This is a genomic window from Mycolicibacter minnesotensis (assembly GCF_010731755.1).
Classification (GTDB): Bacteria; Actinomycetota; Actinomycetes; order Mycobacteriales; family Mycobacteriaceae; genus Mycobacterium; species Mycobacterium minnesotense.
The window spans coordinates 2,515,402-2,741,785 of sequence record NZ_AP022589.1; the positions used below are offsets into that span (position 1 = coordinate 2,515,402).

215 protein-coding genes, 6 tRNA genes, 5 pseudogenes and 1 riboswitch (2 of these 227 running past the window's edge) are annotated in these 226,384 nt (G+C 66.7%); of the genes and pseudogenes, 135 read left to right on the plus strand and 91 right to left on the minus strand.

Features of this window, described 5'->3' with window-relative positions:
- The 6 genes from G6N09_RS11615 to G6N09_RS11640 form a co-directional block, all read left to right on the plus strand.
- Positions 1-777, plus strand: the 3' portion of a protein-coding gene (locus G6N09_RS11615) for a glutamate-cysteine ligase family protein (RefSeq protein ID WP_083027776.1). The gene continues 723 nt to the left of window position 1, outside the view; the window shows 777 of its 1,500 coding nt (coding positions 724-1,500); its start codon lies off the left edge, out of view; the stop codon is at positions 775-777.
- Between the two features lie 5 nt (positions 778-782).
- The gene (locus G6N09_RS11620; protein ID WP_083027775.1) at positions 783-1,541 is read left to right on the plus strand and encodes a deoxyribonuclease IV; all 759 of its coding nucleotides are present in this window, start codon (positions 783-785) and stop codon (positions 1,539-1,541) included.
- A 355-nt stretch (positions 1,542-1,896) separates the two neighbouring features.
- A complete protein-coding gene (locus tag G6N09_RS11625; protein WP_083027774.1) occupies positions 1,897-3,537 on the plus strand; it encodes an acyl-CoA dehydrogenase family protein in 1,641 nt (546 codons plus the stop codon).
- An 11-nt stretch (positions 3,538-3,548) separates the two neighbouring features.
- Positions 3,549-4,484 carry a crotonase/enoyl-CoA hydratase family protein gene (locus tag G6N09_RS11630; protein WP_083027773.1) on the plus strand — a complete coding sequence of 312 codons (936 nt, stop codon included), beginning with the start codon at positions 3,549-3,551 and terminating at the stop codon, positions 4,482-4,484.
- A 30-nt stretch (positions 4,485-4,514) separates the two neighbouring features.
- Entirely contained in the window at positions 4,515-5,228 is a 714-nt protein-coding gene (locus tag G6N09_RS11635; RefSeq protein ID WP_407662608.1) for a PaaX family transcriptional regulator C-terminal domain-containing protein, read from the plus strand.
- Entirely contained in the window at positions 5,225-5,989 is a 765-nt protein-coding gene (locus G6N09_RS11640) for a crotonase/enoyl-CoA hydratase family protein (RefSeq protein ID WP_083027771.1), read from the plus strand. Before G6N09_RS11635 ends, G6N09_RS11640 begins: the two co-directional genes overlap by 4 nt.
- A 19-nt stretch (positions 5,990-6,008) precedes the next feature.
- Here the strand turns inward: G6N09_RS11640 and G6N09_RS11645 are convergent, their stop codons facing one another.
- Positions 6,009-6,371, minus strand: a complete 363-nt coding sequence (locus G6N09_RS11645) for a DUF3060 domain-containing protein (RefSeq protein ID WP_083027770.1) — start codon at positions 6,369-6,371, stop codon at positions 6,009-6,011.
- A gap of 44 nt (positions 6,372-6,415) precedes the next feature.
- Positions 6,416-6,781 (minus strand): DUF3060 domain-containing protein, encoded by a 366-nt coding sequence (locus G6N09_RS11650; protein ID WP_083027769.1) that lies wholly within the window; start codon positions 6,779-6,781, stop codon positions 6,416-6,418.
- A 145-nt stretch (positions 6,782-6,926) separates the two neighbouring features.
- Here G6N09_RS11650 and G6N09_RS11655 point away from each other — a divergent pair, with 145 nt between their 5' ends.
- From G6N09_RS11655 to G6N09_RS11700, 10 genes are all read left to right on the plus strand, one after another.
- On the plus strand, positions 6,927-7,556 hold the full coding sequence (locus tag G6N09_RS11655; protein WP_083027768.1) for a TetR/AcrR family transcriptional regulator: 630 nt from the start codon (positions 6,927-6,929) through the stop codon (positions 7,554-7,556).
- Positions 7,557-7,798: 242 nt separating this feature from the next.
- Positions 7,799-8,173: a 30S ribosomal protein S12 gene (gene rpsL, locus G6N09_RS11660; protein WP_007767794.1), complete on the plus strand. Its 375-nt coding sequence runs from the start codon at positions 7,799-7,801 to the stop codon at positions 8,171-8,173.
- Positions 8,173-8,643, plus strand: coding sequence for a 30S ribosomal protein S7 (gene rpsG / locus G6N09_RS11665; RefSeq protein WP_046189605.1), 471 nt, complete (start codon positions 8,173-8,175; stop codon positions 8,641-8,643). Before rpsL ends, rpsG begins: the two co-directional genes overlap by 1 nt.
- A gap of 125 nt (positions 8,644-8,768) precedes the next feature.
- The gene (fusA, locus tag G6N09_RS11670; protein WP_234807112.1) at positions 8,769-10,820 is read left to right on the plus strand and encodes an elongation factor G; all 2,052 of its coding nucleotides are present in this window, start codon (positions 8,769-8,771) and stop codon (positions 10,818-10,820) included.
- Positions 10,821-10,912: 92 nt separating this feature from the next.
- Positions 10,913-12,103, plus strand: coding sequence for an elongation factor Tu (gene tuf / locus G6N09_RS11675; RefSeq protein WP_083027766.1), 1,191 nt, complete (start codon positions 10,913-10,915; stop codon positions 12,101-12,103).
- A gap of 122 nt (positions 12,104-12,225) precedes the next feature.
- Entirely contained in the window at positions 12,226-13,029 is an 804-nt protein-coding gene (locus G6N09_RS11680; protein ID WP_083027765.1) for an SHOCT domain-containing protein, read from the plus strand.
- Positions 13,030-13,080: 51 nt separating this feature from the next.
- A complete protein-coding gene (locus tag G6N09_RS11685; protein ID WP_083027764.1) occupies positions 13,081-13,911 on the plus strand; it encodes a mycofactocin-coupled SDR family oxidoreductase in 831 nt (276 codons plus the stop codon).
- 28 nt (positions 13,912-13,939) lie between these two features.
- A complete protein-coding gene (locus G6N09_RS11690; RefSeq protein WP_083027763.1) occupies positions 13,940-15,130 on the plus strand; it encodes an NAD(P)/FAD-dependent oxidoreductase in 1,191 nt (396 codons plus the stop codon).
- 108 nt (positions 15,131-15,238) lie between these two features.
- Positions 15,239-16,000 carry an SDR family NAD(P)-dependent oxidoreductase gene (locus G6N09_RS11695; RefSeq protein ID WP_083027762.1) on the plus strand — a complete coding sequence of 254 codons (762 nt, stop codon included), beginning with the start codon at positions 15,239-15,241 and terminating at the stop codon, positions 15,998-16,000.
- A 90-nt stretch (positions 16,001-16,090) separates the two neighbouring features.
- A complete protein-coding gene (locus G6N09_RS11700) occupies positions 16,091-17,059 on the plus strand; it encodes an NADPH:quinone oxidoreductase family protein (RefSeq protein ID WP_083027783.1) in 969 nt (322 codons plus the stop codon).
- On the opposite strand, the gene G6N09_RS11705 is transcribed toward G6N09_RS11700, so the two are convergent.
- Positions 17,046-17,456, minus strand: a complete 411-nt coding sequence (locus G6N09_RS11705; protein ID WP_083027761.1) for a lipocalin-like domain-containing protein — start codon at positions 17,454-17,456, stop codon at positions 17,046-17,048. The genes G6N09_RS11700 and G6N09_RS11705 overlap by 14 nt on opposite strands.
- A gap of 165 nt (positions 17,457-17,621) precedes the next feature.
- On the opposite strand from G6N09_RS11705, the gene G6N09_RS11710 reads away from it, so the two are divergent.
- Both G6N09_RS11710 and G6N09_RS11715 read left to right on the plus strand, forming a co-directional pair.
- Positions 17,622-18,986, plus strand: a complete 1,365-nt coding sequence (locus tag G6N09_RS11710) for a cytochrome P450 (RefSeq protein ID WP_083027782.1) — start codon at positions 17,622-17,624, stop codon at positions 18,984-18,986.
- Positions 18,987-19,048: 62 nt separating this feature from the next.
- On the plus strand, positions 19,049-19,954 hold the full coding sequence (locus G6N09_RS11715) for a class I SAM-dependent methyltransferase (RefSeq protein ID WP_083027760.1): 906 nt from the start codon (positions 19,049-19,051) through the stop codon (positions 19,952-19,954).
- 19 nt (positions 19,955-19,973) lie between these two features.
- Here the strand turns inward: G6N09_RS11715 and gjpA are convergent, their stop codons facing one another.
- Positions 19,974-20,945 carry an outer membrane porin GjpA gene (gene gjpA, locus G6N09_RS11720; RefSeq protein WP_083027759.1) on the minus strand — a complete coding sequence of 324 codons (972 nt, stop codon included), beginning with the start codon at positions 20,943-20,945 and terminating at the stop codon, positions 19,974-19,976.
- A 261-nt stretch (positions 20,946-21,206) separates the two neighbouring features.
- Positions 21,207-21,282 (minus strand) — tRNA-Lys (locus G6N09_RS11725).
- Between the two features lie 134 nt (positions 21,283-21,416).
- Here G6N09_RS11725 and G6N09_RS11730 point away from each other — a divergent pair.
- From G6N09_RS11730 to G6N09_RS11740, 3 genes are all read left to right on the plus strand, one after another.
- A tRNA-Glu gene (locus tag G6N09_RS11730) sits at positions 21,417-21,489 on the plus strand.
- Positions 21,490-21,532: 43 nt separating this feature from the next.
- Positions 21,533-21,606: transfer RNA gene (locus tag G6N09_RS11735), tRNA-Asp, on the plus strand.
- A gap of 30 nt (positions 21,607-21,636) precedes the next feature.
- A tRNA-Phe gene (locus tag G6N09_RS11740) sits at positions 21,637-21,713 on the plus strand.
- Positions 21,714-21,751: 38 nt separating this feature from the next.
- Here G6N09_RS11740 and G6N09_RS11745 read toward each other — a convergent pair.
- The 4 genes from G6N09_RS11745 to G6N09_RS11760 are packed head-to-tail and all read right to left on the minus strand — an operon-like array spanning position 21,752 to position 24,952.
- A complete protein-coding gene (locus G6N09_RS11745; RefSeq protein ID WP_083027758.1) occupies positions 21,752-22,906 on the minus strand; it encodes a tyrosine-type recombinase/integrase in 1,155 nt (384 codons plus the stop codon).
- Positions 22,906-23,145: a helix-turn-helix transcriptional regulator gene (locus G6N09_RS20055; RefSeq protein WP_407662693.1), complete on the minus strand. Its 240-nt coding sequence runs from the start codon at positions 23,143-23,145 to the stop codon at positions 22,906-22,908. Before G6N09_RS20055 ends, G6N09_RS11745 begins: the two co-directional genes overlap by 1 nt.
- 8 nt (positions 23,146-23,153) lie before the next feature.
- Entirely contained in the window at positions 23,154-24,527 is a 1,374-nt protein-coding gene (locus G6N09_RS11755) for an FtsK/SpoIIIE domain-containing protein (RefSeq protein ID WP_083027757.1), read from the minus strand.
- A complete protein-coding gene (locus G6N09_RS11760) occupies positions 24,524-24,952 on the minus strand; it encodes a plasmid replication, integration and excision activator (protein WP_083027780.1) in 429 nt (142 codons plus the stop codon). Before G6N09_RS11760 ends, G6N09_RS11755 begins: the two co-directional genes overlap by 4 nt.
- Positions 24,953-25,081: 129 nt before the next feature.
- Between G6N09_RS11760 and G6N09_RS11765 the strand changes: the two genes are divergently transcribed.
- Together G6N09_RS11765 and G6N09_RS11770 are read left to right on the plus strand one after the other, a co-directional pair.
- The gene (locus tag G6N09_RS11765) at positions 25,082-25,921 is read left to right on the plus strand and encodes a GntR family transcriptional regulator (RefSeq protein ID WP_083027756.1); all 840 of its coding nucleotides are present in this window, start codon (positions 25,082-25,084) and stop codon (positions 25,919-25,921) included.
- Positions 25,921-26,541 carry an HAD family hydrolase gene (locus G6N09_RS11770; protein ID WP_083027755.1) on the plus strand — a complete coding sequence of 207 codons (621 nt, stop codon included), beginning with the start codon at positions 25,921-25,923 and terminating at the stop codon, positions 26,539-26,541. The genes G6N09_RS11765 and G6N09_RS11770 overlap by 1 nt, the downstream gene beginning before the upstream one ends.
- Positions 26,542-26,748: 207 nt before the next feature.
- Here the strand turns inward: G6N09_RS11770 and G6N09_RS11775 are convergent, their stop codons facing one another.
- From G6N09_RS11775 to G6N09_RS11790, 4 genes and pseudogenes are all read right to left on the minus strand, one after another.
- Entirely contained in the window at positions 26,749-27,807 is a 1,059-nt protein-coding gene (locus G6N09_RS11775; protein WP_083027754.1) for a DNA cytosine methyltransferase, read from the minus strand.
- A complete protein-coding gene (locus G6N09_RS11780; RefSeq protein WP_083027753.1) occupies positions 27,804-28,541 on the minus strand; it encodes an MAE_28990/MAE_18760 family HEPN-like nuclease in 738 nt (245 codons plus the stop codon). The genes G6N09_RS11775 and G6N09_RS11780 overlap by 4 nt, the downstream gene beginning before the upstream one ends.
- On the minus strand, positions 28,528-29,610 hold the full coding sequence (locus G6N09_RS11785) for a DUF262 domain-containing protein (RefSeq protein WP_083027779.1): 1,083 nt from the start codon (positions 29,608-29,610) through the stop codon (positions 28,528-28,530). Before G6N09_RS11785 ends, G6N09_RS11780 begins: the two co-directional genes overlap by 14 nt.
- A 208-nt stretch (positions 29,611-29,818) precedes the next feature.
- A pseudogene (locus G6N09_RS11790) lies at positions 29,819-31,357 on the minus strand (rolling circle replication-associated protein).
- A gap of 174 nt (positions 31,358-31,531) precedes the next feature.
- On the opposite strand from G6N09_RS11790, the gene G6N09_RS11795 reads away from it, so the two are divergent.
- Positions 31,532-31,596: transfer RNA gene (locus G6N09_RS11795), tRNA-Phe, on the plus strand.
- Positions 31,597-32,218: 622 nt separating this feature from the next.
- Positions 32,219-32,548 (plus strand): DUF732 domain-containing protein, encoded by a 330-nt coding sequence (locus tag G6N09_RS11800; protein ID WP_234807111.1) that lies wholly within the window; start codon positions 32,219-32,221, stop codon positions 32,546-32,548.
- A gap of 59 nt (positions 32,549-32,607) precedes the next feature.
- Here G6N09_RS11800 and G6N09_RS11805 read toward each other — a convergent pair whose 3' ends face one another.
- Positions 32,608-33,057, minus strand: coding sequence for a DUF5994 family protein (locus G6N09_RS11805; protein WP_083027778.1), 450 nt, complete (start codon positions 33,055-33,057; stop codon positions 32,608-32,610).
- A gap of 309 nt (positions 33,058-33,366) precedes the next feature.
- Here G6N09_RS11805 and G6N09_RS11810 point away from each other — a divergent pair, with 309 nt between their 5' ends.
- Entirely contained in the window at positions 33,367-34,092 is a 726-nt protein-coding gene (locus G6N09_RS11810) for a chymotrypsin family serine protease (protein ID WP_179959829.1), read from the plus strand.
- Positions 34,093-34,095: 3 nt separating this feature from the next.
- Here the strand turns inward: G6N09_RS11810 and G6N09_RS11815 are convergent, their stop codons facing one another.
- The 6 genes from G6N09_RS11815 to G6N09_RS11840 all read right to left on the minus strand — a co-directional run bounded on the left by G6N09_RS11815 (position 34,096) and on the right by G6N09_RS11840 (position 37,701).
- Positions 34,096-34,650 (minus strand): GXWXG domain-containing protein, encoded by a 555-nt coding sequence (locus G6N09_RS11815; RefSeq protein WP_083027750.1) that lies wholly within the window; start codon positions 34,648-34,650, stop codon positions 34,096-34,098.
- Positions 34,647-35,654, minus strand: coding sequence for an oxygenase MpaB family protein (locus tag G6N09_RS11820; protein WP_083027749.1), 1,008 nt, complete (start codon positions 35,652-35,654; stop codon positions 34,647-34,649). Before G6N09_RS11820 ends, G6N09_RS11815 begins: the two co-directional genes overlap by 4 nt.
- Before the next feature lie 47 nt (positions 35,655-35,701).
- Entirely contained in the window at positions 35,702-36,340 is a 639-nt protein-coding gene (locus tag G6N09_RS11825) for a TetR/AcrR family transcriptional regulator (RefSeq protein WP_083027748.1), read from the minus strand.
- Between the two features lie 130 nt (positions 36,341-36,470).
- A complete protein-coding gene (locus G6N09_RS11830; RefSeq protein WP_163752774.1) occupies positions 36,471-36,623 on the minus strand; it encodes a hypothetical protein in 153 nt (50 codons plus the stop codon).
- A 179-nt stretch (positions 36,624-36,802) separates the two neighbouring features.
- Entirely contained in the window at positions 36,803-37,297 is a 495-nt protein-coding gene (locus G6N09_RS11835) for a DUF5078 domain-containing protein (protein ID WP_083027747.1), read from the minus strand.
- A gap of 62 nt (positions 37,298-37,359) precedes the next feature.
- The gene (locus tag G6N09_RS11840; RefSeq protein ID WP_083027746.1) at positions 37,360-37,701 is read right to left on the minus strand and encodes a DUF732 domain-containing protein; all 342 of its coding nucleotides are present in this window, start codon (positions 37,699-37,701) and stop codon (positions 37,360-37,362) included.
- Positions 37,702-37,788: 87 nt separating this feature from the next.
- Here G6N09_RS11840 and G6N09_RS11845 point away from each other — a divergent pair, with 87 nt between their 5' ends.
- Together G6N09_RS11845 and G6N09_RS11850 are read left to right on the plus strand one after the other, a co-directional pair.
- The gene (locus tag G6N09_RS11845) at positions 37,789-38,232 is read left to right on the plus strand and encodes an SRPBCC family protein (RefSeq protein ID WP_046190496.1); all 444 of its coding nucleotides are present in this window, start codon (positions 37,789-37,791) and stop codon (positions 38,230-38,232) included.
- Positions 38,233-38,289: 57 nt separating this feature from the next.
- On the plus strand, positions 38,290-38,742 hold the full coding sequence (locus G6N09_RS11850) for an SRPBCC family protein (protein WP_083027745.1): 453 nt from the start codon (positions 38,290-38,292) through the stop codon (positions 38,740-38,742).
- Here the strand turns inward: G6N09_RS11850 and G6N09_RS11855 are convergent.
- Positions 38,729-39,919: a pyridoxal phosphate-dependent aminotransferase gene (locus G6N09_RS11855; RefSeq protein ID WP_083027777.1), complete on the minus strand. Its 1,191-nt coding sequence runs from the start codon at positions 39,917-39,919 to the stop codon at positions 38,729-38,731. The genes G6N09_RS11850 and G6N09_RS11855 overlap by 14 nt on opposite strands.
- Positions 39,920-40,178: 259 nt before the next feature.
- Between G6N09_RS11855 and G6N09_RS11860 the strand changes: the two genes are divergently transcribed.
- The 3 genes from G6N09_RS11860 to G6N09_RS11870 are packed head-to-tail and all read left to right on the plus strand — an operon-like array spanning position 40,179 to position 43,836.
- A complete protein-coding gene (locus tag G6N09_RS11860) occupies positions 40,179-41,390 on the plus strand; it encodes an acetyl-CoA C-acetyltransferase (RefSeq protein ID WP_083027744.1) in 1,212 nt (403 codons plus the stop codon).
- A gap of 15 nt (positions 41,391-41,405) precedes the next feature.
- The gene (locus tag G6N09_RS11865) at positions 41,406-43,538 is read left to right on the plus strand and encodes a 3-hydroxyacyl-CoA dehydrogenase NAD-binding domain-containing protein (RefSeq protein WP_083027743.1); all 2,133 of its coding nucleotides are present in this window, start codon (positions 41,406-41,408) and stop codon (positions 43,536-43,538) included.
- A 13-nt stretch (positions 43,539-43,551) separates the two neighbouring features.
- Positions 43,552-43,836, plus strand: coding sequence for a hypothetical protein (locus G6N09_RS11870; RefSeq protein WP_083027742.1), 285 nt, complete (start codon positions 43,552-43,554; stop codon positions 43,834-43,836).
- A gap of 10 nt (positions 43,837-43,846) precedes the next feature.
- On the opposite strand, the gene G6N09_RS11875 is transcribed toward G6N09_RS11870, so the two are convergent.
- Genes G6N09_RS11875 through G6N09_RS11885 form a run of 3 tightly spaced genes read right to left on the minus strand, consistent with a single transcriptional unit; the run spans position 43,847 to position 48,321 of the window.
- Positions 43,847-44,272: a pyridoxamine 5'-phosphate oxidase family protein gene (locus tag G6N09_RS11875; RefSeq protein WP_083027741.1), complete on the minus strand. Its 426-nt coding sequence runs from the start codon at positions 44,270-44,272 to the stop codon at positions 43,847-43,849.
- Between the two features lie 34 nt (positions 44,273-44,306).
- Positions 44,307-45,959, minus strand: coding sequence for a DNA repair helicase XPB (locus G6N09_RS11880; RefSeq protein WP_083027740.1), 1,653 nt, complete (start codon positions 45,957-45,959; stop codon positions 44,307-44,309).
- Positions 45,960-45,999: 40 nt separating this feature from the next.
- Complete coding sequence (locus G6N09_RS11885) at positions 46,000-48,321, minus strand: helicase-associated domain-containing protein (RefSeq protein WP_083027739.1); 2,322 nt, start codon at positions 48,319-48,321, stop codon at positions 46,000-46,002.
- Between the two features lie 61 nt (positions 48,322-48,382).
- Between G6N09_RS11885 and G6N09_RS11890 the strand changes: the two genes are divergently transcribed.
- The 4 genes from G6N09_RS11890 to G6N09_RS11905 are packed head-to-tail and all read left to right on the plus strand — an operon-like array spanning position 48,383 to position 49,966.
- Positions 48,383-48,571: a hypothetical protein gene (locus G6N09_RS11890; RefSeq protein ID WP_083027738.1), complete on the plus strand. Its 189-nt coding sequence runs from the start codon at positions 48,383-48,385 to the stop codon at positions 48,569-48,571.
- A gap of 11 nt (positions 48,572-48,582) precedes the next feature.
- Positions 48,583-49,056, plus strand: a complete 474-nt coding sequence (moaC, locus tag G6N09_RS11895; protein WP_083027737.1) for a cyclic pyranopterin monophosphate synthase MoaC — start codon at positions 48,583-48,585, stop codon at positions 49,054-49,056.
- Entirely contained in the window at positions 49,053-49,532 is a 480-nt protein-coding gene (locus G6N09_RS11900) for a MogA/MoaB family molybdenum cofactor biosynthesis protein (RefSeq protein WP_083027736.1), read from the plus strand. The genes moaC and G6N09_RS11900 overlap by 4 nt, the downstream gene beginning before the upstream one ends.
- Entirely contained in the window at positions 49,529-49,966 is a 438-nt protein-coding gene (locus G6N09_RS11905) for a molybdenum cofactor biosynthesis protein MoaE (protein WP_083027735.1), read from the plus strand. Before G6N09_RS11900 ends, G6N09_RS11905 begins: the two co-directional genes overlap by 4 nt.
- Before the next feature lie 63 nt (positions 49,967-50,029).
- On the opposite strand, the gene G6N09_RS11910 is transcribed toward G6N09_RS11905, so the two are convergent.
- The 3 genes from G6N09_RS11910 to moaA form a co-directional block, all read right to left on the minus strand.
- Complete coding sequence (locus tag G6N09_RS11910; RefSeq protein ID WP_163752776.1) at positions 50,030-50,971, minus strand: transglycosylase family protein; 942 nt, start codon at positions 50,969-50,971, stop codon at positions 50,030-50,032.
- A 10-nt stretch (positions 50,972-50,981) separates the two neighbouring features.
- Positions 50,982-51,159, minus strand: a riboswitch (cyclic di-AMP (ydaO/yuaA leader).
- Positions 51,160-51,462: 303 nt separating this feature from the next.
- Complete coding sequence (locus tag G6N09_RS11915) at positions 51,463-51,741, minus strand: MoaD/ThiS family protein (RefSeq protein ID WP_083026807.1); 279 nt, start codon at positions 51,739-51,741, stop codon at positions 51,463-51,465.
- A gap of 3 nt (positions 51,742-51,744) precedes the next feature.
- Positions 51,745-52,758 carry a GTP 3',8-cyclase MoaA gene (moaA, locus tag G6N09_RS11920; RefSeq protein ID WP_234807064.1) on the minus strand — a complete coding sequence of 338 codons (1,014 nt, stop codon included), beginning with the start codon at positions 52,756-52,758 and terminating at the stop codon, positions 51,745-51,747.
- Between the two features lie 336 nt (positions 52,759-53,094).
- Here moaA and G6N09_RS11925 point away from each other — a divergent pair, with 336 nt between their 5' ends.
- From G6N09_RS11925 to G6N09_RS11940, 4 genes are all read left to right on the plus strand, one after another.
- Positions 53,095-53,508 carry a cold-shock protein gene (locus tag G6N09_RS11925; RefSeq protein WP_083026809.1) on the plus strand — a complete coding sequence of 138 codons (414 nt, stop codon included), beginning with the start codon at positions 53,095-53,097 and terminating at the stop codon, positions 53,506-53,508.
- Between the two features lie 136 nt (positions 53,509-53,644).
- A complete protein-coding gene (locus tag G6N09_RS11930) occupies positions 53,645-54,367 on the plus strand; it encodes a FadR/GntR family transcriptional regulator (protein ID WP_083026810.1) in 723 nt (240 codons plus the stop codon).
- Positions 54,364-55,017 (plus strand): sterol desaturase family protein, encoded by a 654-nt coding sequence (locus tag G6N09_RS11935; protein ID WP_083026811.1) that lies wholly within the window; start codon positions 54,364-54,366, stop codon positions 55,015-55,017. Before G6N09_RS11930 ends, G6N09_RS11935 begins: the two co-directional genes overlap by 4 nt.
- Before the next feature lie 33 nt (positions 55,018-55,050).
- Entirely contained in the window at positions 55,051-56,052 is a 1,002-nt protein-coding gene (locus G6N09_RS11940) for a glutathione S-transferase family protein (protein ID WP_083026812.1), read from the plus strand.
- On the opposite strand, the gene G6N09_RS11945 is transcribed toward G6N09_RS11940, so the two are convergent.
- Positions 56,049-56,558 (minus strand): DUF2771 domain-containing protein, encoded by a 510-nt coding sequence (locus G6N09_RS11945; RefSeq protein ID WP_083026889.1) that lies wholly within the window; start codon positions 56,556-56,558, stop codon positions 56,049-56,051. The genes G6N09_RS11940 and G6N09_RS11945 overlap by 4 nt on opposite strands.
- Positions 56,559-56,565: 7 nt before the next feature.
- On the minus strand, positions 56,566-58,152 hold the full coding sequence (locus G6N09_RS11950) for an MFS transporter (protein ID WP_109558967.1): 1,587 nt from the start codon (positions 58,150-58,152) through the stop codon (positions 56,566-56,568).
- Positions 58,153-58,375: 223 nt separating this feature from the next.
- On the opposite strand from G6N09_RS11950, the gene G6N09_RS11955 reads away from it, so the two are divergent.
- Positions 58,376-59,335 carry a DUF3027 domain-containing protein gene (locus G6N09_RS11955; RefSeq protein ID WP_234807056.1) on the plus strand — a complete coding sequence of 320 codons (960 nt, stop codon included), beginning with the start codon at positions 58,376-58,378 and terminating at the stop codon, positions 59,333-59,335.
- Here the strand turns inward: G6N09_RS11955 and G6N09_RS11960 are convergent.
- The 3 genes from G6N09_RS11960 to G6N09_RS11970 are packed head-to-tail and all read right to left on the minus strand — an operon-like array spanning position 59,332 to position 60,690.
- Positions 59,332-59,895 carry a hypothetical protein gene (locus G6N09_RS11960; protein WP_083026815.1) on the minus strand — a complete coding sequence of 188 codons (564 nt, stop codon included), beginning with the start codon at positions 59,893-59,895 and terminating at the stop codon, positions 59,332-59,334. The two genes, G6N09_RS11955 and G6N09_RS11960, sit on opposite strands and share 4 nt — an antisense overlap.
- Positions 59,896-59,941: 46 nt before the next feature.
- On the minus strand, positions 59,942-60,400 hold the full coding sequence (locus G6N09_RS11965) for an SRPBCC family protein (protein WP_083026816.1): 459 nt from the start codon (positions 60,398-60,400) through the stop codon (positions 59,942-59,944).
- Between the two features lie 32 nt (positions 60,401-60,432).
- A complete protein-coding gene (locus G6N09_RS11970) occupies positions 60,433-60,690 on the minus strand; it encodes a DUF2530 domain-containing protein (RefSeq protein ID WP_083026817.1) in 258 nt (85 codons plus the stop codon).
- A gap of 39 nt (positions 60,691-60,729) precedes the next feature.
- On the opposite strand from G6N09_RS11970, the gene G6N09_RS11975 reads away from it, so the two are divergent.
- Both G6N09_RS11975 and G6N09_RS11980 read left to right on the plus strand, forming a co-directional pair.
- Positions 60,730-61,563, plus strand: coding sequence for a TrmH family RNA methyltransferase (locus G6N09_RS11975; RefSeq protein WP_083026818.1), 834 nt, complete (start codon positions 60,730-60,732; stop codon positions 61,561-61,563).
- Positions 61,560-61,835 carry a DUF2537 domain-containing protein gene (locus tag G6N09_RS11980; protein ID WP_083026819.1) on the plus strand — a complete coding sequence of 92 codons (276 nt, stop codon included), beginning with the start codon at positions 61,560-61,562 and terminating at the stop codon, positions 61,833-61,835. Before G6N09_RS11975 ends, G6N09_RS11980 begins: the two co-directional genes overlap by 4 nt.
- On the opposite strand, the gene sepH is transcribed toward G6N09_RS11980, so the two are convergent.
- On the minus strand, positions 61,826-62,602 hold the full coding sequence (gene sepH / locus G6N09_RS11985; protein ID WP_083026820.1) for a septation protein SepH: 777 nt from the start codon (positions 62,600-62,602) through the stop codon (positions 61,826-61,828). The two genes, G6N09_RS11980 and sepH, sit on opposite strands and share 10 nt — an antisense overlap.
- Positions 62,603-62,727: 125 nt before the next feature.
- On the minus strand, positions 62,728-63,846 hold the full coding sequence (serC, locus tag G6N09_RS11990) for a phosphoserine transaminase (RefSeq protein WP_083026821.1): 1,119 nt from the start codon (positions 63,844-63,846) through the stop codon (positions 62,728-62,730).
- 184 nt (positions 63,847-64,030) lie between these two features.
- On the opposite strand from serC, the gene G6N09_RS11995 reads away from it, so the two are divergent.
- Both G6N09_RS11995 and G6N09_RS12000 read left to right on the plus strand, forming a co-directional pair.
- Positions 64,031-65,074 carry an AurF N-oxygenase family protein gene (locus G6N09_RS11995; RefSeq protein ID WP_083026822.1) on the plus strand — a complete coding sequence of 348 codons (1,044 nt, stop codon included), beginning with the start codon at positions 64,031-64,033 and terminating at the stop codon, positions 65,072-65,074.
- A 14-nt stretch (positions 65,075-65,088) separates the two neighbouring features.
- Positions 65,089-66,780, plus strand: coding sequence for an FAD-dependent oxidoreductase (locus tag G6N09_RS12000; protein ID WP_083026823.1), 1,692 nt, complete (start codon positions 65,089-65,091; stop codon positions 66,778-66,780).
- Positions 66,781-66,873: 93 nt separating this feature from the next.
- On the opposite strand, the gene G6N09_RS12005 is transcribed toward G6N09_RS12000, so the two are convergent.
- The gene (locus G6N09_RS12005; RefSeq protein WP_083026824.1) at positions 66,874-67,989 is read right to left on the minus strand and encodes a citrate synthase 2; all 1,116 of its coding nucleotides are present in this window, start codon (positions 67,987-67,989) and stop codon (positions 66,874-66,876) included.
- A gap of 124 nt (positions 67,990-68,113) precedes the next feature.
- Here G6N09_RS12005 and pdxH point away from each other — a divergent pair, with 124 nt between their 5' ends.
- From pdxH to arfC, 8 genes are all read left to right on the plus strand, one after another.
- Positions 68,114-68,734, plus strand: coding sequence for a pyridoxamine 5'-phosphate oxidase (pdxH, locus tag G6N09_RS12010; protein ID WP_083026825.1), 621 nt, complete (start codon positions 68,114-68,116; stop codon positions 68,732-68,734).
- A gap of 16 nt (positions 68,735-68,750) precedes the next feature.
- Positions 68,751-70,043, plus strand: coding sequence for an MFS transporter (locus tag G6N09_RS12015; RefSeq protein ID WP_083026826.1), 1,293 nt, complete (start codon positions 68,751-68,753; stop codon positions 70,041-70,043).
- Between the two features lie 88 nt (positions 70,044-70,131).
- Complete coding sequence (locus G6N09_RS12020) at positions 70,132-71,430, plus strand: citrate synthase (protein WP_083026827.1); 1,299 nt, start codon at positions 70,132-70,134, stop codon at positions 71,428-71,430.
- A gap of 5 nt (positions 71,431-71,435) precedes the next feature.
- Positions 71,436-71,804 carry an FKBP-type peptidyl-prolyl cis-trans isomerase gene (locus G6N09_RS12025; RefSeq protein ID WP_083026828.1) on the plus strand — a complete coding sequence of 123 codons (369 nt, stop codon included), beginning with the start codon at positions 71,436-71,438 and terminating at the stop codon, positions 71,802-71,804.
- Positions 71,805-72,269 (plus strand): channel-forming protein ArfA/OmpATb, encoded by a 465-nt coding sequence (gene arfA / locus G6N09_RS12030; protein WP_083026829.1) that lies wholly within the window; start codon positions 71,805-71,807, stop codon positions 72,267-72,269.
- 108 nt (positions 72,270-72,377) lie between these two features.
- Complete coding sequence (gene arfA, locus G6N09_RS12035; RefSeq protein ID WP_234807057.1) at positions 72,378-73,469, plus strand: channel-forming protein ArfA/OmpATb; 1,092 nt, start codon at positions 72,378-72,380, stop codon at positions 73,467-73,469.
- Positions 73,470-73,481: 12 nt separating this feature from the next.
- Positions 73,482-73,634 carry a channel accessory protein ArfB gene (gene arfB / locus G6N09_RS19515; RefSeq protein ID WP_165756600.1) on the plus strand — a complete coding sequence of 51 codons (153 nt, stop codon included), beginning with the start codon at positions 73,482-73,484 and terminating at the stop codon, positions 73,632-73,634.
- On the plus strand, positions 73,634-74,356 hold the full coding sequence (arfC, locus tag G6N09_RS20060) for a channel accessory protein ArfC, sunset domain variant (RefSeq protein WP_234807058.1): 723 nt from the start codon (positions 73,634-73,636) through the stop codon (positions 74,354-74,356). Before arfB ends, arfC begins: the two co-directional genes overlap by 1 nt.
- Before the next feature lie 17 nt (positions 74,357-74,373).
- On the opposite strand, the gene G6N09_RS12050 is transcribed toward arfC, so the two are convergent.
- Positions 74,374-75,708 (minus strand): HAMP domain-containing sensor histidine kinase, encoded by a 1,335-nt coding sequence (locus G6N09_RS12050; protein ID WP_083026891.1) that lies wholly within the window; start codon positions 75,706-75,708, stop codon positions 74,374-74,376.
- Positions 75,709-75,725: 17 nt separating this feature from the next.
- Positions 75,726-76,427, minus strand: a complete 702-nt coding sequence (locus G6N09_RS12055) for a response regulator transcription factor (RefSeq protein WP_046188127.1) — start codon at positions 76,425-76,427, stop codon at positions 75,726-75,728.
- A gap of 201 nt (positions 76,428-76,628) precedes the next feature.
- On the opposite strand from G6N09_RS12055, the gene G6N09_RS12060 reads away from it, so the two are divergent.
- From G6N09_RS12060 to G6N09_RS12070, 3 genes are all read left to right on the plus strand, one after another.
- Positions 76,629-78,341, plus strand: a complete 1,713-nt coding sequence (locus tag G6N09_RS12060; RefSeq protein ID WP_083026892.1) for an ABC transporter ATP-binding protein — start codon at positions 76,629-76,631, stop codon at positions 78,339-78,341.
- Positions 78,338-80,104: an ABC transporter ATP-binding protein gene (locus G6N09_RS12065; protein WP_234807059.1), complete on the plus strand. Its 1,767-nt coding sequence runs from the start codon at positions 78,338-78,340 to the stop codon at positions 80,102-80,104. The genes G6N09_RS12060 and G6N09_RS12065 overlap by 4 nt, the downstream gene beginning before the upstream one ends.
- A gap of 194 nt (positions 80,105-80,298) precedes the next feature.
- Entirely contained in the window at positions 80,299-81,144 is an 846-nt protein-coding gene (locus G6N09_RS12070; protein ID WP_083026831.1) for an EamA family transporter, read from the plus strand.
- Positions 81,145-81,202: 58 nt separating this feature from the next.
- Here the strand turns inward: G6N09_RS12070 and G6N09_RS12075 are convergent, their stop codons facing one another.
- Positions 81,203-82,669 carry an acetyl-coenzyme A carboxylase carboxyl transferase subunits beta/alpha gene (locus tag G6N09_RS12075; RefSeq protein WP_083026832.1) on the minus strand — a complete coding sequence of 489 codons (1,467 nt, stop codon included), beginning with the start codon at positions 82,667-82,669 and terminating at the stop codon, positions 81,203-81,205.
- Positions 82,670-82,731: 62 nt separating this feature from the next.
- Here G6N09_RS12075 and G6N09_RS12080 point away from each other — a divergent pair, with 62 nt between their 5' ends.
- The 7 genes from G6N09_RS12080 (at position 82,732) to G6N09_RS12110 (ending at position 91,251) form a co-directional block, all read left to right on the plus strand.
- Positions 82,732-83,463 carry an enoyl-CoA hydratase gene (locus tag G6N09_RS12080; protein WP_083026833.1) on the plus strand — a complete coding sequence of 244 codons (732 nt, stop codon included), beginning with the start codon at positions 82,732-82,734 and terminating at the stop codon, positions 83,461-83,463.
- A gap of 41 nt (positions 83,464-83,504) precedes the next feature.
- A complete protein-coding gene (locus G6N09_RS12085; protein ID WP_083026893.1) occupies positions 83,505-84,617 on the plus strand; it encodes an MBL fold metallo-hydrolase in 1,113 nt (370 codons plus the stop codon).
- Between the two features lie 4 nt (positions 84,618-84,621).
- The gene (locus tag G6N09_RS12090) at positions 84,622-86,193 is read left to right on the plus strand and encodes a serine hydrolase (protein WP_083026834.1); all 1,572 of its coding nucleotides are present in this window, start codon (positions 84,622-84,624) and stop codon (positions 86,191-86,193) included.
- Positions 86,190-88,604, plus strand: a complete 2,415-nt coding sequence (locus G6N09_RS12095) for a cation-translocating P-type ATPase (protein WP_083026835.1) — start codon at positions 86,190-86,192, stop codon at positions 88,602-88,604. Before G6N09_RS12090 ends, G6N09_RS12095 begins: the two co-directional genes overlap by 4 nt.
- A gap of 25 nt (positions 88,605-88,629) precedes the next feature.
- Positions 88,630-89,067 (plus strand): type II toxin-antitoxin system Rv0910 family toxin, encoded by a 438-nt coding sequence (locus G6N09_RS12100; RefSeq protein WP_083026836.1) that lies wholly within the window; start codon positions 88,630-88,632, stop codon positions 89,065-89,067.
- 171 nt (positions 89,068-89,238) lie between these two features.
- Positions 89,239-90,825 carry an ATP-binding cassette domain-containing protein gene (locus G6N09_RS12105; protein ID WP_083026837.1) on the plus strand — a complete coding sequence of 529 codons (1,587 nt, stop codon included), beginning with the start codon at positions 89,239-89,241 and terminating at the stop codon, positions 90,823-90,825.
- Positions 90,826-90,834: 9 nt separating this feature from the next.
- Positions 90,835-91,251: a hypothetical protein gene (locus G6N09_RS12110; protein WP_083026838.1), complete on the plus strand. Its 417-nt coding sequence runs from the start codon at positions 90,835-90,837 to the stop codon at positions 91,249-91,251.
- Here G6N09_RS12110 and G6N09_RS12115 read toward each other — a convergent pair.
- Both G6N09_RS12115 and G6N09_RS12120 read right to left on the minus strand, forming a co-directional pair.
- A complete protein-coding gene (locus tag G6N09_RS12115; RefSeq protein ID WP_083026839.1) occupies positions 91,232-92,050 on the minus strand; it encodes a TIGR03621 family F420-dependent LLM class oxidoreductase in 819 nt (272 codons plus the stop codon). The two genes, G6N09_RS12110 and G6N09_RS12115, sit on opposite strands and share 20 nt — an antisense overlap.
- A 33-nt stretch (positions 92,051-92,083) precedes the next feature.
- Positions 92,084-93,094, minus strand: coding sequence for a DUF1214 domain-containing protein (locus tag G6N09_RS12120; RefSeq protein ID WP_083026894.1), 1,011 nt, complete (start codon positions 93,092-93,094; stop codon positions 92,084-92,086).
- 313 nt (positions 93,095-93,407) lie between these two features.
- On the opposite strand from G6N09_RS12120, the gene G6N09_RS12125 reads away from it, so the two are divergent.
- Positions 93,408-95,366, plus strand: coding sequence for a hypothetical protein (locus G6N09_RS12125; RefSeq protein WP_083026895.1), 1,959 nt, complete (start codon positions 93,408-93,410; stop codon positions 95,364-95,366).
- Positions 95,367-95,379: 13 nt separating this feature from the next.
- On the opposite strand, the gene G6N09_RS12130 is transcribed toward G6N09_RS12125, so the two are convergent.
- Positions 95,380-96,018, minus strand: a complete 639-nt coding sequence (locus tag G6N09_RS12130) for a TetR/AcrR family transcriptional regulator (RefSeq protein ID WP_234807060.1) — start codon at positions 96,016-96,018, stop codon at positions 95,380-95,382.
- A 142-nt stretch (positions 96,019-96,160) separates the two neighbouring features.
- Between G6N09_RS12130 and G6N09_RS12135 the strand changes: the two genes are divergently transcribed.
- A complete protein-coding gene (locus tag G6N09_RS12135; RefSeq protein ID WP_083026840.1) occupies positions 96,161-96,928 on the plus strand; it encodes a hypothetical protein in 768 nt (255 codons plus the stop codon).
- Between the two features lie 219 nt (positions 96,929-97,147).
- The gene (locus tag G6N09_RS12140) at positions 97,148-98,953 is read left to right on the plus strand and encodes an alkaline phosphatase family protein (protein ID WP_163752779.1); all 1,806 of its coding nucleotides are present in this window, start codon (positions 97,148-97,150) and stop codon (positions 98,951-98,953) included.
- Between the two features lie 34 nt (positions 98,954-98,987).
- Here the strand turns inward: G6N09_RS12140 and G6N09_RS12145 are convergent.
- Positions 98,988-99,063, minus strand: a tRNA-Arg gene (locus G6N09_RS12145).
- Positions 99,064-99,117: 54 nt separating this feature from the next.
- Between G6N09_RS12145 and G6N09_RS12150 the strand changes: the two genes are divergently transcribed.
- The 8 genes from G6N09_RS12150 to G6N09_RS12185 all read left to right on the plus strand — a co-directional run bounded on the left by G6N09_RS12150 (position 99,118) and on the right by G6N09_RS12185 (position 105,344).
- Positions 99,118-99,249: a zinc-binding dehydrogenase gene (locus G6N09_RS12150; protein WP_407662694.1), complete on the plus strand. Its 132-nt coding sequence runs from the start codon at positions 99,118-99,120 to the stop codon at positions 99,247-99,249.
- 27 nt (positions 99,250-99,276) lie between these two features.
- Complete coding sequence (locus G6N09_RS12155; protein WP_083026841.1) at positions 99,277-100,029, plus strand: SDR family oxidoreductase; 753 nt, start codon at positions 99,277-99,279, stop codon at positions 100,027-100,029.
- A 44-nt stretch (positions 100,030-100,073) separates the two neighbouring features.
- On the plus strand, positions 100,074-100,490 hold the full coding sequence (locus G6N09_RS12160; protein WP_083026842.1) for a hypothetical protein: 417 nt from the start codon (positions 100,074-100,076) through the stop codon (positions 100,488-100,490).
- Between the two features lie 60 nt (positions 100,491-100,550).
- Positions 100,551-102,227, plus strand: coding sequence for a GMC oxidoreductase (locus G6N09_RS12165; RefSeq protein ID WP_083026843.1), 1,677 nt, complete (start codon positions 100,551-100,553; stop codon positions 102,225-102,227).
- A 26-nt stretch (positions 102,228-102,253) separates the two neighbouring features.
- The gene (locus G6N09_RS12170; RefSeq protein ID WP_083026844.1) at positions 102,254-102,739 is read left to right on the plus strand and encodes a MarR family winged helix-turn-helix transcriptional regulator; all 486 of its coding nucleotides are present in this window, start codon (positions 102,254-102,256) and stop codon (positions 102,737-102,739) included.
- On the plus strand, positions 102,739-104,088 hold the full coding sequence (locus G6N09_RS12175) for a cryptochrome/photolyase family protein (protein ID WP_083026845.1): 1,350 nt from the start codon (positions 102,739-102,741) through the stop codon (positions 104,086-104,088). Before G6N09_RS12170 ends, G6N09_RS12175 begins: the two co-directional genes overlap by 1 nt.
- Positions 104,089-104,198: 110 nt before the next feature.
- A complete protein-coding gene (locus G6N09_RS12180; protein WP_083026846.1) occupies positions 104,199-104,840 on the plus strand; it encodes an SOUL family heme-binding protein in 642 nt (213 codons plus the stop codon).
- Between the two features lie 15 nt (positions 104,841-104,855).
- Positions 104,856-105,344 (plus strand): TspO/MBR family protein, encoded by a 489-nt coding sequence (locus G6N09_RS12185; protein WP_083026847.1) that lies wholly within the window; start codon positions 104,856-104,858, stop codon positions 105,342-105,344.
- A gap of 3 nt (positions 105,345-105,347) precedes the next feature.
- Here G6N09_RS12185 and G6N09_RS12190 read toward each other — a convergent pair whose 3' ends face one another.
- Positions 105,348-106,709 (minus strand): TIGR01777 family oxidoreductase, encoded by a 1,362-nt coding sequence (locus G6N09_RS12190; RefSeq protein ID WP_083026848.1) that lies wholly within the window; start codon positions 106,707-106,709, stop codon positions 105,348-105,350.
- Between the two features lie 172 nt (positions 106,710-106,881).
- Between G6N09_RS12190 and G6N09_RS12195 the strand changes: the two genes are divergently transcribed.
- The 8 genes from G6N09_RS12195 to G6N09_RS12230 all read left to right on the plus strand — a co-directional run bounded on the left by G6N09_RS12195 (position 106,882) and on the right by G6N09_RS12230 (position 120,772).
- Positions 106,882-108,450, plus strand: a complete 1,569-nt coding sequence (locus tag G6N09_RS12195) for an SDR family oxidoreductase (RefSeq protein WP_234807061.1) — start codon at positions 106,882-106,884, stop codon at positions 108,448-108,450.
- The gene (locus G6N09_RS12200; RefSeq protein ID WP_083026849.1) at positions 108,447-108,893 is read left to right on the plus strand and encodes an SRPBCC family protein; all 447 of its coding nucleotides are present in this window, start codon (positions 108,447-108,449) and stop codon (positions 108,891-108,893) included. The genes G6N09_RS12195 and G6N09_RS12200 overlap by 4 nt, the downstream gene beginning before the upstream one ends.
- Before the next feature lie 186 nt (positions 108,894-109,079).
- Positions 109,080-110,837 (plus strand): NAD(P)/FAD-dependent oxidoreductase, encoded by a 1,758-nt coding sequence (locus G6N09_RS12205; protein ID WP_083026900.1) that lies wholly within the window; start codon positions 109,080-109,082, stop codon positions 110,835-110,837.
- Between the two features lie 40 nt (positions 110,838-110,877).
- A complete protein-coding gene (locus G6N09_RS12210; protein WP_083026850.1) occupies positions 110,878-116,451 on the plus strand; it encodes a type I polyketide synthase in 5,574 nt (1,857 codons plus the stop codon).
- On the plus strand, positions 116,448-117,302 hold the full coding sequence (locus G6N09_RS12215; RefSeq protein WP_083026851.1) for an ABC transporter ATP-binding protein: 855 nt from the start codon (positions 116,448-116,450) through the stop codon (positions 117,300-117,302). The genes G6N09_RS12210 and G6N09_RS12215 overlap by 4 nt, the downstream gene beginning before the upstream one ends.
- Positions 117,302-118,153: an ABC transporter permease gene (locus tag G6N09_RS12220; RefSeq protein WP_308214845.1), complete on the plus strand. Its 852-nt coding sequence runs from the start codon at positions 117,302-117,304 to the stop codon at positions 118,151-118,153. Before G6N09_RS12215 ends, G6N09_RS12220 begins: the two co-directional genes overlap by 1 nt.
- Positions 118,154-118,155: 2 nt before the next feature.
- Positions 118,156-119,589 (plus strand): cation:proton antiporter, encoded by a 1,434-nt coding sequence (locus G6N09_RS12225; RefSeq protein WP_083026852.1) that lies wholly within the window; start codon positions 118,156-118,158, stop codon positions 119,587-119,589.
- Positions 119,570-120,772 carry a PE-PPE domain-containing protein gene (locus tag G6N09_RS12230; protein WP_234807063.1) on the plus strand — a complete coding sequence of 401 codons (1,203 nt, stop codon included), beginning with the start codon at positions 119,570-119,572 and terminating at the stop codon, positions 120,770-120,772. The genes G6N09_RS12225 and G6N09_RS12230 overlap by 20 nt, the downstream gene beginning before the upstream one ends.
- On the opposite strand, the gene G6N09_RS12235 is transcribed toward G6N09_RS12230, so the two are convergent.
- The gene (locus tag G6N09_RS12235; RefSeq protein ID WP_083026853.1) at positions 120,762-121,661 is read right to left on the minus strand and encodes a DUF1295 domain-containing protein; all 900 of its coding nucleotides are present in this window, start codon (positions 121,659-121,661) and stop codon (positions 120,762-120,764) included. The two genes, G6N09_RS12230 and G6N09_RS12235, sit on opposite strands and share 11 nt — an antisense overlap.
- 194 nt (positions 121,662-121,855) lie before the next feature.
- Here G6N09_RS12235 and G6N09_RS12240 point away from each other — a divergent pair, with 194 nt between their 5' ends.
- The 6 genes from G6N09_RS12240 to G6N09_RS12265 all read left to right on the plus strand — a co-directional run bounded on the left by G6N09_RS12240 (position 121,856) and on the right by G6N09_RS12265 (position 127,445).
- Entirely contained in the window at positions 121,856-123,160 is a 1,305-nt protein-coding gene (locus G6N09_RS12240) for an NAD(P)/FAD-dependent oxidoreductase (RefSeq protein ID WP_083026854.1), read from the plus strand.
- On the plus strand, positions 123,154-123,852 hold the full coding sequence (locus tag G6N09_RS12245) for a DUF1365 domain-containing protein (protein WP_083026855.1): 699 nt from the start codon (positions 123,154-123,156) through the stop codon (positions 123,850-123,852). The genes G6N09_RS12240 and G6N09_RS12245 overlap by 7 nt, the downstream gene beginning before the upstream one ends.
- Complete coding sequence (locus G6N09_RS12250) at positions 123,849-125,123, plus strand: class I SAM-dependent methyltransferase (RefSeq protein ID WP_083026856.1); 1,275 nt, start codon at positions 123,849-123,851, stop codon at positions 125,121-125,123. The genes G6N09_RS12245 and G6N09_RS12250 overlap by 4 nt, the downstream gene beginning before the upstream one ends.
- A 91-nt stretch (positions 125,124-125,214) precedes the next feature.
- Positions 125,215-125,775 carry an ECF RNA polymerase sigma factor SigK gene (gene sigK / locus G6N09_RS12255; RefSeq protein ID WP_083026857.1) on the plus strand — a complete coding sequence of 187 codons (561 nt, stop codon included), beginning with the start codon at positions 125,215-125,217 and terminating at the stop codon, positions 125,773-125,775.
- Positions 125,772-126,467 (plus strand): anti-sigma factor, encoded by a 696-nt coding sequence (locus G6N09_RS12260; protein ID WP_083026858.1) that lies wholly within the window; start codon positions 125,772-125,774, stop codon positions 126,465-126,467. The genes sigK and G6N09_RS12260 overlap by 4 nt, the downstream gene beginning before the upstream one ends.
- A gap of 15 nt (positions 126,468-126,482) precedes the next feature.
- A complete protein-coding gene (locus G6N09_RS12265) occupies positions 126,483-127,445 on the plus strand; it encodes an SDR family NAD(P)-dependent oxidoreductase (protein ID WP_083026859.1) in 963 nt (320 codons plus the stop codon).
- Positions 127,446-127,468: 23 nt separating this feature from the next.
- On the opposite strand, the gene fadD5 is transcribed toward G6N09_RS12265, so the two are convergent.
- Positions 127,469-129,001, minus strand: a complete 1,533-nt coding sequence (gene fadD5, locus G6N09_RS12270) for a fatty-acid--CoA ligase FadD5 (RefSeq protein ID WP_083026860.1) — start codon at positions 128,999-129,001, stop codon at positions 127,469-127,471.
- Positions 128,998-129,780, minus strand: a complete 783-nt coding sequence (locus G6N09_RS12275; RefSeq protein ID WP_083026903.1) for an enoyl-CoA hydratase — start codon at positions 129,778-129,780, stop codon at positions 128,998-129,000. Before G6N09_RS12275 ends, fadD5 begins: the two co-directional genes overlap by 4 nt.
- A gap of 117 nt (positions 129,781-129,897) precedes the next feature.
- Here G6N09_RS12275 and G6N09_RS12280 point away from each other — a divergent pair, with 117 nt between their 5' ends.
- Complete coding sequence (locus G6N09_RS12280; protein ID WP_109558971.1) at positions 129,898-131,118, plus strand: TetR/AcrR family transcriptional regulator; 1,221 nt, start codon at positions 129,898-129,900, stop codon at positions 131,116-131,118.
- Between the two features lie 12 nt (positions 131,119-131,130).
- Here the strand turns inward: G6N09_RS12280 and G6N09_RS12285 are convergent, their stop codons facing one another.
- Both G6N09_RS12285 and mrf read right to left on the minus strand, forming a co-directional pair.
- Positions 131,131-131,391, minus strand: coding sequence for a type B 50S ribosomal protein L31 (locus G6N09_RS12285; RefSeq protein ID WP_083026861.1), 261 nt, complete (start codon positions 131,389-131,391; stop codon positions 131,131-131,133).
- Complete coding sequence (gene mrf, locus G6N09_RS12290) at positions 131,388-132,575, minus strand: ribosome hibernation factor-recruiting GTPase MRF (RefSeq protein WP_083026862.1); 1,188 nt, start codon at positions 132,573-132,575, stop codon at positions 131,388-131,390. The genes G6N09_RS12285 and mrf overlap by 4 nt, the downstream gene beginning before the upstream one ends.
- Positions 132,576-132,678: 103 nt before the next feature.
- On the opposite strand from mrf, the gene rpmB reads away from it, so the two are divergent.
- From rpmB to rpsR, 4 genes are read left to right on the plus strand one after another with little or no spacing between them, the layout of a single operon-like run.
- Positions 132,679-132,915, plus strand: coding sequence for a 50S ribosomal protein L28 (gene rpmB, locus G6N09_RS12295; protein WP_083026863.1), 237 nt, complete (start codon positions 132,679-132,681; stop codon positions 132,913-132,915).
- Entirely contained in the window at positions 132,915-133,079 is a 165-nt protein-coding gene (gene rpmG / locus G6N09_RS12300; RefSeq protein WP_083026864.1) for a 50S ribosomal protein L33, read from the plus strand. The genes rpmB and rpmG overlap by 1 nt, the downstream gene beginning before the upstream one ends.
- Before the next feature lie 3 nt (positions 133,080-133,082).
- The gene (gene rpsN / locus G6N09_RS12305; RefSeq protein ID WP_083026865.1) at positions 133,083-133,388 is read left to right on the plus strand and encodes a 30S ribosomal protein S14; all 306 of its coding nucleotides are present in this window, start codon (positions 133,083-133,085) and stop codon (positions 133,386-133,388) included.
- Positions 133,388-133,651, plus strand: a complete 264-nt coding sequence (gene rpsR / locus G6N09_RS12310; RefSeq protein WP_083026866.1) for a 30S ribosomal protein S18 — start codon at positions 133,388-133,390, stop codon at positions 133,649-133,651. Before rpsN ends, rpsR begins: the two co-directional genes overlap by 1 nt.
- A 40-nt stretch (positions 133,652-133,691) precedes the next feature.
- Here the strand turns inward: rpsR and G6N09_RS12315 are convergent, their stop codons facing one another.
- Entirely contained in the window at positions 133,692-134,069 is a 378-nt protein-coding gene (locus tag G6N09_RS12315) for an ArsR/SmtB family transcription factor (protein WP_083026905.1), read from the minus strand.
- A 170-nt stretch (positions 134,070-134,239) separates the two neighbouring features.
- On the opposite strand from G6N09_RS12315, the gene G6N09_RS12320 reads away from it, so the two are divergent.
- Entirely contained in the window at positions 134,240-138,562 is a 4,323-nt protein-coding gene (locus G6N09_RS12320; protein ID WP_083026867.1) for an HAD-IC family P-type ATPase, read from the plus strand.
- 17 nt (positions 138,563-138,579) lie between these two features.
- Here G6N09_RS12320 and G6N09_RS12325 read toward each other — a convergent pair whose 3' ends face one another.
- From G6N09_RS12325 to G6N09_RS19740, 4 genes are all read right to left on the minus strand, one after another.
- Positions 138,580-139,167 carry a hypothetical protein gene (locus G6N09_RS12325; RefSeq protein WP_083026868.1) on the minus strand — a complete coding sequence of 196 codons (588 nt, stop codon included), beginning with the start codon at positions 139,165-139,167 and terminating at the stop codon, positions 138,580-138,582.
- A gap of 146 nt (positions 139,168-139,313) precedes the next feature.
- On the minus strand, positions 139,314-140,099 hold the full coding sequence (locus G6N09_RS12330) for a GAF and ANTAR domain-containing protein (protein WP_083026869.1): 786 nt from the start codon (positions 140,097-140,099) through the stop codon (positions 139,314-139,316).
- A complete protein-coding gene (locus G6N09_RS12335; RefSeq protein ID WP_083026870.1) occupies positions 140,096-141,427 on the minus strand; it encodes a fatty acid desaturase family protein in 1,332 nt (443 codons plus the stop codon). Before G6N09_RS12335 ends, G6N09_RS12330 begins: the two co-directional genes overlap by 4 nt.
- 71 nt (positions 141,428-141,498) lie before the next feature.
- The gene (locus G6N09_RS19740; RefSeq protein WP_083026871.1) at positions 141,499-141,678 is read right to left on the minus strand and encodes a DUF6131 family protein; all 180 of its coding nucleotides are present in this window, start codon (positions 141,676-141,678) and stop codon (positions 141,499-141,501) included.
- A gap of 345 nt (positions 141,679-142,023) precedes the next feature.
- On the opposite strand from G6N09_RS19740, the gene G6N09_RS12345 reads away from it, so the two are divergent.
- The 7 genes from G6N09_RS12345 (at position 142,024) to G6N09_RS12375 (ending at position 145,983) form a co-directional block, all read left to right on the plus strand.
- Positions 142,024-142,602, plus strand: a complete 579-nt coding sequence (locus G6N09_RS12345; protein ID WP_083026872.1) for a DUF5994 family protein — start codon at positions 142,024-142,026, stop codon at positions 142,600-142,602.
- 22 nt (positions 142,603-142,624) lie between these two features.
- Positions 142,625-143,032, plus strand: a complete 408-nt coding sequence (locus G6N09_RS12350) for a VOC family protein (RefSeq protein WP_165756601.1) — start codon at positions 142,625-142,627, stop codon at positions 143,030-143,032.
- A 99-nt stretch (positions 143,033-143,131) separates the two neighbouring features.
- Positions 143,132-143,527: a nuclear transport factor 2 family protein gene (locus G6N09_RS12355; RefSeq protein ID WP_083026874.1), complete on the plus strand. Its 396-nt coding sequence runs from the start codon at positions 143,132-143,134 to the stop codon at positions 143,525-143,527.
- Positions 143,528-143,552: 25 nt separating this feature from the next.
- A complete protein-coding gene (gene crcB / locus G6N09_RS12360) occupies positions 143,553-143,954 on the plus strand; it encodes a fluoride efflux transporter CrcB (protein ID WP_083026875.1) in 402 nt (133 codons plus the stop codon).
- On the plus strand, positions 143,951-144,301 hold the full coding sequence (locus G6N09_RS12365) for a putative PII-like signaling protein (RefSeq protein ID WP_083026876.1): 351 nt from the start codon (positions 143,951-143,953) through the stop codon (positions 144,299-144,301). The genes crcB (G6N09_RS12360) and G6N09_RS12365 overlap by 4 nt, the downstream gene beginning before the upstream one ends.
- A complete protein-coding gene (gene crcB / locus G6N09_RS12370; protein ID WP_083026877.1) occupies positions 144,298-144,666 on the plus strand; it encodes a fluoride efflux transporter CrcB in 369 nt (122 codons plus the stop codon). Before G6N09_RS12365 ends, crcB (G6N09_RS12370) begins: the two co-directional genes overlap by 4 nt.
- A gap of 105 nt (positions 144,667-144,771) precedes the next feature.
- Complete coding sequence (locus G6N09_RS12375; protein ID WP_083026878.1) at positions 144,772-145,983, plus strand: acyl-CoA dehydrogenase family protein; 1,212 nt, start codon at positions 144,772-144,774, stop codon at positions 145,981-145,983.
- Here G6N09_RS12375 and G6N09_RS12380 read toward each other — a convergent pair whose 3' ends face one another.
- Together G6N09_RS12380 and G6N09_RS12385 are read right to left on the minus strand one after the other, a co-directional pair.
- On the minus strand, positions 145,984-146,523 hold the full coding sequence (locus tag G6N09_RS12380) for a pyridoxamine 5'-phosphate oxidase family protein (protein WP_083026906.1): 540 nt from the start codon (positions 146,521-146,523) through the stop codon (positions 145,984-145,986).
- A gap of 21 nt (positions 146,524-146,544) precedes the next feature.
- Positions 146,545-147,285 (minus strand): SDR family NAD(P)-dependent oxidoreductase, encoded by a 741-nt coding sequence (locus tag G6N09_RS12385; protein ID WP_083026879.1) that lies wholly within the window; start codon positions 147,283-147,285, stop codon positions 146,545-146,547.
- 60 nt (positions 147,286-147,345) lie between these two features.
- Between G6N09_RS12385 and G6N09_RS12390 the strand changes: the two genes are divergently transcribed.
- Entirely contained in the window at positions 147,346-148,188 is an 843-nt protein-coding gene (locus G6N09_RS12390; protein ID WP_083026880.1) for an SDR family oxidoreductase, read from the plus strand.
- A gap of 195 nt (positions 148,189-148,383) precedes the next feature.
- On the plus strand, positions 148,384-149,301 hold the full coding sequence (locus G6N09_RS12395) for an acyl-ACP desaturase (protein WP_083026881.1): 918 nt from the start codon (positions 148,384-148,386) through the stop codon (positions 149,299-149,301).
- 10 nt (positions 149,302-149,311) lie between these two features.
- Here the strand turns inward: G6N09_RS12395 and G6N09_RS12400 are convergent, their stop codons facing one another.
- The 5 genes from G6N09_RS12400 to ku form a co-directional block, all read right to left on the minus strand.
- Entirely contained in the window at positions 149,312-150,244 is a 933-nt protein-coding gene (locus tag G6N09_RS12400; protein ID WP_083026882.1) for a class I SAM-dependent methyltransferase, read from the minus strand.
- A 102-nt stretch (positions 150,245-150,346) separates the two neighbouring features.
- A complete protein-coding gene (locus G6N09_RS12405) occupies positions 150,347-151,570 on the minus strand; it encodes an Nramp family divalent metal transporter (RefSeq protein WP_083026907.1) in 1,224 nt (407 codons plus the stop codon).
- Positions 151,571-151,657: 87 nt separating this feature from the next.
- Positions 151,658-152,743 carry an NAD(P)H-dependent amine dehydrogenase family protein gene (locus G6N09_RS12410; RefSeq protein WP_083026883.1) on the minus strand — a complete coding sequence of 362 codons (1,086 nt, stop codon included), beginning with the start codon at positions 152,741-152,743 and terminating at the stop codon, positions 151,658-151,660.
- 11 nt (positions 152,744-152,754) lie between these two features.
- On the minus strand, positions 152,755-153,546 hold the full coding sequence (locus G6N09_RS12415) for an SDR family oxidoreductase (RefSeq protein ID WP_083026884.1): 792 nt from the start codon (positions 153,544-153,546) through the stop codon (positions 152,755-152,757).
- A 77-nt stretch (positions 153,547-153,623) separates the two neighbouring features.
- On the minus strand, positions 153,624-154,490 hold the full coding sequence (gene ku / locus G6N09_RS12420) for a non-homologous end joining protein Ku (protein ID WP_083026885.1): 867 nt from the start codon (positions 154,488-154,490) through the stop codon (positions 153,624-153,626).
- Between the two features lie 62 nt (positions 154,491-154,552).
- Between ku and G6N09_RS12425 the strand changes: the two genes are divergently transcribed.
- Entirely contained in the window at positions 154,553-156,835 is a 2,283-nt protein-coding gene (locus G6N09_RS12425) for an ATP-dependent DNA ligase (protein ID WP_083026886.1), read from the plus strand.
- Between the two features lie 3 nt (positions 156,836-156,838).
- Positions 156,839-157,786 (plus strand): annotated as a pseudogene (locus G6N09_RS12430) (fumarylacetoacetate hydrolase family protein); the annotation flags it as partial.
- 8 nt (positions 157,787-157,794) lie between these two features.
- Here the strand turns inward: G6N09_RS12430 and G6N09_RS12435 are convergent.
- The 5 genes from G6N09_RS12435 to G6N09_RS12455 form a co-directional block, all read right to left on the minus strand.
- Positions 157,795-159,906 carry a cellulase family glycosylhydrolase gene (locus tag G6N09_RS12435; RefSeq protein ID WP_244959506.1) on the minus strand — a complete coding sequence of 704 codons (2,112 nt, stop codon included), beginning with the start codon at positions 159,904-159,906 and terminating at the stop codon, positions 157,795-157,797.
- A 118-nt stretch (positions 159,907-160,024) separates the two neighbouring features.
- The gene (locus G6N09_RS12440) at positions 160,025-162,136 is read right to left on the minus strand and encodes a cellulase family glycosylhydrolase (RefSeq protein WP_244959507.1); all 2,112 of its coding nucleotides are present in this window, start codon (positions 162,134-162,136) and stop codon (positions 160,025-160,027) included.
- A 459-nt stretch (positions 162,137-162,595) separates the two neighbouring features.
- A complete protein-coding gene (locus tag G6N09_RS12445; RefSeq protein ID WP_083025914.1) occupies positions 162,596-163,468 on the minus strand; it encodes a TIGR03619 family F420-dependent LLM class oxidoreductase in 873 nt (290 codons plus the stop codon).
- 83 nt (positions 163,469-163,551) lie between these two features.
- Positions 163,552-164,277 (minus strand): DUF4873 domain-containing protein, encoded by a 726-nt coding sequence (locus G6N09_RS12450; protein ID WP_083025955.1) that lies wholly within the window; start codon positions 164,275-164,277, stop codon positions 163,552-163,554.
- Positions 164,274-165,176, minus strand: coding sequence for an AurF N-oxygenase family protein (locus G6N09_RS12455; RefSeq protein ID WP_083025912.1), 903 nt, complete (start codon positions 165,174-165,176; stop codon positions 164,274-164,276). The genes G6N09_RS12450 and G6N09_RS12455 overlap by 4 nt, the downstream gene beginning before the upstream one ends.
- Before the next feature lie 195 nt (positions 165,177-165,371).
- On the opposite strand from G6N09_RS12455, the gene G6N09_RS12460 reads away from it, so the two are divergent.
- Genes G6N09_RS12460 through G6N09_RS12480 form a run of 5 tightly spaced genes read left to right on the plus strand, consistent with a single transcriptional unit; the run spans position 165,372 to position 169,277 of the window.
- Entirely contained in the window at positions 165,372-166,913 is a 1,542-nt protein-coding gene (locus G6N09_RS12460; RefSeq protein ID WP_083025910.1) for an AAA family ATPase, read from the plus strand.
- Complete coding sequence (locus G6N09_RS12465; RefSeq protein WP_083025908.1) at positions 166,906-167,178, plus strand: hypothetical protein; 273 nt, start codon at positions 166,906-166,908, stop codon at positions 167,176-167,178. The genes G6N09_RS12460 and G6N09_RS12465 overlap by 8 nt, the downstream gene beginning before the upstream one ends.
- A 55-nt stretch (positions 167,179-167,233) precedes the next feature.
- Positions 167,234-167,632: a phage holin family protein gene (locus G6N09_RS12470; RefSeq protein WP_083025906.1), complete on the plus strand. Its 399-nt coding sequence runs from the start codon at positions 167,234-167,236 to the stop codon at positions 167,630-167,632.
- Between the two features lie 18 nt (positions 167,633-167,650).
- Positions 167,651-168,514 carry an Fpg/Nei family DNA glycosylase gene (locus tag G6N09_RS12475; RefSeq protein ID WP_083025904.1) on the plus strand — a complete coding sequence of 288 codons (864 nt, stop codon included), beginning with the start codon at positions 167,651-167,653 and terminating at the stop codon, positions 168,512-168,514.
- Positions 168,515-168,527: 13 nt separating this feature from the next.
- On the plus strand, positions 168,528-169,277 hold the full coding sequence (locus tag G6N09_RS12480; RefSeq protein WP_083025902.1) for an SDR family oxidoreductase: 750 nt from the start codon (positions 168,528-168,530) through the stop codon (positions 169,275-169,277).
- 16 nt (positions 169,278-169,293) lie between these two features.
- Here G6N09_RS12480 and cysW read toward each other — a convergent pair whose 3' ends face one another.
- The 4 genes from cysW to G6N09_RS12500 all read right to left on the minus strand — a co-directional run bounded on the left by cysW (position 169,294) and on the right by G6N09_RS12500 (position 173,566).
- Complete coding sequence (gene cysW, locus G6N09_RS12485; protein WP_083025900.1) at positions 169,294-170,124, minus strand: sulfate ABC transporter permease subunit CysW; 831 nt, start codon at positions 170,122-170,124, stop codon at positions 169,294-169,296.
- Entirely contained in the window at positions 170,121-171,005 is an 885-nt protein-coding gene (gene cysT / locus G6N09_RS12490) for a sulfate ABC transporter permease subunit CysT (RefSeq protein ID WP_083025953.1), read from the minus strand. Before cysT ends, cysW begins: the two co-directional genes overlap by 4 nt.
- Before the next feature lie 563 nt (positions 171,006-171,568).
- Positions 171,569-173,233 carry a glucose-6-phosphate isomerase gene (pgi, locus tag G6N09_RS12495; protein WP_083025897.1) on the minus strand — a complete coding sequence of 555 codons (1,665 nt, stop codon included), beginning with the start codon at positions 173,231-173,233 and terminating at the stop codon, positions 171,569-171,571.
- A gap of 69 nt (positions 173,234-173,302) precedes the next feature.
- The gene (locus G6N09_RS12500) at positions 173,303-173,566 is read right to left on the minus strand and encodes a chorismate mutase (protein ID WP_083025895.1); all 264 of its coding nucleotides are present in this window, start codon (positions 173,564-173,566) and stop codon (positions 173,303-173,305) included.
- Positions 173,567-173,811: 245 nt separating this feature from the next.
- On the opposite strand from G6N09_RS12500, the gene pcrA reads away from it, so the two are divergent.
- Complete coding sequence (gene pcrA / locus G6N09_RS12505; protein ID WP_083025894.1) at positions 173,812-176,127, plus strand: DNA helicase PcrA; 2,316 nt, start codon at positions 173,812-173,814, stop codon at positions 176,125-176,127.
- Positions 176,128-176,158: 31 nt separating this feature from the next.
- Here the strand turns inward: pcrA and G6N09_RS12510 are convergent, their stop codons facing one another.
- Positions 176,159-176,710: a hypothetical protein gene (locus G6N09_RS12510; protein ID WP_165756584.1), complete on the minus strand. Its 552-nt coding sequence runs from the start codon at positions 176,708-176,710 to the stop codon at positions 176,159-176,161.
- Positions 176,711-176,760: 50 nt separating this feature from the next.
- Positions 176,761-177,762, minus strand: coding sequence for a M23 family metallopeptidase (locus G6N09_RS12515; RefSeq protein WP_234807006.1), 1,002 nt, complete (start codon positions 177,760-177,762; stop codon positions 176,761-176,763).
- A gap of 288 nt (positions 177,763-178,050) precedes the next feature.
- Between G6N09_RS12515 and sucC the strand changes: the two genes are divergently transcribed.
- The 3 genes from sucC (at position 178,051) to G6N09_RS12530 (ending at position 181,769) form a co-directional block, all read left to right on the plus strand.
- Positions 178,051-179,226: an ADP-forming succinate--CoA ligase subunit beta gene (sucC, locus tag G6N09_RS12520; protein ID WP_083025890.1), complete on the plus strand. Its 1,176-nt coding sequence runs from the start codon at positions 178,051-178,053 to the stop codon at positions 179,224-179,226.
- 3 nt (positions 179,227-179,229) lie between these two features.
- Complete coding sequence (sucD, locus tag G6N09_RS12525; protein WP_083025888.1) at positions 179,230-180,144, plus strand: succinate--CoA ligase subunit alpha; 915 nt, start codon at positions 179,230-179,232, stop codon at positions 180,142-180,144.
- An 89-nt stretch (positions 180,145-180,233) separates the two neighbouring features.
- The gene (locus tag G6N09_RS12530; RefSeq protein ID WP_083025886.1) at positions 180,234-181,769 is read left to right on the plus strand and encodes an acetyl-CoA acetyltransferase; all 1,536 of its coding nucleotides are present in this window, start codon (positions 180,234-180,236) and stop codon (positions 181,767-181,769) included.
- Between the two features lie 21 nt (positions 181,770-181,790).
- Here G6N09_RS12530 and G6N09_RS12535 read toward each other — a convergent pair whose 3' ends face one another.
- On the minus strand, positions 181,791-182,639 hold the full coding sequence (locus tag G6N09_RS12535; RefSeq protein WP_083025883.1) for an LLM class F420-dependent oxidoreductase: 849 nt from the start codon (positions 182,637-182,639) through the stop codon (positions 181,791-181,793).
- A 156-nt stretch (positions 182,640-182,795) separates the two neighbouring features.
- On the opposite strand from G6N09_RS12535, the gene G6N09_RS12540 reads away from it, so the two are divergent.
- The 4 genes from G6N09_RS12540 (at position 182,796) to purH (ending at position 187,547) form a co-directional block, all read left to right on the plus strand.
- Positions 182,796-183,698 (plus strand): DUF5336 domain-containing protein, encoded by a 903-nt coding sequence (locus tag G6N09_RS12540; RefSeq protein WP_083025881.1) that lies wholly within the window; start codon positions 182,796-182,798, stop codon positions 183,696-183,698.
- A gap of 45 nt (positions 183,699-183,743) precedes the next feature.
- On the plus strand, positions 183,744-185,183 hold the full coding sequence (locus tag G6N09_RS12545) for a cell division protein PerM (protein WP_083025878.1): 1,440 nt from the start codon (positions 183,744-183,746) through the stop codon (positions 185,181-185,183).
- A 175-nt stretch (positions 185,184-185,358) separates the two neighbouring features.
- The gene (gene purN / locus G6N09_RS12550) at positions 185,359-185,985 is read left to right on the plus strand and encodes a phosphoribosylglycinamide formyltransferase (protein ID WP_083025876.1); all 627 of its coding nucleotides are present in this window, start codon (positions 185,359-185,361) and stop codon (positions 185,983-185,985) included.
- The gene (gene purH / locus G6N09_RS12555) at positions 185,982-187,547 is read left to right on the plus strand and encodes a bifunctional phosphoribosylaminoimidazolecarboxamide formyltransferase/IMP cyclohydrolase (RefSeq protein WP_083025874.1); all 1,566 of its coding nucleotides are present in this window, start codon (positions 185,982-185,984) and stop codon (positions 187,545-187,547) included. Before purN ends, purH begins: the two co-directional genes overlap by 4 nt.
- Before the next feature lies 1 nt (position 187,548).
- On the opposite strand, the gene G6N09_RS12560 is transcribed toward purH, so the two are convergent.
- The gene (locus tag G6N09_RS12560; RefSeq protein ID WP_083025872.1) at positions 187,549-188,922 is read right to left on the minus strand and encodes an HNH endonuclease signature motif containing protein; all 1,374 of its coding nucleotides are present in this window, start codon (positions 188,920-188,922) and stop codon (positions 187,549-187,551) included.
- Between the two features lie 181 nt (positions 188,923-189,103).
- Between G6N09_RS12560 and G6N09_RS12565 the strand changes: the two genes are divergently transcribed.
- Both G6N09_RS12565 and G6N09_RS12570 read left to right on the plus strand, forming a co-directional pair.
- Positions 189,104-190,879 carry an N-acyl-D-amino-acid deacylase family protein gene (locus G6N09_RS12565; protein WP_083025949.1) on the plus strand — a complete coding sequence of 592 codons (1,776 nt, stop codon included), beginning with the start codon at positions 189,104-189,106 and terminating at the stop codon, positions 190,877-190,879.
- A gap of 3 nt (positions 190,880-190,882) precedes the next feature.
- Positions 190,883-191,488, plus strand: coding sequence for a TetR family transcriptional regulator (locus G6N09_RS12570; RefSeq protein ID WP_083025870.1), 606 nt, complete (start codon positions 190,883-190,885; stop codon positions 191,486-191,488).
- On the opposite strand, the gene G6N09_RS12575 is transcribed toward G6N09_RS12570, so the two are convergent.
- Positions 191,467-192,492, minus strand: coding sequence for an alpha/beta hydrolase (locus G6N09_RS12575; protein ID WP_083025867.1), 1,026 nt, complete (start codon positions 192,490-192,492; stop codon positions 191,467-191,469). The genes G6N09_RS12570 and G6N09_RS12575 overlap by 22 nt on opposite strands.
- A gap of 109 nt (positions 192,493-192,601) precedes the next feature.
- Between G6N09_RS12575 and G6N09_RS12580 the strand changes: the two genes are divergently transcribed.
- The 3 genes and pseudogenes from G6N09_RS12580 to G6N09_RS20450 form a co-directional block, all read left to right on the plus strand.
- A complete protein-coding gene (locus G6N09_RS12580) occupies positions 192,602-193,972 on the plus strand; it encodes a sigma 54-interacting transcriptional regulator (protein ID WP_275985348.1) in 1,371 nt (456 codons plus the stop codon).
- Positions 193,965-195,287 (plus strand): annotated as a pseudogene (locus G6N09_RS20445) (hypothetical protein); the annotation flags it as partial. The gene G6N09_RS12580 and the pseudogene G6N09_RS20445, both read left to right, overlap by 8 nt.
- Before the next feature lie 120 nt (positions 195,288-195,407).
- Positions 195,408-196,082: pseudogene (locus G6N09_RS20450) on the plus strand (VWA domain-containing protein); the annotation flags it as partial.
- A 24-nt stretch (positions 196,083-196,106) separates the two neighbouring features.
- On the opposite strand, the gene G6N09_RS20325 reads toward G6N09_RS20450, so the two are convergent.
- Positions 196,107-197,465, minus strand: a complete 1,359-nt coding sequence (locus tag G6N09_RS20325; RefSeq protein WP_083025863.1) for a PPE family protein, SVP subgroup — start codon at positions 197,463-197,465, stop codon at positions 196,107-196,109.
- 269 nt (positions 197,466-197,734) lie between these two features.
- Here G6N09_RS20325 and G6N09_RS12595 point away from each other — a divergent pair, with 269 nt between their 5' ends.
- The 8 genes from G6N09_RS12595 (at position 197,735) to mnhG (ending at position 205,742) form a co-directional block, all read left to right on the plus strand.
- Positions 197,735-198,751: a HAMP domain-containing sensor histidine kinase gene (locus G6N09_RS12595; protein ID WP_083025860.1), complete on the plus strand. Its 1,017-nt coding sequence runs from the start codon at positions 197,735-197,737 to the stop codon at positions 198,749-198,751.
- Positions 198,751-199,407 (plus strand): response regulator, encoded by a 657-nt coding sequence (locus G6N09_RS12600; RefSeq protein ID WP_083025946.1) that lies wholly within the window; start codon positions 198,751-198,753, stop codon positions 199,405-199,407. Before G6N09_RS12595 ends, G6N09_RS12600 begins: the two co-directional genes overlap by 1 nt.
- Positions 199,408-199,648: 241 nt before the next feature.
- Complete coding sequence (locus G6N09_RS12605; RefSeq protein WP_083025944.1) at positions 199,649-202,555, plus strand: Na+/H+ antiporter subunit A; 2,907 nt, start codon at positions 199,649-199,651, stop codon at positions 202,553-202,555.
- A complete protein-coding gene (locus G6N09_RS12610; RefSeq protein ID WP_083025858.1) occupies positions 202,552-203,001 on the plus strand; it encodes a Na(+)/H(+) antiporter subunit C in 450 nt (149 codons plus the stop codon). Before G6N09_RS12605 ends, G6N09_RS12610 begins: the two co-directional genes overlap by 4 nt.
- A 17-nt stretch (positions 203,002-203,018) precedes the next feature.
- Positions 203,019-204,596 carry a Na+/H+ antiporter subunit D gene (locus G6N09_RS12615; RefSeq protein WP_083025942.1) on the plus strand — a complete coding sequence of 526 codons (1,578 nt, stop codon included), beginning with the start codon at positions 203,019-203,021 and terminating at the stop codon, positions 204,594-204,596.
- Positions 204,593-205,120, plus strand: coding sequence for a Na+/H+ antiporter subunit E (locus tag G6N09_RS12620; RefSeq protein ID WP_083025855.1), 528 nt, complete (start codon positions 204,593-204,595; stop codon positions 205,118-205,120). Before G6N09_RS12615 ends, G6N09_RS12620 begins: the two co-directional genes overlap by 4 nt.
- Positions 205,117-205,398 carry a monovalent cation/H+ antiporter complex subunit F gene (locus tag G6N09_RS12625; protein WP_083025940.1) on the plus strand — a complete coding sequence of 94 codons (282 nt, stop codon included), beginning with the start codon at positions 205,117-205,119 and terminating at the stop codon, positions 205,396-205,398. The genes G6N09_RS12620 and G6N09_RS12625 overlap by 4 nt, the downstream gene beginning before the upstream one ends.
- Positions 205,395-205,742, plus strand: coding sequence for a monovalent cation/H(+) antiporter subunit G (gene mnhG, locus G6N09_RS12630; RefSeq protein WP_046190562.1), 348 nt, complete (start codon positions 205,395-205,397; stop codon positions 205,740-205,742). Before G6N09_RS12625 ends, mnhG begins: the two co-directional genes overlap by 4 nt.
- Here the strand turns inward: mnhG and G6N09_RS12635 are convergent.
- The 7 genes from G6N09_RS12635 to G6N09_RS12665 all read right to left on the minus strand — a co-directional run bounded on the left by G6N09_RS12635 (position 205,727) and on the right by G6N09_RS12665 (position 209,861).
- On the minus strand, positions 205,727-206,344 hold the full coding sequence (locus G6N09_RS12635; RefSeq protein ID WP_083025853.1) for a class I SAM-dependent methyltransferase: 618 nt from the start codon (positions 206,342-206,344) through the stop codon (positions 205,727-205,729). The genes mnhG and G6N09_RS12635 overlap by 16 nt on opposite strands.
- A gap of 21 nt (positions 206,345-206,365) precedes the next feature.
- Positions 206,366-206,872: an LpqN/LpqT family lipoprotein gene (locus tag G6N09_RS12640; protein WP_163752781.1), complete on the minus strand. Its 507-nt coding sequence runs from the start codon at positions 206,870-206,872 to the stop codon at positions 206,366-206,368.
- Between the two features lie 10 nt (positions 206,873-206,882).
- Positions 206,883-207,113, minus strand: a complete 231-nt coding sequence (locus G6N09_RS12645) for a hypothetical protein (RefSeq protein ID WP_083025848.1) — start codon at positions 207,111-207,113, stop codon at positions 206,883-206,885.
- A gap of 68 nt (positions 207,114-207,181) precedes the next feature.
- The gene (locus tag G6N09_RS12650; RefSeq protein ID WP_083025846.1) at positions 207,182-207,748 is read right to left on the minus strand and encodes a hypothetical protein; all 567 of its coding nucleotides are present in this window, start codon (positions 207,746-207,748) and stop codon (positions 207,182-207,184) included.
- Positions 207,672-208,532, minus strand: a complete 861-nt coding sequence (locus G6N09_RS12655) for a putative alpha/beta hydrolase (protein ID WP_083025844.1) — start codon at positions 208,530-208,532, stop codon at positions 207,672-207,674. Before G6N09_RS12655 ends, G6N09_RS12650 begins: the two co-directional genes overlap by 77 nt.
- Positions 208,529-208,837, minus strand: a complete 309-nt coding sequence (locus G6N09_RS12660) for a DUF2563 family protein (protein ID WP_083025842.1) — start codon at positions 208,835-208,837, stop codon at positions 208,529-208,531. The genes G6N09_RS12655 and G6N09_RS12660 overlap by 4 nt, the downstream gene beginning before the upstream one ends.
- A gap of 109 nt (positions 208,838-208,946) precedes the next feature.
- Entirely contained in the window at positions 208,947-209,861 is a 915-nt protein-coding gene (locus tag G6N09_RS12665) for an oxygenase MpaB family protein (protein ID WP_083025839.1), read from the minus strand.
- Between the two features lie 68 nt (positions 209,862-209,929).
- Here G6N09_RS12665 and G6N09_RS12670 point away from each other — a divergent pair, with 68 nt between their 5' ends.
- Positions 209,930-210,565 carry a TetR/AcrR family transcriptional regulator gene (locus G6N09_RS12670; protein WP_083025837.1) on the plus strand — a complete coding sequence of 212 codons (636 nt, stop codon included), beginning with the start codon at positions 209,930-209,932 and terminating at the stop codon, positions 210,563-210,565.
- A 24-nt stretch (positions 210,566-210,589) separates the two neighbouring features.
- Here the strand turns inward: G6N09_RS12670 and G6N09_RS12675 are convergent, their stop codons facing one another.
- The 9 genes from G6N09_RS12675 to G6N09_RS12715 all read right to left on the minus strand — a co-directional run bounded on the left by G6N09_RS12675 (position 210,590) and on the right by G6N09_RS12715 (position 222,407).
- Positions 210,590-211,786, minus strand: coding sequence for a serine hydrolase domain-containing protein (locus G6N09_RS12675; RefSeq protein WP_083025835.1), 1,197 nt, complete (start codon positions 211,784-211,786; stop codon positions 210,590-210,592).
- Positions 211,759-213,225: a biotin carboxylase gene (locus G6N09_RS12680; protein WP_083025833.1), complete on the minus strand. Its 1,467-nt coding sequence runs from the start codon at positions 213,223-213,225 to the stop codon at positions 211,759-211,761. The genes G6N09_RS12675 and G6N09_RS12680 overlap by 28 nt, the downstream gene beginning before the upstream one ends.
- A gap of 61 nt (positions 213,226-213,286) precedes the next feature.
- Positions 213,287-213,886, minus strand: coding sequence for a DUF1707 SHOCT-like domain-containing protein (locus G6N09_RS12685; RefSeq protein ID WP_083025830.1), 600 nt, complete (start codon positions 213,884-213,886; stop codon positions 213,287-213,289).
- A gap of 58 nt (positions 213,887-213,944) precedes the next feature.
- The gene (locus G6N09_RS12690) at positions 213,945-214,733 is read right to left on the minus strand and encodes an enoyl-CoA hydratase family protein (protein WP_083025828.1); all 789 of its coding nucleotides are present in this window, start codon (positions 214,731-214,733) and stop codon (positions 213,945-213,947) included.
- Complete coding sequence (locus G6N09_RS12695; protein ID WP_083025825.1) at positions 214,733-215,899, minus strand: acyl-CoA dehydrogenase family protein; 1,167 nt, start codon at positions 215,897-215,899, stop codon at positions 214,733-214,735. Before G6N09_RS12695 ends, G6N09_RS12690 begins: the two co-directional genes overlap by 1 nt.
- Positions 215,899-217,884 carry an acetyl/propionyl/methylcrotonyl-CoA carboxylase subunit alpha gene (locus tag G6N09_RS12700; RefSeq protein WP_083025823.1) on the minus strand — a complete coding sequence of 662 codons (1,986 nt, stop codon included), beginning with the start codon at positions 217,882-217,884 and terminating at the stop codon, positions 215,899-215,901. The genes G6N09_RS12695 and G6N09_RS12700 overlap by 1 nt, the downstream gene beginning before the upstream one ends.
- An 8-nt stretch (positions 217,885-217,892) precedes the next feature.
- The gene (locus G6N09_RS12705; RefSeq protein WP_083025820.1) at positions 217,893-219,488 is read right to left on the minus strand and encodes an acyl-CoA carboxylase subunit beta; all 1,596 of its coding nucleotides are present in this window, start codon (positions 219,486-219,488) and stop codon (positions 217,893-217,895) included.
- Between the two features lie 58 nt (positions 219,489-219,546).
- Positions 219,547-220,695, minus strand: a complete 1,149-nt coding sequence (locus G6N09_RS12710; protein ID WP_083025818.1) for an acyl-CoA dehydrogenase family protein — start codon at positions 220,693-220,695, stop codon at positions 219,547-219,549.
- Positions 220,692-222,407, minus strand: a complete 1,716-nt coding sequence (locus G6N09_RS12715) for an acyclic terpene utilization AtuA family protein (RefSeq protein WP_083025815.1) — start codon at positions 222,405-222,407, stop codon at positions 220,692-220,694. Before G6N09_RS12715 ends, G6N09_RS12710 begins: the two co-directional genes overlap by 4 nt.
- Positions 222,408-222,733: 326 nt before the next feature.
- Here G6N09_RS12715 and rpmF point away from each other — a divergent pair, with 326 nt between their 5' ends.
- From rpmF to G6N09_RS12735, 4 genes and pseudogenes are all read left to right on the plus strand, one after another.
- The gene (gene rpmF, locus G6N09_RS12720; protein WP_083025813.1) at positions 222,734-222,907 is read left to right on the plus strand and encodes a 50S ribosomal protein L32; all 174 of its coding nucleotides are present in this window, start codon (positions 222,734-222,736) and stop codon (positions 222,905-222,907) included.
- Positions 222,908-222,971: 64 nt separating this feature from the next.
- A complete protein-coding gene (locus G6N09_RS12725; protein ID WP_046190438.1) occupies positions 222,972-223,664 on the plus strand; it encodes a response regulator transcription factor in 693 nt (230 codons plus the stop codon).
- Positions 223,664-225,058: pseudogene (locus G6N09_RS12730) on the plus strand (ATP-binding protein); the annotation flags it as partial. The gene G6N09_RS12725 and the pseudogene G6N09_RS12730, both read left to right, overlap by 1 nt.
- 113 nt (positions 225,059-225,171) lie before the next feature.
- Positions 225,172-226,384: the 5' portion of a S1C family serine protease gene (locus tag G6N09_RS12735; protein WP_083025809.1), read on the plus strand. Its footprint extends 197 nt past the window's final position; 1,213 of the gene's 1,410 nt are visible here — the first part of the coding sequence; the start codon lies at positions 225,172-225,174; its stop codon lies off the right edge, out of view.

The window sequence follows — 226,384 nt, forward strand, 5'->3', positions numbered from 1 at the left end:
TCCACCGACACGCGCTCTGATGAACTGAAAAACCAAGGCGTGCGACCCCGGGTGTGGTTCGGGGAACGCTGGATCACCTCGATCTTCGACCTGTTCGAGGAGAACGTTCGATACTTCCCGTCGCTCCTGCCCGAGGTGACCGACGAGGACCCGGCTCGCGTACTGGCCCAGGGGCGAACGCCGCAACTTGCGGAGCTGCGCCTGCACAACGGCACGGTGTACCGCTGGAACCGCCCGGTGTACGACGTCGTCGACGGGCGACCGCACCTGCGAGTGGAGAACCGGGTGTTGCCCTCCGGGCCGACCGTGACCGACATGGTGGCCAATGCGGTCTTTTACTACGGCTTATTGCGTCGGCTGGCCGGCGAGCAGCGACCACTGTGGACGCAGTTGAGCTTTGCGGTCGCCCACGACAACTTTCGCCGTGCCGCCCGGCACGGCATGGCGGCACGGCTGTTCTGGCCGCAGCTGGGTGAGGTCAGCGTGGCAGAGCTGACGCAACGCGAGTTACTGCCGCTGGCCCGCCAGGGCCTGGACGACTGGGGGGTGGCTCCCGCAGTCTGCGACCGGTACCTGGGCATCATCGGTGACCGGGTGGCGGCGGGCCGCAACGGTGCCACCTGGCAGGTGACGACCGTCCGCGCATTGCAGGCCCAGGGGCTGAGCCGCTCAGCAGCGCTGGCGGAGATGCTGCGCCGCTACTGCACGCACATGCATTCCAACCAGCCGGTGCACACCTGGCCGACCGAACCGGCCGCAGGTATCGGACTAAGCTGACCGCCGTGTTGATCGGATCCCATGTGCGCCCGCAGAATCCGTTGGCTGCTGCCGAAGCCGACGGCGCTGACACGGTGCAGATCTTCCTCGGCAACCCGCAGAGCTGGAAGCCGCCCAAGCCGCGTGAGGACGCGGCGCAGCTGCGTGCGGCGGCGCTGCCGATCTACGTCCATGCGCCCTATCTGATCAACGTCGCCTCCCCGAACAATCGGGTGCGGATCCCGTCGCGCACCATCTTGCAGCAGACCTGTGACGCCGCCGCCGATGTCGGTGCGGTCGCGGTGATCGTGCACGGCGGGCATGTCAGCGCCGACGACGATGACGTGGCGGCCGGCTTCGCTCGGTGGCGCAAAGCGTTGGACAGCTTGGAATCCGAGGTGCCGGTGTACCTGGAGAACACCGCCGGTGGTGACCACGCCATGGCGCGGCACTTCGACACCATCGCCAGGCTGTGGGACCACATCGGCGACACCGGAGTGGGGTTCTGCCTGGACACTTGCCACACCTGGGCGGCCGGGGAATCGCTGCCCGACGCGGTGCAGCGCATCAAGGCGGTGACCGGTCGCATCGACCTGGTGCACTGCAACGACTCCAAGGATGCCCCGGGTTCGGGCCGGGACCGGCACGCCAACTTCGGTACCGGCCAAATCGATCCCGAGCTGCTGGTGGCGGTGGTCCGGGCTGCCGGGGCTCCGGTGATCTGCGAGACCGCCGAGGAGGGCCGAAAGGCCGACATCGCGTTTCTGCGGGATCGGCTGAGCTGAGGTCGGCGCTGCGGGGGTGCGCGCCTACTTTGAGTGCTCCGGAACCGACAGGAAACATCCAAAAAGATCGATTTATCGATCAGGGGAAGACAATCGGTTGGTTCTGTGCTACAAATTACTCAGGCGCCGTGACCGCGGCGGCTGCGCACGGGTCTCAGGACTGGAGGGGGTCCACGTGCCTGAGCGACACCAGTGTGGTGTGGGGGGAGTGCGCAGCCGCTAGTCCGGCGCCCCAAAACGACGGCGGTCACAGCCGGGAGCATCCCGAACCCGGCTGTGGCCGCCGTTTATGTTGCGCGGCATAAATCGAGTTACGTCTCTTGTTCGCGCGCAGAAAAACTGTAATATTCCCGCTATGGCCGACACTCACATCGTCACCAATCAGGTACTTCCGCTGGAAGGCTATAACCCGGCGTCATCACCCGTGCTCATCGAGGCGCTGATCCGCGAGGGCGGCCAATGGGGAGTCGACGAGGTCACGGATCTGGGGGCGCTCTCCGGCTCCAAACAGGTGCAACGATGGGGCGAGCTGGCCGACCGTAATCGCCCGGTGCTGCATACCCACGACGTCGTGGGCAACCGGGTCGACGAGGTGGAGTACGACCCGGCCTACCACGAGCTGATGAGCGCTGCGATCTCCCACGGCCTGCACGCCGCCCCGTGGGCCGACCCGCGGCCGGGCGCCCACGTCGTTCGCGCCGCGGCGACCGGTGTGTGGACTGCCGAGCCCGGCCACATGTGTCCGATCTCGATGACATACGCGATCGTGCCCGCCCTGCGCAACAACGCAGAACTGGCCGCCACCTACGAACCGCTGCTGACCAGCCGCGTCTACGACCCCGAACTGAAGGTGCCCGCCACCAAAGCCGGTATCACCGCAGGCATGTCGATGACCGAAAAGCAGGGCGGCTCCGATGTGCGAGCCGGAACCACCCAGGCCGTGCCGAACGCCGATGGCAGCTACACCCTGACCGGCCACAAATGGTTCACCTCCGCGCCCATGTGCGACGTGTTCCTGGTGCTGGCGCAGGCGCCCGGGGGATTGAGCTGTTTCTTCCTACCTCGAGTCCTGCCTGATGGCACCCGCAACCGGATGCACCTGCAGCGGCTCAAGGACAAACTCGGCAACCACGCCAACGCCTCCAGCGAGATCGAATACGACGGTGCGACGGCATGGCTGGTAGGCGAAGAGGGTCGCGGGGTTTCGGTGATCATCGAGATGGTCAACCTCACGCGGCTGGACTGTGCGCTGGGCAGTGCCACCAGCATGCGGATGGGCCTGGCGCGCGCCATCTACCACGCTCAGCATCGAAAGGCGTTCGGCGCCTATCTGATCGACCAACCGCTGATGCGCAACGTGCTGGCTGACCTGGCTGTGGAGGCGGAGGCCGCCACCATGGTGGCGATGCGGATGGCCGGCGCGACGGACAAGGCTGTCCGCGGCGACGAACGCGAGAGTCTGCTGCGCCGGATAGGGCTGGCCGCCACCAAGTACTGGGTGTGCAAGCGCGCCACCCCGCATGCCGCCGAGGCCATGGAGTGCCTGGGCGGAAACGGCTACATCGAAGACTCGTTGATGCCGAGGCTGTATCGGGAGGCTCCCTTGATGGGCATCTGGGAGGGCTCGGGCAACGTCAGCGCACTGGACACGTTGCGGGCCCTGGCTACCCAGCCCCAATCGGTGGCAGTGCTCTTTGATGAGCTGGATCAGACCGCCGGGCAGGACCAGCGGCTGGATGCCCACGTAGGTGCGTTGAAGGCGCAGCTGGCCGGCTTGGGTAACGACCTGACGGCCGCCCAATATCAAGCGCGCAAGATCGCCGAGGACATCTGTCTGGCGATGCAGGGTGCCCTGCTGGTGCGCCATGGCCACCCCGCGGTCGCCGAGGCGTTCCTGGCGACCCGGTTCGCGCGTCAGTGGGGCGGTGCATTCGGCACCCTGCCGACGGGCGTGGACCTCGGGCCGATCATCGAGCGCGCGCTGGTCAAGGGCTGAGGCGCCACGTCATGCGGCATCACATCGCGCCGGTCGAATACGACAACCTGCGGACCATGACCTACGAGGTCACCGACCGCGTCGCCCGGATCACCTTCAACCGTCCCGAACACGGCAACGCGATCACGGCCGACACACCGCTGGAGCTGTCGGCGATGGTGGAGCGCGCCGACCTGGACCCCAACGTCCACGTGATCCTGGTGTCGGGACGCGGTGAGGGTTTCTGTGCCGGCTTCGATCTGGGCGCCTATGCCGAAGGTTCGGCGTCGCCGGGTGGCGAGAACTTCCGGGGCAGCGTCCTCGACGGTAAGACCCAAGCCACCAACCACCGTGCGGATCAGCCGTGGGACCCGATGATCGACTACCAGATGATGAGCCGATTCGTCCGCGGCTTCGCCTCGCTGATGTACGCCGACAAGCCGACCGTGGTCAAGATCCATGGCTATTGCGTGGCCGGGGGCACCGATATCGCCCTGCACGCCGACCAGGTGATTGCGGCATCCGACGCCAAGATCGGCTACCCGCCGATGCGGGTGTGGGGCGTGCCCGCCGCCGGGCTCTGGGCGCACCGGCTCGGCGACCAACGCGCCAAACGTCTTCTGCTGACCGGTGATTGCATCACCGGTGCGCAGGCCGCCGAATGGGGCCTGGCGATCGAGGCACCCGAGCCGGCCGACCTCGATGAGCGCACCGAACGCCTGGTGGCCCGGATCGCCGCAATGCCGGTCAATCAGCTGATCATGGCCAAACTGGCGCTCAACACCGCCCTGCTGCAGCAGGGCGTGGCCACCAGTCGCATGGTCAGCACCGTGTTCGACGGGGTGGCACGGCACACGCCCGAGGGGCACGCCTTCGTCGCCGACGCGGTGGCGCACGGGTTCCGTGACGCGGTGCGCCACCGTGACGAGCCGTTCGGTGACTACGGCCGGCGGGCCTCAGGAGTTTAGGACCCACACACGATGCCCAACACTGTGCGTATGACCGCCCGATCGGTGGTGCTGTCGGTATTGCTGGGGGCCCATCCAGCCTCCGCTACTTCCGCTGAACTTCTTCGTCTGACAACGGATTTCGGAATCAAGGAAACCGCACTGCGGGTTGCTTTGACTCGGCTGGTCGCCGCCGGTGACCTGGTCCGCTCGGCCGAGGGATACGGCCTGTCCGAGCGTCTGCTGGCGCGTCAGCGTCGACAGGATGCGGCCCTGGATCCCCAGACTCGGCGATGGGGTGGCAACTGGCTGACGGTGGTGATCACCAGCATCGGCTGCGACGCGCGAACCCGCGCCGCGCTGCGCTCCGGCCTGTCCGAGCGGCGATTCGCCGAGCTGCGCGAAGGGATCTGGATGCGGCCGGACAACATCGACGTCGAGTTGGGCGACATGCTGGGCGGCTACACCCGGCTGCTCACTGCACGTGACCAGGAGCCTGCCGACCTGGCCGCCACCTTGTGGGATCTGGCGGCGTGGGCGCAGACCGGACATGAGTTGCTCGCCGCGATGGGTGACGCGCAGGACATGCCCGGCCGATTCGTCGTTGCTGCCGCCATGGTCCGGCACCTTCGCCAGGACCCGGTGCTGCCCCCCGAACTGCTTCCGCAGGACTGGCCCGGTTCGCGAATCCGCAGTCGCTACGCGGAATTCGTCGATGAGTTGGCTTCGCGGCGAGACACGAGCCGAGAGGCGGTGCTGCGATGAGCCCCGCGGTGCGCGTGGAGCGCAATGGCCCGGTCACCACAGTGATCCTGGATCGGCCGCAGGCGCGCAACGCCGTGGACGGTCCCACCGCCGCAGCGCTGTATCAGGCTTTCGAGGAGTTCGACCGCGACGCAACCGCATCCGTGGCGGTCTTATGGGGCGACAACGGAACGTTCTGTGCGGGAGCTGATCTCAAGGCATTGGGCACCCCGAACGCAAATCAGACCAGCCGCAGTGGTCCTGGTCCCATGGGCCCGACCCGAATGATCTTGTCCAAACCCGTGATCGCGGCGGTGAGTGGCTACGCAGTAGCCGGCGGGCTGGAGCTGGCGCTGTGGTGCGACATGCGGGTGGTCGAAGCCGACGCGGTGTTCGGCGTCTTCTGCCGGCGCTGGGGTGTTCCGCTCATCGACGGCGGCACCGTGCGGCTTCCCCGGCTGATCGGCCACAGCCGCGCCATGGACATGATCCTCACCGGCCGGGCCGTGGACGCCGACGAGGCCCAGGCGATGGGACTGGCCAATCGGGTGGTCCCGCGTGGTCAGGCGCGCGCGGCGGCCGAGCAGCTTGCGCTGGAACTGGCCGAGCTTCCGCAGGATTGCCTTCGCTCCGATCGGCTCTCGGCGCTGCGGCAGTGGGGAATGGCCGAATCCCCTGCGATGGATCAGGAATTCACGAGCATCGAACGGGTGGCGCAAGAGGCGCTGCGTGGCGCGGGCCGGTTTGCCAGTGGGGCCGGCCGGCACGGCGCGAGAGCCTGAGCGCTGGTCTGTCGACTCGTCAGCGTTTGTCGGTGACGGTGTTGCGGGAGCCGTGATTGTCGACTTTGGGCTCGCCGCCGCGATAGGTGACGGAGTTGTTGAGTCCGGTCAGCCGCAGCACCTTGTCGACGCGCTCGATCGTGATGCGATTGTCGGCACCGCTGATGGTGACCTCCTCGCAGCGGCCCCGGACCGTCAGCTTGTTGTTCGAACCGACCACATTCAGTGACTTGCCGTCTGCGCAGTCCAATGCCGACGTTGCACCGAATGACTCGTAGCTGATCGTGTTCGAGAACCGCCCCTCGTAGTTCTTCGAGATCCGGCCGGACTTGGGAGGCGCCTCGGACTCGCACCCGGCGACGGCAACCGCCAGCAGTGCCATCCCCCCGGCAAGCAACGCCCGGAGGTGGAGGTGGCGCCCGTGGATCACGCCGGTACGCGTTGGAGCCGGTTGGTCATCCCCAGCTCACGTCCGCGATCGAACAGCAGCGGGTCGCCGTTGTGGTAGTACACGGTCGTGTCATTGCCGTAGACGGTCACGTCATTGACGATGGTGTCGGCGATCACGGTGTTCTGCGAGCCCTGGGTGGTCACCGCCCAACAGGTGCCCATCGCGTGGATGGTCAGGTTGGCGCCATTGATGAACAGCGTCCCACCGTCGCAGTCCAGTGTGTGGGTCTCGTGCACCCCATAGATATGGATGTCGCCGGGGACCGCGTGGGCGCCGGGCGCATTCCCCAGCGAACCCGCGACCAAACACAGCAGCGTCCCGGCCAGCGCAGTCCGCTTCATGTCCCCGTGCCCCTCTCGCCGGACGCAATGTCGACAAAGCTTACGTCGCATCTGCTGGCGCGTACTCGGGTTCCCCCACTAAGCGGTCGATTAGAGTTCCTTGCTGACCTGCTCCTCCATCTGCACCCTACGAAGGGCGTACGCCATGCCAGCTCGGCCAGACCCGCCCGCAGCGGGTGGCCGCCCGCGCGCCAACGGTAGGGCGGGAGCGCGTCCGGTGAAGCTGAGCCGGGAAGGCATCGTCAATGCGGCGCTGAACTTCTTGGACCGTGAGGGCTGGGACGCTCTGACCATCAACGCGCTGGCCACCCAGCTGGGTACCAAGGGCCCGTCGCTGTACAACCATGTGCACAGCCTGGGTGACCTGCGTCGCGCTATGCGCATGCGGGTGATCGAGGACATCCTGGAGATGCTGACCCAGGTCGGTCAGGGCCGCGAACGCGATGACGCCGTGCTGGTGATGGCCGGGGCCTATCGCAGCTACGCCCACCATCACCCGGGCCGGTACTCGGCTTTCACCCGGATGCCGCTGGGCGGTGACGACCCGGAGTACACCGCCGCGGCAACCCGGACCGCCGCCCCGGTCATCGAGGTGCTGATGTCCTACGGGCTCGAGGGTGAGCGGGCATTTCACGCGGCCTTGGAGTTCTGGGCCGCCATGCATGGTTTCGTTCTGCTGGAGATGACCGGCGTCATGGATGACGTGGACACCGATGCCGTCTTCGCCGATATGGTGCGCAGGCTGGCCTCCGCGATGGACAGCCGTACTGCTTAGCAGTGGGGTGCCTCGTTTGACGCGCTTTGACCTGCCGGAGTGCTGCCGGGTATTGTGGTAGCTCGTGCCTGGCCACCGAGGCGCGTTGGTGACATAACGCGCGCGCCTGGCCCAATTCGCATGTCCATTATGCAGCGGAGTAATCCGCAGCGGCCCATGCGACACGCCCGACCGCGGGGTAGCGGTGGGGCAGCGACTGCAGGATTTACAGAGTTTTGAACAGCGATACAGGAAGCCGGTAGATGCCAACCATTCAGCAGCTGGTCCGCAAGGGCCGCCGCGACAAGGTCGCCAAGGTCAAGACCGCGGCCCTCAAGGGCAGCCCGCAGCGTCGAGGTGTGTGCACCCGCGTGTACACCACGACCCCGAAGAAGCCGAACTCGGCGCTTCGGAAGGTGGCGCGTGTGAAGCTGACCAGCCAGGTGGAGGTGACGGCCTACATCCCGGGTGAGGGTCACAACCTGCAGGAGCACTCGATGGTGCTGGTGCGTGGTGGTCGTGTGAAGGACTTGCCGGGTGTTCGCTACAAGATCATCCGCGGCTCGCTGGACACCCAGGGAGTCAAGAACCGCAAGCAGGCCCGCAGCCGCTACGGCGCCAAGAAGGAGAAGAGCTGATGCCGCGCAAGGGCCCCGCACCCAAGCGTCCGCTGGTCAACGACCCCGTCTACGGGTCCCAGCTGGTCACGCAGTTGGTCAACAAGATCCTGCTGGACGGCAAGAAGTCGCTGGCTGAGCGCATCGTCTACGGCGCGCTCGAGCAGGCTCGGGACAAGACCGGTACCGACCCGGTTGTCACGCTCAAGCGTGCGCTGGACAACGTCAAGCCGGCCCTTGAGGTCCGCAGCCGCCGCGTCGGTGGCGCCACCTACCAGGTGCCGGTCGAGGTGCGGGCCGAGCGCTCCACCACGCTGGCGCTGCGCTGGCTGGTGAGCTTCTCTCGGGCACGCCGGGAGAAGACCATGGTCGAGCGCTTGGCCAACGAGATCCTCGACGCCAGCAATGGCCTCGGTGCAGCCGTGAAGCGGCGCGAAGACACCCACAAGATGGCCGAGGCCAACCGGGCCTTCGCGCACTACCGCTGGTGATCCTGCCGGCGTAATCCGCCGGGCACTCGCGACAACAAGCAATGTGACGTAACCGAAAGAGTGGGAAGACTGCTGTGGCACAGGACGTGCTGACTGACCTGAACAAGGTCCGCAACATCGGCATCATGGCGCACATCGATGCCGGTAAGACCACGACGACCGAGCGGATCCTGTACTACACCGGCGTCAACTACAAGATCGGTGAGACGCACGACGGTGCCTCCACGACCGACTGGATGGAGCAGGAGCAGGAGCGCGGCATCACCATCACCTCCGCCGCGGTGACCTGCTTCTGGAACAAGAACCAGATCAACATCATCGACACCCCGGGCCACGTCGACTTCACCGTCGAGGTGGAGCGCTCCCTGCGTGTTCTTGATGGCGCCGTTGCCGTGTTCGACGGCAAGGAGGGCGTGGAGCCGCAGTCCGAGCAGGTGTGGCGGCAGGCCGACAAGTACGACGTGCCCCGGATCTGCTTCGTCAACAAGATGGACAAGCTGGGCGCCGACTTCTACTTCACGGTGCGCACCATCGAAGAGCGCCTCGGTGCTCGTCCCCTGGTGATCCAGCTGCCGATCGGTGCGGAGAATGACTTCGAGGGCATCGTCGACCTGGTCGAGATGAACGCCAAGGTGTGGCGTGGCGAGACCAAGCTCGGTGAGACCTACGAGACCGTCGAGATCCCCGCCGACCTGGCCGACAAGGCAGCCGAGTATCGGACCGCCCTGCTCGAAGCCGTCGCCGAGAGTGACGAGGCTCTGCTGGAGAAGTACTTCGGCGGCGAGGAGCTCTCGATCGAGGAGATCAAGAGCGGTATCCGCAAGCTGACGGTCTCTTCTGAGCTCTACCCGGTGCTGTGCGGCAGCGCGTTCAAGAACAAGGGTGTCCAGCCGATGCTGGACGCGGTGATCGACTACCTGCCGTCGCCGCTGGACGTCGAGTCGGTGCAGGGCCACGTGCCCGGCAAGGAAGACGAGATCGTCAGCCGCAAGCCCAGCATCGACGAGCCGTTCTCGGCGCTGGCGTTCAAGATCGCGGTGCACCCCTTCTTCGGCAAGCTCACCTACGTTCGGGTGTACTCCGGCAAGGTGGAGTCCGGCGCCCAGGTGATCAACTCGACCAAGGGCAAGAAGGAACGGCTGGGCAAGCTGTTCCAGATGCACTCCAACAAGGAGAACCCGGTCGAGTCGGCGTCCGCGGGCCACATCTACGCGATGATCGGCCTCAAGGACACCACCACCGGCGACACCCTGTGCGACCCGGCCAACCAGATCGTGCTGGAGTCCATGACGTTCCCGGCTCCGGTCATCGAGGTGGCCATCGAGCCCAAGACCAAGAGCGACCAGGAGAAGCTGAGCCTGGCGATCCAGAAGCTGGCCGAAGAGGACCCGACCTTCAAGGTCCACCTCGACCAGGAGACCGGCCAGACCGTGATCGGCGGCATGGGCGAGCTGCACCTGGACATCCTGGTGGACCGGATGCGCCGCGAATTCAAGGTCGAGGCCAACGTCGGCAAGCCGCAGGTGGCCTACAAGGAGACCATCAAGCGCAAGGTCGACAAGGTCGAATACACCCACAAGAAGCAGACGGGTGGCTCCGGCCAGTTCGCCAAGGTCCTCATCTCCCTGGAGCCGTTCACCGGCGAAGACGGTGCGACCTACGAGTTCGAGAACAAGGTCACCGGTGGCCGCGTGCCCCGCGAGTACATCCCCGCGGTGGACGCAGGAGCGCAGGACGCCATGCAGTACGGCGTGCTGGCCGGCTACCCGCTGGTCAACCTGAAGGTCTGCCTCCTCGACGGTCAGTACCATGACGTCGACTCCTCCGAAATGGCATTCAAGGTTGCCGGCTCGCAGGCGCTGAAGAAGGCTGCCGCTGCCGCGCAGCCGGTGATCCTGGAACCGATCATGGCCGTTGAGGTCACCACGCCCGAGGACTACATGGGTGATGTGATCGGCGACCTGAACTCCCGCCGTGGTCAGATCCAGGCCATGGAGGAGCGCAGCGGTGCGCGCGTCGTCAAGGCGCAGGTGCCGCTGTCCGAGATGTTCGGCTATGTCGGCGACCTGCGGTCGAAGACCCAGGGCCGGGCGAACTACTCCATGGTTTTCGACTCCTACGCAGAAGTGCCGGCGCAGGTGGCGAAGGAGATCATCGCGAAGGCAACGGGCGAGTAAGTAGCTTCGCGCCCGTGCCGCTACGGTGGCACAAACCCAAATAGATCAATCCTGCTGGTAACCCAGCACCAACAAGTCCAGGAGGACAAGAAGTGGCGAAGGCGAAGTTCGAGCGGACGAAGCCGCACGTCAACATCGGGACCATCGGTCACGTTGACCACGGCAAGACCACGCTGACCGCGGCTATCACCAAGGTTCTGCACGACAAGTACCCGAACCTGAACGAGTCGCGTGCGTTTGACCAGATCGACAACGCTCCCGAAGAGCGTCAGCGCGGTATCACCATCAACATCTCCCACGTGGAGTACCAGACCGAGAAGCGGCACTACGCCCACGTCGACGCGCCTGGCCACGCCGACTACATCAAGAACATGATCACCGGTGCCGCCCAGATGGACGGCGCGATCCTGGTGGTGGCGGCCACTGACGGCCCGATGCCGCAGACGCGTGAGCACGTGCTGCTGGCCCGTCAGGTCGGTGTGCCCTACATCCTGGTGGCGCTGAACAAGTCGGACATGGTCGACGACGAGGAACTCCTCGAGCTCGTCGAGCTGGAGGTCCGTGAGCTGCTGGGTGCCCAGGAGTTCGACGAGGAGGCCCCCGTGGTTCGGGTGTCGGCCCTCAAGGCGCTCGAGGGTGACGAGAAGTGGGTCAAGTCCGTCGAGGACCTGATGGACGCCGTCGACGAGTCCATCCCGGACCCGGTCCGCGAGACCGACAAGCCGTTCCTGATGCCGGTTGAGGACGTGTTCACGATCACCGGTCGTGGCACCGTGGTCACCGGTCGTGTCGAGCGTGGCGTGATCAACGTCAACGAGGAGGTCGAGATCGTCGGCATCCGCACCGACGTCACCAAGACCACCGTCACCGGTGTTGAGATGTTCCGCAAGCTGCTGGACCAGGGTCAGGCCGGCGACAACGTCGGTCTGCTGATCCGCGGTATCAAGCGTGAGGACGTCGAGCGTGGCCAGGTTGTGGTCAAGCCCGGCACCACCACCCCGCACACCGAGTTCGAGGGCCAGGCCTACATCCTGTCCAAGGACGAGGGTGGTCGCCACACGCCGTTCTTCAACAACTACCGGCCGCAGTTCTACTTCCGCACCACCGACGTGACCGGTGTGGTGACGCTGCCGGAGGGCACCGAGATGGTGATGCCCGGTGACAACACCGAGATGCTGGTCAAGCTGATCCAGCCGGTCGCCATGGACGAGGGTCTGCGGTTCGCCATCCGTGAGGGTGGTCGTACCGTCGGCGCCGGCCGGGTCGTCAAGATCATCAAGTAGTTTCCTCAATCGGTGTCGCCGGGTTCGCCCGGCCCACCGGAGGCGAGAGCCCCCTTCCCCGCGCGGGAAGGGGGCTTTCGTATTTGCCGGCCAGACTCCGCGGCGGCGATATTCTGTCGCACATGGTGTGGCGCTACCTGAAGGCACAGCTGCTGGTCTTGCTGTTCGGCGGGCTGGTGGGGCCCATCTTCTTGATCTGCTACCTGGCCTTCGGCAAGCTGGCAGGACTGGAATGGATGCTCTACTGGGGCATTCTGGTCACCTGTGTGGATGTGGTGGCCGCGTTGCTGTGGGCCGGCTACGGTGCGAAGGTCGCGGGGCGGCAACAATATCTCGAGCTGCACGGCGTGTTGGCCCTGGCGCAGGTGAGCGCCATTCATGAGACCGGAACCCGGGTCAACAACCAGCCGCTGGTCAAACTCGACCTGCACATCGAAGGGCCAGGTCTGGCGCCATTCGACGCCCAAGATCGTGTGCTGGCCACCCTGAACCGGCTGCCGCTGATCTCTGGGCGCAAGCTAGCTGTCCTGGTCGACCCGGCTACCAACGACCACCACATCGACTGGCAGCGCAGCGCCCTGCTGAGCGGCGCGGTGCCCGCGCGGTTCACCCTCGCCGAGGACAACCGGACCTACGATCTGGCCGGCCAGGTCGAACCCCTCCTGGAAATTCTGCAGATTCTGCGATCGCACGGCATTGCGGTGCAGGGTGACCTCGACATTCGCTCGGATCCGGCGGTGCGCCAACAGGTCGCCGCGGTGGTCCGCCGGGCCGCCGAACAGAGTGCCGGCGCCGCGGGGGGAGGCGTCGTAGCGCCGCGATCGGCGGGCGAGCGCCTGCAGGAATTGGAGGCCCTACGCACGCAGGGAGCCGTCACCGATGAGGAATACCGGCAGAAAAGCCAACAGATCATCGCCGATCTGTGACGGTTTGCGATCAGTAGAACACGTTCTAGATCGAGCTGTTAGCCTCGTCAGGTGAGCGAGAGCCAAAACCACAACTTGCAGGGCAAAGTGGCCTTTGTCACCGGTGCGGCGCGCGGCCAGGGCCGTTCGCATGCGATTCGGTTGGCGGCCGCAGGAGCCGACATCATCGCCACCGACATCTGTGGCCCGGCATCGGAGGCCATCACCTACCCGCCGGCCACACCCGACGATTTCGCCGAGATGATCAGTGCTGTGGAGGCCCAGGGCCGCAAGGTGCTGGCCCGGCCGGTGGACGTGCGTGACGACGAGGGACTGCGCAAGCTGGTCGACGACGGTGTCGAACAGTTCGGTCGGCTCGATGTGGTGGTGGCCAACGCCGGCGTGCTCAGCTGGGGCCGGCTGTGGGAGCTCACCGATGAGCAGTGGAACACCGTCATCGACGTGAACCTGACCGGCACCTGGCGCACCATTCGCGCCGCGGTGCCGGCGATGATCGAGGCCGACAACGGCGGCTCGATCGTGATCGTCAGCTCCTCGGCCGGATTGAAGGCCACCCCCGGCAACGGCCACTACGCGGCAAGCAAGCATGCCCTGGTGGGGCTGACCAACACGCTGGCTCTGGAAGTCGGTGCCTACCGCATCCGGGTCAACTCGATTCACCCCTACTCGGTGGACACCCCGATGATCGAGCCCCAGGTGATGGCCAAGATCTTCACCGAGCGACCCGATTACTTGCACGCGTTCCCCCCGATGCCGCTGCACCCGCAGACCTTCATGACGTCGGATCAGGTCTCCGACGTGGTGGTTTGGTTGGCCGGTGATGGCTCTGGAATCCTGACGGGAGTCCAGATTCCGGTCGACAAGGGTGCGCTGAAGTACTGATCGCCCTGGCCGGAAGAACAGGGGGATTGTGGTGTCCGACAACGGGATCGTCATCGTCGGTGGAGGCCTCGCGGCTGTCCGCACGGCGGAGGAATTGCGGCGTGAGGAATACGCGGGACCGGTGACCATCGTCTCCGACGAGACCCGCCTGCCGTATGACCGGCCACCGCTGACCAAAGAAGTGCTGCGCGGTGACCGTGATGACACCACCTTGGAGCCCCCGGAGTTCTACGCCACCCACGACATCAGCCTGCGGCTGGGTTGCGGGGCGCGCAGCGTCGACACCACGGCCCAGACGGTCACCCTGGCCGACGGCAGCGTGCTCGGCTATGCGCAGCTGGTGATTGCCACCGGGCTGGTGCCGCGGCGTATTCCGAGCTTCGGTGATCTGGGGGGCGTCCGGGTGGTCCGGTCGTTCGACGACAGCCTGGCGCTGCGGAGCGACGCTGCCGCAGCCTCAAGGGCGGTGGTGGTCGGTGCCGGATTCATCGGATGCGAGGCGGCGGCCAGCCTGCGCAAACTCGGCGTGGACGTGGTGCTGGTCGAACCGCAACCCACCCCGTTGGCATCGGTGCTCGGCGAGCAGATCGGCGAGCTGGTGACGAGGCTGCATCGGGCCAACGGTGTCGACGTGCGCACCGGCGTCGGAGTGGCCGAGGTCCGCGGTACGGGACGTGTCGAGACCGTCGTCCTGAGCGACGGCACTGAGCTGGCTGCCGACGTGGTGGTGCTGGGTGTGGGCTCAAGGCCGGCGACCGAGTGGCTGGAAGACACCGGTGTCGAGCTCGACGGAGTTGATCGGGGGGTGCTCTGCGATGCCACCGGGCGCACCAGTGCACCGAACGTGTGGGCCGTGGGTGATGTGGCCTTCTGGCGGGGCCGCGACGGCCATCAGGTACGTGTCGAGCACTGGAGCAATGTGGTCACCCAGGTCCGGGTGATGGTGCCCACCATGCTGGGCAAGGAGTCCCTGCATGATGTGGCGGTGCCCAGCTACTTCTGGAGCGACCAGTACGACGTGAAGATCCAGTGCCTGGGCGAGCCGGAAGCCACCGACACCGTGCACCTGGTCGAGGACGACGGCCACAAGTTCCTGGCCTATTACGAGCGCAACGGTGTGCTGGCCGGGGTGGTCGGCGCGGGCCGGCCCGGCAAGGTGATGGGTGTGCGGGCCAAGATCGCAGCAGGCGCGCCCATTTCCGAGCTGCTCGCTCCTTAGCGCCCCGTCACCGCCCCAAGGTGGTGGTGAAATTGCAGCAAGGGTCGTGGATTTCGGGAATGCACAGCCCTAGCTGCGATCTCGGGTGAACGCTATTCTCAGGCTGACATGGGATACGCGGATTCGCTTTTCGACCTGACCGACCGGGTGGTGCTGGTCACCGGCGGCAGCCGAGGGCTGGGCCGTGAGATGGCGTTGGCAGCCGCCCGATGCGGCGCCGATGTGTTGATCGCCAGCCGCAAGTTCGAGGCCTGCCAGGCCACCGCCGCAGCGATCGAAGCCGCCACCGGGCGCTGCGCCATGCCCTACGCCGTGCACGTCGGACGCTGGGATCAGCTCGACGGATTGGTCGCGGCGGCCTACGACCGATTCGGCCGGGTGGACGTCTTGGTCAACAACGCGGGCATGTCACCGGTCTACGGCAACCAGTCCGAGGTCACCGAGAAGATGTTCGACGCGGTGGTGAACCTCAACCTCAAGGGACCCTTTCGGCTGTCGGCGTTGATCGGTGAGCGGATGGTGGCCGCGGGCCGGGGGTCGATCATCAATGTCAGCTCGCACGGCTCGCTGCGCCCGCACCCGTCCTTCATCCCGTACGCCGCGTCCAAGGCCGGCCTCAACGCCATGACCGAGGCGCTGGCCCAGGCCTTCGGGCCGACCGTGCGGGTCAACACGCTGATGCCCGGCCCGTTCTTGACCGACATCTCCACAGCGTGGGATTTCGCCGAAGACGCCAACCTCTTCGGCGACGCGGCATTGGGCCGGGCCGGGAATCCGCCGGAGATCGTCGGCGCCGCGCTGTTTCTGATGTCGGACGCCTCCAGCTACACCACCGGCTCGATCGTGCGGGTGGACGGCGGCAGCGTCTGACCCCTGGCGTGACGCCGATCAGGGCACTGGCGCTAGGTTGTCGACTATGCGTGCTTATCTCAGTACTGGCGTTCGATGGAGCTGCGCCTGATGCGCGCGATCGTCTGCGAGCACTACGGCCCACCGGAAGACCTGGTACTCCAAGAGCTTCCGGACCCCACGCCGGGGCCCGGCACCCTCGTGGTTCGGGTGCGCGCCGCGGCGGTCAATTTCCCCGACGTGCTACTGATCGATGGCAAATATCAGCTGAAGATCCCGGCGCCGTTCACGCCCGGCAGTGAACTGGCCGGTGACGTGATCGCCGTGGGCGACGGGGTGCCCTTCGCCCCTGGAGACCGGGTGGTCGGTACGTCCTTCGTGGGCGGCTTCGCCGAGCAGGCACTGGTGCCGGCCGCGGCAGTGACACGAATTCCGGAGGGCGTCGACTACGCGGCTGCGGCCGGATTCGGCATCACCTACCGAACCGCTTACCACGCACTGCGTTCCGTCGCCCGCATCACCGAAGGGGATTGGGTGGTGGTGCTGGGCGCCGCAGGTGGTGTGGGCCTGGCCGCCGTGGACCTGGGTGTGGCGATGGGCGCCAAAGTGCTTGCCGCGGCGTCGAGTCCGGAGAAGCTCGACGTGTGTCGCGAGCGCGGCGCAGCGGCGACGGTGGACTACGACCGGGAAGATCTCAAAACGCGGATCCGCGAAATCACCGGCGACGGGGCGCAGGCGGTACTGGACCCCGTCGGCGGTTCCTACGCGGAACCGGCGCTACGCAGTCTGGCCCGCGGGGGGCGCTTCGTCACCCTCGGTTACGCCGCCGGGGCGATCCCGGCGATTCCGCTGAACCTGGTGATGCTCAAGGGAATCACGGTGCAGGGCATGGAGATCCGGACCTTTGCGACCGACTACCCCGCCGAGAACGAGCGTGACCTGGCCGAACTGCAGCGAATGTTCGCCGACGGCGAGGTCAGCCCCTACATCGGTGCCCGGTTCCCGCTCGCCGAGGCTGCGGCCGCAGTGCGCTACGTCGCCGACCGCAAGGCGGTCGGCAAGGTGATCATCGACGTCTGACCCAGACCAAGGTGTTGTGCGTCGTCACGCCGTCATTGGTGGCCGACGCCGAGAGGGTCAGCCGGTCACCGTCGACCCGGGCGTGGCGCAACTGCGGTCGGGCCAGCAGCTCGGGCAACATCGAGACGCTCACCTCGTGGTGCACGGTGGCGGTTTCCTCCTCGACACGAAAGCGGCCGCCGTAGGCGATGTAGGTGGGTAGGGCCGCATCGGAGCTGCCGGCCAGTTGCGCCGACATGTAGCCGTCGGCGGTGTAGAGGATCAGGCCGCGTGGCGCCGTGCCGAAGGGGTGTGACACCGCGCCGGAGTCGATGTCGACCGAGTCGCACGACGATAGTTCCCAGCCGCCCAGGAGCGCTTCGCGTAATCCCGCGGGCTCATCTGACGTGTTCGGCATCGACGGCGTCCCCATTCCCTGGTCCGGCGGAAATCCTCACTCTAGGCGTTCTGTTCAGCAGGGCAGGACGGCGCTTGGCGGCGACGGCAATGGGTTGTGCGATCTGGTACGCCACGTTACCGTGGGCGGTACTCCTGTGTACCACTGCGACGAGAAGGTGTGGACGTGGCCCTAGCGACCAGCGATCCCGTACGGATGCCGCCGGAGGTACCCATCCCGAAACCGCTGGCGGCCCTGGCATTTCTGACCGTTCGCAAGCAGGTGATCCGGGCGCTGGGACGTCGTTACGGTGGCGCGTTCTCGGTGCGCCTGCCGATCGTCGGGCACGCCGTGGTGATCAGCGATCCGGCACTGATCAAAGACCTTTTCACTACTAAGAGCGAGCTGGTCTTTCGGGCATCCAACTTGGGTTCGGTGCTGGGTCCGGGTTCCACCTTCAGCCTGCAGGGGGCCGACCATCTCCGGCGGCGCAAGCTGCTGGTACCGCCCTTCCATGGCAAGCGAATGACCGGCTACGAGTCGATCGTCGAAGAAGAGGTGCTGCGCGAGACCGCGACGTGGCCGCAAGGGCGTGAGTTCGCCACCCAGCCCTCGATGATGCGCATTACGCTCAACGTGATCTTGCGGGCGGTCTTCGGCGCGCAGGGCGCCGAATTCGACGAACTGCGCCGATTGCTGCCTCCGATGGTGACTTTGGGCTCGCGGTTGGCGATGCTGCCGCCCCGGGCTCGTCGGATTCCCGGTCGACGCAGCCTGGGCGGCCGTTACGAGGCCTACCGACGGCGATACGACGAGCTGATCTCGCAACTGATAGCCCAGGCGCGTCAGGCTCCCGACTTTGTCGAGCGAAGTGACGTGCTGTCGTTGCTCTTGACGGCGCGCTACGACGACGGGCAGCCGATCAGCGACGCGCACATCGCCGATGAACTGTTGACGCTGTTGGCCGCCGGTCACGAGACGACGGCGACCACGCTGGCGTGGGCGGTCGAGCGACTTCGGCGCCACCCGGAGGTATTACAACGTCTGGTCGCTGAAACCGATGCGGGTGGATCGGAGCTGTTGCAGGCCGTGGTGTGGGAAGTGCAGCGGACCCGCCCGGTGGTCGAGGGGACCGGACGCGTCACGCGTCAGCGGATCGCATTGGGCCCGTGGGTGATTCCCGAACGGCGTGTGGTGGTGGTCAGCTTCGGATTGACACATTCCGCGGAGGGAAACTTCGCGCATGCCGACACGTTCGACCCCGACCGTTTCGTGGGGAGCCCGCCCGACACGGCAATGTGGATCCCTTACGGCGGTGGTGTGAACCGTTGTGTGGGAGCGGCATTCGCCAACATGGAAATGCTCGTCACGCTGCGTACCCTGCTGCGCCAGTTCGACTTCGTACCCACCGGCGCCAAGGGTGAGCGCAACCATTCCCGAGGAGTGACCACCGCGGCCGGACGCGGCGGTCGAGCCGTGGTCCGTCGACGTGACACCGGCGGGCCGGCAGATGCGCCCGCCGGACTCGAAGGGGTGCCGGCGGCACGCTGAGGCCGCGCCGCGTGAGGTCGGTAGCCTGGCTAGACAGTCTGAGCAACCGGAGAGGCATCGCCATGGCGCGTACGGACAGTGACAGCTGGGATTTGGCCACCAGCGTAGGGGCGACCGCGACCATGGTGGCCGCGCAGCGCGCCCTGGCCTCGACGGGGCCGGACAAGCTCATCGACGACCCCTGGGCGGCTCCGCTGGTGCGCGCGGTGGGCATCGATTTCTTCACCCGGATGGTCGACGGCGACATTCCGGTGGTCGAAGGCGGCGAGTTCGACCCGATCCGGATGGGCCACGGCATGGGCGTGCGGACCCGATTCTTCGACGAGCACTTCCTGTCGGCGGCCCGCGACGGCGTGCGCCAGGCGGTCATCTTGGCCTCGGGGCTCGATTCCCGGGCCTACCGGCTGGACTGGCCGGCGGGAACCGTGGTCTACGAGGTCGACCTTCCCGACGTGATCGACTTCAAGACCACCACCCTGCGTGACCTGGGCGCCGAGCCGACAGCCGAGCGCCACACCGTCGCCATCGATCTGCGCGACGATTGGCCTGCCGCGCTGCGTGCCGCGGGCTTCGACCCGCAGGCGCCGACGGTGTGGAGCGCCGAGGGCCTGCTCATCTACCTACAGCCCGACGCCCAAGACGCGCTGTTCGACACCCTCAGATCGCTGAGCGCGCCGGGCAGCCGGGTGGCCTGTGAGTTCATCGGCGACACCTCGGTGTTCGCCAGCCCGGCGTGGCGTGAGCATCGGGAGAAGATGTCGGCGCTGGGGGCCGACGTGGAAGTCGGTGACTTGGTGTATCACGGCGAGCGGAACCACATCGTGGAGTACTTGACCGCCGCCGGCTGGACGGTGTCAGGCCGCGGTGTTGCTGAGCTCTATGCCGATTACGGCCTGGAGTACGGCGATGACGAGCTGGCGTTGGCGTTCGCCGACATGACCTACCTGAGTGCCGTTCTGCCGAGCTGATTCCCGGGCCCTAGAAGCCCTAGGGCGTCGCCAGCTCTGCCATCACCGGCCCGTCAAACAGTGCGTCGAGCGGGTTGCCCGTACCGTCCCATCCCAGCGCCTGGGCGATGGTGTGGCCGAGGTCGATCAGTGAGCCCAACGGACCCGATTCGGACCCGACCATGTTGATAGGCAGTCCGCAACCGCCCGTGATGGGGATGGTGAACGAACAGATCAGGCCGGAGACGCTGCCGAAGATCGATCCGCCATCACTGAGCAGGCCGGACAGCTCGAGTTCCAGTGACCGGATCGAGATGACCGGCAGGTCGAGATCTTGCGCCAGTGAGGTCAGGTCCAGCGGGCCGGCACCGTTGAGGAATCCGTCGAGCATGTGCGCGGGGATGTTGAGGGTTTCGGTGAGCGCTCCCAGCCAGTCGCTGTCGCGAAGCGCGTCGACGATGTCGCCGATACTGCCGGAGAGTTCGACCCAGGGGCTGGCCACGGCGCCCGCCACACCGATGAGCCAGCCACTGAGATCTGTGGTGGAGAAATCCAACAGCCACTGACCCAGCTCGGGGTTCTCCGGCACGATCGTGCTCATCAAGGCGCTCAGGGAGTAGTAGGCCAGCGTTTGGACCTGGTCCAGGGAGCTGAGATCGGGTTGGTCGAACGGCGCATTGAGACCCGCGACCAGGTTGTCCCACATCTGTCCGACGATGGTGAAGATGTCCGCCGGATTGTGCAGAAAGTCCTGCAGGAAGCCGATCTGGTTCGTCACCACCTGTTGCAGGATCGGCAGCGGCGCGGTGATCAGCTCGGTGCCGAGATTGACGGCGTTGGTGAACGCACGATCCAGGACCTCGGCCCACAGCGTGAAGAAATCGGATTCAGCGGCAAGCTGCACGGCCGGCGGGGGAATGCTCGGCACCGGGGCGGCCGGAGCGGCCGCGATCAGACCGACTCCGATGGCCGTCAGGCCGGCGGTGATGAGGGGGCGAGTGGTGAGGTCCATGGCGTCTCCTAGGCCGAACGAACCAGGCTGTGATTATTATAACTAATTCCTAGATCGTAGCTGTGACGGGCCCGTGAATCGCCAACTTCGTGGGATCCGGTCGACCTTTCTGGCGCGCATGCGCGAATCAGGCGTTGATCGCGGCGTTGGGCCATGGGCGCCGACGTGATTCGCGTCATGTTTTGCGAACCGCTCACGCGGCGGCGAGCCGATCGACGCATCGACGGGCCGAACCGGCGGCGATGCGCCTATTGGCCTGCGTGGTGCCCCCAGCAGGGCTCGAACCTGCGACCTGCGGATTAAAAGTCCGTAGCTCTACCAACTGAGCTATAGGGGCCGTGCTGGAACAGAATACTGCCTGCCCGTCCGCGCCGAAGGGGGGCCGGGTTTGAGGATTCGGGCCGCCGTGCCCTAAGCTAGCGAAGCTCCCAACGTGAAGCGTTGTGAGTGCCTCGAAGAGATTCGGTTCTGGCCCCCATCGTCTAGTGGCCTAGGACGCCGCCCTTTCACGGCGGTAGCACGGGTTCGAATCCCGTTGGGGGTACTCGCAAGCGGCGGCAACGTCGGGAGTGAATCAGTACAAGCAAGGCCCTGTGGCGCAGTTGGTTAGCGCGCCGCCCTGTCACGGCGGAGGTCGCGGGTTCAAGTCCCGTCAGGGTCGCTCTATGCGGCGAGGCACCTGGTGCCTTCCGGCCAGGTAGCTCAGTTGGTACGAGCGTCCGCCTGAAAAGCGGAAGGTCGCCGGTTCGATCCCGGCCCTGGCCACCATTCTTTACCTGCATCGACACGGGTCTTGCACTCGGTTGTCAGTCTTCTTTGTCCGGTTCTTGTCCGGTCTTCGGTGTGTGAATCTCGTTCGCGTGGAGCTGATCGAGGTTAGTTGCAACCTGGTCGAGTTCGTCGGCATAGAGGTCGCTGTAGATGTTCGCGGTCACCGTCGGCGTCGAGTGGCCCATGGTCTTCTGGACGTATCTCAGGTCGGCGCCGGATTTTCGGGCGAGGCTGGCGTAGGTGTGCCGTAGATCATGGATGGTTAACGGAGCCAGTTCTGTCTTTTTGAGGGCCTTGTTCCAGTGGGTGTGTCGACGCCAGTTGTTGGAGCGCAGCATCGCGCCATTGGGTGAGGTGACTGCGGGTTCGTCAGGTTCCCGCCCGGTGATATGCCCCTTGAAGATGTCGACGACGACTTGGGGGAGCGGAACCGTTCGGATGCCGGCCCGGGTCTTGGGCGGCCCGATGACGATGCGGCCTTCGACCTCCGGTGCGGCCCGCCGGACGTAGAGGCGGCGGGCGGTCAGGTCGATGTCCTTGACGCGGAGGCCGACAAGTTCGGACCAGCGCAGGCCGGTGTAGGCCAAGATGGTCACTACGTCGCCCTGATCGCCACATGCGACGGCGAGCGTCTGCACTTCTTGTGCGGTCAGATATCGGTGCCGTTCCCGCTCGGGAATGCGGCCCGCCGAGACACTCAGGGCGGGGTTGCGGTGAATTCGGCCGTCCTGTTGGGCAACGTCAAGGATTGACCGCAGCAGACGCAGCGTTGACACCTTCGCCCACGGCCCGACCGTCAGGCCGTCGACGAACGCCTGGACCTCAGCGCGGGTGATCTCATCAACGGGCACGTGACCGAACCGTGGTCTGATGCGCAGTTCCCAGTGCTGGGTGTAGCCGCTCCAGGTCTTCGGCGACACCGCCGGCTTCTTGGATTCGGAGAATTGTGTCCAGATTCGCTGCAGTGGTGTGCGGCCCAGGCGCGGGTCGAACCGACGAGCGCCGAGTGCGGCCTCGTTGTCACGTTCGGATTTGAATGCCTTCGCCTCGCGCAGCGTCGGGAATGTCGCGGACGTCTCGACCCAGCCTGACGGCGCGTCGGGATCGCGGATCAGGTAGCGGACTTGGTAGCGGGGCTCCCCGGCAGCGTTGAGGCGCTTTCGGATGCCTCGCGGGGTGTTGCCGGCCATCAGCGCTGCAGTCCCTTGAGCCACTTACAGACCTCGGTGCTATCCCAGCGGCGCACCCGATCCGACAAGGTGTAGCAGGGCGGGCCGACCTGTTGACCAGTGGTTTCCCGGACAGAAGCCCAGCGATTCAGTGTGGCCGTAGATACGCCGAGCAGTGCCGAAACATGTTCGGCGGTTAACAGTTCCGGGAAAGCCCCGGATGCGATGAGCGCATCTCGGACACCGTTTCCGCGTGTCATCATGGGGGTCATTCCTTCCCGGCGTTGGGCGGTTGGTATTTGCTTGCGGTGTCGCGGATTTGGTCGTCAGTCCAGTAGTGGGCGCGGACTTTCATGACGGCTCCGTCTTCAGCGATGGCATAGCCGGTGCCGGGTTGGTTGGGGGGGATGCGGTGAGCGGGCGCTTTATCGGCCGTACCCTCGCCGAGGACCATGTTCACTTCGTCGCGTGAGCGCAGCCGTAGGGCGATGGTTTGGGTAAAGAGCCCGCGCATCGGCAGGACCTCCTTGCGGGGGTCTTGCAGGAACGCGGCCACGACGATCCCCAATCCTGCGGCCTTCGACAGGATTAGATTCAGCGAGGCGTTAGCCTGCTTTTTCAATGCCGCATCGGACATGTAGTTCGTCAGTGTGGACAGCTCATCAATGATCAGAACCACCAGCGGTGACCCGGTGCTGGGGGTGTGGTTGCGGGCGCTATCTTTCATCCTCAGGCCGCGCTGCTCCATGAGTCTCTCTAGTTCAGCGAGTGTTTTCACTGCGTCTGCTTCGGTGGTGACCATCCGCGTGAACAGCTTTTTGCTGGGTGCCAGTTCGATCCCGTATTTCAAATCGATGCCGACCAGGCGCACCAGACCGGCGTGCACCGCGGGGCCGAGCCCGCACACAATGCCCTGAACGAGCGAGCCCTTCCCGGACCGGGAAGAACCCACCACCATGGTGTGACGTTGAGCGATCGGCAGCACCCACGGGGAACCGTTCTCGCAGCGCCCTAGCCGTACACTGGTTGTCGAGACCGCCGGCACCACCGAGGCTCTTGAAGCTGCTGGCGCAGTCGGTGAAGCCGGGGCGGTGGGGGCGTGGATTACTGTTGAGAGGTGTTCGCGCATCACGAATTCCATGCGCACCGTGCCCGGAGCCACCACCGTGGCGCGGGCCGAATGAGCTCCGGCCGCGTCGCGGATTGCGGGTACAGCTGATTCCAGGTCATCGACGGTCTGTCCGACACGGGTACGCACCGTGGCATACAGGCAGGTGTCCGAGGATTGGACTTTCAACAGGGTGGGGTGTGTCCAAACCGTGGTGGTGATGGGATTGCCTTCGCTGTCCTTCTTGGTGATCTGCTCGGAGACAGACAACCCGCAGCGCTTGGCGATATGTGACCAGCGACTTCGTAGCCACCACCGCCAGCGGGCACGGCGCAACGGGCCAGCGAGGTACTGCTCGAAACTGCCCGCGTTCGAGTGTTTCCACCATGTCAGGGCGATCAATGCGAATCCGGCGGTCGCGGCCAGCCAGATTCCGATCATCGTGACCAAGTGGATGAGGTCCACGCCGCCGCTAGGGTAGTAGGAGTAGTCAGGGAGTTGCGGCACGCTGGGGTAGGGGTAGTCCGGTGTCATGCCGACACCGCCGATCCACCACGAGTACTCGACGCGGACGACTTGCCAGCAGCGCTCATGCCGGTCGCACGAAACGACCACGCGATGCGCCCAAATTCCCCTACCCGCTCGATATACGGCAACACTGTCAGTTCCTCGAAAACAACAGGAGTAAAAGGCATCCCGCTTTCATTGGATGGCGGAACGGGCTGGACAGCAGCCGCGAACTTCACAGTGACTGTTCGTGCTCGTTTGGATGCGGCGCGGTCGCCATCGAGCACTTCCACTTGCCACAACGGCAGAGACGTCCCCTTGTCGGCTGCCTGCACCCGGTTCTCACCGCTAGAGCGGTCGTAGTCGATCACGGGCGTCACGTCCGATACCAGGAATGCGCCCTGGGCGAACGCCTGATTGTGGGTCATCTCAATCCACCTGGGTATTGCCATCGCGGGCTCCTTGCCTTCGTAGATCGGGCTAGGCTGCCTAGCCATGTTTGCAAAGATAGCATAGGCTGCCCAGGCGGCCTAGTCCGCTTTGGTTGGCTAGGCCGCCTGGGTTGCCTATGCTTGCTGGCTATGAAGCTTGACCCCAATGACACGCGTCCGCCGTATAAGCAGGTCGAAACGATCCTGCGGGCGGCAATTCTGACTCGTGAGTATGAGCCGGGCGAGAAATTGCCTTCCGGACAGCAACTGGCCCAGCGATACGGCGTGGCGCGTATGACCGTTCAGCAAGCGATACGGGCCCTGCGCGAAGAGGGCTTGGTGGTCTCGCGCACGGGCAGTGGCGTATACGTACGCGAACGTACGGAGCGACCGGTCGGCCTTCGCCCACACGTCGAGCGCGCCTTCGCGGCAGAGCGCGTCGCTATTGATTTCTTCGGTTTCACTGGAGAGACGTTGCGCGGTGCGCTACAGGAACCGCTGGACAAAGTTCGAGCAGGCAGGCTGACCCCGCGCAGTGTGACAATCCGATGCTTGGTGCCCGATTCAACAGTGCCTTGGTCGCTGCCGTGTGACCCGGACACAGGAAGGGATGTGCCGGCCTTTCGTGACCGTCACGCCAAGATGACCAGCGGGCACATTGATGCGATCAGGGACAACCTCGCCGAACTGGACCGTCTTGGGTTGTTGGACGAGGCGACATGCACTGTCCGAGTTCAAGACAACAGCCCGTTGTTCAAGCTCTATCTACTCAACGAGCGTGAGGCATTTTTCGGATTCTACCCACCCGAGCCGCGTTCGCACCGGATCGACGGCAAGACTTATAAGGTGCTTGATCTGATGGGCAAAGACACCGTTCTGTTCCACCATGAAGCCAACGACGATGCTGATTCCCTTGGCACGCAATATGTCCGAGAATGCTCCCGGTGGTTCGGTGCCATGTGGGATCGAGTCGGCCGTGACGCTCCCTGATGAGCTACCGCGCTCAGGCCTTCCTTGTCGACTTCGACGGCCCAATCTGCTCGGTATTCGACGGCTATCCAGCGGCTGATGCGGCACGGGAATTGGCTTCCGGGGTAACGCCACCGCTTGCTGATGCCACTAACGACCCACTTGAAGTCCTTCGTAACGCACCTTCCGATCAGGCTGAGGCCGCGGACGCCAAGCTTTGCGACATCGAACTGCATGCCGTTGAAACCTCCAAACCCAATCCCGAGTTCCGGGAGCTACTCAAGATCATTGGCGACCGACCATGGGCTGTCGTCAGCAACAACAGTGCGGGGGCAGTCCGCTCTTATCTCCAGCGGATCCATCCTGAATCTGCTCGCGTGCCTGTTCTCGGCAGGCCGTACGCACGTCCTGATCTGATGAAGCCCAATCCGTACTTGCTGTTTGAAGCGCTCGCAGTTCTGTCGGTATCTGCGGATGCAGCCCAATTCATCGGCGACTCAGTGTCTGACATCGAAGCCGGCCAGCGCGCAGGCGTTCACACCATCGGCTATGCGAATAAACCAGGCAAGGCCGCCCAGCTTGCTGAAGCAGGCGCTAATGAGGTTGCAGTGCAGGGGAATTCGTGGTGGCGATCTCTATAGGTGTCCGATTTTAGGGCCGGCGGTATCTGCAATCCGCGTTAGGGCAGTGCTCGATTGCTGACGTGCCATCTGGGTGTATTTCCCCCTGCCAATCTGGGTAGAAAATTCCGTCGAGAAAGGCATTTTTGGGCCAGTTGTCAGTCGACTCTTTTTGCGACTTTTGTTGAATCCCAAGGCGTTTTCGGACGTGTTTGGACTCGCAAGGGGCTACTGCTGCCTGAAAAGCGTCGCGTGGGAGATCACCGTCTCGCCAACAACTTCCGCAAGCCTCACTGGTACTGCATTTCCGATGAGCCGACCCAGTACGCTGAAACGCACAGCCTCGTCGGGTCGGACGAACTTGTACTTCGGCGGGAACGTCTGCAAGATGGCGGCCTCGCGTAGGGAGATGGCGCGATCCTGCGCGGGGTGACCGAATCGCCCATTCCCGTAGCCAAAACACTGGGTAGTGATCGTCGGGCTTGCTTCATCCCAGGACATCCGCCCGTATACGCTTGGATAGGTCCAGCCCGTGCTCTTTCGGTGACATGCGGCCTGCAATTCGACAGGCCAATCGCGCCACGTGCCTCCAGGCTTCGAGTGACGTATCCGTTCCAGATTCGTGTTGGTCAATCTCGATGCGACGTGCAACCGGTCCTTCGGGTCGGCCTCGCCGGCCCTAATTGGTCGAAGGCGGCCAATTGCTTGCCTGACGGTCTTCACTCGGTGCTCATCTTGGGGGAGCGCGAGGCCATAAGCGCCGAGCTTCGAGGCAATGAGGACTAGTCGCTTCCTTGTCTGCGGAATGCCAACGCGGGTAGCTTGAACGACGGACCACTCGATTTTGTAGTTTTCGAGGTTCCCAAGGAACCGCTCGAAGACGGGGTGGTCGAGCAACTGCGGAACGTTTTCCATCGTCACTAGATCCGGCTGGACTTCGCTTACTATCTGGCCGAAGGCTTCGACTAGTTGCCAGTCATCTCCACCCCTCTTGCTTCGACCGGATCGGCTGTAAGTGGAAAACGGCTGGCACGGTGCGCACCCGGCGATCATGCTCAGGGCGGCACCGTCAATCATGGCGGCTACCTCTGCTGCGGTGAGTTCATTAACGTCGCCTTCTATGAACTCGGCCGTGTTGTTTGCCTCGTATGGATACCTGCATGCAGGATCGATATCGATCCCAGCCACGACCTCGATACCCGCCTTCGCTAGTCCATGTGTGAGGCCGCCAACGCCACAGAACAGGTCGATGGCTCGAATGGTCGGGCTGTTCGCCTTTTTTGTCATGACGTGGTCACCGCCTCTTTCTTGGCGATCTCACCTTCGACATAGTTCACGAAACATGTGACGGCTTCCCGCAGGTAGTCTCCAATTGCAGATGCAATTCCCTTGAGCTCAGCAACGGTCACGCCATCGCTACAGTCGACGAACGACAAGGAGCCGTGAGCAAGCCCGTTGCGCCGATTCTTGACGAGCTTCAACGCGCCCATGTCGTCTCGTACGTGGCGCTTGGCGGCCTGGAAGACGCTGGGAGAAATATTTAGACCGCACCCCACGCGTTCGCACATCTTCTCTATGGACAAGTCATCCCAGTTGCCTCCCCCGCCCGGCTCGATTCTGAAGTCTTTGACGGGAATCTGTTGCAACAACTGCTCGCACATGTCGAGTGCCGCATCGAGTCGCTTATCGGGACCTAGGTCACTGTGAGTGCGTGCTATGGAGCGTACCCACTCAGTCCTGAGTTCAAGGCTCAGTTCGCTCGGGCGACGCTCCGCCTCTTCAATTGCCGCAACCACTGATTCAAGGCATCGGAGCACGGTGGCCTCTACCAGGTTGTAAAGCTGGAGGTACAGACTCGAATTGAGAATCTTTTTCTGATCAGGAGTGATCGAGGCGTCGGTACCGCGGAACCGCGGGGCCCCCGCGCGGGCTGCGTCCTCCACGTTCTGCAGAAACAACAAGTAGGTCTCAATTTCCGCGTAGCGTTCTTCAAAAAATGGCGCTAGGTTAATCGATGCCATTCTCCACCAGCTTGTTTTTTACGAAATCAATACGTCCTCGGAGGCGGGCAATTGCGTTCGCGCCATCGGAACTAGTAATCGTTTTGAACTCGGGAAGATTGATCCACGAGGCGACATTGACTTCGAGGGCAGTGCGGCCGACCAGTTCTGGGCTTTCAGCCAAGGCGCGATCAACGCCGATTGCGATAGACTCGAACCGTGCCCGAGGCGTTGCTTCGCTATTTGCAGTCTTCCGGAATCCCAACGGAAAATTCTGGGAGATAAAGTTGAGGACGGTGTTGAACCGTTCGCGATATTTTTCCGGCAAATCTGGTTCCGCTGCAAACGCCGCATTCATTTTCTTTGAATAAGAAAAGAGGAAGTCGGCAGGCCTGTCTTTGTAGTCTTCGAGGCCATCGCCGTACGCAAATAGTCGGGTAACGAGTTCCTCGTAGCCACGTTCTCGTTTAACGCTCTTAGACAGGGGTGCAAGTTGAGCTAGGAGTGGGGTGTTGGCTAGTTCTGTCACCAAGTTAAGGAACGGGCCTTTCAGTGCTCCTCGCCGTATCTCCGCATTTTTGGCGTGCTTGCTGCCCGTGTTAATGCGCTCGAACATGTCGAGTCGTGCTGCTTCGTCGGCATGTTCGTTTAGGACAATGCCGCGAACGGAGCGGTTCTTTATCTTGCGTTGTCTTGATTCGGGAAGGTCGTCAAATCGAAATCCTGAAAGATGTGTCAGAGGGTCAAGCTCGCCGAGTTCGAGCCCACCGTATATGAATTCATGAATAGTCCGGAGTCGCTGAGAGCCGTCCACGATTTCGAGCCGACCATCTGGCATTTCCCAGAAGAAAATGAAAGGGATGGGAAGGCCCATGATCAACGATTCGATGAAGCGCCATTTGCGGCGCTCTTCCCATACGTATTCTCGCTGATAGTCGGGAACGACATATTCGCCATCACGAACTTTTTGAGCAAGCAACTCAACCGAGTATTCCGTGAGGAAGAAGTCAATTCGCTTAGATTGTGCAACAATTTGCTCCTCGGCGAGTTTCACTTGTTCAACAGTGGGTCTCTCCTTGGGTCGCGGCATCACCCCACCTCCTCTACGTTCGTCATCTTCGACGGTGAGCTCGCATTAGGCTACCGGGGTTCCCCAGCTAGCCGTAGTTGGTCATCGGCGGACGTCGCCGGATGACGCGGAATCCAGCCCTCGTTTGTGCCTGCCGAGGGTATAGGTCGGTTGTGACATAGGCCTACGCGCGGCCGCGCCTACTTAGGCAGGTATGGAGCAGGCCAGTTCAGCGGCCCGTGCTGGCTGCTGGGGCGCAGAGTGAAGCATGCTTTTGCGGTAGTACGTGTTTTCCGGCGTCGTGGTCGCGAAGGTAGAAGCCTACTGAATTTGCTCGAGCGAGTCGGGCTGCGAAGTTCGGTCCGTCGTTGACCAGTGCGTAGCCGCCTGCCAGTCCGCTTTGGTTGCATAGCGTTCGCCGCCGGTGGACCCGCCGGTGCCGCACGCGGCTGGTATCTCGGCTGACACGGGGTGCGAGGACCACAGCGGTGCGCGGCACCACATCCGTCGGGAAGCGGCCGCCGGAGTCGCCGTACACGGCCTGGCTCCGTGACCACCGCCGCACGATCCTGCGTGCAGCGAAATACGCATCTTGATCGATTTCGACGACAGCAATCGCCTTCTTGAGTCCGTACACACCCCAGAACCGCCCTGGGCCGCAGCCGGGTTGCCGCCACAGTTCGGGAACGATGTGCTGGTATTCCTTGTCTCCATTGAGGTTCGGCGACGAGTGCTTGGTGAAGTAGATGGCCAACCGTTTCGGGTCGCAGGCTCTCAGTCCGTTGCGGACATCAATGGCAGTACCGGCGAGCCGATGGCGGGCCTTATGCTCTGGGTCGGGGTGGTCAACGACTTGCGCCCAGGTGTCGGACAGCCACTGAGCGAAGCCGCGACCCGAGCGGCCAGGCGACATGGGCGGCGCCATCCACAGGTGGATGTGCGGTGCACCGCGCCGCTGAAATTCCAGCTTCCAGATGTAGCGCGCGAGTTCGCCGAACTCGCGTTGAAAGCGCTTGCGCCACAGCACCATGTGTCGCTTGACGCTGGCTCCGTTCGGAGCGACGGTCTCCCAGTCTCCGGGGTAGGTCAGAGTAACCATGGCTGGTGCCCGGCCGGATTCCACCAACGGCGTGTAGTCGAGTTCAGCGAAGGTACGACACATCGCGGCACGCGATTTACGGGACCATTCGGTGATCGAACGGCCAGGTGGGTCAGCGTCGTCCCGGTCAGACTTGATGCGATCTTCTGCGACCGCCACGTCGAACCGGCGCCGACCGACCTCGCGCTCGGATGATTTTTCGGCGCGGACAGGTCTAGTCCATCCAAGTCGCACCACGCCGGGGCCAACCGTGATTTGGAACCGCCCGGACTCCGGTTCTACGCGGAGTCGGTCTCTGCCGTGCGCCCACGGTGCTGCTGGCTCGAATAGCGCTGCGGCCGAGTCGACCATCTCGGGGCTCGGGAACCGCAGCCTCAGAGCAGCGGCGGCCGACCAGTCGGTGTCGTCACCGGACTCGACGTCGTCGCGGACACTTTTGGGATATATAACAAGCCCGCGAGTCCCAGCCGGATCACAACCTACGCCGCTCCCGCCTCCCGGCCGACTGTCGCACCCTGCGGCCTGGCGGCCTCGGGCGCTCGCGTCCTCCCGGCGTCCACGGCTCCGGCCGTGTTCCGGCTGGCCGTTCGGGTGGTGGCCGGCCAAGCGGTGGACCGCGCCGCCTCCGTCGTCGTTGTGCCCGCCGGTTGACCCGGTGATTCTGGGCATCCGGTACCTGCTCCCCGGGAACCCTTAGCGCGCATCACGGAGTGACGGGCTGTCGGGGAATCCCTGGTCAGGAGTGCAAGCACCGTGTCCGGTTTATGTCCGTTCGCCGGGCAGACTGAATACGTCAGCGCAGCTCAATGCGGCGCATACGACGCACAGAAACAAATAAACCGCAGGTCAGTGGCTATCTCGTCCGCCTGAAAAGCGGAAGGTTGCCGGTTCGATCCCGGCCCTGGCCACTTCAGAGGCTGCTCGTTACGGGGCGGCTTTCGTGGCGGCGAGGTCCATGAGGCCCGACCTCGGCCCCGGCACCCACTCTCAGGAACTTCGCAGGCTTCTGGGGCATCCGTCATGGGGCCGTCGGACGTTACGCTATGCCCGTCATTGAGGGGATTTGCGGCACCGAGGCGATTTGACCATTCCGGCGCGCCGTTGCGCGGGCCCGATTGGTGTATATCCGGAACATACGAAGAATTAACCAGAAGTGCAGCATTCGTTCGCACCTGGATGGGCCGCGGCATCAGACAATTGGGCGATCAGCCCGCACGTTGGAACGCGCGGGGTTAGCCGGATCAATCTCGTTCTGACAGGCGGTGAGACGCTAGGTGGCAAGTGCGCATTGCCTTTTGGCGATTCGGCGCAGGTACCGGCAACCGGCACGACACCTCGCTGGAAGGTGTGCGGTCCGCTGATCACCCGGTTGAACCCCTCTTGTGGCGGCAGCACTATTGCCGCTGCTGTCAATTCTCTATGCTGAAAGTGCATGCCCTGAAGGAACCCGCCCCGCAGACGACCTCTGCACCGGGATAGGCCGAAGAAAGGGACCATATGAAACACATCAGAGTTGGTCGTTTGCGAATCATGCTGGCGACGTTTCTCCTCCCGGTCCTCCTCTCGGCGCTCCCCTCATTTGCTGTTGGCCTCGCGCATGCCGATAACAGCGCCTACCTCAACGAGGTGCAGTCGACGGTCAGGGTTCGGATGAACGAGAACCAAGCGATGCGACTTGGTTCGGCGGTGTGTCAATCGCTGCGCAAGGGTCCGGACGGACAGATAACCGACCAGTCGCGGGCCGAGGCCGCCCAGGCTGTCGCCAGGACATCCCGCAGTGTGGGCGTGAACCGCAACGACGGTCTGGATCGCGGCAACGCGATGCGGCTGACTGTCGCCGCCGAACATCACCTCTGCTGATTCACGTCGGCCCGACGTCGCCTCCACCTCGGGGCGGCGTCGGGAAGGCTCCGGCTAGGTCAACAGGCTCCAGCGCCGTCACGCTGTCGTCGGGCGTTACGCAGGATCGAACCCGCCGTCAGGCAGGCGGGCTTGTCGCGATCCGCGGCCTCGATGGGCAGATTCGCCGCACAGCGCATCACCATCATGGCGAGAGCGCTGTGGGTCGCATAGGAGATGACGAGCAGATTGGCGCGGGCCTGCTGGCCGCCGAGAGTCATCACATGCTGGGGTTTGCTTTCCCAACCCGGCCAGTTGAGGTCAGGTGGTCGTTGCAGCGGCGACCAGTTGACGTTGATGGTGGTGATGTCGCCCAGCAAGGGTGTCAGGACGGAGATCAGGTCCGGCAATTCATTGGTGATGCGATCTGCGCGCGGCCACCAAGCGCCGTCGATTCCCCCGCCGAGCTCTCGGGCCACCGTGACGCGGACGGGGCGGGCGTGCCGAGTGCTTCCTACCGGCGCGATCATCGCTGCGGCGCCGACCGGTGCCGCTGGCATCCCGCAGTCGACCGACCTATAGCTAAGTTAGGCAACATATCTCACAATCCACGCCGGTTCCGTCACGTTCGGATTCGTCTGGCTGCGGGTTGCGGCTAGGCGGAGGGATCACCACGGCCCGTGGGGCCGCCCGGGGACTGGGTGGGCCGTCACTGGCGATGAAATGGCTCACCTTTGACCGTACGCGGCCGGAGGCGATTCGGGTCCACTTCGACAGAAGCCGGATGGGCGCGGCGGAATGCGGGGTGCCGCCGGGTCGGCCCCCTAGACTGAGCCGCTGTGCACCAACACGTGGCTCGGCGCGCTTGCGCGATCGGCGCCGTCCTGGTGATCGGCGCTGCCGGGCTGCCGACCGCCGCCGCGACCGAGGACAAGATCCTGCTCGGTGGCGGTGCCGCCATCGTGCTGCATGACGACGCGCTCTGCACGCTGACCACCATCGGTCGTGACGGTGCCGGCAGCCTGGTGGGCTTTACCGCGGCGCACTGTGGCGGACCAGGGTCGATCGTGTTGGTCGAGGGCGCCGAAGACCATGGCGGCGTGGGTACCGTGGTGGCTGCCGACGAAGGCCTGGACTATGCGGTGATCGAGTTTGATCCGGTCAAGGTGGCATCCATCGCCGACTACGAAGGGTTCGGCATCTACGGCATCGGTTCTGCTGAGCCGGCCGAACCCGCCGCTGCCGGCCCCGACGGTCCTGAGCAACCCGCGGACGCCGAGCACGGCGCCGTACGCCATGCCTGCAAGCTTGGGCGCGGCACGGGTCTGATGTGCTTCGACATCGGACCCGCCGGCGTTGATCCTGCGGGCGAGCCATGGTGGGAACCCGGCGACGACGGGGCGCCGGTCACTGTCGATGACCTCCTGGTCGGAATGGTCCACGACGGCTCCGTCCCGAGCGGCCCGCTGACCCAGCCGGGACCCGGAATCGTGCTGTTCCAGGCCATTCTCGATGACGTCGACGCCAAGGGCGGCCCGGGCGCCGGCTTCGGTCGCCGCAGCTAGCGATCAGCTGGGTCGATCGCGCCGGAGAATGAAGAAGTAGGGCCGCGGCATACCGGGGTACTCCATTGCGCCCAAGACGGTGTCGTTGTCGACCAGCCGAAAGTAGTCGACGATCGGCTTGTCGTGGTACCGCAATGCCGTCGTGGTGACACCGCGGTGATCGATCTGGGCTAGGTCGGCTCCATGGCTCTTCGCGAAGACGAGGCGCCGTAGCACCGACATCAGCCGCGGCGCCGCCTTGACGAAGAAGCGCGGCAACGGCAGCGGCGAGGTGATGGTCCGCATCGGTACCAGCGCCGGATTGAGCGGGAATGTCTCGCCGGAGGCGTCCGCGACAACCAGGGGGTGTACCGCGCCGGGTGCGTCAAAACGCTTGCCGTACCAAGAAACATTGGGTAGTACACCGTCGAGGGGATGTGCGGTGTGCACCTCACGGCCTGCCCAGAGGCCCCGCAACGTGTTAGGCGGGCAAACCGGCAGCTCGTCGAACAACGCCGTCGCTGCTGCGGCCGACATGGACAGCGGCCCGGTGGTGTTGTCCAGATCCAGCGCGGTCATGAGTTCGCCGCCGAAATCGCAGCGGTCGGGTGTGAAGCGGCGTCGACTTTACGACGGGCCTCGAGCAGCACGACGCGGTCGGATTCGCCCAGATACCAACGCAGTACGGACCTGGCAAGCGCGGGTATCTGTAGGAGCGCAAACAGCGGGAGTGTCGCTGTTCGCAGGACGGCGAGTCCGGGATCGGTGAGCGACGGCAGCCGGTGAAGTCGCCGTGACGGCTTCGGCAGGGCCGCGTAGGCCACCAGGGTAGAGATCACCAGCAGGACATCGTTGACTGTTGCTGGGACGTCTGACCAGGATTCGGGAAACAGCAGCGCCGCCGCGGTGCGTAGCCGTGCAGACTCCCAGTCGGGGCGGAAGGCGAACTTCGCTGAGATGGAGCGGTAGTAGTGGTCGACGGCGGCCGCACTCATCGGTACGTCGTCGGCCGGTACGCCCATGAGGACGGCGAGCCGCGACATCTCGGCGAAGTACTGGTCGCGCTCGGACTGGTGCAATCGGCGGGGGATCGGGCGACCGTCGAACGCAAAGTTCTCGTAGGCGATCAGCGCCGCGTGTGAGATGGTCACCGCCGCGAAAAGCATCGACTCGGGCGATGTCGCGGAGTAGGGAGTATGGCCGTCGGAGCCCACCCCGGTCATCGGGCGATGGTAGTTGAAAAGCCTTGTCGCGCACTGCAAGGCCGCCTCGCTGTCGCCGAAGACGATGGGTAGTGGTACCGACAGGGTCCGACGCAGCCGATCGTGGAAGTGGCCGTCCTTGCGTCGCCCCGCCCCGCGGGCGCCCCGCTGACGTTTCTTGTTGGTGGGAAACAGCGGGTCGTGGTCGAACAGCACCGCTTGGAAGTCCAGATGGGGGATCTCAAGCAGATTGGTGACCTGGGCGATCATCAGGGCGGTCGCCGGGGCGGTCAGTACCCGCCAGGTCACTGAGTGCGGGCCGAAGGAGGCTCGGGTGCTGGAGTTCGGGGGAATGCGGGACTCCATCGCACTGTCGGTCATGGGAACCAAGTGTTTCCCGTGCGGTGAGGTTTGTCAACCTCGTTCTGTCACAGCTGGATCGACAGAATCGCCAACGCCGCCTCGGTGCAGTAGCTGACCAGTTCCTCGCGGCTCCACGGTGTAGAGCCGGAGGTCCATTCGCCGAGCACGGCAGTCAGCGCGCCCGACAGCAGCGTCGCCTCCAGGTGCGCCTGGGTGGGCGGAATGGGCTGGTGATCGGGGCTTGTCACGGCGCGCCGGATGATCTTGAGGAAGGTGGGCAGCGCGTCCATCGCTCGCGTGCGCAGGACGTCGTTGTGCAGGGCCTCCTGAAAAATGATGCGGCCCGCCGGGGGATGCTGGTCCAGGAACAACGTTGCGGCGTCGAACACGGCGTGGAATCGAGTGCGTAACTGGCGCGCGTCAGGGATCAAGGGTTCAGCAGGTACGGCCGCGGTGACGGCGCGCAGCAGTTCTTCGACCGCGCGTTCGTAGGTCGCTATGAGCAGAGCGTCGGTGTCGGGGAAGCTCTCATAGAACTTGCGGGGACTCACGTTCGCGGCGCGACAGATCGATCGGATCACGAGGGCGTCGGCACCGTCCGTGCCGACTATCTGCGTACCAGCGTCGATCAGCCGCTCGCGTCGCAGTGCCGCTCGGTCCTCGGGCGACGTCCCGCGCCACAACACTCCGCCATCGGTAGGCACGCTCGCACGCTACCCTCATGCTCACCGCAGCGTTCCACGCTGCGGTGAAGGTCGCGGCTTTTCCCTCGCGAGGGACTGCTCCGGCCGACCTTGACGGATCGGCCGGAGCAGTGCAGGCCCTGTACCGGAGTCAGCTGAATGGGTTCAGCAACGATGTGGCGCGTCGCGCCACCCCCGGAACCTTGGTCGCGGCGAAGATCGCCTTGAAGGCAAAGCTGTCGTCGCGCGGAAGGATGGCGGCGCGCTGCAGGGCGTCGAGCGCGTCGACGTGCCGGTGGCGCAAAGAGATTCAGCGACCCCGGACGTCGGCGGGTCAGCCACATCCGGATCCGGAACGCCATCGCCATCAGCGATCCGGCGACGAGGCAGCACAGCATCGGCCTGTGCACCTCCCTCCCCGGTGTGGAAAAGGTTGGGCGACCTTAGGGCCTCAGCGTCAATGGTTGGGCGGCTGCCCAGTGATCACGCTGCAGTGGGCTCGGTGCTGCCGGGCACCCCAGGAGCCGGGGCGGGAGTGGGGTCTGCTTCGGCGGCAGGGGCCCAGACCGAGGGGTCTTCGGCCGGGAAGGTGCTGCACTGCTCGGCGATCTCCGGTGCGGCCGATTCCTGCGTACGGAACAGCGCCGCGTAGTACGGGAAGACGATGCCGAGCTGATCCACCTCGGCCTGCCGGCCGGCGGGGTCTTTGGCCAGCAGATTTTTCATCCGCAGGACGATCTGATCCTGCAGCACCTTGGGCTCTTGGTTGTACTTGGTCACGATCGCGTCGTAGGCCGGCTGGTCGACGACCTTGGTCGCGGCCATCAATTGGTCCAAGGAGCACTGTGTGGTCAGAATCGGCTCCGGTACGGCGTTCGGGTCGTCTGCGGCGGCAACTCCCATGCCGGCGGCCGCCAGGGCCGCGCCAACTGCTGCAAGGCCCGCGGTGCGCGCGAACCGACTCACTGTGGATGTCATGCGGCGCGACGTTACCAGTTTGGGCTTTGCGGGACTCCCGCTTCGCCCTTAACAAGTGCGGGTCAGGGTCGCAGCGTCTCCGGGCAGAGTTCGGCCTGCGCCGCCTGAATCTGTACGTCGGCGGCTTCGGGGCTGTAGTGGAAGGTGTTGGTCAACTGGCGGACCAGGTCGCCGGGGGAGATTCCTGAGCGGTAGGTGCCGGTGTGGCCGTACATCCGCAGCTGGGCGCAGATGTAGTGCCCCGAGGTCACTTTGACGTGATCGGCCACCGGGATCGGGACCGGGGCGGCATTGACGCGGGCCAGATAGCCGGCGTCATCGGCGTGGGCCACCGGCGCGGCGATCAGTGCCACGGCGGCGAGCATGGGTGCGGCGATCCGGACGGCGACGTGCATGGTCTCCATCGTGCCACCGCCACCCGGACGTGGGGAGAATCTCAGGGCGGCGCGAAATCCCCGCGTAGCGCTGCGCGCCTGGCTAGGGTTCCAGCCATGGCAGTCAAGGATTCCCGCGAGGTCGTTATCGAAGCGAGCGCGGAGGAGATCTTCGACGTCCTCGCCGACGTCGAATCTGTTCCGTCGTGGTCGCCTCAGTACCAGAGCGCCGAGGTGCTCGACACCCACGACGACGGTCGGCCGCGGCGGGTACGGATGAAGATCAAGGCCGCGGGGCTGACCGATGAGCAGGTCGTCGAGTACAGCTGGACCGACAACAGTGTCGGCTGGACCCTGGTGTCGGCCGGCCAGCTCAAGGCGCAGGACGCCAAGTACACGCTGACGCCGCAGGGCGATAAGACCAAGGTGCGGTTCGACATGGACGTCGACCCGTCGATCCCGATCCCGGGCTTCCTGCTCAAGAGCACCCTCAAGGGCGGCATGAAGACCGCCACCGACGGCCTGCGCGACCAGGTGCTCAAGATCAAGAAGGGCCGCTGACTTTCTCCCTGCGATGAACTTCTGCCGCCGGCAGGACACGGCGTTAGGCTCGACCTAGTGGCTGTTCGAGCATCGCGGGAAGTTGTGATTGGCGCGCCGCCGGAGAAAATCCTCGACGCGCTCGCTGATGTGTCCGAATTGGCGTCGTGGTCCCCGGTGCACAAGAGCATCGAGATCCTCGACGAATATGAGGACGGGCGTCCCCATCACGTGCTGGCCACCATCAAGATTCTGGGATTGGTGGACAAGGAAGTCCTGGAATACCACTGGGGCCCGGACTGGATGGTCTGGGACGCCAAGGCCACCGCGCAGCAGCGTGCCCAGCACGTGGAGTACACCCTGACCCGTGAGGGGCCCGACAGCACCCGGGTGCGCTTCGACATCACCGTGGAACCGTCCGGGCCGATCCCGGAGTTCATCGTCCGGCGCGCCAGCAAGCTGGTGCTCAATATCGCCACCGAGCGGCTGCGTCAGCGCATCATGGGCGACGACACCGCTAGCGGGCGCTAGCTGGCCCGTCGCGCAGCGTCTCCAACCGCCGGATCGCCTCATCAATGGTGTCCTCGCGTTTGACGAAGGTGAACCGGACCAGGTGATTCCAGACATCGGGGGCGGTCGCCTCCGCGCCCGGTACGCAGAACGCCGACAGGGGGATGGCCGCGACGCCGGCCCGATGCGGCAGCTCAGCGCAGAACGCCGTGCTGTCGTCGTAGCCCAGCGGGCGTGGATCGGCACACAGGAAATACGTGCCGAAACTGTCGTGCACCTCGAATCCGACGCCTTTGAGTCCGGCGGTCAGCCGGTCCCGGCGAGCCTGCAGGGTTGCCCGCAGGCCTGCCACCCAGTCGTCCTCGGTGTTGAGTGCCAGCGCCACCGCCGGCTGCAAGGGCGCGCCACCGACGTAGGTCAGATACTGCTTGGCGGCCCGTACCCCGGCCAACAGCTCCGCGGGACCGCACGCCCACCCGACCTTCCAGCCGGTGCAGTTGAACATCTTCGCCGCGCTCGAGATGGTGACGGTCCGCCGTGCCATCCCCTCGAAGCCGGCCAAGGGCCGATGGGTGCGCCCGGAGAACACCAGGTGCTCGTAGACCTCGTCGGAGATCACCAGCAGGTCGGCCTCCACTGCGATCCGGGCGATCTCGGCCAATTCCGCCTCGGTGAACACCGTGCCGGTCGGATTGTGCGGCGAGTTGACGATCAGGGCCCGGGTCGCCGGGGTGATGGCCCGCCGCAGGCTGTCGGCGTCCAAGGCGAAACCACGGCCGTCGGGCACCAGCGACACGCTGATCCGTCGCGCCCCCGCCATGGCGACCACAGGGGAGTAGGAGTCGTAGAACGGCTCGAGCAGCACCACATCGGAGCCCGGTTCCACCAGGCCGAGCACCGCGGCGGCGATGGCTTCGGTGGCACCCACCGTCACCAGGACTTCGGTGTCGGGGTCGTAGTCGATCCCGTACATGCGGGAGCGCTGTGCGGCGATGGCCTCCCGCAGGGCGGGGATACCGGGCCCGGGCGGGTATTGGTTCAGGCCGTCGGCGATCGCGGCCTGGGCGGCCTCGAGCATGGCCGCGGGTCCGTCTTCGTCAGGGAAGCCCTGCCCCAGGTTGACCGCGCCGATCCGTGCGGCCAGCGCCGACATCTCGGCGAAGATCGTGGTGGCAAAGGGCTCCAGCCGGGTGACCATCCGCGCCGTCATGGGATCCGAGCCTAAAGGGCGTCGTCGCAGGGCCGAGCGTGAAGCCAACTTCACGCTCAGGCCACCGGCGTGAAGCCAACTTCACGCTCGGCGAGAAAGCGGTCCCCAGACGGACCAACCATCCGGTTGATAGGCCAGGCTGTTAGGGTGGGAATCCGGGGACTACGCTCCGACCTGGGGTCACCCCCCCTCGCGGGGGAACGCAGTCGATCCGCATCGAACACCCAATACTGAAGAGGAATCGCCCATGTCCGAAGAAGCCTTCATCTACGAGGCCATTCGCACCCCGCGCGGCAAGCAGCGCGGCGGCGCGCTGACCGAGGTCAAGCCGCTCAGCCTGGTTGTCGGCCTGATCGATGAACTGCGCACTCGCCACCCCGACCTGGACGAGAGCCTGATCAGCGACGTGATCCTGGGCTGCGTCTCGCCCGTGGGTGACCAGGGCGGCGACATCGCCCGCACCGCGGTGCTGGCCGCCGGACTGCCCGACACCACCGGCGGCGTTCAGCTCAACCGGTTCTGCGCCTCGGGTCTCGAGGCCGTCAACACCGCAGCCCAGAAGGTGCGCTCCGGCTGGGACGACCTGGTGCTGGCCGGTGGCGTGGAGTCGATGAGCCGGATCCCGATGGGCTCCGACGGTGGCGCGATGTTCTCCGACGTGCCCTTCACCTACGACAACTACATCGCCCCGCAGGGCATCGGCGCCGACCTGATCGCCACCATCGAAGGTTTCTCGCGTGAGGACGTCGACAACTACGCGCTGCGTAGCCAGCAGCGGGCGGCCGCGGCCTGGTCGGGCGGCTACTTCGCCAAGTCCGTCATCCCCGTGCGTGACCAGAACGGTCTGGTGGTTCTGGACCACGACGAGCACATGCGTCCCGAGACCACCCTGGAAGGTCTGGGCAAGCTGCGGACCGCATTCGACGGTATCGGTGCAATGGGTGGCTTCGACGACGTGGCGCTGCAGAAGTACCACTGGGTCGAGGGCATCAACCACGTCCACACCGGCGGAAACAGCTCGGGCATCGTCGACGGTGCCGCGCTGCTGCTGATCGGCTCGGAGAAGGCGGGCACCTCGCAGGGGCTGACCCCGCGGGCCCGCATCGTGGCCACCGCCACCAGCGGTGCCGATGCGACCATCATGCTCACCGGCCCCACCCCGGCGACCGTCAAGGCGCTGGACCGGGCCGGCCTGACCGTCGATGACATCGACCTGTTCGAGCTCAACGAGGCGTTCGCCTCGGTGGTGCTGAAGTTCCAGAAGGACCTGGGCATCCCCGACGACAAGCTCAACGTCAACGGCGGCGCCATCGCAATGGGCCACCCGCTGGGCGCCACCGGCGCGATGATCACCGGCACCATGGTCGACGAACTGGAGCGCCGGGGTGCCCGCCGCGCTCTGATCACACTCTGCATCGGCGGCGGCATGGGCGTCGCCACCATCATTGAGCGCGTCTGAGAGGTTTGAAACAAAATGGCAGAGAACACCATTCAGTGGGACAAGGACGCGGACGGCATCGTCACGCTGACCCTGGACGACCCGACCGGTTCGGCCAACGTCATGAACGACCACTACCGCGAGTCGATGCACAACGCGGTGCAGCGCCTGATCGCTGAGAAGGATTCGGTCACCGGCGTGGTGATCACCAGCGCGAAGAAGACCTTCTTCGCCGGTGGCGACCTCAAGGCGATGATCCACGTCGGCCCCGCGGACGCACAGGCCGTCTTCGAGCAGTGCGAAGGCATCAAGGCCGACCTGCGGGCCCTGGAGACCCTGGGCAAGCCGGTCGTGGCCGCCATCAACGGCGCCGCGCTCGGCGGCGGCTTGGAGATCGCGCTGGCGTGTCACAGGCGGATCGCCGCCGACGTCAAGGGCAGCCAGCTCGGCCTGCCCGAGGTCACCCTGGGCCTGCTGCCCGGTGGCGGCGGTGTCGCCCGGACCGTGCGCATGCTCGGGATCCAGAACGCCTTCATGAACGTGCTGGTTCAGGGCACTCGCTTCAACCCGGCCAAGGCCAAGGCCGCCGGTCTGATCGACGAGGTGCTGCCGACCGTCGAGGAGCTGGTGCCCGCCGCCAAGGCGTGGATCAAGGCCAACCCCGACGCCGGTGTGCAGCCGTGGGATGCCAAGGGCTACAAGATGCCCGGCGGCACCCCCGCCAGCCCGGCCCTGGCGGCCATTCTGCCGTCGTTCCCGGCCCTGCTGCGCAAGCAGGTCAAGGGGGCCAACATGCCCGCCCCGCGTGCCATCCTGGCCGCCGCGGTCGAGGGCGCGCAGGTCGACTTCGACACCGCCACCCGGATCGAGACCCGCTACTTCGTCTCGCTGGTCACCGGCAACGTCGCCAAGAACATGATCCAGGCGTTCTTCTTCGACCTGCAGCACATCAACGGCGGCGGCAGCCGGCCCGAGGGCATCGCGCAGACCCCGATCAAAAAGATCGGTGTGCTCGGTGCCGGGATGATGGGCGCCGGCATCGCCTATGTGTCGGCCAAGGCCGGCTACGACGTGGTGCTCAAGGACGTCTCGCTGGAGGCGGCTCAGCGCGGCAAGGGCTACTCGGAGAAGCTGGAAGCCAAGGCGCTCGAGCGGGGTCGTACCACCGCCGAGAAGTCGAAGGCCCTGCTGGACAAGATCACCCCGGCCGCGGACCCGCAGGACCTGGCCGGCGTCGACTTCGTGATCGAGGCCGTCTTCGAAAGCCAGGACCTCAAGCACAAGGTCTTCCAGGAGATCGAGGACATCGTCGAGCCCAATGCACTGCTGGGATCGAACACCTCCACCCTGCCGATCACCGGTCTGGCGACCGGCGTGAAGCGCCAGGAGGACTTCATCGGGATCCACTTCTTCTCGCCGGTCGACAAGATGCCGCTGGTGGAGATCATCAAGGGTGAAAAGACCTCCGACGAGGCCCTGGCCCGGGTGTTCGACTACGTGCTGGCCATCAAGAAGACGCCGATCGTGGTCAACGACAGCCGCGGCTTCTACACCTCGCGGGTGATCGGCACCTTCGTCAACGAGGCGCTGATGCTGCTCGGTGAGGGTGTCGAACCGGCCAGCATCGAGCAGGCCGGCCTGCAGGCCGGCTACCCGGCCGCCCCGCTGCAGCTCTGCGACGAGCTCAACCTGGAGCTGATGCAGAAGATCGCCATCGCCACCCGCGCGGGTGTCGAGGAGGCCGGCGGCACCCTGCCGATCTCGCGCAACGAAGAGGTCGTCGACAAGATGATCGAAATCGGTCGTCCGTCGCGCCTCAAGGGTGCGGGCTTCTACGAGTACGTCGACGGCAAGCGCACCGGCCTGTGGTCGGGCCTGCGGGAGACCTTCAACTCGGGCAGCTCCACCCCGCCGTTGCAGGACATGATCGACCGGATGCTCTTCGCCGAGGTGCTCGAGACCCAGAAGTGCTTCGACGAGGGCGTGCTGACCTCGACGGCCGACGCCAACATCGGTGCGATCATGGGCATCGGTTTCCCGGCCTGGACCGGCGGCACCGCGCAGTTCATCACCGGCTACCCCGGTGGCAAGGCTGCGTTCGTGGCACGGGCCAAGGACCTGGCCGCCAAGTATGGCGAGCGGTTCACCCCGCCGGCCTCGCTGCTGTAGACAGATCTGCGACGTGGAATCCCCCGAAACCCCGCGGTTTCGGGGGATTCTGCGTTTGCTCGACCGGCAGGTGAGCATCGGGGCGCTGATCGAGGCCGGGCTGTGGTCCGGGCTCGTCTACGTGATCGCCGGCGTGGTGTGGCTGTTTCTGAACCCCGACGGCGTCGAGCGTCTGCAAACACAGCTTGAGCGGCACTACGGCATACCGCCGGCCAGTGTCTATGAGGTGGCGGCGGTGGCCTCGGTGGCACTGTGGCCGGCGATGCTACTGCTGCCGGTCGACGACTGCGCACCCTGAGCCGAAGCGGTCAGATCGCGCCCAGGTCCGCCGACAGCCAGTGCTGGGGCCTCAGATAGATGACGACCTGTTCGCCCAGCTCGGCCTGTGCGAACTGCAAGAACCGCTCGGCCCGTTCCGGCGGCAGGTAGCGGTGGGCCAGCTCGGCATGAAGTTCCTCGCTGCCGGGGTCGATGCGGCTGACCGTGCCGTCCACGCTGACGTAGCGCAACGTCGGTTCGGTGCGCTCCACCATCAGCGAGAAGCAGCCGGCCGTCTCGATGAGCCTGGCCTTGCGTGACCCGGCCGCGGTCATCACCCAGGGTTCCCCACCGGGCGTGTACTGATACCAGATCGGCACGGTCAGGGGCCCGCGGCCGACGCCGGCGTCCACCGACAGCGCCGCGATGTGTGGCTCGGCCAGGAACTGCTCGCGCTCGTCCTGGGAAAGACTCATGTTTGGAGACTAACCACCAACGGCGTGGGTGGTGTCAGATCGCCGGACCCAGCAGGTCGTCGGCGTCGCGGATGATGTAGCCGTAGCCCTGCTCGGCCAGGAACCGCTGCCGGTGTGCGGCGTATTCGGCGTCCAGACTGTCGCGGGCGACCACCGAATAGAACACCGCGCCGCCGCCGTCGGCCTTGGGGCGCAACAGCCGGCCCAAACGCTGGGCCTCCTCCTGCCGGGAGCCGAAGGTGCCCGAGACCTGCACCGCCACCGAGGCCTCCGGCAGATCGATCGAGAAGTTGGCGACCTTGGACACCACCAGGGTGGAGATCTCGCCTCGCCGGAAGGCGTCGAACAGCTTCTCGCGCTCGGCGGTGCGGGTCGAACCTTGGATGACCGGGGCATCGAGCTGCTCGCCCAGCTCTTCCAGTTGATCGAGGTAGGCGCCGATCACCAGGGTCTGTTCGCCGGGATGCTGTTTGAGGATCGAGCGCACCACCGCGATCTTGGAATGCACCGTCGCACAGAGCTTGTAGCGCTCCTCGGGCTCGGCCACCGCGTAGGTCATCCGCTCGGTCTCGGTCATGGTGACCCGCACCTCGATGCACTCGGCCGGCGCGATCCAGCCCTGGGCCTCGATGTCCTTCCACGGCGCGTCGTAGCGCTTGGGTCCGATCAGCGAGAAGACATCACCTTCGCGGCCGTCCTCGCGGATCAATGTTGCGGTCAGCCCCAGCCGGCGGCGCGACTGCAGGTCGGCGGTCATCCGGAACACCGGCGCGGGCAGCAGGTGCACCTCGTCGTAGATGATCAGCCCCCAGTCACGGCTGTCGAACAGCTCCAGGTGCCGATATTCGCCCTTGGTGCGCCGGGTGATCACCTGATAGGTGGCGATGGTGACCGGCCGGATCTCCTTGCGCTCACCGGAGTACTCGCCGATCTCCTCTTCGGTCAGTGAGGTGCGGGCGATCAGCTCGCGTTTCCACTGCCGGCCGGCCACGGTGTTGGTGACCAGGATCAGTGTGGTGGCCTGCGCCTTGGCCATGGCGGCGGCGCCCACCAATGTCTTGCCGGCGCCGCAGGGCAACACCACCACCCCGGAGCCGCCCGCCCAGAACGAGTCGGCGGCCATCTCCTGGTAGTCGCGCAGCACCCAGCCGTCTTGGGCCAGCGCGATCGGATGGGCCTCGCCGTCGACGTAGCCGGCCAGATCCTCGGCCGGCCAGCCGACTTTGAGCAGCATCTGCTTGACCCGGCCGCGTTCGCTGGGATGCACCACGACGGTGTCGTCGTCGATGCGGGCGCCCAGCATCGGAGCGATCTTCTTGTTGCGCAGCACTTCCTCGAGCACCGCGCGATCCAGGCTGACCAGAGTCAGACCATGCACCGGGCTCTTCACCAGCTGCAGGCGCCCGTAGCGTGCCATGGTGTCGACGATGTCGACCAGCAGCGGCTGCGGCACCGCATACCGGGAGTGGCTGACCAGCGCATCGACCACCTGCTCGGCGTCGTGGCCGGCGGCTCGGGCGTTCCACAGCGCCAGCGGGGTGATGCGGTAGGTGTGCACATGCTCCGGGGCGCGCTCCAGCTCGGCGAACGGCGCGATCGCGGCGCGCGCCGAACCGGCCAGTTCGTGATCGACCTCGAGCAGCACGGTCTTGTCGGATTGGACGATCAGCGGCCCGTCAGTGCTCATGGCCCCATTATCGGCGAGAGGTCGGACACCGCGCCCGGCGCTAGGCTTCTTCAGCCGCCGAGGACACCGAGGTGATGCGGTGAATCGCGAAATCCTTCATCTGCCCCGACGTCGAATCGAAGGCCACCAGCCGCCCACCCAGCACCTGGGTGGGCGCCACCTCGCGCTGGGTGGCGACGCCGGCGGCGTCGACGTAGCCGATCAGCACGGTGGCCCGCTCCAGAGCGGCGCGCTTGAGCATGATCATCGCGGTCACCGGATCCAGCCGGATGTTGTCGAACGGTGCCGAGGTCACGGTGCGCAGCACCCGCACCAGCGCGGTCAGGCTGTCGTCGCCGGGGCCGGAGTGCGCCCGGTGTCCGCGACGTTCCGCGGGGGTGTGCACCCGCATGCCGCGGGGCCGGATGTCGACGATCATTCCGGTGGCATCCTCGGCGGCCGGAGCCAAGCCGGCATCCCGCAGCGCGGCCAGCACATCGGCAAGCGGAGCCTGCGCCACTGCCACCGTCGGAGCCAGCATCCGCAGTCCCAAGGCCTCGGCGGCCGGAACGGCCACTGCCTGGGCCAGCAGTGTGGGATCCTCGCAGCGCACGAACGAGGCCGCCATCCCGATCCGCAGCTGGCCATGCCGTCGCGCCACATCATCGATCAGATAACTGAGCCCCTGCGGGACCGGAGTCTTCGAGTGTTTCTCGAAGAACGCCCGCAGACCCGCCCCGGTCCGACCCACGTCCAGGGCGGAGCGGATGGTCTGCTCGGAGACTCGGTAGACCATTGCCGCACCGGCCGACTCCACGGTGGCGACGACGGCCAGCTCCTCGGCGAGTTCGCGTTTCAGCGGGCCGGGCACCACCACGGTCAGATCGGCCTGTACCAGGAAGTGATCGATCGGCTCAGGCAGCGCCCTGGCCATCGCGGTCACTGCGGCGGCATCGTCGGCGTCGGTGGCGGAGCCTCGCGCGCTGCCCGCCAACAGCAGTCGTGCCGGCGAGCTCAACGCACCCCGGCCCAGCACACCCAGGGCGTGCGCCTCGTCGAGCAGTTCGCCGACCGGGCCGGGCTGCAGTCGGCTGGCCCAACGCGGCCGACGCCAGACCAATTCCTGTGACGCGGACACGGCGTCGACCCCGGCTCCGTCGGGCAGTTCTGCGAGCATGCCGAGCAGCAGCCGACGGTCCAGCGGTGCGGCGGTGGAGAACAGCGGCGTGGACAACGCTGCTCGGGGTTTGCCGTCGGCGCCGCGGCTGCCGATCAGCCCCGGCCGTGCCGGCAGATCCAGCCAGGTGGCGGCCAACAGGTGCCAGCGTTGAGCGGTGGACTGCTCGGCGAACCGGTCGGCGAGCACCGTCGGCGCCCAGTACGGACCGTCGGTGTCGGGCCATTCCCGCTGGTCGACGATCGCCGGATCGGGAAAGTCGGCCGCGATCAGCCGGGCAGTGGCCGCCACCTCAAGCAGCAGACCCAGCCGAGTCTCATCGACACCGGTGGCCTTGGCGAGCCGTTTGACCTCGCGTACACCCAGTCCGCCGGTACGCAGCTCCGGCACCGGCGTCTCGCCCAGGCTGGCCACGATCAGGTCGAGTTCGCGCAGCACGTCGATGACCGCGCCGGCAGCAGCCGCGTCAACATCGGCCGCGGTGGTCTTCGACACCACCGGATCGGGTGCCTCCAACGCGATCGGTCCGGGCTGCTCGCCGCGCAAGATCTGTCCCACCAGTCGAGGCAGGATCACCGTCTCCTCGTCGACGCGACGCAACAGACCCGCCGCGAGCAGCCGGGGCACCGGGCGTTCCCGCGGTGCCTCGGGGGCGGCGTCGCGGGTGCGCCCGATCGGGGAACCGGCAAGCAACTTGTCCAGGAGGTCCCGTTGGGCGTTGTCCAGATCGGCGATGGCCGCACGCAGCGCGGTCAGCTCCGCCGCCCCCACCGGCTCCTCTCGGGTCACCTGTCCGGGCTGCCAGGGCAGGCCCGCGCCGGCTTCGGCGACCACGCGCAGCACCCCGCCGGGCTCATGCGGCGATCCCCAACACAGCGCCCGCTCGATCAGCCCGGCCAGCGCCTCGGTGACCGCGTCGGCGGGCGCGCGGTCCCCGAGCAGCTCCAGCAGGTCTGCCACGGGCACACCGCTGGAATCGGCGTGCAACTCCAGCAAGGCGTCCAGGACGGCCAGGTGCAGGAAGTCCAGCTCATCGGTGGCCGCCCGAACCGACTGGCGGGCCTGCGCGCGCGCGGCGAGCGCGGCGATACTGCCCGGCGGTGGTTGGGCGAGGTCGGGCCGCAGCTTCAGTAGCCGGATCAGATCCTCGTCGGGCAGCTCGGCCAGCCACGACCCCAGTGGGACTCCCCGGGCGCGTTCGGTCATCGCGACCAGCGTAAGGCCCAACCGGTGAACGGCGTCGATCGCGACCTGTCAGAATGGTCCCGTGGCTGGAAACCAGGACAACAAGAACCGGTATGTCGACAACGGTTGGCCGCAGACCGACGGCGAACCCGCTGTCAGCGAGCTGCGCACCGACCGGACCGGCGCACTGTCGCCGTTCGGGGACCTCGAGTTCCCGCTGCCGTCCGAAGAGCTGCCCTACCTACATCCGGTCACCGTCGTCAACCGGTAGCCGGTGACGTCATGACCGGCCCGCTCTCACACCTCGACGAACGGGGGGCGGCGCACATGGTCGACGTCAGCGCCAAGGCGAGCACCAAGCGGGTCGCGGTCGCCGGTGCAGTGCTGCGTACCACCGCCGAAGTGGTGCAGCTGATCTCGGCCGGCGGACTGCCCAAGGGTGACGCGCTGGCTACCGCACGGGTGGCGGGAATCATGGCTGCCAAACGCACCAGTGACCTGATCCCGCTCTGCCATCAACTCGCCCTCACCGGCGTCGATGTGGAATTCACCATCGGCGAATCCCAGATCGACATCACCGCCGCGGTGCGCACCACCGACCGGACCGGGGTGGAGATGGAGGCGCTGACCGCCGTCAGCGTGGCGGCCCTGACCCTCTACGACATGATCAAGGCGGTCGACCGCGCCGCGGTGATCGATGACATCCGGGTACTGAGCAAGGACGGTGGCCGTACCGGGGCCTGGGAGCGCGCGTGAGCGCTCGGACCGCCCGGATCATCATCGCCTCTACCCGAGCCGCCGCCGGCGTGTACAGCGACCGCACCGGGCCCATCATCGCCGAATGGCTGCAGCAGCGCGGTTTCGCGCCGGTCCAGCCAGAGGTGGTTCCCGACGGGGAACCGGTAGGGATCGCCCTGCGCGCCGCGCTGGCCGCCTCGCCGGAGCTGATCATCACCTCCGGTGGAACCGGTATCGCGCCCACCGATGACACCCCGGCGCAGACCCGGGCCGTGCTCGACTACGACATCCCCGGGCTGGCCGATGCCCTCCGCCGCTCCGGACTGCCGCAGGTGCCGACCTCGATACTGTCGCGAGGCGTGTGCGGGGTGGCCGGCCGCAGCCTGATCATCAACCTCCCTGGGTCCTCCGGCGGGGTGCGCGACGGGCTCGGTGTGCTTGCCGAGGTCCTGGATCACGCACTCGACCAGCTCGCCGGCGGGGATCACCGATGACGGAGAACGGCGCGCAGGTGCTGCGCGCGGCGATCACCGAGGATCCGATCGTGCTGGCCGAGCACGAGGAGCTGGTGAGCCACCGGGCCGCGGGAGCGATCGTCGGATTCGTGGGAATGATCCGCGACCATGACGGCGGGCGGCAGGTGAGAAGGCTGGAATACTCCGCGCACCCGTCGGCGTCGCAGGTGATGGCCGACGTGCTGGCCGAGATCGCCCAGCAGGCGGTCGGGGTTCGTGCCCTGGCGGCCAGCCATCGGGTCGGCGCGCTGCACATCGGCGATGCCGCCCTGGTGGCCGCGGTGGCCGCCGATCACCGCCGGGAGGCCTTCGAGGCCTGCGCCTTGCTGGTCGACACGGTCAAGGCCCGGCTGCCGGTGTGGAAGCACCAGTTCTTCACCGATGGAACCGAGGAGTGGGTGGGCTCGGCCTGATGGCCCGAGAACACAAAAAACGGGGGCCGGATGACCGGCCCCCGTCTTTCGTAGGTGTGCTGTTTACAGAACCCGGCTGGGCTGCTGCACGAACGCGTCCAGCGCGTCGTTGCCGCTGATGTTCTCCGCACGTACTGCCTGCCACAGCTGCTGGTGGAAGCCGACCGCGACCGCTTCCTGCCGGTTACCGTCTTGGCCGGGAGCCGGAGGAGCCGCTTCGTCGCCGGGGGCCGGCGCCTCGGGAGCCGGGGCCGGGGCCTCGGGCGCCGGGGCAGGAGCCTCAGGGTTCCACCACGGTGCGGGGGCCTCCGGGGCCGGCGGCAGCTGTTCTGCGGCCGGAGCTTCGGGGGCCGGAGCCTCAGGTGCGGGCGCCTCCGGTGCGGGAGCTTCAGGGGCCGGCGGCAGGTCCTCGGCGACCGGTGCGGGCGCCTCGGGGGCCGGCGGCATCCAGCCTGCGGGGGCCACCGGCTCGGTGCCTTCGGCGGGAGCCGGGGCCTCGGGGGCCGGGGGAGTCCACCACGGGGCGGGCTCGGGCGCTGGAGGCGGAGCCATCGGGTTGTCCATGGCGACGGTCTCGCCATTGACTTCCGGGTTGTCGATCGGGGCGTCCGCCGGCGGAGTTTCCGGGACCTCGCGGTGCGATGCGCCGGACAGTCCGCGGCCGCAGACCGGCCAGGCGCCGCGGCCCTGGGTTGCCAATACGTGCTCGGCGACCGCGATCTGCTGTTCCCGGCTGGCCATGTGCGCCGACGGGGCGTACTTGCCGCCGCCGTGGCTGCTCCAGGTGCTCGGCGAGAACTGCAGCCCGCCCTGGTAGCCGTTGCCGGTGTTGATGCCCCAGTTGTTGCCGGACTCGCAACGGGCTACATGGTCCCATTCGTCATCGGTGGCTGCGGCCGCGGTCCCTGCGAGGGCCAGGCTGCCGCCGCCGATCACGGCGCCGGTGAAGGCGATCTTGGCGATGTTGACGTTCGATTGGGTGGGCTTGCGATGCCGTCCACTCATACGTGCGGTGAATTCCTCTCTGTCTACGCCTGCGAGGTCAGCGTCGGGTTCAGGCAGGGGGGACTGCCTGGCCGTGACGCATCTTGAGTGCGTCTTCGGCTTCACCCCAAGAAGCCGCTTGGGCTTCAGGGCCGCTCTCGGCGGACCCGGTGGGTCCCCCGCCTCCATCCATCAGGTACTCGTGGATTTCCTTGCCCGTTGGATGGAGCTCGGCGCTACGGGCAAGGAAAAGGTGAATCGAACGGAAAATTTTCGATACACCCGGAGATGTACGGTAACCGCTCTTACCCGCCGCGTCACCCTTCTCGTGTCCTGGTGTTTTCTTCGTCGATCCTGCTCAAAACACCCGGAAAGCCGGGTATTTGTGCAGGTCAAGAGCTGCTCCACCAAGCTGTTGTCGAGTCGTTATCAATCCGTTATGTGACGTAGATCATGCTATCCGCCGGGTTTGATTCGGCGGTCCAGCTTCGTCTCTCCTTCGTCGGGCCTCGCTAACCGCCGGCGAACGGAGGCAGGATGTCCACCGTTTCACCGGGTTGCAGCGGTGCCTCGTGGTCGCGCACCGCGACGCCGTCACGTAGATACGAGCAGCGCCGCAACACCGCCGCCAGTCGCTCGCTGCGGCCGGCGAGGTCCTCAGCCAAGGCCCCCACGCCGGCCCCGCGCGGCACACTGACAGCCTCCGAGTCGGTCCCCGCCGCCGCGCGTGCGGCCGCGAAGTAGCGGACCGTCACCGATACACCGGTGGAGCTGTCGGTCGGTGTGGGCACGGATCAGCCGCCGATCGCGCTCATGGGGCGGTCCGGCTGGATGAAATCTGGATCGTTGATGCCATGGCCGGCCTTCTTGCTCCACATCGCGGCCCGCCAGGCCTGCTCAATGGTGTCGTCATCGCAGCCTCTCCGCATCAGGGCGCGCAGATCGGACTCGGCGGAGGAGAACAGGCAGTTGCGGATCTGCCCGTCGGCGGTGAGCCGCGTGCGGTCACAGCTTCCGCAGAACGGCCGCGATACCGAGGCGATGATTCCGAACGTCCCGGCACGGTTGTGCGGCCCATCGTCGACCAGCCAGACCTCGGCGGGCGCGGCCCCACGCGGCTGTGGATCGTGGCGCAGCACAAAGCGAGCTCGCACGGCCTCCAGGATCTGGTCGACATTGAGCCCGCCGTCGCGGGTCCAGCTGTGGTCGGCATCCAGCGGCATCATCTCGATGACCCGCAGCTGGTAGCCGCGATCCAGGCAGAACTGCAGCAGATTGACGATGTCGTCTCCGGTGACCTTCGGGTCGAGTACGGCGTTGACCTTGATCGGCGCCATCCCTGCTTGCGTCGCAGCATCCAGGCCGGCCAGTACGTCGGGCAGCCGGTCGCGCCGGGTGATCTCCGCGAAATGGGCACGGTCGACGGTGTCCAGCGACACGTTGACCCGGTCCAGGCCCGCTGCCACCAGGGCGGCGGCCCGGCGGGCCAGGCCGAGGCCGTTGGTGGTCAAGGCGATCTCGGGGCGAGGGTGCAGCGCGGCGGCGCCGGCCACCACGCCTTCCAGATGGCGAGCCAGCAGTGGTTCGCCGCCGGTGAACCGAATGTCGGTGATGCCGAGCCGGCCGACGCCGATCCGGATCAGCCGGATCAGCTCATCGTCGCTCAACAGGTGCCCGCTCGGAATCCAGTCCAGGCCTTCGGCGGGCATGCAATAGGTGCAGCGCAGATTGCAGCGGTCGGTCAGCGATATCCGCAGGTCGGTGTGGACCCGGCCGAAGGTGTCCACCAAGGGGCCGGTTGTTGGCATCGGTGCGGCAACGGCGCGCTCCACGGCCTCGCCGAAGGCCGTCCGGGCGGCCTTCGTAGGGTCCGCGTCGCCCGCCTCCGCCAACGGCGGGGGCGTGTCCAGACCCGGGTGCCTCAACGTCATGTCCGTTTCCGATTCGGTGGGCCGGGGAGTGACCGAATCAACTTCGGCGTCCGGTCGCGATCTCCTTCAGCGGCTTCGTCAGCCTACCGAGCAAACCTGGGTGTTTTGCGGGTCTGGGTCCTAGTAAGATCTGCTGCTGACGCGTCCTGCGCAGGCGGGACGCTTCCTTTATGTCCCCACGTACGTGATCAGCTAGACAAGCAGGTGAGACCAGTGCCGACCGGCAAGGTGAAGTGGTACGACGCCGCGAAGGGCTTCGGCTTCCTGTCCCAGGAAGAGGGTGAGGACGTCTACGTCCGCGCCGCGGCCCTGCCGGACGGTGTGGAGGGTCTCAAGGCAGGCCAGAAGGTCGAGTTCGGCGTTGCTGCCGGACGTCGTGGACCGCAGGCGCTGACGGTGAAGTTGATCGACCCGCCGCCGAGCCTGTCGCGGACCCGGCGTGAGGCCGCGCCCGCAGTCGAGCACCGGCACACCCCCGATGAGCTGCACGGCATGGTCGAGGACATGATCACCCTGCTGGAAGGCACTGTGCAGCCGGAACTGCGCAAGGGCAAATACCCGGACCGCAAGACCGCTCGGCAGATCTCCGAGGTGGTCAAGGCCGTGGCGCGCGAGCTCGACGCCTGAGGCCGGCCGGTGCGGGCGATCCCACCGAACGGGATCGTCGCTGACTGACTGATGAACAGACGGTGGTCGTTGCCGATGCCGGAACAACTGGTCTGACCACCAGACCTCAGGCCATTTTCGTGTTAGGGTTCGGGTCATGACCCTGCAGCCGATCAATCGGCAGTCGATACCCGACGAGATCTTCGCCCAGCTCGCCGGCCAGGTGCTCTCTGGTGACCGGACGCCCGGCGAGTCTCTGCCGAGCGAGCGAACCCTGTCAGAGGCGCTTGGAGTCTCGCGCGCCGCCGTCCGGGAAGCGCTGGGCCGCCTGGACCGGGCGCGCCTCATCCAGGTCCGCCAGGGCGGATCAACGGTGGTCCGAGACTTCCGAGCCGAAGCCGGGTTCGATGTGCTGCCGCTACTGCTCGTGCATGGCGGCGACGTCGATCGCGCCACCTTGGCCAGCGTGATCGAAGCCCGCGCCATCATCGGTCCACAGGTGGCCGCACTGGCAGCGGCCCGCGCCAATGACGACGTCCGCGCCCGGCTGCGGACGGTGGTGGACGAATTGGAGGCTGAATCGGAGCCCGTGCAACGCATGTGGCGTGTTGTTGGGTTTTGGGAACTCATCGTGGACAGTGCCGAGTCCATCGCGTTTCGGCTCTTGTTCAACACGCTGAATCAGGCGTACGTGCCCGTCCTCGACGTGCTTGTCAACGTGATGGCTGCCGAGGTCAACGACATCGAGCATTACCGATGGCTGGCCGAGGCCGTCGCCGCCGGTGATGAAGGTGGCGCCCGTTCGGCCGCGGCGGAGCTCCTTGGATTGGGCAGTGCCGCATTCGCCGAACTCACCGACCAGCTGGCGGACCCGCGATGACCCGCAAGCAGCAGACGCTGCGCGACGCGTTCGCCGAGTTCCTCCGCCACCCCACGCCCTGGATGCTCGTCACCTGGGTCGGCGCGCTGTTGGTGGCCCGCCTTGCAGTCGGTGGCTGGTCGATCGGTGACGCCGTGATCGCCGTGGCGCTGGTCGGGGTCTCTCCGCTAGGCGAGTGGCTGATCCATACCGGAATCCTGCACTGGCGTCCGCGCACCCTCGCCGGAGTCACGATCGACTCGCGCCTGGCCCGCGACCATCGCCTGCACCATCGGGACCCCCGCGAAATCCCGTTGATCTTCATCCCGTGGCCCAGCCTGATCGTGATCATCGTCGGACTGACACCGTTGGCCCCGCTCGCCTTCCGCAACACCGGAAAGGGGCTGACGTTCGTCCTCACCATCGCGACGTTCCTGGTGTTCTACGAATGGATCCACTACCTGGTCCACACGGATTACAAGCCGCGCCATGCGATCTACCGCGCGGTATGGCGCAACCACCGGTATCACCACTTCAAGAACGAGAAGTTCTGGTTCACCGTGACCAGTTCCGGTACCGCCGACCGCCTGTTGGGCACCTATCCAGACCCCAGTGAAATCCGGTCGTCACCGACGGTGCGAAACCTGCACGCGCCCAGCGTCACCGGCTGACCCATTGCGGCCAGTCGTGGCACCCTGGTAGGCATGGCCAGCTACCGCGCCGGCGGCGACTTCGCCCGCGACACCAACTACATCTCCACCCGCATCACCGCCGACGGCAGTGATGGATATCCGGTGGAACCAGGCCGGTACCGGCTGGTGGTTGCGCGCGCCTGCCCGTGGGCCAACCGCGCCATCATCGTGCGGCGGCTGCTCGGGCTGGATTCCGTCATGTCCATCGGCTTCTGCGGGCCGACCCACGACCAGCGCAGCTGGACCTTCGACCTGGATCCCGGTGGCGTCGACCCGGTGCTGCAGATCCCCCGGCTGCAAGATGCCTACTTCAAGCGCTTTCCGGACTATCCCAAGGGCATCACCGTGCCCGCGATGGTCGACGTCACCACCGGTGAGGTGGTGACCAACGACTTCGCCCAGATGACCCTCGACTTCTCCACCGAGTGGGTGGCCTATCAGCGCGAGGGGGCCCCGCAGTTGTATCCCGAGCCGCTGCGCGCGGAGATCGACGACGTTGCCAGGCGGATCTATACCGAGATCAACAACGGCGTCTACCGGTGTGGCTTCGCCGGTACACAGGAGGCCTACGACGCCGCCTATGACCGATTGTTCACCGCGCTGGACTGGGTCAGCGACCGCCTTGCCCAGCAGCGATACCTGGTGGGGGACACCATCACCGAAGTCGATGTGCGACTGTTCACCACGTTGGCCCGATTCGACCCGGTCTATCACGGACACTTCAAATGCAACCGGCAGAAGCTGTCCGAGATGCCGGTGCTGTGGGCCTACGCCCGGGATCTGTTTCAGACGCCGGGGTTCGGCGATACCACCGACTTCGTCCAGATCAAACAGCACTACTACATCGTGCACGCCGACATCAATCCGTCCCAGATCGTTCCCGACGGGCCGGATCTGGCGAATTGGCTCTCACCGCATGGTCGAGAAGCGCTGGGCGGCAGGCCCTTCGGCGATGGAACCCCACCCGGTCCAGTTCCGGCGGGGGAGCAGGTGCCGGCCGGTCACGGAGCTTAATCCTGCGAGGGTTGATTCCAGCGGGTGCCCACCGCCCACTCGGCGTGCGGTACTGCGAACTGCTCGCCGGTGCTGGTGTCGACAACGAGGGTGAGCAACTGCACCACCAGCCCGCGCAGGGGACCGCGCTGCGCGTCCATGGTGGGGACGGTGACCGCCAGGGTGCTGTTCGGCGGATAGATATTGCCGGTGGAGTCGGCCGGATTGTCGTAGAGCCGCAACAATTGCCACGGCGCCCGGCCGATGGTCTCGTCCACCGACAGCTGAACCGGATGCCGCCCGTCGACTGTCAAGGTGCCCCGAGTCTCGGTCAGCAGGCACTGGTCGAGGTTGAGCACGTTGCAGTACATGTACGGCCCGGTGCTGGCGAGCTGCCCGTTGGAGTACACGCTGATCTGCGGTGGCGTGGGCTCCTGGGCCCGGGTGAACCACCAGGTGCCGAATCCGGCCAGCGCCGCGGTCACCACCGTCAACACCGCCACCAGTACGGCTGTCGAGCGCTTCACCTGCACATCACCCCTGTCTTGCCGGATCGAGGCGGGCGCCGTCCTGCTCGATCAGCACCGGACGGTTGCCCCCCAGGCCGGGAATCAACGAGTCGCCGTGGAACGACAGGATGGTCTGGGCCAAACCCGGGATCAGCAGAGCCGTGATCGCGGTGAAGCCCACCCACAGGTCGGTGTATACCAGCACCCCCAGCGCACCACCCAACACCCAGGCCAATTGCAGGGTGGACTCGGTGCGGCCGAAGGCCGACGCGCGCGACTCCTCGGGGAGGTCGTCCTGCAGCGCGGCATCCAGCGACGCCTTCGATACCGCACTGGCCCCCGATGTCACCAATGCCGCGACGGCCGCCATCACCAAGGTGCCGGCCACGGCCGCGGCCAGCGCCACGGCGGTCACGGCCATGGTGCAGCGCACCACCAGCACTGCCGGGCGGCCCAGCTGCAACCGCGCGGCGGTGAAGTTGCCGGCAAAATTTCCGGCACCGGCGGCAACTCCGATCAACCCGAGAATGCCCAGCTGCACCCACCCCCCGGCGTCGTGTTGCTTGGCCACGAACGCCGGGTACAAGAACAGGAATCCGACCATCGCCTTGATGGTGCAGTTACCCCACAACGCGGCGATGATGTTGCGGCCCAGCGGTTGCCGTAGGGGCTGGCTCAGTGCACCGCCAGCCCGGCGGACCTGCTCGGGCCAGCTGCGGCGGCGCTCGCCGAAGCGATAGCTCAAGGTGGTCGGGATCTCCCCGGCGGTCACTTCCACCCACCGCGGGATCCGCATCGATAGGACCGCTCCGGCCACCGAGACCCCGATGAGCACCAACAGCGCCCCCGGCAACTGCAGCAGCCGGGTGAACACAAACTCGGCTGCTGCGGCGATGCCGCCGCCGACGATCGTCCCGCCGAGCAGGCCGAACATCGTCAGCCGGGAATTGACACGCACCAGGTCGATCGACGGCGGCATGACTCGAGGCGTCACGGCGCTGCGCAGGACCGTGAAGGACTTCGACAGCGCCATCATCGCCAATGCACACGGGTAAAGCACCCATGACCCGAAGGTGCCCGCCACCCCGTCGTAGTTGGCGATCAGGACGAGCGCCAGCACGGTGCGCAGGGCGAACGACATGGCCAGGGCTGCCCGACGGCCGTGTTGGACGCGGTCAAGGGCGGGACCGATCAGGGGTGCGACCACCGCGAACGGCGCGATGGTCACCAGCAGATACAGCGCCACCCGCCCCTTGCTCTCCCCGGCGGCCGCCGCGAAGAACAAGGTGTTGGCCAGCGCCACCGCCATGGCGGCGTCCACGGCGAAGTTGGCTACCACCGGCCAGGTCAAGGCAGTCAGTCCGGACTTGTCGGCACCGTCGGCGGTGGCGGCCCGTTGCACCAACCCATACACCCGCGAGCCCATCTCGCGGCTGCGTGCCGCGGCAGCTTGGGTGACCGTGACGCGATCGCCGGTTCCCGGGCCGCTCGGTGATTCGTGGTGGCGGGGGGCGGCGGAGTGCTCGCGCAGCGGCGGCAGGTAGCGATTGTCGCTGGGCATGGGCTTGCGTGGCCGCTGCTCTCCTGCGGTGCTGCTGGGGTAGTTGGCCATGCCGGGATGCTGGCCGGCGGAGCCGTTGCGTGGCCCCTTGCCCGTGGCTGCAGGGGTACGGCGGCGCCGGCCCGGGTCGGGGAGATCACGCCGCCGTGCTGACACGCCTCGATTCTTCCCTATGTCTGCCGCGGGGCCGCGCAGGCCGTGATCGTGCCTGCGTGTGGCCGACCGAACCGGCCTGCGGCAGTATTAGGGACGTCATTGAACGGAAGGGACCCGCGTGACTGGACCCAGCGCAGTATCAGCCACTGCGACCATCGCCGTGCCCACGGTGCTGGCCGCGGCCGTCGAGCAGGCCCGTGCGGCCGTCGCGGAGTTCAGCGGCGCCGAGAACGTTGGTGAGCACTTGGGTGTCGCCTACGAAGACCCGACCGCTGCCACCCACCGATTTGGTGCGCTCCTGCCCGGCTATCAGGGCTGGCAGTGGGCCGTCGTCGTCGCGGCCAGCCCGGGCGCGACGGAACCCACGGTGAGCGAGGTCGTGCTGGTGCCGGGGCCCACTGCTCTGCTTGCTCCGGAGTGGGTTCCGTGGGATCAGCGGGTGCGGCCCGGGGACCTGGGGCCGGGGGACCTGCTGGCACCGCCCGCCGACGATCCGCGGTTGGTGCCGGGCTACACCTCGACCGGCGACCCGGAGCTCGATGAGGTGGCCGGCGAGCTCGGTCTGGGGCGTCGCTGGCTGCTGAGTCCTGTTGGCCGTGCCGAGGCCGCACAGCGCTGGCACGATGGCGAGTGCGGTCCCGATTCTGCGATGGCGCGGTCCACTAAGCGCGTCTGCCGGGACTGCGGCTTCTACGTGCCGCTCACGGGGTCGCTGGGCACGCTGTTCGGCGTCTGCTGCAATGAGATGTCCGCCGACGGTCGGGTGGTCGATCACCGGTACGGCTGCGGCGCGCACAGCGACACGCCGGCACCGGCGGGCACTGGTTCCCCGGCATACGAGCCTTATGACGACGGCATGCTGGAGGTTGTCGCCGTCGCGCCGGCTCCCGCGGCCGAGCCGGTGATCGAGGTCCCGGCCGAGAGCGAAGCCGTCGCGGACGAGGCCGTCGCCGACGAGGCCGTCGCGGAGGAAGCTGTTACCGAGGAAGCCATCGCCGAGGGAGCCATCGCCGACGAAGCCGTCGCTGAAGAAGCCGTGGTGGATGCGGGCGTGGGGGAAGACCCCGAAACGCCCTAACCGAAGTTGAAGAGGTACTCGCCCGGGATCACGAAGAGCATGTTGAAGGCGGTGTTGACCACCGCTCCCGGCAACCCGAGCACGTAGTTCACGATGTCCAGCGGAATGGTGACGGCCTGACTGAAGGCCATCCCGAAGTCGAGGTTGATCAGGCTTTCGGCCAGGTTGGTGAAGTCGTTGTACAGCGTGAAGGGCAGGCTGATAAAGCGGTTGAACAGGCCCACGGCGGCCGCAACTTCCGCGTTGAACAGGCCGACCAGGTCAAACGCATCGGCAGCGCCGGGAACGTCCACCGCGGCGCCGGGGAAGTCGAAGGCCTCGGCGGTGCCGGGCACGGCGAACTCCTCGACGATGCTGGAGAGGTCCACAGTCGCCAGGCCGGCAAGGGTGTCGAAATTGTCGATGACCGCATTACCGGCCAGCGCTACCTCGGCCGACACGGTGGTCAGCGCATGGGTGATCTCAGGCGGCGCCGCGGCCGGTGTCAGACCGGCGGCGAGTAGGGCGGTGGTTGCGATGACGATGCTCGGCAGTCGGATGCCGGATGCGACGTTTTCCATGGATCCTCCCAGTTCCAAGGGACGTTACTCCGCCAGCACGGCGGCGTCAGCGGTTCTCTGCGGCGGCTTTGATCTTGCCCAGCGAGGCGTTCATGCCCTCGACCAGCTCGCGTTCGAAGGTGGGCGTCCCGCCCATGAACTTGCCCACCAGGAATGCCGACACCGCGGTGGTGGTGCCGTTTTCGGCGTGCCGGCTCTCGACGACCCGAGTCCCGGTGGCGGTCGGTTCGAGCTCATAGCTCCATACAGTGTGGTTCTCGGTGACCCGGAAGGCCAGCTTGCGCTGCGGAATGTATTCCGTGATCACCGAACTGGTGGGCCAGTACATCCGGCCGCGCCGGTTGAAGTTGATTGTTCGGGTGCCCGGGCGCACCGCACCCAGCGGCTTCATCCATCGGCACTGCGGGCTCCACTCGGGCATCCGCCGAAAGTCGGAGATCAAGTCCCAGACCTGGGCCACCGGTGCGTTGATCTCGATCTGCGCGCTCAACAGCGGTGCTGCCATGGCGATCCTCCTCGGATTCTCGGTTCGCAACTCTATTCGTGTTCCAGCCCGGTTTGGGCACCACGTGCCCCGCGGCGCGCCGCCGCGCGCTGCCACAGAAAGACCGAGGTCCCCACCATTCCCGTCGCCAGGCCCGCCAGGCTCACCGGGCGCCATCCTTCCAGCGCGGGCACCGCGAATGCGGCGATGGTCGCGCAGCAGAAGCCGAAGGCTCCGACACCGATCACGGGCCATACCCGCAGCAGGGCGGTCGGCAGCGGTGGCGGCTCGGGGGCGGGCGCAGGGGTCATCGCCGTTGACGTTAGCGCCTCGCCGGTAAAGTCCTCGCAGTGGCCAGGGTTGTCGATGTCGTCGATATCGCTGATCCCCACGATTGCCGGCTCGACGATTTCCGCGACCTGAACAGCATTGATCGGCGTCCAGACCTGCCCACCGGCAAAGGCTTGGTGATCGCCGAAGGCGTGCTGGTGGCGCAGCGGATGCTGGCATCGCGGTTTCGCCCGCGGGCGCTGTTGGGCACCGATCGTCGGCTGACCGAACTGCTGCCCGACCTCACCAGCCCTGATGCGCCCGACGTGCCGTACTACCGCGTGTCGGCGGAGGTGATGGCCGAGGTGGTGGGGTTCCATCTCAACCGGGGAGTGCTGGCCGCCGCGTCGCGGGTACCGGAGCCGACGGTGGCCGAGCTGGTGGCCGGGGCCCGGACCATCGCGGTGCTCGAAGGAGTCAACGACCACGAGAACCTGGGGTCGATTTTTCGCAACGGGGCCGGGCTGGGCGTGGACGCGGTGGTCTTCGGCTCCGGCTGCGCCGACCCGCTGTACCGGCGGTCGGTCCGTGTCTCGATGGGACACGCCCTGCTGGTGCCGTTCGCCCGTTCGGCGGACTGGCCCGGGGATCTGGCCATGCTGCGCGAACAGGGTTTCCGGCTGTTGGCGATGACGCCGGACCCGCGAGCCGAGCTGCTATCCAGTGCGATGGCGACGGTGCGTGACGAGCCGCTGGCGGTACTGGTCGGCGCGGAGGGCCCAGGCCTGTCCGAGCAGGCGATGCGTGCCAGTGACATGCGGGTACGGATCCCGATGTCGCGGGGAACCGACTCGCTCAATGTCGCAACCGCGGCCGCGTTGGCGTTCTACGAGCGCATTAGGCTGCCGGGATGACGTCCACCCCCCGTACGCCGTGGGGGACTGGGCTAACCGTGGCGGGGTTCGCCGCAGCGGTGACCGGGACTGCGATCGCGGTACTGAGTCTCGGGCTGATGCGGGTGCACCCCGCCGTGGCAGTGGTGCTCAATCTGCTTGCGGTCGGCGGCCTGGCTCCCACAGTGTGGGGCTGGCGCCGGACTCCCGTACTGCGGTGGCTGGCCTTGGGGGCCGGGCTCGGCGTGGCCGGCGGGTGGCTGGTGCTGGTGACGCTGGTCGCTCAGCGCTGACCAGTCGAACGCACCCCGAGCAGGACGTCCTCCCAGCCCGGTACCGGGGGCTTGCTGCGCCGGACGCGAGTCCCGGGGCGCTGCTGAACCGGCTCTTCGTCGACCACTGCGGGAGCGGGGGGCTCCTCGAAATCCAGTTCGGCGACCAGGGCTACCGGCCGCAGCGAACGGTCGAATGCGGGGTCGATCAGCTCCGTGGCCGCGTCATCGACAGCGGTCACCGTCCCGCCGTGCGCGCCCGGTGTGAACCGGAAGTGGGCGACGTTGTCCGAGCGCCCGGCCTTCCAGGCCAGCTGCACGGTCCAGCGGCCGTCATCGTTGCGCCATGCATCCCAGCTGCTGTTGTCGGCGTTCAAGCCCCGCGACAGCAGAGCGGAGGTGATTACCTCCAGCAGCGTCGGCACGGCCGGGCCGTCGGAGAGTACCGGGTGGGCGGCCGCCGCCAACTCCGCGGCCCGCGAGCGCTCCAACAGCACAGGGTGAGCGAAGCGTTCCACCCGGGAGACGTCGACGCCGGCCGCGGCGGCCACCTGCTCCACCGATGCCCCGGCACGGATCCGCGCTTGGATGTCCTTCGGACGCAGCATGGTCGATCCCATGTCAGCCGCACTCTGTCCGACGCGGTTCCCCTCACCGCGGACAGCGCCACGCAGTCGGTCGTCGATGCGGACCCGGAACATCTGAGTGTGTTCCTCGTCTTCGCCCGTGCTCTCGCAGATGACGTGCTTGCCGTCGACGTCGAGGCCAATGGCCCTCAGTTCCCGCATGACTTCTCCTTGCGAACGCCCGGTTACGTGCGGACTCTAGTCCAGTGGTCAGCCCGATTCGTCGTGACACGCGGGCGTTATAACGATCCGATCACGAAGCTGGATTGGCCGCGGGGTGCCAGAGCTCAGAGGCGTTCGACGACCCAGTCGACGCACTGGGTCAGGGCACTCACATCATCGGGCTCCACAGCCGGGAACATCGCTACCCGCAGCTGGTTGCGGCCCAGTTTGCGGTAGGGCTCGGTGTCGACGATTCCGTTGGCTCGAAGCACCTTGGCCACCGCCGCGGCGTCCACCTCGTCGACGAAGTCGATGGTGCCCACGACCTGCGAGCGCAATGCCGGGTCGGCGACGAACGGCGTGGTGTACGGCCGCTCCTCGGCCCAGGAATACAGCCGCTGCGACGAGTCCGCGGTGCGCTTGACCGCCCAGTCCAACCCACCGTTGCCCAGCATCCAGTCCAGCTGCTCGGCCAGCAGCACCAGGGTGGCGATCGCCGGGGTGTTGTAGGTCTGATTCTTGGTGCTGTTGTCGACCGCGATGGGCAGCGACAGAAACTCCGGCACCCAACGACCCGACGCGGCGATCGCCTCGACGCGGGCCAGTGCGGCCGGGCTCATGATGGCCAGCCACAGCCCGCCGTCGGAGGCGAAGTTCTTCTGCGGTGCGAAGTAGTAGGCGTCGACCTCGGTGATGTCGACGGGCAGTCCCCCGGCGCCCGACGTCGCGTCGATCACGATCAGGGATTCGCCGGCATCGGCGGGTCGGCGCACTGGCACCGCCACCCCGGTCGACGTCTCGTTGTGCGCCCAGGCGATCACGTCCACCGACGGGTCGGACTGCGGCTCGGGAGCACTGCCCGCGTCGGCCTTGATGATGATCGGATCTCCCACGAAGGGGTTCTTGGCCACCGCCGACGCGAACTTGGCGCTGAATTCGCCGTAGGTGAGGTGCAGCGACCGTTTGTCGACCAGCCCGAAGGCCGCCGCGTCCCAGAAGGCCGTAGACCCGCCGTTGCCCAAGACCACTTCGTAGCCGTCGGGCACGGAGAACAGTTCGCGTAGCCCGGAGCGCACGCGGCCCACCAGGTCCTTGACCGGTGCCTGGCGGTGGGAGGTGCCGAACAGGGGCGCCGCCGTCGTGACCAGCGCGTTCAGCTGTTCAGGCCGGACTTTCGAAGGGCCGCAGCCGAACCGTCCGTCGGCGGGCTTGATGGTGTCCGGGATTGTCAGCTGCTCAGCCATGGTCTCTAGCGTAGACAGCCGTCGGCGGGAGTCGGCAGGGCAGGTTTAATGTGGCGTGGATCACTGGACGGACTCGACACGTGTCACGCCCACAGTGTTGATTTCGAGCCTGGACGGGTAACCGGTACCTGCGGTACCGTTGTACATAGCCCTGGCAAATGTAAACCGATTGGTGGAGGTTCCAATGGCCCAGAAAGCAGCTCGAACTCGAATCGTGCGCCGCTGGCGAGCCAACATGGACGTGACCGACGATGCGAAGTACGTCGAGATCCTCAACACCCTCTCGGAAGGTTCGGTGCGCCGGAACTTCAATCCGTACACCGACATCGAATGGGACAGCCCCGAATTCAAGGTCACCGAAGACGACCCACGCTGGATCCTGCCGGGTACCGATCCGATCGGCCGGCACTGGTGGTACCAGTCTCAGCCCAAAGACATTCAGATCAAGATCGGCATGTGGCGCCAGGCCAACGTCGCCAAGGTGGGGCTGCACTTCGAGTCCATCCTGATCCGCGGCCTGATGGAGTACGCGTTCTGGGTGCCCAACGGTTCTCCGGAGTATCGCTACTGCCTGCACGAGGCGGTGGAAGAGTGCAACCACACCATGATGTTCCAGGAGATGGTCAACCACATCGGCGCCGACGTTCCGGGCATGCCGCGGTTGCTCAAATGGGTCCAGCCGTTCATCCCGCTGGTCGCCGGGCCGCTGCCCATCCCGTTCTGGTTCGGCATCCTCGCCGGCGAAGAGCCCATCGACCACATTCAGAAGGCCATTCTGCGCGAAGGCAAGGACCTGCACCCCATCATGGAGCGGGTGATGGCCATCCACGTGGCCGAGGAGGCGCGACACATCTCGTTTGCGCACGAATATCTCCACAAGCGCATTCCCGCACTGCCAAGGCGCAAGCGGTTCTGGCTGTCGTTGTACGTGCCGATCGTCATGCGGATCCTGTGTTCGGCGATCCTGGTGCCGCCCAAGGCGTTCTGGACCGAGTTCGGCATTCCGCGCGAGGTCCGCAAGGACATCTTCTTCCGCTCGGCGGAGGCGCGACAGATGCTGCAGGACATGTTCGGTGACGTCCGGATGCTCTGCCACGACACCGGACTGATGAATCCCGTGGCCAAGCTGGTCTGGCGGATCTGCCGGATCCACGGCGCACCGTCTCGGTTCCGCAGCCAGCCGCAGCGTGCGCACCTCGCGCCGGTTGCCGCGGCCTCGGTCGCGTAGCGGCGCTCCAGTCCATGCCGCACGTTATTACCCAGGCGTGTTGTAACGACGCGTCGTGTGTGTTCGCCTGCCCGGTCAACTGCATTCACCCGACACCGGACGAGCCTGACTTCGCCACCTCGGAGATGCTCTATATCGATCCCGACGCGTGTGTGGACTGCGGCGCTTGCGTGCGGGCCTGCCCGGTCGACGCGATCGTCCCGCACACCAAGGTGGTCACCGAACAGTTGCCGTTCCTGGATATCAACCGTTCGTTCTATCCGGAGCGCCCGCAAGGGGTGAAGCTTCCGCCGACTTCCAAGCTGGCGCCTGTCCTGCCTGCCGCAGAGCTGCACCAACGTGGCAAGTACCCGCTGACGGTCGCGATCGTCGGTTCCGGCCCGGCGGCCATGTACGCCGCCGATGAGCTGCTGACCCAGCAGGGCGTGTTGGTGAACATGTTCGAGAAGTTGCCCACCCCTTATGGTTTGGTGCGTGCCGGCGTCGCTCCGGATCACCAGCGCACCAAGCTGGCCACCCGGCTGTTCGACGAGATCTCCTGGCGTCGGGGTTTCCAGTTCTTCCTCAATGTCGAGGTCGGCCGGCATGTGAGCCACGCAGACCTGCTGCAGCACCACCATGCCGTGCTCTATGCCTCGGGTGCGCTACACGACCGGCGGCTCGAGATCGAGGGAATGGGTCTGGCCGGAACCGGCACCGCCACCGAGATCGTCGGCTGGTACAACGGGCATCCTGAGTTCACTGGCCTGCCAGTCGATCTCAGCCATGAGCGGGTAGTGATCGTGGGCAACGGCAACGTGGCCCTCGACGTGGCTCGCATCCTCACCTCCGACCCGGACCGGCTGGTCCATACCGATATCGCCGACTACGCGCTGGCGGCCTTGCGTGACTCGGCCGTGTCCGAAGTGGTGATCGTCGCCCGCCGCGGCCCGGCGTCCTCGGCGTTCACGCTGCCCGAACTGGTGGGGCTCACCCAGACCGCTGAGGTGGTGCTCGACGCGCACGACCATGCTCGGGTGCGCGAAGACCTGGCGACAGTGCAGGACAACCTGACCCGGCAGAAGCTGGAGATCCTGACCAAGTTGGGTGACGCCTCTGCACCGATCACCCGGCCACGGATCCGATTGGCCTACGAACTGACCCCCGGGCGAGTTCTCGGGCAGCAGCGTTGCACCGCTGTCGAATTCACGGTCATGGGGACAGATCAAGTGCAGCGAATCGACGCCGGAATGGTGTTGTCCTCGATCGGCTACCACGGAACGCCGATCGCCGACCTGCCGTTCGACGACAACGCCGGGGTCGTCCCGAACAAGGGCGGACGTGTCATCGACCCGCAGACCGGGCAGCGCGTACCAGGGGCCTACGTCTCGGGCTGGATCAAGCGCGGCACCAACGGCTTCATCGGCTCCAACAAGTCGGACTCCCTCAAGACGATTCAGACTCTGGCCGCCGACTACAACGCGGGCCTGTTGACGGAGCCCATCGCCGGGCCGCGGGCGGTCGCCCGGATGGTGCACGCGCAGCAGCCCGACGTGATCGACGCCGCGGGGTGGAAGATCATCGACAAGGCCGAAATTGCGCGCGGTGCGGCGCAGGACCGGCCGCGGGTGAAGTTCACTCGGGTGGCCGACATGCTCGACGAGGTCAAGGACCACTCGGACCTGCCGTTGCTGCAGAACATGCTGGGCGCACTGCGCCGCAGCTGAACCACCTACACGGAGATCGCCGAGCGTGTACTCAGGCCGAGAATTCGCTCAGAAATTGGCTCTGATGACACGTTCGGCGCGGTCGCCTTCGGGTCAGGCGTTGGCGATCCGCTCCCAGCCCGCCACGGCCGCTGCGCTGCGCGGTCCCGGCCCGACATAGATCGCCGACGGGCGTACCAACTTGCCCAGTCGCTTCTGCTCCATGATGTGGGCGCACCAGCCCGCGGTGCGGCCGCAGGTGAACATCGCCGGCATCATCGCCGGGGGTACCTCGGCGAAGTCCAGGATCACCGCTGCCCAGAACTCGACATTGGTCTCGATCGCGCGGTCCGGGCGACGTTCCCGCAGCTCGGCCAGTGCGGCCTGTTCCAGCGCTGCTGCCACCTCGAACCGGGGAGCGTCCAATCGCTGAGCGGTGGCCCGCAGCACCCGGGCGCGCGGGTCCTCGGCGCGGTACACCCGGTGGCCGAAGCCCATCAGCTTCTCGCGCCGGTCCAGAATTCCCTTGACCACCGCGCGCGCATCACCGGTGCGTTCCGCCTCGGCGATCATCGGGATCACCCGGGCCGGGGCGCCGCCGTGCAGCGGGCCGCTCATAGCGCCGATCGCGCCGGACAGCGCCGCGCCGACGTCGGCACCGGTGGAGGCGATCACGCGGGCGGTGAAGGTGGAGGCGTTCATTCCGTGCTCGGCCGCCGACACCCAGTAGGCGTCGATGGCCTCGGTGTGGCGCGGGTCGGGCTCACCGCGCCAGCGGGTCATGAACCGCTCGGTGGTGGTGGCGCACTCGTCGATGCTCCGCTGAGATACCGCCGGTTGCTGTCCACGGGCCGACTGGGCGACAAAAGACAGCACCATCACCGACGCGCGGGCCAGCTGGTCACGGGCGGTGGCGTCGTCGGTGTCCAACAACGGCTCAAATCCCCACTGCGGAGCCAGCATTGCCACCCCTGCCTGGGCGTCGACCCGCACATCGCCGGTACGTACCGGCAGCTCCAGTGCCTCGGCGGGCGCCAGCGGACGGTCGAAGTCGCCGTCGACCAGCAGGGCCCAGACGTCGCCGAAGCCGACCTTGCCGGCCAGGTCCTCGATGTCGACGCCGCGGTAGCGCAAGGCACCGCCGTCCTTGTCCGGTTCGGCGATCTCGGTGGTGAAGGCCACCGTGCCTTCCAAGCCGGCGACGAAGTTCTCCGGTACCGCAGCAGTCATAACGGAGATTGTTTCACCCCGGCGCCCCATCCTTACTACCGGCCGGTAACACGGGCCGCAGTGTGCTGGGGCGTAGCGTTATGCGGTGCACAGGACGGGCCCCGACAACGAGCATTTGGCGGCGATGCGAGTGGAGTACCAGGAGAAGGACAACAGCGGCGACCTCGACGCGGACTGGCTCGAGGCGGGCTGGGAGGTTTTGCTGCGCAACTGGATCGGCGACGCCGCGCGCGCCGGGATCGCCGAACCCAACGCCATGGTGCTGGCGACGGTCGACGCCGGACGTCCGGTCAGCCGCTCGGTGCTGTGCAAGAACCTCGACGAATACGGTGTGACGTTCTTCACCGACTCCGACTCCGCCAAGGCGGCCGAGCTGGCCGCGACTCCGTACGCGTCGGCGACCTTTCCCTGGTATCAGCTGGGCCGCCAAGTCCACATCCGCGGGCCGGTCACCCAGCTCGATGAATCGGTCAGTGCGCAGTATTGGGAGCACCGACCCCGGGCATCGCAATTGGGCTTCTGTGCCTCACAGCAGTCGCAGCCGATTGCGTCGCGGTCGGCCCTGTTGGCGCAGTTGGATGCCGTGACGGCCCGATTCGCCGAAGCCGAGTCGATCCCCGCGCCGGCGAACTGGCGAGGGTATCGGATCGCCCCGGAAGTGGTGGAGTTCTGGCAGGGCCGGGAAGGCCGGTTGCACAACCGGATTCGCGTGACCGGCGGGCGGGTGGAGCGTTTGCAGCCGTGACGGCGGTGCTGCGCGCATGAGAGTTTTCGCCGACACCACTCCGCTGCGCAGCCCCGATTTCCGGCGACTCTGGGTTGCCGGAATTCCGACCGTCATCGGGGCGAACCTGACTATCTTCGCGGTTCCGGTGCAGATCTACGCGCTGACCAGGAGTTCGGCATACGTCGGGCTGGCAGGACTGTTCGCACTGGTGCCGCTGGTGGTATTCGGCCTGCTCGGCGGTGCCTGGGCCGATGCGATGGATCGACGCAAGCTGCTGATCATCGCCTCGGGCGGGCTGGCGGTGGCGTCGCTGCTGTTGTGGATCCAGGCGGCGGCCGGCCTGCAGAATGTGTGGATCGTCCTGAGCCTGCTGGCCTTGCAGCAGGGTTTCTACGCGGTCAATGCCCCGACCAGATCGGCGGCGATTCCCCGGCTGGTGGCCGCCGGTGACCTGCCGGCCGCCAACGCGCTGAACATGACCGTCATGCAGTTCGGAGCGATCGTCGGGCCGCTGCTTGCCGGGCTGTTGCTCGGCTGGGTCGACTTGTCCACGCTGTATCTGATCGACGCGGTGACGTGTCTGGTGCCGATCTGGGCGACGTTCCGACTGTCTCCCATGCCGCCCAGTGAATCGGCCGGCCCATCGCGCTTCGGAATCGCCGCCGTTCTCGACGGTTTCCGCTACCTGGCCGGCAACACTGTGGTGCTGATGTCTTTCGTGGTGGACCTGATTGCGATGGTCCTGGGCATGCCGCGCGCCCTGTTCCCGCAGATCGCCACCACCGACTTCGGCGGGCCGGTCGAGGGTGGCACCACCATCGCCCTGTTGGCTGCGGCCATGTCGGCGGGCGCGGTGCTCGGCGGGGTGTTTTCGGGTTGGCTGCCGCGGATCTCGCGTCAGGGCTTGGCCATTGTGCTGGCCATCGCGATCTGGGGCGTGGCCATGGTCGGGTTCGGGTACGCGGTGTCGCGTGGGGGCGGGCACGCCGGTCCGGCGCTGTGGGCGGCCCTGGTGATGTTGGCGTTCGGTGGCGCCGCAGACATGGTGTCGGCGGCGTTCCGCTCGACGATCCTGCAGCAGGTGGCCTCCGATGAGATCCGCGGCCGACTGCAGGGCGTCTTCATCGTGGTCGTCGCCGGCGGCCCGCGACTTGCCGATGCCGTGCACGGTGCTGCCGGGGCCGTGGTGGGGACCGCCGCCGCGGCTGCCGGCGGCGGGGTACTGGTGGTGGTGGGCGTGCTGCTGGCAGCGCTGGCTGCGCCCGCATTCCTGCGCTATCGGCGGCCCGTGGAGGTCCGGCGACCTCCGCCGGCGGATCACCGATAGGCCCCGGGCGGGCGCGTCCGCCTTGAACCGACTACCTTTTCCTATACACGCCCAATCCGGTCAGCCGAATAGCGCAAAGGGGTTCCTCGTGGCCGCAACCGACGAAACCGCCAGTCTCCGGTATCCGGGCGGCGAGCTAGACCTGCCCATCGTGCACGCGACCGAGGGGTCTGACGCCCTGGCCATCGGTTCGTTGCTCGCCAAGACCGGCTACACCACGTTCGACAACGGCTACGCCAACACCTCGCCGGTCAAGAGCGCCATCACCTACATCGACGGGGACGCCGGCATCCTGCGCTACCGCGGCTACCCGATCGAGCAGCTGGCGGAGAAGTCGACCTTCATCGAGGTCAGCTACCTGCTGATCTACGGCGAACTGCCCACCACCGATCAGCTGGCGGAGTTCACCCGGCGCATCCAGCGGCACACCATGCTGCACGAGGACTTGAAGCGGTTCTTCGACGGCTTCCCCCGCAACGCCCACCCGATGCCGGTGCTCTCGAGTGTGGTCAACGCCTTGAGCGCCTACTACCAGGACTCGCTGGACCCCTCGGACAACGACCAGGTCGAGCTGTCGACCATTCGGTTGCTGGGCAAGCTGCCCACCATCGCGGCGTACGCCTACAAGAAGTCGTCCGGTCAGCCGTTCCTGTACCCGGACAACTCGCTGAGTCTGGTCGAGAACTTCCTGCGGATGACCTTCGGTCTGCCTGCCGAGCCCTACGAGGTCGACCCCGAGGTGGTCCGGGCCCTGGACATGCTGTTCATCCTGCACGCTGACCACGAGCAGAACTGCTCGACGTCGACCGTGCGCTTGGTGGGTTCCTCACGGGCCAACCTGTTCACCTCGATCTCCGGCGGCATCAATGCGCTGTGGGGCCCACTGCACGGTGGTGCCAACCAGGCGGTGCTGGAGATGCTCGAGCAGATCCGCGACCAGCAGGGCGGCAACGTCACCGACTTCGTGCGCAAGGTCAAGAACCGCGAAGACGGCGTCAAGCTGATGGGCTTCGGCCACCGGGTCTACAAGAACTACGACCCGCGGGCCCGCATCGTCAAGGAGCAGGCCGACAAGATCCTCGGCAAGCTCGGCGGCGACGACGAGCTGCTCAACATCGCCAAGGACCTCGAAGAGGCCGCGCTGACCGACGATTACTTCGTGGAGCGCAAGCTCTACCCGAACGTCGACTTCTACACCGGACTCATCTACCGGGCGATCGGCTTCCCGGCCCAGATGTTCACCGTGCTGTTCGCACTGGGCCGGCTGCCAGGCTGGATCGCGCACTGGCGTGAGATGCACGACGAGGGCGACAGCAAGATCGGCCGGCCCCGTCAGGTCTACACCGGTTACACCGAGCGCGACTACGTCGGCATCGGCGGCCGGTAACCGCGATGACGAACTCAGGCAAGCCGCAGATCACCGTTCCCACCGGCCCCGCTCCCGCAGAGCTGGTGATCGAGGACATCGTCGTCGGGGAAGGCGCCGCTGCCGCTCCCGGTGCGCTGGTCAACGTGCACTACCTCGGTGTCGACTACGACACCGGCGCGGAGTTCGACAGCTCGTGGAACCGTGGCGAGTCGCTGGAGTTTCCGCTCGACGGGCTGATCGCCGGTTGGCAGGACGGCATCCCCGGCATGAAGGTGGGCGGTCGACGTCAGCTGGTGATCCCGCCGGAGCTGGCCTACGGACCCGCCGGAACCGGGCACCAGCTCGCGGGCAAGACCCTGGTCTTCGTGATCGATCTGCTCGGCACTCGCTGAGTGCGGGCCCGACTGATCGGGGCAGTGCTGGGAACAGCGCTGCTGGTGACGATCGGTTACGGCATTGTCGAACGCGCGCATCGACCCGCCCCGCCGCCGCCCTTGGGCGCCCCGGGGCCGGTCTCGGTGATCCGGGAAGGCAACGAGGTCACGCTGACCGGTGGCGTGGCAGATCCGCTGGCCAGACGAGTACTGCTGGACGCGGTGCTGGGCTCGAGCGACGACGTCACGGTGGTCGACAGGCTCGGGCTGGCACCTGGCGCGGTGACAGTCGACTTCACTGACGCGGCGCCGGTGTTCGAGGCCGCCGCGGGAATCGCCGATTTCCGACTTGATGCCGACGGCGACACGGTGACCCTCGGCGGTACCGCGGGCAAGGCCGCCCAGGCGGAGGCCGTGCAGGCCGCGGCCGAGGCCACCTGGGCGCGGGCGCACATCGTCAACGAGCTCGTGATCGAGCGGTAGCGGGGGGAAGTCCACCAAAATCGACTAATTGCCCGCATTAACATCTGGATGCTCCTACACTCGCGATGTCTCTGGACTCGCGGGTGTTTCGGTCTTCAAGGAGGATCCATGCCAGGCTCAGAAAATCGCACCGTGACTGGCTGGCGAAAGGTTTCGCGGTTTTACCGCAGGCCACCCGGCGCCGGATGGCTGCTGGCCTTGGCCACCATTCCTTTGCTACTGGCCCTGATCGGCTACGGTTTGCCCGGCGGTGGCAAGCTCGATGTCAGTGCTCCGGACGTCAGCGCCCCGTCGGTGTCGGCGCCGAGCGTGAAACTGCCGGCGCTGGCGTTCGCCCCCTTGTCGATTCTGCGAAACGGCAACGTCGTGACTCTCAACGGCGACGTGCCCGACATCGCGGCCCGAACCGGACTGCTCGACATGCTCAAAGGCGTGTTCGGCGGTGGCGTTTCGCTGATCGACAATCTCGTCATCAAGCCCGGTGTCCCCAGGCCCGATCTCTCCGGCCTGGGGTCGGTGTTCAAGGCCGCGGTCTCCCTGCCGGACTTCAAATTCAAGATCGCCGACGACACCGTCACCTTGATGGGAACCGCGGCCTCCAACGCGATCAAGGCCGCGATCGAGTCCGCCGCTAAGGTGGCGTGGCCAAACCTCAAGCTGCTCAACAACATCGAGGTTTCCACGGACAAGGGTCAGGCCCCGGGTCCAAGCGGGACGCCGGCGCCCGGTTCGACTCCCACCCCGGCTCCGGCCCCCACTCCAAGTTCGACTCCGTCGCCGACCCCGGTGCCGTCAGCCACGGCACCGGCCCCCGCTCCGGCGCCGAGCCCGGCCGGTGACTGCGCCAACCTGCAGGCGGAGATCACCGCGGTGATGAGCGCTCCGGTCAGATTCGTCACCAACGGCTACACCCTGACGGCCGGCACCAAGGCGCAACTGGCCAAGGTGGCGGAGAAGGTGAAGGGGTGCCACAGCGCCCACCTCGCGGTCAACGGCTACACCGACAACACCGGCAACGACGGCATCAATGTGCCGCTGAGTGCGGCTCGGGCCAAGTCGGTGGCCGACTTCCTGGTGTCACACGGCGTACCCGCCGGAAGCGTCACCTCCAAGGGATTCGGATCGGCCGACCCGGTCGCCAGCAACGCGACACCAGATGGCCGCGCGCAAAACCGTCGCGTCGCGATCACCGTGAGCTAAGGAGGATCTGCAATGGATTTCGTCATGCACTGGCTGTGGTACCTGTTGGCCTTCGCGGTGGGCTCGGCGGTCGCCTGGCTGCTCACCCTGGTGTCGATTCGCCGCACCAGCAAGGAAGAGGCCATCGCGGCACTTCCCGGGTCGCGCGAGAGAGGATCCCACTGATGCACGGCACCAATTGCTGGTTGATGGGCCTGTCGTTCCTCTTGGGTCTGTTGTTGACCTTCGCCTTCACGATTCGGCGGGTCAATCGCGAGATGCCGGTCTCGGCGTCGTGGGGCGCCGCCGGTGCTGCCGGCGCCGCGGCGAGCGCACATACGACACCGATCCCGGCGCCCGGCACCGCCACCGGATCAGGATCGACCGCGAAACTCGCCGGTGGAACGCTGCCATCGGAGGCCGCGACCACCCAGATGGCAGTCGGCGGCGCACCCTACGGCGTGGGTTCGGCACGCGCGGGAGCCGGTGGCGTCGGCCCGACCGGCTGGACGATCAAGGGCAACGAGGACTCGATGCTCTACCACACCACCGACAGTCCCTGGTACGGCCAGACGATCGCTGAGGTGTGGTTCGCCGAGGAAAGCGCTGCGCAGGCCGCCGGGTTCACTCGCTGGGACCAGGGCCGGGCCAAGGGCGGTACCGCGAACCTGGTCGGGGGAGTCGAGGAGGTGCCGCCGGGTCCCTACGGTCCCGGGTCGACCAAGGCCGGACCCGGTGGCAGCGGTCCGGTGGGGTGGACGGTCAAAGGCAACGAAGACTCGATGCTCTACCACGCTCCGGCCAGCCCCGCCTACGACGCGACCATCGCCGAGGTGTGGTTCAAAGACGAACAGACCGCTGCGGCGGCCGGTTTCGCGCGATGGGACAGCTGGCGCAAGAAGAAGTGACGCGTCGAGCGGATCCCTCAGTGCGGGGGCGGCAGCTGCAGCAATAGACGCACCCCACCCAGCGGGCTGTCCTCCAAAGTCGCTGTGCCGCCGTGCAACCCGGCTTGCTGAGCCACCAGTGCCAGCCCGAGCCCGGAACCAGAGTGCGAGGCGGTGGATCCACGGGAGAACCGCTCGAAAACGATACGGCGCTCTTCCTCGGGAATCCCGCCGCCGTTGTCGTCGACGGCGATCTCCACGCCGTCTCGTGACGTGACCGCGGACAACTGCACCTGCGTGGCCCCGCCGTGCTTGACGGCGTTGGCGATCGCGTTGTCCACCGCCAGCCGCAGGCCCGCGGGCAGCCCGACGATGATGCAGGTCGGCGACGGAACCAGCGAGACAGTGAGGTCGGGGAAGACCCGCATCGCATCGTGGGCCGCCCGGTCGAGCAGATCGGTGATGTCGACCGGCACATGATCGTCGGAAGTGGACAGTTCGCCCTGCGCCAGTCGTTCCAGAGCCGACAGGGTCGCCTCGATCCGGGTCTGGGTGCGCACCATGTCGCTCAGAACTTCCTTGCGCCCCTCGTCGGGCAGGTCCAAGGTGGTCAGCACCTCGAGGTTGGTACGCATCGCGGTGAGCGGGGTACGTAGCTCATGGGAGGAGACCGCGGCGAAGTCCCGCGCAGACGCCAGTGCCTCCTGGGTGCGGTCGCGCTCCTTCCAGATCCGCTGCAGCATTCCGCGCATGGCTTCGGCGATCTCCACGGCTTCGGTGGCACCGCGTACCTCGATCTCCGGACGTTCGTCTCCGGCGTCGATCGAGCGGGCCTGTTGCGCGAGCCGCCGCAGCGGCCGTACCGCGAATGCCGTCAGTAGCCAGCCCAGCAGCGCGGCCGCACCGATCGCGGCCGTGCAGAGCAGAAGCACCCTGCGATGCAGGTTGTTGGTGTCGGCGAGGGTGGCCTCATAGGTGGCGCCCACCGCCAGCGAACGTGGCCCCGGACCTGGGATGCCGACGGTCCGCACCCGGTAGAGCACGCCGTTGATCTCGGTGTCGGCATAACCGGGCTCCAGCTCCGGCAGCACCACGGTGGAGTTCGACGTCACCTGGTTGGCGCGCCGCAGCGTGATCACCGCGTCGGTGGGGCCGGCCGACCGGGGCAGTTCACCCAGGCCGATCAGCGGGACCGTGAGACCTGCCGCCTCGTCGAGACGGCGGTCCAACCAGTACTTGCGGTCGTTGGTGATGCCCACCCAGACGATGGCACCGATGATCACCGTCACGATCGCGGTCCCGATCGCGGTGGCCAGCATCACCCTGGTCCGCAGCGACGGCGTCCGGGCGAAGATGCGCCGCAGCAGCTTCATCACGTTCATGGTGGGCCTCACTGTGTTCGCAGGACGAAACCGACCCCGCGCACGGTGTGGAGCAGCCGCGGCGCGCCGCCGGCCTCCAGCTTGCGTCGCAGGTAGCCGATGAACACGTCGACGACGTTGGTGTCGGCGGCGAAGTCGTAACCCCAGACCAGCTCGAGGAGCTGCGCGCGGGACAACACCGCGGTCTTGTGCTCGGCGAGCACGGCCAGCAGGTCGAACTCACGCTTGGTCAGGTCCACGTCGACACCCTTGACCCGGGCGCGGCGCCCCGGGATGTCGACCTCCAGTGGACCTACCGTGATGGTCTCTGAAGAAGTACTGGCCGCCGACCCGCGCCGTCGCAGCATGGCCCGCACCCTGGCCACCAGCTCGGCCAGCACGAATGGCTTGACCAGGTAGTCGTCTGCTCCGGCCTCCAACCCGGCAACCCGGTCATCGACTGAGCTGCGCGCCGACAGTACGCAGACCGGCACGTCGTCGCCCATCGCACGCAGCGCCGTCACCACGCTCACACCGTCGAGCACCGGCATGTTGATGTCGAGCACGATGGCGTCGGGCCGGGACTCCTTGGCGCTGCGCAACGCCTCGGCACCGTCGGCCGCCGTCGCGACCTCGAAGCCGGACAGTCGCAGTCCGCGTTCCAGGGAGGCGAGTACGTCGGCGTCGTCGTCGACCACCAGTACCCGGGGCGATGCTGCTGCGTTGTCCATGGCGCCATTTTGCCTGAACGTGGGCACCAAGCGCGGGATACACCGCGGGTCGGCGCCATCGATCTCGCGGCGATCGCAAGCGCGACGAAGTCGGGCGCCGCGGGTCGGCGCCATCGATCTAGGGTCGACTGCGTGAAATCGGCTTCCGCGCTGCGCAGCCTGCTGCCTTACTTGCGCCCCTATCGGGCGCGGTGGATCACGATGGTGACCGTCGCCGTGCTCAGCCTGGGGGTCACCGTGGTGATCCCGCTGATGACCAAGGCCGTCATCGACGGTCCGGTGGCGCACCGTGATCAGCCCGGCCTGTGGGTCTTGGGCATGGCGGCCACCGCGCTCGGTGTCGTGGAGGCGGTCCTGTGGTTTGTGCGGCGCTGGCTGATCGCCCACGGCACCATGGGCGTGGAAGCCGATATCCGCAAAGACCTCTACGCCCGGCTTCAGCTGCTGCCGATGACGTTCCACGGCCGCTGGCAGTCCGGCCAGCTGTTGTCGCGGATCATGAACGACCTGGCCGCCGTCCGGCGCTTCTTGTCCTTTGTGGCGGTGTTTCTGGTGCTCAACGCCCTGCAGATCATCACGGTCTCGACCATCCTGGTAGTGCTCTACTGGCCGCTCGGCGTGGTGGTGTGCCTGTCGCTGGTCCCGGTCATGCTGGCCGTGCAGCATTTTCAGCGCCAGTACACCCTGCTGTCGCGGCGGGCGCAGGACCAGGCCGGCCAGGTGGCCACACAGGTAGAGGAATCCGCTGCGGGCCTGCGCACCGTCAAGGCGTTCGGTCGTGAAGACCATGTGTTCGCTCGCTTCGACCATCAGGCCAAGACCCTGCATGACCTCGGTGTCGACAAGGTAGTGGTGTCGTCAAAGTTCTGGACGCTGCTGGAGGTGATCCCGAATTTCACCTTGATCCTGGTGGTGGCGGGCGGGGCGTACGCCGCGGGACATCACCTGGTCACGCTGGGCACCTTGGTCGCCTTCGTCACCTTGATGCTGTCGCTGATCTGGCCGCTGTCGGCGCTGGGCTTCCTGCTGTCGGCCACCCAAGAAGCGATGACCGCCGCCGACCGGATCACCGAGATCTTCCACGCCCCCGTCGAGATCACCGACGGCGAGGATCCGTCGCCGCCGTCGGGCCGGTTGGAGCTGCGTGACGTCGGGTTCCGTTTCGCCACTGCCGGGGTGGACGCCCCGTGGGTGTTGCGCGGCGTCAATCTGACCATCGAGGCTGGTGAGACGGTCGCCTTGGTGGGCGCCACCGGATCCGGGAAGTCTGTGCTGGCGATGCTTTTGTCGCGGCTCTACGACGTCAGTGCGGGCCAGATCATGATCGGCGGGCGCGACATCCGTTCGTTGACGTTGCCGGCATTGCGTTCGGCGGTCATCACCGCCTTCGACGACCCCACCCTGTTCTCGATGTCGGTGGCCGAGAACCTGCGGCTGGGTCGGCCCGATGCCGACGACATGGATCTGGCGCGCGCCCTGGACGTCGCGTCAGCGAACTTCGTCTACGAGCTACCCGAGGGGCTGGAGACTCGGATCGGCGAACAGGGCATGAGCCTTTCGGGTGGACAGCGGCAACGGCTTTCGCTGGCCCGGGCACTGGTAGCCGCGCCGACGATCCTGGTTCTCGATGACACCCTGTCGGCGTTGGACGTGCACACCGAGGCGGCGGTCACTGCGGCGCTGCGGCGGGTGTTGCGGGACGCAGCCGCACCCATTACCGCGCTGGTGGTGGCCAACCGGGCCTCCACGGTGGCGTTGGCCGATCGGGTGGCGCTGATCGAGGACGGCACCATCACCGCGGTCGGCACGCATGCCGAGCTGCTGGCCGGGGTGCCGCGGTACCGCAACCTCCTGGCCGCCGACGACGAGCTCGACGACGGTGCCGAGCACCTCGTCGAGTGGGTGCGACGGTGACGGCGCAGCCGGGCCGGGCCGCGGCGCGGGCCCTGTTGTGGTCATTGCTGCGTCCCTATCGTGGCGCGGTAGGGCTGCTGGCGGTGGTGGTCATCGCCGAGAACGCTGCCCGGCTGGCGGTGCCGCTACTGGCGCAGCGCGGTATCGACCGGGGCATCCCGCCGATCGCCGCGGACGGCTCCGTCCACCAGCTGGGCGTCATCGTGGTCGCACTGGTGGTCGTCGTGCTCACGCAGTCGGGCACCCGAATGCTGTTTCTGCAGTGGTCGGGCAGGATCGGGCAGCGGGTGCTGCTGGAGTTGCGGCGACGGGTGTTCCGGCATTTTCAGCGGCTCGACGTCCAGTTTCACGAGCGCTACACCTCGGGCCGGGTGGTCAGCAGGTTGACCAATGACGTTGACGCCATTCAAGAGATGCTGCTGTCCGGATTCGATGGGCTGGTCGGTTCGGCGCTGACCATGGCCGGCACCGCGGTGCTGTTGGTCGTGCTGGACTGGCGACTGGGGCTGATGTGCTTGACCGCTTTCCCGGCCCTGGTCATCCTGCTGCGGTGGTTCCAGGCCGAGTCGGCCAAGACCTACACCGCGGTCCGTGAGCATGCGGCACAGGTGATCGTGCAGTTCACCGAGACCATGACCGGAATCAAGGCTGTACAGGCCTATCGCCGGGAAGCCCGCAATCAGCAGATCTTTGCCCGCGTCGCCGACCGCTACCGCGTGGTCAATGAGAAGGCCTTCAAGCTGGTCGCGATCTTCAGCCCCGGGGTGAAATTGGTCGGCAACCTCACCACCGGTGTGGTGCTGCTGTACGGGGGATGGCGAGTCCTGCACGGGCACATGACTATCGGGACGTTCACCGCATTCCTGCTCTACCTGCGGATGTTTTTCGATCCGATGCAGGACATCAGCCAGTTTCTCAACATGTTCTCCTCGGCCAGCTCGGCGTTGGAGAAATTGGCCGGAGTACTGGCCGAAACGCCGGCCGTCACTGACCCGCCCGCCTCGGAGCCCTCGCTCCAGGCTGACGTGCGCGGTGAGATCGCTTTGTGTGACGTGCATTTCGGCTATCGAGGCGGCCAATCGGTGCTGCCCGGGCTGTCCGTGAACATCCCAGCCGGCCAGACCGTGGCGCTGGTGGGCAGCACCGGCGCAGGCAAGTCCACCATCGCCAAACTGATAGCCCGGTTCTACGACCCGGTGTCAGGAGCGGTCACTCTCGACGGCGTCGACCTACGTGCGCTCACCCAGACTGTTTTGCGTCAGCACGTGGTGATGGTCACGCAGGAGAACTTCCTGTTCAGCGGGACGGTGGCCGACAACATCCGGTTCGGCCGGCCCAGTGCGACCGACGCCGAGGTGGTTGCCGCTGCCACCCAGGTGGGCGCCGACGCATTCATCACCGCCCTGCCGGACGGCTACGACACCGACGTCGCCAAGCGCGGCGGGCGGCTCTCGGCCGGGCAACGCCAGCTGATCGCGTTCGCACGTGCGTTCCTCGCAGACCCGGCCGTGCTGATCCTCGACGAGGCGACATCCTCGTTGGACATTCCGGGTGAGCGGATGGTGCAGAAGGCGTTGCGCAGCGTGCTGGCCCAGCGGACCGCACTGGTGATCGCCCACCGGCTCTCGACGGTTGAGATCGCCGACCGGGTTCTGGTGATCGAAGACGGGCGGATCGTCGAAGACGGGCCGCCGGCCGACCTGATCCGGGCTGAGGGGCACTACGCGGCGCTGCACGACGCCTGGCTGCGTTCGCTGGCCTAGACCGGTCCAACGCGGGCCCGCGGAGTTAAATCCAGGCGAATTTTAATCAACGACGTGCGGAAATCGGCAGGTCGACTGCAAAGATCCTGCAAACAAAGGTTTCTGGGACCTCACTGTGCACTTAGGCTTTGCCGCGTGATCGTCTCATCGAACGTTAAGCCAGCCGGATCCGGCGCGGCCGCCCAGGCAGCGGCGTGATCGGCTCACAGGGTTTGGCGTTGGCCTCGGCCACCAGCTTCGGGATCAGCGACTTCGTCGGTGGTGTCGCGTCCCGGCGTGTCGCGGCCTTGCGGGTGGTCTTGGTGTCGACCCCGGTCTCAATGGTGATGTTGGGTGGGCTGGCCCTGATCGGTGGCGGACGGATCACGACCGGCGCGGTGATCCTGGGCATGCTCGGTGGGCTCAGCCAGGCGCTGGGCATCTGGTGGTTCTACGCGGCCATGGCTGCGGGCCCGATCTCGGTGGTGTCGCCGCTGGCCGCCGTGGTCGATGCCAGCGTGCCGGTCTGCGTCGGTCGGTTCCTGGGGGAGCGGCCCGGACTGCTCGCCAGTGCCGGCATCGCGGTGGCACTGGGCGCGGTGGTGCTGATCAGTTGGCACGCAGGCGAAGACGGCATCAAGCGGCCGGGCCTCAACCGTCGCGTGATCTGGCTGACCGTCGCTTCGGGGATGGCGCTGGGGCTGAACTTCGTCTTCTTGGATCGCACTCCCTCGGACGCCGGGCTGTGGCCGCTGCTGTTCGCGCGCGCGGCCGCCACCGTCTTGGTGGTCGTCGTCGCGGCCGCCAGCCGCAATCTTCGGGCCCCCACGGGCACGCCGCTGCGGCTCGCGTTCCTGATCGCCCTGCTGGACACCGCCGCCAACGTCACCATGCTGTTCGCCTTGCAGCTCTCGCTGCTGTCGTTGGCCAGCGTGCTGATCTCGCTGTACCCGGCGGCCACGGTGTTCTTGGCGGTGGCCGTGCTGCGGGAGCGGGTACGTCCTCGCCAGGTGGCGGGGATGGTGCTGGCGGCCGTCGCGGTCGCCATGATCACCGGGTAGCAGCTCGGGTCTGTAACGACCGCCGAAACCGACGTTTTGCAGGCCGCTACCCGCACTTTCACTGCAAAACGTCGGGCTCGGCGAGATTGGGCAACCCGATTCGGCGATAGCGCTGCAACCGGGCCGCCATCCGTTGCTCCGCCGGGACGCCGCGCAGCCCATGCAGCTCGACGGCGATCGCCTGCGCCATGCGCTTGGTGAAGTCGATCGGTTCTTCGGCCGCATCCGGATGCTCGCCGACGATCACGTCCACGATGCCGTCGGCCCGCAGATCGGCCGAGCGAATACCCTGCGCGGCCGAGAGCTCCGCGGCGTGCCCGGTGTCGCGGAACACGATGGCGCTGGCACCCTCGGGCGGCAGCGGTGCCAGCCAACCGTGCAGTGCGGCCAGCACTCGATCCGCCGGCACCATGGCCAACGCCGGACCACCACTGCCCTGACCGAGCAGCACCGACACCGTCGGCACCTCGAGCGTGACCAGCTCGGCCAGACAAGCCGCGATCTGGGATGCCAGTCCGCCCTGCTCGGCCTCCACCGACAGCGCCGGGCCGGGTGTGTCGATGATCAGCACCAGCGGCAGTCGCAGTCCCGCCGCCAGCGCCATGCCGCGACGTGCGTCGCGCAGCGCCACCGGGTCGGTCAGGCGATCTGCCCCGCGAAGCTGCCCCAACACCACGGCGGGCTGACCGCCGAACCGGGCCAACGCCAGCACGATGGTGGCACCGCGATCGGTGCTGCCGGTGCCGGACAGGAAGACCCGTTCGGTGGCGCCGTGGCGCAGCAGAAATCCCGCGCCCGGTCGATCGGGGCGCCGCGACGCGCACACCGAGTCCCATGCCGGCACGTCGGGAATGAGCTCGGCGGGCGGTGCCGCAGGTGCAGAGCCGGGGTCGTCGAGCATCACCTTCAGCGCCCGCGCGCAGGTGCGGCGCAGCCACTTCAGCGGGATGACCCCGTCGATCACCCCGTAGGCCTGCAGGTTCTCGGCGGTCTGGACGCCCGGCGGGAACGGGGCACCGTAGAGCTGTTCGTAGACCCGCGGCCCCAGGAACCCCACCAGCGCCCCGGGTTCGGCCAGCGTGACGTGCCCCAGCGACCCCCAGGAGGCGAACACCCCGCCGGTGGTGGGATGGCGCAGATACACCAGGTAGGGCAGGTGCGCCCGCTTGTGCAGCTCGACCGCGGCGGCGATCTTGACCATCTGCAGGAACGCGACGGTGCCCTCCTGCATCCGGGTGCCGCCCGAACTCGGCGATGCCAGCAGCGGCAGTCGTTCGGCGGTGGCCCGCTGGATCGCGGCGGTGATCCGCTCGGCGGCCGCCACCCCGATCGAGCCCGCGAGGAAGTCGAAGTCACTGGCGATCACCGCGACCCTGCGGCCATTGATCCGGCCTTCGCCGGTGAGGACGGCCTCGTCGCGGCCGCTGGCAGCCCGGGCGGCGGCCAGCTCGGCGGCATATTCGTCACTGACCGGCACGGTCAGCGGCGCGGTGTCCCAACTGAGGAACGAGCCGCGATCCAGCATGGCTTCGCGCAGTTCATCGGCCCCGGTCCGCTCACAGATCGAGGCTAATAGGCTGGGATCTCATGATCGGTGTTACCCGCGATGAAGCAGTCACGACCATCGAGCTGCAGCGCCCCGAGCGCCGCAACGCGTTGAACTCCCAGCTCGTCACCGAGTTGCGGGAGGCGGTCTTGGACGCCGCCACCCATGACGTCCGCGCGATCGTGCTGACCGGGCAGGGCACGGTGTTCTGCGCCGGCGCGGACCTGTCGGGTGACGCGTTCGCCGCCGACTACCCCGACAAGCTGGTCGCCCTGCACCAGAGCATCGCCGACGTCCCGGTGCCGGTGATCGGCGCCATCAACGGGGCCGCGATCGGCGCCGGCCTGCAATTGGCGATGGTCTGCGATCTGCGGGTGGTGGCCCCCGAGGCCTTCTTCCAGTTCCCGGTGGCTAAGTACGGTCTGGCGCTGGACAACTGGAGCATCCGGCGACTGACCTCACTGGTCGGTTATGGGCGGGCCCGGGCGATGATGCTGACCGCGGAGAAGCTGCCGGCCGATGAGGCACTGCTAACCGGTATGGCCAACCGGCTGGGCACCGTCGCCGACGCGCAGGCCTGGGCGCACGAGATCGCCGGGCTGGCGCCGCTGGCACTGCAGCACGCCAAGCGGGTGCTCAACGACGATGGCGCCTTCGAGGAACAGCAGCCGGTGCACAAGGAGCTGTTCGACAAGGCCTGGAGTTCCCAAGACGTCATCGAGGCCCAGGTGGCGCGCGTGGAGAAGCGACCGCCGAAGTTCCAGGGAGCCTAAACGCGACGGAGCCCGCGGGCCGCCACCCTAGACTCGTGGTCATGCTGCGTGGAGCACTTCGGCTGGGTACGGCCACCGCCTCACTGGTCGCCGGCGGCTGGACGCTGCGCGCACTGCGTGGCACCCCCGCCGCCTTGGGTGCGGCACCCGGCGCCATCGACGCGGTGGCGGCCCGATCGGGCAACTACCGCGACGGGATCTTCCACAACCTCGAACGCGCCGCGGCGGTCAACATGGACCGTGAACAACAGCGGCTGATGCTGCGGGAGCTGTTCGCCGACCGCGGGGCGCGGCGGCCCCCGGAACCGATCCCGCTGGACGTACCCGATTTCAGCGCCGACCCCGATCCGCTGGCGATCGTCTGGCTGGGGCATGCCACGGCCCTGGTCGAGATCGACGGCTACCGCGTTCTGACCGACCCCGTCTGGAGCGAACGCTGCTCGCCGTCGGACGCCGTTGGTCCCCGGCGGCTGCACCCCCCGCCGGTGGGGTTGTCGGCGCTGCCCGCACTGGACGCGATCGTGGTGAGCCACGACCACTACGACCACCTCGACATCGACACCGTCACCGCACTGGCCCGCAGTCAGCGGGCACCGTTCGTCGTCCCGCTGGGAGTCGGCGCACACCTGCGAGAGTGGGGCGTTCCGGCTGACCGCGTGATCGAACTCGACTGGGATGAGCACACCGCGCTGGGCGATCTCACCGTGACCTGCACCCCCGCCCGGCACTTCTCCGGACGTTTCCTCACCCGCAATCAGACCCTGTGGGCGTCCTGGGTGATCGCCGGGCCCACCCACCGGGTCTACTTCGGCGGCGACAGCGGCTACACGGGCAGCTTCGCTGCGATCGGCGCCGACCATGGCCCGTTCGACGTAACGCTGTTGCCGATCGGGGCCTACAACACCGCCTGGCCGGACGTCCACATGAACCCCGAAGAGGCGGTCCGGGCGCACCTCGACGTGAACGCATCGCCGTCGGGACTGTTGGTGCCCATTCACTGGGGCACGTTCCGGCTGGCGCCGCACCGCTGGGCCGAGCCGGTGGAGCGGTTACTGACCGCCGCGGAAGCTGCCGGGGTGACGGTGGCGGTGCCCAGGCCCGGTGGCCGGGTGCAGCCCGGCGTCGCCGCGACTTCGGCGTGGTGGAGGCCGTAGCGCCATGACCAGGTGGGCGGCTGCGGCCGGGGCCACGGTGCTGCTCTTCGGCGCCGCGGGATGTGCTCCCGCGGCAGCGCCCCCGGCACTGCAGGACACCTCGCCGAACGAGGTATCGGGAGTGGACATCCCCGAGGGCCGCGTCGATGCAGCGGTGGCCAGAATCGACGGCCTGGTGCGCGAACTGATGGACAGCACCGGAGTGCCTGGACTGGCCGTCGCGGTCGTGCACGGCGGGAAGACCCTGTACGCCAAGGGCTTCGGAGTTCGCGATACCCGCAACGGCCAGGGGCCGGACAATGCGGTGGACGCTGACACGGTGTTTCAGCTGGCGTCGATGTCCAAATCGGTCGGTGCCACCGTGGTAGCGCAGCAGGTCGGTGCCGGGGCGGTCGCGTGGGACACCCCGGTGGTGACACAACTGCCGTGGTTTGCGCTGTCTGATCCCTACGTCACCGACCACCTCACCATCGCCGACCTGTACGCGCACCGGTCCGGGTTGCCCGACCATGCCGGCGATGGTCTTGAAGACCTGGGCTATGGCCGCCGGGAAGTGCTGCAGCGGCTCCGCTATCTCCCGCTGTCCTCGTTCCGCGACAGCTACGACTACACCAACTTCGGTGTCACCGCCGCCGCAGAGGCGGTCGCCGCAGCAGCCGGCGTCGAGTGGGAGCAGCTGAGCGCCGATGTGCTGTACCGGCCGCTGGGAATGGCCTCGACCAGTTCCCGCTTCGGCGACTACCTGGCACGGCCCAATCGGGCGGTCACGCACGTCAAGGAAGGCGAGGGCTACGAGCCTGGCTATCAACGCAATCCGGACGCGCAGTCCCCGGCGGGCGGGGTCAGCTCGTCGGTGAACGATATGGCGCGGTGGCTGACCATGGTGCTGGCCAACGGCAGCCACCACGGCACCCAGATCATCGCGCCCGAGGCGTTGCTCCCCGCGATCACGCCTCAGGTGATCAGCGCCCCTGCCACGGTCGCCACGGCACGGGCTGGGCTCTACGGCCAGGGGTTCACGGTGTCGATCACCTCATCGGGGCGCACCCAGTACGGCCACTCGGGCGCGTTCCTGCTCGGTGCCGCGACCGCGTTTTCGGCATTGCCGTCGCAGGACGTCGGCATCGTGGTGCTGACCAACGCCGCCCCGGTCGGCGTCCCGGAGACCCTGATCGCCCAATTCCTGGACCTGGTCCAGTACGGCGAGATCCGCGAGAACTGGGCGACTCTGTACCAGCAGGCGTTCGCGCCGATGTCGCAACCGGAGGGCTCCTTGGTGGGTACCCCGCCACCGGCCCGGCCGGCCGCAGCCCAGCCGCTGTCGGCATATGTCGGCGACTACACCAACAGCTACTGGGGGCCGGTCGCCGTGACCGAGGACCACGGTGCCCTTGAGGTAGCACTCGGTCCGCGACACCAACAGTTCCGGTTGACCCACTACGACGGTGACACTTTCACCTTCACGCTGCAGGGTGAGAACGCACCGGAGGGAACGATCTCCAAGGCGACCTTCACCAAGGATGCGGTGGCGCTGGAGTACTTCGATCACGACAAGCTGGGAAGGTTCACCCGTTGACGACAGCGCGAACCGCAGGACTCACTGATGCGCAGGTCGCCCAGCGAGTCGAGCAGGGCCAGACCAACGACATTCCGGCGCGTGCCGCGCGCAGCATCCGTGAGATCGTCCGGGCCAACGTCTTCACCCGCATCAACGCCATTCTGGGCGTGCTGTTGGTCATCGTGCTGACCACCGGTTCACTGATCAACGGACTGTTCGGTCTGCTCATCGTCTTCAACAGTGTCATCGGGTTGGTGCAGGAGATCCGGGCCAAACAGACGCTGGATAGACTGGCGATCATCGGCCAGGCGAAACCCCTGGTGCGCAGGCAGTCTGGCGCGCAGCAGCTGCCGCCGGGCGACGTGGTGCTCGACGACGTCATCGAGCTGGGGCCGGGCGACCAGATCGTGGTCGACGGTCAGGTCGTGGAGTCGGCCGACCTGGAGGTCGATGAGTCGCTGCTCACCGGTGAAGCGGATCCGATCGGCAAAGGTCTTGACGACCAGGTGATGTCGGGCAGCTTCGTGGTGTCCGGCAGTGGGGCCTATCGGGCCACCCGGGTGGGGCGTGAGGCCTATGCCGCCAAACTGGCCGAGGAGGCCAGCAAGTTCACGCTGGTGAAATCCGAACTGCGCTCCGGTATCGACCAGATCCTGAAATTCATCACCTACCTGTTGATTCCGGCGGGCCTGTTGATCATCTACACCCAGCTGTTCACCACGGATGTGGGCTGGCGGGCATCGGTGCTGGCCATGGTGGGCGCCTTGGTGCCGATGGTGCCCGAAGGCCTGGTGCTCATGACGTCTTTGGCGTTCGCCGTGGGGGTCGTGCGGCTGGGTCGGAAGCAGTGCCTGGTGCAGGAACTGCCCGCGATCGAAGGCCTGGCCCGAGTCGATGTGGTGTGCGCCGACAAGACCGGCACCCTCACCGAGAATGGAATGCGGGTGTCGCAGATCGCCGAACTTGATGGCGCCGAAGGTCTTCCGGTGCGAGAGGCGCTGGCCGCCCTGGCTGCCGCCGACGCCCGCCCCAATGCGAGCATCCAGGCGATCGCCGAGGCATTCCCCACGTCGCCGGGCTGGACGCCGAGTGCCTGTGCGTCATTCAAGTCGGCCACCAAATGGAGCGGTCTCTCGTTCTCCGAGCATGGGAACTGGGTGATCGGCGCGCCGGATGTGCTGCTGGACCCGTCATCGGCAGTCGCTGAGCAGGCCGAACGGATCGGGGCCCGGGGTCTTCGGGTGTTACTGCTGGGGGCCTGCGACCAACCCGTGGACCACCCCGGTGCGCCGGGACAGGTGACCCCCGCGGCGCTGGTGGTATTGGAGCAGCGGCTACGCCCCGACGCCCGCGATACCTTGGAATACTTTGCCGCGCAAGATGTTTCAGTCAAAGTGATCTCTGGAGACAATGCGGTTTCGGTGGGTGCGGTAGCCGCGGAACTGGGACTGCCCGGGGACGCGATGGACGCCCGCAAGCTCCCGACCGAACCAGACCGGCTCGCTGCTGCGGTGGAGGACCACACCGTTTTCGGCAGAGTGCGCCCCGATCAGAAGCGGGCCATGGTGCACGCGCTCCAGGCACGCGACCATACGGTGGCGATGACAGGCGACGGCGTCAACGACGTACTCGCGCTCAAGGACGCCGATATCGGTGTCGCGATGGGGGCGGGGAGCTCCGCGGCGCGGTCGGTGGCCCAGATCGTCCTCCTGGACAACAAATTCGCCACCCTGCCCTACGTCGTGGGTGAGGGCCGCCGGGTGATCGGCAACATCGAGCGCGTGGCGAACCTGTTCCTGACCAAGACGGTGTATTCGGTGCTTCTCGCGCTGCTGGTGGGCCTGGTGGGGCTGGCTTCGGCACTGTTCGGCACCAAGCCGCTGCTGTACCCCTTCCAGCCGATCCATGTCACGGTCGCGGCGTGGTTCACCATCGGCATCCCCTCGTTCATCCTGTCGCTGGCGCCGAACAACGAGCGGGCGCACCCCGGATTCGTGCGGCGGGTGATGAGTGGGGCGCTGCCGGCCGGTGTGGTGGTGGGTATCGCCACCTTCGTGTCGTACCTGGTGGCCTACCGGGGCAGCGAAGCGACGTCGGTCCAGCAGATCCAGGCCTCTACCAGTGCGCTGATCACGCTGCTGACCACGGCCGGATGGGTGCTGGCCGTGGTGGCGCGGCCCTATCAATGGTGGCGTCTGCTGCTGGTGATCTCCTGCGGATTGGCTTACGTGGCGATTTTCGCGATGCCGCTGACCCGGGAGAAGTTTCTGTTGGACCCCTCCAACATGGCGTTGACCTTGCTGGCCTTGGGTATCGGAGCCCTCGGCGCTGCCGCCATCGAGGCGATGTGGTGGGCGCGGGGCGGGATGCTCGGCGAGCGGCCGAAGTTGTGGCGGGAGTCGGCAACGACCACAATGGCCCACCGATAAACCGTGACACAAGGGGAAAGACGACATGGCCAAGCTCTCCGGATCCATCGACGTCCCATTGCCGCCCGAGCAGGCATGGGCGCACGCCTCGGATCTGTCGCGCTACAAAGAGTGGCTGACCATTCACCGGGTCTGGCGCAGTGTGCTGCCGGAGAATCTCGACAAGGGCACCACCTTGGAGTCGATCGTCGAGGTCAAGGGCATGCTCAACAAGATCAGCTGGACGATCGTGAACTACAAGCCGCCTACCGGAATGACGCTCAACGGCGACGGTAAGGGCGGAGTCAAGATCAAGCTGCTCGCGAAGGTCGCCCCGCAGGGCGACGGTTCCAAGGTCAGTTTCGATGTTCACCTGGGTGGGCCCGCGCTGTTCGGACCCATCGGCATGCTGGTGGCCGCCGCGCTCAAGAGCGACATCAACGAGTCGCTGCGTAGGTTCGTCGCGGTCTTCGCCTCGGTTTAATCGGTTGCACGCCAGGTCGCCTCGCGACTACGGTGGCGACTGTTGCTTCACAGGAGGTCAGGAAATGACAGGCATCACCGGTCTCACGCCGCTGCCCGCGCGCTGATCACCGACGAGTTGCCGTAGTCCGGTCCCGGTTGTCAGCGCACCCGCTGACCTTCCGGAGACCGCATGTCCTTCCCTTTTTCTGACTCACTCCCTGCCGTCACCTTCGCCGGCGTCGACTTCGCCTGGCCGGACGGCACCGCCGCGCTGACAGGCATCACCGGTTCGTTCGGAATCGGCCGAACTGGGCTGGTCGGTACCAACGGTGCCGGAAAGTCGACCCTGTTCCGGCTGATCACCGGGGAACTCACCGCCACGGCTGGGCACATCACCCGGTCGGGTCCGGTGGCCTATCTGCCGCAGGCGCTGACCCTGGCAGCCGATGCCTCGATCGCCGAGTTGCTCGGCGTCGCTGAGCAACTCGCCGCACTGCGGGCGATCGAAAGCGGCGACGCCGACGTGACTCATTTCGAGGTCGTCGGTGACGACTGGGACATCGAAACCCGTGTGGATGTGGCGTTGCGCGACATCGGATTCGGGTCACGTGACCTCGACCGCCGGGTGGGTGAGCTCTCCGGCGGCGAGGCGATGCTGGTCGCGCTGACCGGGCTGCGGCTGCAGGCCGCCCCGATCACCCTGCTCGACGAGCCGACCAACAATCTCGACCGTGCCGCGCGTGCCGCGCTGGCCCGGTTGGTCGACGCGTGGCCGGGCGCGCTGATCGTGGCCAGCCACGACACCGCGCTGTTGGAGCAGATGGACGACACCGCCGAGCTCTACGACGGGCGCCTCACCACGTTCGGGGGCCCCTACCGTGCGTGGCGGGAGCACCTGGAGTCCGAGCAAGCCGCGGCCCGGGCGGCGGTCCGAACCGCGGAACAGGCGATCAAGGTGGAGAAACGTCAGCGCGTCGACGCCGAGACCCGGCTCGCGCGGCGTCACCGGGCGGCCCAGGTCGCCCGTCAGAACAAGCGCGCCGCGAAGATCGTGATGAACCAGAACGCCGCCAATGCCCAGGTATCGGCGGGCAAACTACGCGCGAGTTCCGGCAGCCGGTTGGCTGATGCGCGAGCCGACGCGGAGACTGCCGCGGCCCGGGTCCGCCGCGATGAGCACATTCGGGTGGTGCTTCCAGACCCGGATGTGCCCACCAGTCGCCGGCTGGCAGAGCTGCCGGGTGTCGACGGACCGCTCATTGTGCAGGGCCCAGAGCGTATCGGCCTGGACGGCCCGAACGGAGTCGGCAAGACGACGCTGCTGGAAGCCCTGCGCACGGGTGCGGCCGGTCGCCTGTTGACCGACCGGGTCGGCTACCTTCCGCAGCGGCTGGACCACTTGGACGACACGGTGTCGGCGTTCGACGCCGTGTCGGCGATCTCCGGCAGTGAACCGCAGGCGGTACGCGCCCAGTTAGCCCGGTTCCTGCTGGACGCCGACAGTGTCACCCGGCCGGTGGGGACCCTCTCCGGTGGTGAGCGATTCCGTGTTGCGCTGGCCCAGCTACTGCTCGCCGACCCGCCGCCGCAGCTCTTGCTGCTCGACGAACCGACCAACAACCTGGATCTGGCCAGTGTTGATCAGCTGGTCGAGGCACTGGCGGCCTATCGGGGAGCGTTCATCGTGGTGAGTCATGACGCGGGGTTCCTGGCGCGGCTGGATCTGCGGCGGAGGTTGACCATGCCGCGCGCCGGCGAGCTGATCGATGCGGGCTAGTGTCACAACATGACTCGCTCGCGTCCCGGTTGGCTGATCGCACTGTGCGCGGCGATTCTGTCGGCCAGCGCGTGGCTGCCGTGGCTGATCACCTCGGCCGAGGGCGGCGGGCATGCCAGTGCGATAGGCGGTAGTGCCGGCGCCATCGTGCTGCCGCCGCGCTTCGGTGTCGGCCAGTTGATCGTGCTGCTGGCCTCGGTGCTGCTGGTTGCCGGCGCGATGGTGGCCCGGGAGTTGTTCACCCGGTTGGCCGCGGTGGTCGCCGTGCTGGATGCGGTGCTCATCGCTGCGCTGGGCCTCTGGTACTACCGGCTGAACGTCGTGGCGCCGATAACGCCGGGTTATGGGTTCTACCTTGGGGCGGCCGCCGTCGCGGGTGCGCTGGGGTGTTCGGTGTGGGCGCTGGTCAGCGCAGTGCGGCGATGACCTCGGCGAACGCCTCGGCGTGTTGCTGCTGGACGGTGAAGTAACTGACCCCGTAGCGGTGCCGGTACTGGCGCAGGGTCTCGGCCATGTCGGCCACCGATCCGGACAGCACGGCAGGCGAGGCTAGCAGCTCCTCATCAGACAGCGTCGGCGCGAAGCGGCGGGTCAGTGCCAGATCGGGAACCCCTGAGCCGTCGGTCGGCAATGCGGTGATGGCCAGGTTCAGCTCCAGGGCCTCGAACCGGTCGCCGGCGGCCGCGCGCACGAAACCGACGCGCTCGGCCAGCGGATCATCGGCACCGCCGACCCGCGCGCCGGTCAGTCCGATGATGTCGGCGTGGCGCGCCGCCACGGTCAGCAGCCGGTCGCCGCTGCCGGCAATCAGTATCGGTACGCGCGGCTGGTGTGTCGCCACGTATCGGGTGACATGTTCCAGATAGGCGATGCGCCGCGCGGCGGTCGGAAAATCCATCTCGGCGGCCTCGAACTCCGCGCGCACGTAACCCGCGCCCAGGCCCACCTCCAGCCGTCCGCCCGAGAGCAGGTCGGTGTCGGCGACGTCACGGGTCAACAGCGCCGGGCGGTAGAAGCAGGCGTTGAGCACGTAGGTGCCCAGCCGGATCGTGGAGGTCGCCGCGGCGGCCGCGACCAGGACCGGGAAAGGGGCGGGAGCGCCGAGATGATCGGGTACGTGCAGGACGTCGAACCCGAAACCTTCCAGTCGCCGCGCGGTCTGCGCCAGCTCGGGCGCGGAACGGGTCGAGTTCAGGCCCACCCCGAAGCGAAATGCCCTCTGCATCGACGGCCTCCTCAACCTCGCTCCGGATACGGGTCAGCGTGCCGGGCGCGGCGTGGGCGCCGGTGTCGGCGTCGAGGCCGCAGAACGGGGCTCGCCGTTCGCCGACTCATCCGGTTGTGCGGCCGGGAACACCCACTTGCCCGAGAGGATCTCCTTCTCCGGCTGGTAGAGCCGCACCAGGTAGTTCCAGCCCGGCGTAATAGGCAGGCAGTTGGCGGTGTTGTCGTCGGAGCACCCGCCGAACTGCACGGTGACAGAGCCGTCTGCGGACTTGTCGGCGGTGATGTCGTTCACCGAGTATGCCTGCTGGGGGTTCTCGGTGAGGTAGCCGTTCTTGTTGTAGACGGTGACCGACCAGAAGGCTTTCACCGGAACATCTTTGACGGTCAGGCGATACACGGTGTTGCCGTCGTTGCGGGCCGGGGTGACGTTGAGATACAGCGCCTCCTGCTCGGAGTTGCCGCCCCAGGCCGCGGCCGCCCCGATCAGATGCCGCACCGGGTCGGTGTCGGCCTCGCTGCCGAACATGCCCCGGGTGTCGGGGATGGTCTGAGCCAGGTCCAGCAACGCGTCGGTGACCTTCTTCTGGCTCACCGGATCCCATCGCGGTACATCGAAGCTGCCGATGTTGTCCTGGCTCACGGCGATGCCGTCCTGCAGCCGGTGTGCGGTGGCCAGATCGGCCGGGTCGCCCGGGTCGGCCAGAATTCGCACGACCACCATCGCATAGCGGGTCCCGGCGTGCTTTTCGTCGAGGGTGTGTTCGCCGCCGCCGTAGAACATGTCGGTGACGTACTCGTCCTGGTTGATCACTTGTGCCGACATGTATCGCTTGCCCGGGTCGGGCAGGGTCAGTGTCACCGGAGCGGCCTGTAGGTCGAACACCGCCGCCGAATACAGGGTGTCGCGGTTGGACCGCACCACCAGCTGGCGGTCGATCGGGGTGAGTTCGCGCATGTGAAAGAAACGTCCGAAGCCGTTTTCGTTGACGACGTTGGTGAACTCCTGGTCGGTGACGGCCCGCACGAAGTTGTCCGGTGACACCAGCACCATGCCGTTGGGGGTGCTGCGGGGGGCGAGGTTGGCCACCGGGTCGGTGCCGGCCTTGGTGACGGTCAGTCCGCATCCGCTCAAGACCAGGGCCGCCGTCACCGTTCCCCACGCACACAGCCATCGCTTGGACATGCAGCGCAACCTACCTGGCGGCCCTGGCCGATGCCGGCAATGGGTTTACCGACACGGGTTGCGGTCTGTGCACGGCGACTATTGCACCCGGTCAGGCCCCGACGTATCGTCGAAAAATAAAAATTCGCCGTGAGTTAAACCAGAGAATCATGAACAAGATCGGGGAGTGGTCGTGGGCGTGATCGGAGCTGGGGCCGTGGACCGCGTGAGCCGCGTGCGGCGGTACGGGGTCGCCGCGGCCGCGGTGGGCAGTGCGTTGTCGCTGGTGATGGGCTCGCCGGTGCCGGCCGCCGGGGGTGCCGTGCCCTCCGTGGCCTTGACTGCGGGATATCAGCAGTCACTCGATGACCTGCTCGCCGCCATGAACGATGCGCGGGCTTTCGACTTGGCATTGCCTTATGCCTCGCCCGACGACGGCGACGTGCTGATGACGATGCTGCGTAACACCAACTATCAGCTGTTCACCGCCGGGCTGTCGCGGGTGACCGAACTGTTCAACGGTGTGTTCTTCCAGTCTCCCGAAGTGATAGCCGGCACCGTCGCGGACTCACGCCAATACTTCGACTACTTCACCCCTGATATCTACTACCACGTCACGGCCGGACTGGCTCCCGGTGCGACATACGTGCTCACCGGAAACCTCGGCGGGGGGACCGAGCACTTCTCGATCAGCACCACAGCCGTCACCGGTGCCACCGCCCACACCATCGAGGACCTCGAGCTGGGCCACGGCCTGGTGGTCGATGCCAACGGCAATTTCACCGTCTACATTGGGCCCGAGGCCCCGGCCGGCGCGGTGAACTTCCTGGACTCCTCCGACGCCACCGTCGGGGGTGCGGCGTCCCTGCTGATCCGCGACATGCTGGGCGACTGGGCCAAGGGGCCGGGCAGCGTCAGCATTCAGTGTGTCGCTGACTGCCCGCCGTTCTTCTCTATTCCCGCCGGCGGATTCTTCCCAACCGAAGGCGGATCCGAGACGCCGAGCGGGCCGGCCAACATCGGCTCCGTCGACGACGTGTTGAACATGCTGTTCAGCGCCTTCGCCCAGATCGTCGGCCCGTTCAACCAGCGCAGCATCGAAGGTGGGGCGTCGGTGGGCATGGAAGTGCCCGCGAACACGATGATGACGCTGGCCCCCGAGACCAGTTACGGCGTGGGACTGGAGTCCGCGGTCGTCACCGGCGGCAACTGGGATCTCGATCCCGGTGAGGCGCTGATCCTGAAGGTGCCCACGGTGGACGCGGCCTACAGCGGCATCGAGCTGATGAACGTCTACGGCGGCGCGTTGCCCTACGTCATGGCCCAGACCACCCTCAACCACACCACCACGTACCAAGCCGAGGACGGCTACACCTATTACGTTGTCAGTGCGACGAATCCGGGCGTGGCGAACTGGCTGGACACCGGCGGACTGTCGCGGGGCGAGATCTTCGCCCGCTTTGAGAACGTCGACGACCGAGACGGTGCCATCGGCCTGGGAGTCACGGCCCAGGTGGTGCCGGTCGGTGAGCTCGCCCAGTACCTGCCCAACGACACACCAGCGGTCAGTCCCGCCGAGTATGCCGCAGACATGGCTCAGCGGGTGTTCTCCTACGACTACGGCTTGGACGTGTCTCGGATGGGTGCCCAGCCCGCGTGGGTGCTGCAGCACGTGGTGATGAACGGGATGGCAGCACTGATGGGCAACGAGGACTTCGAGTCGGTTTTCGGCGTGCAGCCCTCTACCCCGATTGAGCTGCGGTTCACCGACGCGCTCAGCCCCGACTGGGATGCTGTGTGGCGCAGTGTCGTGGAGAACCCGGTGGAGAGCCTGACCGCGGTGCTGAACAACCTGCCCGTGCTGACCAGTGACGTCATGCTGCCTATCTCCCTGGCGATGACCCAGACCGCGCTGTCGGTGCTGCTGCCGCAGATGTTCATCACGGCGGTCAATGACGCACTGTTCAATCCGAACACCAGCATTCTGGCCGGGCTGCTCAATGCGCGCGATGATCTGGCGACGGTGATTTTGACCGCCAACGACGACTGGCCGACCGAACTCAGCGAGCGGGCGGCTCAGCAGTGGGCCAACATGGCGGACCTGGTCGCGACCACGCCCAGCTTCGACTTGAACGACTGGTTCGGCGGCTGACCCAACGGCGGCGCTAGGCCGTCAGGCAGCGGCGCAGGTGTGCCACGACGTCATCGGCCAGGGTCTCGACCGGCTGCCGGCAGCCGTCGGCCACCCAGTCGGTCAACCAGATCTGTAGTGCCGAGATCACCAGGGAGGCGGCGACACTCGCCCGGAGCCCGGTGATTTCGCCGGCGTCGATCGCGGCCTGCGCGGCGCGGGTGATCATCTCCATTCCGGTGCGCCACACTTCACGCTGCTGTCCGCGACCGGCGTCGATCAGTGTTGTTGCGGTGCCCCAGCTGAGGCCGTCGCGCAGGTGCACGTGCAGAAAATTGGGGCGGGCGGCGAAGAACTCGATCTCGACGCGCGCGGCGCTCAGGATGTTCTCCAATGCCGTGGCGTTGCTGTCGGCGCGGTGGGACACTGCCGCGACGAACTCGGTCATCCGCTGGGCGTTGAGGGCATCCCAGAGTTCGTCTTTACCCGAGAAGTAGCGGTAGACCGTGGTCAGCGACACTCCGGCACTGGCGGCAATAGCGCCCACGCGAGCGCCGGTGAAGCCGTTGCGGGCGAACTCGTGCTCCGCGGCGGCAAGGATCTGGTGCCGGTACATGGCCCGCCGGGCGTCGCCGATGTCGGCCACCGCATCCGCTGATGCCTCCACGGTCATCGGCGAGCACCCCCTCCTCGAGTTCGGGTCCGGCATTTTCCGGACCGGCGTTGCGCCGACGATGCTACCGTCGGCCAGTAATCATGGTTCCGATCTAGATAATCATTATTACTGGGCGGGGCGAGGGCGAAAGAGGACGCACATGACTTCGGCATCAGAGGTATCGGCGGCCGAGCCCGCGGCGGCGGCGCCGATCACCGCAACGCTGCCGCCCTCGCGTGGTCTGCGAACCGTGTGGATCCTGGCGTTCGGATCCCTGGCGGTGAGCTTTCCGCTCTACAGCTATCTGGCATTCCACAGCGGGCTAGACCGCGGAACCATCGCCAGCGCGATGGTGGTCCAGGTGACGGTCGCGTACTTCGTGGGCATGTTCGCGGCCTTCTTGCCGATCCCCTCACTGCGGCGGTGGACGCCGTTTCAACGCCTGCAAGGTGTGGTGCTGGCCTTCGTCACCGTCTCCTATGTGACGCACCTGACCTGGGAATTGGGTTGGCTCATTCTGCACAAGGCGATCCCGGCTGCCCACGACGCCGCCTGGGCGTACCCGTGGTGGAACTACATCGACGGCGGCGATCTGCGCTATCTCTACGCCGAGCCGAATTTCCTGATGATCGAGGTGCTCTCGGTGATCAACGGCTGCATCGGCCTGACCGGCCTGATGCTGTTGTACCGGTCGAAGTTCCGCGACTTCCGCGGCACGCTGCTGGTGATGTCGACGGCGGTCACGCACACGGTGCTGACCTGGTACTACTACGGCACCGAGATCCTGTCCGGGTTCCCCTCGGTGAACACCACCAGCTTCATGGACGTCGGGGTGAAGTTCATTCTGCTGAACGGACCGTGGTTGATCGTCCCGTGGTTGGTACTGGCTTGGGGGTATCAGTTGCTGCAGCGCCAGCTTCGGGCGTGAGGTAGCGCGGGACGGCCGAAGTGGGCCGCATCGCGCGGACGGCAAGATTTGGTATCGCAGATCGTGCAAAAGCCCTGCCGGAGTGCTGTGCATTGAGCCTCTTCGGCCGCCCGACGGCTTCGCCGCTTGGTAATTTGAGCCGCTTTATCGCCGATGCTTGCAGAGGGTTAAGCCATGACTTTTCGACGTCTCAGGATGCAAGACCCAAGTACGCGCAGGATGATGGCAGACCACGGTCGGCGTGCGGTTGGGCTGACAGGCGCGGTCGGCGCCACGTTGGCTGCGGGCCTCGGGCTGGCGTGCACACCCGAAGCTCATGCCGATGAGTTCGACGTCGTCATCGACCAGATCTTCACTTCGATCACCGGTTTCTTGACGCAGGAGTCGGTCAGCGGCGCGTTGGGTCCGCAGCTGGATACCGAACTCGTCGGCTGGCTGGGCAGCTTCGATCCGGTTGCCCCGCTCAGCGCTGACACGCAACTGATGAGTCAGAACTTGCTGGTCAATCCCGGATTCGAGACAGCCGATCCATCCGGCTCGGGCTACAGCGGGGTGACCATACCGGGCTGGACCGAGACTGGCACACCGACCGTGATCGGCTATGGCACCCCGGTCGGTTATCCATCCCCGGTGTCCTTTCCCTTGCCGACCGTGTCGGGATTGTTCGGCTTTCCGCAGACTCCTCCGCCGGGCGGTGGCGACAACTTCGCCGGCGGCGGACCGGTGGGCACGTCCACCATCAGCCAAACCGTCGATCTCGCCGGCGCGGCCGGAACGCCGTATGCGCTCAGTGCGGATCTCGGTGGCCAAACGTGGAACCCGTCCTATGCCTCAGTGCAGGTCAGCTTCCTCGACGCCAACGGCGACGTGGTGGGCACCGGTGCGCTCAATCCCGTCACAGTGTGGGATCGCTGGGGTTTCACCGGGTTTGAGGACAGGGAGATCACCGGGACAGTCCCCGACGGCGCCATCTCGGCGACGGTGACCACAACCTTCACCGACGAAAACAAGTACCTCGGGGACTACAACGGCGCCTACGCCGACAACGAGTCGTTCACCGTCGGCGATCCAGCCCTTACCGCCGCACCTCTGGTCGCACCCACGTCCGACGTCGGCCAGCTCGACCACGTGTTCGTGATCTACATGGAGAACAAGGGTGCCGCCGACATCGTCGGCAGCCCCAACGCGCCGTACATGAACAGCCTGATCAACACCTACGGTTATGACGACAACTACTACGCGCTGGGCCACCCCAGCGACCCGAATTACTTCCGGATCCTGGGCGGCTCGGACTTCGGGATCGACTACAACACCGGCCTGAACACCATCGACGCGCCGAACCTCATGCAGGAGATGGATCAGGCGGGTGTCACCTGGGCCGGCTACGCGCAGAGCATGCCGTCGGCGGGCGACCTGACGGCGTCGGGTGACTACTCTCCCGACCAATTGCCCTTTGGCGATTTCAGCTACGTCTACGGCAACACTCCCGACTACCTGCAGGAGCACCTGCTACCGCTGACGCAGTTGTCCACCGACCTCAATGACCCGAGCAAGTTCCCCGGATTCACCTGGATCGCCGCCAACGAGGACAACAACGGGGAAGGCCCGGTCGACTCGCTTAGTGGCGTTCTCCAGTTCATTGCGACCCAGCTCGGAGACCATCAGTACAACGTCGCGGCCGCCGACCAGTTCGTCCAGCAGGAGGTCTCCACTATCGAGGGCTCGAAGACCTGGACTGACCCGAACGAGAAGGACGCGATCATCATCGTCACGGACGAGGACAACAACAACCTCTCACTGGGCTTCGGTAACCAAGGCAATAACGTTCCGATGATCGTCATCCCGAGTGCGGGCGCCGTGACCTTTGGGGGAATGCAGTCCGGCAACTTCGCCACCGACGCCTACTACAACGAGTACAGCCTGATGGCCACCATTGAAGACGCCTTGCGGGCTTCGCCGGGAACCCTGGCCCCGCTGACCGACAACGACACGTACGCCCAGCCGATGAACGCGTTCTGGAAGTGATGGTCGCGCTCCGGCAGCTAATACATTAATCACGTGGTGCCCCCGGCAGGATTCGAACCTGCGACACCGGCTTTAGGAGAGCCGTGCTCTATCCCCTGAGCTACGGGGGCGGGAGAACCCGCGGGGCCGTTTCATGGTAGTCGCCGATCCGTCGGCGGCGGCAGCTGGGCTGGCGGCGTTCTGGTCGGCTCGAGGCCGCGCCATCGCGGGTCTTCGCCTTCGATCAGATCCGGGAAGCGCATCGGGTCATGGAATCCGGCGAGGCCGAGGGCAAAATGGTGGTCCTGGTCGACTGAGGTCTCGGAAAATGCGAGGGTGCACTCATGAGAATCGCGGTTGCCGGTGGCACGGGAAAGACTGGCCGCCACGTCGTCGAGCATCTGCGCGGCCAAGGACATGATCCGGTGATACTCGCCCGTGCGCACGGGGTGGACCTGCTGGAGAACATCGGTCTGGACGCCGCACTCGAAGGCGTCGACACCATCATCGACGTCGCCGACTTCGCCACCATGAACGCCAAGAAGGCCCGGGCTTCCTTCGGCACCGCCACAGCGAATCTGCTGGCCGCCGCGCAGCGCAACGGCATCCGCCACCACATCGCGTTGTCGATCGTGGGCAGCGACCGTGTGCACTCCGGCTACTACCAAGGAAAGCAGCACCAAGAGGAAGTGATCCGGGCCGGCAACGTCCCGTGGACGATCCTGCGCGCCACCCAGTTTCACGAGTTCGTCGACCAGATCCTGGGACAGGTGCCCGGCCCGATCGCGGTGATCCCGACCATGCGCACGCAGCCGATCGCCGTCAGTGAGGTCGCCGCCCATCTGTGCACCCTCGCCGTGGGCGAGCCCCAGCAGATGGCGCCCGAACTCGCGGGCCCCCAGGTGGAGTCGATGGTCGACATGGCCCGCCAATTGCTGCGCCGGCTCCGGCAGCGCCGGCCGGTGATCCCCCTGCGACTGCCCGGCGCGGTCGGAAAGGGCATGGCCGGGGGTGCGCTGCTGCCGACGCACCCGGGGCCCCGTGGCCAGCAGACGTTCGCCGAATGGCTGGATGCCCACGTTCCGGCCGTTCGGTGATCGGTGTGTCGTCACACAATCGCCCGCTGCGTCGTCAAGGGGGCATGAACCTCACTGTGCATCGCGTGTGTCTGACCGTGTTGACGATCTTCGGGCTCAGCCTGGGGCTGTGGGCGTATTTCGCCCCGCTGCACTGGTACACCACCTTCCCCGGAATGGGCATGACCTGGCTGCCGGTACTGGGCCCCTACAACGAACACCTCGTCAAGGATGTCGGCGGCATGTTCTCGGCGTTAGGGGTGCTCAGCGCGCTGGCCTTGTACTACCTGCGCAACCGCGCCGTCGTCGTCATCACCGCGGTCAGCTGGTCGATCTTTAACCTGTCGCACCTGATCTACCACCTCGGCATGCTGCACATGTACGGACCGCGGGACGCAGTGCTCAACGCCGTGGGGCTGAGTCTGCTGCTGGTGGTGTCGCTTGTGCTGCTTGTGCCTCCGCGCGGGCCCGCAGGGGGATAGATTTCCGGTGACGTGGTGCACCACCGCACCCCGCTCCGGGCGACAGCACCGAGGACCCGCATGACAAATGACTACGACGTCGTGGTGATCGGCTCCGGCTTCGGGGGCAGCGTGTCCGCCCTGCGATTGACCGAGAAGGGTTACCGGGTCGGTGTCCTGGACATGGGGCGCCGTTGGCAACCCACCGATTTCCCGCCCAACAACTGGCATGTCCGCAAGGCCATGTGGGCCCCGAAACTGGGGTGCTTCGGCCCGCAGCGGCTGACGATACTGGGCAAGACGTTCATCGCCAGCGCGGTCGGGGTCGGCGGCGGTTCGCTGATCTATGGCAACACCCTGTACGAGCCATTGGAGCGATTCTTCGACGATCCGCAGTGGGCACACATCACCGACTGGCGAGATGAGCTCGCGCCGTACTACGACCAGGCCCGACGAATGCTGGGAGTGACACCCACCCCGCACACCACTCCGGCCGACGAGGTCTTGCTGGCGGTGGCCCGAGATCTCGGGGTCGAAGACACCTATCACCCCACCAACGTCGGCGTCTTCTTCGGCGACGAGCCCGGCAAGACCGTCGCCGATCCATTCTTCGGCGGGGCGGGGCCGCACCGCACCGGATGCATCGGCTGCGCGCAGTGCTTTACCGGCTGCCCGCACGGCGCCAAGAACACCACCGAGACCAACTACCTGTACCTGGCCGAGCGCGCCGGCGCCCAGATCCATCCGATGACCATGGTCACCGATGTGCGCCCGAATGGCGACGGATATGTCGTCAGCACGGTGCGCACCGGCCGATGGGTGCGCAAACGCCGGCAGGACTTCACCGCCGGCCAGGTGGTGTTCGCCGCGGCATCGCTGGGCACCCAGCGACTGCTGCACAAGCTGCGCGACACCGGTTCGCTGCCGCACCTTTCGGACCGTCTGGGCGAGCTGACTCGCACCAACTCCGAAGAAGTGCCCGTGGTGTTCGCGCCCGATCGTGATGATTTCGCCCAGGGTGTGGCGATCACCTCCTCGATCCACCCGGAGGCCAACACCCACATCGAGGTGTGCCGCTACGGCAAGGGCTCGAACCTCTTGTCGATGATGGGCACCCATCTGATCGACGGGGGGCCGTGGCGATTCGCGCGGCTCATGCTGACCATCGCACGGCACCCGGCGATGATGCTGCGCAGTATGTTTCCGCGCAACGCCTCGGCGCACTCGATCATCATTCTGGTGATGCAGTCACTGGACAACTCGCTGACCACGTATCGCAAACGGGGCCTGTTCGGCACCCGAATGACCGCCAAGCAGGGTGTGGGCGAACCCAATCCGGACTGGATCCCGACGGCCCACGATGTTGCCCGCCGGATGGCCGACAAGGTCGGTGGGATCGCCGGAGGTACCTACCTCGACGCGCTCAACATCCCCCTGACGGCACACTTCATCGGCGGCTGCCCCATCGGAGACTCCGCGCAGTCCGGCGTCATCGATCCCTATCAGCGGGCCTACGGACACCCCGGCCTGCATGTCGTCGACGGGTCGGCGATCACCGCCAATCTCGGCGTGAACCCCTCGTTCACCATCACGGCCCAGGCCGAACGCGCGATGGCGTTGTGGCCCAACAACGGGGAGCCGGACTCCCGCCCGCCATTGGGGGAGCCCTACCGGCGTATCGCGCCGGTTCGGCCGGTGCGCCCGGCCGTGCCCGAGAGTGCCCCGGGTGCGCTGCGTCTGCCGCTGTCGCCGGGCTGATCGCAGCGATATCGTTGTCAACCGTCATGAAACCGGATGAGGACGCTGTTGCGCGAGAGGCGCTGGAGTCGCTGATCTCCGCTGATATGCGTGAGCTGGCCGCCGAATCCGAACAGATCGGACAGCGGTTCGCCGGTTCCAACCACGTTCGACAGACCGACTTCCGCGCCCTGCTGCACATCATGGTCGCCGAGACAGCCGGAACCCCAATCGGTCCCAGTGAGCTGCGTCAACGCATGGGGCTGTCGGGTGCGGCCATCACCTACCTGGTCGATCGACTCATTCAGTCCGGCCATGTGCGGCGCGAAGCTCACGCTTCGGATCGACGCAAGGTCGCATTGCGCTACTCCGAACTCGGCTTGGACACCGCACGAGCGTTTTTCACCCCGTTGCAAGGTCACACGCAGCGGGCGCTCGCGGAGTTCTCCGACGCCGACCTGCAAACGACCCACCGGGTCCTGGCTGCCGTCATCTCGGCGATGCGACAGTTCGATTCCGACCTGGAGAAGTAGTGCCGGTCCTGCTGTGGTACCGCCGCGACCTGCGAGTCGAGGACTTGCCGTCCCTGGCGGCCGCGCTCGACGAAGGCCCTGAGGTGTTGGCCTGCTTCGTGCTGGACCCGCAGCTGGAGACCTCGGCTGGGCAGCGTCGACTGCAGTATCTGGGTCAGTCGCTGCGGCGGCTGAGCGACGACCTCGACGGCCGGCTGCTGATCACCCGTGGACGTCCGCAGGAGCGGATCCCGCAGATCGCGGCCGCGATCGGCGCGTCGGCGGTACACGTCTCAGAGGATTTCGCCCCCTTCGGCCGCCGGCGTGACGAGCGGGTGCGTGCCACGCTCGGCGATATACCGCTGGTGGCCACCGGCTCGCCGTACCTGGCCTCTCCGGGGCGCGTCGTCAAAGACGACGGGACTCCCTATCGGGTCTTCACCCCGTTCTTTCGGCGGTGGCGTGAGCACGGTTGGCGGCGACCGGCGAACTCACGGCCCGACTCGGCACACCTGATCGACCCGAGTGAGCTGCCCCGCGAGTCCGCTCACCCGGTGGACATCCCCGACTTCGGTGGTCGACTCGCGTTCCCGGCCGGGGAAGCGGCGGCGCTCGAGCACTGGCGGGGGTTCGTCAGCAGCGGGCTGGAGCGCTACGAGCAGGACCGCGACCGCCCCGACCTCGATTGCACAAGCCGCATGTCGGTCTACCTGAAATTCGGCAACATTCATCCGCGCACCATGGCCGCCGACCTCGACCTGAAGAAGTCGGGTGCCGCGGCGTATCTGCGGCAGCTGGCCTTTCGGGATTTCTATGCCGCGGTGCTGCACTTCTGGCCCCGCAGTGCCTGGCACAACTGGAACCAGGAGTTCGACGCCATCGAGACCGACACCGATGCCCAGGCGCGACGTCAGTTCGAGCGTTGGAAGGCCGGGGAGACCGGTTTTCCGATCGTGGACGCAGGCATGCGGGAACTGCGCGAAACGGGTTTCATGCACAACCGGGTGCGCATGATCGCGGCATCGTTCCTCGTCAAAGATCTGCATCTGCCGTGGCAGTGGGGTGCCCGCTGGTTCATGGACCAACTGCTCGATGGCGACGTGGCCAACAACCAACACGGCTGGCAGTGGTGTGCGGGCTGCGGCACCGACGCGGCGCCCTACTTCCGAGTCTTCAACCCGACGTTGCAGGGCGCCAAGTTCGACCCCGAAGGCTGCTATGTGCGTCGCTGGGTTCCCGAACTGGCCGATGTCCCCGACGCACATCTGCAGCGGGCTGCACCGCCGCCGGGCTATCCCCAGCCCATGGTGGACCACGGACGCGAGCGCGCCGAGGCGCTGCGCCGGTACCAGCACCTTAGTGATTCATAAAATGAATGATTCATTTATTGAATAGATGTGTGGCGTCGGCGTACAGTCGGTGGTCTACCGACACCACCGGGAGTGGCCATGATCAGTAACGGCACGAGTGCGGGGCGAGCATGAGCGGAATACTCTCGGCGGCGACTGCCGCCCTTCAGGGTGTCGGATCGGTGGTCGGCGTCCGCAACGGAACCGACGAGCCTCCCTTCACAGTGGAGCAGCGAACCCGCGATGTGGAGACTCGCCGCTATGCCGAACGTGTGGCGGCGGAGACCGTTGTCACCGGTGATGAGGAGAGCGCCCGTAGCGCGGGCTTTCGGCGCCTGGCCGGCTATATCTTCGGCGGCAATCACTCGCGTACCAAGATTGCGATGACCGCTCCCGTCGCCCAGGACCCCGCCGCTCCGGCGGGGGAGAAGATCTCCATGACGGCGCCGGTCGCCCAGCAATCCGGCGCTGCAGGCCAATGGGTGATTCGTTTCTTCATGCCGACCGGTATCGGCCTGGAATCGCTGCCGGAGCCCGACAATGCCACCGTGCGACTGGTGCGGGTGCCCGCGGAAACTGTCGCGGTGCACACCTTCTCCGGAGATCGTGGCCGTCGTGCAATAGAAACGCACACCGCGACGCTGCTCAACGCCCTCAAAGACCTGCATTGCGAGCCGGTCGGGGTGCCGCAGGCGTGGTTCTACGATCCGCCATGGACCCTTCCGATGTTTCGCCGCAACGAGATTGCGGTAGCTATCACCCAGAACGATTGACCAACAAGGAGTCACGTGCGCATCTCAACCCTGCTCGGTACCGGCGCCGCCGTCACCGCTGCCGCCGCCACGGGAACCATCGCTACCACCCCCGCAGTCCAATCTGACTGGTACGAAAATCTGGTCAAGCCCGCATATCAGCCACCGCGCCAAGCCTTTCCGATAGTGTGGCCTGCGCTCTACGCCGACATCGCCGCGGTCTCGGCGGCCACCATCGATGAACTCAGCGACCGCGGGGAAGTCGCGCAGCGCCGCAACTACATCGCCGCTCTGCTGGTCAACCTCGTCCTCAACGCGGGCTGGTCGTGGCTGTTCTTCAACCGCCGCCGCCTCGGCCCGGCCACCGCGGTCAGCGTGGCGCTGGCGACCAGCAGTGCCGACCTGGCGCGCCGGGCCGTCGCCGTTCGAGGTGTTCGGGCGGTGCCCCTGGTGCTGTATCCACTGTGGGTCACCTTTGCCACCGTGCTGTGCGGACACATCGCGGTACTCAATCGCCGCCGGTGAGACTCACTGCGGACCCGTACGCCCCAACAGGTGGCGCAGCAGGGGCTCAAGGTCGGGCATGCGGAAGGGATGACCAGCGTCGGTGAGGCGGCCGGGCAGCGCGCGCTGACTGGCACACGCGAGTTCACGAGCCCCCTGTGCGCCGAGCAACAGTCGAGGGCCCAGGCCCGGCACCGGCAGTGCGGTCGGCCGATGGAGCACGCGACCGAGGGCCTTGGTGTAGTCGACGTTGCGCGACGGGTTCGGTGCGACCGCGTTCACCGGTCCGCTCAGGTCGGTGTCCCACAGCGCCCGGTGATAGATGTCGATCAGGTCATCGATGCCGATCCACGGCAGCCACTGCCGGCCGCTGCCCAGTCGGCCACCGAGCCCCGCCGCGAACAACGGCCGCATCAGGCGCAACGTCCCGCCGCGCGGGGACTGCACGATTCCTGTGCGCACCCGCACCACGCGGGTCCCGGACTGTTCTGCCGGCGTGAGCGCGTCCTCCCAGTCGGCCACGACGTCGGCCAGAAAACCGTCACCGCGTTCGGCGTCTTCGGTCAGTACGTCGTCACCGCGGTCATACCCGTAGTAGCCCACTGCCGAGGCGCAGATCAGCACGCGCGGTCCCGCGGGCGTGCCGGCGACCAGCTCGGCGAGTCTGCGGGTGGGCCCGCTTCTGCTGTCACGGATCTGGCGGCGGTGCTCGGCGGTGAATCGGCCGGCGATCGACGCGCCGGCCAGATGGATCACGGCGTCTATGTCGGTCAGCAGATCAGGGTCGGGATTGTCGGGATTCCATCGCCGCTCATCAGGATTGCCGGCAGTGTGGCGCACCAGGCGAATCACTCGGTGCCCGCCCGTGCTCAGGAACGCCGCCAAAGCCGAACCGACCAGCCCGCTCGCCCCGCTGATCGCCACGGTCTGCGGTGTCAGGCCTGCCTGCTGAGCGCGCCGATGCGCTGCGATGTCATCGGCGAGTTGGCGATGCCGGTAGACGAACATGGGCCGCAGCAGCGCCCCAGGGATGGGGGTGTCGACGTGGTCGATCACCCGCGTCCGCCCGTCGCCCAGATCCTCGAACTCGTGCGTGTGTGTCCAACTGAGCGTGGCCCGGGTGGGAAGTGATGCCAGGCCGTGACCGCCGAGCGCGTCGACGAATCGCGCCGGCGGGTCGTAGCCGTCGGGCTGGTGTTCGGCGACCCACCGGAGGCCACCGGGAAGGGCCAGTACGGCCGTCCCGTCGCGCAGTGAGTCGGCCTCGCTGACCAGGTTCATCGGCTGCCACGGCGGACTCAGCCGCGTGAACGCGCCCGGCCTCTCATGCCATGCGAAGACCTCCGCGCGCGGCGCGGACACTGTGCTGGAGAAATCCACACTCATGACTCGACGCTACTGGGAGAATCCGGTTTTGCCATCAGTGTTGGCGAGCCTCCTGGCAAACCCGACCACGTCGCCCGCAGCTCCGAATCACTACCATGACGCAGCAAGCGACAAGACAGACAGGGTCTGTTGCGCTCACCAAGCGCGGCAGATCCGTAGCCGAGTAGGCCTCGTGACCGAGCCGGAGCGCGCAGACCAGCCGTTGAACGTGTTGGTAACCGGGGCAACCGGCTACATCGGGGGCCGCCTCGCCCCCCGCCTGGTCGAAGCCGGCTACCGGGTCCGGGCGTTGGCCCGTAACCCGAACAAGATCAGCGACGTCCCGTGGGCGGCGGCCGTCGATGTGGTTCGCGGCGACCTCACCGACCCGGACTCTCTGGCCGAAGCCTGCCGCGACATCGACGTCATCTATTACCTGGTGCACTCGATGGGAAACCCGGGGGAATTCATCGAGTCGGAGCGTCAGTGCGCGCTGAATCTCGCTGCCGCGGCCCGGCGCGCCGGGGTGGGCCGGATCGTCTACCTCGGTGGCCTGCATGCGGAATCGGAACGATTGTCGACGCATCAACGATCGCGCAGCCAGGTCGGAGAAATCTTGCTGAACTGCAATGTGCCGACCGTGGTCCTGCAGGCCGGGGTGGTGATCGGTTCCGGCTCGGCGTCCTTCGAGATGATTCGGCACCTGACCAATCGCCTGCCGGTGATGACCACGCCGCGCTGGGTCAACAACCGCATCCAGCCCATTGCGATCCGTGACGTTCTCTATTACCTGCTCGCCGCGGCGACCATGCCGCTGCCGCGCAGTCGCTCCTATGACATCGGTGGTCCCGATATCCTGCGCTACGGCGAGATGATGCAGATCTATGCCCAGGTCGCCGGGCTGGCCCGCCGCAGAATCCTTGTTCTCCCGGTCCTCACACCGAAACTCGCCGGACTCTGGATCGGCCTAGTGACCCCGGTACCGCCCCGGATTGGCCGCGCCCTCATCGAATCCTTGAGCACCGACGCGGTCGCTTCCGAACAGGACATCGATGCGCTTGTCGCGCCGCCACCCGGCGGTAAGACCCGATATCGAGACGCCGTCGCGCTCGCTCTACACCGCATCGACAGCGGTGCTGTGGAAACCACCTGGGCAGACGCTTCGGGGACCGGCGCCCCCGCTGACGCGCTGCCGTCCGATCCCAGCTGGGCCGGGGAACTCGTCTACACCGACGACCGCAGCGTTGACTGCAACGCCACTGTCGAGCAGGTGTGGCAGGTCGTCGAAGGTGTGGGCGGCGAGAACGGCTGGTACTCCTTCCCGCTCGCCTGGACCATCCGGGGTTGGCTGGACCGACTCACCGGCGGCGTCGGGCTGGCGCGGGGCCGCCGTGACCCCCATGCCCTCCACACGGGTGACGCCCTCGACTTCTGGCGAGTCGAACGAATAGAACGGCCGCATTTGTTGCGGCTCCGTGCCGAGATGCGCACCCCCGGCGGTGCCTGGCTCGAATGGCGGCTTGAGCCGTGCGGCGCAAACACCACAAGATTGCATCAGCGTGCGATCTTCTTCCCCAAAGGCCTTGCCGGGCAATTGTATTGGTATTCGCTGATGCCGTTTCACGGCATCGTATTCACCGGCATGGTCAACAACATCGCCGTGGCAGCCGGCCGCGTACCGCGAAGTCCGGGCGCGGTGACGGTTGGTGCATCGATCACTACCCGTCGAACCCCGGACGGCTCGCCCAAGGAGCACTCATGATCACCATGCAGCGCGAGGTGAGCAGTGACGTCGCGCCGGATGTGGCGTTTGGATTCTTGGCCGACTTCACCACCACGCAGCAGTGGGACCCGGGGACCATCACGACGGTGCGCGTCTCGGGCGATGGCGGGGTGGGAACTCACTACGAGAACACCTCCCGGTTCGCCGGACGGGTGAGCACGATCGACTACGTGGTCACCGCGCTGCGGCCAGGCCGGTCGATCGACCTGCGCGGAGAGAACGCCTCCGTCATCGTCTGCGACACCATCACGGTCACCGCGCGGCAGTCCGGCTGCGTGATCACCTATCGGGTGCGCTTCGCCTTTCAGGGCTGGTTGAAGTGGATCGAGCCCTTGCTGCGCCCAGCCGTGACCCGGTTGCTCGACGACGGCGTCCGCGGACTTCGGAAGGAGCTGCGGCGCCTCGGTAACCAGGAGTGCTGACCGGCCCCAGGGGATCGGTGAGGGCAAGGTTGCGGAACTGGCCCAAAGTTGGTTGTCACGCAAACCCGACCGCCGGCGGTGCAGCTCCGAATAACTCCTATGTGTGACGTACCGAACTCCGTGGCGCCCGCTCCTGCCGACGAATCCCCGGCCCGGTGTCTGGGTAGGTGAGGCGTGGACGCCCGCATGGAGGCCGCCGGCCTGAGTCAGCAGACGCGCGAGGCTCTCGCCCGGCGCATCCGTGCCCGCCTCGCAGTGGCCGAACATCACAAGGCCGACCACGATGTGGCCATCGTCGGTGATGGAGTCGCTGCGCTCGCGCTGGCACTGGAGATCCGCCGGGCTCGTCCGGCGACCCGGATCCTGGTCGTCGGTCCCACGTCGCACCCGGTAGCGGAGATCACCCATACGGTGGGCGAGTCCACCGTGGAGGTGTCGGCGCACTACCTGCGCGAGTGCCTCGGACTGGGCGATCACCTCGCATCACAGCACATCCGCAAGATGGGGCTGCGGATGTTCTTCTCGCACCGCGATAACGACGACATCACCAGGCGCATGGAACTGGGAAGTTCCTCCTTCGCGCCACAGGTGACCTACCAGATCGATCGCGGCAGGCTGGAGAACGAGCTGGCGCGACGCGTCGATGCGGCGGGTGTTCAGTTTGCCTGCGGGCGGGTCCGCTCTGTCGAGCTCGGTGGTCCAGAGGGTCTGCACGTCGTCACGGTCCAAGACGGGGAAGCGTTGACCCGGAGCACCACTCGCTGGGTGATCGACGCCTCGGGGCGCAACCGGGTGCTGCCACGACAGCTGGACCTCCAGGAGGTCAACGCACATGACTGCAACGCAGCCTGGTTTCGGGTTGCGACGGAGATCGACGTGGGGCGCTGGAGCGAAGACCCGGCGTGGCAGGCCCGGCTGCGTGAAGGCGACCGAGCGATGTCGACCAACCACCTGATGGGCGACGGCTACTGGGTCTGGCTGATCCGGCTCCCGTCCGGTGCCACCAGTGTCGGCATCGTCGCCGACCCGGCGTTTCAGCCGTTCGACGGCTTCAACACCGTGGATAAGGCCAGGGCATGGCTGCGCGAACACGAGCCTCAGCTCGCCGATGTGCTGGCCGAGCACGAAGACAAGATCTTGGACTTCCGGGTCATGAAGAAATACAGCCATGGCGCGGTGAAAGTCTTCGACGGTGAACACCGGTGGTGTCTCACCGGCGACGCGGGAATCTTCCTGGATCCGCTGTACTCCTCCGGCTTGGATCTGGTCGCCATCGGCAACGGGCTGATCACCGACATGGTCAGCCGCGACCTGAACGGTGAGGACGTGGTCGCTCGCGCACAGATCAGCGACACCGTGTTCCGATCACTGAGCCAGATGTGGCTCGTCATCTACCAGGGGCAATACGCGTTGATGGGCGCGCCGGCGGTGATGGCCACCAAGATCGTCTGGGATATCGCGTTCTACTGGGGATTCATCGGTCTGCTCTACATCAATGGCCGCTTCGTCGGCATCGCCGACGACCCGACGTTCGTTCCGCACTTAGACGGCCTGATAGCACTCAGCAACCGGGTTCAGCGGTTCTTCCAAGAATGGGCGGCCCTGGACGACGGTGCCCCGTCGGTGCCCTTTGTCGACCTCTACGCGCCGCTGAACTTCATGGTGGCGCTGCATGTCTCGATGATGGAACCCAGTCGGGACTTCACCGAACAGTTCGACGCCAATGCAGCACTGCTGCGCCGACTTGCCGGGCAACTCGCCGAGACCGTCATCGTGGAGAAGTCCTTGGACTTCGACGACGACAACGTCATGAGGCAGGTCCAGGAGTGGCAACAGGATCCGTTGCTGCGGGAGCTGCGGTCGGCGTACCGGCGCGGCCAAGAAGGCGATCCTCTCAGCGCGGGCTGGATCGTGACGACGTCGCCCAAACTTCAACCGACCTGATCGGGCGAAGGGTCAGCCGAGTGCCGAGCGAGAACGGGAGATGAGCTTGCCAGACGATGACGACCGCCGTGAACCGTTGGCCATCGTGGGAGTGGGGTGTCGATTCCCCGGCGGGGCCGATTCCGCCGAGAGCTTCTGGCGCCTCTTGCGGGGCGGGGTCGACGCGACGTCTGAGGTGCCCGAATCGCGCTGGAACGCCGATCGCTACCACGATCCCAACCCGGCCAAAGTCGGGAAGGTCGTCACGCGGCGAGGCGGGTTTCTTGACGGGATAGATCAGTTCGATGCGCAGTTCTTCGGAATGTCCCCGCGTGAGGCGCACGCGTTGGATCCGCAGCAGCGACTTCTCCTGCAGGCCACCTGGGAGTCCCTGGAAGACGCCGGGATTCCCGCAGATGACCTGGCCGGCGGCGATGTCGGTGTGTTCGTCGGCGGCTTCACCTTGGACTATCAGCTCCTCCAGAATCAGGGGCAGGCGAGCCGCTACCGATTCAAAGCGCATTCGGCGACCGGGATGATGATGACGATGCTGTCCAATCGCATCTCGTACGCCTTCGACTTTCGCGGACCGAGCATGTCGATCGACACCGCGTGCTCCAGTTCGCTTGTGGCGGTGCACCTTGCAGCGAACAGCATCAGGAACGGCGAGTGTGAGGTCGCGCTGGCCGGTGGCGTCAACGTCATGATCGGCCCCAACACCGCGATTGCCGAGTCCAAGAGCGGATTCCTGAGTCCGGAGGGCCGATCCAAAGCCTTCGACGACGCCGCCGACGGCTACGCGCGGGGCGAAGGAGCCGGCATCGTCGTCCTCAAACGGCTGGCGGACGCGCAGCGTGACGGCGACGAGATCTACGCGCAGATCCTAGGCACCGCCGTGTCGCAGGACGGCCACACCGACGGCATCACGGTGCCCCGCGGCGAAGCGCAAGAAGTTGCCATCAGAACTGCTCTCTACCGGGCCGGAGTCCGGCCCGAGCAGATCGGATATGTGGAAGCGCACGGCACTGGCACCCCCGTCGGTGATCCCATCGAGATGCGGGCACTGGCGGCCGCCCTGACCGCCGAACGCCCGGCGTCGAGCCCGCTGCTGATCGGCTCGGTGAAGACCAACATCGGCCACCTGGAGGCCGGCGCGGGGATCGCCGGACTTATCAAAGCGGCGCTGGTGGTCAAGCACGGTTTCATCCCGCCCCATCTGCACCTGCGAACGCCCACCCGGCACGTCTCCACGGCCGATCTGAAGATCGAGATTCCCACTGGCGGTCGGGCGTTCCCGGACTGCTCAAGGCGCGTCGTAGGCGTCAACTCATTCGGATTCGGGGGGACCAACGCGCACGTGGTCCTTGCCGAGCCGCCGGCGGTGGTCGAAACTCCCCGCGAGGCGGACCGCTCCTCGGCGCCGCTGACCATCGTGGCGATCTCTGCCCGCAGTGAGGACGCCCTGGTGGAGGTGGCGGGCCGATTGGCCGACCATCTGGTGGCCCACCCCCACATCGCGTTGCCCGATCTCGCCTACACCCTCGGCAGGCGTCGCACCCATCAGACCTATCGCCACACCCTGATTGCGAGCAGTGCCGCCGAGGCCGGCGAACAACTGCGGGCGTTGGCTCAAGACAGCACGTTCACTGCCGGCCGTGGCGTCCAGGCGGCGCCCAAACTCGCCTTTGTGTGCAGCGGTATGGGGCCCCAGTGGTGGGGGATGTGCCGCGAACTGTTGGGGGTGTTTCCCGAATTCACCGCCAGCATTGAGCGCAGTGACCGGGAATTGGCCCGGTACACGGATTGGTCGTTGATCGAGGAACTTCGTCGCGACGAGACCGACACCCGCATGACCGAGACAGAGATCGCGCAGCCGGCCAACTTCGCCATCCAGGTGGCACTGGCCGAGCAGCTCGAACATTTCGGTCTCAGCCCCGATGCCGTCGTCGGCCACAGCGCCGGCGAGGTCGCGGCCCACTACCTCGCGGGACTACTCACCTTCGAACAAGCGGTCCATGTGATCTATCACCGCAGCCGCCTCCAGCAGCGGGTGAGCGGCACGGGGAGCATGCTCGCCGTCGGCCTGGATACCGACTCCCTACTGCGGACGCTCGACGAGGCAACGCGTGCGGAGTTCGCGGCACAGCGCGTCTCGGTGGCGGCGATCAACAGCCCGTTGGCGGTGACGCTCGCCGGCGACCGCGACGTCCTCGACGCCATCGCCCGGCAGTGCAACGATGCCGCCGTCTTCACGCGACAGCTCGCGGTCAAGGTGCCCTATCACTCCCATCACATGGACCCCATCCGAGACGAGTTGTTCAGCGCCTTCGACGGCCTGTCCTCCAAGGCCGCGGTGCGTCCGCTGTACTCAACCGTCACCGGCGAAGCGCTGGACCGCTACCACGCAGGTGCCGCCTACTGGTGGCAGAACACCCGAACCACCGTGCTATTCGAACCGGCGATCCGCCGGATGCTCGACGACGGCTACACGCACTTCGTGGAGCTGGGGCCCCATCCGGTGCTGGCACCGTCGATCTTGGAAACCGCAGGAAAGCAGAGTGTCTCGGTCCTGGCCAGCCAGCGGCGCGGCGACGACGCCGCCCGTCGCCTCCTGGAATGCGTTGGAGCACTGCACTGTCTGGGCCATGACATCGCTTGGGATGCCATGCATCCCAGCGATGAGCGGCGCCTTCTCAAACTGCCTTCCTATCCATGGCAGACCAAGAGATTCTGGACCGAGACCACCGAGGCCACCGAATCGCTGTTCTACCACCCGGTGCATCCGCTCTTGGGCCAGAAGATCAGCGCCATCCATCCGACGTGGGAAGCCGAGATGAGCACCGTCCTCACGCCGTTTCTCAACGACCACCGGGTCCAGGGCAGCGTCGTGCTGCCCGGCGCGGTGTATGTCGAGATGGCACGGGCGGTGGCCGCGGAGATCTACGACACGGCGTGCAGCGTGGACAACCTCGTGTTCCGGCGCGCGGTGATCCTGGACGACACCTGCGATCCCCTGCTCAGAACAACCCTGAACGAAGACGACGGCACGCTGGAGTTCGCCGCATTCACCGCGACAGCCAACGGCGACACCACGTGGACGATCACCGCCACCGCCGAACTCAACATCCTTCCCGCGGCGCCGCGCCAGGTGCCACCAGAGGCCGAGTCGACCAGCACCATTGATGGTGAGGAGTTCTACGCCCGTACCAAGGGATTCGGTCTCGAATACGGCGACGCCTTCCGGTCGGTCAGCAAGGTGGTCGCCGGCCAGGGCCGGGTAACGGCCGACTTGCGCACTCCTGCGGCCATCGTCGAGGACCTCGATCGCTACCGCTTTCATCCGGCACTGGTCGATGGCGTGTTTCAAGCGCTCTTCGGCGCGATGATGCTCGATCAGCCGCTCGGCCAAGGCCCCTATCTTCCGGCCCGCATCCGGCACTGCGCCCTCTACGGCGCACCGGCAGATCAGATGCAGGTCCACGTTCGGGTGGTTTCGGCGACCGAGGAGGAGATCGACAGCGACATCGACGTCACCGACGGCGCCGGAAACACGATCGCGGTGTTTCGCGGCCTTACCGTCCGGTCGCTGGAAGTCGCGTCCCAGCTGTCGCTCGAGCGCATCGACAGGGGCCTGCTTGAAGTCCGATGGTGCGCTGTGCCCCACGAAGCGGGGGAGCAGCACCGTGACAGCACCGGCGGGTCGTCGTGGCTCGTCTTCGCCGATGACTCCGGAGTGGGCGATGCCGTCGCGGACGACCTACGGCGGCGCGGGCACCGGGTCACCACGGTCGGACACGCCTGTGTCGATGCGCTGAGCAAGGTCGACGGGGGCTACCTGATCGATCCGGGAAGCCGCGAACAACTCGACGAACTCTTTGCGCACAGTGACGTCACCGACCTCACCGGCATCGTCGACTGCTGGCCTGTGGACCTCCGCCCGGTCGAGGACGAAAACCGCGGCGCGGGTAACGAAGTCGATGAAGCGAACCAGCAGCTTGGACTGCGCACCGTCCTTCGCGTCGTCCAGGCCCTGGCAGCGCGCCCGGAGATGAAGCCCCGTCTGCACCTGGTCACCGCCAACAGTCAGCCGGTGGGCGACACCGCGCTGACCGGGCTGGACCAAGCGCCCCTCTGGGGCCTGGGTCGCGTTATCGGCCACCAGGAGTTCGTGGAGAACTGGGGCGGGCTGATCGACATCGATGGTGCCGACGATCGTGGGCAGACCGCTGCGCGAATCTGTGATCACCTGCTGAACAACGAATCCGAGGACCAGATCGCGTTGCGGGGTGCGACCACGTACGTTCCGCGGCTTAGCCCGTGCACTGGCCTCGTGGCACCGTTTCCCATCAAGCTCAGTTCGGACGCGACCTATGCGGTCACCGGCGGTCTGGGTGCGCTCGGGCAGGTGGTGGCCCGCTACCTCGCCGAACGCGGAGCGCGGCATATCACGTTGTTGAGCCGGACTGCCCTGCCGCCGCGGGAGCACTGGGCCGCTGCAGCGGAAAGCGACCCCCACTTCACCACGGTACGAGCTATCGAGGAGCTCGAGCGGCTCGGTGCTGAAATCACTACCGCCAGCGTCGATATCACCGACGCCGCCAACATGTGCGCCTGGCGCGCCGAGCACCTGCGCAGGGGCGGCAGGCCCATCCGCGGAGTCGTGCACGCGGCAGGCGTGGTGGACGACCGGTTGCTGGTCAATATGGCAGAACGTGATTTCGCTGCGGTGCTGGCGCCCAAGATCACCGGCACGCGGGTGCTGCACGAAGCGCTGCGGGACGACGAACTGGACTTCTTCGTCATGTTCGGGTCCGCCGGGTCGGTCATCGCCTCCCCCGGACAGGGCAACTATGCCGCCGCCAACGCCTACCTGGACTCCTTCGCGCACTACCGGCGGCGCCAGGGACTGCCGGCACTGACCATCGGATGGGGGCCGTGGTCGGTGGGTATGGTCGACGAGCTGAACCTGGCGGGCGTCTACGCACAGCGCGGTATCGACCTGATCACACCGCGTGTCGGCGCGCGGATCCTCGATCGACTCCTGACGCAACGGGCCCCCAGCGTGGTCGCGATCACCGCGGACTGGAGTCGGGCCCGCCGAGTCGGATTCGGCGGGCGTCCGCCGCAGATGTTCGCCGATCTGGGCGTCGAGGAGCTCAGTCCCGACGGCGGCGACGCGCCGGCGTCGATTCTCACCGTCCTGGCCGGCACGCCAGAGTCAGATCGGATCGGGCTGATCGCAGCCACCGTTCGGCGGCTCGTCGCCGACGTCTTCGACTGTGGCGTCACCGACTTCGAGACCAACGACATGCTCGATGACATCGGCTTGGACTCGATGATGGCGATGGACTTCCGGGTCCGGATCAACGAGATGTTCTCGATAGATCTGCCCCTGCTCGAGATCCTGCGCGGGGTCAGTGTGAACTCGCTGGCCGACCGGGTGCTGGCCGAACTGCATGCCGTTCACGGCGATGTTCCCGCCGACGTCGTGGAGCCGCTGCCGGACCAGCAAGCGGCCGACGACGACGATGTCGACCGTGTTGTCGAGCAGCTCTCGGACGCCGAGCTGCGAGAGTTGCTGGCGGAGCTGGACGCCCACGGCAGTGGTCCGGGCCTGGACGGCGCTCCGCGATGAAAGCCGATCGCGACCTGGCGGTGCAGGTACGGAATCTCTGCAAGAGCTACGGGCGGGTGCAGGCCCTGCAAGGCCTGGATCTTGACATCGCCCGCGGGGAGATATTCGCCATCCTCGGGCCCAACGGTGCCGGCAAATCAACGACGATCGAGATCCTGGAGGGCCATCGGAAGCGCGATTCCGGGCAGGTCAGCGTCTTAGGGCAGGACCCCGGCTCCGCAGGACGATATTGGCGGGCCAGGATTGGGATCGTCTTGCAGGAGACCAGCGACTTCGGGATGCTGACCGTGCAGGAGACCGTCCAGATGTTCGCCAAATGTTATGGCACGGCACGAACTTCTGCCGATCTCCTTGACCTCGTCGGGCTCTCCCCGAGCGCGCGTGCGCGGGTGCGGACACTGTCCGGTGGACAGCGGCGCCGGCTGGACGTCGCGCTGGGGATCATCGGATATCCGGAACTGCTCTTCCTGGACGAGCCGACCACCGGCTTCGATCCGGAAGCGCGGCGCGCGTTCTGGGATCTGATCCGGCTGTTGGCCTCCGACGGCACGACCATCGTGCTGACCACTCACTACTTGGAAGAGGCTGCTGCCCTGGCAGATCGGGTCGCGGTGGTCTCAGGCGGACGGCTTGCCGCCCTGGATTCGCCCGCGCGCCTGACCGCGCACATCGCTTCGGGCGCGACCGTGACGTGGCTGGAGGGTGACTTACCCCAGGTTCATCAGACCGATCGCCCGACCGAGTTGATCAGACGCCTCTCTGCGGAGGGCAGGGAGCTGGCTCAACTAACTGTCACCCGTCCCACCCTCGAAGACGCTTATCTGAGCCTGATCGAAGGAGGCCTGAGGTGATCGAGTTCGTCGACGAGGAGCCCGATCTGCGTCGAGCCGGTACGCACGCCAGATCGGAACTTCCCTCGGCGTTGCGTATCGGCTTCTCGCGCGTCCTGCCCGAGTTGAAGATGTTCTACCGCCGCCCAGAACAGGTAGCGCTGACCTTCTCGATGCCCGCGGTGATCTGTCTTCTTCTGGGATCCATCTTCACCGCGCGGGTGCCCGGCGCCCAGACCACCACGGGTGCCGTGATCGCCGCCAGCATGTTCGCCTACGGAATCCTGTCGACGTCGTTCACCAATCTCGGAATCAGCATTGCGGCTGACCGGGAGACCGGTGCCCTGCGGCGACTGCGCGGTACGCCGGCAACGGCGTCGTCGTATTTCATCGGCAAGATCATGCTGGTCGCGATTGCGAGCTTCGCCGAGGCTGTGGTCCTGCTGGCGTTGGGGGTTCTGGTTTTTCACCTTCGCCTGCCCGCGGACTTGTTCGGATGGTTCACGCTGGGCTGGGTTTCGGTGCTGGGGATCGTCAGCTGTTCGCTGCTGGGCATCTTGGTCAGTAACTTCGCGAGCAACGCAGTGTCGGCCGCCGTCCTCACCAACGGCCCCGCGGTGGGCCTACAGTTCGTCTCGGGCACCTATGTGCCGCTGATGCTGATACCGACCTGGATGCTGGCGATCGGATCGCTGTTTCCTGTCAAGTGGATGGCCCAGGGATTTCGCTCGGTATTGCTACCGGAGGAGATGGCCGCCTTCGAACCGGCAGGAACCTGGGAACACTGGCGGATCTTCGAGGTCCTGACCGCCTGGAGTGTGGTCGGACTTCTGGCCTGCCTGCTGGTGTTCCGCTGGTCGGATCGGGGCTGAACGTGCCTTCCCTGCTGACGATCACCTACCACTTCTTCTTCCAGATCGTGGTCATCCTGCTCACCTACCGACTGCTGTGGCCCGTACTGCGACGCCTGGCCCAGGTACAGGTGGTGGCGATCATGGTGGCCGGATTCCTGCTCGGTCCTTCCGTTCTGGGGTGGATATGGCCGGCTGGGCAGCAATGGCTGTTCCCCACGAAGTTGACCCTCGGGTCGGAGACCTTCACCCACCCGAACCTGACGGTCATCTACGTCGTTGGGCAACTGGGCCTGGTGCTGTACATGTTTCTGGTGGGGGCTTCGTTCAAACTCGACATCCTCACCGCGCATTGGCGGCAGGCCGGCGTGACCTCAGCGGCCGGCATCGGTGTTCCCCTCGTGCTCGGGGGAGTCCTGGGTGCGTGGATGGTAAGCCGTGGCGGCTATTTCACCGACAATGTCGTGTCGTGGCAGGGTGCCCTGTTCGTCGCGGCCGCCGTGGCCATCACCGCCTTCCCCATGCTGGCCTGGATCGTCTACGACTCCGGGCTGCTCAACACGCGATTGGGCACGGTGTCGCTGTCGTGCGCTGCCTTCGACGACGCATGCTCATGGGTGCTGTTGGCGACCGTGGTGGCCACGGCGAAGGGAAGCCTCTTCGGTGCCGTGCTGGCCATCGGAGGCGGGCTGGCCTACCTGGTATTCATGATCTATGTCGGCCGGCCGTTGCTGGCGCGGCTGGAGACATGGTCGCCGCCGCGCGCCGACATTGAACGCACGGGCGGACTGCCGATTGCCCACACCAGCGTTGTTCTGCTGACCGTACTGGCGGCGAGCTGCTTCACCGATTTCGTCGGAATCTATTCGGTATTCGGCGCTTTCGTTGCCGGCGCCGTGATGCCGCGCGGCGAGCTGCTGACGCAGATCCGTCAGCACTTCGAACCCCTCACGGCGTACCTGCTGATCCCAGCCTTCTTCATCTACTCGGGACTGAACACCCAGCTCCGGCTGATACTGGACGGTCCGACGCTGCTGATGGCGATGATCGTGCTGGTGGTGTCTTTCACCGCCAAGTTCGGGGCAGTGGGACTGGCCGCCCGCTGGCAGGGAATGAGTCGGCTCGAAGCCGCGTCGATGGGTGCACTTGCCAATGCCCGTGGCTTGATGGAACTGATTCTCCTCAATATCGGTTTCGAAGCCGGCCTGATCTCCGGGAAGCTGTATACGATTCTGGCGCTCATGACGATCGTCACGACACTGGTGGCCACCCCCTTGCAGCGACAATTCGAGCGCCGATTGTGGAAAACCGGCGCGCGGTTCGGCGCCGACGGCGAGGAGCCCTACGGTAATGATCACCCGCGTAACGGGCATGCGGCGGCGCAACCCGCTGCGGCACGTTCAGAACAGACCCCACCACCGTCGAAAGGTAAGTCACATGCGCGCTTTCACGCCTAGTCACATCACCGCCGTTGTTGCCGCCACCGGTCTGACTGCCGGCGCGCTGGCGAACGTACCTGTCGCATCGGCGGCTTCGGTGGCGCCCATCGAGGTTGCGCTGACTGCCGGGGGATCGCTGGGTGACGGGACCGCTTTGATCATGGGTGGCACCAGCATTCCGCAGCCGAACCAGCTTTACCTGGATGCGGCCAACCAGCTCTATCTCGAGCCGCTCGGGTTCGGGGGCACCCTCCAGTCGTTGTTCACGCCCGAGAACATCAGCGCGACTTCGCAGGCGCGGGGTATGCAGATTCTCGATTCGACCATCCTGCAGAAGATCGCCAATGGCGACGTCAGCGCCGAGAACCCGCTGGTGGTGTTCGGCTATTCGCAGAGCGCGGCCATCTCCTCGGCGGTCATGCGGCAGCTGGCTGGGCAGGACGTTCCCAGCGATTTCGTGCGTTTCGTACTGATCGGCAATCCTGCCAATCCGGTCGGCGGAATGACGGTGGAGACCAGCGGTCTCTACCCGCAATACCTGGCCGACTACGTGGCCACCCCGAACAATCTCTATCGCGCTGACATCTACACCCATGAATACGACGGTGTCGCAGCGTTTCCGACGTATCCACTCAACCTACTGTCGGTCCTCAACGCCGCGATGGGCTTCATCTATTCGCACGGCACCTACTTGAGCCTGACTCCCGAACAGATCAGCAACGCCGTCCTGTTGCCCACCTCCGACAGCGACACGCTGGTCAACTACTACATGATCCCGTCCGAGAGCCTGCCGCTGCTCAACCCGTTGCGCTTGATCCCCATTGCCGGGCAACCCCTGTATGACCTGCTCGAACCCGTGACTCGTGTTCTGGTGAACCTCGGCTACGGCAACATCGAACACGGCTGGTCGCCCGCCGACGCCGATGTGGTCACCGGCCCCGGCCTGTTTCCGACCGACCTGAATTTCGGCGATGTGGTGACGGCTCTGGGTAACGGCCTGCAGCAGGGAATCAACGACTTCGTCGAGGCCCTCTTCGATCCGGCCACCTACCAGATCACGCCACTGCTGGACAACCCCTCGCTGACCGATCTTGAGGTGGCCGGCTACCTCTTCGGCTTCCTGCCTTCGCCGAACCCGACGGCGGCAGAGGCGCTGCAGGGAATCAGCGAGTTGTTCCAGGCCTTCAGCGCTATGACCTGAGGTGGTGGCCCGGACGCGGCGGGCGGGGCACCAGGCGCGGCACTCGGTCGATCACATCCTGGTATTCGGGCCTGCGCTGCAGGCTGCGCTCCTCCATCATCGGAATGCTGGCGCCCAGGAACATCGCGACGATCGCCAGCACACCGAAGAACATCCACCACGCCTGAGCCGGCGCGGCGGCAACCCCGAACAGCGCGCACGCAAACCAGAAGCTGATCTCACCGAAATAGTTGGGATGCCGCGACCAGCCCCATATCCCGCGATCCATCGCCATGCCTGGAGTCCGATCCCGGACGAACCGGTGTAGCTGCACGTCTGCCACCAGTTCCAGCAGCACCGCGGAAATGCCGATGGCAAACGCGATAACAGAAAGCCACGGCAGTCCCCGGTCCGGCCGTGTCACCGCAACGTAGACCGGCACCAGGCCGACGAACACCTGAAGGGTGGGTATCAGATGAATGGCGAACAGGTCCGCGACGAACTCCCAGCGGCCAGCGCGTTCGCGTAGCAGGGGATATCGCCAATCCTCATGGTGCATTCCGGGAAATCCCCACGCCCAGTTGGCGGTGAGCCGAACCGCCCACAGCCCCACCACCACAGCGATCAATACGCAACGCGTGGTATCGACGTGAGGAAGCGACTGAAACCACCAATACGCCACTAACAGGGGCGGAATGACGCTCCAATAGGCGTCGTAGAAGCTGGAGTTGCCGAAGCACCTACTGAAGACGAAGACCACCACGGTGGCCAACACATCAGCGATCAACGTATCCAGCCAGAGTCGCCCCGTGTCCGGCCCCCATCCCAGCCACGCGCCGGCGACGCCGAACGCGATGAGGTAGGCCACACCGATCAGCGACAGTGACGCCGTCTTGCCCGGCCTCACCATGTGGTCACGCGGCTTCGGTCTGTGTGTATCAGCGGATGCATCGACCTTCGTCTCCAACGGGGCGCTGGCCGAGGATGCCGGGCCAACACCGGGGTGAGCTCTCGACGCTACCGGGAGAGCAAGGCGGCGCAACCTGTTTCGATCGGCTTGTCGCCGAGTCCCGACCACGGCGCTCGCGGCTCCGAATAACCTCCATGCACAGTGCACCGCAGCGAGCGCGGTCGATAGCCGTGGTCGGGAGCGGCATAGCCGGCCTGACGGCGGCCTACATCCTTTCCCGCCACAACCGGGTCACGCTCTATGAGGCCGACTCTCGATTGGGCGGTCATGCCCACACCCACCTGGTCGAGGCCGATGACGGCCATTCGCTCGCCGTCGACTCGGCCTTCTTGGTGTACAACGATCGGACGTACCCGACGCTGTGCCGGCTGTTCGGAGAACTCGGTGTGCACGGCACCGAGACCGAGATGTCCCTCTCGGTGCGCAACGACGCCACCGGCTTGGAATACGCCGGGGCACGTGGAATAGGAGGCCTGTTCGCTTCGCCGCGGACGCTGCATCCTCGCAACCTGCTGATGCTGGCCGAGATCCGACGCTTCCACGGCGCGGCCAGCGCCGTGCTGCAGAAATCGGACCCCGAAGACCTCGAGACGCTCGAAGCCTTCTTGCTGCGCCACGACTTCTCCGCCTACTTCAGAACCAACTTCATCGCGCCGTTGGTGGCGGCAGTGTGGTCCTGCCAAGCCAAGGACGCGCTGAGCTACCCCGCCCGCTACCTGTTCACGTTTCTTGAGCACCACGGCATGCTCACGGTGTTCGGATCCCCGAAATGGCGCACCGTGACCGGCGGCTCGATCACCTACGTGCAACGCATCGCCGCGAACCTGGACGAGGTGCTGACCAATGCCGCCGTGCACTCGGTGCGCCGCGTATCCGATGGCGTCCTGGTCGACGCGCGCGGATCGCAGCAGCGGCGTTTCGATGCAGCCGTGGTCGCTGTCCACCCCGATCAGGCCCTGCGCCTGCTCGATCGACCCACGGCCCACGAACGTGCCGTGCTCGGGGACATGCCCTATTCGACCAACCACGCCCAACTGCACACCGACGAATCGATACTGCCCCGCCACCGGCGGGCCCGGGCGTCGTGGAACTACCGAGTCGCCCCGGACCGCCCGGGAGTGCTGGTCACCTACGACGTGAGCCGGCTGATGCGAATCGACTCCCGCCGACGCTTCCTGGTCACCCTGGGCGGGTCAGACCTGATCGACCCGCGCGCGGTGCTGTCCGAGATGACCTACCACCACCCGCTTTTCACTCAGGACTCCGTCGCAGCCCAGCGGCGGCTTCCCGAACTCGGAGATGACCGCATCGCATTTGCCGGCGCCCACCATGGCTGGGGCTTCCACGAAGACGGCGCGGTCTCCGGAGTGCGGGCGGCGTGGCGCCTGGGCGCGGACTGGACGCCAGCCACCGCCCGCGGTCAGGCGCGCGCATGCTGACCCCCGCGATCTACCGCACCACTGTCACGCACCGCAGAAGGACTCCGGTGGTCCACCAATTCGCTTACCCCAGTTACAGCTGGTACGTCGACATCGATGAGCCGCCCCGGCTGCCCTGGTGGTTGAGACCGTTCGCCGTGTTCGACGCGAGTGATCACCTGGTGGGCAGCAGCGGTGACACCCTGCGCCAGCGCGTGGAGCGATTTCTTGCCCAACGCGGCGTTGCTGCACCCGCAGGCCGCATCTACGCCTTGCTGCAGGCGCGCGTTGCGGGCTACGTCTTCAACCCGATCAGTCTGTTCTGGTGCCACGACCGTGACGAGCAGCTGCAGCACGTGATCGCCGAAGTGCACAACACCTACGGAGAACGCCACGCCTACCTGCTGCCGCCGGCCGAGACGCCGGTCGCGGTGGCCAAACAGTTCTATGTCTCGCCGTTCAATCCCGTTGACGGCCACTATCTGGTCCGGGCGCCGCGCCCCGGTGCGGACGTCGACGTCAGCATCGCGTTGTTCCGTGCCGAAGAGCAGGTGTTCGACGCGACGATGCGCGGCATCGGATACCCGGCCACCGACCGCCGCGTCGCCCGCATGCAACTCATCGCTCCGTTGGCACCGCTGGTGGTCGCGGCGCGTATTCGCTTGCAGGGCATCACGTTGTGGTTGCGACGCGTTCCGGTGGTGAAGAGATGAGTACCGCATCAGACCTGCGTCCGGCGGTACTGGTCGATCCGAACCGGTGGCCGCAGCTTGCGCACGTCCCCTCGGGTCCGCTGGCGGGCGCATCCGCTGCCGTGGTGCACGCGTTGTTGCGGCGCACCGCGGGGCGTCTGCCGGTCCGACTGGTCTATCCCGGGGGCGAAAGCTACGGCGCGCGCGACCCCCACGCCCCGGAGCTGGTGATCCGCGATCCGGATCGCATGGCCCGACGCATCGGACGGTCCGGATTGATCGGCTTCGGCGAGGCGTACATGGCCGGGGAGTGGGATTCACCGGACGTGGTGGCGCTGCTCAGCGTCTTGGCCGGCTCGATGGGCGAGCTGGTCCCCGCGGTCCTGCAGCGGTTGCGTCCTTTAGTGCTGGCGCGGCAACCACGGTCACGCAATACCGTCACGCGTGCGCGCCGCAACGTATCGGCACATTACGACCTGTCCAACGAGCTGTTCGCGCTCTTCCTCGATGAGACCATGACGTACTCCAGCGCGCTGTTCGACCAGCTTCCCGGATCCTGGGAAAACCTCGCGCAGGCGCAGCACCGCAAGATCGATCGCCTGCTGGACATGGCCGCCGTCGGTCCCCGAACTCGGGTCCTCGAAATCGGCACGGGCTGGGGCGAGCTCTGCCTGCGCGCAGCGGCCCGTGGCGCATCCGTGCGTTCCCTCACGCTGTCGCGGGAGCAGGAGTTGCTCGCCCGGCAGCGGGTGGCCGCCGCGGGCCTCGCCGATCGGGTCGAGATCGAGCTGCGCGACTACCGCGAAGTCACCGGCAGCTACGACGCCGTGGTCTCGGTGGAGATGATCGAGGCGGTCGGCTATCGCGACTGGCCAGGGTACTTCCGGACACTGGAACGCCTGACCGCGCCAGGCGGCCGGGTGGCGATTCAGGCGATCACGATGCCGCATGACCGGATGATGGCCAGTCGAAACACGCTGACCTGGATCCAGAAATACATCTTCCCCGGCGGCATGCTGCCCTCCACCCAGGCGATCATGGACATCACGGGATATCACACCGGCCTGCGTACGGTCGACATGCGGTCGCTGGGCCCGCACTATGCCGACACGCTGCAGCTGTGGCGGGAACGCTTCCAGCGCAACAGTGCCGCGGTCGCGGCCTTGGGCTTCGACGAAGTGTTCTCCCGGATGTGGAATCTCTACCTGGCCTATTCCGAAGCGGGCTTCCGCTCGGGATACCTGGATGTCTACCAATGGACGTTCGCCGCATCGGACCAACGGCAGCAGTGAGGCGATGTCGATGCCTGCAGTCTCCGAACCCCTCGATGAATGGTTCCCAACCGCCCCACCTGGGACAGCGGGGCGGCTAGGCTGTCGTCCGATGAACCAGATCGCGGATGCCTCCGAGCTGGATGCGGTACTCCACCGGGTGGCGGGGGGAAGTCTCGCCGACTTCGCGACGCTCTATGACCGCACTTCCTCGCGCGTGTACGGCTTGGTGCTGCGGGTATTGCGTGACACCGGCTACAGCGAAGAGACCACACAAGAGGTCTACCTGGAGGTGTGGCGCAACGCCGGCAAATATGACCCGGCCAAGGGGTCCGCGCTTGCGTGGCTGCTGGCCATGGCGCACCGCCGCGCCGTGGACCGCGTTCGCGCCGAACACGCTGCCGGACTGCGGGAATCACGCTACGGCGCCGCCAGCGCCGAACCGGCCGCCGACGTTGTGGTCGATGCGGTCATCGTCGGCGACGAACAGCAGCGCGTCGTCGAGTGCCTAGGTGGTCTGCCCGAGAAGCATCGAGAGTGCGTCGAGCTGACCTACTACACCGGCTTGACCTATCGCGAGGTTTCGGAACGGCTTTCGGTTGCCACCTCCACGATCAAAACGCGGATGCAAGACGCATTGCGCCGCCTGCGTGAATGTTTGGGCATGTCATGACCGAGCCGCACAGCTTCGAGCTGCTCGCACTGGCGACGCCGTATGCGCTCGACGCCGTCTCCGACACCGAGCGGCGCGAGATCGAGCGAGGGGTCGCCGACGCCCCGACGGCTATCGCGCAGGCCTTCGGTGCCGAGGTGTCGGCGGTGCAGGAGACGATGGCGGCCATCGCGGAGACCACCGCGGCGCAACCCTCGTCGGCGCTGCGTGAGTCGATTCTGAGCCGAGCCGCGAAACTGTCCGCCACCCGTTCTCGATGGCGAACCGCGGCCATCGCCGCGGCGGCCGCGATCGTGGTGGGACTGGCGTCGTTCGGGGTCGGAAGCCAACTCAGACCCACTGTCACACAGTCGGTCTCGGACCGCGTGCTCGCGGCGCCCGACGTAGAGAGCGTGTCGACACCGCTGGCCACCGGTACTGCAACGGTGCTGTTCTCCAGGGAACGCAGTGCCGGCGTCCTGGTGATGAACAATGTGCCGCCGCCCGAACCGGGCACGGTCTACCAGATGTGGCTGCTGAGCCCCCGCGGAGCGACGCTGGCCGGCACCATGGACGCCGCCGCCGTGTCACCGTCGACCACCGCGGAGATTCCTGCCCTCGGGGACTCGACGGCGCTCGGTTTCACCGTCGAGCCGGATCCGGGGTCGCGTCAGCCCACCGGACAGATGATCGTCGAGATACCACTGCGCTGAGACGAGGTCGGGGCGATGAATCTGGGGTCGATAGTCGATTCAGTGCTAGACCGTGCCGTTGTTCCCGGCTACAGCCGCCTCGGGTACCGGATTCGGGAGCACGCGTGGTCCGGTGATCCGGCGCCGCAGGCACTGCGCGGCAAGACCGCGATGGTGACCGGCGCCAACAGCGGCATCGGCAAGGCGATCGCCGATGGACTGGCGGCACTGGGTGCCACGGTCGTGATGGTCAGCCGAAACCTCGAGCGCATCGAAGGCGCCCGAGCCGAGCTGGCCGCCGAGCACCCGGATGCCGACCTGCGCGCAGCGGTCTGCGATGTGGCCGACCTTTCCGACGTGCGACGATTCGTCACCGAGCTCGGCGCTCGGCTGCCCAGCCTCGACGTGGTGATCCACAACGCCGGCCTGCTGCCGGAGGCACGGGCCGAGACCGCCGACGGACACGAGATCACCCTGGCCACGCATGTGCTGGGTCCGGTGCTGATGACCGAACTGCTGATCCCCACCCTGGCCGCATCCCCCGACCCGCGGGTCATCCTGATGTCCTCGGGCGGCATGTACACCCAGGCGTTGCCCGTCGACGACCCCGAGTACCGGGTTGGTCCGTACCGCGGTGCAACCGCCTACGCCCGCACCAAACGGATACAGGTGGCGCTGACCCCGCTGCTGGCCGAGCGCTGGAAGCCAGACGGGATTTCGGTGTACTGCATGCACCCGGGTTGGTCAGACACGCCAGGTGTGGTGACGTCGCTGCCGACTTTCCGGAAACTCACCAAACCGCTGTTGCGCACCGCTGAGCAAGGGGCGGACACCGCCATCTGGCTGGCCGCAACCCAGCCCGCGCCGCCCACCGGCCAGTTCTGGCACGACCGGCGTCAGCGCCCCGAGCACTATCTGCCGTTCACCCGAGAAAGCAATGCTGACCGGGCACGTGTCTGGGCCTACTGCGCGCAGGCCATCGGACTGCCCGACAGCTGAGGGGCCCGGGGCGCCGCCGACTGTCAGCCGTATTGCTTCCGCAGCTGCGGCTTGACCACCTTGCCGCTGGCATTGCGCGGCAAGTCGTCCACCACCACCAGCTCCTTCGGGTGCTTATAGCGGGCCAGGCGCTCATTGAGGAAGGGCTCGAGGGCTTCCAGCGTGAGCGTCGCCGCATCGGTGGAGACTGCGGCGATGATCGCCACCGGCACCTCGCCCCACTTGTCATGGGCGCGCCCGATCACGGCCGCCTCCCGAATCAACGGATGCTCGAAAAGCGCGTTCTCCACTTCGGCGCAGTAGATGTTCTCCCCACCGGAGATGATCATGTCTTTCTTGCGGTCGACGACGTAGACGAATCCCTCGTCGTCGACGCGAACCAGATCGCCGGAGTGGAACCAGCCCCCGGCGAACGCCTCGGCAGTGGCTTCCGGCTTGTTCCAGTAGCCCTGCATCATGGTCGGTCCGCGGTAGACGATCTCACCGATCTCGCCGGGCGCCACATCGTTCATCTGCTCGTCGACGACCCGGGCGGCGATCGTCGGGATCACCTTGCCCACCGAACCCAGCTTGCGGATCGCGTCCGCGCCGTTGAGCACGCAGGTGATCGGCGACATCTCGGTCTGGCCGAACACGGCAACGTTGAGTGCGTTCGGGAAGGTCTCGGCCATGGCGCGCAGCACGGTGTCCGACGCGGGTGCCGCGCCCCAGCTGATGACCTCGAGCGCCAGGTCGCGCTGCGACACAGTCGGATCCGCGCAGATGACCTGCCACTGTGCAGGAACCAGGAACACCGAGGTGGCCCGCTCACGCTCCCAGGCGTCCAGGGTGTCGGTGGCGTTGAATGCCCCGAGCGGGTGGATCACCGTCTTGGTGCCGACCATGAGATTGGGCGCGATGCTGCCCAGGCCGGCGATGTGGAACATCGGCGCCGCGCAGAAGTACACACTGTCCGGGCTGATCTGCAGTGCCTGGATACACGTCAGCGACTGAGCCAGCAGATTCGAGTGAGACAGGATGGCGCCCTTGGGGCTTCCCGTGGTTCCCGACGTGTACATGATCAGTGCCGGGGTGTCTTCGGGAACGTCGGCGTCGGGATGCGGGTCGCCGGTCTCGGTGATCAGTGACTCGTAGTCGTCACCGAGCACCACGGCGACATCCAGTCCGGTGGTGTTCTTGCGGACGGCCTGGATGAGCGGCGCGAGCAGCTCGTCGGTGATCACGCCTTTGGCGCCGCTGTCGGAGACGATGTAGCTGATCTCGGGGTCGGTCAGACGGAAGTTGACCGGAACCGCGATGGCACCCAAGGCGTTGATCGCCAAGGTCGCCTCGACGTACTCGGTGTGGTTGAGCATCACGATCAGAACGCGGTCACCGAAGGAGATACCGCGCCGGAACAGCGCCCCGGCCAGCCGTTGCGAGCGATCGTGCAGTTGCTGCCAGGTGGTGTCGTTGCCGCGACAGCGGAAGGCGACGTCGTCGGGACGCATCTCGGCGTGGTTCGCCACCTGGTTCATCCAGTGATTGCGGCGAGACCGCAGCGGCTGCGCGGTCATTCGCCGAACACCGCCTGACGCTTCTGCAGCATCGCCGCGGCGCCCTCGAAGAAGTCGGCGGAACCCAGCAACTCGACCTGACCGGCCTTCTCCCGAGCCAGGGCGGCATCGAGCGACGCGAGGTTGGTGGCGTTGAGCGCGCGCTTGGTCAGTTCGATGGCGCGGCGCGGCCCGTGGGCCAACTTCTGGGCAGCCGCGTCGACCCGGGCGTCCAGTTCCGCCTCGCTCAGGACGGCGTTGATCAGGCCGGCGTCTCGGGCGGCGGTCGCCGGCAGGCGCTCGCCCAGCAGCGCCATCTCATTGGCCACGGCCCGGCCGGCGGCAGCGGCGACCAGGGCCGTGGTGCCACCGTCGGGCATCAAGCCGATGTTGGTGAACGACAGCAGGAAGTAGGCGCTCTCGGCGGCGTAGATCAGGTCTGCGGCCAGGGCCAGACCCACCCCGACACCGGCGGCCGGACCGTTGATCCGCGCGATCACCGGAACCGGGCTCTCGGCCACCGAGGTGACCAGCCGGGAGGCGCAGTTCATCACTTCCTCGGGGCTGACGCCGCCGGCGGTGGCCGACAGGTCGGCGCCGGTGCAGAAAGCCTTCCCCTCGCCGGTGATGACGATGGCCCGTACGCCGGGGTCATCGGCCGCGCCGGCGAAGACGTCACCGAGGCCGGCCATGGTGGCGTAGTCGATCGCGTTGAGCCGGGCGGGGTTGGTGATCGTCACCCGCAGCACCCGGCCGTCGCGCGTCGCGGTGAGTTTGGCGGAGCTGGCGTTCTCGGACACGGTCAGACCCACCCTTCGATGAACCGGGATTGCAGCACGTCACTTCCTCCGTGGATGAAAATGTAAATTGTGGTTAACGTATGGGCGTCGGGTCCAACAGTCAACACGGGGGTGAAAATGGCTGCGTCGATGCCCGGCGGATCGGCGACCGCGGTGCAGCGCCGTCCCAAGGACCGCAAGGCTCAGATAGTCCGCGCCGCCGCCCGAGCCTTCAGTGAGCGGGGCTATCACGCCGTCGGAGTCGACGAGATCGCCGCCGACGTCGGCATCTCCGGCCCCGCGCTGTATCGGCACTTCGCCAACAAATACGCATTACTGGTCGCCACCGCTCAGTACACGGCGGGGGCGCTGGTGGCCGCCGCGAGCTCCGCCGACGATCCGAGCCGGCCGGCGCCCGAGCGGTTGCGCGCAGTCACCGCTGCGCTGATCGAGACCACGATCGCGACCCGGCGCGAGGGCGCGTTCTATCGGTGGGAGCGGCGTTACCTTCAACCGCCGGACCGCAAGGACATCCGGGCCAGCTACGACGCGCTCAACGCCGCCCTCGCCGAACCGCTGGCGGCGATGCGCCCGGGTCTTTCCGAGGCCGATACCGCGATCCTGGCCGCTGCGGCGCTCAGCGTCATCGGCAGCATCTCCGCGCACCGCACCCGGTTGCCTTCCGCAGCACTTCAGGAGCTCCTCGGCGAACTGTGCTGGTCGGTACTGAACGCCGAGTTGCCGCCGGCACCGTCGGGCCCTGCCGCGCCGCGCCGTGAGCGCGGCCTACCGAGCACATCGAAACGTGAGCGGCTCCTGGCCGAGGCCATCCGCATGTTCGGCCAGCGGGGCTTCTACGAAGTCAGCATCGAGGAGATCGGCACCGCCGCCGGTGTGAATGGCTCCAGCGCCTACCGCTACTTCCCGAGCAAGGCCGCGCTGCTGGCCGCCGCCTTCCACCGGGCCAGCGATCGTGTGCTGATGGCCATCACCGATTCCCTCGCGGAATCGAGCACCCCGCGTCAGGCGGCGTTGGCTATCGCGCGGCGCTACTGCGCGCTGGCGTTCGCCGCGCCCGACCTGATCAACATCTACTACGCCGAGTTCGCCAACCTGCCCGAACCCGACCGGGTTGAACTGCGCGGTCTGCAGCGCCAGAACGTCGAGGAGTGGGCACACCTGGTGAGCCAGGTTGGGCCGGGCGAGACCGAAGCGGTCTTTCGCGTCCACGCTGCCCTCGCGCTCGTGGTCGATATTGGACGCCTGGTTAACTTCGACAATCGAGACGAACAACGGTCCCGGATCCATGCCTTGATGGCGGCCGTACTCTTCGGCACGGCGCTGCCGGCTTCTGCGTGAATCCGGCCGCGCTCAGATCTGGCGGTGGCCATAACGGCGGCGGAACTTCTCGACCTGCCCGGCGGCGTCGACGATCCGGCTCGTGCCCGTCCAGAACGGATGCGACGCCGAACTGATCTCCACGATGATCAGCGGGTAGCTACGCGGGCCCGCCGGCGTCGGCCAATCGACGGTGCGATCGCTGGTCACGGTGGAGCGGGTCAGGAACGTCTGCCCGGTGGTGGCGTCCTGAAAGACGACGGGGTGGTAGTCGGGGTGGACGGCGGGCTTCATCGTTGGTCTCCGTCTCTGCTTCGGAACAGGGATATGTCGGCGGTGGCGGGGGAGTCGTCGCAGGGCTCCTGGTGGTGTTCGCCGAACGGATCCGGGTAGGCCGCCCACTGATTCGGCCGGCGCCATTCACCGTCGGTGAGCAGTGCCCCCGACAGGGCCTCGCGGATCTGCTCGGGACGGGCGCCACAGACCAGGATCACCAGCGAGGTATGCCGATCGCCGTGGCGGTGGTCCCAGATCAGATCGGCGAACGCATGCCGTTCGGGGGACACGCGGGCGGCCTCCTCGGCCGTCATCGCGGCCAGCCACTTTCCCACCGCAGCGGTGTGCAATCCGCCGCCCGCCGACTCCAGCCAGATCGCCCGCTCGCCGCGGTTGGCCAACCACAGCCGCCCGCGCGCCCGGATCACCCCGTCGAGCAGGGCGTCGAGGGCCGCGTGCAGACGTTGCGGGTGAAACGGCCTGCGGGCGTGGAACTCGATCAGTTCGACCGGGCCCTCGGCCCGCAGGGGCGGTTGACCGGCCAGCAGTGGGGCGTGCGGATCGTCATCGTGCCCGCGTCGGGCATTGTCGTCGAGGTGCGTCAAGGCCTGTTCCAGGCGATCGGTGCCCGCGGTGATGCGCGCCAACGGAGCCAATCGGCGGAGCACCGCCAGCGCGGTGGGGTCCGGGTCGTAGATCACCAGAGCATCGGCGGACTCGGCTTGGCCCACCACCACCTGCGCGACGGTGCGGCCGTCATCGAGTTCCTCGTCGCCGAGTGCCTGCGGCAGCCACGTCGTGGCATCGAGGCAGCTGATCACCGCGGCCACTGCCACGTCGCGGCCGGCCGGGCCGTCGATGTATCCCGGTCCGACGCGGACCCGCACATTGCGGATCGCCCAACAGATGGGCTGCGGCTCGAACCATTTCGGTAGTGCGACGACGATGCGCGCCACGCCGGCATGCCGGTGCAACCGGCGCAACAGCACCAGCAGGTCATTGCGCAGCGTGCAGGCCACACAGCCGTGCGCCAACTCCAGGGCCGACGTCGTAGCGGCGGTTGTCGGGCTGGTGGTTTCACGAACCAACACGTGGCCATCCAGTCGGTAGGAGACGGTCACCGTTCCCGTCTGGAACTGCAGGGCCCTGGCCGCTGCATCGGTGCCGTATTGGCCGGCCACCAGGATCACCGGAGTCCGCATCACGCTCCTAATGAAAATCATTGTCAATAAGGCTGTCCCTACGGTAGCGTCCAGCCCGTCGCTTGTCGACAATCATTTTCAATAAGCTTGAAGGAGGGTTCTGTTGTCTGCACGCTGCCAAGTCACCGGCCGGGTGCCCGGATTCGGAAATGCGGTGTCGCACTCGCATCGCCGCACGCGTCGCCGTTGGTCTCCCAATATCCAGGTCCGGTCCTACTACCTGCCCTCGCAGGGCCGTCGCGTCACATTGCGGATCAGCGCCAAAGGCATCAAGGTCATCGACCGCGACGGCATCGAGGCCGTGGTGGCCCGACTGCGGCGCGAAGGTCGGCGAATCTGATGTCGCGCACGGACATTCGCCCCATCGTCAAACTGCGCTCCACTGCGGGAACCGGCTACACCTACGTCACCCGCAAGAGTCGGCGCAACGACCCCGACCGCCTGGTGTTGCGCAAGTACGACCCCGTCGTCCGTCGCCATGTCGACTTCCGGGAGGAGCGCTGAGTCATGGCCAAGAAGTCCAAGATCGTGAAGAACGAGCAGCGCCGCGCGCTGGTAGCGCGCTACGCCGAGCGGCGCACCGAGCTCAAGGAGGTCATCCGATCGACGTCGAGCAGTCCAGAGTTGCGCTCTGCGGCCCAGCGTGAGCTGGCCCGTCAGCCGCGCGACGCCAGCCCGGTGAGGCTGCGCAACCGTGACGTGGCCGACGGGCGTCCCCGCGGCTACCTGCGCAAATTCGGCCTGTCGCGGGTGCGTATGCGTCAGCTTGCTCACGAAGGCCACCTGCCCGGCATCCGGAAGGCGAGTTGGTGATGGCGGTCAGATCTCCAGGAAAGCGGCGCATTCCGCAGCGGCCCGGCAGGTCGGCCAAGCCGAACCTGCTCACGAAAATGGGCCTGACCGTCGTCGACTACAAGGACACCGCCACGTTGCGCACGTTCATCTCCCCGCGCGGCAAGATCCGCTCGCGAGATGTCACCGGACTCACCGTCCGTCAGCAACGCCAGGTGGCCGGCGCGATCAAGAACGCCCGGGAAATGGCCTTGTTGCCGTATCCGGGTGCTGTGCCTGAGTAAAGGTCTTCGCTGCCGGGTGATCGCGTGGCGCGGAGTGCTGTCACGACCCCCGCGGCGGGTCTGGTGCGAGGCCGCCGTCCGGGGCGATGTGAGCGAAGATCTGCTGCAGCAGGGTCAGGATGTGGGGGTCGTCGACCGTGTAGATGTGGTGGCGCCCGTCACGCCGGGCGTTGATCAACCCGGCCAGCCGCAGCTTGGTCAGGTGCTGGCTCATGGTCGCGACGTTGATCCCGGCCCGCCCGGCCAGGGTGGTGACGTCGTAGGCGTCCTGGGCGGCCAGCCACATCACATGCAAGCGTGCCGGGCTGCTGAGCAGCGCGAACGTGCTTGCGGCGGAGGCCAGCTGGGGCTGGGTCGGCTCATCGGGTCGGCCGGCTGAACTGAATTCTTCGGGCGGCCGTTCTTCATCTTTTGCCATGGCGGCATTCATTTTGTCTCACCTCCCACGGCGGGATTCGTCGAACGACACATTCGCATAGTTGCGCAAACACCAAAGTGTCGCCAGAATTGGGCCGTCCCTGCGGCGCCACGCCGCCCGGGCGGCACGACCCGCCCCGCCAGATCACCTGATTGGTTGCTGCCGAATTGATGCCGACTTCGCTGCTGCGCCCCGCCACGTTGGGAATCCGTGCCGCCTCTGCCCTGGCAGGTGCCGCCGCGCGCGGCGCGTCGGCCACCACCGAGGCAGTGGGGGCCATAACCGCAGCCGGGCTACAGGTCGCCGCGCTGCCCCTGCGTGAAGCCAGCCGGGTGCTGTCGGGCGAATCCACCTCGGCGACGCTGACCCGCAGGTGCTGGCGAGGCGAGGACCGCGCCTGGATCGAGGTCCGCGGTGTGAGCGAGACGCCCGCGCTCGCACAGCAGGTGCTCGACGCGCTACTGGCCCACCCCGGCGTGGCCGCGGTGCGGCTGAATCTTCCCCTGTCGCGGGTCGTGGTGGAGCTCGCCGTCGATGACGAGCCGATCTCACTCAACGACCTGTGTCGCGTGATCGCTCGGATCGAACGCGATCACCGGAGCTGCCCTGGCTCGCCAGGGCCGAACCGTGCTGAACCCGCCACCGTCCTGCCCGGCGACGGGCTGCTCTTGATGGCCCGGGGCGTCATGGTGGGCGTCAACGCCGCAGGGCTGGCTATCGCGGTCGCCGGTCGCGCGTTGCGACTGCCGCAGGCACCGATCACGGTCGACGCAGTTGCGGCGCTGGCGAACTACCAACCCTGGCTGCGCAGCCAACTCGCCGAGCGGATCGGCCGGGGCCCCGCTGACACGGTGCTGTCGCTGATCTCGACCGGAGCAAGGATCGCCACCTTGTCGCCCGCGACGCTGGCGGTAGACCTGGCGTTGCAGGGTGTCAAAGCCGCCGAAGCGCAGGCCGCGGCGCAGGCCTGGACTCGCTACGAGCCCCACCTGGCCCGGCACGCCGACCACGCGCAGGTACACGTCTCGACGCGGCCGGTTCCGTTGCCGGAGGGTGCGGTCGACAGGCACGGCAGGCGCGCAGGGCACGTGCAGTTGTTCGGGGCAGGCTTGGTGGGAGTGCTCACCCGCAACGTCACCACCGCGGCCACCGCAGCCGTGGTCGCCGGTCCCAAGGCGATGCGCACCACGACGGAATCGTTCGCGGCCACCCTGAGCCGGGCTTTGGTCGAGCAGCATGCGGCGTTGCCGTTGCGCTCCGAAGGGCTGCGCCGACTCGATCGGGTCGACGCCGTCCTCTTCGATCCGCGGTTGCTCTGCACCGCAAACGCACGCCACCCGCTGGCCTCGGCGGTGTTGGCCGAGGCGCGGGCGTCCGGCGCGGAGTTGGTCACCCTCGACGTCGAAGCCCTGGGTGAACTGCGGCCGGCGTTCGACGAACTGGCGCCGGTCGACCTCGGCGCCGACGACGACCAACTCGACCGGGCGCTGGCCGCCGCGCTGACGGCGCGTCAGGCCGACGGCCGCACCGTGGCGGTGGTGACCTCGACGGGCGCGCAGGCACTGGCCAGCGCCGATGTGGCCCTGGGGATCCTTCCTGACGATGAGGCCAGCGCCCCGCCGTGGGAGGCCGATCTATTGCTGGCTGACCTGGCCGGGGCGTGGCGGGTGCTGCACGCGATACCGGCCGCGCGCGCGGCTGCGCAACGCGGTATCGCCTTGTCCACCGGCGCGTCGACCCTCGGTGCGTTGCTGATGGTTCCCGGCGTGCGGGGTGGGCTTGGCCCCGGTCCGGTCACTGCCGGGGCGGCCACCGGGTTGCTCTCGGGATACCTGCTGGCTCGTGGGGTGGCTCGCACGCCGGCCCCGCGACCCGCACCGTCCTACGAGTGGCATGCGATGTCGCTCGACGAGATCCGTGCGATCCTGCCCGACCCCGAACTCGCCTGCGCTACCGCCGAACTCGGCGTCGCACCGCCGCACATGGCCTGGCAGTTCATCAAGGCGGTGCGCGCCGAGCTGTCGGATCCGCTGATGCCGGTGCTGGCACTGAGCTCGGCAGCCACCGCGATGCTGGGCTCGCCGGTGGACGCACTCATGGTCAGCACGGTGCTGATCGGCAACTGCATGCTGGCCGCGGCTCAACAACTGCAGGCCGAAAATCGGCTCAACCGGCTGCTGGCGCAACAGACCCCACCGGCGCGCATCGTCGATCCGGGCACCCACACCTACGCCGAGATCGTCGCGGATCGGCTGATCCCCGGCACCGTGATCGAGGTCCGCAGCAACGAGGTGGTGCCCGCCGACGCGCGGCTGATCGAGGCCACCGACCTCGAGGTCGACGAATCCTCACTGACCGGCGAGTCCCTGTCGGTGGATAAGCACACCGCGGCAACACCCGGGGCCGAACTCGCCGACCGGCGCTGCATGCTCTACGCCGGAACGACCGTCGTCGCCGGCACCGCGCGGGCCGTCGTCACCGCCGTCGGCGCCGACACCCAGGCCCGCCGGGCCGCCGAGCTGGCCGCCGGAGATCTGCCGGTGGTCGGCCTGCAACACCAACTCAGTCAACTGATGAGTCGGGCATTCCCGGCCAGCGCCGGTGGCGGGCTCATGGTGGGTCTGTTGGGCATGCTGCGCGGCGGCGGACTGCGCCTGGCCCTGGGCAACGCGATCGCCGTTGCCGTGGCAGCGGTGCCCGAGGGTATGCCGCTGATGGCGACCCTGGCCCAACATGCCTCGGCCCAACGCCTGACCGATTCCGGTGCGCTGGTGCGTATTCCCCGCTCGGTGGAGGCGCTGGGCCGGGTCGAGGTGGTCTGCTTCGACAAGACCGGAACGCTGAGCGAGAACCGGCTGCGGGTCACCCGCGTCCATCCGGTCTCCGGCTACGCCGACGACGATGTGCTGCGGTGCGCAGCCAACGCGGCGCCGGCGCCCGAAGGCGATCCCCACGCCCATGCCACCGACCAGGCTGTCACCGAGGCGGCGGTCGGGATAGCGCCGGGCGGGGCGCCCCTGTGGACCACCCCGGACGCCCACCTGCCGTTCCGATCCGGCCGGGCGTTCTCGGCGTCGGTGGTGGGCGCCGAACTGATGATCAAGGGGGCGCCGGAAGTCGTGCTGGCCGCCTGCACCGGTCTGGGCCCCGACAGCGACGCTCCGGTCGCCGAACTCGCAGCCGGCGGGCTGCGGGTGATCGCGGTGGCACAGCGCCGACTTAGCGCCGCCCAGGTGAAGTCGCTGGCCGGCGACCCCGACGCCCTGACCGGGCTGTGCCAGGACGGGCTGACTCTCACCGGATTCCTCGGCATCTCCGACACTCCGCGCGCCGAGGCGCCCCAATTACTTGCCGACCTGGCGGAGCGCGGGATCGGGATCCGGTTGATCACCGGCGATCACCCCGTCACCGCCACCGCGATCGCCGCGGAACTGGGCGTGCCGGTCACCGCCGATCAGGTCATCACCGGAGCCCAGTGGAATGCGCTGTCGCGCAAGGAGCAGGAACGGGCGGCCGCGCAGCGGGTGATCTTCGCCCGGATGTCCCCGGAGAACAAGGTGCAGGTGGTGCAGACCCTCGAACGCAGCGGACGGGTCTGCGCGATGGTCGGCGACGGCGCCAACGATGCCGCCGCGATCCGGGCTGCCAGCGTGGGCCTCGGCGTGGTCGCGCGGGGCAGCGACTCGGCGCACCTCACCGCGGACATCGTCTTGACCGACGGGCGCATCGGTGCATTGGTGGATGCCATCGACGAGGGCCAGCGACTGTGGCGCGGAGTGCAATTGGCGGTGACCGGTCTGCTCGGTGGCAACGTCGGCGAGGTGATCTTCGGCGTCGTCGGTACCGCACTGTCGGGTACCTCGCCGCTCAACAACCGCCAACTGCTGCTGATGAACATGCTGACCGACGCGCTGCCCGCCACCGCGGTCGCCGTCAGCACACCCGCCGGCGCCTCGCATCGGGTGGTGCACGGCATCGACGAGCGCCGGTTGATGCGCGCCGTGGCCGTCCGCGGGGCGATCACCGGTGCCGCGGCCAGTGCCGCATGGGGGATGGCGGCACTGACTGGACGGCGTCAGCGCGCCGCCACGGTCGCGTTGATCACGCTGGTCACCACCGAGCTCGCCCAGACCCTGGTCGACTCGCACGCACCCTTGGTGCTGCTCACCGCCGCCGGTTCGTTCGCGGCGTTCGCGGCGATGATCAGCCTGCCCGGCATCAGTCAGCTCCTGGGTTGCGTGCCGGTGGGACCGTTGGGCTGGTCGCAGGCCCTGGGGGCCACCGGGGCCGCGGTCCTGGCGATTGCCGCGGCGCCGCACGTGCTGCCCGCCGGCCGGCGCGAGGCACCACAGACCGGCACCGACACGGGGTCCGGGCCGATCGCCAGCGTGCAGGCACTGAGCGGGACTGCCGGCGGCCGGCAGCGCCGAACTACGGCCGGCGCAGGCTTCAACCGTCATTCGGCACAGCTGGAGGGGTCTTCGGCCGGCTGACGGCCCCCTACGGTGGTTCAATCGTCTTCGGAGACCGGCTGGTTCAACTCGCCAAGGATGTCGTTCGCGCTGCCGCTGCGGCCCACGCCCAGTCGCTGGGCCCGGGCATCGAGCTCGCGGTCGGCATGTTCGAGGGTGTAGCCGCGGGCGATCAATACTCCGATCGCCTGATCGATCAGCGAGGATGCTGCGAGCCCGCCGGGTGCAGGCTGGGGCGGTACGCGGTGCTGATCCAGCACGAACTCGCTCAGGGCGAGGCCGGTCAGCCAGGCAAGGTCGGCGGCCAGGTCGACGAAAGCGCCGGGGTTGCCGGCGTAGAGGATCAGCACCGCAAACGGCCCTGCGATGGCGTCGGAAACCGCCGGAGTCATCGGTAAGCGCATCGAGGTGACGATGTCGCCGAGCTCGGTGCCCGATTCGAGCACGGTGAAGCTGGATTGACGACCGAAGGCAGTGATCAGCACCGTCAGACCCAGATACGACCTCACCGCGAGTTTGGTGTTGCCCGCCAACTGGAGCAGCGTGTCGGTGAGGTCGAAGTCGGGGTCGTCCAGGATTTCGGTCAGGGCCGCGAGATCGGCAGCCAGCGCCGCGGTGATGTCCACAAGGGGCAGTGCTCCCCATTGACGCCCCGAACGCCGCTCTTTTCGTCCTAAGCCGAGTGCCGCAGGTCGCGACTGCCCGGGCGCAATATCTGACCACGGATCAGGGATCGGGGTCCAACAGTGCCTATACCTAACGCTACGCGGGGTTATGGCGCGGTGCGGCGGGCGTGCGCGCGGCGCACCGCTTCGTCGACGATGCTTCGTGCGACCACCGCCAGTTTGACGTTCTCGGCCTGGCTGATCCGGCGCAGCCGGTCGAACGCATCTTCGGCGGTTCCTCCGGAACGGGCACGCAGGATACCGATGGCCTGGTCGATGACCGGACGGGTGGACAGTGCTGTCTGCAGCTGCGTGGTCAGCGCCCGGGCTTGGGTCAGCACGTTCGCGTTGTGCACCGCGACGGCGGCGGGAACGGCGAACAGTTCGCCGAGATCGGCGGCGCGTTCGGTGAAGGCATCCTTGCGGTGCGCATAGACGTTGATGGCCCCGACCACCTGGCCGGGCAGGAGCAGCGGCAGCGACAACACACTGTGCACGCCGAGACGTCCCACCCTCGGGCCGAAGCGCGGCCAGAGCTTCTCGCCGCCCAAGGACCCGGACCGCACGGTGCGTCGCTCCAACGCCGCGGTGATGCAGGGCCCCTCGTTGACCTCGACGTATTGGATCTCATCGATCTGCTGTACGAAAGGGGCGCTGGCGGCCAGAACCTCGACCCGGTTGTCACTACGCAGCAACGTCAGCCCTGCGCCGTCCGCGGCGGGAATGGCCTGCACCGCGTAGGTGGCCACTCGGGCCAGGAGCTCCTCAAGTCCGAGCGAATCGGCTACCAGATTAGCGAGATCGGCCAGACCGGATCGCAGGTCATCGTCGTCCGTGTCGACGCCTTCTGCAGTCGAATCCAGCTGGTTACCAGGGGCGGGCTTGTCGGTCATGACTGCCCCGTCATCTGCCGAATCGCGGGGAACGCACGTTGACATGCTAGTGCCGCGGGTCGGAGTAATCCATGTCTCGTCTTGCTCGCGGAGGCACGTCGACGGCGGTGCACCGCCGCGATCGCTGTCTTGAGCCCGCGGTGGCGTCCTGTCGCAGGGTCGGTGTCGACGACGTCGGTGGCCAGGCCGGCGAACATTCGCTCGCTGCGCGTCTCGGGGGCGTCATCGGCGGGATCACGCAGATAGCGATCCGGCAGCGACAGCTTGGCGATGGTGCGCCAGGTCTTGCCGTACTGAGTCAGGAACGAACCCGTCGTGTACGGCAGGTCGTACTGGTCGCAGATCTGGCGTACCCGCAGTGAGATCTGGTGTAACCGATTGCTCGGCAGGTCGGGGTAAAGGTGATGTTCGATTTGGTGGCACAGGTGGCCGCTCATAAACCGCATCGCCGGCCCGGCGTCGAAATTGGCGCTGCCCAGCATCTGGCGCAGATACCACTGGCCCCGGGACTCGCCGATCATGTCGGTTTTGCTGAATTTCTCTGCGCCATCGGGAAAATGCCCGCAGAAGATCACGGCGTTTGCCCAGACGTTGCGGATCACGTTGGCCAGCAGATTGGCCTTCACGGTCGACGCGTAGGTCGCCTTCGGTGACAGCGAGGTGAGTGCGGGGAGCGCTGCGTAGTCTTTGAACACCTGCCTGCCGGCTTTCGCCACGAACTGGCCAGCCTTTTCAAAGACGCTCATGCGCTCCGCGCCGCCCTTGCCGATATTCCCGAATTCGATGGGTTGCAGGCCGATTCCCCACTCGAACCCGAGCGCCAGAATGATGTTGAACAGCAGGTTGCCGATGTTGCTCGGATGCCAGGGTTGGTCACGGGTGACCCGCAGCGTGCTGTAGCCGACGTCGTCGTCCATGCCGACGATGTTCGTGTACTTGTGGTGGCGAAGGTTGTGAGTGAACTGCCAGTGCTTCGATACCCCTGCCATATCCCACTCCCACGTCGAGGAATGGATCTCGGGGTCGTTCATCCAATTCCACTGGCCATGCATGACGTTGTGCCCGATCTCCATATTCTCGATGATCTTGGCCGCAGCGACGGCCAGCACGCCCGTCCGCCAGGCCAGCCGTTTCGAACCAATGGTGAACATGAGCCGGCCCACTACGTCGAGGGTGCGTTGGGCGGCGATGGCACGCCGGATGTAGCGCGCATCGCGCTCGCCCAGAGAACCCTCGATCTCCAGCCGGATGGCGTCCAGGTCATCGGCCAACGAGTCGATGTCGGCGTCTGTCAGGTGAGCGAAGACCGAAATATCAGTGATCGCCACATGTTTCCCCTTTCTTCGGCCTGCGGCCGGGCGAGCGGACAGTCGCTGAATTCCTCTGGATATGTGGCGGTTCAGTAGTAGTGACTGCGACCGCCGACAGCGTGGCCCAGCCTCCCCATCAGGGCCAAGAGCAGCCCGACGACGAGAAGGACGACGCCAATGACCACGCAGAGATGGGCATAGGCAAAGGTGGGGACCAGAGCGGGCAAGAGGAGCCCAAGGACTATGAGGATGATCCCAAGGGTAATCATGGTGTTTCCCCGGTTTCTGGGTAAGGGTTGTAGAGCGTCGCATAGACGTCGGAATGTGCGGCCCGAATGAAAACTCATCGAATTCGGCGGCGGACAGCCGAACTCTCTTCTGCACCGGCTGAAGGACTCAACACCAGAAACACTACCCTTTTTTGGGGGGCGGTCGAGTGTTGTAGACGCGACGCCGGAGGCTCCCGTTGGACAAGGCGCGATGCCGCGCGCTCCGCCCCTCGGACCGAATCGGCGTAGGGTTGGTGACAACGGCGGTCCTTCGTGCAGGTGGTGTTTTCAGGTCCTGTCATCGCCGGGAACTTTGGCCGCTAGGGCTGGGATGGGAGCGTCGTCATGACGCGACAGCAGACGACACGCAAGAGCCCCGACAACTCCACTTCCCCGCTGCGGACGCCCCGGCTGCGGTTGAAGCGCAAAGATTCGCCGAGCGGATACGTCGACGGGGCATGGTGGCCACATACCGATGATCTCGTCGTGGAGCTGCCCGACCTGCTCGCGGTGCTGTCCGTTCGATTGGGGCGCATAAGCCGGGTCTTGTATAATCTGAACGAATGGATTTGCGCGCCAAAGAAACTCGTCATCGATGGGCGTCCGGTACGGCTGGATGGGTACCGGATCCAGCCGATCGACACGGTTGAAGTTCTCGGTCTCGATGGTGACCGTCTCACGTTGATGGTGGTTCCGGCACGCACCGGACCCAGCGATGCACATGCCGCCATGATGACCGCGGCACAGCCGAAAAACGCTGTGTCGGTGAGCGATCTGCTGACGGCCAGTCCACGCGAACGGGAACGACGCAATCTGGCGGCCACCGCTCTTGATCGCTGGGAATCGGAAGGGGGGACGATGCCGACCCCGGCGTCGGCCGCCCCCCGGCAACCGGCCAATCCGGCGACTGCCCTAGCAGGCTGACCTGACCTCGAAGAGGACACCGATGAGCACGGCCAGGGTTGCCTCATGTTTGATGCGAGTATCGCACCTGGACCGATCGGTGAAGTTCTATTGCGAGGTATTCCATTGCGATGTCGCCATTTGTGAGAAAGATGCGGCACTTCTGTTGACGCCGGACGGCTTCGAGATCTATCTGCGCACCCACGAGGCGTACAGGGCTGGTGGTATCACCGGCGTCGGTGTCGAGCAGGTCATCTGGTCTGTCGGCAGCCAGGAGGAGCTGCAGCAGATTGAACAACGCATGCGCGTCCACGATCCGAGTGTGTACTCAAACACCTTGGATGAGATCAGTTTCGTCGATGGTGCAGATCCAGATGGCATTCGGGTCCTGGTCACCTACCCGACTCCTCACCAGCTTCCACGTGAGGTCATCGACCGACGATTCCGGTGATTGGGTCTCGATGGACCCCGCGGCAAGGAACCCGAGCATCGGACAGCCCCTGGGTCTACCGTAGGACTTTGCAACGTATTGACCAGTGGAGGTGTTCCGGTGCACCCTTTTCGGCAAGCCGTGGAGGCTCGCGATGTCGCGGCCATCGAGGAGATGCTGTCCGACGATGTCGTATTCACCAGCCCGGTGGCGTTCAAGCCCTACCCGGGCAAGCCGGTCACCGCGGCGATCCTGCGGGCGGTAATGCGCGTTTTTGAAGATTTTCACTACGTGCGGGAGATCGGTGACGCTGGAGGGCGCGACCATGCGCTGATCTTCGAGGCGTTGATCGACGGCAAGCGGGTCACCGGATGCGACTTCCTGCACATCGACGGCGACGGCAAGATCGACGACTTCGTGGTGATGGTCCGGCCGCTGTCGGCGGCCACCGCGCTGGCCGAAGCCATGGCGGCGCAGTTCGACCAGATCACCCGTGAGGCCACCGGCTCCGCCTAGCCGGAACCGATCGCGGAGCTGCGGAATGCATGAGCAGGCGCCGGTAGTCGCGGCCGTCGCGGTCGGCGGCGCCATCGGCGCCTGCGCGCGTTACGCCGTCGCGCTGGCCGTGCCCACCCCGGTTGATGGATTCCCTTGGGCCACATTGCTCACCAACGTCAGCGGATGCGCGCTGATGGGGGTGTTGATGGTGGCGATCACCGAAGTGTGGGTCGGTCATCGGCTGCTGCGCCCACTGCTGGGCACCGGTGTGCTCGGTGGCTACACCACGTTCTCCACCTTCGCCGGCGACGTCGACACCCTGATCGCCGCCGGGCAACTGGCCCGGGCGCTGCTCTACCTACTCAGCACGCCGGTGGCGGCGTTGATCGCGACCTGGACCGCCGCGAGCCTCGTCCGTCGTCTGATCATCAGGAGGATCGCATGAACCAGCTCACCGGACGCGCCCTGCGCCTGACGGTATTTCTCGGTGAGAGCGACACGTGGCACCACAAGCCGGTGTTCAGTGAGATCGTGCACCGCGCTCGGCGAGCCGGTCTGGCCGGCGCATCGGTATTCCGCGGTATCGAGGGCTTCGGAGCGTCCTCGGCCATCCACACCACCCGGCTGCTGTCGATGTCGGAGGACCTGCCGGTCTCGGTCGTCATCGTCGACGCCCCTGAGCGGGTTCGGGCTTTTCTGCCCGAGCTGGACGAACTGGTCACCGAGGGCATGATCCTGTTGGACGAAGTCGAGGTGGTCCGCCACATCGGGCGCACCCCCGCGGGCCAGTGACCTGGCTGCTGGTCATCGCCGGCGCAGCGGTGGGTGCACCGCTGCGCTATCTGACCGACCGCTTCGTACAAGCCCGCCACGACACCGCATTCCCGTGGGGCACGTTGACGGCCAACGTGTTGGGCAGCCTGCTGCTGGGGGTGCTCACCGGGGCGGCGACCCTCGGCGATCATCGGTTGCACCTGTTGATCGGCACCGGCCTGTGCGGGGCGCTGACCACCTACTCGACCTTTTCCTACGAAACCCTGCAGCTAGTTGGCGTCGGTGCGCGGCTGTACGCGCTGATCAATCTGGCGCTCACCCTCACCAGCGGGTTGGGGGCCTTCTCCGTCGGCCATGCCGTGGCACAGGCGATGTCGACCTGATCGATCCGCGGGTAAGGCGACGCAGCGCGAGCTCGCCCAGCTCCGGGTGCCACAATCGAGCCCGACAGTGTCCCGGGTGACCGCCCATCCTTTTCAGGAGTTGCCATGTCGTTCTCGGTAGAGCTCAGCGATGACGTGATCGAGGTGCGTGACTGGGTGCACCAGTTCGCCGCTGAGGTCGTTCGCCCCGCCGCCGCCGAATGGGATGAGCGCGAAGAGACACCCTGGCCGGTCATCCAGGAGGCGGCCAAGATCGGCCTGTACTCGCCGGAGCTGTTCGCCACCCAGGCGGCCGAACCCAGCGGAATCGGCATGCTGGCGGTGTTCGAGGAACTGTTCTGGGGCGACGCCGGGATCGCCCTGTCGATTCTGGGGACCGGGCTTGCCGCCGCGGCGTTGGCGGGCAACGGAACTCCCGAGCAGCTGGGTCTGTGGCTGCCCGAGATGTTCGGCACCGCCGACGACCCCAAGGTCGCGGCTTTCTGCTCCTCGGAACCCGACGCCGGTTCCGATGTCGGCGCGATCCGCACTCGCGCCCGCTACGACGAGGCCAGCCGTGAATGGGTGCTCAACGGCACCAAGACCTGGGCCACCAACGGCGGTATCGCCAACGTGCACATCGTGGTCGCCTCGGTCTATCCCGAATTGGGCTCGCGCGGGCAGGCCACGTTCATCATCCCGCCCGACACCGCGGGGTTGGCCCAGGGCCAGAAGTTCAAGAAGCACGGCATCCGGGCATCGCACACCGCCGAGATCGTGCTCGACAACGTCCGGCTTCCCGAGGACATGATCCTCGGCGGCCGGGAGAAGTTCGAGGCTCGGGTGGCCCGGGTCAAGTCCGGTGCGTCGGCCGGCGGACAGGCAGCCATGAAGACCTTCGAGCGCACCCGGCCGTCAGTCGGCGCCATGGCCGTCGGAGTGGCCCGCGCCGCCTACGAGTACGCCCTCGAATACGCTTGCCAGCGCGAGCAGTTCGGCCGCAAGATCGGTGAGTTCCAGGCGGTCTCGTTCAAGTTGGCCGATATGAAGAGCCGCATCGACGCCGCCCGGCTGATGGTCTGGCGGGCCGGCTGGATGGCCCGCAACAACAAGGCCTTCGACAACGCCGAGGGCTCGATGGCCAAGCTGTTCGCCAGTGAGACCGCGGTCTACGTCACCGACGAGGCCATCCAGATTCTCGGCGGCAACGGCTACACCCGGGACTACCCGGTCGAGCGGATGCACCGCGACGCCAAGATCTTCACCATCTTCGAAGGCACCAGTGAGATTCAGCGGCTGGTCATCGCCCGGGCGCTGACCGGGCTGGCGCTGCGCTGATCAGTTCGGGTCAGATTCCGGGGACGCCCCATCGGAGAACACGAAACGGGTGCAGTCGGTGGGGAACGCGAACCAGGCCAGTGCGCGGCGGGGAATGATCATGCGCAGCCCGCCGCCGTCGGGCCCCGCCCAGGCGTCGGCGTCGGGAGCGTACTGCGGGTGATACTTCGTGAAGGCGACCGCCAACCGGGCTCCGAGGCCGTCGGATGCTGCGGAGGTGGCCACCGAGATGCCCTCGACGATCACCACCTGCGTGCCGCTTTCGAGCGTCAGGGTGCAGGCCGGGTTGTGCTGCGCGTTGCGCGCGTGGCGCGTGGTGGGTGCGCCGTCGTAGTAGAACCGGCCCTCGAGCCACACCCCCCAGCGCGGCACGGAGTGCGGGGTGCCGTCCGGGCGCACCGTGCTCAACCAGTAGTGCTGTGAGGCGGTCAGGCGCTGTTCGACGTCGGACCAGCTCAACAGGCCCACCGCCGAATCCGGCAACCCATAACCCGCCGGTAGAACGGGTCGTTGCACCGCGGGGCCGGCATTCGGTTCCATGGTGGGCACGCTAGCGGCCGGCTACCCCGCCGTCTTGCCGTTGTCGGTCATGTACACCGCCCCGTGCACGGCGGCGGCGGCATCGCTGGCCAAAAAGGCGATCACCTCGGCGACGTCACTCGGGGCGCTCAAGCCCCGCGGCGAGGCCACCCGCATGATCAGGTTCACGTCGGCGCCCTCGGGAAGCTGGAAGTTGGTCACCTGCGGGGTCAGCATCCCGCCCGGGCAGACGGCGTTCACCCGCAGCTTCTCGGCGGTGAACTCCACGGCCAACGCGCGGGTGAGCCCGACCAGACCGTGCTTGGCCGCGCAGTAGCCCGCCGAGTACGCCTGGCCCTCGACCCCGGCGATCGAGGCGACGTTGACGATGTTGCCGCCGGTCTCCAGCAGATGCGGCAGCGCCGCGCGGCACAGGAAGAACGGCCCGTTGAGGTTGACCGCGAGGTCATGCGCCCACTCGTCGTCGGTGACCGCGGACGTGTGGCGCATCTGGTGGGCGCCGGCGACATTGACCAGAACATCGAGTCGGCCGAACTGGTCGACGCACTGCTGCACCGCCGCCGCGCAGGCCGCCGCGGTGCTGATGTCGGTGACGGCGTACTGCCCACCCGGCGCATCGGCGAACACGGCGGCCAGTCGCTCGGCGTCGCGCGCCAAGCCGAACACCGATGCCCCGCGCCGGGCGAACAACTGTGCTGTCGCCGCGCCCAGCCCCGACGAGGCACCGGTCACCAGCGCCACTTTGCCTGACAGATCGGTCATTTCGACTCTCCGCATCACCCAGTCGACCGGCACTGGGGCTCAGCCGTCTACCGTCCAGTTATGGCCTCAGTATCAGTGATCACCGGCGGTGCCGGCGGCATGGGTCTGGCGACGGCCAAGATTCTCGGCCGAGATCACGCGGTGGTGCTGGCCGATGCCCGGCGGGATCGGCTCGATGAGGCGCTTGCGGTGCTCACCGAGCTCGGTATCGCCGCGACCATCGTTCATTGCGACGTCACCGATCGCGACGCGGTGAGCCGGTTGTTCGACACCGCGGCGGGTGTCGGACCGCTGGCGTCGGTGATCCACACCGCCGGGGTGAGCCCGAGTATGGGGGACGCCGAGTTCGTCATGCGGGTCAACGCATGGGGCACCGTCGTGGTCAACGAGGTGTTCTACGACATCGCTCCCCGGGAAGGGGCGGTGATCGTCAACGTGGCTTCCATGGCCGCACAGCTGCTGCCCGACAAGGTCTACCCGACGGGCCAGTTCCCGCTGGCACTGCATGACGGCGACGCCTTCGTGTCGGCGATGACGGCCTACTGCAACAACGCGCCCGAGCAGGCGCGCTCGGGCTTCTCCTACACCGTCAGCAAGGCCTTCGTGAAGTGGTACTGCGCGTCGCAGGCCGAGCGATTCGGTGGTCGCGGGCTGCGGATCGTCTCGGTGTCGCCGGGCAACATCGACACCGAGATGGGCCGGCGTGAAGAGAAGGCCGGGGTAGGCATGATGATGCCCGATGCGCTGATCGCGCGCTGGGGCACGGCCGAGGAGATGGCTGAGCTGTTCGCCTTCTGCGCCGGCGACAAGTGTGGCTACCTCACCGGCGCCGACATTCTGGCCGACGGGGGAGTGGTCGCCTCCATGCGCGAGCGTGCGCGGCTCGCCGCCGAACGCAGCTGAGATTGCGTCTACGGCGGTAAATCGGCCGCACCCACGACCCTGGACGCAGCCTTCTCCACGCTTCTTCACAGCTAAGTTAACGGTTGACACGCAGCGGGGTGCGTGCTTACCGTGGAGCAAACCTACGGAACCGTAGGTTCGGCTGGGGGGCCAATCGACAGCCCGCTTGTCGATTCCGGGAGGGGGACAAAAACCATGGTGAACGTCCAGACAGCGTTGCTTCACGAATTGGAGCCGATTGTCGAGCAGAACCTCAATCGCCATCTCAAGGCCGCCAAACCGTGGCTGCCACACGACTACGTGCCGTGGAGCAGGGGGCGTGACTTCGCTTTCCTCGGCGGCGAGGACTGGGTTCCCGAAGACTCTCCGCTAGACCCGGTCGCCAAGTCCGCCCTGCTGGTCAACCTATTGACCGAGGACAACCTGCCGTCGTATCACCGCGAGATCGCCACCACCTTCAGTCGGGACGGCGCGTGGGGCACCTGGGTGGGCCAGTGGACCGCCGAGGAGGGCCGCCACAGCATCGCGCTACGTGACTACCTCATCGTCACGCGCGGCATCGACCCGGTGAACCTGGAGAACATGCGGATGCAGCACACCGTCGCCGGCTATGACGCCGGCGGCAAGTCCGCCCTGCAGGTGCTGGCCTACGTGTCTTTCCAGGAGCTGGCCACCCGGGTGTCGCACCGCAACACCGGTAAGGCGTCCGGATGCCCGATCGCCGACCAGCTGCTGGCCCGCGTCGCTCTCGACGAGAACCTGCACATGGTGTTCTACCGCAACCTGATGCAGGCAGCCCTGGACATCGCGCCGGACGAGGCCATGTGTGCGATCCGTGACGAGGTGCTCGGCTTCGCGATGCCCGGCATGCACATGCCCGGTTTCAAGGAGAACGCCCTGCTGATCGCCAAGGCCGGCATCTACGACCTGCGCATCCACCACGACGAGGTCGTGCAACCGGTGCTGCGGTTCTGGAAGATCAGCGAACGCACCGACTTCGGTGCGGCGGGCGAGGAGGCCCGGGAGCAGACCATCGGCTTCATGAAGATGGTCGACGAGCGGGCCACCTACTACGAAGAGAAGGCCAAGGCGCGCGAGAGCGTCTCCGCCTGATCGGTGACCGCTAGCTCTGTTTGATCGAGGCGTGGTAGGTCGTGGCGGCCATGGACACCGCGTCGGTGCCCGGCGGGGGAGTCGGACGGCCGTACTCCGCCAGGAGTTCGGTCATGGTCCTGCTGGTTGAGACCCAGTCCAAGGAGTCGAGGTAGGCCGCGACGTCGTTGCGGGCGCCCCGATAGCCGAGTTCGGAGAACTCCAGGTCGAAGCCGTGCTCCCGCCACTTCTCGGTGGCGCCGCGCATCATCTCGCGCGCCTGGTCGTGCTGGGCCTCCGAGATGTTCGGGATCGCCTCGGTGGCCAGTCGGCTGCCGTCGGCGCTCAGTGCGGTGATGTTGTCGAGCAGCCGGTCCTGCGCCTCCGGGGGGAGGTAGCCGAGCAGTCCTTCGGCGATCCACGCGGTGGGCTGGGTGTGGTCGAACCCCGCCTGGGTCAACGCCCCCGGCCAGTCGTCGCGCAGGTCCACGGCCACGCCACGGCGATCGGCGGTCGGCTGCGCCCCCAACTCGGCCAGTGTTGCGGCCTTGAACGCCAGCACCGCCGGCTGGTCGATCTCGAAGACCGTCATGCCGGTGGGCCAGCTCAGTCGGTACGCGCGCGCATCCAGGCCCGAGGCCAGGATCACGGCCTGGCGGATGCCAGCCGCCGTGGCTTCGGCGAAGAACGCGTCAAAAAAGCGGGTGCGGACGGCCATGGCGTCGGGCATCTGCCCGAGCTTCCAATGGGACTCGGGGTCGTCGAGGTCGGTGCTGGGCAGGTCGCCGGTGGCCCACTTGGTCAGGAAATCGACGCCGACGGCCCGGACCAGTGGTTCGGCGAAGCGGTCATCGATCAGCGGATCGTCGGCTCGCGTGGCGATCGCCCGGGCGGCGGCGACCATCGTGGCCGTTGCTCCCACGCTGGTGGCCAGGTCCCAGGTGTCGTTATCGGTGCGTGCCATGGGAGCTCCTTAGGAGGGTGGACAGGGCGATTTGCTTAGTCTACCAATTAATTAGTTTGGGTAATAAAGTCTGATAGGTGGGCGGCCTCGGAACCGCCACAACTAGCGCAGCGTCAGATAGATCAGCGCCGCATTGAGCGACCCGATCACCACGGTGACGGCCCAGCCCAGCGCCGAGGTGAGAGTCTTGTTGGCATCGGCGCCCATCAGCGTGCGGTTGCTGGTCAGCCGGATCAGCGGGACCAGGGCAAACGGAATGCCGAAAGACAACACCACCTGCGAGATCACCAGTGCCCGCGTCGGCTCCACCCCCAGAGCCAGGATGGCCAGCGCCGGGCCCAACGTGATCAACCGGCGCCAAAGCAGCGGAACCGACACCTGCAATAGGCCCTGCATGATCATCGCGCCGGCGTAGGCGCCCACCGAGGTCGAAGCCAACCCGGACGCCAAGAGCCCGATGGCGAACAGCAACGCGACCGTGGGGCCCAGGGTGTGGCCGACCGCGGCGTGCGCGCCTTCGATGGAATCGGCGTGGTCCGCGCCGCGCAGACTATTGGCCGCCACCACCAGCATGGCCAGGTTCAACGTTCCGGCAGCCAGCATCGCCAGGCCGACGTCCCAGCGGGTCACCCGCAGCAGCCGCCGTCGCGCCGGACCGGGTTCGGGCTGACCATGCCGGTCCCGGGCCAGCCCGGAGTGCAGGTACACCGCATGCGGCATGACGGTCGCGCCGAGGATCGCGGTGGCCAGCAGCACACTTTCGGCGCCGTCGAAGCGAGGCAGCAGGCCGGCGACGACGTCGGTCGGCGCCGGTGGCGCGACCACCAGGCTGGCCAGGAAGCCGACGGCGATGATGATCAGCAGTCCGCTGGTCACCTGCTCGAACATCCGCGGTCCGCGCCGGTCGCCCACCGCCAACAGGGCCATCGACACCACCCCGGTGATCAGGCCGCCGAGCAGCAGCGGCAGCCCGAAGATCAGGTTCAGTGCGATCGCTCCGCCCACCACCTCGGCGAGATCGGTTGCCATGGCCACCAATTCGGCCTGTAGCCAATAGACGATCCGGACCGGTCTGCGGCTGTGGGCGCCGATCACCTCCGGCAGTGAGCGCCCGGTCACCAAACCGAGCTTGGCCGACAGGTACTGCACCAACCCGGCCATGACGTTGGCCGTGACGATCACCCAGACCAGCAGGAAACCGTACTTCGCCCCCGCGCTGACGTTGGCGGCGACGTTGCCCGGGTCGACGTAGGCGATGGCGGCGACGAAGGCCGGGCCGAGCAACGCCCAGCCCGGCTTCAGTCCCGCCGCGGTGTCCTGGGCCACCGGCACCCTTTCGATCCGGATTGACGAATAGGAAAGTCAGGGTAGCCGGAATCTCACCGTCTGGCCGGGCTCGCGTCGTCGCTGTGGTCAGCCGGCGTCGTACAGGCCACGCCCGGTGACCAGCGGCAGGTCCAGAGTGGTCCGGATCCCGGCCCCGGCCGCAACCACCGCCGGAATCGCGTTGACCACCCGCATCGCCGTGGCCACCAGGCCGGCGTGGTTGTGGTCGCCATTGGGGCTGGACAGGCACAGGTCCAGCGCATACGACGGCTCGCCGGTGACCTCGACGCGGTAGGACCCACCCGGCTGGGCCGGCTGCGGCCACTCCGGACACAGGTCTTCGCGCAGCCGGGTCACGTGCTCAAGAACCACCGCGGCCTTTCCGTCGACCATGCCGCGCACCTCGAAGCGCAATGCGGCGGCCGTGCCCTCGGCGATGGCACCGGAAGAGATCGAGAAGTCCTCGGGTGCGGGCACCCGAATATGGGACTGCTCGACGGAGTCCAATTCCAGCCCCAGGCCCGCGGCGAGTTGGCGCACCACCGAACCCCACGCCAGGCTCAGTACGCCCGGCTGCAGCAGCATCGGGGTCTCGTCCATCGGCCTGCCGAAGCCCATCACGTCGAACATGACGGCCGCGCTGTCGTAGGTGGCGTAGTCGACGATCTCCATGCAGCGGATCTGCTGGATGCTCTGGCAGGTTCCGGCCAAGGCCAGCGGCAGCAGGTCGTTGGCGAAACCCGGGTCGATGCCGTTGATGAACAAGCTGGCGTTGCCGGCCTTGGCGGCGTCCTCGATCGGGGTCAGCATCTCCGCGGGGATGACGTTCCACGGGTATTGCAGGAACACCGCGCTGCTGCCGACCACGTTGATACCGGCGCCCAGGATGCGCTTGAAGTCCTCCAGCGCCTCGACGAGCCGGTTGTCGGCCAGCGCGGTGTAGACCACGCAGTCGGGCTTGGTGTCGAGCACCTGCTGCAGATCGGTGGTCGCGGTCACGCCGGTGGGAGTGGCCGGGGCGTCCAACCCGGCCAGTTCCGCAGCGTCCTTGCCGGCCTTGGCGTCCGAGGACACCCATACGCCGGTCAGTTCGTACTCAGGGTTGGTGATCAGTGCCTTCAGTGCGTGGACACCGACGTTGCCGGTGCCGATCTGGGCAACACGAATAGCCATAGGTCAGTTCCTCACAGGTCCGGGACGGGCAGGTCGAGGTTCGGGAAGGTGAGGCCGCCGTCGACTTCAAGCACCTTGCCGGTCAGGTAGGCCCCGGCCGGGGAGGCCAGGTACAGCGCGGCGGCCGCGATCTCCTCGGGTTCGCCGAGCCGGCGCATGGGGGTGGCCTTCTCCATGGGAGTGCGCAGCTCCTCGTTGGCGGCCACCACGTTGAGCGCCGAGGTCAAGATCGATCCGGGTGCGATCCCATTGACGCGGATCTTGGGGCACAGGTCGAGAGCGGCCAACCGGGTGTAGTGCGCCAGGGCCGCCTTGGCCGTTCCATAGGCGGCGAATCCCCGCCCGGGGACTCGTCCCATGGTGGAGGTGATGTTGATGAAAGAACCTCCGCCGGAGTGCTCCAGCATCAGCGGCACCGCCGCGATGGTCAGAGCATGCGCGGTGGCGACGTTGAAGGTGAACGCGTCTTTGAGGTCCTTGGTGGACGTGGTCAGCAGGGTGTTGGGCATCGTTCCGCCGACGTTGTTGACGACGATGTCGAGCCTGCCGAATGCCTCGACCGCTTCGGCGGCCAGCTTCGCCGTCTCCTCGGGGTGGGCCAGATCGGCGACGACGATGTGTGCGCGACGGCCGGTCGCATGGATCTGTTCTGCAACTGCCTCTAGTTCGGACTGCGTGCGCGAGGCGATCACCACATCCGCGCCCGCCTCGGCGAACGCTACCGCGATGGCCGCGCCCAACCCCCGGCCAGCGCCGGTGACCACGGCTGTTTGATTGTCGATTCGGAACTTGTCGAGTATCACTTCGCCACGCTAACAAATATTCGCGATGAGCTGAACAGCTTTTTTGAAACACGTTCTAATTCAGTGTTGAGGGCAGATCAGGACTTCCGGGCGGTGGCCTTCTTCGCCGGCGCCTTCTTGGCAGGAGCTTTCTTGGCCGGGGCCTTCGCGGCCTGCGCGCGCTTCTTGACGCTGGCTTCCAGCTTGGCCAGCAGATCGGAGACGTCCTCGGTGGAATCGAGGTCGGCGGGACGCTCCTCCGGTGTGAAGGCCTCGTCGCCTTCGAGCTTGGCCGCGATCAGCTCCTGCAACTGCTCCTGATACGTGTCGTGGTAGCGGTCGGAGTCGAAGTCGTCGGCCATGGATTCCACCACCTGGCCGGCCATCTTCAACTCGGCCGGTTTGATCTCCACGTCTGCGTCCAGGGAGGGGAAGTCGGGGTCACGGATCTCGTCGGGCCACAGCAGCGTGTGCACCACCATCACCTCGCGCTTGGAGAAGTCCTTGACCCGCAGCGCCGCCAGCCGGGTCTTGTTGCGCAGGGTGAAGTGGACGATAGCCACCCGATCCGTGTCCGCCAGCGTTTTCGCCAGCAGCACATAGGATTTGATCGACTTCGAGTCCGGCTCCAGAAAATAGCTGCGGTCAAAGAGCATCGGGTCCAGATCGCCGGCCGGGACGAACTCGAGCACCGCGATCTCGTGATCACGCTCCTCGGGCAGGTTGGCGATGTCGTCGTCGGTGATCACCACCATCCGGCCGTCGTCGGCCTCGTACGCCCGGGCGATGTCGCCGTAGTCGACCACCTCGCCGCATTCCTCGCACACCCGCCGGTAACGAATTCGACCGTGGTCTTTGGCGTGCACCTGACGGAACTTGATGTCATGGTCCTCGGTGGCGCTGTAGACCTTGACCGGCACGTTGACCAGACCGAATGCGATCGAACCCTTCCAGATGGAACGCATAAGGCCAGTATGCCCACGCGAGAGTGCCGATAACCTGCATTGGCGCGACGTAGGTTGGTCGTATGACCGCTGAGTCCGCGCAGACCCGGGTCACGCTGACCAACGCCGACAAGGTGCTCTACCCCGCCACGGGCACCACCAAAGCCGAGGTCTTCGGCTACTACACCCGTATCGCCGAGGTGATGCTGCCGCACATCGCGGGGCGCCCGGCGACACGCAAACGCTGGCCCAACGGGGTCGAACAGGGCTCCTTCTTCGAAAAGCAGGTGGCCTCCTCGGCGCCGGACTGGCTGCCTCGCGCCGACATTCAGCATCGCTCCGGCGTCACCACCTATCCGATCATCGAGGACCTCGACGGCCTGGCCTGGATCGCCCAGCAGGCCGCGCTGGAAGTCCACGTCCCGCAGTGGCGATTCGAGGAGCAATGGAGCCACGGCGGCAAGGTGCTCGCACCCGGGCTGGCAACGCGTCTGGTGTTCGACCTCGATCCCGGCGAGGGCGTGTCGATGAGTCAGCTCGCCGAAGTGGCGCGTGCCATTCGTGACGTGATCTCCGATCTGGGCCTGCAGACCTTTCCGCTCACCAGCGGTAGTAAGGGACTGCACATCTACGCGGCGCTGGAGCGTCCGGTCAGCAGTTCCGGCGCCGCGTCGGTGGCCAAACGTGTTGCCCAGCAACTCGAAAGCGCCCTGCCGATGCTGGTGACGGCGACCATGTCGAAGAAGCTGCGGGTGGGGAAGGTCTTTCTCGACTGGAGCCAGAACAACGCGTCGAAAACCACCATCGCACCGTATTCGCTGCGGGGCCGCGAGCAGCCCACCGTTGCCGCTCCACGCACCTGGGCCGAGATTGACGATGCGGAACTGCGGCAGCTGCGCTTCGACGAAGTGCTCGACCGTGCCGCCCGTAACGGCGACCTGTTGGCCGGCCTAGACCCGCCGCCGCAGGCACCCGACCGGTTGGCCGTATACCGGGCCAAACGTGCCGCCGATCGGACTCCCGAACCCGTTCCGGCCGCGGCCCCGGCGCCCAGCGCCGGCAACAGCTTTGTCATCCACGAACACCACGCCCGCCGGTTGCACTACGACTTCCGGCTGGAGCGTGACGGAGTGCTGATGAGCTGGGCGGTACCCAAGAACCTTCCGGCCACGACGTCGGTCAACCATCTTGCGGTGCGTACCGAAGACCATCCGCTGGAATACGGCAGCTTCGAAGGCACCATCCCCAAGGGCGAATACGGTGCCGGCACCGTACGCATCTGGGATTCGGGCACCTGTGTGACCGAGAAGTTCGAGGACACCGCCGAAAAAGGCGAGGTGATAGTCGTTCTGTCCGGACACCGGATCTCCGGGCGATACGCGCTCATCCGCACCGGAGGAAACCAGTGGCTGGCGCACCGCATGAAAGACCAACAGGCGTTCTCGTTCGCAGAGCTGACGCCGATGCTGGCAACGCACGGGTCGGTGGCCCGGCTGACGCCGAGCCAGTGGGCCTTTGAAGGCAAATGGGACGGGTATCGCCTGCTGGTGGAGGCCGATCACGGCCGGCTGCGGTTGCGGGCCCGCAGCGGCCGGGACGTCACCGGTGAGTATCGACACCTACCATTTCCCGCCACGGACCTGGCCGAGCATCACCTCGTGCTCGACGGCGAGCTGGTCGCACTCGACGACGCCGGAGTGCCCAGCTTCGCCGCGATGCAGAACAGTGCCCGGGCGGCCCGGCTGCAGTTCTGGGCCTTCGACCTGCTCTATCTTGACGGCCGTCCGCTGCTGCGGGTGGCCTACCGGGATCGTCGGAAGCTCTTGGAAACCCTTGCGCAGGGAACCGATCTGGTGGTCCAGGATCTGCTTTACCCCGACGGGGCGAAGGCACTGGAGCAGTCACTCAGCCTCGGCTGGGAGGGTGTGGTCGCCAAGAAATGGGACTCGGCCTACCAGCCGGGGCGCCGGTCCTCGGTGTGGATCAAGTCCAAGCACTGGCGGACTCAGGAGGTCGTGATCGGCGGCTGGCGCGCCGGGGAGGGCGCCAGGGGCGGTGGGATCGGGTCACTGTTGATGGGTGTCCCCGACGCCGGCGGCCTGCGCTTTGTCGGTCGGGTCGGAACGGGGTTCACCGAGCGTCAACTAGCGGCCCTCAAGGAACTGTTGCTGCCTCAGCTGGCCGACGAATCACCTTTTAACGCAGAGCTTTCCACCGCTGATGTGAAGGATGTCACGTTCGTGAAGCCGACGCTGGTGGGGGAGGTGCGCTATAGCGAACGCACCTCCGATGGCCGGCTGCGCCAGCCCAGCTGGCGCGGCCTGCGGCCCGAGAAGACGCCTGGCGATGTGGTGAGTGAGGATTGATCGATGCGTTGGGTGACCTATCGAGGCGAAGACGATGAGCGCACCGGGGTGCTGGACGGCGACGTGATCCACGCGCTGCCGCCCGGCGTGAGCCTGCTGGAGCTGATCCGGCTCGGCCCGGACGGCCTGCGTGAAGCCGGCGAGCGGGTGCTGAAGACGCCCTCGAAGACAGTGCGGGCCGATCAGGTGGTGCTGCGGGCGCCCATCCCGCGCCCGCCGTCGATCCGCGACAGCCTGGGCTTCTTGGAACACATGCGTAACTGTCTGGCCGCCACCGGGCGGGGCCGCGACCTCGACGACACCTGGTACCGGATACCGGCATTTTATTTCGCTTGCCCGGCAACGGTTCTGGGTCCCTACGACGATGCGCCGATCGCGCCGGGCAGCGTCTGCCAGGACTTCGAACTGGAGGTCGCCGCGGTCATCGGCACACGCGCGGCGGATCTGTCGGTGGAACAGGCCGAGCAGGCCATCATCGGCTACACGATTTTCAACGACTGGTCGGCGAGAGACCTGCAGGCGCAGGAAGGGGTGCTGGCAATCGGGCAGGCCAAGGGTAAGGACAGCGGTGTCACCCTGGGGCCCCACCTGGTCACCCCCGATGAGTTGGAGCCCTACCGCGGTGACGGCAGACTCAGCCTGCACGTCACCGCGATCGTCAATGACGTGATAGTCGGGACCGGGTCGACCGAGACCATGGACTGGAGCTTCGGGGAGATCATCAGCTACGCATCGCGCGGGGTCATGCTGGAACCGGGTGATGTCTTCGGTTCTGGCACGGTACCGACGTGCACGCTGCTGGAACACCTCGACCCCGCACGGTCGCAACCGTTCCCAGGCTGGCTGAGCGACGGTGACGTGGTGACCCTGCAGGTACAGGGGCTCGGCGAGGTACGCCAAACGGTGCGCGCCAGCGCTCCGCCGATACCGCTGGCGGAGCGCCCGCGGCCCCAGACCGGCTAGATCCGGATCACCCTGACGCTGATGGTGGAGGCGTCGCCATTGGATCCGATTGTCAGCAGTGGGGCATTGGGTGCTGAGGTGACGGTTCCGCCGGTGATCTCCACGGTGTAGCCGTTGGGGAAGTGGTTGGGCGGAACGGCGATGGTGGTCGTCGCATCGGCCCCGAAGGAGCCTGAGCCGTCGGCGCGGTCGGTGGTGTAGCTGAAGTTGAACTCGCCGTTGCTGAAGGAGATGCCGGTCGGGATGCCGGAGACCGCCTGGGGGTAGGGCTGGGCCAGGAGGTCGAGCTTGTCCCAGTTGACGTTGTCGCCGACCGGAGGCAGGTTCGTGTCGTAGACCAGTGCCTGGTCTTCCGGCGAGGCGCTGGTGATGTCCTTACCGGTGTAGGCCCATGCCGCCCAACCAAGCAGATTCTGGTTGGACCCCACCAGGCTGGCGTCGATGGCCCCGAGGTTGTTGGTGGCACCGAACTCGCTCAGCCAGCCCGGAACGTTGTTCTCCTCCATGTAGTCGTTGGCGTAGCCGAAGACGATGTCGGCGTTCCAGTCGCAGCCGAAGCTGGAGCCAGGGATCAGCGACGTCGTGACGCAGTAGTGGTGGAACGAGAACACCGAGTTCTCGTCGTCCACCGCTCCCAGGTGGGTGGGCACCGGCAGGCTGCCGAACAGCGTGTTGGGCTCGTAGAACACCGTCTTGTTCGGGTCGACGGAGCGGATGGCTGCGATGATCTGGTCGTAGAACGGGGTCAGCTGCTGAGAGTCGAAGTAGGGGTTGCCCAAGATGCTGCCCAGGGCCTGTGAACCCGCCCACGGCTCGTTCATGATCTCGTAGCCGGCGACGTTCTCGTTGCCCTTGAAGTAGTTGGCCACCGCCTGCCACATGATCCCGTAGTGGTTCTGCAGACCGATACCATCGGGCGCCTTCTCGTTGCCCCAGAAGGCGTCCCAGGCGTAGTTCTGCGCCGGGCTGATCGGGTAAGTCCCCGGGAAGCCCACACCGAAGTGGGGGAGCCCACCGGTCAGAACGGCCCAGTCGGGGGCGCCCTCCCCGCCGAATTGCTCGCTGTAGAGGTCTTGGTGCATGTCGAGCACGACTTGGATGTTGTAGCGGCCGAGGATTTCGACGGTGTTCTCGATGGAGGCCAGGTAGTCGTAGTCGATGACGCCGGGTTGTGGTTGGACGCCGGCCCAGATCACGCCCAGGCGCACGACATTGAAGCCGTTGGCGGCCAGGAAGGCGGCGTCCTTTTCGCCGAAGCCGTCGGCGGAGGGCTCATACGGGGGGATCTTGTAGACCTGGTTGAGTCCGCGCAGTAGCACGACTTGGCCGTCACTGTTGGTGAGCCAGCCGTTGGAGACCTCGACCGGTGCGGGGACGGTGCCGGTGATGCCGCCGGGCAGGGTGCCGAATTGTCCTACGGCGCCGTGAACTCCGTCGAGCAGGCCGGCGGTTCCGCCGACGCCGCCGAGGGCGGGCAGTCCGGCCGCGGTGGGGCCGTCACCGGCATCGCCGCCTGCGCCGCCGTTGCCGAAGAGCCAGCCGGCGGCTCCGCCGTCGCCGCCTGCGGCACCTGCTCCACCGTCTCCGCCTGCGCCGCCGTTGCCGAGGATTCCCAGGGCGGCGCCGCCGGCGCCGCCGGCGACACCGTCGGTGGTGCTGTCCCAGCCGGCGCCGCCGTTACCGAAGATCCAGCCGCCTGCGCCGCCGTTGGGGTTGGCTTCGGTGCCATCGGCGCCGTTGCCGATCACGGTGGAACCGAACAGCTGGTTGATGACGCCGTTGACCTGGCCGCCGATCTCGCTGTCGATCCACTTCTCGGCCAGGCTGTAGAGCCCGGCGTAGGGGTCGAAGCTCAAGGACAAGGCCGAGCCGGGCTCGGCCAGCGCGGTGAGTGCGGCATTCCAGTGGTCGGCGGACAAGAACGTTTCCCATGCCGAGCTGTCCACCGCGGCCTGGCTGTCCAGCTCGCCGGCCGTGAACGGCGCGAACAGCGCCTCCATCATGTCTTCCAGATCGGCGTGAGCCGGCGCGGTCATGGGAGCGATCGCCATGAATGCGGCGATACCGACAACCTTGCTGCCCACGACCTTGCTGCGGTGACGAGACATCCCGACAAACCTTCCCTGCACGGACCACAAACGTTTTCTGAAGTCTGCCTGAGAAGTTAAACGAGTTGCTTACGTAACGCAAGGTAGAGGCAGTTGGAGGCCTGCGGCGTGCCGTGGGCTAGATCCGTATCAACTTCACGGTGATGGTGGAGGCGTCGCCGTCGGATCCAATGGTCAGGACTGGGGCATTGGGTGCTGAGGTGACGGTTCCGCCGGTGATCTCCACGTTGTAGCCGTTGGGGTAGTGGTTGGCCGGCACGGCGATCGAGGTCTCAGAGCCTGCCCCGAACATGCCTGAGCCGTCGGCGCGATCTGTGGAGTAGCTGAAGTTGAATTCGCCGTTGTTGAAGGTCAGCGACGTGGGGATGCCGGAGATGGCCTGGGGGTAGGGCTGGGCCAGGAGGTCGAGTTTGTCCCAGTTGACGTTGTCGCCGACCGGGGGCAGGTTGGTGTCGTAGACCAGCGCCTGGTCGTTGGGCGATGTACTGGTGATGTCCTTGCCGGTGTAGGCCCACTCGGTCCAACCGAACAGATACCGGTTCGCCGCCTCCAGGCTGGCCCCGATGGTCGGAAGATTGTTGGTGGCGCCGAACTCGCTCAAGAACGCCGGGATGTTGTGTTCCTGCGCGTAGTCGTAGGCGAAGCCGAACACGGCGTCGGCGTTCCAGTCGCAACCGAAGCTCAGGCTGGAGACGATCGCGTTCACCATGCAGTAGTGATGGAAGGAGTAGGCGGTGTTGGGGTCCTCCACCTCGCCGAGGTGGGTTCGGACCGGCAGCGATGCCTCCAAGGTGGTCGGTCCGAAGAAGACCGTCTTGTTCGGGTCGACCGAGCGGATGGAATCGGTGATCTGGTTGTAGAACGGGGTCAGCTGCTGGGCGTCGAAGTAGGGGTTGCCCAACAGGCTTCCCAGCCAGTGCGAGCCGGCCCAGGGCTCGTTGATGATCTCGTAGCCGGCAACGGTCTCGTTGCCCTTGAAGTAGTTGGCGACTTCCTGCCACATCATTCCGTAGTGGTTCTGCACGCCGATGCCATCTGAGGCCTGGGTGTTGGCCCAGAACGCATCCCACGCGTAGTTCTGGGCCGGACTCACGAAGTAGCTGCCGGGGAAGCCCGCATCGATATTGGGTAGGCCACCGGTGAACGTGGCCCAGTCCGGTGCGCCGTCGCCGCCGAAGTAGCCGCCGTAGAGGTCTTGGTGCATGTCGAGGATGACCATGATGTTGTGGCGGCCCAGCATGTCGACGGTGTTCTCGATGGAGGCCAGGTAGTCGTAGTCGATGACGCCGGGTTGTGGTTGGACGCCGGCCCAGATCACGCCCAGGCGCACGACATTGAAGCCGTTGGCGGCCAGGAAGGCGGCGTCCTTTTCGCCGAAGCCGTCGGCGGAGGGCTCATACGGGGGGATCTTGTAGACCTGGTTGAGTCCGCGCAGTAGCACGACCTGGCCGTCACTGTTGGTGAAGTAGCCGTTGGAGACCTCGACCGGTGGGGTCACGGTGCCGGTGTAGCCGTCGGGCAGGGTGCCAAAGCTGCCATTATCGCCGTGGGTTCCGTCGAGCAGGCCGGCGGTTCCGCCGACGCCGCCGAGGGCGGGCAGTCCGGCCAGGGTGGGGCCGTCACCGGCATCGCCGCCTGCGCCGCCGTTGCCGAAGAGCCAGCCGGCGGCTCCGCCGTCGCCGCCTGCGGCACCTGCTCCACCGTCTCCGCCTGCGCCGCCGTTGCCGAGGATTCCCAGGGCGGCGCCGCCGGCGCCGCCGGCGACACCGTCGGTGGTGCTGTCCCAGCCGGCGCCGCCGTTACCGAAGATCCAGCCGCCTGCGCCGCCGTTGGGGTTGGCTTCGGTGCCATCGGCGCCGTTGCCGATCACGGTGGAACCGAACAGCTGGTTGATGACGCCGTTGACCTGGCCGCCGATCTCGCTGTCGATCCACTTCTCGGCCAGGCTGTAGAGCCCGGCGTAGGGGTCGAAGCTCAAGGACAAGGCCGAGCCGGGCTCGGCCAGCGCGGTGAGTGCGGCATTCCAGTGGTCGGCGGACAAGAACGTTTCCCATGCCGAGCTGTCCACCGCGGCCTGGCTGTCCAGCTCGCCGGCCGTGAACGGCGCGAACAGCGCCTCCATCATGTCTTCCAGATCGGCGTGAGCCGGCGCGGTCATGGGAGCGATCGCCATGAATGCGGCGATACCGACAACCTTGCTGCCCACGACCTTGCTGCGGTGACGAGACATCCCGACAAACCCTTCTGCATGCCTCAATTCCTGAGGTGTAGCTAAGAAGGTAGACGGCTTGCTGAGCGGCGCGCAAGGTTCCCACGCAAGTCGGGATCGTTTACGTGGGTTTCGTTGTGTGTTGGTCGGGTGCAGCCACTAACGGACGTTGATCAACATTGGGTCGCCGCCCGAACCCACTGCCGGCGGGCGTCGGTCTGTGCGGCCTCGGCGGCCGCAGCGCGCAGCCGGCGGACAAGCCGCTGGCGGGCAATGTGGCCGGTCCTTGTCTCAGTCGGTGGATACGTCGTTGTCTTCATGTGGATACCCCCTGCAGGTCACGCAACGAGAACTGCAGTACCCGACCGCCCGCGGCGGTCAGCGCACACCAAGGTCAACGCAAGCGGCTGCCGGTTATATCCCGATTCGGCCCGGATAAAACGTGACGGTGCGCACGCACCGCCTCCGCTGTGGCGGGCGTCACCCCGCCTTGGCGATGACGTGCTCGGCGAACCGCTCAAGGTTGCGGATCTTGGTGTCCAGAGGCTCGGTGTCGGGACCGAGGATGTAGGGCACCCGGAAGCCCACGATGACATCGGTGACGCCCTTGTCTTCCAGGCGTTTGATGCCGTCGAGCGTGAACCCGTCGACCGAGATCACATGGATCTCGAACGGGTCGTCGGCGCGGCCTTCCTCCTCGCGGAGCTCCTTGAGCCGCGTGATGAGCCCGTCGAGTTCGGCCGGATCGCCACCGCCGTGCATCCAGCCGTCGTGACGTGCCGCGCGACGCAGGGCGGCTTCGGCATGGCCGCCGATCAGGATCGGGATCGGCTGTGACGGGGCGGGGGCCATCTTGGTTTTGGGAATGTCGTAGAACTCGCCGTGGAACTCGAAGTAGTCGCCGGTGGTGAGGCCCTGGATGATCTCGATGCACTCGTCCATCCGCTTGCCGCGCCGCGCGAACGGCACTCCCATCAACTCGTAGTCCTCCGGCCACGGGCTGGTGCCCACGCCCAGGGCAAGCCGGTTGTTGATCATCGCAGCCAGTGAACCGGCCTGCTTGGCCACCAGTGCCGGCGGGCGGATCGGCAGCTTGACCACGAACGGGGTGAACCGCAGGGTGCTGGTGACCGCACCCAAGGCGGCGATCAGCACGAAGGTCTCAATGAAGGCCTTGCCGTCGAGGAATTCCCGGTTGCCGTCGGGGGTGTAGGGGTATTTCGAGTCTGATTCGAACGGGTAGGCGATGCTGTCGGGGATCGTCATGCTGTGGTAGCCGGCGGCCTCGGCGGCCTGGGCGAGCGGAATGTAGTAGCTCGGGTCGGTCATCGCTTCGGCGTAGGTGAACCGCACGTGGTCTCCTCGGTCTTGTGGTGTGGGCGCTGTTCTCTGCATAGCAGATTCACCGGACCGGACCGTGTGTGGGGGGACTCCGATCAGCTCCGCGGCGGCAGCGCGATCCGTACCTCTTCGGGGTCCTCCAGGGGATATGGAGGATAGCCAGCGGCGCCGATCACGGTCAGTGAGCCCCACGGGGTCCGCTCGGCGACGCGGCCCGACGCGGTGTGCTCGCCGATCCGGATGCTGACCTGCGAGCCGGTGACTCCAGTTCCGGGAAGATCGGCGAAAAACATTCCCTGCCAGTGATATTGGCCGTCAATAGGGTCGAAATGGCCGGTCAGGCGTACCCGGCTCGGGTAGTCCTCGTCTCGGTGGATGAGGACGGCGGGACCGTCGTAGATCTCGTCCTCTACAGCGACCGAACCGGTGAGATAGAACCGCGAGATGCCCCGGGTCGGCAGGAACGGGTGCACCCGCAGTCGGGGCGCGCGCGACTCGATACGACTTGCTCCACTGCGCCGCAAGTTGTCGATCAGCCGGGCCACATAGCGAGCCTGCCGCCGGGTGTGCGGGCCGGGAAGCTGGAACCGGTTGGGGACACCATGCCGGGCGACGACGGCGTCGGTGGACTCTGCGGTGCTGATCAGCGTGCGGGCGATCAATTGTTCGCCGCTGCCGGTGGTCACTGTCCAGGTGTCGGTGTCGCTGTCGAACCGGGTCGATACCGTCGCCGGGTCGAGGGCGCGGGTGCCGGGGATCACGCCGTGCAGCCGCGCGGAATCGCCCAGTACTAGGACTTCCAGGACGCCCGAGGCGCTCACAGGAACCCGGCCCGCCGCCACATTCCGCGGGCCAGTCCGCCCATGAGTCCGACCTCTTCGAAGAACGCGGCCAAGGGCGCGAACGACGCACGAGATGCCTCGTGAAAGTGCGGGTTGGTGCGTGCCGTACGGCGTGCTGCGCGTCCGTCCAGCCCGACCCGGTTGTAGACGACGGGCAAGGTGAACAGGTGGCGATAGAAGGGGCCGCCGACGCCCTGCAGGTTGGCCAACAGGAAGCGACGGTAGCGGGGCATCGCCGGGACGCTGCGCCGCAGGCCATCCCGGGCGTACTGAATGTGCCGCGCCTCTTCGGTGACATGGATGCGCATGACCCGTCGCACGATCGGCTGCAGGTCCGGATCGTCGAGGATCTGACGCTGCAACGCGTCGAAGATCTCCTCGCCGACCAGCGCCGCTCCCCACAAGATGCTGCCGCGGAACAGGAACGGGAGCGCATTGATGACCATGCGCTGGTGTAGCCGTGGGCGCACCGGCACCCCGCCGATCCGGCCGATGGTCTTGCCGAACATCAGCATGTGCCGGGTCTCATCGCCCAGTTCGGTCAGTGAGTAGTGGGTGGTGCGTGCGGTGGGGTTCTTGTGCATCATGTCGCGCAGCAGCGCCTGGTTGAGGATGTTCTCGAACCAGATGCCGGCCGACAGCACGTTGACCAGCTCCTGGCGCGACATCTCGATCTGCTGTTCGCGGGTCATCGCCTCCCACAGGTCGGTGCCGTAGAGGGTGCACATGCGGGGCGGGAGGAAGAACTTGTCCTGCTCCAGCGGGGCGTTCCAGTCGATGTCGACGACGGGTTCGTAGGACTTCTTCACCGAGCCCTTCAGTAGACGCTCGGCGAACTCCTCCCGGGTCGGTTCGCTGGGTCGCACCGCAGTGGTCATGACGGAATCCCTTCTCCCTCGGACTTCACAAGTTAGGAGCCGCGGAAAGACATGTCAATACCGCTGGTACCGGATACCGTCGGTTCGTTTCAGGGTCGCGGAAACGATGTCTACTGGCGGTCCTGCCGCGGCCCGTCTCGCCCATGACCTCGGGAAACCACGACTGAACTGGGGTTTCCTGCCACAATTGTGGCCATGCGACCGGGCCTGGCGGACCGAAATGCTGAGACCGCAGCCGTGCGCGCCTTCCTGGAGGCCGCCCTGACCGGACCCGCATCCCTGCTGGTCGAAGGCGAAGCCGGCATCGGCAAGTCCACGCTGCTGTGGGATGCCGCCGCGACTGCCACCACGCGCGGGTACCGAGTGCTCTCGGCGTCGGGCGCTCCAACCGAGGTGCGCTACGCCTATACCGCGGTGGCCGACCTGCTCGGTGGTGTCGACGCCGAGGTGCTGGAACAGTTGCCCGACGAACAGCATGCGGCAGTGGACCGCATCCTGCTGGGCGGCGGTGACGGCCCCGCCAGCGATGAGCGGATAGTGGCCACCGCGTTTCTGGCGGTGATCCGCAGGCTGAGTTCGGTGACCCCGGTGTTGCTGTGTATCGACGACGTCCAATGGCTGGACATGTCCAGCCGGATGGTGATCGGTTTCGCGCAACGGCGGCTCACCGGGCGGGTCGGTCTGTTGTCGGCCCTGCGAACCGGTGAGGTGGATGCCGCCGACGTGAATTGGCTGGGCCCTGCATTCCCCGGTTCGATCGAGCGCCTGCGGATCACGCCCCTGACCCTGGGTGGAGTGCACGCCCTGATTTCCGCACGGCTGGGGCGTACCCTACCTCGCCCCACCATCACCCGGATTCACCAAACATCCGGCGGTAACCCGTTTTTCGCCCTCGAGTTGGCGCGGTTCATCGCCGAAGATCCAGCCATGGCCGCGATCGGCCTGCCCGACAGCCTGGCGGCGCTGGTGCGCGACCGCATCGGGCAACCCGACGCGGACGTCGGCGCAGTGTTGCTGGCCGCGGCCTGCGCGGCACCGCCGACCGTGGAGCGAGTGAGCCTCGCCACCGGCATCAGCACTGATCGGGTAGTCGAGGTGGTCGAATCCGCACAGGCGCGCAGTGTCGTCGAGATCGACGGTAGCCGGATCCGGTTCCGTCATCCGCTATTCGCCACCGGCGTCTACAGCGCCGCGGGCCCGTCGGAGCGGCGGGCCATGCACCGCCGGCTCAGCGCCATCGTCACCGAAGCCGAGGTCAAGGCCCGGCACCTGGCCCTGGCGGCCACCACCGCTGACCCCGACGTGCTTCAGGCGCTGGATGGAGCGGTCGCGGTTACCCGGGCACGAGGCGCTCCAGCGGTGGCCGCCGAATTGATCGAGCTGGCCATGAACCTCGGGGACGACAACCCGGTTCGTCGAATTCAAGCCGCAGAGCAGCATTTCCGTTCCGGTGAGATGGCCCGTGCGCGTTCGCATCTGCGGTCCGTTCTCGATGATCTCCCGGCCGGGAACCCGTTGCGATGCATGGCGCTGATGCTCCTTGCTGCTGTCACCGGCTATGGCGAAAGCCTGGTGACCGCCACTGAACTTCTCACTCAGGCGGTAGATGAAGCCGCCGATCACGCTATTCTGCAGCTTCCCGCGCCGGCCTGTTTGCGGCACTCAATCCCGGGAATTTCCAGGGAAAACCCTGATTCGCAGGGCGCGCGCCACCGGCTAGCGTCCAGGAATGGGTGACAACGGATCGGCACGCCAGTGCTTCCTCGTCGAGTGGTACCAACCCGGATTGGCCGAATCAACCGTCGACGCCGCCATCGATCGGTTGTCGGCTGCCGCAAGCGGGCCCTCCGTGACGTTGATCGTGGCAGTGGCGGCGCCCGCGGACGAGACGCTCTTCGGTGTAGTCGCCGCGGACTCCTCGGACGTAGTGGTGGCGGCATGCCGGGAGGCCGGTTGGCATGTCGATCGGATCACCGCGGGAGTACGGGCCCATATCGGATAAGCGCCTGATCGCCGAAGTCGAGTCTTCATCGACGTCATGGTGGCAAGATCTGCCCATGACACCGTTTCTGCTCCGCGCGGCACTGACCGGACTCGCTTTGTGGGTAGTCACCAAGATCGTTCCCGGGGTCCAATTCATCGGCGGCGACAACACGGCACAGCGGGTGGGCATCATCTTCGTGGTGGCGCTCATCTTCGGCTTGGTCAACGCGTTCATCAAGCCGGTGGTCCAGCTGCTGTCGATCCCGCTCTATATCGTCACGCTGGGGTTGTTCCACATCGTGATCAACGCGCTGATGCTGTGGATCACCGCGTGGATCACCGACAACACCACGCACTGGGGTCTCTACATCGCTGATTTCTGGTGGGATGCGATCTGGGCCGCGATCGTGTTGTCGCTGGTGGGCTGGGTCTTGTCGCTGGTTCTGCGCGACGCCGGACGTATCAGCCGGTAAGCGGGCAGACTCGAGGGCATGCCGGAGCTGCCCGAGGTCGAAGCGCTCGTCGATCACCTGCGGCGGCACGCCGCTGGTCACACCATCGGCCGGGTCGACGTCGCGGCACTGTCGGTGCTCAAGACCTTTGACCCCCCGCCGACGGCGTTGCATGATCGGGCGGTGACCGGCGCCCAGCGGTGGGGCAAGTACCTGGGACTGCAGACCGGTGGACTGTTTCTGATCGCGCACCTGTCCAGGGCTGGGTGGCTGCGCTGGTCGGATCGGCTGGCACCCGCGCCGCTGCGTCCGGGCAAGGGCCCGATAGCGCTGCGGGTGCATCTGGGCGATCCGGGTCAGGCCCCCGGTTTCGACCTGACCGAAGCCGGCACCCAGAAGCGGCTGGCGGTCTGGGTGGTCGATGATCCGGCGAGGGTGCCGGGCATCGCGACTTTGGGCCCTGACGCGCTCGCGGTTGGTGCTGATGAGCTCGCCCGACTGCTGGCCGATCAGACCGGCCGCATCAAGACCGTCCTTACCGATCAGAAGGTGATCGCGGGGATCGGCAATGCCTACAGCGACGAGATTCTGCATACGGCGCGGCTCTCACCCTTCGCCACCGCCGCAAAGCTGTCGGCAGACCAGCAAGGCGCGTTGCACGACGCCATGCATGCCGTGCTGACCGATGCCGTGACGCGCTCGGTCGGCCAGCAGGCTGCGACGTTGAAGGGGGAGAAGCGGTCGGGGCTGCGAGTGCATGCCCGAACCGGACTGCCGTGTCCGGTGTGTGCCGACACGGTTCGGGAAATCTCGTTCGCCGATAAGTCATTTCAGTACTGCCCAACGTGCCAGACCGGCGGCAAGGTGCTGGCCGATCGACGGATGTCGCGGCTGCTCAAGTAGTTAAGCTGCCTGGATGACACGTCAGAGGATCCTCATCACCGGTGCCAGCTCAGGATTGGGAGCCGGTATGGCTCGTGCCTTCGCGGCACGAGGGCGTGACCTGGCCCTGTGCGCCCGCCGAACTGACCGCCTCGAAGAACTGAAAGCCGAACTGACGGCGAAGTTTCCCGGTATCACCGTGGTGGTGGCCGCGCTTGACGTGAATAACCACGATGAAGTGCCCAAGGTGTTCCAGCACTTCGCCGACGAGTTGGGCGGGATCGACCGGGTGATCGTCAATGCCGGCGTCGGCAAGGGCGCTCCGCTCGGGTCCGGCAAGCTGTGGGCGAACAAGGCCACCATGGAAACGAACTTGGTCGCCGCGCTGGTGCAGATCGAGACCGCGCTGGAGATGTTCACCTCGGCCGGCCATGGTCATTTGGTGCTGATTTCGTCGGTGCTGGGCAACAAGGGCGTGCCGGGTGTGAAGGCGGCGTATGCCGCCAGCAAGGCCGGGGTGTCGTCACTGGGTGAGTCGTTGCGCGCCGAGTATGCCGGCGGCCCGATTAAGGTCACGGTGCTGGAGCCGGGATACATCGAATCGGAGATGACCGCCAAGTCCGTGTCCACCCAGTTGATGGTGGACAACGAGTCCGGTGTCAAGGCGATGGTGCGCGCTATCGAACGCGAATCCGGTCGGGCCGTGGTCCCGCCTTGGCCGTGGGTGCCGCTGGTGTGGCTGTTGCGCTGGTTGCCGCCGCGGCTCACCAAGAGCTTTGCCTGATCGGCAGTCCGCTCGGTCAGCGGGTTGCCCACTCCAGGTCCTTGGCTCGCCTTCGGTACAGCAACAGTGCCGCCTTGGCGATCAAGAACGCGACGGCCACCCCCATCAGCAATGTGGACACCGCGTAGGCGCCGTACTCGGCCCCGCGGTGGTAGCGGTCGTTGACCAACAGGGTCAGGGTCTGAGACTGCCCGGGCAGGTTCGAGGACACCATGATGACCGCGCCGAACTCGCCGAGGGTGCGTGCTGTGGTCAACACGATGCCGTAGGTCAGGCCCCACCGGATCGATGGCACGGTGATCCGCCACAGCGTCTGCCAGGCATTGGAGCCCAGCGTCGCCGCAGCCTGTTCCTGCTCGATCCCGATCTCGACGAGCACCGGCTGGACCTCGCGCACCACGAACGGCAGCGTGACGAAGATGCTGGCCAGCACCATGCCGGGCAGTCCGAAGATGATTTTGAATCCGAGACTGTTCTCGACGAAGCCCAGCGCCCCCGACGAACCCCACAGTGCGATCAACGCGACGCCGACGATGATCGGCGAGACCGCGAAGGGCAGATCGAGGATGGCCTGGAGGGCTGACCGGCCCCGGAATCTGTTGCGTACCAGAAGGATCGATGTCGATACACCGAACAGTGCGTTCAGTGGCACCACGATGATCACCAGCAGTAGGGACAGTTTCAGCGCCGAGACGGCCGCGGGTGTGCTTATCCAGGACCAAAAGTGGCTCAGGCCTGGCTCAAAAGTGCGGTACAGAATCACCGACACCGGCGCGATCAGCATCACCCCGATATAGGTCAAGACGGTCAGCCGGAGCACGTGGCGGCCGCCTACGGGCGACGTCACTCGTCCTGCTCCTCGCGTTTGGCTGCGCGTCCACCCACGGTTCGCAGGACCACCAACACAGCGAGCGAGATCGCCAACAACACCATCGATATCGCTGCGGCACTGGTGTGGTCGTCGTTTTCGACCAGCGCGCGGATCCACTGAGAAGACACCTCGGTCTTGCCCGGAACCGCGCCACCGATAGTCACGACGGAACCGAACTCGGCAACGCAGCGCGAAAACGCCAGCCCGGCGCCGGTCAAGATCGCCGGCTGCAGCGAGGGCAGGACAACCGTGGTGAACGTGGTGAGGCGTGTCGCGCCCAGTGCTGCGGCCGCCTCCTCGACGTCCCGGTCGATCTCCATCAGCACCGGCTGGACGGCGCGTACCACCAGGGGCAACGTGACGAATGCCAGGGCCATCGCAACCCCGGGCGGAGTGTGCTGCAGGTGAATGCCGATGGGGCTGGCGCTGCCGTACAGGGCCAGCATCACCAAACTGGTGACGATTGTCGGCAGGGCGAACGGCAGATCGATCAGCGCATCGATCGCCCCCTTTCCGACGAAATCGTCACGGACCAGCACCCACGCGGTGGCGAGGCCGAACACCACGTCGAGCACCGTGACCAAGACGGAGATGGTCAGGGTCACGCGAAAGGATTCCAGCGCCGCGTGCGAGGTGACGGCCAACCAGAAGCCTTGCCAGCCCTTGGTGCCGGATTGCCAGGCGATGGCGGCTAGCGGCAGGAGCACGATCACCGACAGCCACAGGGTGGTTATCCCGACGCGAAGCGGTGTGACGACAGAACGGACCGCAACGGTGGCCGGGTGCGGTGTGGCGTCTGCGGTGTCCGTGCCGGGCGCGCGGCGCGCAGCCGGCGGGGATTCGGTCGTGACAGTCATCAGCTGGATCCGAGAGAAGAGTGCATGCTGGCCTTCCAATGCCCGAGAGTTTCGGCACGGATCACCGAACCGGTGACTGCCGAGAATTGGCTACTGGCGGGGTCAGCGACAACAGAACGCAACGCGCGCCACGCCGCTGCGCTCAGCACGGGACGCCTTCTGCATGGCGCGAAGCTTAGAGAAACCTGGACGTGAAAATCTTGCTCGTCCTGCGAGGTGTTCGGACGCGCGAGCGGTTCCGCGGTCGAGGATTGTGCGCTGCGATCAGCGGTTCCGCGCTGCAGGCGGGGCCGGCGTCAGGTCCATGCGGACCGCGATCTCGGCCGCGTCGGAGAGTAACGCGTCGCAGGCGCATCTCTCGCGAAACGTGTTAACAGCAGCGGGAATTCACCGCGCAGCAGGTACCTTCCCGGGGCGCCCGGTCATGATTGGCGGCTCATCGATGCCGGCCGAACTGGCCATTCGCCGGCGTGAAAAGCGGACCCGCCGAACCGCCACCGATGGGCGCACCGAGGTGCTGGCTACGGAAAAAGTCAGGGTGCGAGAAAAGGCCGACCCCGCAGTCAGGTGGTCCGTCCCCGCTCGGCCCGATAGCGGCGCACCAGCGAGTCGGTGGAGCTGTCCGTCTGCCGCGGCGGCGGGGCGTCCTCGGTGAGTACCGGCAGCAGGGCCTTGGCCTGCGTCTTGCCCAACTCGACACCCCACTGGTCGAAGGAGTCGATGCCCCACACCAGGCCCTCGGTGAACACCTGATGTTCGTAGAGCGCGATCAGCTGCCCCAGCACCGACGGGGTGAGCCGGGTGGCCAGAATCGAGGTGGTCGGACGGTTGCCGGGCATGACCTTGTGCGGCACCACCTCGGCAGGAGTTCCCTCGGCTTCGATCTCCTCGGCGTTCTTGCCGAACGCCAGCACCTGGGTCTGGGCGAAGAAGTTGCTCATCAGCAGGTCGTGCATGCTGCCGGTGCCGTCGGCGGTGGCCAGGTCATCGACGGGTTGGGAGAAGCCGAGGAAGTCGGCCGGAACCAGCCGGGTGCCCTGGTGCAGCAGCTGATAGAACGCGTGCTGGCCGTTGGTTCCCGGCTCGCCCCAAAAGATTTCGCCGGTATCGGTGGTGACCGGCGTGCCATCGGCACGGGTCGACTTGCCGTTGGACTCCATCGTGAGCTGCTGCAGGTAGGCGGCGAAACGGTCCAGGTCGTTCGAGTAGGGCAGCACTGCCCGGGTCTGGGCATCGAAGAAGTTGGAGTACCAGAGTCCGATCAGGCCGAGCAGAACCGGTGCGTTGGATTCCAGCGGCGCGGTGCGGAAGTGCTCGTCGACGAGGTGAAAACCGGTCAGGAACTCCGCGAAGCGGTCTCGCCCTATCACCGCCATGACCGAGAGCCCGATCGCGGAGTCCACCGAGTACCGCCCGCCGACCCAGTCCCAGAAGCCGAACATGTTCGCGGTGTCGATGCCGAACTCTGCGACCAGCTGCGCGTTGGTGGATACCGCCACGAAATGCTTCGAGACGGCGGCGTCACCCAGCGCGCTGGTCAGCCAGCGTCGGGCTGCGGTGGCGTTGGTCAATGTCTCCAGCGTCGAGAAAGTCTTGGACGCCACGATGAAAAGAGTTGTGGCGGGATCTAAGCCAGCCAGCTTCGCGGTCAGGTCAGCGGGGTCGACGTTGGAGACGAAGCGCGCCGTGATGCCGGCGTCGGCGTAATGGCGCAACGCCCGGTCCACCATCACCGGACCCAGATCCGAGCCGCCGATACCGATGTTGACGACGGTCTCGATGCGCTTTCCGGTTGCGCCGGTCCAGTCGCCGCTGCGCAGCCGGTCGGTGAAGTCGCCCATGGCATCGAGCACCGCGTGGACGTCGGCGGCGACGTCATGCCCCTCGACGCGCAGTTCGGTGTTGCGCGGCAACCGCAACGCGGTGTGCAGCACCGCCCGATCCTCGGAGGTGTTGATGTGCACCCCGGCGAACATCGCGTCGCGGCGGTCCTCCAGGCCGGCCGTCCGGGCCAGATCGACCAGCAAGCGCACGGTCTCGGAGGTGATGCGGTGCTTGCTGTAGTCGATGTAGAGGTCACCGACAGTGACGGTGAAACGTTCACCGCGGTCGGGATCGTCGGCGAAGAGCTGCCGCAGGTGGGTATCACCGACCCGCTGGTGATGCTGGCGCAACGCGTTCCAGGCCGGGGTGGTGGAGATGTCCGGGATCTGGGGAACGGAGCTCATACCCCGACATTAGCGGCGGGTGGCTTCCGGAGGTGCGGCGCCGGACGTTACCGCAGCCGCCGCACGCGGCTAGTGGCCGAGCCGGCCACGCCCCAAGCGCAGCAGCAGCATGGCCAGGTCCTTACCGTCCTCGCCGAGCTCGCTGTAACGCTCGAGCACCTTCATCTCGCGGCTGTGCACCAGGCGGGTGCCGCCGGAGGCCATCCGGGCCCTGCCGATCTCCTGAGACACTGCGGTGCGGCGCTTGACCGCCGCCAGGATCTCGGCGTCGAGCCGGTCGATCTCTTGGCGCAGCTCGTCGATGTCGGGCAGCTGTTGGGGTTGGGCAGACATGATCAAAACTCCAGGTTCTCGCTGTTGGTGGTATCTGGTCTCATCAGCGATCCGGCCTCACACAACAGACGAGCCCCGGGTCGGCGATGCGGACCGCGGGGCTTGGCGTTGCAGCTAAACCACGGGCACCGCTGATCGGTACCCGTAGAAAAATCGACGCTGCATGTCGAGCACGCACCGAGTCTGCCACTAAGGGCCGTGCCAGCGCAAAGACTGTCCCCGGGCGGCGGTACGTTGGGGGCGCTATGACCTTGCACGCTAGTACGCAGACCGACCACCTCCTCGAGGGGCTCAACCCGCAGCAGCGCCGGGCCGTCCTGCACGAGGGCTCTCCGTTGCTGATCGTGGCCGGGGCCGGCTCGGGGAAAACCGCCGTGCTCACCCGGCGAATCGCCTATCTGTTGGCCGCCCGTGACGTAGGGGTGGGCCAGGTGCTGGCGATCACCTTCACCAACAAGGCCGCGGCAGAGATGCGCGAGCGGGTGTCGAGCCTGGTCGGCCCCCGCGCCCGGGCGATGTGGGTGTCGACCTTTCATTCCACGTGCGTACGGATCCTGCGCAACCAGGCCTCGGTGGTTCCTGGCCTCAATTCCAACTTCTCGATCTATGACGCCGACGACTCGCGGCGGCTGCTGCTGATGATCGGCCGTGACATGGGTCTCGACGTCAAGCGGCACTCGCCGCGGCTGCTGGCCAATGCCATCTCCAACCTGAAGAACGAACTGATCGACGCCGACCGGGCACTGGCCGAGCTCACCGAGGATTCCGACGACCTCAGTCGGGTGGTGGCTGCGGTCTACACGGAGTATCAGCGCCGGCTGCGCTCGGCCAACGCACTGGACTTCGATGACCTGATCGGGGAGACGGTCGCGATACTGCAGGCCTTCCCGGAGATCGCCCAGCACTACCGGCGCCGGTTCCGGCACATCCTGGTCGACGAATACCAGGACACCAACCATGCCCAGTACATGCTGGTGCGCGAACTTGCGGGGCACACCGGCGGTTCAGCAGACCCGGACCTGCCGCCGGCGGAGTTGTGCGTGGTCGGTGACGCCGATCAGTCGATCTACGCCTTCCGTGGTGCCACCATTCGCAACATCGAGGATTTCGAACGCGACTACCCCGACGCGACCACCATCCTGCTGGAGCAGAACTACCGCTCCACCCAGAACATCCTGTCGGCGGCCAACGCGGTGATCGCCTTCAATTCGGGGCGTCGCGAGAAGCGGCTGTGGACCGACGCCGGTGACGGCGAACTGATCGTCGGCTACGTCGCCGACAACGAGCACGACGAGGCACGTTTCGTCGCCCAGGAGATCGACGCCCTGACCGACTCCGGCGCGGTCAACTACAGCGATGTCGCGGTGTTCTACCGCACCAACAATGCGTCGCGTTCGCTGGAAGAGGTGTTCATCCGCAGCGGCATCCCGTACAAAGTCGTTGGCGGAGTGCGCTTTTACGAACGCAAAGAGATTCGCGACATCATCGCCTACCTTCGTGTGCTGGACAATCCCGGCGATGCGGTGAGCCTGCGGCGCATCCTCAACACGCCGCGCCGGGGGATCGGCGACCGGGCCGAGGCGTGCGTGTCGGTGCACGCCGAGAACACCGGCACTGGATTCGCGGCCGCTCTGGCGGCGGCCGCTGACGGCGGCGTCGCGATGCTCAACAGTCGCTCGCAGAACGCGATCGCTGCCTTTGTCGCGATGCTCGACGAGCTGCGGGCGCACCTCAACACGTGCGGCGATGACCTGGGCGGTCTGGTGGAGATGGTGTTGGACCGCACCGGCTACCGCGCCGAGCTGGAAGCCTCGACCGACCCGCAGGACCTGGCCCGACTGGACAACATCAACGAACTCGTCAGTGTCGCACACGAATTCAGCATCGACCGGGCCAATGCACTCGCCGATCAGGACGGCACCCTCGAAGAGGAGGATGTGCCCGACGTCGGAGTTCTGGCGGCGTTCTTGGAGCGTGTCTCGCTGATCGCCGACACGGACGAGATTCCGGAGCATGGGTCCGGGATGGTCACGCTGATGACGCTGCACACCGCCAAGGGGCTGGAATTCCCGGTGGTGTTCGTCGTCGGCTGGGAGGACGGCATGTTCCCGCACATGCGCTCGCTGGGGGATGCCCGCGAGTTGTCCGAGGAGCGCCGGCTGGCCTACGTCGGCCTGACCCGGGCCCGCCAACGGCTGTACCTGAGCCGGGCCAAGGTCCGCTCGTCGTGGGGCCAGCCCATGCTGAACCCGGAATCGCGATTCCTGCGGGAGATCCCGCAGGAACTCATCGACTGGCGGCGTACCGAGGTGACCGCTTCCCCGAGCGCTCCGGTCAGTGGTGCCGGCCGGTTCGGTTCGCCGCGGCCGGCCCCGAGCCGATCAGGGAATCGGCCGCTGCTGGTGCTCGCGCCGGGGGATCGGGTGACCCATGACAAGTACGGCCTGGGCCGGGTGGAGGAAGTCTCCGGTGTGGGCGAGTCGGCGATGTCGCTGATCGACTTCGGCAGTTCTGGGCGGGTCAAACTGATGCACAACCACGCGCCGGTGAGCAAGCTTTAGGGGCGCTCGCGAGCTCGGCGCAGCCGGCGCTTCAGCGGCCCAACAGCCAGCGTGTGGTGGCTGGATGCAGCGCCGCGATGACGGTGGCGACTTGGAGGACCGGGATGACGTGCACGATCCCCGGCACTCGGGCTCCCGCCAGGAACAGACTGCCGTAGGTCAGCAGGGCGACTACCGCTCCGACTGCGATCAGGTAGTGGCCGAGCGGGCGCCGCAGCAGCAGCATGATCACCCCGGACAGCGTCGTCCCGGCGAAGACCAGACTCAAGAAGCCGACCGCGACGCAGAACAACCGGTCGGTGTGCCACCAGCTGGCGATCAGATCGGTGGACACCACGGAGGTCGCCCAGCAGCCGAGCAGGGCCAGCACACAGGCGCTGATCGCCACGGCGGCGGACGGTTCACGCGCGGGCAGTGGCGCGAGGCCGGTGTGGGTCAACGGCGGTATACGCGCCGACCCGGTGACGATGGGGATGGCGCCGGTGGGTGCCCGGCGGATGATGCGGCCGGGGGAGTTCGCCGGATCGGGCACGGACGGGCCGGAGGAACGAACACCGGCAGGTGGTTGGTGGCGGTCGCTCACCCAAACCAGGCTAGCGGCGTCGGCAAGCGCAGCAGGTCGACGCCGTCGTATCAGGCGAAGTTGATACCGCGCTTGGCCAGCCAGGAACTGGGGTCGATCCGGGTGGTGCCGTTCTGCAGCACCTCGAAGTGCAGGTGTGGGCCGGTGGAGTAGCCACGATTGCCCATCTCGGCGATCTGGTCTCCGGCCATGACTCGCTCGCCGGCGCTCACCAGCGACCGGTTGATGTGGCCGTAGAGCGTGACGGTGCCGTCGGAGTGGCGCAGTTTCACCAGCATGCCGTAACCGGCGCTGGGTCCCGACTCGATGACCACGCCGTCGGAGGCTGCCAGGATCGGGGTGCCGATGGCGTTGGCGATGTCGATGCCGGCGTGCAGGACGCCCCAGCGGTAGCCGAAGTTCGAGGTGAATGCGCCGTGGGTGGGCGCGACGAACAGGGGACGCTGCAGGCGGGCTTCGCGCTCGGCGCGCTCTTGGGCGAAGGCCATGCCCTTGGCCAGCTCTTCGTTGTGTACCACGACGTTGGAGGCGGCTTTGACCGTGATCATCTGCAGGCCGTGGCTGGACGTGGTGGTGGTGCCGTCATTCAGCATGGTCTTGCTGGACGCCAGCACGGCCGGACGCGCCACGGTGTCGTCGGAAGGGTGGGTGACCGCGTGTGCCGCCGCGGCGGCCGCGCCGGCTGCCATGGCCGCGATCATCACGCGGCTTTTGACGGCACTGGCGGGCTGGCTGCGGTGCTTGCCGCCGCGCGCGGGCAGCGGTGCCGCCTCGTGCGGGTGGTAGTAGCTGTCGCGGTAGCCGTCCAGCGGGAAGGTCAACCGCAGGACCGGCATGTTGTCGGTGTCGGTCATGTCGTCCAGCTCGGGGGCCAGCAACACGTCGGACGCCTCGTCGAAGGTGTCAGCGCTGAACGCGTCCTCGGACCAGTCGAATTCATTGAACGCAATGATGTCGGTGACCTCGGTGGGGCTGGGCACCGAAGAGCGGTTCGAACCCGCTGGGGCGCCGTGTCGGCGGCTGGGGACAACCCCGCCGGAAACCGGACGCATCGGTACACCGTGCTGCATCAGCCTGGAAATTCCTCTGGTCGTGATCAGAACGTTATAAAGAGCTAGACCTGGTGACGGTAACCACTACCGCTACGGCCTGGCAAGCTATCGGCCGAATCCGCTCGTTAATGTGAACCGAATCACGTTTTCCCGGCGGTGAGATGTGCCACAGCAGTGGTACGCGAGGAGGGAACCCCGGCGCAGGCTCGATACAGTGCCTCGGGAGCTAAATCTCTCACAATCCGACAGCGCCGGCCTTCCGGCGACCCGCAATAAGACAGTGAGCCCATGGATCTTTTCGAGTATCAGGCGAAGGAGCTGTTCGCCAAGCACAACGTGCCCACCACGCCGGGCCGGGTAACCACCTCGGCCGAGGACGCCAAGGCCATCGCCACCGAGATCGGCCGGCCGGTCATGGTCAAGGCGCAGGTCAAGGTTGGTGGCCGCGGCAAGGCTGGCGGCGTGAAGTATGCCGCCACCCCGGATGACGCGTTTACCCACGCGCAGAACATCCTCGGCCTGGACATCAAGGGCCACGTTGTCAAGAAGCTGCTGGTAGCCGAGGCGAGCGACATCGCTGAGGAGTACTACATCTCCTTCCTGCTCGACCGCTCCAACCGCACCTACCTGGCCATGTGCTCGGTCGAGGGCGGCGTGGAGATCGAAGAGGTCGCCGCCACCAAGCCCGAGCGGCTGGCCAAGGTGCCCGTCGACGCGGTCAAGGGTGTCGACCTCGCCTTCGCGCGCTCGATCGCCGAGCAGGGCCACCTGCCCGCCGAGGTGCTCGACGCCGCCGCGGTCACCATCCAGAAGCTGTGGGAGGTCTTCGTCGCCGAAGACGCCACCCTGGTCGAGGTGAACCCGCTGGTGCGTACCCCCGACGACCAGATCCTGGCGCTGGACGGCAAGGTCACCCTCGACGGCAACGCCGAGTTCCGTCAGCCCGGCCACGCCGAGTTCGCGGACCTGGACGCCACCGACCCGCTGGAGATCAAGGCCAAGGAGCACGACCTCAACTACGTCAAGCTCGACGGCGAGGTCGGCATCATCGGCAACGGCGCCGGCCTGGTCATGTCGACCCTGGACGTCACCGCCTACGCCGGTGAGAACCACGGCGGCGTGAAGCCGGCCAACTTCCTCGACATCGGCGGCGGTGCCTCGGCTGAGGTGATGGCCGCAGGTCTGGACGTCATCCTGGGTGACAAGCAGGTCAAGAGCGTGTTCGTCAACGTGTTCGGCGGGATCACCGCGTGTGACGCGGTGGCCAACGGCATCGTGTCGGCGCTGGGGATCCTCGGTGACGCCGCGACCAAGCCGCTGGTGGTGCGCCTGGACGGCAACAACGTCGAGGAGGGCCGGGCGATTCTGGCCGAGGCCAACCATCCGCTGGTGACCGTCGTCGCCACCATGGACGAGGCCGCCGACAAGGCTGCCGAGCTGGCGAACGCCGGAAAGGACGCTTAAGTCATGTCGATCTTCGTCAACAAGGACAGCAAGGTCATCGTCCAGGGCATCACCGGTGCCGAGGCGACCAAGCACACCGCGCGGATGCTCGCCGCCGGTACCCAGATCGTCGGCGGCGTCAACGCCCGCAAAGCCGGCACCACGGTGGCGCACAAGGACGCCAGCGGCGCCGACGTCGAGTTGCCGGTGTTCGGCAGCGTGGCCGAGGCCATGAAGGAGACCGGCGCGGACGTATCGATCGCCTTCGTGCCGCCGGCCTTCTCCAAGGACGCGATGATCGAGGCCATCGACGCCGAGATCCCGCTGCTGGTCGTCATCACCGAGGGCATCCCGGTGCAGGACAGCGCCTACGCGTGGGCCTACAACCTAGAAAAAGGTGGAGCCAAGGGTCCGATCACCCGGATCATCGGGCCCAACTGCCCCGGCATCATCACCCCGGGTGAGTGCCTGGTGGGTATCACCCCGGCCAACATCTCGGGCACCGGCCCGATCGGTCTGGTGTCGAAGTCGGGCACCCTGACCTACCAGATGATGTACGAGCTGCGGGACTTCGGTTTCTCCACCGCGATCGGTATCGGCGGCGACCCGGTGATCGGCACCACCCACATCGACGCCATCGAGGCGTTCGAGAAGGACCCCGAGACCAAGGTCATCGTGATGATCGGCGAGATCGGCGGCGACGCCGAGGAGCGGGCCGCGGCCTACATCAAGGCCAACGTCACCAAGCCGGTCGTCGGCTACGTGGCCGGGTTCACCGCGCCGGAGGGCAAGACCATGGGCCACGCCGGCGCCATCGTGTCGGGCTCCTCGGGCACCGCGGCCGCCAAGCAGGAGGCCCTGGAGGCCGCCGGTGTGAAGGTGGGCAAGACCCCGTCGGCCACCGCGGCCCTGGCTCGACAGATCCTCGAGAGCCTGTAGCAGTTTCTTAGCGCGAGCAGACGCAGAGTCGCGTGCAGGCATTGCTTGCACCGCGATTCTGCGTCTGCTCGCTATAGAGAGGTGAGCACATGAGCGTCGATCCGCGCACCCCCGTCGTCGTCGGCGTCGGTCAGGCTGCCGAGCGCATCGACGACGCCGGCTATCGCGCGTTGTCGCCGGTGCAGCTGGCCGCCGCGGCCGCACAGGCGGCCTTGGCCGACTGCGGTGCGGGCGCCGAGCAGATCGCGTCGGCCATCGACGCCGTGGTGGCCACCCGCCAGTTCGAGATCTCGATCCCCAATGCCCCCGCGCCGCTGGGCAAGTCCAATAATTTCCCGCGATCTGTTGCCCGCCTGCTCGGTGTGGATCCGGCTCGGGCGGTCCTGGACAAGGTCGGTGGTCAGGGACCGCAGAAGCTGCTCACCGAGTTCGCCGCCGAGATCGTGGCCGGCGCCGCCGACGTGGTGCTGTTGTGCGGGTCCGACGCGACCTCTACGTTGCGCCACTTCGCCAAGGCCGACAACAAGCCGGACTTCTCCGAGACCATCGACGGGCAGCTCGAAGATCGGGGCTACGGCCTGGAGGAGTTCGTCGAGCGCTACACCGTCATTCATGGGCTGACCGGGGCGACGGTGCAGTACGGGCTGCTGGAGAATGCCCGGCGTGCGCGGTTGGGCCTGAGTAAGGCCGACTATCTCCAGGCCATGGCGGAGCTGTTCGCCCCGATGACCAAGATCGCGGCCAAGAACCCGTTCTCGGCCTCGCCGGTGGAAAGGTCCGTTGAAGAGCTGGCCACCGTCAACGCCGGCAATCGGATGATCTGCGACCCCTATCCGCGACTGCTGGTGGCGCGCGATCAGGTCAATCAGGGCGCCGCGGTGCTGGTGATGTCGATCGAGGCTGCCCGGCGGTTGGGCGTGCCCGAAGACCGCTGGGTGTATCTGCATGGCCACGCCGACATGCGCTCCCAGCGTCTGCTGGAGCGCCCGGACCTGGGGGCCTACCCGGCCGCCGTCACGGCGACCACCGAGGCGCTCGAGATGGCCGGGATCGGCTTCGACGACATCGCGGCAATGGACCTCTACAGCTGCTTCCCGGTGCCGGTGTTCAACATCTGCGATGCCTTCGGGCTGTCGGCCGATGACCCGCGCGGCTTGACCCTGACCGGTGGGTTGCCCTTCTTCGGCGGTGCGGGGAACAACTACTCGATGCACGCGATCGCTGAAGCTGTCGCGTCCGCGCGCAGTGCCCCAGGACAATTCACGTTCGTCGGGGCCAACGGTGGCATGATGAGCAAGTACGCCGCCGGGGTGTACTCGTCCACTCCGGCCCCCTGGAAGCCGGATCGCAGCCCGGAACTTCAGGCCCAGGCCGACAACACAGGGCCCGCCGTGCCGGTCACGGAGAGCGCCCAGGGTGCGGCCACCATCGAGGCTTACAGCGTCCGCTACGACTGGGAGACTCGGACCGGGATCATCATCGGTCGACTGGACGGTGACGGCACCCGGTTCCTGGCGACCACCGAGGACGAAGACCTGGTGGCGCTGATGTCGGACGCCGATCCGCTGGGCGCAGCCGTGACGGTACGCGCGCTCGACTACGGGAACCGCTGCTCGCTGCGTTAGGCAACCGCGCGGCCCGTGGCTCTAGCTGCTGAGCCCCAGCTTGCCGGCCAGTCGTTCCACGTAAGCCGCCACTTCGGCCTCGGACTTGTCGGGCAGGCCGAAGAGGGTCTCGGTGACCCCGATCTCGGCCCAGTGGGCCAGCTTCTCGGGCACCGGCTTGAAATCCAATGCCACGATCTGCGGGGCGCCGTCGCGACCGGCGGCCGCCCAGGTGTCCTGCAACAGCTTGACCGGCGCGTCGATGTCGAAGTCGCGCGGCGTGGTGATCCAGCCGTCGGCGCTGCGGGCGATCCACTTGAAGTTCTTCTCGGTGCCGGCCGCACCCACCAGAACCGGAACATGCGCCTGTGCCGGCTTGGGCCAGGCCCAGCTCGGGCCGAAGTTTACGAATTCGCCTTCGTAGGAGGCCTCCTCCTGCGTCCACAGCGCCCGCATTGCCTCCAGGTACTCCCGCAGCATGGTGCGTCGCCGGCCTGCTGGAACGCCGTGGTCGGCCAGTTCGTCTGTGTTCCAACCGAATCCGACCCCGAGGCTGACTCGACCGCCGGACAGATGGTCCAGGGTGGCGATCGACTTCGCCAGCGTGATCGGATCGTGTTCGACCGGCAGCGCCACGGCCGTCGACAGTCGGACTCGCGAGGTCACCGCGCACGCGGCGCCGAGGCTGACCCACGGGTCCAGTGTGCGCATGTAGCGGTCATCGGGCAGTGACTCATCGCCGGTGGTCGGGTGAGCGGCCTGCCGCTTCACCGGAATGTGTGTGTGCTCCGGTACGTAAAACGTCGTGAACCCGTGGTCGTCGGCGAGTTTGGCGGCCGCCGCCGGGTTGATTCCACGGTCACTGGTGAACAGCACAAGCCCGTAATCCATATCGGTGATTAGAACGTGTTCCTGTTTGGTGGGCAACCGGGGGGCCCGCTAGGCGCTGTGTTGTCCCAGCGACTAGGGCCGTAAGTGCGCTAGCGTGGATGGTCGAAGCGCGCCGCACCGCCCACAAGCACGCTGCCCACAAGCACAGGAGAGGTCATGACCTACTCGCCCGGGAATCCCGGCTTCCAACCTCCACAACCATCAGGCTCCTACGGACCGTCGACTCCCTCGTTCGCCAAAGCCGGCGGCGAGGTCGAGAGCAAGCTGCCCCAGTACCTCCGGATCGCGGTGGTTGCGCTGGGGCTGGGCGTGTACCTGGCGAACTTCGGGCCGATCGTGACGATCACCGATGTCGATTACCCGTTGGTCCTCAGCGACGCCGGCAACACGGTACCGCTGGCGGTGCTGGCCGGCCTGCTCGCCGCCGTCGGCCTGCTGCCCAAGGCCAAGGTGTACACCGCGGTGGTCGCCGTGATCGCCGCCCTGGGAGCACTGCTGGCCATCTCGACCGTCGCCGAGGCCAGCGCCGACTACACCATCGGCTGGGGCCTGTGGCTGATCCTGGTCTTCAGCGTCCTGCAGGCCTGCGCCGCAGTCGGGTCCCTGCTGTTGGAGGCCGGCGTGGTGACCGCGCCCGCCCCGCGTCCCAAGTACGACCCCTACGCCCAGTACGGGCTGCCGCCGGGTGGCAACTACTACGGCCAGCAGGGCCAACAGGGCCAACAGGGTTACGGACATCAGGGGCAGCACCAGAGCCAGCAGGCGCCGCAGCAACCCGGCTATCCCTCGTCCTATGGCAGCTACCCCTCGCCGTCCAGCGGCGGCTTCGGCGCTCAGCACTCCTCGCCGTCGGGCGCCTTCAACTCCGGCGTCCAGCAGTCGTCGCCGCAGGGACCGCCCACTCCTCCGACTGGATTCCCCAGCTACAACCCGCCGTCGACCGGTGGTTCGGGGAGTTCGTCCACCGGAGGCCAGAGCACATCCGGTTCGGGCCAGAGCTCGACGGGCGGCCAGCAGTCGCAGGGCGACTCCGCCTCGTCGGGGCCGGCGCAGCCCTAGCCCGCGCCTGCACGCCGAGTTGAACGTGCTCGCAGCGTGACATCGGTGACCGGCGGCAGACCAGGCTCGAACCCGACCCGTGACCTGGTCCGGGTCGCGTTCGGCCCGTCCGTCGTGGCGTTGACGGTCATCGCAGCGGTGACGCTGCTGCAGTTGCTGATCGCCAACAGTGACATGACCGGGGCGTCGGGGGCCATCGCCAGTATGTGGCTGGGCGTGCACCAGGTACCGATCTCGATCGGCGGCCGGGATCTCGGCGCGCTCCCGCTCCTGCCGGCGCTGCTCATGGTCGCAGGGACCGCACGGACCACCGCGCAGGCCACCGCCCGCGGTGCCTCGTGGTTCGTCATTCGCTGGATCGTGGCTTCGGCGGTCGGGGGCCCACTGCTGATCGCGGCGGTTTCGCTTGCGGTCATCCACGACGCAGCATCGGTGATCACCGAACTGCAGACGCCACATGCCCTGAGTGCCTTCGCCCACGTTTTCGCGGTGCACGCGATCGGCGCGGGGATCGGGGTGGCAACGCGGGTGGGCCGACGCGCGCTGGCGGAGACCAGGTTGCCGGCCTGGCTGGCGGACTCGGTGCGGGCCGCGGTCACCGGAATGCTGGCGCTGTTCGGCCTGGCCGGAGCCGTGACGTTCATTTCCCTGATCTGGCACTGGGGCACCATGCACGAGCTCTATGCGATCACCGATTCGGCCTTCGGCCAGCTCAGCCTCACCCTGCTAGCGGTGTTGTATGTGCCCAACGTGCTCGTCGGCGCGACCGCGGTGGCGGTGGGCTCCAGCGCGCATATCGGCCCCGCGCTGTTCAGTGCGTTCACGGTGCTCGGCGGAGACATTCCGGCGTTGCCGATCCTGGCCGCGGCGCCCACTCCACCGTTGGGTCCCGCATGGGTGGCGCTGCTGATCATCGGGGCGGCATCGGGGGTGGCCGTCGGACAACAGTGCGCCCGCCGGCCGCTGCCGTTGGTTCCGGCACTGGCCAAAGTGGCGGCGGCGGCCCTCATGGCGGCGCTGTCGATGGCAGTGCTCGGCCTGGCTGGTGGGGGACGGTTGGGCAACTTCGGCGACGTCGGCGTGGATCAGCTGACCTTCGGGCCCGCGGTGTTCGGCTGGTTCGCCGCGATCGGGGCGCTGACAGTGGTGATGGTCGGCGGGGTCCGTGACGGTGCCGTGACCAGGACGCAGCGGGTCTTGCCGCCCGCCCCGGTGCGACCCGCCGAACCCGACGACATTCCTGAGCCGGTTGTGGTCGACCCCGATCTGCCGGTGCCGGCCGGCGAGATCGTAGAGCCCGAGGAGATGTTCGAGGCCGACTTCGAACCGAGTTTCGGAACTGACGAGGGTATGGACGAAGGTGGCGAGCTGAGCTGGACGACGGGCCCAGAGCCGGTGCGCAGACTCCAGGCTCATGCGCCGACCGAACCGCCGGGGCCGTTGGAGGACCCAGAGGACTTGATGTTCACCGACGACGATGGCTAGGACAGTTAAATCGAGGACCGCACTCGGGCCGGAGGGCGCGCAGTTCCGCAGCTCCGCCTGATCCGGCCGGCTCTGCATCGGAGTTCGCTACGTTCGCAACCGCCGATGCCCATAGCGGTGACCCGCGGCGACCGGCTTCGCCAGATCGGCGATCGCCGCGTTAGGCTCAGTCACCGTGCAACCGATCCACGTGGCCCCCAACGTCCCCGCCCGACTGGTGGTGCTGGCTTCGGGCACCGGGTCGCTGCTCGCGTCGCTGCTGGCAGCAGCGGTCGGCGACTACCCCGCGCGGGTCGTGGCCGTAGGCACCGACCGGGACTGCCGGGCGGTGGAGATTGCCAAGGCGGCGGGGCTGCCGGTCTTCATCGTCCCGTTGGGCGATTATCCGAACCGGGCGTCATGGGACCGTGCGCTGACTGAGGCCACTGCGGCCCACAACCCCGATCTGGTGGTCTCGGCCGGTTTTATGAAGATCCTGGGATCGCACTTCCTGAACCAGTTCCTGGGGCGCACCGTCAACACCCATCCGGCGTTGCTGCCCGCTTTCCCCGGAGCGCACGCCGTGCCCGAGGCGTTGGCCTATGGCGTCAAGGTCACCGGCTGCACCGTGCACCTGGTAGACGCGGGAACCGACACCGGCCCGGTGCTGGCCCAGGAGCCTGTCGTCGTGCTCGACGACGACGACGAAGACACTTTGCATGAACGCATCAAGACAGTGGAGCGCAAGCTCCTGGTGAACGTCCTGGCCGCCTTTGCGACCGGTGGCGTGACCTGGAACGGACGAAAGGCAACCCTAGGATGACCGACGGCAAGCGACCGATTCGCCGGGCTTTGATCAGCGTCTACGACAAGACCGGACTGGTTGACCTGGCCGCCGGCCTGCACGCCGCCGGCGTGGATATCGTCTCTACCGGTTCCACTGCCAAGGCCATTGCGGCCAAGGGCATTCCGGTGACCCCGGTGGAGCAGGTGACCGGCTTCCCCGAGGTGCTCGACGGCCGCGTCAAGACTCTGCACCCGCGGGTGCACGCCGGGCTGCTGGCCGACCTGCGCAAGCCTGAGCATGCCGAGGCGCTCAATGAGCTGGAGATCGCGGCGTTCGAGCTGGTGGTGGTCAACCTCTACCCGTTCAGCGAGACCGTCGATTCCGGTGCCGGGGTCGACGAATGTGTCGAGCAGATCGATATCGGCGGACCGTCGATGATCCGGGCGGCCGCCAAGAACCACCCCAGCGTCGCCGTGGTGGTCGAACCCCTGGGCTACGACGGTGTGTTGGCCGCGGTCAACGGCGGCGGTTTCACGCTCGCGCAGCGGAAGCGCCTGGCGGCCCTGGCGTTTCGGCACACCGCCGAATACGACGTGGCGGTCGCCAGCTGGATGACGTCGACACTGGCGCCGGAGGAGCCGCGGCAGGCACTGCCGGAATGGTACGGACGGACCTACCGGCGCGCCGCGCAGCTGCGGTATGGCGAGAACCCGCACCAGCAGGCCGCGCTCTATTGCGACGGCGGTGCTTGGCCGGGCCTGGCGCAGGCCGAGCAGCTGCACGGAAAAGAGATGTCCTACAACAACTTCACCGATGCCGATGCTGCCTGGCGCGCGGCGTTCGACCATGAAGACACCTGCGTGGCCATCATCAAGCACGCCAACCCGTGCGGCATTGCGGTCTCGGCGATCTCGGTGGCCGATGCCCACCGCAAGGCGCACGAGTGCGACCCGTTGAGTGCTTTCGGCGGAGTGATCGCAGCCAACACCGAGGTCACTGTGGAGATGGCGGAGTACGTCAGCACCATCTTCACCGAGGTGATCGTTGCGCCGGCCTACGAGCCGGGCGCCGTCGAGATCTTGGCGCGTAAGAAGAACATTCGGATGCTGTTGGCCTCCGAGCCGCTGCGGGGCGGCGCCGAATGGCGCCAGCTCAGCGGTGGACTGCTCATGCAGAGCCGTGACGGCCTGGACGCCGCGGGTGACAACCCGGTCAACTGGACGCTGGCCACCGGGGAGCCGGCCGATCCGGCCACGCTGGCGGACTTGGTCTTTGCCTGGCGGGCCTGCCGTGCCGTCAAATCCAACGCGATCGTGGTCGCGGGTGACGGCGCCACCATCGGCGTGGGGATGGGTCAGGTTAACCGGGTCGACGCGGCCCGGCTGGCGGTGGAGCGCGGTGGCGAGCGGGTCGCCGGTGCGGTCGCTGCATCCGACGCGTTTTTCCCGTTCCCCGACGGCCTGCAGACGCTGACCGCTGCAGGGGTGAAGGCGATCGTGCACCCGGGTGGCTCGGTGCGCGACGACGAAGTGACCGCGGCGGCGGCCGAAGCCGGGATCACGCTGTATCTGACCGGCGCCCGGCACTTCGCGCACTGAGCTAGGGCACGTCGTCCCCGTCGGCGGAATCGTTGTCGCCCAATAGCTTCTCTGGGTGGTGGTAGTGGTTGGTGCGGGGTTGGCCTCTGTCTAGGTGTGGTGGGGGCAGGGTTTGGGTGGTGCCGTTGTGGTGTTTGCGGGTTTTCCAGCCGCCGGTGGTGATGAGTTGGTGGTGGGGGCCGCAGCGCAGGGTGAGGTCGGTGATGTCGGTGCGGCGGGTTTGGGCGTAGTCGGTGTCATGGTGGACTTCGCAGAGGTAGCCGGGGATCGGGCAGTGGGGGTGGGAACAGCCGCGTTCTTTGGCGTAGAGCACGATCCGTTGTCCGGGTGAGGCCAGGCGTTTGGTGTGGAACAGGGCCAGTTCTTGGGCGCCGTGGTAGATGCGTAGGTAGTGGTGGGCGTGGCTGGCCATGGCGATGACGTCGCGCATGGGTAGCCAGGTGCCGCCGCCGGTGTGGGCTGTGCCGGTGCCGTTCTCCAGGTCGGTCAGGGTTGTCGAGACGATGATGGTGGCCGGTAGCCCGTTGTGTTGACCGAGGTCTCCGGAGGCCAGTAGGGCCCGACCCATGGCGGCGAGGGCGTCGTGGTTGCGTTGCGCGGCGCTGCGGGTGTCGGTGTCGATCTGGGCTTGTGTGGGTGTGCCGCTGGTGCAGGGGGTGGCATCGCTGGGATTGCACATGCCGGGGGCGGCCCAGCGGGCCAACACCGCATCAAGGGTGGCGCGGGCTTGGGGATCGAGAAACCCTTTGATGGGGCTCATGCCATCGCGATATTGGGGGCCCAGCACGATCCCGCGGCGTTTGGCGCGGTCGTCTTCGGTGTGGTTGCCGTCGGGGTGCAGGTGGTCGGCTAACCGTGTTGCGAGTTTCGCGAGTTCGTCGGGACGACACGTGGTGCCTAGTTCGGTGAGGTGTTGTTCGGCTTGGGCCAAGGTGCCCGCATCGATATCAGTGGGCAGGTAGTGAAAGAAGGAGCGGATCACCGCGATGTGACCGGCTCCGATCTGCCCGTCGCGTTGGGCGGTGGCTACGGCGGGCCGTACCGGTTGCAGGGGTTCGCCGGTCAACGTTCGGCGTGCACCGAGTTCGGCAGCCTCAGCGATACGCCGCCCGGCTTCACCGCGGGTCAGATGCAGTTCGTCGGCCAGGATCCAGCGGGGTTTGCCGCCCAACTCTCCCGGGTCGGTGGCGGCGAGCCGGTTGACCAGCGGGTGTTCCACCGCGGGAAGCCGCCGGCGTAGCTTCTCGCAGCGCTGCAGCAGGGCCAGGCATTCCCGCGGTGTCAGGGAATCGAAGTCCAGATCCAGCGCCCGATCCAGGTCAGCGGCCAGCGCGTCGAAGGCTTCGACGACCTCTTCACGACTGCTCGAACGCATGTGCTAATACTAGCGCCGACCACCGACACGTCGCAGAACTCATCCACAGCCAAAACCGCAGTGACGCAAGTGATTAGAGTGACGCAGGCCTGGCAGAGCGGCTTTGCAAGACCTTCGACCCTTGACAAAAAGATTGCAGGCACTCACTATCTAACTCAATCCCTGAGTTAGGAGTGCTGTGGTGGCTTACGACCTGATCATCCGCAACGGACTGTGGTTCGACGGCCTGGGCAACGCCCCGCAGGTTCGCACCCTGGGTATTCGCGACGGTGTCGTCGCCGACGTCGTGTCCGGGGAGCTCGATGAGACTGCCTGCCCGGAGGTGATCGACGCGGCCGGCAAGTGGGTGGTCCCAGGCTTCATCGACGTGCACACCCACTACGACGCCGAGGTGCTGCTGGACCCGGGTCTGCGGGAATCGGTGCGCCACGGCGTCACCACGGTGCTGCTGGGCAATTGCTCACTGTCGACGGTCTACGCCGAGTCCGAGGACGCCGCCGACCTGTTCAGCCGAGTCGAGGCGGTCCCGCGCAAGTTCGTGCTGGACGCGCTGCAGTCCAAGAAGACCTGGTCCACGCCCGCCGAGTACGTAGCTGCCCTGGAGGAGTTGCCGCTCGGGCCGAACGTCAGCTCGATGCTGGGCCACTCGGATCTGCGGACCGCGGTGCTCGGCTTGGACCGCGCCACCACCGATGGCGTCGTCCCGACCGATGCCGAGCTGGAGCAGATGGCCGCCCTGCTGGACCAAGGCCTCGATGCCGGACTGTTGGGCATGTCCGGGATGGACGCCCCGATCGACAAGCTCGACGGCGACCGTTTCCGGTCCCGCGCGCTGCCCTCGACGTTCGCCACCTGGCGTGAGCGCCGGCGGCTGATCAAAGTGCTGCGCAAGCGCGGCCGGATGCTGCAGAGCGCGCCCGACGTCCGAAACCCGTTGACAGCCCTGAACTTCTTTCTGACCAGCAGTGGGATGTTCGGCCGGCGGCGCGGCGTTCGGATGAGCCTGCTGGTCTCCGCGGACGCCAAGTCGGCGCCCGGCGCGGTCCGGGTCTTCGGTCCGGGTGCTCGGCTGCTCAACGCCGTGCTGGGCTCCAGCGTGCGATTCCAGCACCTGCCGGTGCCGTTCGAGTTGTATTCCGACGGAATCGATCTGCCGGTGTTCGAGGAGTTCGGTGCGGGAACCGCTGCGCTGCATCTGCGCGACCAGTTGGAGCGCAATGCGCTGCTGGCCGATACCGAATACCGCCGCAAGTTCCGCAAGGCCTTCGACCGCAAGAAGCTGGGTCCGTCGCTGTGGCACCGCGACTTCCACGACGCGGTGATCGTCGAATGTCCCGATGCCAGCTTGATCGGCAAGAGCTTTGGCCAGATCGCCGAGGAGCGTGGGCTGCATCCGCTGGACGCATTCCTCGACGTACTGGTGGACAACGGCGAACGCAACGTCCGCTGGACCACGATCGTCGCCAACCACCGACCCAAGCAGCTGGACAAGCTGGCGAATGAGCCGGTGATCCACATGGGGTTCTCCGACGCCGGAGCGCACCTGCGCAACATGGCCTTCTACAACTACGCGCTACGGCTGCTCAAACGAGTCCGCGACGCCGAGGCCGCCGGCCGGCCCTTCATGAGCGTCCAGCGGGCGGTCTACCGGCTGACCTCCGAAGTCGCCGATTGGTTCGGGTTCGAGGCGGGCACACTGCGCCAAGGCGACCGCGCGGACTTCGTGGTGATCGACCCCGCGGGTCTTACCGACGCGGTCGACGGCTACCACGAGGAAAAGGTGCCGTTCTATGGCGATCTGAGCCGGATGGTCAACCGCAACGACGATGCCGTGGTGGCTACCGGGGTGGGAGGCACTGTGGTGTTCCGCAACGGAACGTTCTGTGATGGCTACGGCACAACGGTGCGCTCCGGCCACTTCCTGCGCGCCGGATCCCCGCAACTGCAGTCGGTTTAGCGCATGGCACGAACCCAGCAGGAGCGCCGGGAGGCCACCGTGGCCGGTTTGCTCGACGCCAGCATCGCCACTATCGCCGAGATCGGCTACGCCCGGGCATCAGCCAAGGTGATCGCCGCGCGTGCCGGAGTTTCCGATGGGGCATTGTTCCGGCACTTCGGCACCATGGGTGATTTCATGGCGGCCACCGGGCAGGAAGTCTTGCGACGGCAGCTCGAGCTGATCGGCAAGCAAGTGGCGGCGATCCCGGCCGACGGCCCGGCGCTGGAGACGGTGTTGACCCTGCTCCGGGATCTGACGGCGAACTCCAACAACGCGGTGTTCTACGAGTTGCTGATCGCGGCACGCACCGACGAGAAGCTTCGGTCCACGCTGTCGGAGGTGTTGGACGAATACAGTGCGAAGATCTACGACACCGCCCGCGGGTTTCCCGGCGCCGACGCATTTCCTGCGGAGCTGTTCCCCAACGTTGTTGCGCTGCTGACCAACACCTTCGACGGTGCCGCCATCGTGCGGGCCGTGCGGCCACAGCCCGAGATCGAGGCCAACCGGATTCCGTTGCTGCTGGCGCTGTTGCAGGGGCAGGCTCAGGCGCCGAGAGTCGTCTGACTGCTCGGCTGGGCGTCGGCCACGGCATAGTCGATGAACTCGGCGATCTCGGCGATGGCCCGGAGTGCATCGGGGTTGACGTCGAAGGTGAGCTGAAACATGTGCAACGCGCGGTCCCAGATCTGAACCCAGTTCGGCACTCCGGCGGCGGTGAGCTTGTCGGCCAGCGCGAAGGTGTCGTTGCGCAGCATCTCGTTGTCACCGACCTGCAGCAGGAATGGCCCCAGGCCGCGCAGCTCAGCCTCGGGCGGCATCACGGGCAGTGCGCGGGTGCCGTTCACGGTGGCAAACACCCGGTAGATGAACATGAACGCCATGAACGGGAAGAACGGATCGCGGCGGGTGCGCGCGGCCTGGCGTTTGATCTCCATATCCGACGACGTCAGCGGCGACATCAGGACCTGACCCGCGGGCGCGGCAAGTCCCGCGTCGCGGGCGGCCAGGGCGGTGTTCACCGCCATCAGGCCACCGGCGGAGTCTCCGGCCATCACAATGCGGTCCGCTCTGAATCCGGCGTCCAGAACGCGGCGGTAGGCGCACAGCCCGTCGGAGACGGCCTCCTCGATGCCGGCCAGCGGTGCCAGGCGGTAGCCGACATTGAAAACACGGGCGCCGGCGGCCTCGGACAGCTTGCTGGCGAAGCGGCGATGCGAGTTGAGCCCCAGCGTCACCAACGCTGAGCCGTGGAAATAGACGATCACCCGGTCGGAGTCGCGGGCGCTGGGCGCCACCACCCATTCCGCCGGGCAGTCGGTCAGCCGCTCGCGCGTCACCTGGGTGCCGGGCAGGGCCCGGATGTAGCGCATCGGTTGATCGATGAGGTCAAGGCGTGCGCGCTGTAGGGCGGCGGGCCACAACCGATTGACCGCCATACCGATGAGGGTCAGCGCTGCGATCGAGGTGCGCAGAAAGACGGCCGCGGCCACGCCCAGCAGTCGGGCCTGCCATGAAGCCGGACCGAAATGCGTCTGAGCCGGGCGTTCGGGCCATTCCGGAAAGTTCACGATACCCAGGGTATCGGGTATTGACCAGCCGGATGAACCGGGACATCGTGACGGACTTTGCCACCCGTCGTAGCGTGGAGTGGTGACCGCGTCGAACGCCCCGCACGATCTGCCCAAGAATCTCGGTGAGCTGCGTGCCGCCGGGCATCGTGAGAGGGGAGTCAAACAGGAGATCGCCGAGAACCTCCTGGCTCGCCTGGCCGACGGTGACAACGCCGCGGCCATCTGGCCCGGGCTCTTCGGTTTCGACGACACCGTGCTGCCGCAGCTCGAACGCGCCCTGATCGCGGGGCATGACATCGTGCTGCTCGGCGAACGCGGTCAGGGCAAGACGCGGCTGTTGCGGGCACTCGTCGGGCTGCTCGATGAGTGGACCCCGGTGATCGCCGGCGCGGAATTCGGTGAGCACCCGTATTCGCCGATCACACCCGAGTCGACACGGCGGGCAGCCGAACTCGGCGACGATCTGCCGGTGTCGTGGCGGCACCGCAGTGAGCGCTACACCGAGAAGCTGGCCACCCCCGACACCAGCGTCGCCGACCTGGTCGGCGACATCGACCCGATCAAGGTCGCCGAAGGCCGCAGTCTGGGTGACCCCGAGACCATCGCCTACGGCCTGATCCCGCGAGCGCACCGCGGCATCGTCGCCATCAACGAGCTCCCCGACCTGGCCGAGCGCATCCAGGTGTCGATGCTCAACGTGATGGAAGAGCGTGACATTCAGGTGCGCGGCTACATCCTGCGCCTGCCGCTGGACGTGTTGGTGGTCGCCAGCGCCAACCCGGAGGACTACACCAACCGCGGTCGCATCATCACCCCCCTCAAGGACCGTTTCGGCGCCGAGATCCGCACCCACTACCCGCTGGAACTCGACGCCGAGGTCGACGTGATCGCGCAGGAGGCCCACCTGAGCGCCCAGGTGCCCGATTACCTGCTGGCGGTGTTGGCCCGGTTCGCCCGCTATCTGCGCGAGTCTCGTTCGGTGGATCAGCGTTCCGGCGTCTCGGCACGGTTCGCGATCGCCGCCGCGGAGACGGTGGCGGCCTCCGCGCGGCATCGGGGCGCGGTGCTGGGTGAAACCGACCCGGTCGCCCGAGTGGTGGATCTGAGCACGATCGTCGACGTGCTGCGCGGCAAGCTGGAGTTCGAATCCGGAGAAGAGGGCCGCGAACAGGGTGTTCTGGAGCACCTGTTGCGCCGCGCCACCGCCGATACCGCGGCGCGAGAGCTGGGCGGGATCGACGTGGGCCCGCTGGTGGCCGCGGTCGAGGAAGCTGCGGTGACGACCGGGGAGCGGATCTCGGCCAAATCGGTGCTGGCCGCGCTGCCGGACCTGCCGGTGATCGACGCGGTGGCGGAGCGGCTGGGCGCGGAATCCGAGGGCGAACGGGCTGCGGCGCTCGAGCTTGCTTTGGAGGCGCTGTACCTGGCCAAGCGCATCGACAAGACCTCCGACGAGGGCGAAACCGTCTATGGCTAGAGGCCATGGCGCCCGGGGATCACGGTATTCGGCCTACACCGGTGGGCCGGATCCGTTGGCGCCGCCGGTCGACCTGGCCGAGGCGCTGGAGGAGATCGGGCGTGACGTCATGGAGGGGACGTCACCGCGGCGGGCACTGCAGGAGTTGTTGCGCCGCGGCACCAAGAATCTGACCGGTGCCGACCAGCTGGCTGCGGAGGCGCAGCGACGACGTCGGGAACTATTGCGCCGCAACAATTTGGACGGCACCTTGGCCGAGGTCAAGAAGCTGCTCGACGAGGCGGTGCTGGCCGAGCGCAAGGAGCTGGCCCGCGCCCTCGACGACGACGCGCGTTTCGGCGAGATGCAACTGGAGGCACTCTCGCCTTCTCCGGCCAAGGCCGTGCAGGAACTGGCCGACTACGACTGGCGCAGCGGCGAGGCCCGCGAGTCCTACGAGAAGATCAAGGATCTGCTCGGCCGCGAGATGCTCGACCAGCGTTTCGCCGGCATGAAGCAGGCATTGGAAGGTGCCACCGACGCTGACCGGCAACGGGTCAGCGACATGCTCGATGATCTCAATGACTTGTTGGACAAGCACTCTCAGGGCAAAGACAGTCCCGAGGATTTCCAACAGTTCATGGACAAACACGGCGAGTTCTTCCCGGAGAACCCGAGCAATGTCGAAGAGTTGCTGGATTCGCTGGCCCAGCGGGCGGCCGCCGCACAACGCTTCCGCAACTCCCTGACCGCAGAACAGCGCGCGGAGCTTGATGCGTTGGCCGAGCAGGCATTCGGCTCGCCGTCGTTGCAGCAGGCGCTCGGGCGGCTCGACGCACACCTGCAGGCGGCCCGGCCCGGCGAGGACTGGACCGGCTCGTCGGAGTTCTCCGGCGACAACCCGCTGGGCATGGGGGAGGGCGCGGCGGCACTGGCCGACATCGCTGAGCTCGAGCAGCTGGCCGAGCAGCTGTCGCAGGCTTATCCGGGCGCCAGCATGGACGACGTCGACCTCGATGCTCTGGCCCGCCAGCTGGGCGATCAGGCCGCCGTGGACGCGCGCACCCTGGCCGAATTGGAACGCGCACTGCTCAACCAGGGATTTCTGGATCGCAGCTCTGATGGCCAGTGGAGGCTGTCGCCCAAGGCGATGCGCCGGCTCGGCGAGACCGCGCTCCGTGATGTGGCACGGCAACTTTCCGGGCGCCGCGGCGAGCGTGACCACCGGCGGGCGGGGGCGGCCGGGGAGCTGACCGGTGCGACTCGGCCGTGGCAGTTCGGGGACACCGAACCGTGGAACGTCACTCGGACCCTGACGAACTCGGTACTGCGGCAGGTCGCCGGCGGTTCAGCGAGGCTCGACGAAGGAGAGGCGAAGCTGGGGCCGCCACGTGGACCCGGCGGTTCAGCGAGGCTCGACGAAGGAGAGGCGAAGCTGGGGCCGCCGCGTGGACCCGGCGGTTCAGCGAGGCTCGACGGCACCCGCGGCCGGCTGTCGATCAGCGTTGACGACGTCGAGGTCTCGGAGACCGAGACCCGTACCCAATCCGCCGTCGCGCTGCTGGTGGACACGTCGTTCTCCATGGTGATGGACAACCGCTGGCTGCCGATGAAGCGGACCGCGCTGGCATTGAACCACTTGGTCAGCACCCGATTTCGGTCAGATGCGTTGCAGATCATCGCCTTCGGCCGTTACGCGCGCACGGTGACCGCCGCGGAGCTGACCGGCCTGGAGGGCGTCTATGAGCAGGGCACCAATCTGCACCATGCCTTGGCGCTGGCCGCCCGGCATCTGCGCCGCCATCCCAACGCCCAGCCGGTGGTGCTGGTGGTCACCGACGGCGAGCCGACTGCGCACCTGGAGGACTACCGCGGCGACGGCAGCGCGGGACCGGCGGTGTTTTTCGACTACCCACCGCATCCGCGGACCATTGCCCATACCGTCCGGGGCTTCGATGACGTTGCCAGGCTCGGTGCGCAGGTGACGATCTTCCGCCTGGGGGATGATCCGGGCTTGGCCCGATTCATCGATCAGGTGGCGCGCCGGGTCCAGGGCAGGGTGGTGGTGCCCGAACTCGACGGCTTGGGAGCGGCGGTGGTCGGCGACTACCTGAGGTCGCGACGCCGTTAGAGTCGACGCGCCGCGACAGGGCGCTCACCGCGCCAGTAGCCGGCGTTTCTGTTCGGCGAACTCCTCGACCGTCAGGTATCCGGCGTCATGCAGTTCGCCGAGCTCGCGGATCCCGGCCGCCAACTCGACCACCGACGTCAGCGGGGTCAGTCCCGGTTTGTGAGCGGACTGCTCGGAGGTCTCCGAGGTGGTCGCCCCCGTCACGGCTGCCGCGGCGGGCGCCGCGGGCGAATCCGACCGGCGCTGGTTCACCGCTCCGGCCAACGCGCTGCCGCCCATGCCGGCCAGTGCCATCTGACCGAACGCCGTGCCCAGGCCGCCCGCGGTGGGCGGGGCAGCGGCCAGCGGTGACGAGTAGCTCATGTGACGGATTTCTGGAGCCGCCTCGGCCCAGCTGATCGGGGTTGAGAGTGCCCCGAGGGGGAAGGCCTCGCCAATAGCCGACACCACGGGGACATGGGGTATTCGAAGCTTGTCGAGCGCGGGCAGCTCGGCGTGCGCGCCGAGCTGGTCCAGGGCGCCGAGGATGTTCCGCTGCCCAGCGCGGAGCACATCTTGGGTGTCGAAGATCTCCTGCGAATCCTGCTCCGAGAAGTACATCGCCGCGCCCGACAGCCACACCCCGAGGACCGACATCGGAAGGGCGATCCCGATGGCGGTCTCGTCGGCGATGACGCCCATCCATTGGAACAGTGCGGGGGGACTGTCGCCCAGCAGCCCAATTGCTCCGGCCAGTGCCGGCATCGGCGCCTGGGATTCCGCGGAACCGGCCAAGGGCACCGCCGAAGCCAGCCGCGATGCCACCATCTGAGCCATGTTGGCCGCGGAACTACCGTTCTGCATGAGTGGTCCGGCGGGATTGGCGGTCTGCGGCGCCGGGGCGAACGGCTCCAGTTCGGCGGCGGTCTTCGACAGTGCCGAGTAGCTGTACATCGCGGTGGCGTCCTGCGCCCACATTTCGCCGTACTCGGCCTCGGTGGCCGCGATCGCCGCGGCATTCTGGCCCAGTATGTTGCTGGCCAGCAGCGCTAAGAGCCGGGCACGGTTGGCTGCGATCACCGGCGGGGGCACCGTCAACGCAAACGCGGCCTCGTAGGCGGCCACCGCCGCTTTCGCCTGCAGTGCGGCCTTTTCGGCTTGACCGGCAGTGGCGTTCAACCATGCGGTGTAGGGGGTCGCCGCGGCCACCATCGCCGTAGCGGACGGGCCAGACCATGCCGCGCTGGTCAGCTCGGCGACCACGGATTCGTAACCTGCGGCCGCCGAGTGCAGTTCGGCCGCCAGCGTGCTCCAGGCGGTTGCAGCGGCAAGCATTGGTCCCGAACCGGCGCCGGTGTACATCAGACCGGAGTTGACTTCCGGCGGCAACGCCGCGAAGTTCATCGGCCGCCGTCCATCGCAGTTGCGTCCCTCCGGTCATGGTTCGTTGATGTTGCGGCCCGTCGATCTGAGCTTCCCGGCGCTGCACCGGGGCTACTCGACACTGCGGCACGGCAGCTGCCTCGGCCATCGCGCCAAGGCCGACGTCAGCGGTGGGTGTACCCACCATTGTCCGAGCCCGAGGCGGGAGCTCGCCATGGTGTTTGACACCCATTCGTGGGTTAGGGCAGCCCGTATGGACAAATATGTGCCGCGCAGACCAGTGTGGTGGTATGAGCCATAGGACCGGGCTCGTCGAGCGTTTTCGGCGGCGAGCCACCGCGCCCGCCCGTGGGCTGTTTCGGCGGGTGGTCCTGATCAACGGTCTGGTGTTCACCTTCGGCACGCTGGTGCTGGCCATGTCACCGGCGACCGTTTCCGGTCCGGCCACGTTAACCGAGATCCCCGTCCTGCTGACCGGGCTGGCGGTCGTGGTGGGGGCCAACGCCTTGCTGTTGCGATCCAGCCTTGCTCCGCTGGATCGGCTGGCAGCGTCCATGCGCCGCGTCGACCTGCTCCGGCGTACCGACCGGGTGCATGACCCGGGAGCCGGTGACCTGCACGACCTCATCGCCGCGTTCAACACCATGCTGGACCGCCTGGAGAATGAACGCGCGTCTTCGAGTGCCCTGGTGCTACTCGCCCAGGAAAACGAGCGGGAGCGTATCGCCCGGGAGCTGCACGACGAGATCGGCCAGACCCTCACCGTCGCCCTGCTGACCCTCAAGCGTGCGGTTGACGCTGCGCCGGAGGCCATGCGGGGCGACCTCTCCGATGCGCAGGAAACCGTGCGCGCCAGTCTTGACGAGGTTCGTGGCATTGCGCGGCGGTTGCGCCCTGATGCCTTGGTCGACTTGGGCCTGCAGAGTGCCCTGCAGGCGCTCTGTAATCAGTTCAGCCAGGCGACCGGAATCGATGTCGTCAAAGACATTGCCCCGCAGACGGAACTGTTGGCACCCAACTTGGATTTGGTCTGCTACCGGATCGTCCAGGAGAGTCTGACCAACATTGCCCGGCACGCTGGAGCCCAGAAGGTGTGGGTCGACCTGCATATCGGTCCGGCGGGCGAGGTGACCTTGCGGATCGCCGACGACGGTATGGGCGGGGTGCAGGACGAAGGGGCCGGAATCACCGGAATGCGCGAGCGAGCGCTGTTGGTGCACGGTATCCTGGCCATCACGTCTCCACCCAAACACGGCACCGAGATCCTGCTGGTGGTTCCGGCGCGAGCGGGGACCGGACCATCATGATGCCGAACCAACCGGCGCGCATTCTGCTCGCCGATGACCACGCCCTGGTGCGCAGCGGGCTGCGGATGATCTTGGACGCCGAGCCTGACCTGTCCGTGGTCGCAGAGGCCGCCGACGGGTCCGAGGCGCTGGCGGCGCTGCAGGAAACGCCGGTCGACCTGGCGATTCTGGACATCGCGATGCCGCGGATGACGGGCCTGCAGGCCGCCCGCGAGATCAACCGCAACCATCCCCACGTGCGCGTTCTGATGCTGTCGATGCACGACAACGAGCAATATTTCTTCGAAGCTCTCAAGGCCGGTGCCTCCGGCTACGTGCTGAAGTCGGTGGCCGATCGCGACCTGCTCGAGGCGTGCCGGTCGACGATCCGGGGCGAGCCGTTCCTGTACGCCGGGGCGGTGACCGCGCTGATCCGGGACTACCTGCACCGGGCGCGGCACGGCAGCACGCTGCCGGAGACCATCCTCACCCCGCGTGAAGAGGAAGTGCTCAAGTTGATCGCCGAGGGTTTCTCGGCTCGGGAGATCGCCAAGACCCTCGGCATCAGCGCCAAAACTGTCGACCGCCACCGGACCAACACCCTGCAGAAATTGGGGTTGCGCGACCGTCTGGCACTCACCCGCTATGCGATCAGGACCGGGTTAATCGAGCCGTAACGCAACCTCTGAATGTTCACGGAGCCGTAACGCAACGCGTGATCGGCGGTAATGGGTGTCTGACCCCCCTCTGAATGGGGGTCGCATTCCATGGCGCGCGGCCGCCGCACCACACAGACTGGAGTTAGTGGTGTGGGAGACGTGCGGATGGGTTTGTCGCGCGTCCGATCCGAGCGGTCTTCTCACAACTGGTGCCACAGACTGAACGCATCGACTTAAACGAAACGGCCCGTGGAGCATGATGCTGGCGATACTGCTTGCCCATATTGTTGGCACCGCTGCAGCACCGGCGTTGGTGCGCAGATGGGGCAGGCTGGCTTTCTATCCGCTGGGCGCAGTTCCGCTGGTGTCGCTGGGCTGGGTCGTGGCCAACTGGCCGGCCGGTCCGGGTGGTGATCTCCGCACGACGGTGTCCTGGGTGCCGGGGCTGTCGATGGACATCGCGCTGCGCTTCGATTCGCTGAGCGCGATCATGTGCGTACTCGCGCTGGGAATCGGTGCGCTGGTGCTGTTCTACTGCGCGGCCTACTTCCGGCCGGTCGGCGTGCACACCGACACTGATCCGCGGCTGCCCAGCTTCGCCGCGAAGATGGTCGGCTTCGCCGGGGCGATGTTCGGATTGATGGTCGCCGACAACATGCTGGTGCTCTACGTGTTCTGGGAAATGACCTCGGTGTTGTCGTTCCTGCTGATCGGTCACTACGCCGAACGCGCCGCCAACCGTCGAGCCGCCACCCAGGCATTGCTGGTGACCACGGCCGGCGGGCTGGCCATGCTGGTGGGCATCATCGCCCTGGGCAACGCCGCGGGCACCTACCTGCTCTCGGAAGTGGTCGCCTATCCGCCGTCGGGGACCACCGTCACGGTTGGTGTCCTACTGATCCTGGTCGGCGCACTCAGCAAGTCCGCGATTGTGCCGCTGCACTTCTGGTTGCCCGGCGCCATGGCGGCCCCGACTCCGGTCAGCGCCTACCTGCATGCCGCGGCCATGGTCAAAGCCGGGATCTATCTGGTGGCCCGGCTGGCGCCTGGATTCGCCGACTCCCCGGGCTGGCGGCCGACGCTGGTGATTCTGGGCCTGTCCACGGCACTACTGGCGGGATGGCGGGCCATTCACGAATACGACCTGAAGCTGCTGCTGGCCTACAGCACCGTCAGCCAGCTGGGTTTGATGATCGTCCTCGTAGGCGCCGGCACCGGAGATCTCATGCTCGCGGGGCTGACCGCAATGTGCGCGCATGCCGCGGCTAAGGCGACGCTGTTCATGGTGGTGGGGATCATCGACCATGCCACCGGTACCCGTGACCTGCGCGAACTGGCGGGGTTGGGGCGCCGTTGCCCAGGCCTGTTCCTGATCGCCGCCGCGGCGGCAGCCAGCATGGCCGGAGTGCCGCCGTTTGTCGGGTTCATCGCCAAAGAGACCATCTTCGGGGCCGAGGCGCGGACTCCGGTCCTGGGTACCGGCGGACCGTATGTGCTGGCTGCGGGGGTCGTGGCCTCGATGTTCACCGTGATCTACAGCGTGCGTTTCATGTGGGGCGGCTTCGCGTCCAAGGGTCGGTCCGCCCCGAGTGCCCGGGTGGCCGGCCTGCATCGACCGGAGCTGACGTTTCTGGCGCCACCGGCGGTGCTCGCCAGCGTCAGCCTGGTCCTGGGCCTGAGCGCGCTGACCCTGGACACCGCATTGCGCAGCTACGCCGACACCATGCCGGGCGGAACGACCTATCACCTGGCGCTGTGGCACGGAGTCGGGCTGCCGGTGCTGCTGTCGGCGCTGGTCCTGGTGGTCGGGACGACGGTTTTCGCGGCCCGCGGACCACTGGGCCTGGCCCGGTCGCGGCGGCTGCCCCTGGGCGGTGCCGACCGTGTTTACGACGACGTGCTGCGGCTGCTCGATGTGGCCGCGGTGCGGCTGACCGGTATCACCCAGCGCGGCTCCCTGCCGCTCAACCAGGGAATGATCTTTGCGACGCTAGTGATTCTTCCGCTGACGGCGTTGGCGCTGGGCGCCCGCAACCACGTCGAGCTGGCGCTCTGGGATACGCCGCTGCAGCTGACCGTCGCGGTTCTGGTGCTCGCCGGCGGCATCGGTGCCACCATGGCCCGCAACCGACTGTCCACGGTGTTGATGGTCGGGGTGACCGGTTACGGGTGTGCCGCGGCATTCGCCTTCCACGGCGCTCCCGACCTCGCACTGACCCAGCTGCTGGTCGAGACCGTCACCCTGGTGATCTTCGTGCTCGTGCTGCGCACCCTGCCGGCCGAGGCGGAGCGGCCCACGATGGCGCTGAATCGGTTGCCCCGCATAGTGTTGTCGCTGGCAGCCGGCGCCACCGTCGCGGTGCTGGCGGCCTTTGCGATGGCGGCGCGCACCCAAGACGGTGTCTCCGAGGCACTGCCCGAGGCTGCCTATGTTCGCGGACACGGCGCCAACACCGTGAATGTGCTGCTGGTCGACATCCGAGCCTGGGACACTCTCGGTGAGATCTCGGTGCTGCTGGTCGCCGCCACCGGGGTGGCCTCGATGGTGTTCCGCAATCGCCGATTCGGGCGGGCGCCACGGGTCGCCGACGCCGGTGCCACGCGAGGAGGCCCGGGCCCCGACGTTCGCGCCACCCCTTACAGCCCGGCGATCGGTTCCACCACCTGGCTGCGGGGCAGCGCCTACCACGATCCCAATCAGCGGTCACTGGTGCTGGAGGTCGCGACCCGAATCATCTTCCCGCTGATCATGGTGGTCTCGGTCTATTTCTTGTTCGCCGGGCACAACTATCCCGGCGGTGGCTTTTCCGGCGGGCTGGCCGCCGGTTTGGGACTGGCGTTGCGGTACTTGGCCGGCGGGCGCTACGAGCTCGGCGAGACGCTGCCCGTGGACTCCAGCAAGATCCTGGGCGTCGGGCTGGCTTTGGCCGGAGGCACGGCGTTGGGATCACTGTTCCTCGGCGCGCCGGTGCTGTCGTCGGGCGTGCTGTCGTTCACCCTCCCGGTGCTGGGTCACGTCAAGGTGATGACGTCGTTGTTCTTCGATCTGGGCGTGTACCTGGTGGTGGTCGGCATGGTGCTCGACGTGCTGCGAAGTCTCGGGGTACGGCTGGACCAGGAGCTTGAATCGCAGCCCCCGGCCCGACCGCTGGCAGGAGTGTCATGACCGCACATTTTGTTCCGTTGCTGATGGCCGCCGGTCTGACCGCGTGCGGGGTGTACATGCTTCTGGAACGCAGCCTCACCCGAATGTTGTTGGGCCTGATGATGATCGGCAATGCCGTCAACCTCTTGCTCATCGACGTCGGCGGTCCTGACGGTAATCCGCCTATCTATTGGGCCAGCTCCGGCAAGGCCACCGACGCCGACGCACTGGCTCAGGCGATGGTGCTGACCTCGATCGTCATCACCATGGGTGTCGGGGCGTTCGTGCTGGCGCTGACCTACCGCTCGTTCAACCTGACGACCACCGACGATGTCAGCGACGACCAGGAAGCAACCCGGGTCTCGCAGCTGTCCGACGAAGAGGTGATCGCCGCCGAGCAGGATCAGGGCGTGCCGGTGTCGGCCGGCGAACTCGACGCCGTTCCCGAAAGTGAGGTGTCACGGTGAGTCTGGCCGCCGTATTGATGCCGCTGCCGGTGCTGCTGCCCACCCTGGGCGCGGCGCTGACCCTGATCGTGGGCCGCCGGCCGCGGCTGCAGCGGCCGATCACCATCGGCGTGCTGTGCGCGGTGGCGGGTGTCAGCGCCACCCTGCTGTACCTGACCGACCGCAACGGGACACTGGTACTGCACGTCGGAGGCTGGGGGCCGACCGAGCGGGGCCTGGGACCGCTGGGCATCAGCCTGGTCGTCGACCGCCTGTCGGCGCTCATGCTGGTGGTGTCTGCGGTGGTGCTGCTGGCCGTCATGGTCTACGCGATCGGGCAGGGTGTTCGCGACGGCGACGATCGTCAGCCGGTATCGATCTTCCTGCCCACCTATCTGACCCTGGCCACCGGTGTGTCCCTGGCGTTTTTGGCCGGCGACCTGTTCAACCTGTTCGTCGGGTTCGAGATGCTGCTGTCGGCGAGTTTCGTGCTGCTGACCATCGGAGCCAGCGCCGAACGGATCCGGGCCGGGATCGGCTACGTGATGGTCTCGATGGCCTCGTCGTTGGTCTTCCTGTTCGGCATCGCGCTGATCTACGCCGCCACCGGCACCCTGAACCTCGCCGAGCTCGCGGTCCGAACCGGCGGCCTGCCCTCCGGCACTCGCAGTGCGCTGTTCGCGGTGTTGCTGGTGGCATTCGGTATCAAGGCCGCGGTGTTCCCGCTGTCGGCCTGGCTGCCCGACGCCTATCCCACCGCGCCTGCGCCCATCACCGCGGTGTTCGCTGGGATCCTGACCAAAGTCGGTGTCTACGCGATCATTCGGGCTCACTCGCTGTTGTTCCCCGACGGTGGACTGGACTCGGTGTTGTTGGTGGCGGCGCTGTTAACCATGCTGGTGGGGATCTTCGGTGCGATCGCGCAGAGCGACATCAAGCGATTGCTGTCGTTCACCCTGGTCAGCCACATCGGCTTCATGATGTTCGGGGTCGCGTTGTCCAGTCAGCTGGGCATGTCGGGTGCGATCTTCTACGTGATGCACCACATCATCGTGATGACCACGCTGTTCCTGGCGGCCGGTCTGATCGAAAGGCAGGGCGGAGCTTCCTCGCTGCACCGGCTGGGTGGTTTGATCGGCAATCCGTTGCTGGCCTTCGTGTTTCTGATCCCGGCGTTCAATCTCGGTGGCATTCCACCCTTTTCAGGATTCATCGGCAAGACCGCCGTCCTGCAGGCCGGTGTCGGAAACGGGTCGGTGCTGGCCTGGCTGCTGGTGGGCGGCGCGGTGGTCACCAGTCTGTTGACGCTGTATGTGCTGGCGCGGGTCTGGACCATGGCGTTCTGGCGGCGCCGGGTCGACGCGCCCGAGGGCGAGCTGGTGCTGGCCGCCCCGCCGGTCTTGCTCGACGACGTCGGTGATATCGCCTACGACGATCGTGATGACGTGGGGAAGATGCCGACGTGGATGGTGGTCCCGACGCTGGCGCTGATCGCGCTGGGCCTATCGCTGAGCGTGCTGGCCGGCCCGATCTTCGCCTACACCCAGCGGGCCGCGGCCGAGGTCCTCGACCGCGGCGAATACATCTCGACCGTGCTGTCGGTGAGTGCACCGTGAGGCCGCTCGCGCTGCGCCTCTTTTCGGTGGCCGCCCTGGCCACCGTGTGGGTGTTGTTATGGGGCCGCGTCACCGTTCCCAACATCATCATGGGTGTGGTGGTCGCGGTGGTGATCACGGTGCTGCTGCCGGTGCCGCCGGTCCCGGTGCAGGGCCGGGTGCATCCGGTGGCACTGGTGCAGTTGATCGGGCTGTTCTGCTGGTACCTGATCGAGTCCAGCATTCAATTGATGTGGCTGGCGATCAGGCCCGGACCACCGCCGCTCACCGGGGTGCTGCGGGTGCCGTTGAGCATCAAATCCGACCTGGTCCTGGTGTTGGCCTCCAGCATCACCACCCTGATCCCCGGGTCGATGGTGCTGGAGATCGACCAGGTGCGCCGGATTCTGTACTGCCATGTCATCGATGTCGGCTCCGCCAAGGCCGTCGAGCGCTTCTATCACCAGGCCGCGCAGGTGGAGCGCCTGTTGATCGCCGCCTTCGAACGCGACGACGAATGGATGCCGGTGGGGGGAACCGCATGAACGTGATCTGGGCGACCGCGGGCGTGCTGTTGGGTGTCGCCGCGGTCATCACCATGTACCGGCTGCTGGCCGGCCCCACCACCCTGGACCGGCTGGTGGCACTGGACACGCTGGCCGCGATGAACATGTGCGGCATCGGAATCTGGGCCGCCGCCAGCCGCGACACCACCGTCACCTACAGCCTCGCGGCGCTGGCCCTGGTGGGCTTCATCGGATCGGTCAGCGTCGCCCGATTCCGGGTGCCCGACGACCGGCGTGACCTGGGGAGGGTGCGGTGATCGTGCTTGACCTGCTCGCAGGTGTGCTGGTACTCGCCGGGTCGGTGCTGGCGTTGACGGCGGCGATCGGGGTGGTGCGCTTCCCCGACACTTTGGCCCGTATGCACTCGGCGACCAAGCCGCAGGTGTTGGGCCTGCTGTTGGTGCTGTTGGGCGTGTTGATCCGGCTGCGCGGCAGCCACGATGCCGGGATGGTGACCGTGAGCATCCTGTTCACGCTGATCACCGCGCCGGTGGTCGCGCACCGGGTGGGCCGCCTCGCCTACCAGGAACAGGACATGACCGAGGTGCTGACGGTCGACGAGCTCGGCGAGCTCAACGAGGACGATCAGCTGCCGCTGTGAGCCGGGCGCAACACCGCGACCAGAAAATCGGAACCGGGGGAGAACGGCCGAAGGTCCCAGGTGGCCAGCAACAGGTCTTCGGCGAATCCGGCCGTTGACGCGTCGGCCAGGAACGACGCGAAATCGTAGTCGCGATCGGCGCCGAAGCCGATCACGGTTCGCCCGTCGTCGGCGCAGTGGGCGCGCAACCGGCGCAAGACCTCGAGGCGGGTGGACGGGGCCACGAACGTCATGACGTTACCGGCCGACACGATGATGTCGAACCGGTCGGCGATACCGCGGGCGGGCAGGTCGAGTTCGGCAAGGTCGGCGACAAGGTAGCGCGGCCCGGGATAGTCCTGCGCAGCCGCGTCGATGAGCTCCGGGTCGACATCGACGCCCACCACATCGTGACCGGCCTGGGCCAGGAGTCCGGCGACCCGGCCCGGGCCACAGCCCGCGTCGAGGATGCGGGCGCCGCGCGCGGCCATGGCATCGATGAAGCGGGCTTCGCCGGCCAGGTCTTTGCCGGCGTGAGCCATCGCGCGGAAGCGCTCGATATACCACTGGGAATGCCCCGGATCGGCGGCGACTTTCTGCATCCAGAGGCTCTGCTCGACCATGAGTGCATTGTCGCAGGGTCGTCAGGGAGTGGGCAGGCGGACTTCCAGCGAATCCAGTAACTGCCGGGTGGCTTCGATGTATTGGGGATTGTCGGCGTCGGTGGTCTGCGTGGTGACGGTGATCGCCCAGATTCGGTTCTGGGCGTTCTGCACCGCGATGAGCAGGCCGGTCGCGGGCCGGCCCTGCAGGTTGTAGGTGATGGTCCTGCTGGCAAAGCCCGACACTGTCCCGGCGATGTCGGTGTCGAGGTCACCGACGATGGCGGCTACCGCGGCGCGCTCCTTGGCCAGGGCCTGTGCCGGCAGGCCTACCTGGCCGGTGAGGTCTTCCAGCGTCACCACCGCGTTCGGGGTGAAGCCGTGCCGTCGCAGGTCCTGGTTGTAGAGCACGCCGCGCACCGGGCCTGCGTCGTTGCCTGGCAGAAACTCCCAACCCGGCGGCTTGGGGAGGGCGATCGTGGGCTCGTCGGGTTCGCGGGGACCCAAGGTGATCGATGCCTCGCCGGGTGGGCGACCGGAATTCTGCACTGTCAACTCCCTATCGCCCGGGCCGCCACAGTTTGCGCAGGTAGACACCGCCGAAGCTGAGGTAGGAAAATATCGCGCCGGCGAAGACCGAACCGATCAGGTCCGTCGTCGCGGGGTTCTTCATCGATCCGTAGATCGCAATCGCAAACAATGTGGTGGACACCATCGGTCCGATAAGCCAAAAGAGCCACTTCGACACCGCGTCCTTGCGGGGGTCCACCGGGACTGCGATCAGAAGCATCACCAGCAGAGCAACCCCGATGATGCCGTTTGCGTTGCTGATGATTGATCTCCTTACCGGTGCGCAACTCAGTCGAACAGGCCATGCCAGACGTCGGAGATTCCCTCGCCCACATTCTTGCCGAACTCGCTGCCGACGAGGCCGCCGACCACTGCCCCGGTGCCGGCGCCGAGGACCGCGCCGATGGCGGTTCCCGGTCCGGGACCGAAGAAGGTGCCGACCACCGCGCCGACCTCCGCGCCGGTCTGGGCTCCCAGTCCGGCCCCCACCAATCCTCCGGTGACATCACCAACGGTCTTCGGGACGACGTCAACGAGGGCGGTACTCAAGGAGGCTCCGTTGTTCACATCGTTCTGAATCTCCATGATCCCGTTCGCGCCGGTGATGACGTTGCCCACGAAACCCAGGCGCTTGCCCAATGTCTCGACGCCCTCCATGGCCTGCGAGACCGGGACGCCCCCGGGAATCGCGGGGCTCGGTGACCCGCCCGGGGCGAATGCCGGGAGGTCCGGGCGAACCCAGGCAGTGTTGCCCTGACCGCCGGCCGCCGCGAGGCCGTCACCGACGTTGCCCCATTTGCCGTCGATCTCGGTGGGTTTGGCCGGGGCCGGTGGCGGACCCGCAGGCCGGGTCATCACCGGGGTACCCGGCGGCACCCACGGCGGGATCGCCCCGGCGTTGCCGATGACGCCCTTGCCCTCGGTCGCAACGCCCCGCACGGCACCGGCGTCGCCGGTGAGTGCAGGAGTGCCGTCGGGGACAGGGGTCTGGGCGCCACCGGCCGCGCCGTTCGCAGGTTCCTTCTCGGCGTCGTAGGCGCTGATCGTGGGGTCGTAGCCGGTGTTGGCTCGTAGGTCGGTGAGCGCCTGACGCAGGGGTCGTGGAATAGCTGCTTCGGGTGAGCGTGAGGTTGTGCAGCGCGGTCGCGGTGTCGGCTTCGGCGAATTGGCGGCACTGCGCGATCGCGGTGTCGTGATTCTGGCCTTGGGCCTCCATCTGGAGGTATTCGCCGAGGAGGTAGTCGTAGATTTTCAGATTGCTGTTGAGGGCCTCGGTGTGCTCCTGCGCGGCGTTACGGGCTTGGGCCAGGGCGGCGGCGATGGTCCCCAGGTCCGCGGCGATCTGGCCGAGCTGCTCGGTGGTGGCATGCAGGCCCTCTTTGACCCGGGCCACCTCGGCGCCGTTGTTGATGGGTTGTTCGCCGTTCTCGCGGTTGTACTGCGCGAAGTGTTCCTGGGCGGTGCGGAAGGTCTGTTCGGCGGCGGTCGCCGAGCCGGCGGCGGAGTGAAACGCCTGAGCCAAGAAATCGATCTGGGTGGGACTGCCGGCCTGCAGACTGTCGTCGACGGCCCACGGATCACCCCCGGCATGCGCGACGAGTTCGTCGACCTGCAGGTGCTGCAGGCTGGGCCGACTCACTGCCGGGGGGCGACGTCTCGCAACACGGTGGCGCTGTGGTTGTCCATCGCGGTGAAGGCTGCGGCGGCGGTACGCACGTTCTCGGCGATCCCGCTGAGGTTGCGGTGGTGGCCCTGCAGGGCGTCACGATGGCCGTCTTTGGCGCGGCCCAACGCGGCGTGGAAACCGTGTGCTTCTTCGAAGTCGCCGAACATCGAGGCCGGCACACCGGCCACATCGAGGCGTTGGGCGCCGGCGTTGGCGTGCCCGCCGGCGTCGTCGGAGACGTTTGCTCCGTTACGCAACACGTGGGGGTTGACGTGCATCGCAGGTCACCTTCCGTCGGCTTCTGTCCAGGTCAGAGCCTACCGACGTGCGTGGAACCGTCAATTCACCTGCGCCCGCCGGTCTACTGACCGGCGCGGACGGTCGGGGTCAGACCAAGGGGCGACCGGCCCGAATGCGCCGGTCCAGGTCCCACAGGATCAGGTTGAACGGGAAGCCCCGCAAGAACTGCGGCAGCACACTGTTGACCCCGCGGATAGCGCCCATCAACCGGTCGAAACGACGCTGTTGGTCGGGGCCCCACGGCAACTGCATCTCGTCGCGGAAACGCTGTGGAAGGAAGCCGGTGGTGATCAGCAGTGCGAGCCGTTCGTTGGCGCGCTGCAGCGGGCCGGGCATCGTCAGGCCTCGCAGCCGGGCCGCCGCGATCGGCGTCAGGTATTCCCGGACCGCGTCATCGATGTGTACCTTCTCCAGCTGTTCGTTCCAGTACTGGTCGAAGGCGGCCCGGTCGGCCGGCCACATGTCCTCGGGCACCTGCAGCATGGTGGCCATGGCCTTGCCCTCATGGTGGTAGTGCCGGTCGGCGTGCTCGTCGTCCATCTCGCCGAGGAAGATCCGGTGGACGTCGACATTGCCTTTGTAGAGGCAGGCTCCCACCCACAACTGCAGGTCACGGTCGAATGCGTTGTACTTCACCGGGCTGTCGGCGGTGGAACGGACTTGCCGGTGGGCGCTGTTGACGGCCTCGCGGAACGCGGCCTTCTGGGTCTCGTTGCCCTGCGTGGAGACCACCAGGTAGGTGAATGTGGTGCGGGCCCGCTTGATCGGATGCAGATCCACCCGGCCGCTTTCGACCTTGCTCTCCATGACGCCGTAGCCCACGCCGGGCCGTGCCAGCTGCATGATCACGTTGGCCGGTCCGGCCAGCAACGCCACGCCCATCATCATGTTGTCGTGGCAGTCGACCTGCGGCAGCCAGGACCGACGCCGTGAAACGGGGTGCTTGGTCAGAGAATCGTTCACCGAACGCTCCACCAGGGGAATCGGCTCGCTGATTGTCATTCCTGCACCTCGCTAATTGTGAGAACGTCGGTTTCCTGATATTGCCCAGCCGCGGGCCTGGTGTCAAGATGGTGAACGTGGTTTCCGCCGTACCCGAGCGCCCCTACCGCGGGGTGCAAGCAGCCGACCGGCTCGCCGAGCGCCGGGAGCGCCTGCTGGAGGCCGGTCTGGACCTGCTGGGTGCCCGCGAATTGATCGAGCTGACCGTCCGCGGGATCTGCCACCGGGCCGGCGTGGCCTCCCGGTACTTCTATGAGAGCTTCGCCGACAAGGACGAGTTCGTGGCCGCAGTCTTCGACCGGGTGGTCGGCGACCTGGCGGCCAGCACCCAGGCCGCTATGGCGGCAGTGCCCTATGCCGAGCAGACCCGGGCGGGGATGGCCCGCCTGGTGGCGGCCATCGCCGGTGACGCCCGGGTCGGCAGGATGCTGTTCAGCACGCAGCTGACCAATGCACTGTTGGTGCGCAAGCGCGCGGAGTCCAGCGCGCTGTTCGCGATGTTGTCCGGGCGACATGTGCAAAACGTCCTGCGAGTGCCGGGCAATGACCGGATCAAGGCGGTGGCCCATTTCGTGGTCGGTGGGGTGGCCCAGACCATCAGCGCCTGGTTGGCCGGCGACGTGCGACTTGCGCCGGAGCAACTGGTGGACCAGCTGACCTCCTTGCTGGGCAAACTTGACGACCCGGCCCTGTTCCGCGGCTAGGCCCGGAGCGGCGCTGCACCGGACTCACCCGTCAAGTGCACTCGCTATGGCAGCGAAGGCGCGCAGCGTGTCCGACATCATCCGCGAGTCCGCGGCATAGGACTGGGTGGACAGCTTGGCGCCGACCATCGCGGCGGCGCGGTCGATGTAGATCAGCTGGCCGCACATGCCTTGGCACAACACCACATTGCTGCCCGGGTAGGGAAACCACACCTGATTGCGGTACATCCCGCCGGGCATTCCGGTGTCATCGGGGCCGGCGGCGAACGCCTGCCGCGAGTCCGGGCCGCCGTCGAGGGTGTCGGCGATCCACGCCGCCGGCACTACCTGGCGGCCCGTCAGGGAGACGCCATCACTCAAGAACACGGAGCCGAACCGGATCAGGTCGGTCAGGCAGGCGCTGATGCCGCCGTCAAAAAAGCCCGTGCCGGCGGCGTCGACGCCGATCGTGGCGTCGCAGCGCGCTCCGATGGGCCCCCACAGCAATTCGGCCATGAGTTGGGGCATCCGCTGCCCCGCGGCGACCTCACAGATCCAGCCGAGTACATCGGTCTCGCATGACCGATACTCGAAAGGGCCGCCGTGCGCCGACTTCTTCCGCAGCGTGAGCAGGAAGTCACGCAGCGTGACGGGGCCGTCTCCTTTTCCCGTCGCCCACCCCATTGCCGCGTCAAGGGCGTGAACCTCCGCGGTCGGGTGCAGGTAGTTGTCGGAGAATGCGATACCCGAGCGCATGTCGAGCAGATGGCGCACTGTTGCGCCCGCGTAGCCACTGTGCGCCAACGCGGGAACGTATGCCGTCACCTGCGCCTCAAGGTCGATGGCCCCGGCCCCGTGTAGCGCACCGACGACGGCCGCCACCATCGACTTGCTCACCGAGAACAGCAGATGCGGGGTCGGTGGCCTGAGTGTGCCGAAGTACTCCTCGGCCGCCAGCGCACCGTGGTGGGCGATGGCCCACCCGTCAGTGGCGGTGGTGGCCATGATCGCGCCCACCGTGGTGGGGGTTCCGTCGGAGGCGGTCACCGGAATCGCGGCCAACTCGGTGCCGGCAGCGGGCAACTGCGCGACGGGACCGGTGCCCCGCGAGATCACCGCGGTGGCCACAAAATCGTGGACATGCTGAAAAGACCATTGCGCGTACGGCTCCGAGAGCCAGTTGTCCAGTGAGATCCCTTCTGGGACTGAGTTTCTCACGCTCGCGCGACGAGCCGGGAGCATATCGGTGCCGCCGGTGTCAGGGGTGTAGAGACAAACTTCGCGCGCATGCCGTTGACCCAGCGCTGACAGCGTTCGGTCAGCCGATAGTCGGCAGTCTGCAGGTGGCCGCGGGTGATGAGTACACCCAGTTGGGCGCCCTCGGAGCGTAGGTCGCCGGGTGCAGCGACGCGCATGTAGAACGCCTCCGACCCGTCGAGCAGGGTGGCCCAGTCGTTCGCGGACCGTGCGAAGGACACCCGGCCGTCGTCGTCGATGCGCCACACCCCGGTGCGCGGCGTCGCGGTGAAGAGTTCGACGTCCGGCGAGGTCTCGTTGATGATCACCTGGCCCCAGACCTCGTCCTCGCCGTAGCCACACTCCCAGCGGGCGTTGATCGCGTCGATGTCCAGCTCGTACTCCACGTCCATGAACTCCAGCAGGTGGAACAGGAACAGCGGCATGTCCGCGTAGGCCTCGGTGGTCAGATTCGTCATCGGGCTCGCCCCGGACAGCCGCGGGTTGACCTCGCCCAGATAAAGCTCACCGGAGTCCAGGTCATGCAGCAGATCCACCTCGAAATAGCCGCGGTAGCCCTCCCTGCTCAGGATGTCGCCCAGTGTGCGCACCATTTCTCGCGCCGTGTGGGTCTGATCCGGCGGGAGCACGTCGCGCCAGATGTCATTGCCGCACCAGGCGCCGCGAACCGGAGTCAGCTCCGAATAGCCGACGAGACTGGTCATCGCGGGCCCGATCACCGTGCCGTGGCGAGTCACCGCGCCTTCGATGCACACCTCGACATTGCGGATGCGCTTCATGACTTTGAATTCCTGTTGCGACCTCAGCTCTGCGGCGTGCTGGTCCCAATCGGACTGGCTGCGCACGAAGAACGTCCCGCTGCCGGCGTTTCCATACGGGATGGAGATAACGAGGTCGTCTCCCAATCCAGCGTCACGCGCGAGTGCCAGCAGGTCGTCGTAGGAGTCGGCTCGCCCCATCGTGTGCGGCACACTGGGCACGCCGGCCGCATCGGCCAGCCGCGTCATGATGGTCTTCGAACCCAGTCGATTGCGCAGCTCCACGCTGGGGTGCATGACCTCCAGGCCGGCCTGGCGTGCGAGCGTCTGCGTCTCTTCTTCCATCATCACGAAGCAGGCCTTGCCGCCGGGGCCCCTGCCCCCGATGAACTCCAGCGTCTCGGGATCCGACAATAGGTGGTTGCACACATCGCCCATGGAATCGAAATCGAGGCGGTCTCGTCGCCGGGGCACAAAGACCCGTGAATGCGTGCCCTCGAAAGAGTCGAAGTAGGTCAGGTAGAAGAAGTTGCGCACCCAGCGGTCGATACCCAGCAGGTTGAATGGCGTGGGCGAGATGAAATACAGCGGAGTGGTGTTCGTGTGAAAAAACGCGCGTACGTCAGACAGACCGCGCAGCACGCGACGCGGTGCGGGTGCATTCATGATCAAAGTGTGCGCCTGCGTCGCCGCGCGCGTCGAAGAATCGGAGCCCCGAAAATATCGGTCAGCCGCGGGGTTTGCGGTTCTTACGCCTGATTCCGACGCCGCCCCACAGTGAGAATCCGCGCACCTTGACCGTGGGAGCGCCCGGGGTCCCCGCGCCCTCGACCTGCTGGTCGAAGCCACCCATCACGCCGTAGCCGTGGATATCGACATTGACCTCGGGCGGCAGCAGGATGGTCTGCCCGCCCATGATCGAGTAGGCGTTGATCTCCACATCCGGTGAGGTGAAGTCGGCGTAGCGCAGATCGATGACCCCGCCGCCCCACAGCGAGAACGTGGTCAGTCTTTTGGGGACGTTCCATCGGCCGCGCCGCTCGAAGGAGCTCATGATCGCCAGCAGCAGGGTGGACGGCGCCGGTTTACAGTCCCCGCCGCGGTGCGGGCAGACCGAGGACCCCGGCAGGTCGGCCCGAAGGCCGTCGAGCTCGTCGTAGGTCTGCGCTGCGTAGGCCTTCGCGAGCCGTGCCTCGTATTCGCTCATCGGGAGTTGACCGTGTGCGACGGCGTCGCCAAGCAGCTGCGCCAACTGGATCCGGTCGGTGTCCGCGGCGCGCGACGGGGTGCCTTCGGTGTCGTCGGCACGCCGGGTTGAGTTCCCCATTTGGGGATACAGCCTACGACTAACCGCAGGAGGCGCAACCCGAGCGGGGAAATTGGCTCTACTCGGCCCAGCGGGGCCGGCGCTTCTGCAGGAAGGCGAGCATGCCTTCACGGGCCTCGTCGGACACGAACATCCGCGCCGAAGCCACGCTCAGCGGCTCCGCGTCCCGATCGAAGCCGGCCAGCACCGCCGCGGTGGTCAGCGCCTTGGACGCTGCCAGGCCCTGCGGAGACCCGAGCCGCATGTCACCGACCAGCGTGGCCACCGCGGCGTCGACATCCGCTGTGTTCTCAACGGCCAGCGTGATCAACCCGATGGCCGCGGCCTCGGCCGCGCCGAACTTCTCACCGGTTAGGTAGTACCGCGCCGCCGCCCTCGGGGACAGCTTGGGCAGCAGGGTCAGCGAGATGATCGACGGCGCCACCCCGATCCTGGCCTCGGTGAGGGCGAAGGTGCTGGCCGGGCCGGCGACCGCGAGATCGCAGGCGCCCACCAGGCCCATGCCGCCGGCCCGCACGTGGCCGTCCACCGCCGCGATCACCGGTCGCGGCGACTCGACAATCGCGCGCAGCAGGGCCGCCAGCTCGCGGGCCCGGTCGGCGGCCAGATCGTTGGGGTCGCCGCCGGTGGCCTCACTGAGGTCCGCCCCGGCGCAGAACGTGTTGCCGGTGTGGCTCAACACCACCACCCGCACGTCCGGGTCGGCCGCGGCGTCGCGCAGACCGGCATGCAGTTGAGCGACCAACTTCGATGACAGCGCGTTGCGATTGTGCGGCGAGTCCAGCGTCAACCGGGCCGAGCCGTCGCCGGTGTGCTCCGGCCCTGTGTAGGTGACCAGCGTGTCCATCAGTACGACCGGGGCAGGCCCAGCGACGTCTGCGCGACGAAGTTGAGGATCATCTCGCGGCTCACCGGCGCGATCCGTGCCAGCCGGGACGCGGTCACCGCGGCGGCGATGCCGTACTCCTTGGTCAGGCCGTTGCCGCCGAGGGACTGCACGGCCTGATCGACCGCGCGGGTCGACGCCTCACCGGCCGCGTACTTGGCCATGTTGGCCGCCTCGGCAGCGCCGAAGTCGTCGCCGGCGTCATAGAGTGTCGCGGCCTTCTGCATCATCAGCTTGGCCAGCTGGATCTCGATGTGGTTCTGGGCCAGCGGATGAGACAGGCCCTGGTGCGCGCCGATCGGGGTCTTCCACACCTGGCGGGTGCTGACGTAGTCGACGGCCTTGCCGATCGCGAAGCGGCCCATGCCCACCGCGCTGGCGGCGCCCATTATCCGCTCCGGGTTGAGTCCGGCGAACAGCTGCGCGATCGCGGCGTCCTCGGAACCCACCAGCGCGTCGGCCGGCAGCCGAACATCGTCGAGGAAGACCTGGAACTGGCGCTCCGGGCTGATGATCTCCATGTCGATCGGGGTCCAGCTCAAACCAGGGGTGTCGGTGGGGATCACGAACAGCGCGGGGCGAAGATTTCCAGTCTTGGCGTCCTCGCTGCGGCCGACCACCAACACCGCCTGAGCCTGGTCGATGCCGGAGATGAAGGTCTTCTGGCCCTTGAGGATCCAGTCGGACCCGTCGCGACGTGCGGTGGTGGTGATCTTGTGCGAGTTCGATCCCGCGTCGGGCTCGGTGATGGCAAACGCCATGGTCAGCGAGCCGTCGGCGATACCGGGAATCCAGCGCTGCTTCTGCTCGTCGGTACCGAACTTGGAGATGATGGTGCCGTTGATGGCGGGGGAGACCACCATCATCAGCAGGGCGCAGCCGTTGGCCGACATCTCTTCCATGACCAGCGACAGTTCGTACATGCCGGCGCCGCCGCCGCCGTACTCTTCGGGCAGGTTGACGCCGATGAAACCGAGTTTGCCGGCTTCGTTCCACAGCTCGTCGGTGTGCTCGCCGGCACGGGCCTTCTCCAGGTAATAGTCCTGGCCGTACTTCGAGGCCATCGCGGCGACGGCCTCGCGCAGCGCGCGCCGTTCGTCGTTCTCGATAAAGCTGGTGTCGCTCATTAGGAATCTCCTTCTGCTTCGGATGCTGTTTCAGGCTTTTCGACCCGCGCCAACACGGCGCCGACCTCAACCTGGTCGCCGGGCTTGACGTCGAGCTGGGTCAGTACCCCATCAGACGGCGCGGTGATGGTGTGCTCCATCTTCATGGCTTCCAGCCAGATCAGCGGCTGGCCTGCGCTCACCTGGTCGCCGACGGCTGCGCCCAGCCGAATCACGTTGCCGGGCATGGGTGCCAACAGTGAACCCTGTGCGACCGCCGATTCGGGGTCTCCGAACCGGGGCAACGCCACCAGGTGGACGCCACCGGATGGGGAGTCGACGTAGATGTCGGCACCGTACCGGGCGACGGTGAAGGTGCGGGCCACGCCGGCCGCGTCGGCCAGCACCACCTGATCCGGTGTGGACGAGATCAGTGTGACGTCACCGTTGACGATCAATCCCGTTCGGGTGAAACGGTATTCGACGCCAATCTCGGCGCCCGAGTCGTCGAGGTAACCCTTGGACTGGAAACCCGAAGCCAGGTTGCGCCATCCGCCGGGGATGGAACCGAAGGCCTGGGCGGTGGACCGGTTGTGCGCGGCGTCGGCAAGGGCGGCCGCGATAGCGCTGTTGTGCACCGTCGTGGCGTCGGCCAGCGGCGTCGACAACTCCGCCAGGCCGTGGGTGTCGAAGAACGCCGTGTCGGTGGCGCCGTCGAGGAAGGCTGGATGGCGCAACACATTGACCAGCAGGTCACGGTTGGTGCGCAGCCCGTGCAGCCGGGTGCGTGCCAATGCGCCGGCCAGCACCGTCGCGGCCTGTCGGCGCGTCGGTGCGTAGCTGATCACCTTGGCCAGCATCGGATCGTAGTGAATGGACACCGTCGACCCGCCGACGATGCCGGAATCCAGCCGGACCCCGGTGCGCCGGGACAGCGTCTCGAACTGCGTCGCCACGCCCGGTACGTCGAGAGCAGCCACGTGCCCGGCCTGCGGTTGCCAGCCCTGCGCGGGGTCCTCCGCGTAGAGGCGCACCTCGATCGAGTGCCCGCGCGCGGCCGGCGGCTCGGCGTCGAGCCGGGCCCCGTCGGCCACTGCGATCTGCAGTTCCACCAGGTCCACGCCGGTGGTCTCCTCGGTGACCGGGTGCTCGACCTGGAGCCGGGTGTTCATCTCCAGGAAGTAGAACTCGCCGGCCTCGTCGGCCAGGAACTCCACGGTTCCCGCGCCGGTGTAGCCGATGGCGGCAGCCGCCAGTCGGGCGGCTTCAAACAGCTTGTCGCGCATCCCGGGGGTGCGCTCCACCAGCGGCGACGGCGCCTCCTCGATGACCTTCTGGTGGCGGCGCTGAATCGAGCACTCGCGCTCACCGACCGCCCACACCGTGCCGTGCTGATCGGCCATCACCTGCACCTCGATGTGGTGCCCGGTAGGCAGATAGCGCTCGCAGAACACCGTCGGGTCACCGAAGGCCGAGGCCGCCTCACGCTGGGCGGCTTCCACTTCGCTTGCCAAGGAAGATAATTCGCTGACCACCCGCATGCCGCGGCCGCCGCCACCCGAGGAGGCTTTCACCAGCACCGGTAGTTGAGCGGCGGTGACGGTAGCCGGGTCGAGCTCCTCGAGAACCGGTACGCCGGCGGCGGCCATCATCTTCTTGGATTCGATCTTGGAGCCCATCGAGGTGACCGCGGCCACCGGCGGCCCGATCCAGGTCAGGCCGGCTGCCTGCACGGCGGCGGCGAAGCCGGCGTTCTCGGAGAGGAATCCGTAGCCCGGATGGATGGCGTCGGCGCCGGCGGCGCGGGCCGCGGCGATGATCGCCTCGGCGGACAGGTAGCTGGTGGTCTCCGGCAGACGCACCTTTGCGTCTGCTTCGGCGACGTGCGGCATGCCGGCGTCGGGGTCGGTGTAGACCGCGACCGTGCCCAGGCCCAGCCGGCGGCAGGTGGCGAAGACCCGGCGGGCGATCTCGCCGCGGTTGGCCACCAAAACAGTGCTGATCATGCGAGTCCTCACATCCGGAAGACGCCGAAGTTCGACGTCCCCTCGATTGGGCCACTGGCTATGGCGGACAAACACATTCCCAAGACGGTGCGGGTGTCGCGGGGATCGATGACACCGTCGTCGTAGAGCATCCCCGACAGCACCATCGGCAGCGACTCGGCTTCGATCTGTCCTTCGACCATGGCGCGCATGGCGGCGTCGGCCTGCTCGTCGACCTGCTGCCCGCGGGCCTCGGTGGCCGCCCGGTTCACGATCGACAGCACGCCCGCGAGCTGGGCCCCACCCATCACCGAGGACTTGGCGGACGGCCAGGCGAACAGAAAACGGGGATCGTAGGCGCGCCCACACATGCCGTAGTGCCCGGCGCCATAGGACGCGCCGAGCAGCAGTGAGATGTGCGGCACCTTCGAGTTGGACACCGCGTTGATCATCATCGACCCGTGCTTGATCATGCCGCCTTCCTCGTAGTCCTTGCCCACCATGTAGCCGGTGGTGTTGTGCAGGAACAACAGTGGCGTATCGGAGCGGTTGGCCAACTGGATGAACTGGGTGGCCTTCTGGGATTCCTCGCTGAACAGCACGCCGCGCGCGTTGGCCAGGATGCCGATCGGATAACCGTGCAGCCGGGCCCAGCCCGTCACCAAGGACGACCCGTAGAGCGGCTTGAACTCGTCGAAATCGGAACCGTCGACGATCCGGGCGATCACCTCGCGCGGATCGAACGGAATGCGCAGGTCGGCGGGCACGATGCCGATCAGCTCTTCGGAGTCGAACAACGGCGCGGTCACCGGCGCGGGCTTGGGGCCCTTCTTGGTCCAGTTCAGCCGGGCCACGATCCGCCGGCCGATCCGCACCGCGTCGAGCTCGTCATTGGCCAGGTAATCGCCCAGACCTGACGTGCGCGAGTGCATCTCGGCGCCACCGAGCGACTCGTCGTCGGACTCCTCGCCGGTGGCCATCTTCACCAACGGAGGCCCGGCCAGGAATACCTTGGACCGCTCTTTGATCATCACCACGTGATCGGACATGCCCGGCACGTAGGCCCCGCCCGCGGTGGAGTTGCCGAACACCAGCGCGATGGTCGGGATACCCGCGGCCGACAGGCGAGTCAGGTCGCGGAACATCTGACCGCCGGGGATGAAGACTTCCTTCTGGGTGGGCAGGTCTGCTCCACCGGATTCCACCAGAGAGATCAGCGGTAGCCGATTCTCCAACGCGATCTTGTTGGCCCGCAGGATCTTGCGCAGCGTCCATGGGTTGGACGTGCCGCCTTTGATGGTCGGGTCATTGGCGATGATCATGCACTCCACGCCTTCGACCGCGCCGATCCCGGTGACTACGCTGGCTCCGACGTGAAAGGCGCTGCCCCAGGCCGCCAGCGGGCACAGCTCCAGGAAGGGTGAATCGGCGTCGACCAGAGCTTCGATGCGCTCCCGGGCGGTGAGCTTGCCGCGGGCGTGGTGGCGCTCGACGTACTTGGGTCCGCCGCCGGCGAGCGCCTTGGCGTGCTCGGCGTCGATCTCGGCGAGCTTGTCGTTCAGCGCCGACGCCGCCTCGGTGTAGGCGGGGGACGTCGGATCGAGAGTGGATTTGAGCGTGGTCATAGCCGCCCCCGACGATTCAGAGCGGAGCCTGCGGAGCGATGCGGAGGAGGGGGAGTAATCATGATTGGTATCCCAGGGTCTTGGCGGCCAGTGACGTCAGAATCTCGGTGGTTCCTCCGCCGATGCCGACGATGCGCATGTCCCGATACTGACGCTCCACCTCGGATTCGGCCATATAACCCATACCGCCGAACAGCTGCACCGCCTGGTTGGCCACCCATTCACCCGCCTCAACCGCGGTGTTCTTGGCGAAGCACACCTCGGAGATCAGGAAGGATTCGCCGGCTAGCTGACGCTCGACCACGTGGCGGGTGTAGACCCGGGCCACGTCGATGCGTCGGGCCATCTCGGCCAGCGTGTTCTGCACCGCCTGCCGCGAGATCAACGGCCGCCCGAACGTTTCGCGGTCCCGGCACCACGCCAGGGTCAGGTCCAGGCAGCGCTGCGCACTGGAGTAGGCCTGGGCGGCCAGTCCGACCCGCTCGGAGACGAAGGCCCCGGCGATCTGGGCGAAACCGGTGTTCTCGGCACCGACCAGGTTCGCCACCGGAACCCGGGCGTCGACGTAGGACAGCTCGGCGGTGTCCGAAGAGCGCCACCCCATCTTTTCCAGCTTGCGACTCACCTCGAAGCCCGGTGTGCCCTTCTCGACCACCAGCAGCGACACCCCGGCCGCCCCCGGCCCGCCGGTGCGCACCGCGGTGACGACATAATCACCGCGCACCGCGGACGTGATGAAGGTCTTGGAGCCGTTGACCACGTAGTGGTCCCCGTCCAGGCGTGCCGTGGTGCGCAGGTGCCCCACATCCGAGCCGCCGCCGGGCTCGGTGATGGCCAGCGAACCGATCTTCTCGCCGGCCAGCGTGGGCCGGACAAACTCCTCGATCAGCCGAGCATCACCCGAGGCGATCATGTGCGGTACGGCGATACCGCAGGTGAACAGCGAGGCGAACACCCCGCCCGGTGCGCCGGCCTGATGCATCTCCTCGCAGACGATCACCGCGTCGGCGCCGTCGCCGCCGCTGCCGCCCACCTCTTCGGGGAAGCCCGCACCCAGCAGGCCTATCTCTGCGGCCTTGTGGTGCAGTTCGCGGGGTAGTTCGCCCGAGCGTTCCCACTCGTCGACGTGCGGCAGGATCTCGCGTTCGACAAAGCCCCGAACAGTCTTGCGGAGCGCCAGGCGCTCGCTGGTGGTCCAGATACTCACAGTTCCCCTTCTGACAGCAGCTGTTCGGGTATCTCAAGATGACGACTACGCAGCCATTCGCCCAGTCCCTTGGCCTGCGGGTCGAAACGAGCCTGGTAGGCCACGCCCTGCCCGAGGATGCCCTCGATGACGAAGTTCACCGCGCGCAGTTTCGGCAGCAGATGGCGGGTGACCGGCAAGGCGGCGGTCTCGGGCAGCAGTTCGCGCAGCTTCTCGGTAGTCAGGGTGTGGGCCAGCCAGCGCCACTGCTCCTCGGTGCGAACCCAGACTCCGACGTTGGCCGAGCCGCCCTTGTCGCCGCTGCGGGCGCCGGCGATCGCCCCCAGGGGCGACCGACGGCTGGGGCCGGCCGGTAGCGCCTCGGGCAGCTCCGGCTCGGCAGCCGCGGCGAGTTCCAGGGTCTGCGTGGCAGACGGGATGTCCACCCGAGTCCCGTCGGCGTGCACGGCGACATGAGGCACCTGGGTGGCATCGACGTATCCCGGGGTGAACACCCCATAGACCTGGCCGTCACCGGGCGGGGCGGTCACGCAGAAACCGGGGTAGCTGGCCAGCGCCAACTCGACACCGGCGGCGGAGAACCTGCGGCCCACGTTGGCCGGGTCGGGGTCGCGCACCACACAGTGCAGCAGGGCACTGGCGGTTTCCTCGGTGTCGGCGTCGGGGTGGTCGGTGCGCGACAGTGTCCACTGCAGCTCGGCCGGCCGCACGGTCATGGCCGCTTCGAGCTGGCTGCGCACCAGCTCGGCCTTGGCCTCGATGTCCAGACCGGTCAGCACGAAGGTGGTGGAGTTGCGGAATCCGCCGATGCTGTTCAGCGACACCTTGTAGGTGGGTGGCGGTGCTTCGCCGGTCACACCGGAGATCCGTACCCGGTCCGGTCCGTCTGAACTCAGCTCGATGCTGTCCATCCGCGCGGTGACGTCGGGATTGGCGTAGCGCGCCCCGGTCACCTCATAGAGCAGCTGCGCGGTGACGGTGTCGACGCTGACCAGTCCGCCGGTGCCGGCGTGCTTGGTGATCACCGAGGAGCCGTCGGCGTGGATCTCGGCGAGCGGGAATCCGGGATGCAGCAGCTTCTCGGTGGGAATCTCGGTGAAGAAGGAGTAGTTGCCGCCGCTGGCCTGAATGCCGCACTCGATCACGTGGCCGGCAACCACCGCCCCGGCGAGCTGGTCATAGTCCGTTCGGCTCCAGCCGAAGTGGGCGGCCGCGGGCCCCACGATCACCGAGGCGTCGGTGACGCGGCCGGTGATCACCACGTCGGCTCCGCCGGCCAGGCACTCGGCGATTCCCCAGGCGCCCAGATAGGCGTTGGCGGTCAGCGGGGTGCCCAACCCCAGCTCTGCCGCACGCGGCAGCAGGTCGTCGCCTTCGACGTGAGCGACGCGGGCCGGTATGCCGAGCCGTTGCGCCAGCTCACGCACCGCGTCGGCCAGGCCGGCCGGATTGAGTCCGCCGGCGTTGGCCACGATGCGCACACGCTGGTCCACGGCCAGCCCGAGGCACTGTTCGAGCTGGGTCAGGAACGTTTTGGCGTAGCCACGCTCCGGGTGCTTCATCCGGTCGCGGCCCAGGATCAGCATGGTCAGTTCGGCCAGGTAGTCACCGGTGAGATAGTCCAGTTGGCCGCCGGTGAGCATCTCGTACATCGCGGCGTGGCGGTCGCCGTAGAACCCCGAGCAGTTACCGATCCGAACGGCTGCTGTCATCCCCACATCCCATCCCTCAACCAACCGGTAGGTTAGCCGGTACCGCGGGTGCCGCGTCAAGGTCCGGCGAGCCGCACCGGGCCCGTCTTCGAGCCTCGCGGGACCGCCGGGCCTGTGCGGCGGTCCCAGTTTCGCCTCTCCTTCGTCGAGGCTCGCTGAACCGCGGTACCAATGCGGCGGTCCCAGTTTCGCCTCTCCTTCGTCGAGGCTCGCTGAACCGCCGGACCCGTAATTTTGGAGCCGACGCTGGTCACCGGCTATCCTTTCGGATAGTCCCGCCGCTGGAATTCGAGCGGCACTATGCCAACAACAGGAGAGGCTCGACCATGGCCGTGCCGAAACGCAGGATGTCGCGTGCGAACACTCGTAGTCGCCGCGCGCAGTGGAAGGCTGAGGCAACCGGCCTGGTCAACGTGACCGTCGCCGGCCGCGCCCACAAGATTCCGCGTCGCCTGCTCAAAGCCGCACGCCTGGGCCTCATTGACCTGGATCGCCGCTAAATAGACTCCGACACGATCGGCTCCTGACCCTCCAGATCGCCTTTCGGATGATTGGATAGCACCCATGGCTACCCGGGTACTGGTTGTTGATGACGATCGCGCTGTGCGCGAGTCGTTGCGTAGGTCTTTGTCGTTCAATGGTTACTCGGTCTCGCTGGCCACCGACGGCGTCGAGGCGCTGGAGGCGATCACCAGCGAGCGTCCGGACGCGATGATCTTGGACGTGATGATGCCGCGGCTGGACGGACTGGAGGTCTGCCGTCAGTTGCGCAGCACCGGTGACGACTTGCCGATCCTGGTGTTGACGGCGCGTGACTCGGTGTCCGAGCGGGTCGCCGGCCTGGATGCCGGCGCCGACGACTACCTGCCCAAGCCGTTCGCTCTGGAGGAACTGCTGGCGCGGATGCGGGCGCTGCTGCGCCGCACCACCGCCGAGGACCTGTCCGACTCCGTGGCGATGTCGTTCGAAGACCTGACCCTGGACCCGGTGACCCGCGAGGTCACTCGTGGCGACCGGCAGATCAGCCTGACCCGCACCGAGTTCGCGCTGCTGGAGATGCTGATCGCCAACCCGCGCCGGGTGCTGACCCGCAGCCGCATCCTCGAGGAGGTGTGGGGTTTCGACTTCCCCACCTCGGGCAATGCGCTGGAGGTCTACATCGGATACCTGCGCCGCAAGACCGAAGCCGAAGGGGAGCCGCGGCTGATCTACACCGTCCGCGGGGTGGGTTACGTGCTTCGTGAGACTCCCCCCTGATGCAATCGTTCCGCCGCCGGCCGGGTGAAGAGGCGAAGAACACTTCACTGTCGCTGCGCTGGCGGGTGATGCTGCTGGCGATGTCCATGGTGGCGTTGGTGGTGGTGTTGATGGCGGTGGCTGTCTATGCGGTGATCTCGGCAGCGCTCTACAACGACATCGACAATCAGCTGCAGAGTCGCGCCGAGATGCTGATCGCCAGTGGCTCGTTGGCCGCCGATCCGCGTAAGGCGATCGAGGGCACCGCGTACTCCGACGTCAACGCCATGCTGGTGAATCCGGGGCGCTCCATCTATACCGCCAACCAGCCCGGGCAGCGGCTGCCGGTCGGGCAGCAGGAGAAGGCCGTGATCCGCGGCGAGCTTTTCCTGTCCCGGCGCACCGCTTCAGGTCAGCGGGTGCTGGCGGTACATCTGCCCAACGGCAGCACACTGCTGATCTCCAAGAGCCTCGCGCCCACTCGTGCGGTGACGATGAAGCTGCGCTGGGTGCTGCTGGTGGTCGGCGGCGTCGGTGTGGTGGTTGCCGCGGTGGCCGGCGGAATGGTCACCAGAGCTGGGCTCAGACCCGTAGGCCGCCTGACCGAGGCCGCCGAACGCGTGGCGCGCACCGATGACCTGCGACCCATACCGGTCTACGGCAGCGACGAGTTGGCCCGGCTCACCGAGGCGTTCAACGCCATGTTGCGGGCACTGGCCGAGTCACGCGAGCGGCAGGCACGACTGGTGGCCGACGCCGGACACGAACTTAAGACCCCACTGACGTCCTTGCGCACCAACGTCGAGCTGCTGATGGCCTCGGCGGCACCGGGAGCTCCGCAGCTGCCCGAGGAGGAGATGGCCGAACTGCGTGCCGACGCCATCGGCCAGATCGAGGAACTGTCAACTCTGGTAGGCGATTTGGTGGACCTCACCCGCGACGACCAGCGCGAGGTCGCCTACGAGCAGGTGGACATCACCGAAGTCGTCGACCGCAGCATGGAGCGGGTCCGGCGGCGCCGCAACGACATCGAATTCGAAATCCAGGTGGTGCCGTGGTGCGTTTACGGCGACGCCGCAGGTCTGTCGCGTGCGGTGCTGAACCTGCTCGACAATGCGGCGAAGTGGAGTCCGGCGGGTGGTGTCGTGGGTCTGCGGATGCGCCAGCTCGACCCGACGCACATGGAGATGATCGTCTCCGACGAGGGGCCCGGGATCCCGGAGAGTCAACGGGAATTGGTCTTCGAGCGTTTCTACCGCTCGGACTCGGCCCGCGCCATGCCCGGGTCTGGACTGGGCCTGGCGATCGTCAAACAGGTGGTGCTCAAACACGGTGGGGCGATCACCATCGGTGAGACCCGACCCGGCGGGCATCCGCCTGGTACAGCGTTCCGGATGGTGCTGCCCGGCGGTCCCACGTCGGCGCAACCGGTACTGGCCTCGGCAGTCACAGGCGCTTCTCAGTCCATGTAGGCATGGTGGTGAGGCAACGTCGCCTCAAGTCGTGTCCCTAGGAGTAGGCAACAAACATGACGAATTACCCCGGGTACCCCCCGCCGCCTCAGCAACCGGAACGGTCCACCCCGACCGGCGCTCCGGCGACCAATCAGGGCGGGCACTCCGGCTACCCGGGACGTAGCGCCCAGGGCTCCTACCCCCCGCCCTACGACTGGCGCTACGCCCAGCCGCACCAGCAGGCCACCTACCGTTCGGCTTATGACGCCACCTATGGCCGTCCTGGCGCGGGCGGGGCTCCGCAGCGGCGTTCCTCTCGTACCGGGGGACTGGTGATGGGGGCGGTCGCCATCGCGGCGATGTCGGGTGTGCTGGGCGGCGTGGTCGGTTCGGCGTTGCATTCCGAGCGCAAGCCTGCCGCCAACGGCCCCACGTCGAGCATTCAGGCCCCGGGGGTACCGGCCGCGGTGAATCTGCCGGACGGTTCGGTGGAGAAGGTCGCCGCCAAGGTGGTGCCCAGTGTCGTCATGCTGGAGACCGATCTGGGCCGCCAGTCCGAGGAGGGGTCGGGCATCATCTTGTCGGCTGACGGACTGATCCTGACCAACAACCACGTCGTTGCCGCAGCGGCTGCCAGGGCCGACGCGGGCAGCAAACTCGACCCGGGCACCAAGCCCGATCCCGGCAGCAAACCTGACCCTGGCGTTAAGTCGGCGCCGAAGACCATGGTGACCTTCGCCGACGGACGGACCGCCCCGTTCACGGTGGTGGGTACCGATCCGGCCAGCGACATCGCGGTGGTGCGCGCCCAGGGCGTCTCGGATCTGACCCCGATCACCATCGGCTCCTCAGCGGACCTGCGGGTGGGCCAGAACGTGGTGGCGGTCGGCTCGCCGCTTGGCCTGGAGGGCACCGTGACGACGGGGATCGTCAGCGCGCTGAACCGTCCGGTCTCCACCAGCGGCGAGGCGGGCAACCAGAACACCGTCTTGGACGCGATCCAGACCGACGCCGCCATCAACCCGGGTAACTCCGGCGGTGCGCTGGTCAATATGAACGGCGACCTGGTCGGGATCAACTCCGCGATCGCCACCATGGGCGGAGATTCCGCCGACGCCCAGAGCGGCTCGATCGGCCTCGGCTTCGCGATCCCGGTGGACCAGGCCAAACGGATCGCCGATGAGCTCATCAACTCGCCGGATCACACCGCCTCCCACGCCTCGCTGGGGGTGCGCGTCACCAGTGAGCGCAGCCTGCACGGCGCCAAGATCGTCGAGGTGGTGCCTG

Bases quoted from the DNA above. Each gene is read 5' to 3' on its own strand.
- G6N09_RS11625 (WP_083027774.1), top strand. From the start codon at position 1,897: ATGGCCGACACTCACATCGTCACCAATCAGGTACTTCCGCTGGAAGGC.
- G6N09_RS11630 (WP_083027773.1), top strand. From the start codon at position 3,549: ATGCGGCATCACATCGCGCCGGTCGAATACGACAACCTGCGGACCATG.
- G6N09_RS11635 (WP_407662608.1), top strand. From the start codon at position 4,515: ATGACCGCCCGATCGGTGGTGCTGTCGGTATTGCTGGGGGCCCATCCA.
- G6N09_RS11640 (WP_083027771.1), top strand. From the start codon at position 5,225: ATGAGCCCCGCGGTGCGCGTGGAGCGCAATGGCCCGGTCACCACAGTG.
- G6N09_RS11645 (WP_083027770.1), bottom strand. From the start codon at position 6,371: ATGGCACTGCTGGCGGTTGCCGTCGCCGGGTGCGAGTCCGAGGCGCCT.
- G6N09_RS11650 (WP_083027769.1), bottom strand. From the start codon at position 6,781: ATGAAGCGGACTGCGCTGGCCGGGACGCTGCTGTGTTTGGTCGCGGGT.
- G6N09_RS11655 (WP_083027768.1), top strand. From the start codon at position 6,927: ATGCCAGCTCGGCCAGACCCGCCCGCAGCGGGTGGCCGCCCGCGCGCC.
- rpsL (WP_007767794.1), top strand. From the start codon at position 7,799: ATGCCAACCATTCAGCAGCTGGTCCGCAAGGGCCGCCGCGACAAGGTC.
- rpsG (WP_046189605.1), top strand. From the start codon at position 8,173: ATGCCGCGCAAGGGCCCCGCACCCAAGCGTCCGCTGGTCAACGACCCC.
- fusA (WP_234807112.1), top strand. From the start codon at position 8,769: ATGGCGCACATCGATGCCGGTAAGACCACGACGACCGAGCGGATCCTG.
- G6N09_RS11680 (WP_083027765.1), top strand. From the start codon at position 12,226: ATGGTGTGGCGCTACCTGAAGGCACAGCTGCTGGTCTTGCTGTTCGGC.
- G6N09_RS11695 (WP_083027762.1), top strand. From the start codon at position 15,239: ATGGGATACGCGGATTCGCTTTTCGACCTGACCGACCGGGTGGTGCTG.
- G6N09_RS11700 (WP_083027783.1), top strand. From the start codon at position 16,091: ATGCGCGCGATCGTCTGCGAGCACTACGGCCCACCGGAAGACCTGGTA.
- G6N09_RS11705 (WP_083027761.1), bottom strand. From the start codon at position 17,456: ATGCCGAACACGTCAGATGAGCCCGCGGGATTACGCGAAGCGCTCCTG.
- G6N09_RS11715 (WP_083027760.1), top strand. From the start codon at position 19,049: ATGGCGCGTACGGACAGTGACAGCTGGGATTTGGCCACCAGCGTAGGG.
- gjpA (WP_083027759.1), bottom strand. From the start codon at position 20,945: ATGGACCTCACCACTCGCCCCCTCATCACCGCCGGCCTGACGGCCATC.
- G6N09_RS11745 (WP_083027758.1), bottom strand. From the start codon at position 22,906: ATGGCCGGCAACACCCCGCGAGGCATCCGAAAGCGCCTCAACGCTGCC.
- G6N09_RS20055 (WP_407662693.1), bottom strand. From the start codon at position 23,145: ATGACACGCGGAAACGGTGTCCGAGATGCGCTCATCGCATCCGGGGCT.
- G6N09_RS11755 (WP_083027757.1), bottom strand. From the start codon at position 24,527: ATGACACCGGACTACCCCTACCCCAGCGTGCCGCAACTCCCTGACTAC.
- G6N09_RS11760 (WP_083027780.1), bottom strand. From the start codon at position 24,952: ATGGCAATACCCAGGTGGATTGAGATGACCCACAATCAGGCGTTCGCC.
- G6N09_RS11765 (WP_083027756.1), top strand. From the start codon at position 25,082: ATGAAGCTTGACCCCAATGACACGCGTCCGCCGTATAAGCAGGTCGAA.
- G6N09_RS11770 (WP_083027755.1), top strand. From the start codon at position 25,921: ATGAGCTACCGCGCTCAGGCCTTCCTTGTCGACTTCGACGGCCCAATC.
- G6N09_RS11775 (WP_083027754.1), bottom strand. From the start codon at position 27,807: ATGACAAAAAAGGCGAACAGCCCGACCATTCGAGCCATCGACCTGTTC.
- G6N09_RS11780 (WP_083027753.1), bottom strand. From the start codon at position 28,541: ATGGCATCGATTAACCTAGCGCCATTTTTTGAAGAACGCTACGCGGAA.
- G6N09_RS11785 (WP_083027779.1), bottom strand. From the start codon at position 29,610: ATGCCGCGACCCAAGGAGAGACCCACTGTTGAACAAGTGAAACTCGCC.
- G6N09_RS11800 (WP_234807111.1), top strand. From the start codon at position 32,219: ATGCTGGCGACGTTTCTCCTCCCGGTCCTCCTCTCGGCGCTCCCCTCA.
- G6N09_RS11805 (WP_083027778.1), bottom strand. From the start codon at position 33,057: ATGATCGCGCCGGTAGGAAGCACTCGGCACGCCCGCCCCGTCCGCGTC.
- G6N09_RS11815 (WP_083027750.1), bottom strand. From the start codon at position 34,650: ATGACCGCGCTGGATCTGGACAACACCACCGGGCCGCTGTCCATGTCG.
- G6N09_RS11820 (WP_083027749.1), bottom strand. From the start codon at position 35,654: ATGACCGACAGTGCGATGGAGTCCCGCATTCCCCCGAACTCCAGCACC.
- G6N09_RS11835 (WP_083027747.1), bottom strand. From the start codon at position 37,297: ATGACATCCACAGTGAGTCGGTTCGCGCGCACCGCGGGCCTTGCAGCA.
- G6N09_RS11840 (WP_083027746.1), bottom strand. From the start codon at position 37,701: ATGGAGACCATGCACGTCGCCGTCCGGATCGCCGCACCCATGCTCGCC.
- G6N09_RS11845 (WP_046190496.1), top strand. From the start codon at position 37,789: ATGGCAGTCAAGGATTCCCGCGAGGTCGTTATCGAAGCGAGCGCGGAG.
- G6N09_RS11855 (WP_083027777.1), bottom strand. From the start codon at position 39,919: ATGGTCACCCGGCTGGAGCCCTTTGCCACCACGATCTTCGCCGAGATG.
- G6N09_RS11860 (WP_083027744.1), top strand. From the start codon at position 40,179: ATGTCCGAAGAAGCCTTCATCTACGAGGCCATTCGCACCCCGCGCGGC.
- G6N09_RS11865 (WP_083027743.1), top strand. From the start codon at position 41,406: ATGGCAGAGAACACCATTCAGTGGGACAAGGACGCGGACGGCATCGTC.
- G6N09_RS11875 (WP_083027741.1), bottom strand. From the start codon at position 44,272: ATGAGTCTTTCCCAGGACGAGCGCGAGCAGTTCCTGGCCGAGCCACAC.
- G6N09_RS11880 (WP_083027740.1), bottom strand. From the start codon at position 45,959: ATGAGCACTGACGGGCCGCTGATCGTCCAATCCGACAAGACCGTGCTG.
- G6N09_RS11885 (WP_083027739.1), bottom strand. From the start codon at position 48,321: ATGACCGAACGCGCCCGGGGAGTCCCACTGGGGTCGTGGCTGGCCGAG.
- moaC (WP_083027737.1), top strand. From the start codon at position 48,583: ATGACCGGCCCGCTCTCACACCTCGACGAACGGGGGGCGGCGCACATG.
- G6N09_RS11905 (WP_083027735.1), top strand. From the start codon at position 49,529: ATGACGGAGAACGGCGCGCAGGTGCTGCGCGCGGCGATCACCGAGGAT.
- G6N09_RS11910 (WP_163752776.1), bottom strand. From the start codon at position 50,971: ATGAGTGGACGGCATCGCAAGCCCACCCAATCGAACGTCAACATCGCC.
- moaA (WP_234807064.1), bottom strand. From the start codon at position 52,758: ATGCCAACAACCGGCCCCTTGGTGGACACCTTCGGCCGGGTCCACACC.
- G6N09_RS11930 (WP_083026810.1), top strand. From the start codon at position 53,645: ATGACCCTGCAGCCGATCAATCGGCAGTCGATACCCGACGAGATCTTC.
- G6N09_RS11935 (WP_083026811.1), top strand. From the start codon at position 54,364: ATGACCCGCAAGCAGCAGACGCTGCGCGACGCGTTCGCCGAGTTCCTC.
- G6N09_RS11940 (WP_083026812.1), top strand. From the start codon at position 55,051: ATGGCCAGCTACCGCGCCGGCGGCGACTTCGCCCGCGACACCAACTAC.
- G6N09_RS11950 (WP_109558967.1), bottom strand. From the start codon at position 58,152: ATGGCCAACTACCCCAGCAGCACCGCAGGAGAGCAGCGGCCACGCAAG.
- G6N09_RS11960 (WP_083026815.1), bottom strand. From the start codon at position 59,895: ATGGAAAACGTCGCATCCGGCATCCGACTGCCGAGCATCGTCATCGCA.
- G6N09_RS11965 (WP_083026816.1), bottom strand. From the start codon at position 60,400: ATGGCAGCACCGCTGTTGAGCGCGCAGATCGAGATCAACGCACCGGTG.
- G6N09_RS11970 (WP_083026817.1), bottom strand. From the start codon at position 60,690: ATGACCCCTGCGCCCGCCCCCGAGCCGCCACCGCTGCCGACCGCCCTG.
- G6N09_RS11980 (WP_083026819.1), top strand. From the start codon at position 61,560: ATGACGTCCACCCCCCGTACGCCGTGGGGGACTGGGCTAACCGTGGCG.
- sepH (WP_083026820.1), bottom strand. From the start codon at position 62,602: ATGCGGGAACTGAGGGCCATTGGCCTCGACGTCGACGGCAAGCACGTC.
- serC (WP_083026821.1), bottom strand. From the start codon at position 63,846: ATGGCTGAGCAGCTGACAATCCCGGACACCATCAAGCCCGCCGACGGA.
- G6N09_RS11995 (WP_083026822.1), top strand. From the start codon at position 64,031: ATGGCCCAGAAAGCAGCTCGAACTCGAATCGTGCGCCGCTGGCGAGCC.
- G6N09_RS12000 (WP_083026823.1), top strand. From the start codon at position 65,089: ATGCCGCACGTTATTACCCAGGCGTGTTGTAACGACGCGTCGTGTGTG.
- G6N09_RS12005 (WP_083026824.1), bottom strand. From the start codon at position 67,989: ATGACTGCTGCGGTACCGGAGAACTTCGTCGCCGGCTTGGAAGGCACG.
- pdxH (WP_083026825.1), top strand. From the start codon at position 68,114: ATGCGAGTGGAGTACCAGGAGAAGGACAACAGCGGCGACCTCGACGCG.
- G6N09_RS12015 (WP_083026826.1), top strand. From the start codon at position 68,751: ATGAGAGTTTTCGCCGACACCACTCCGCTGCGCAGCCCCGATTTCCGG.
- G6N09_RS12025 (WP_083026828.1), top strand. From the start codon at position 71,436: ATGACGAACTCAGGCAAGCCGCAGATCACCGTTCCCACCGGCCCCGCT.
- arfA (WP_234807057.1), top strand. From the start codon at position 72,378: ATGCCAGGCTCAGAAAATCGCACCGTGACTGGCTGGCGAAAGGTTTCG.
- arfB (WP_165756600.1), top strand. From the start codon at position 73,482: ATGGATTTCGTCATGCACTGGCTGTGGTACCTGTTGGCCTTCGCGGTG.
- arfC (WP_234807058.1), top strand. From the start codon at position 73,634: ATGCACGGCACCAATTGCTGGTTGATGGGCCTGTCGTTCCTCTTGGGT.
- G6N09_RS12050 (WP_083026891.1), bottom strand. From the start codon at position 75,708: ATGAAGCTGCTGCGGCGCATCTTCGCCCGGACGCCGTCGCTGCGGACC.
- G6N09_RS12055 (WP_046188127.1), bottom strand. From the start codon at position 76,427: ATGGACAACGCAGCAGCATCGCCCCGGGTACTGGTGGTCGACGACGAC.
- G6N09_RS12060 (WP_083026892.1), top strand. From the start codon at position 76,629: ATGGTGACCGTCGCCGTGCTCAGCCTGGGGGTCACCGTGGTGATCCCG.
- G6N09_RS12075 (WP_083026832.1), bottom strand. From the start codon at position 82,669: ATGCTGGATCGCGGCTCGTTCCTCAGTTGGGACACCGCGCCGCTGACC.
- G6N09_RS12080 (WP_083026833.1), top strand. From the start codon at position 82,732: ATGATCGGTGTTACCCGCGATGAAGCAGTCACGACCATCGAGCTGCAG.
- G6N09_RS12085 (WP_083026893.1), top strand. From the start codon at position 83,505: ATGCTGCGTGGAGCACTTCGGCTGGGTACGGCCACCGCCTCACTGGTC.
- G6N09_RS12090 (WP_083026834.1), top strand. From the start codon at position 84,622: ATGACCAGGTGGGCGGCTGCGGCCGGGGCCACGGTGCTGCTCTTCGGC.
- G6N09_RS12100 (WP_083026836.1), top strand. From the start codon at position 88,630: ATGGCCAAGCTCTCCGGATCCATCGACGTCCCATTGCCGCCCGAGCAG.
- G6N09_RS12105 (WP_083026837.1), top strand. From the start codon at position 89,239: ATGTCCTTCCCTTTTTCTGACTCACTCCCTGCCGTCACCTTCGCCGGC.
- G6N09_RS12110 (WP_083026838.1), top strand. From the start codon at position 90,835: ATGACTCGCTCGCGTCCCGGTTGGCTGATCGCACTGTGCGCGGCGATT.
- G6N09_RS12115 (WP_083026839.1), bottom strand. From the start codon at position 92,050: ATGCAGAGGGCATTTCGCTTCGGGGTGGGCCTGAACTCGACCCGTTCC.
- G6N09_RS12130 (WP_234807060.1), bottom strand. From the start codon at position 96,018: ATGACCGTGGAGGCATCAGCGGATGCGGTGGCCGACATCGGCGACGCC.
- G6N09_RS12135 (WP_083026840.1), top strand. From the start codon at position 96,161: ATGACTTCGGCATCAGAGGTATCGGCGGCCGAGCCCGCGGCGGCGGCG.
- G6N09_RS12140 (WP_163752779.1), top strand. From the start codon at position 97,148: ATGATGGCAGACCACGGTCGGCGTGCGGTTGGGCTGACAGGCGCGGTC.
- G6N09_RS12155 (WP_083026841.1), top strand. From the start codon at position 99,277: ATGAGAATCGCGGTTGCCGGTGGCACGGGAAAGACTGGCCGCCACGTC.
- G6N09_RS12160 (WP_083026842.1), top strand. From the start codon at position 100,074: ATGAACCTCACTGTGCATCGCGTGTGTCTGACCGTGTTGACGATCTTC.
- G6N09_RS12165 (WP_083026843.1), top strand. From the start codon at position 100,551: ATGACAAATGACTACGACGTCGTGGTGATCGGCTCCGGCTTCGGGGGC.
- G6N09_RS12170 (WP_083026844.1), top strand. From the start codon at position 102,254: ATGAAACCGGATGAGGACGCTGTTGCGCGAGAGGCGCTGGAGTCGCTG.
- G6N09_RS12180 (WP_083026846.1), top strand. From the start codon at position 104,199: ATGAGCGGAATACTCTCGGCGGCGACTGCCGCCCTTCAGGGTGTCGGA.
- G6N09_RS12190 (WP_083026848.1), bottom strand. From the start codon at position 106,709: ATGAGTGTGGATTTCTCCAGCACAGTGTCCGCGCCGCGCGCGGAGGTC.
- G6N09_RS12200 (WP_083026849.1), top strand. From the start codon at position 108,447: ATGATCACCATGCAGCGCGAGGTGAGCAGTGACGTCGCGCCGGATGTG.
- G6N09_RS12205 (WP_083026900.1), top strand. From the start codon at position 109,080: ATGGAGGCCGCCGGCCTGAGTCAGCAGACGCGCGAGGCTCTCGCCCGG.
- G6N09_RS12210 (WP_083026850.1), top strand. From the start codon at position 110,878: ATGAGCTTGCCAGACGATGACGACCGCCGTGAACCGTTGGCCATCGTG.
- G6N09_RS12215 (WP_083026851.1), top strand. From the start codon at position 116,448: ATGAAAGCCGATCGCGACCTGGCGGTGCAGGTACGGAATCTCTGCAAG.
- G6N09_RS12230 (WP_234807063.1), top strand. From the start codon at position 119,570: ATGCGCGCTTTCACGCCTAGTCACATCACCGCCGTTGTTGCCGCCACC.
- G6N09_RS12235 (WP_083026853.1), bottom strand. From the start codon at position 121,661: ATGGTGAGGCCGGGCAAGACGGCGTCACTGTCGCTGATCGGTGTGGCC.
- G6N09_RS12240 (WP_083026854.1), top strand. From the start codon at position 121,856: ATGCACAGTGCACCGCAGCGAGCGCGGTCGATAGCCGTGGTCGGGAGC.
- G6N09_RS12245 (WP_083026855.1), top strand. From the start codon at position 123,154: ATGCTGACCCCCGCGATCTACCGCACCACTGTCACGCACCGCAGAAGG.
- G6N09_RS12250 (WP_083026856.1), top strand. From the start codon at position 123,849: ATGAGTACCGCATCAGACCTGCGTCCGGCGGTACTGGTCGATCCGAAC.
- sigK (WP_083026857.1), top strand. From the start codon at position 125,215: ATGAACCAGATCGCGGATGCCTCCGAGCTGGATGCGGTACTCCACCGG.
- G6N09_RS12260 (WP_083026858.1), top strand. From the start codon at position 125,772: ATGACCGAGCCGCACAGCTTCGAGCTGCTCGCACTGGCGACGCCGTAT.
- G6N09_RS12265 (WP_083026859.1), top strand. From the start codon at position 126,483: ATGAATCTGGGGTCGATAGTCGATTCAGTGCTAGACCGTGCCGTTGTT.
- fadD5 (WP_083026860.1), bottom strand. From the start codon at position 129,001: ATGACCGCGCAGCCGCTGCGGTCTCGCCGCAATCACTGGATGAACCAG.
- G6N09_RS12280 (WP_109558971.1), top strand. From the start codon at position 129,898: ATGGCTGCGTCGATGCCCGGCGGATCGGCGACCGCGGTGCAGCGCCGT.
- G6N09_RS12285 (WP_083026861.1), bottom strand. From the start codon at position 131,391: ATGAAGCCCGCCGTCCACCCCGACTACCACCCCGTCGTCTTTCAGGAC.
- mrf (WP_083026862.1), bottom strand. From the start codon at position 132,575: ATGCGGACTCCGGTGATCCTGGTGGCCGGCCAATACGGCACCGATGCA.
- rpmG (WP_083026864.1), top strand. From the start codon at position 132,915: ATGTCGCGCACGGACATTCGCCCCATCGTCAAACTGCGCTCCACTGCG.
- rpsN (WP_083026865.1), top strand. From the start codon at position 133,083: ATGGCCAAGAAGTCCAAGATCGTGAAGAACGAGCAGCGCCGCGCGCTG.
- rpsR (WP_083026866.1), top strand. From the start codon at position 133,388: ATGGCGGTCAGATCTCCAGGAAAGCGGCGCATTCCGCAGCGGCCCGGC.
- G6N09_RS12315 (WP_083026905.1), bottom strand. From the start codon at position 134,069: ATGGCAAAAGATGAAGAACGGCCGCCCGAAGAATTCAGTTCAGCCGGC.
- G6N09_RS12320 (WP_083026867.1), top strand. From the start codon at position 134,240: ATGCCGACTTCGCTGCTGCGCCCCGCCACGTTGGGAATCCGTGCCGCC.
- G6N09_RS12330 (WP_083026869.1), bottom strand. From the start codon at position 140,099: ATGACCGACAAGCCCGCCCCTGGTAACCAGCTGGATTCGACTGCAGAA.
- G6N09_RS19740 (WP_083026871.1), bottom strand. From the start codon at position 141,678: ATGATTACCCTTGGGATCATCCTCATAGTCCTTGGGCTCCTCTTGCCC.
- G6N09_RS12345 (WP_083026872.1), top strand. From the start codon at position 142,024: ATGACGCGACAGCAGACGACACGCAAGAGCCCCGACAACTCCACTTCC.
- G6N09_RS12350 (WP_165756601.1), top strand. From the start codon at position 142,625: ATGAGCACGGCCAGGGTTGCCTCATGTTTGATGCGAGTATCGCACCTG.
- crcB (WP_083026875.1), top strand. From the start codon at position 143,553: ATGCATGAGCAGGCGCCGGTAGTCGCGGCCGTCGCGGTCGGCGGCGCC.
- G6N09_RS12365 (WP_083026876.1), top strand. From the start codon at position 143,951: ATGAACCAGCTCACCGGACGCGCCCTGCGCCTGACGGTATTTCTCGGT.
- G6N09_RS12375 (WP_083026878.1), top strand. From the start codon at position 144,772: ATGTCGTTCTCGGTAGAGCTCAGCGATGACGTGATCGAGGTGCGTGAC.
- G6N09_RS12380 (WP_083026906.1), bottom strand. From the start codon at position 146,523: ATGGAACCGAATGCCGGCCCCGCGGTGCAACGACCCGTTCTACCGGCG.
- G6N09_RS12385 (WP_083026879.1), bottom strand. From the start codon at position 147,285: ATGACCGATCTGTCAGGCAAAGTGGCGCTGGTGACCGGTGCCTCGTCG.
- G6N09_RS12390 (WP_083026880.1), top strand. From the start codon at position 147,346: ATGGCCTCAGTATCAGTGATCACCGGCGGTGCCGGCGGCATGGGTCTG.
- G6N09_RS12395 (WP_083026881.1), top strand. From the start codon at position 148,384: ATGGTGAACGTCCAGACAGCGTTGCTTCACGAATTGGAGCCGATTGTC.
- G6N09_RS12400 (WP_083026882.1), bottom strand. From the start codon at position 150,244: ATGGCACGCACCGATAACGACACCTGGGACCTGGCCACCAGCGTGGGA.
- G6N09_RS12410 (WP_083026883.1), bottom strand. From the start codon at position 152,743: ATGGCTATTCGTGTTGCCCAGATCGGCACCGGCAACGTCGGTGTCCAC.
- ku (WP_083026885.1), bottom strand. From the start codon at position 154,490: ATGCGTTCCATCTGGAAGGGTTCGATCGCATTCGGTCTGGTCAACGTG.
- G6N09_RS12425 (WP_083026886.1), top strand. From the start codon at position 154,553: ATGACCGCTGAGTCCGCGCAGACCCGGGTCACGCTGACCAACGCCGAC.
- G6N09_RS12435 (WP_244959506.1), bottom strand. From the start codon at position 159,906: ATGTCTCGTCACCGCAGCAAGGTCGTGGGCAGCAAGGTTGTCGGTATC.
- G6N09_RS12440 (WP_244959507.1), bottom strand. From the start codon at position 162,136: ATGTCTCGTCACCGCAGCAAGGTCGTGGGCAGCAAGGTTGTCGGTATC.
- G6N09_RS12455 (WP_083025912.1), bottom strand. From the start codon at position 165,176: ATGACCACTGCGGTGCGACCCAGCGAACCGACCCGGGAGGAGTTCGCC.
- G6N09_RS12460 (WP_083025910.1), top strand. From the start codon at position 165,372: ATGCGACCGGGCCTGGCGGACCGAAATGCTGAGACCGCAGCCGTGCGC.
- G6N09_RS12465 (WP_083025908.1), top strand. From the start codon at position 166,906: ATGGGTGACAACGGATCGGCACGCCAGTGCTTCCTCGTCGAGTGGTAC.
- G6N09_RS12470 (WP_083025906.1), top strand. From the start codon at position 167,234: ATGACACCGTTTCTGCTCCGCGCGGCACTGACCGGACTCGCTTTGTGG.
- G6N09_RS12475 (WP_083025904.1), top strand. From the start codon at position 167,651: ATGCCGGAGCTGCCCGAGGTCGAAGCGCTCGTCGATCACCTGCGGCGG.
- G6N09_RS12480 (WP_083025902.1), top strand. From the start codon at position 168,528: ATGACACGTCAGAGGATCCTCATCACCGGTGCCAGCTCAGGATTGGGA.
- cysT (WP_083025953.1), bottom strand. From the start codon at position 171,005: ATGACTGTCACGACCGAATCCCCGCCGGCTGCGCGCCGCGCGCCCGGC.
- pgi (WP_083025897.1), bottom strand. From the start codon at position 173,233: ATGAGCTCCGTTCCCCAGATCCCGGACATCTCCACCACCCCGGCCTGG.
- G6N09_RS12500 (WP_083025895.1), bottom strand. From the start codon at position 173,566: ATGTCTGCCCAACCCCAACAGCTGCCCGACATCGACGAGCTGCGCCAA.
- pcrA (WP_083025894.1), top strand. From the start codon at position 173,812: ATGACCTTGCACGCTAGTACGCAGACCGACCACCTCCTCGAGGGGCTC.
- G6N09_RS12515 (WP_234807006.1), bottom strand. From the start codon at position 177,762: ATGCGTCCGGTTTCCGGCGGGGTTGTCCCCAGCCGCCGACACGGCGCC.
- sucC (WP_083025890.1), top strand. From the start codon at position 178,051: ATGGATCTTTTCGAGTATCAGGCGAAGGAGCTGTTCGCCAAGCACAAC.
- sucD (WP_083025888.1), top strand. From the start codon at position 179,230: ATGTCGATCTTCGTCAACAAGGACAGCAAGGTCATCGTCCAGGGCATC.
- G6N09_RS12530 (WP_083025886.1), top strand. From the start codon at position 180,234: ATGAGCGTCGATCCGCGCACCCCCGTCGTCGTCGGCGTCGGTCAGGCT.
- G6N09_RS12535 (WP_083025883.1), bottom strand. From the start codon at position 182,639: ATGGATTACGGGCTTGTGCTGTTCACCAGTGACCGTGGAATCAACCCG.
- G6N09_RS12540 (WP_083025881.1), top strand. From the start codon at position 182,796: ATGACCTACTCGCCCGGGAATCCCGGCTTCCAACCTCCACAACCATCA.
- purH (WP_083025874.1), top strand. From the start codon at position 185,982: ATGACCGACGGCAAGCGACCGATTCGCCGGGCTTTGATCAGCGTCTAC.
- G6N09_RS12560 (WP_083025872.1), bottom strand. From the start codon at position 188,922: ATGCGTTCGAGCAGTCGTGAAGAGGTCGTCGAAGCCTTCGACGCGCTG.
- G6N09_RS12570 (WP_083025870.1), top strand. From the start codon at position 190,883: ATGGCACGAACCCAGCAGGAGCGCCGGGAGGCCACCGTGGCCGGTTTG.
- G6N09_RS20325 (WP_083025863.1), bottom strand. From the start codon at position 197,465: ATGAACTTCGCGGCGTTGCCGCCGGAAGTCAACTCCGGTCTGATGTAC.
- G6N09_RS12595 (WP_083025860.1), top strand. From the start codon at position 197,735: ATGAGCCATAGGACCGGGCTCGTCGAGCGTTTTCGGCGGCGAGCCACC.
- G6N09_RS12600 (WP_083025946.1), top strand. From the start codon at position 198,751: ATGCCGAACCAACCGGCGCGCATTCTGCTCGCCGATGACCACGCCCTG.
- G6N09_RS12605 (WP_083025944.1), top strand. From the start codon at position 199,649: ATGCTGGCGATACTGCTTGCCCATATTGTTGGCACCGCTGCAGCACCG.
- G6N09_RS12610 (WP_083025858.1), top strand. From the start codon at position 202,552: ATGACCGCACATTTTGTTCCGTTGCTGATGGCCGCCGGTCTGACCGCG.
- G6N09_RS12615 (WP_083025942.1), top strand. From the start codon at position 203,019: ATGCCGCTGCCGGTGCTGCTGCCCACCCTGGGCGCGGCGCTGACCCTG.
- G6N09_RS12625 (WP_083025940.1), top strand. From the start codon at position 205,117: ATGAACGTGATCTGGGCGACCGCGGGCGTGCTGTTGGGTGTCGCCGCG.
- G6N09_RS12635 (WP_083025853.1), bottom strand. From the start codon at position 206,344: ATGGTCGAGCAGAGCCTCTGGATGCAGAAAGTCGCCGCCGATCCGGGG.
- G6N09_RS12645 (WP_083025848.1), bottom strand. From the start codon at position 207,113: ATGCTTCTGATCGCAGTCCCGGTGGACCCCCGCAAGGACGCGGTGTCG.
- G6N09_RS12650 (WP_083025846.1), bottom strand. From the start codon at position 207,748: ATGACCCGGCCTGCGGGTCCGCCACCGGCCCCGGCCAAACCCACCGAG.
- G6N09_RS12660 (WP_083025842.1), bottom strand. From the start codon at position 208,837: ATGCACGTCAACCCCCACGTGTTGCGTAACGGAGCAAACGTCTCCGAC.
- G6N09_RS12665 (WP_083025839.1), bottom strand. From the start codon at position 209,861: ATGACAATCAGCGAGCCGATTCCCCTGGTGGAGCGTTCGGTGAACGAT.
- G6N09_RS12670 (WP_083025837.1), top strand. From the start codon at position 209,930: ATGGTGAACGTGGTTTCCGCCGTACCCGAGCGCCCCTACCGCGGGGTG.
- G6N09_RS12675 (WP_083025835.1), bottom strand. From the start codon at position 211,786: ATGCTCCCGGCTCGTCGCGCGAGCGTGAGAAACTCAGTCCCAGAAGGG.
- G6N09_RS12680 (WP_083025833.1), bottom strand. From the start codon at position 213,225: ATGAATGCACCCGCACCGCGTCGCGTGCTGCGCGGTCTGTCTGACGTA.
- G6N09_RS12685 (WP_083025830.1), bottom strand. From the start codon at position 213,886: ATGGGGAACTCAACCCGGCGTGCCGACGACACCGAAGGCACCCCGTCG.
- G6N09_RS12690 (WP_083025828.1), bottom strand. From the start codon at position 214,733: ATGGACACGCTGGTCACCTACACAGGGCCGGAGCACACCGGCGACGGC.
- G6N09_RS12695 (WP_083025825.1), bottom strand. From the start codon at position 215,899: ATGAGCGACACCAGCTTTATCGAGAACGACGAACGGCGCGCGCTGCGC.
- G6N09_RS12700 (WP_083025823.1), bottom strand. From the start codon at position 217,884: ATGATCAGCACTGTTTTGGTGGCCAACCGCGGCGAGATCGCCCGCCGG.
- G6N09_RS12705 (WP_083025820.1), bottom strand. From the start codon at position 219,488: ATGACCACGCTCAAATCCACTCTCGATCCGACGTCCCCCGCCTACACC.
- G6N09_RS12715 (WP_083025815.1), bottom strand. From the start codon at position 222,407: ATGACAGCAGCCGTTCGGATCGGTAACTGCTCGGGGTTCTACGGCGAC.
- rpmF (WP_083025813.1), top strand. From the start codon at position 222,734: ATGGCCGTGCCGAAACGCAGGATGTCGCGTGCGAACACTCGTAGTCGC.
- G6N09_RS12725 (WP_046190438.1), top strand. From the start codon at position 222,972: ATGGCTACCCGGGTACTGGTTGTTGATGACGATCGCGCTGTGCGCGAG.